The 219,650-nt window shown below is 64.7% G+C and carries 226 protein-coding genes, 1 other RNA gene and 3 pseudogenes (2 of these 230 only partly in view); 129 read left to right on the top strand and 101 right to left on the bottom strand.

Features of this window, described 5'->3' with window-relative positions:
• Positions 1 to 1,644 carry the 3' portion of a CHASE domain-containing protein gene (locus FIU28_RS21730; protein WP_143575196.1) on the top strand. The gene continues 3 nt to the left of window position 1, outside the view, so the window shows 1,644 of its 1,647 coding nt (coding positions 4-1,647); the start codon falls outside the window, past its left edge; it ends in the stop codon at positions 1,642 to 1,644.
• Positions 1,645 to 1,878: 234 nt separating this feature from the next.
• On the opposite strand, the gene FIU28_RS21725 is transcribed toward FIU28_RS21730, so the two are convergent.
• Entirely contained in the window at positions 1,879 to 2,427 is a 549-nt protein-coding gene (locus FIU28_RS21725) for a sigma-70 family RNA polymerase sigma factor (protein WP_143575195.1), read from the bottom strand.
• Positions 2,427 to 2,618, bottom strand: coding sequence for a NepR family anti-sigma factor (locus FIU28_RS21720; protein WP_168203008.1), 192 nt, complete (start codon positions 2,616 to 2,618; stop codon positions 2,427 to 2,429). The genes FIU28_RS21725 and FIU28_RS21720 overlap by 1 nt, the downstream gene beginning before the upstream one ends.
• Before the next feature lie 218 nt (positions 2,619 to 2,836).
• Between FIU28_RS21720 and FIU28_RS21715 the strand changes: the two genes are divergently transcribed.
• Positions 2,837 to 3,643, top strand: coding sequence for a response regulator (locus FIU28_RS21715; protein WP_143575193.1), 807 nt, complete (start codon positions 2,837 to 2,839; stop codon positions 3,641 to 3,643).
• Between the two features lie 241 nt (positions 3,644 to 3,884).
• The gene (locus FIU28_RS21710) at positions 3,885 to 4,310 is read left to right on the top strand and encodes a hypothetical protein (protein WP_143575192.1); all 426 of its coding nucleotides are present in this window, start codon (positions 3,885 to 3,887) and stop codon (positions 4,308 to 4,310) included.
• Between the two features lie 6 nt (positions 4,311 to 4,316).
• Here FIU28_RS21710 and FIU28_RS21705 read toward each other — a convergent pair whose 3' ends face one another.
• The 3 genes from FIU28_RS21705 to FIU28_RS21695 all read right to left on the bottom strand — a co-directional run bounded on the left by FIU28_RS21705 (position 4,317) and on the right by FIU28_RS21695 (position 6,439).
• Positions 4,317 to 4,787, bottom strand: a complete 471-nt coding sequence (locus FIU28_RS21705) for a hypothetical protein (RefSeq protein WP_143575191.1) — start codon at positions 4,785 to 4,787, stop codon at positions 4,317 to 4,319.
• Between the two features lie 103 nt (positions 4,788 to 4,890).
• Positions 4,891 to 5,259 (bottom strand): DUF883 family protein, encoded by a 369-nt coding sequence (locus FIU28_RS21700; RefSeq protein WP_143575190.1) that lies wholly within the window; start codon positions 5,257 to 5,259, stop codon positions 4,891 to 4,893.
• A 70-nt stretch (positions 5,260 to 5,329) separates the two neighbouring features.
• On the bottom strand, positions 5,330 to 6,439 hold the full coding sequence (locus FIU28_RS21695) for an AI-2E family transporter (RefSeq protein ID WP_143575189.1): 1,110 nt from the start codon (positions 6,437 to 6,439) through the stop codon (positions 5,330 to 5,332).
• A gap of 267 nt (positions 6,440 to 6,706) precedes the next feature.
• Here FIU28_RS21695 and FIU28_RS21690 point away from each other — a divergent pair, with 267 nt between their 5' ends.
• From FIU28_RS21690 to FIU28_RS21680, 3 genes are all read left to right on the top strand, one after another.
• On the top strand, positions 6,707 to 7,474 hold the full coding sequence (locus tag FIU28_RS21690; protein ID WP_143576332.1) for a L,D-transpeptidase: 768 nt from the start codon (positions 6,707 to 6,709) through the stop codon (positions 7,472 to 7,474).
• A gap of 25 nt (positions 7,475 to 7,499) precedes the next feature.
• A complete protein-coding gene (locus tag FIU28_RS21685; protein WP_143575188.1) occupies positions 7,500 to 8,123 on the top strand; it encodes a DUF2865 domain-containing protein in 624 nt (207 codons plus the stop codon).
• Positions 8,124 to 8,225: 102 nt separating this feature from the next.
• Positions 8,226 to 8,381 carry a Thivi_2564 family membrane protein gene (locus FIU28_RS21680; RefSeq protein ID WP_086937086.1) on the top strand — a complete coding sequence of 52 codons (156 nt, stop codon included), beginning with the start codon at positions 8,226 to 8,228 and terminating at the stop codon, positions 8,379 to 8,381.
• 69 nt (positions 8,382 to 8,450) lie between these two features.
• Here FIU28_RS21680 and FIU28_RS21675 read toward each other — a convergent pair whose 3' ends face one another.
• The 4 genes from FIU28_RS21675 to FIU28_RS21660 all read right to left on the bottom strand — a co-directional run bounded on the left by FIU28_RS21675 (position 8,451) and on the right by FIU28_RS21660 (position 13,791).
• On the bottom strand, positions 8,451 to 10,607 hold the full coding sequence (locus FIU28_RS21675; protein WP_143575187.1) for a malate synthase G: 2,157 nt from the start codon (positions 10,605 to 10,607) through the stop codon (positions 8,451 to 8,453).
• Positions 10,608 to 10,893: 286 nt separating this feature from the next.
• Positions 10,894 to 11,784, bottom strand: coding sequence for a sulfate ABC transporter permease subunit CysW (gene cysW / locus FIU28_RS21670; RefSeq protein ID WP_441351248.1), 891 nt, complete (start codon positions 11,782 to 11,784; stop codon positions 10,894 to 10,896).
• A complete protein-coding gene (gene cysT, locus FIU28_RS21665; RefSeq protein ID WP_143575186.1) occupies positions 11,781 to 12,608 on the bottom strand; it encodes a sulfate ABC transporter permease subunit CysT in 828 nt (275 codons plus the stop codon). Before cysT (FIU28_RS21665) ends, cysW (FIU28_RS21670) begins: the two co-directional genes overlap by 4 nt.
• Before the next feature lie 157 nt (positions 12,609 to 12,765).
• A complete protein-coding gene (locus tag FIU28_RS21660; protein WP_143575185.1) occupies positions 12,766 to 13,791 on the bottom strand; it encodes a sulfate ABC transporter substrate-binding protein in 1,026 nt (341 codons plus the stop codon).
• 281 nt (positions 13,792 to 14,072) lie between these two features.
• Here FIU28_RS21660 and cysG point away from each other — a divergent pair, with 281 nt between their 5' ends.
• From cysG to FIU28_RS21610, 10 genes are all read left to right on the top strand, one after another.
• Positions 14,073 to 15,503: a siroheme synthase CysG gene (gene cysG, locus FIU28_RS21655; protein ID WP_143575184.1), complete on the top strand. Its 1,431-nt coding sequence runs from the start codon at positions 14,073 to 14,075 to the stop codon at positions 15,501 to 15,503.
• Positions 15,500 to 15,814 (top strand): DUF2849 domain-containing protein, encoded by a 315-nt coding sequence (locus FIU28_RS21650; protein ID WP_143575183.1) that lies wholly within the window; start codon positions 15,500 to 15,502, stop codon positions 15,812 to 15,814. Before cysG ends, FIU28_RS21650 begins: the two co-directional genes overlap by 4 nt.
• A gap of 12 nt (positions 15,815 to 15,826) precedes the next feature.
• Positions 15,827 to 17,482 (top strand): nitrite/sulfite reductase, encoded by a 1,656-nt coding sequence (locus FIU28_RS21645; protein ID WP_143575182.1) that lies wholly within the window; start codon positions 15,827 to 15,829, stop codon positions 17,480 to 17,482.
• A complete protein-coding gene (locus FIU28_RS21640) occupies positions 17,469 to 17,981 on the top strand; it encodes a DUF934 domain-containing protein (protein ID WP_143575181.1) in 513 nt (170 codons plus the stop codon). The genes FIU28_RS21645 and FIU28_RS21640 overlap by 14 nt, the downstream gene beginning before the upstream one ends.
• 147 nt (positions 17,982 to 18,128) lie before the next feature.
• Positions 18,129 to 19,145, top strand: coding sequence for a sulfate ABC transporter substrate-binding protein (locus tag FIU28_RS21635; RefSeq protein ID WP_143575180.1), 1,017 nt, complete (start codon positions 18,129 to 18,131; stop codon positions 19,143 to 19,145).
• Positions 19,146 to 19,202: 57 nt separating this feature from the next.
• Positions 19,203 to 20,009, top strand: coding sequence for a sulfate ABC transporter permease subunit CysT (cysT, locus tag FIU28_RS21630; protein ID WP_143576330.1), 807 nt, complete (start codon positions 19,203 to 19,205; stop codon positions 20,007 to 20,009).
• 11 nt (positions 20,010 to 20,020) lie between these two features.
• Entirely contained in the window at positions 20,021 to 20,884 is an 864-nt protein-coding gene (gene cysW / locus FIU28_RS21625) for a sulfate ABC transporter permease subunit CysW (protein WP_168203007.1), read from the top strand.
• Positions 20,874 to 21,929 (top strand): sulfate/molybdate ABC transporter ATP-binding protein, encoded by a 1,056-nt coding sequence (locus FIU28_RS21620; protein WP_143575178.1) that lies wholly within the window; start codon positions 20,874 to 20,876, stop codon positions 21,927 to 21,929. The genes cysW (FIU28_RS21625) and FIU28_RS21620 overlap by 11 nt, the downstream gene beginning before the upstream one ends.
• Before the next feature lie 80 nt (positions 21,930 to 22,009).
• A complete protein-coding gene (locus FIU28_RS21615; protein ID WP_143575177.1) occupies positions 22,010 to 22,522 on the top strand; it encodes a CAP domain-containing protein in 513 nt (170 codons plus the stop codon).
• Between the two features lie 134 nt (positions 22,523 to 22,656).
• Positions 22,657 to 23,445, top strand: a complete 789-nt coding sequence (locus FIU28_RS21610) for a 3-hydroxybutyrate dehydrogenase (RefSeq protein ID WP_143575176.1) — start codon at positions 22,657 to 22,659, stop codon at positions 23,443 to 23,445.
• Between the two features lie 92 nt (positions 23,446 to 23,537).
• Here the strand turns inward: FIU28_RS21610 and FIU28_RS21605 are convergent, their stop codons facing one another.
• Positions 23,538 to 24,899: a flippase gene (locus FIU28_RS21605; protein WP_210245540.1), complete on the bottom strand. Its 1,362-nt coding sequence runs from the start codon at positions 24,897 to 24,899 to the stop codon at positions 23,538 to 23,540.
• 240 nt (positions 24,900 to 25,139) lie between these two features.
• Positions 25,140 to 25,958 (bottom strand): protein-disulfide reductase DsbD domain-containing protein, encoded by an 819-nt coding sequence (locus FIU28_RS21600; protein ID WP_143575174.1) that lies wholly within the window; start codon positions 25,956 to 25,958, stop codon positions 25,140 to 25,142.
• A gap of 133 nt (positions 25,959 to 26,091) precedes the next feature.
• On the opposite strand from FIU28_RS21600, the gene FIU28_RS21595 reads away from it, so the two are divergent.
• Complete coding sequence (locus FIU28_RS21595; RefSeq protein WP_143576329.1) at positions 26,092 to 26,730, top strand: YqgE/AlgH family protein; 639 nt, start codon at positions 26,092 to 26,094, stop codon at positions 26,728 to 26,730.
• Positions 26,731 to 26,744: 14 nt separating this feature from the next.
• Here FIU28_RS21595 and FIU28_RS21590 read toward each other — a convergent pair whose 3' ends face one another.
• A complete protein-coding gene (locus tag FIU28_RS21590; protein WP_168203006.1) occupies positions 26,745 to 29,621 on the bottom strand; it encodes an EAL domain-containing protein in 2,877 nt (958 codons plus the stop codon).
• A gap of 131 nt (positions 29,622 to 29,752) precedes the next feature.
• The gene (locus FIU28_RS21585) at positions 29,753 to 30,751 is read right to left on the bottom strand and encodes an NAD(P)H-quinone oxidoreductase (protein ID WP_143575173.1); all 999 of its coding nucleotides are present in this window, start codon (positions 30,749 to 30,751) and stop codon (positions 29,753 to 29,755) included.
• Positions 30,752 to 30,842: 91 nt separating this feature from the next.
• Between FIU28_RS21585 and FIU28_RS21580 the strand changes: the two genes are divergently transcribed.
• The 4 genes from FIU28_RS21580 (at position 30,843) to FIU28_RS21565 (ending at position 34,221) form a co-directional block, all read left to right on the top strand.
• Positions 30,843 to 31,034 (top strand): DUF1192 domain-containing protein, encoded by a 192-nt coding sequence (locus FIU28_RS21580; protein WP_143575172.1) that lies wholly within the window; start codon positions 30,843 to 30,845, stop codon positions 31,032 to 31,034.
• A gap of 457 nt (positions 31,035 to 31,491) precedes the next feature.
• Positions 31,492 to 32,004: a protease adaptor protein RcdA gene (gene rcdA / locus FIU28_RS21575; RefSeq protein ID WP_143575171.1), complete on the top strand. Its 513-nt coding sequence runs from the start codon at positions 31,492 to 31,494 to the stop codon at positions 32,002 to 32,004.
• Between the two features lie 179 nt (positions 32,005 to 32,183).
• On the top strand, positions 32,184 to 33,281 hold the full coding sequence (locus FIU28_RS21570) for an acyltransferase family protein (protein ID WP_143575170.1): 1,098 nt from the start codon (positions 32,184 to 32,186) through the stop codon (positions 33,279 to 33,281).
• Between the two features lie 103 nt (positions 33,282 to 33,384).
• On the top strand, positions 33,385 to 34,221 hold the full coding sequence (locus tag FIU28_RS21565) for a MipA/OmpV family protein (protein ID WP_143575169.1): 837 nt from the start codon (positions 33,385 to 33,387) through the stop codon (positions 34,219 to 34,221).
• A 159-nt stretch (positions 34,222 to 34,380) separates the two neighbouring features.
• Here FIU28_RS21565 and rpmE read toward each other — a convergent pair whose 3' ends face one another.
• A complete protein-coding gene (gene rpmE, locus FIU28_RS21560) occupies positions 34,381 to 34,623 on the bottom strand; it encodes a 50S ribosomal protein L31 (protein WP_143575168.1) in 243 nt (80 codons plus the stop codon).
• 172 nt (positions 34,624 to 34,795) lie between these two features.
• Between rpmE and FIU28_RS21555 the strand changes: the two genes are divergently transcribed.
• Positions 34,796 to 36,655 carry an ABC transporter ATP-binding protein/permease gene (locus tag FIU28_RS21555; RefSeq protein WP_143575167.1) on the top strand — a complete coding sequence of 620 codons (1,860 nt, stop codon included), beginning with the start codon at positions 34,796 to 34,798 and terminating at the stop codon, positions 36,653 to 36,655.
• Here the strand turns inward: FIU28_RS21555 and FIU28_RS21550 are convergent, their stop codons facing one another.
• The 5 genes from FIU28_RS21550 to FIU28_RS21530 are packed head-to-tail and all read right to left on the bottom strand — an operon-like array spanning position 36,656 to position 39,699.
• A complete protein-coding gene (locus tag FIU28_RS21550) occupies positions 36,656 to 36,949 on the bottom strand; it encodes a type II toxin-antitoxin system RelE/ParE family toxin (protein WP_143575166.1) in 294 nt (97 codons plus the stop codon).
• Entirely contained in the window at positions 36,946 to 37,176 is a 231-nt protein-coding gene (locus tag FIU28_RS21545; protein WP_143575165.1) for a hypothetical protein, read from the bottom strand. Before FIU28_RS21545 ends, FIU28_RS21550 begins: the two co-directional genes overlap by 4 nt.
• 54 nt (positions 37,177 to 37,230) lie before the next feature.
• Positions 37,231 to 37,665 (bottom strand): GNAT family N-acetyltransferase, encoded by a 435-nt coding sequence (locus FIU28_RS21540; RefSeq protein ID WP_143575164.1) that lies wholly within the window; start codon positions 37,663 to 37,665, stop codon positions 37,231 to 37,233.
• Between the two features lie 2 nt (positions 37,666 to 37,667).
• Positions 37,668 to 38,699, bottom strand: a complete 1,032-nt coding sequence (locus FIU28_RS21535; RefSeq protein WP_143575163.1) for a peptidoglycan -binding protein — start codon at positions 38,697 to 38,699, stop codon at positions 37,668 to 37,670.
• Position 38,700: 1 nt separating this feature from the next.
• Complete coding sequence (locus FIU28_RS21530) at positions 38,701 to 39,699, bottom strand: flagellar motor protein MotA (protein ID WP_143575162.1); 999 nt, start codon at positions 39,697 to 39,699, stop codon at positions 38,701 to 38,703.
• Between the two features lie 180 nt (positions 39,700 to 39,879).
• On the opposite strand from FIU28_RS21530, the gene FIU28_RS21525 reads away from it, so the two are divergent.
• The 4 genes from FIU28_RS21525 (at position 39,880) to FIU28_RS21510 (ending at position 46,307) form a co-directional block, all read left to right on the top strand.
• Positions 39,880 to 40,689, top strand: a complete 810-nt coding sequence (locus tag FIU28_RS21525) for a DUF1295 domain-containing protein (RefSeq protein WP_143575161.1) — start codon at positions 39,880 to 39,882, stop codon at positions 40,687 to 40,689.
• The gene (locus FIU28_RS21520) at positions 40,686 to 41,741 is read left to right on the top strand and encodes an SAM-dependent methyltransferase (protein ID WP_143575160.1); all 1,056 of its coding nucleotides are present in this window, start codon (positions 40,686 to 40,688) and stop codon (positions 41,739 to 41,741) included. Before FIU28_RS21525 ends, FIU28_RS21520 begins: the two co-directional genes overlap by 4 nt.
• Before the next feature lie 197 nt (positions 41,742 to 41,938).
• Complete coding sequence (locus FIU28_RS21515; RefSeq protein ID WP_143576327.1) at positions 41,939 to 43,141, top strand: efflux RND transporter periplasmic adaptor subunit; 1,203 nt, start codon at positions 41,939 to 41,941, stop codon at positions 43,139 to 43,141.
• Between the two features lie 10 nt (positions 43,142 to 43,151).
• Complete coding sequence (locus FIU28_RS21510; RefSeq protein WP_143575159.1) at positions 43,152 to 46,307, top strand: multidrug efflux RND transporter permease subunit; 3,156 nt, start codon at positions 43,152 to 43,154, stop codon at positions 46,305 to 46,307.
• A 60-nt stretch (positions 46,308 to 46,367) separates the two neighbouring features.
• On the opposite strand, the pseudogene FIU28_RS21505 reads toward FIU28_RS21510, so the two are convergent.
• Positions 46,368 to 46,637: pseudogene (locus FIU28_RS21505) on the bottom strand (UbiD family decarboxylase); the annotation flags it as partial.
• 74 nt (positions 46,638 to 46,711) lie between these two features.
• On the opposite strand from FIU28_RS21505, the pseudogene FIU28_RS27060 reads away from it, so the two are divergent.
• Positions 46,712 to 47,352, top strand: a pseudogene (locus tag FIU28_RS27060) (U32 family peptidase); the annotation flags it as partial.
• A gap of 141 nt (positions 47,353 to 47,493) precedes the next feature.
• Here FIU28_RS27060 and FIU28_RS21495 read toward each other — a convergent pair.
• The 11 genes from FIU28_RS21495 to tkt all read right to left on the bottom strand — a co-directional run bounded on the left by FIU28_RS21495 (position 47,494) and on the right by tkt (position 57,811).
• Positions 47,494 to 48,279, bottom strand: coding sequence for an inositol monophosphatase family protein (locus tag FIU28_RS21495; RefSeq protein WP_143575158.1), 786 nt, complete (start codon positions 48,277 to 48,279; stop codon positions 47,494 to 47,496).
• Between the two features lie 99 nt (positions 48,280 to 48,378).
• Positions 48,379 to 49,464: a tetratricopeptide repeat protein gene (locus FIU28_RS21490; RefSeq protein ID WP_143575157.1), complete on the bottom strand. Its 1,086-nt coding sequence runs from the start codon at positions 49,462 to 49,464 to the stop codon at positions 48,379 to 48,381.
• Between the two features lie 7 nt (positions 49,465 to 49,471).
• On the bottom strand, positions 49,472 to 50,188 hold the full coding sequence (locus tag FIU28_RS21485; RefSeq protein ID WP_143575156.1) for a thiamine phosphate synthase: 717 nt from the start codon (positions 50,186 to 50,188) through the stop codon (positions 49,472 to 49,474).
• Entirely contained in the window at positions 50,152 to 51,180 is a 1,029-nt protein-coding gene (locus FIU28_RS21480; protein WP_143575155.1) for a class I fructose-bisphosphate aldolase, read from the bottom strand. The genes FIU28_RS21485 and FIU28_RS21480 overlap by 37 nt, the downstream gene beginning before the upstream one ends.
• A 46-nt stretch (positions 51,181 to 51,226) precedes the next feature.
• Positions 51,227 to 51,550, bottom strand: a complete 324-nt coding sequence (locus tag FIU28_RS21475; RefSeq protein ID WP_143575154.1) for a type II toxin-antitoxin system PemK/MazF family toxin — start codon at positions 51,548 to 51,550, stop codon at positions 51,227 to 51,229.
• Complete coding sequence (locus FIU28_RS21470) at positions 51,547 to 51,756, bottom strand: antitoxin MazE family protein (protein WP_143575153.1); 210 nt, start codon at positions 51,754 to 51,756, stop codon at positions 51,547 to 51,549. Before FIU28_RS21470 ends, FIU28_RS21475 begins: the two co-directional genes overlap by 4 nt.
• 69 nt (positions 51,757 to 51,825) lie before the next feature.
• Positions 51,826 to 52,893 (bottom strand): class II fructose-bisphosphate aldolase, encoded by a 1,068-nt coding sequence (gene fba, locus FIU28_RS21465; protein WP_143575152.1) that lies wholly within the window; start codon positions 52,891 to 52,893, stop codon positions 51,826 to 51,828.
• 153 nt (positions 52,894 to 53,046) lie between these two features.
• Positions 53,047 to 53,283, bottom strand: coding sequence for a hypothetical protein (locus FIU28_RS21460; RefSeq protein WP_143575151.1), 237 nt, complete (start codon positions 53,281 to 53,283; stop codon positions 53,047 to 53,049).
• 42 nt (positions 53,284 to 53,325) lie between these two features.
• Positions 53,326 to 54,528, bottom strand: a complete 1,203-nt coding sequence (locus FIU28_RS21455) for a phosphoglycerate kinase (protein ID WP_143575150.1) — start codon at positions 54,526 to 54,528, stop codon at positions 53,326 to 53,328.
• 161 nt (positions 54,529 to 54,689) lie between these two features.
• The gene (gene gap / locus FIU28_RS21450) at positions 54,690 to 55,700 is read right to left on the bottom strand and encodes a type I glyceraldehyde-3-phosphate dehydrogenase (protein WP_143575149.1); all 1,011 of its coding nucleotides are present in this window, start codon (positions 55,698 to 55,700) and stop codon (positions 54,690 to 54,692) included.
• Positions 55,701 to 55,822: 122 nt separating this feature from the next.
• On the bottom strand, positions 55,823 to 57,811 hold the full coding sequence (gene tkt, locus FIU28_RS21445) for a transketolase (RefSeq protein WP_143575148.1): 1,989 nt from the start codon (positions 57,809 to 57,811) through the stop codon (positions 55,823 to 55,825).
• A gap of 298 nt (positions 57,812 to 58,109) precedes the next feature.
• On the opposite strand from tkt, the gene FIU28_RS21440 reads away from it, so the two are divergent.
• The 7 genes from FIU28_RS21440 to FIU28_RS21410 all read left to right on the top strand — a co-directional run bounded on the left by FIU28_RS21440 (position 58,110) and on the right by FIU28_RS21410 (position 61,051).
• A complete protein-coding gene (locus tag FIU28_RS21440) occupies positions 58,110 to 58,451 on the top strand; it encodes a DUF4164 domain-containing protein (protein WP_143575147.1) in 342 nt (113 codons plus the stop codon).
• Positions 58,448 to 58,831, top strand: coding sequence for a cell division protein ZapA (locus tag FIU28_RS21435; protein ID WP_143575146.1), 384 nt, complete (start codon positions 58,448 to 58,450; stop codon positions 58,829 to 58,831). The genes FIU28_RS21440 and FIU28_RS21435 overlap by 4 nt, the downstream gene beginning before the upstream one ends.
• 54 nt (positions 58,832 to 58,885) lie before the next feature.
• A non-coding RNA gene (gene ssrS / locus FIU28_RS21430) (6S RNA) lies at positions 58,886 to 59,045 on the top strand.
• 22 nt (positions 59,046 to 59,067) lie between these two features.
• Positions 59,068 to 59,331 carry a type II toxin-antitoxin system ParD family antitoxin gene (locus FIU28_RS21425; RefSeq protein ID WP_143575145.1) on the top strand — a complete coding sequence of 88 codons (264 nt, stop codon included), beginning with the start codon at positions 59,068 to 59,070 and terminating at the stop codon, positions 59,329 to 59,331.
• Positions 59,332 to 59,339: 8 nt separating this feature from the next.
• Positions 59,340 to 59,648, top strand: coding sequence for a type II toxin-antitoxin system RelE/ParE family toxin (locus FIU28_RS21420; protein WP_246660760.1), 309 nt, complete (start codon positions 59,340 to 59,342; stop codon positions 59,646 to 59,648).
• On the top strand, positions 59,638 to 60,225 hold the full coding sequence (locus FIU28_RS21415; RefSeq protein WP_143575143.1) for a 5-formyltetrahydrofolate cyclo-ligase: 588 nt from the start codon (positions 59,638 to 59,640) through the stop codon (positions 60,223 to 60,225). The genes FIU28_RS21420 and FIU28_RS21415 overlap by 11 nt, the downstream gene beginning before the upstream one ends.
• Before the next feature lies 1 nt (position 60,226).
• Complete coding sequence (locus tag FIU28_RS21410; protein WP_143575142.1) at positions 60,227 to 61,051, top strand: TIGR00282 family metallophosphoesterase; 825 nt, start codon at positions 60,227 to 60,229, stop codon at positions 61,049 to 61,051.
• A gap of 65 nt (positions 61,052 to 61,116) precedes the next feature.
• Here the strand turns inward: FIU28_RS21410 and FIU28_RS21405 are convergent, their stop codons facing one another.
• The 7 genes from FIU28_RS21405 to FIU28_RS21375 all read right to left on the bottom strand — a co-directional run bounded on the left by FIU28_RS21405 (position 61,117) and on the right by FIU28_RS21375 (position 68,573).
• A complete protein-coding gene (locus tag FIU28_RS21405; protein WP_143575141.1) occupies positions 61,117 to 61,842 on the bottom strand; it encodes an ABC transporter ATP-binding protein in 726 nt (241 codons plus the stop codon).
• Positions 61,835 to 62,581, bottom strand: coding sequence for an ABC transporter ATP-binding protein (locus FIU28_RS21400; RefSeq protein WP_143575140.1), 747 nt, complete (start codon positions 62,579 to 62,581; stop codon positions 61,835 to 61,837). The genes FIU28_RS21405 and FIU28_RS21400 overlap by 8 nt, the downstream gene beginning before the upstream one ends.
• Positions 62,578 to 63,525: a branched-chain amino acid ABC transporter permease gene (locus tag FIU28_RS21395; RefSeq protein WP_143575139.1), complete on the bottom strand. Its 948-nt coding sequence runs from the start codon at positions 63,523 to 63,525 to the stop codon at positions 62,578 to 62,580. The genes FIU28_RS21400 and FIU28_RS21395 overlap by 4 nt, the downstream gene beginning before the upstream one ends.
• A complete protein-coding gene (locus tag FIU28_RS21390) occupies positions 63,522 to 64,391 on the bottom strand; it encodes a branched-chain amino acid ABC transporter permease (protein WP_143575138.1) in 870 nt (289 codons plus the stop codon). Before FIU28_RS21390 ends, FIU28_RS21395 begins: the two co-directional genes overlap by 4 nt.
• 30 nt (positions 64,392 to 64,421) lie before the next feature.
• Positions 64,422 to 65,639, bottom strand: coding sequence for an amino acid ABC transporter substrate-binding protein (locus FIU28_RS21385; RefSeq protein ID WP_143575137.1), 1,218 nt, complete (start codon positions 65,637 to 65,639; stop codon positions 64,422 to 64,424).
• A gap of 159 nt (positions 65,640 to 65,798) precedes the next feature.
• Positions 65,799 to 66,725, bottom strand: a complete 927-nt coding sequence (ppk2, locus tag FIU28_RS21380; protein ID WP_143575136.1) for a polyphosphate kinase 2 — start codon at positions 66,723 to 66,725, stop codon at positions 65,799 to 65,801.
• 102 nt (positions 66,726 to 66,827) lie between these two features.
• Positions 66,828 to 68,573, bottom strand: a complete 1,746-nt coding sequence (locus FIU28_RS21375; RefSeq protein WP_143575135.1) for a methyl-accepting chemotaxis protein — start codon at positions 68,571 to 68,573, stop codon at positions 66,828 to 66,830.
• A 188-nt stretch (positions 68,574 to 68,761) separates the two neighbouring features.
• On the opposite strand from FIU28_RS21375, the gene FIU28_RS21370 reads away from it, so the two are divergent.
• From FIU28_RS21370 to FIU28_RS21335, 8 genes are all read left to right on the top strand, one after another.
• Positions 68,762 to 69,508, top strand: a complete 747-nt coding sequence (locus FIU28_RS21370) for a YebC/PmpR family DNA-binding transcriptional regulator (protein ID WP_143575134.1) — start codon at positions 68,762 to 68,764, stop codon at positions 69,506 to 69,508.
• Between the two features lie 165 nt (positions 69,509 to 69,673).
• Positions 69,674 to 70,201, top strand: coding sequence for a crossover junction endodeoxyribonuclease RuvC (gene ruvC / locus FIU28_RS21365; protein WP_143575133.1), 528 nt, complete (start codon positions 69,674 to 69,676; stop codon positions 70,199 to 70,201).
• The gene (ruvA, locus tag FIU28_RS21360) at positions 70,198 to 70,815 is read left to right on the top strand and encodes a Holliday junction branch migration protein RuvA (RefSeq protein ID WP_143575132.1); all 618 of its coding nucleotides are present in this window, start codon (positions 70,198 to 70,200) and stop codon (positions 70,813 to 70,815) included. Before ruvC ends, ruvA begins: the two co-directional genes overlap by 4 nt.
• Positions 70,816 to 71,011: 196 nt before the next feature.
• Positions 71,012 to 72,055, top strand: coding sequence for a Holliday junction branch migration DNA helicase RuvB (gene ruvB, locus FIU28_RS21355; RefSeq protein ID WP_143575131.1), 1,044 nt, complete (start codon positions 71,012 to 71,014; stop codon positions 72,053 to 72,055).
• A 37-nt stretch (positions 72,056 to 72,092) separates the two neighbouring features.
• On the top strand, positions 72,093 to 72,302 hold the full coding sequence (locus FIU28_RS21350) for a hypothetical protein (protein ID WP_143575130.1): 210 nt from the start codon (positions 72,093 to 72,095) through the stop codon (positions 72,300 to 72,302).
• 7 nt (positions 72,303 to 72,309) lie between these two features.
• Entirely contained in the window at positions 72,310 to 72,600 is a 291-nt protein-coding gene (locus FIU28_RS21345; RefSeq protein ID WP_143575129.1) for a type II toxin-antitoxin system RelE/ParE family toxin, read from the top strand.
• Complete coding sequence (ybgC, locus tag FIU28_RS21340) at positions 72,597 to 73,043, top strand: tol-pal system-associated acyl-CoA thioesterase (RefSeq protein ID WP_143575128.1); 447 nt, start codon at positions 72,597 to 72,599, stop codon at positions 73,041 to 73,043. The genes FIU28_RS21345 and ybgC overlap by 4 nt, the downstream gene beginning before the upstream one ends.
• Positions 73,044 to 73,155: 112 nt before the next feature.
• Positions 73,156 to 73,623, top strand: a complete 468-nt coding sequence (locus FIU28_RS21335; RefSeq protein ID WP_143575127.1) for a nuclear transport factor 2 family protein — start codon at positions 73,156 to 73,158, stop codon at positions 73,621 to 73,623.
• Between the two features lie 104 nt (positions 73,624 to 73,727).
• Here the strand turns inward: FIU28_RS21335 and FIU28_RS21330 are convergent, their stop codons facing one another.
• Positions 73,728 to 74,372, bottom strand: a complete 645-nt coding sequence (locus FIU28_RS21330; RefSeq protein ID WP_143575126.1) for a glutathione binding-like protein — start codon at positions 74,370 to 74,372, stop codon at positions 73,728 to 73,730.
• Between the two features lie 95 nt (positions 74,373 to 74,467).
• On the opposite strand from FIU28_RS21330, the gene FIU28_RS21325 reads away from it, so the two are divergent.
• The 5 genes from FIU28_RS21325 to FIU28_RS21305 all read left to right on the top strand — a co-directional run bounded on the left by FIU28_RS21325 (position 74,468) and on the right by FIU28_RS21305 (position 78,705).
• Entirely contained in the window at positions 74,468 to 75,124 is a 657-nt protein-coding gene (locus FIU28_RS21325) for a TetR/AcrR family transcriptional regulator (RefSeq protein ID WP_143575125.1), read from the top strand.
• A 75-nt stretch (positions 75,125 to 75,199) separates the two neighbouring features.
• Positions 75,200 to 75,565 (top strand): YciI family protein, encoded by a 366-nt coding sequence (locus tag FIU28_RS21320; RefSeq protein WP_143575124.1) that lies wholly within the window; start codon positions 75,200 to 75,202, stop codon positions 75,563 to 75,565.
• On the top strand, positions 75,562 to 76,869 hold the full coding sequence (locus FIU28_RS21315; RefSeq protein ID WP_143575123.1) for an RNA polymerase sigma factor: 1,308 nt from the start codon (positions 75,562 to 75,564) through the stop codon (positions 76,867 to 76,869). The genes FIU28_RS21320 and FIU28_RS21315 overlap by 4 nt, the downstream gene beginning before the upstream one ends.
• Positions 76,870 to 76,940: 71 nt before the next feature.
• Complete coding sequence (locus FIU28_RS21310) at positions 76,941 to 77,333, top strand: VOC family protein (RefSeq protein ID WP_246661029.1); 393 nt, start codon at positions 76,941 to 76,943, stop codon at positions 77,331 to 77,333.
• Between the two features lie 172 nt (positions 77,334 to 77,505).
• Complete coding sequence (locus tag FIU28_RS21305; RefSeq protein WP_143575122.1) at positions 77,506 to 78,705, top strand: multidrug effflux MFS transporter; 1,200 nt, start codon at positions 77,506 to 77,508, stop codon at positions 78,703 to 78,705.
• Positions 78,706 to 78,709: 4 nt separating this feature from the next.
• Here the strand turns inward: FIU28_RS21305 and FIU28_RS21300 are convergent, their stop codons facing one another.
• The gene (locus FIU28_RS21300; RefSeq protein ID WP_143575121.1) at positions 78,710 to 79,498 is read right to left on the bottom strand and encodes an SDR family NAD(P)-dependent oxidoreductase; all 789 of its coding nucleotides are present in this window, start codon (positions 79,496 to 79,498) and stop codon (positions 78,710 to 78,712) included.
• 569 nt (positions 79,499 to 80,067) lie between these two features.
• Here FIU28_RS21300 and FIU28_RS21295 point away from each other — a divergent pair.
• From FIU28_RS21295 to ftsH, 14 genes are all read left to right on the top strand, one after another.
• On the top strand, positions 80,068 to 80,514 hold the full coding sequence (locus FIU28_RS21295) for a YciI family protein (RefSeq protein WP_143575120.1): 447 nt from the start codon (positions 80,068 to 80,070) through the stop codon (positions 80,512 to 80,514).
• Between the two features lie 49 nt (positions 80,515 to 80,563).
• Entirely contained in the window at positions 80,564 to 81,715 is a 1,152-nt protein-coding gene (locus FIU28_RS21290; protein WP_143575119.1) for a GGDEF domain-containing protein, read from the top strand.
• Positions 81,716 to 81,811: 96 nt separating this feature from the next.
• Positions 81,812 to 82,537 carry a TetR/AcrR family transcriptional regulator gene (locus tag FIU28_RS21285; RefSeq protein WP_143575118.1) on the top strand — a complete coding sequence of 242 codons (726 nt, stop codon included), beginning with the start codon at positions 81,812 to 81,814 and terminating at the stop codon, positions 82,535 to 82,537.
• Positions 82,538 to 82,641: 104 nt separating this feature from the next.
• On the top strand, positions 82,642 to 83,130 hold the full coding sequence (locus FIU28_RS21280; protein ID WP_143575117.1) for a DUF2852 domain-containing protein: 489 nt from the start codon (positions 82,642 to 82,644) through the stop codon (positions 83,128 to 83,130).
• A 453-nt stretch (positions 83,131 to 83,583) separates the two neighbouring features.
• The gene (gene tolQ, locus FIU28_RS21275) at positions 83,584 to 84,279 is read left to right on the top strand and encodes a protein TolQ (RefSeq protein WP_143576326.1); all 696 of its coding nucleotides are present in this window, start codon (positions 83,584 to 83,586) and stop codon (positions 84,277 to 84,279) included.
• 37 nt (positions 84,280 to 84,316) lie between these two features.
• Positions 84,317 to 84,766, top strand: a complete 450-nt coding sequence (gene tolR, locus FIU28_RS21270) for a protein TolR (protein WP_143575116.1) — start codon at positions 84,317 to 84,319, stop codon at positions 84,764 to 84,766.
• Positions 84,767 to 84,768: 2 nt separating this feature from the next.
• Complete coding sequence (gene tolA, locus FIU28_RS21265; protein WP_143575115.1) at positions 84,769 to 85,827, top strand: cell envelope integrity protein TolA; 1,059 nt, start codon at positions 84,769 to 84,771, stop codon at positions 85,825 to 85,827.
• Positions 85,828 to 85,854: 27 nt separating this feature from the next.
• On the top strand, positions 85,855 to 87,201 hold the full coding sequence (gene tolB, locus FIU28_RS21260) for a Tol-Pal system beta propeller repeat protein TolB (protein WP_143575114.1): 1,347 nt from the start codon (positions 85,855 to 85,857) through the stop codon (positions 87,199 to 87,201).
• A 192-nt stretch (positions 87,202 to 87,393) separates the two neighbouring features.
• Positions 87,394 to 89,733: a putative bifunctional diguanylate cyclase/phosphodiesterase gene (locus FIU28_RS21255; protein WP_143576325.1), complete on the top strand. Its 2,340-nt coding sequence runs from the start codon at positions 87,394 to 87,396 to the stop codon at positions 89,731 to 89,733.
• Between the two features lie 149 nt (positions 89,734 to 89,882).
• Positions 89,883 to 90,623, top strand: a complete 741-nt coding sequence (locus tag FIU28_RS21250; protein WP_143575113.1) for an N-acyl amino acid synthase FeeM domain-containing protein — start codon at positions 89,883 to 89,885, stop codon at positions 90,621 to 90,623.
• 232 nt (positions 90,624 to 90,855) lie between these two features.
• The gene (gene pal / locus FIU28_RS21245) at positions 90,856 to 91,356 is read left to right on the top strand and encodes a peptidoglycan-associated lipoprotein Pal (RefSeq protein WP_143575112.1); all 501 of its coding nucleotides are present in this window, start codon (positions 90,856 to 90,858) and stop codon (positions 91,354 to 91,356) included.
• Positions 91,357 to 91,518: 162 nt separating this feature from the next.
• The gene (gene ybgF / locus FIU28_RS21240) at positions 91,519 to 92,523 is read left to right on the top strand and encodes a tol-pal system protein YbgF (protein WP_143576324.1); all 1,005 of its coding nucleotides are present in this window, start codon (positions 91,519 to 91,521) and stop codon (positions 92,521 to 92,523) included.
• A 201-nt stretch (positions 92,524 to 92,724) separates the two neighbouring features.
• Positions 92,725 to 93,750 carry a tRNA lysidine(34) synthetase TilS gene (tilS, locus tag FIU28_RS21235; RefSeq protein ID WP_143575111.1) on the top strand — a complete coding sequence of 342 codons (1,026 nt, stop codon included), beginning with the start codon at positions 92,725 to 92,727 and terminating at the stop codon, positions 93,748 to 93,750.
• A gap of 218 nt (positions 93,751 to 93,968) precedes the next feature.
• Positions 93,969 to 95,885, top strand: a complete 1,917-nt coding sequence (gene ftsH / locus FIU28_RS21230) for an ATP-dependent zinc metalloprotease FtsH (RefSeq protein ID WP_143575110.1) — start codon at positions 93,969 to 93,971, stop codon at positions 95,883 to 95,885.
• A gap of 116 nt (positions 95,886 to 96,001) precedes the next feature.
• On the opposite strand, the gene FIU28_RS21225 is transcribed toward ftsH, so the two are convergent.
• Complete coding sequence (locus tag FIU28_RS21225; protein WP_143575109.1) at positions 96,002 to 97,372, bottom strand: cytosine deaminase; 1,371 nt, start codon at positions 97,370 to 97,372, stop codon at positions 96,002 to 96,004.
• 229 nt (positions 97,373 to 97,601) lie between these two features.
• Between FIU28_RS21225 and FIU28_RS21220 the strand changes: the two genes are divergently transcribed.
• The gene (locus FIU28_RS21220; protein WP_143575108.1) at positions 97,602 to 98,813 is read left to right on the top strand and encodes a glycosyltransferase family 87 protein; all 1,212 of its coding nucleotides are present in this window, start codon (positions 97,602 to 97,604) and stop codon (positions 98,811 to 98,813) included.
• Positions 98,814 to 98,815: 2 nt separating this feature from the next.
• Here the strand turns inward: FIU28_RS21220 and FIU28_RS21215 are convergent, their stop codons facing one another.
• Positions 98,816 to 99,424 carry a response regulator transcription factor gene (locus FIU28_RS21215; RefSeq protein WP_143575107.1) on the bottom strand — a complete coding sequence of 203 codons (609 nt, stop codon included), beginning with the start codon at positions 99,422 to 99,424 and terminating at the stop codon, positions 98,816 to 98,818.
• A gap of 108 nt (positions 99,425 to 99,532) precedes the next feature.
• Between FIU28_RS21215 and FIU28_RS21210 the strand changes: the two genes are divergently transcribed.
• Positions 99,533 to 100,900 (top strand): ATP-binding protein, encoded by a 1,368-nt coding sequence (locus FIU28_RS21210; protein WP_143575106.1) that lies wholly within the window; start codon positions 99,533 to 99,535, stop codon positions 100,898 to 100,900.
• Between the two features lie 143 nt (positions 100,901 to 101,043).
• On the opposite strand, the gene FIU28_RS21205 is transcribed toward FIU28_RS21210, so the two are convergent.
• Positions 101,044 to 103,467 carry a TonB-dependent receptor gene (locus FIU28_RS21205; protein ID WP_143575105.1) on the bottom strand — a complete coding sequence of 808 codons (2,424 nt, stop codon included), beginning with the start codon at positions 103,465 to 103,467 and terminating at the stop codon, positions 101,044 to 101,046.
• A 342-nt stretch (positions 103,468 to 103,809) separates the two neighbouring features.
• Here FIU28_RS21205 and napE point away from each other — a divergent pair, with 342 nt between their 5' ends.
• The 8 genes from napE to FIU28_RS21165 all read left to right on the top strand — a co-directional run bounded on the left by napE (position 103,810) and on the right by FIU28_RS21165 (position 109,956).
• A complete protein-coding gene (gene napE / locus FIU28_RS21200) occupies positions 103,810 to 103,992 on the top strand; it encodes a periplasmic nitrate reductase, NapE protein (RefSeq protein WP_143575104.1) in 183 nt (60 codons plus the stop codon).
• A gap of 24 nt (positions 103,993 to 104,016) precedes the next feature.
• Positions 104,017 to 104,337, top strand: a complete 321-nt coding sequence (locus FIU28_RS21195) for a chaperone NapD (protein ID WP_143575103.1) — start codon at positions 104,017 to 104,019, stop codon at positions 104,335 to 104,337.
• Positions 104,338 to 104,355: 18 nt separating this feature from the next.
• Complete coding sequence (gene napA, locus FIU28_RS21190; RefSeq protein ID WP_143575102.1) at positions 104,356 to 106,869, top strand: nitrate reductase catalytic subunit NapA; 2,514 nt, start codon at positions 104,356 to 104,358, stop codon at positions 106,867 to 106,869.
• Positions 106,833 to 107,336: a nitrate reductase cytochrome c-type subunit gene (locus FIU28_RS21185; protein ID WP_441351247.1), complete on the top strand. Its 504-nt coding sequence runs from the start codon at positions 106,833 to 106,835 to the stop codon at positions 107,334 to 107,336. The genes napA and FIU28_RS21185 overlap by 37 nt, the downstream gene beginning before the upstream one ends.
• On the top strand, positions 107,333 to 107,965 hold the full coding sequence (locus FIU28_RS21180; RefSeq protein WP_143575100.1) for a NapC/NirT family cytochrome c: 633 nt from the start codon (positions 107,333 to 107,335) through the stop codon (positions 107,963 to 107,965). Before FIU28_RS21185 ends, FIU28_RS21180 begins: the two co-directional genes overlap by 4 nt.
• 100 nt (positions 107,966 to 108,065) lie before the next feature.
• Complete coding sequence (locus FIU28_RS21175; RefSeq protein WP_143575099.1) at positions 108,066 to 108,812, top strand: AzlC family ABC transporter permease; 747 nt, start codon at positions 108,066 to 108,068, stop codon at positions 108,810 to 108,812.
• Positions 108,809 to 109,126: an AzlD family protein gene (locus FIU28_RS21170; RefSeq protein ID WP_143575098.1), complete on the top strand. Its 318-nt coding sequence runs from the start codon at positions 108,809 to 108,811 to the stop codon at positions 109,124 to 109,126. The genes FIU28_RS21175 and FIU28_RS21170 overlap by 4 nt, the downstream gene beginning before the upstream one ends.
• A 155-nt stretch (positions 109,127 to 109,281) precedes the next feature.
• A complete protein-coding gene (locus FIU28_RS21165; RefSeq protein WP_143575097.1) occupies positions 109,282 to 109,956 on the top strand; it encodes a TetR/AcrR family transcriptional regulator in 675 nt (224 codons plus the stop codon).
• A gap of 178 nt (positions 109,957 to 110,134) precedes the next feature.
• Here the strand turns inward: FIU28_RS21165 and cycA are convergent, their stop codons facing one another.
• A complete protein-coding gene (cycA, locus tag FIU28_RS21160) occupies positions 110,135 to 110,533 on the bottom strand; it encodes a cytochrome c-550 CycA (RefSeq protein WP_143575096.1) in 399 nt (132 codons plus the stop codon).
• A 198-nt stretch (positions 110,534 to 110,731) separates the two neighbouring features.
• Between cycA and FIU28_RS21155 the strand changes: the two genes are divergently transcribed.
• The 6 genes from FIU28_RS21155 (at position 110,732) to FIU28_RS21125 (ending at position 117,931) form a co-directional block, all read left to right on the top strand.
• On the top strand, positions 110,732 to 112,225 hold the full coding sequence (locus FIU28_RS21155) for an FAD-linked oxidase C-terminal domain-containing protein (protein WP_143575095.1): 1,494 nt from the start codon (positions 110,732 to 110,734) through the stop codon (positions 112,223 to 112,225).
• A 250-nt stretch (positions 112,226 to 112,475) separates the two neighbouring features.
• The gene (locus FIU28_RS21150; RefSeq protein WP_143575094.1) at positions 112,476 to 113,714 is read left to right on the top strand and encodes an FAD-binding protein; all 1,239 of its coding nucleotides are present in this window, start codon (positions 112,476 to 112,478) and stop codon (positions 113,712 to 113,714) included.
• Positions 113,711 to 115,039 carry a glycolate oxidase subunit GlcF gene (glcF, locus tag FIU28_RS21145; RefSeq protein ID WP_143575093.1) on the top strand — a complete coding sequence of 443 codons (1,329 nt, stop codon included), beginning with the start codon at positions 113,711 to 113,713 and terminating at the stop codon, positions 115,037 to 115,039. Before FIU28_RS21150 ends, glcF begins: the two co-directional genes overlap by 4 nt.
• Before the next feature lie 74 nt (positions 115,040 to 115,113).
• Positions 115,114 to 115,884 carry a hypothetical protein gene (locus tag FIU28_RS26720; protein ID WP_210245431.1) on the top strand — a complete coding sequence of 257 codons (771 nt, stop codon included), beginning with the start codon at positions 115,114 to 115,116 and terminating at the stop codon, positions 115,882 to 115,884.
• Between the two features lie 448 nt (positions 115,885 to 116,332).
• The gene (locus tag FIU28_RS21130; RefSeq protein WP_143575091.1) at positions 116,333 to 117,316 is read left to right on the top strand and encodes a TorF family putative porin; all 984 of its coding nucleotides are present in this window, start codon (positions 116,333 to 116,335) and stop codon (positions 117,314 to 117,316) included.
• Positions 117,317 to 117,421: 105 nt separating this feature from the next.
• Positions 117,422 to 117,931 (top strand): HPP family protein, encoded by a 510-nt coding sequence (locus FIU28_RS21125; protein WP_143575090.1) that lies wholly within the window; start codon positions 117,422 to 117,424, stop codon positions 117,929 to 117,931.
• Between the two features lie 206 nt (positions 117,932 to 118,137).
• Here FIU28_RS21125 and FIU28_RS21120 read toward each other — a convergent pair whose 3' ends face one another.
• Positions 118,138 to 119,877 (bottom strand): ABC transporter ATP-binding protein/permease, encoded by a 1,740-nt coding sequence (locus FIU28_RS21120; protein ID WP_143575089.1) that lies wholly within the window; start codon positions 119,875 to 119,877, stop codon positions 118,138 to 118,140.
• Positions 119,878 to 120,164: 287 nt separating this feature from the next.
• On the opposite strand from FIU28_RS21120, the gene FIU28_RS21115 reads away from it, so the two are divergent.
• Positions 120,165 to 121,832 (top strand): L-lactate permease, encoded by a 1,668-nt coding sequence (locus FIU28_RS21115; protein ID WP_143575088.1) that lies wholly within the window; start codon positions 120,165 to 120,167, stop codon positions 121,830 to 121,832.
• A 304-nt stretch (positions 121,833 to 122,136) separates the two neighbouring features.
• A complete protein-coding gene (locus tag FIU28_RS21110) occupies positions 122,137 to 122,541 on the top strand; it encodes an META domain-containing protein (protein WP_441351246.1) in 405 nt (134 codons plus the stop codon).
• Between the two features lie 99 nt (positions 122,542 to 122,640).
• Here the strand turns inward: FIU28_RS21110 and FIU28_RS21105 are convergent, their stop codons facing one another.
• The 3 genes from FIU28_RS21105 to FIU28_RS21095 form a co-directional block, all read right to left on the bottom strand.
• Positions 122,641 to 123,861 carry a hypothetical protein gene (locus tag FIU28_RS21105; RefSeq protein ID WP_143575087.1) on the bottom strand — a complete coding sequence of 407 codons (1,221 nt, stop codon included), beginning with the start codon at positions 123,859 to 123,861 and terminating at the stop codon, positions 122,641 to 122,643.
• Positions 123,862 to 124,019: 158 nt separating this feature from the next.
• Positions 124,020 to 125,675: a chaperonin GroEL gene (groL, locus tag FIU28_RS21100; protein ID WP_143575086.1), complete on the bottom strand. Its 1,656-nt coding sequence runs from the start codon at positions 125,673 to 125,675 to the stop codon at positions 124,020 to 124,022.
• A gap of 116 nt (positions 125,676 to 125,791) precedes the next feature.
• Positions 125,792 to 126,088: a co-chaperone GroES gene (locus FIU28_RS21095; protein WP_143575085.1), complete on the bottom strand. Its 297-nt coding sequence runs from the start codon at positions 126,086 to 126,088 to the stop codon at positions 125,792 to 125,794.
• A gap of 317 nt (positions 126,089 to 126,405) precedes the next feature.
• On the opposite strand from FIU28_RS21095, the gene FIU28_RS21090 reads away from it, so the two are divergent.
• Positions 126,406 to 126,942, top strand: coding sequence for a hypothetical protein (locus tag FIU28_RS21090; RefSeq protein ID WP_143575084.1), 537 nt, complete (start codon positions 126,406 to 126,408; stop codon positions 126,940 to 126,942).
• Between the two features lie 128 nt (positions 126,943 to 127,070).
• Here the strand turns inward: FIU28_RS21090 and FIU28_RS21085 are convergent, their stop codons facing one another.
• Positions 127,071 to 127,838, bottom strand: a complete 768-nt coding sequence (locus FIU28_RS21085) for a protein phosphatase CheZ (RefSeq protein WP_143575083.1) — start codon at positions 127,836 to 127,838, stop codon at positions 127,071 to 127,073.
• A gap of 287 nt (positions 127,839 to 128,125) precedes the next feature.
• Here FIU28_RS21085 and FIU28_RS21080 point away from each other — a divergent pair, with 287 nt between their 5' ends.
• The gene (locus tag FIU28_RS21080) at positions 128,126 to 128,902 is read left to right on the top strand and encodes a L,D-transpeptidase (RefSeq protein WP_143575082.1); all 777 of its coding nucleotides are present in this window, start codon (positions 128,126 to 128,128) and stop codon (positions 128,900 to 128,902) included.
• 75 nt (positions 128,903 to 128,977) lie between these two features.
• On the opposite strand, the gene FIU28_RS21075 is transcribed toward FIU28_RS21080, so the two are convergent.
• The 7 genes from FIU28_RS21075 to FIU28_RS21045 form a co-directional block, all read right to left on the bottom strand.
• Positions 128,978 to 129,796 carry a DUF2076 domain-containing protein gene (locus FIU28_RS21075; protein ID WP_143575081.1) on the bottom strand — a complete coding sequence of 273 codons (819 nt, stop codon included), beginning with the start codon at positions 129,794 to 129,796 and terminating at the stop codon, positions 128,978 to 128,980.
• 114 nt (positions 129,797 to 129,910) lie between these two features.
• Positions 129,911 to 130,762: a ChbG/HpnK family deacetylase gene (locus FIU28_RS21070; RefSeq protein WP_143575080.1), complete on the bottom strand. Its 852-nt coding sequence runs from the start codon at positions 130,760 to 130,762 to the stop codon at positions 129,911 to 129,913.
• The gene (locus tag FIU28_RS21065; RefSeq protein ID WP_143575079.1) at positions 130,759 to 131,805 is read right to left on the bottom strand and encodes a glycosyltransferase family 2 protein; all 1,047 of its coding nucleotides are present in this window, start codon (positions 131,803 to 131,805) and stop codon (positions 130,759 to 130,761) included. The genes FIU28_RS21070 and FIU28_RS21065 overlap by 4 nt, the downstream gene beginning before the upstream one ends.
• A gap of 90 nt (positions 131,806 to 131,895) precedes the next feature.
• Positions 131,896 to 132,873: an ATP phosphoribosyltransferase gene (gene hisG / locus FIU28_RS21060; RefSeq protein WP_143575078.1), complete on the bottom strand. Its 978-nt coding sequence runs from the start codon at positions 132,871 to 132,873 to the stop codon at positions 131,896 to 131,898.
• Entirely contained in the window at positions 132,870 to 134,045 is a 1,176-nt protein-coding gene (locus FIU28_RS21055; protein WP_143575077.1) for an ATP phosphoribosyltransferase regulatory subunit, read from the bottom strand. Before FIU28_RS21055 ends, hisG begins: the two co-directional genes overlap by 4 nt.
• Positions 134,046 to 134,160: 115 nt before the next feature.
• Positions 134,161 to 135,114, bottom strand: a complete 954-nt coding sequence (locus tag FIU28_RS21050; protein WP_143571863.1) for an IS110 family transposase — start codon at positions 135,112 to 135,114, stop codon at positions 134,161 to 134,163.
• A gap of 292 nt (positions 135,115 to 135,406) precedes the next feature.
• The gene (locus tag FIU28_RS21045; RefSeq protein WP_168203005.1) at positions 135,407 to 136,162 is read right to left on the bottom strand and encodes a 16S rRNA (uracil(1498)-N(3))-methyltransferase; all 756 of its coding nucleotides are present in this window, start codon (positions 136,160 to 136,162) and stop codon (positions 135,407 to 135,409) included.
• A 183-nt stretch (positions 136,163 to 136,345) separates the two neighbouring features.
• Between FIU28_RS21045 and FIU28_RS21040 the strand changes: the two genes are divergently transcribed.
• From FIU28_RS21040 to FIU28_RS21030, 3 genes are all read left to right on the top strand, one after another.
• The gene (locus tag FIU28_RS21040) at positions 136,346 to 137,035 is read left to right on the top strand and encodes a hypothetical protein (protein WP_143575075.1); all 690 of its coding nucleotides are present in this window, start codon (positions 136,346 to 136,348) and stop codon (positions 137,033 to 137,035) included.
• A 10-nt stretch (positions 137,036 to 137,045) separates the two neighbouring features.
• Positions 137,046 to 137,978 (top strand): 4-hydroxybenzoate octaprenyltransferase, encoded by a 933-nt coding sequence (ubiA, locus tag FIU28_RS21035; RefSeq protein ID WP_143575074.1) that lies wholly within the window; start codon positions 137,046 to 137,048, stop codon positions 137,976 to 137,978.
• 112 nt (positions 137,979 to 138,090) lie between these two features.
• The gene (locus FIU28_RS21030) at positions 138,091 to 138,372 is read left to right on the top strand and encodes a GIY-YIG nuclease family protein (protein ID WP_143575073.1); all 282 of its coding nucleotides are present in this window, start codon (positions 138,091 to 138,093) and stop codon (positions 138,370 to 138,372) included.
• 169 nt (positions 138,373 to 138,541) lie between these two features.
• Here FIU28_RS21030 and FIU28_RS21025 read toward each other — a convergent pair whose 3' ends face one another.
• Entirely contained in the window at positions 138,542 to 139,084 is a 543-nt protein-coding gene (locus tag FIU28_RS21025) for a DUF6101 family protein (RefSeq protein WP_441351245.1), read from the bottom strand.
• Positions 139,085 to 139,379: 295 nt separating this feature from the next.
• On the opposite strand from FIU28_RS21025, the gene FIU28_RS21020 reads away from it, so the two are divergent.
• The 6 genes from FIU28_RS21020 to lpxK all read left to right on the top strand — a co-directional run bounded on the left by FIU28_RS21020 (position 139,380) and on the right by lpxK (position 144,889).
• Positions 139,380 to 140,768 carry a TldD/PmbA family protein gene (locus FIU28_RS21020; RefSeq protein ID WP_246660757.1) on the top strand — a complete coding sequence of 463 codons (1,389 nt, stop codon included), beginning with the start codon at positions 139,380 to 139,382 and terminating at the stop codon, positions 140,766 to 140,768.
• On the top strand, positions 140,755 to 141,558 hold the full coding sequence (locus FIU28_RS21015) for a 3'(2'),5'-bisphosphate nucleotidase CysQ (protein WP_143575071.1): 804 nt from the start codon (positions 140,755 to 140,757) through the stop codon (positions 141,556 to 141,558). Before FIU28_RS21020 ends, FIU28_RS21015 begins: the two co-directional genes overlap by 14 nt.
• Before the next feature lie 66 nt (positions 141,559 to 141,624).
• Complete coding sequence (locus FIU28_RS21010) at positions 141,625 to 141,873, top strand: DUF4170 domain-containing protein (protein WP_143575070.1); 249 nt, start codon at positions 141,625 to 141,627, stop codon at positions 141,871 to 141,873.
• The gene (locus tag FIU28_RS21005; RefSeq protein WP_143575069.1) at positions 141,870 to 142,583 is read left to right on the top strand and encodes a lysophospholipid acyltransferase family protein; all 714 of its coding nucleotides are present in this window, start codon (positions 141,870 to 141,872) and stop codon (positions 142,581 to 142,583) included. Before FIU28_RS21010 ends, FIU28_RS21005 begins: the two co-directional genes overlap by 4 nt.
• Positions 142,576 to 143,871, top strand: a complete 1,296-nt coding sequence (locus FIU28_RS21000; protein ID WP_168203004.1) for a 3-deoxy-D-manno-octulosonic acid transferase — start codon at positions 142,576 to 142,578, stop codon at positions 143,869 to 143,871. The genes FIU28_RS21005 and FIU28_RS21000 overlap by 8 nt, the downstream gene beginning before the upstream one ends.
• On the top strand, positions 143,864 to 144,889 hold the full coding sequence (gene lpxK / locus FIU28_RS20995; protein WP_143575067.1) for a tetraacyldisaccharide 4'-kinase: 1,026 nt from the start codon (positions 143,864 to 143,866) through the stop codon (positions 144,887 to 144,889). Before FIU28_RS21000 ends, lpxK begins: the two co-directional genes overlap by 8 nt.
• A gap of 98 nt (positions 144,890 to 144,987) precedes the next feature.
• Here lpxK and FIU28_RS20990 read toward each other — a convergent pair whose 3' ends face one another.
• On the bottom strand, positions 144,988 to 145,212 hold the full coding sequence (locus FIU28_RS20990; protein WP_143575066.1) for a DUF2093 domain-containing protein: 225 nt from the start codon (positions 145,210 to 145,212) through the stop codon (positions 144,988 to 144,990).
• Positions 145,213 to 145,307: 95 nt separating this feature from the next.
• On the bottom strand, positions 145,308 to 146,903 hold the full coding sequence (gene xseA / locus FIU28_RS20985; RefSeq protein ID WP_143575065.1) for an exodeoxyribonuclease VII large subunit: 1,596 nt from the start codon (positions 146,901 to 146,903) through the stop codon (positions 145,308 to 145,310).
• A gap of 125 nt (positions 146,904 to 147,028) precedes the next feature.
• On the opposite strand from xseA, the gene FIU28_RS20980 reads away from it, so the two are divergent.
• The 5 genes from FIU28_RS20980 to FIU28_RS20960 all read left to right on the top strand — a co-directional run bounded on the left by FIU28_RS20980 (position 147,029) and on the right by FIU28_RS20960 (position 150,711).
• A complete protein-coding gene (locus FIU28_RS20980; protein ID WP_143575064.1) occupies positions 147,029 to 148,036 on the top strand; it encodes an alpha/beta hydrolase in 1,008 nt (335 codons plus the stop codon).
• Positions 148,033 to 148,587, top strand: a complete 555-nt coding sequence (locus FIU28_RS20975) for a hypothetical protein (RefSeq protein ID WP_143575063.1) — start codon at positions 148,033 to 148,035, stop codon at positions 148,585 to 148,587. The genes FIU28_RS20980 and FIU28_RS20975 overlap by 4 nt, the downstream gene beginning before the upstream one ends.
• A 1-nt stretch (position 148,588) precedes the next feature.
• On the top strand, positions 148,589 to 148,888 hold the full coding sequence (locus FIU28_RS20970; RefSeq protein ID WP_143575062.1) for a winged helix-turn-helix domain-containing protein: 300 nt from the start codon (positions 148,589 to 148,591) through the stop codon (positions 148,886 to 148,888).
• 202 nt (positions 148,889 to 149,090) lie between these two features.
• Positions 149,091 to 150,374: a phosphoribosylamine--glycine ligase gene (purD, locus tag FIU28_RS20965; protein WP_143575061.1), complete on the top strand. Its 1,284-nt coding sequence runs from the start codon at positions 149,091 to 149,093 to the stop codon at positions 150,372 to 150,374.
• A gap of 91 nt (positions 150,375 to 150,465) precedes the next feature.
• Positions 150,466 to 150,711, top strand: coding sequence for a DUF6894 family protein (locus tag FIU28_RS20960; RefSeq protein WP_143575060.1), 246 nt, complete (start codon positions 150,466 to 150,468; stop codon positions 150,709 to 150,711).
• Here FIU28_RS20960 and FIU28_RS20955 read toward each other — a convergent pair.
• Complete coding sequence (locus tag FIU28_RS20955; protein WP_143575059.1) at positions 150,682 to 151,128, bottom strand: nucleoside deaminase; 447 nt, start codon at positions 151,126 to 151,128, stop codon at positions 150,682 to 150,684. The two genes, FIU28_RS20960 and FIU28_RS20955, sit on opposite strands and share 30 nt — an antisense overlap.
• Before the next feature lie 203 nt (positions 151,129 to 151,331).
• Between FIU28_RS20955 and FIU28_RS20950 the strand changes: the two genes are divergently transcribed.
• Positions 151,332 to 153,647: a pseudouridine synthase gene (locus FIU28_RS20950; RefSeq protein WP_143575058.1), complete on the top strand. Its 2,316-nt coding sequence runs from the start codon at positions 151,332 to 151,334 to the stop codon at positions 153,645 to 153,647.
• A 213-nt stretch (positions 153,648 to 153,860) separates the two neighbouring features.
• A complete protein-coding gene (gene rsmD, locus FIU28_RS20945) occupies positions 153,861 to 154,415 on the top strand; it encodes a 16S rRNA (guanine(966)-N(2))-methyltransferase RsmD (protein ID WP_143576321.1) in 555 nt (184 codons plus the stop codon).
• Positions 154,416 to 154,577: 162 nt separating this feature from the next.
• Here rsmD and FIU28_RS20940 read toward each other — a convergent pair whose 3' ends face one another.
• Entirely contained in the window at positions 154,578 to 155,267 is a 690-nt protein-coding gene (locus tag FIU28_RS20940; RefSeq protein WP_143575057.1) for an NUDIX hydrolase, read from the bottom strand.
• Positions 155,268 to 155,389: 122 nt separating this feature from the next.
• On the opposite strand from FIU28_RS20940, the gene FIU28_RS20935 reads away from it, so the two are divergent.
• From FIU28_RS20935 to FIU28_RS20925, 3 genes are read left to right on the top strand one after another with little or no spacing between them, the layout of a single operon-like run.
• Positions 155,390 to 156,409: an SPFH domain-containing protein gene (locus tag FIU28_RS20935; RefSeq protein WP_143575056.1), complete on the top strand. Its 1,020-nt coding sequence runs from the start codon at positions 155,390 to 155,392 to the stop codon at positions 156,407 to 156,409.
• A 4-nt stretch (positions 156,410 to 156,413) separates the two neighbouring features.
• Positions 156,414 to 157,352, top strand: a complete 939-nt coding sequence (locus tag FIU28_RS20930; protein ID WP_143575055.1) for a sugar kinase — start codon at positions 156,414 to 156,416, stop codon at positions 157,350 to 157,352.
• A gap of 60 nt (positions 157,353 to 157,412) precedes the next feature.
• Complete coding sequence (locus FIU28_RS20925; RefSeq protein ID WP_143575054.1) at positions 157,413 to 157,799, top strand: VOC family protein; 387 nt, start codon at positions 157,413 to 157,415, stop codon at positions 157,797 to 157,799.
• Positions 157,800 to 157,945: 146 nt separating this feature from the next.
• Here the strand turns inward: FIU28_RS20925 and mutL are convergent, their stop codons facing one another.
• Positions 157,946 to 159,766, bottom strand: a complete 1,821-nt coding sequence (mutL, locus tag FIU28_RS20920) for a DNA mismatch repair endonuclease MutL (RefSeq protein WP_143575053.1) — start codon at positions 159,764 to 159,766, stop codon at positions 157,946 to 157,948.
• Positions 159,767 to 159,949: 183 nt separating this feature from the next.
• Between mutL and FIU28_RS20915 the strand changes: the two genes are divergently transcribed.
• Positions 159,950 to 160,258, top strand: a complete 309-nt coding sequence (locus tag FIU28_RS20915; RefSeq protein ID WP_143575052.1) for a ribbon-helix-helix domain-containing protein — start codon at positions 159,950 to 159,952, stop codon at positions 160,256 to 160,258.
• Positions 160,259 to 160,430: 172 nt separating this feature from the next.
• Here FIU28_RS20915 and FIU28_RS20910 read toward each other — a convergent pair whose 3' ends face one another.
• From FIU28_RS20910 to FIU28_RS20895, 4 genes and pseudogenes are all read right to left on the bottom strand, one after another.
• The gene (locus FIU28_RS20910) at positions 160,431 to 161,999 is read right to left on the bottom strand and encodes a GMC family oxidoreductase (RefSeq protein WP_143575051.1); all 1,569 of its coding nucleotides are present in this window, start codon (positions 161,997 to 161,999) and stop codon (positions 160,431 to 160,433) included.
• Positions 162,000 to 162,035: 36 nt separating this feature from the next.
• Positions 162,036 to 162,578: a gluconate 2-dehydrogenase subunit 3 family protein gene (locus FIU28_RS20905; protein ID WP_143575050.1), complete on the bottom strand. Its 543-nt coding sequence runs from the start codon at positions 162,576 to 162,578 to the stop codon at positions 162,036 to 162,038.
• A 42-nt stretch (positions 162,579 to 162,620) separates the two neighbouring features.
• Positions 162,621 to 163,015 (bottom strand): annotated as a pseudogene (locus tag FIU28_RS20900) (VOC family protein).
• Positions 163,016 to 163,336 (bottom strand): c-type cytochrome, encoded by a 321-nt coding sequence (locus FIU28_RS20895; RefSeq protein ID WP_143576320.1) that lies wholly within the window; start codon positions 163,334 to 163,336, stop codon positions 163,016 to 163,018. It lies immediately after the preceding pseudogene.
• A 374-nt stretch (positions 163,337 to 163,710) separates the two neighbouring features.
• Between FIU28_RS20895 and FIU28_RS20890 the strand changes: the two genes are divergently transcribed.
• Positions 163,711 to 164,043 (top strand): hypothetical protein, encoded by a 333-nt coding sequence (locus tag FIU28_RS20890; protein WP_143575049.1) that lies wholly within the window; start codon positions 163,711 to 163,713, stop codon positions 164,041 to 164,043.
• 85 nt (positions 164,044 to 164,128) lie between these two features.
• Here FIU28_RS20890 and arfB read toward each other — a convergent pair whose 3' ends face one another.
• The 7 genes from arfB to FIU28_RS20855 all read right to left on the bottom strand — a co-directional run bounded on the left by arfB (position 164,129) and on the right by FIU28_RS20855 (position 173,297).
• Positions 164,129 to 164,548 (bottom strand): alternative ribosome rescue aminoacyl-tRNA hydrolase ArfB, encoded by a 420-nt coding sequence (gene arfB, locus FIU28_RS20885; RefSeq protein ID WP_143575048.1) that lies wholly within the window; start codon positions 164,546 to 164,548, stop codon positions 164,129 to 164,131.
• 226 nt (positions 164,549 to 164,774) lie between these two features.
• Positions 164,775 to 166,136 carry a M16 family metallopeptidase gene (locus FIU28_RS20880; protein WP_246661027.1) on the bottom strand — a complete coding sequence of 454 codons (1,362 nt, stop codon included), beginning with the start codon at positions 166,134 to 166,136 and terminating at the stop codon, positions 164,775 to 164,777.
• Between the two features lie 2 nt (positions 166,137 to 166,138).
• Positions 166,139 to 167,521, bottom strand: coding sequence for a M16 family metallopeptidase (locus tag FIU28_RS20875; protein WP_143575046.1), 1,383 nt, complete (start codon positions 167,519 to 167,521; stop codon positions 166,139 to 166,141).
• Between the two features lie 123 nt (positions 167,522 to 167,644).
• Complete coding sequence (locus FIU28_RS20870) at positions 167,645 to 168,352, bottom strand: hypothetical protein (protein WP_143575045.1); 708 nt, start codon at positions 168,350 to 168,352, stop codon at positions 167,645 to 167,647.
• An 86-nt stretch (positions 168,353 to 168,438) separates the two neighbouring features.
• Complete coding sequence (lspA, locus tag FIU28_RS20865; protein ID WP_246660756.1) at positions 168,439 to 168,942, bottom strand: signal peptidase II; 504 nt, start codon at positions 168,940 to 168,942, stop codon at positions 168,439 to 168,441.
• A 176-nt stretch (positions 168,943 to 169,118) separates the two neighbouring features.
• Entirely contained in the window at positions 169,119 to 172,127 is a 3,009-nt protein-coding gene (ileS, locus tag FIU28_RS20860; RefSeq protein ID WP_143575043.1) for an isoleucine--tRNA ligase, read from the bottom strand.
• A gap of 198 nt (positions 172,128 to 172,325) precedes the next feature.
• On the bottom strand, positions 172,326 to 173,297 hold the full coding sequence (locus FIU28_RS20855; RefSeq protein WP_143575042.1) for a bifunctional riboflavin kinase/FAD synthetase: 972 nt from the start codon (positions 173,295 to 173,297) through the stop codon (positions 172,326 to 172,328).
• 660 nt (positions 173,298 to 173,957) lie between these two features.
• On the opposite strand from FIU28_RS20855, the gene FIU28_RS20850 reads away from it, so the two are divergent.
• Entirely contained in the window at positions 173,958 to 174,353 is a 396-nt protein-coding gene (locus FIU28_RS20850; RefSeq protein ID WP_143575041.1) for a response regulator, read from the top strand.
• 188 nt (positions 174,354 to 174,541) lie between these two features.
• Here the strand turns inward: FIU28_RS20850 and FIU28_RS20845 are convergent, their stop codons facing one another.
• The 4 genes from FIU28_RS20845 to FIU28_RS20830 all read right to left on the bottom strand — a co-directional run bounded on the left by FIU28_RS20845 (position 174,542) and on the right by FIU28_RS20830 (position 178,777).
• The gene (locus tag FIU28_RS20845) at positions 174,542 to 175,396 is read right to left on the bottom strand and encodes a TIGR01459 family HAD-type hydrolase (RefSeq protein ID WP_143575040.1); all 855 of its coding nucleotides are present in this window, start codon (positions 175,394 to 175,396) and stop codon (positions 174,542 to 174,544) included.
• A 15-nt stretch (positions 175,397 to 175,411) separates the two neighbouring features.
• Entirely contained in the window at positions 175,412 to 176,896 is a 1,485-nt protein-coding gene (locus FIU28_RS20840) for an EAL domain-containing protein (RefSeq protein WP_143575039.1), read from the bottom strand.
• 103 nt (positions 176,897 to 176,999) lie between these two features.
• On the bottom strand, positions 177,000 to 178,151 hold the full coding sequence (locus tag FIU28_RS20835) for a YihY/virulence factor BrkB family protein (protein ID WP_143575038.1): 1,152 nt from the start codon (positions 178,149 to 178,151) through the stop codon (positions 177,000 to 177,002).
• Entirely contained in the window at positions 178,151 to 178,777 is a 627-nt protein-coding gene (locus tag FIU28_RS20830; protein WP_143575037.1) for a phage holin family protein, read from the bottom strand. The genes FIU28_RS20835 and FIU28_RS20830 overlap by 1 nt, the downstream gene beginning before the upstream one ends.
• A 203-nt stretch (positions 178,778 to 178,980) precedes the next feature.
• Here FIU28_RS20830 and hisS point away from each other — a divergent pair, with 203 nt between their 5' ends.
• On the top strand, positions 178,981 to 180,513 hold the full coding sequence (gene hisS, locus FIU28_RS20825) for a histidine--tRNA ligase (RefSeq protein WP_143575036.1): 1,533 nt from the start codon (positions 178,981 to 178,983) through the stop codon (positions 180,511 to 180,513).
• A gap of 35 nt (positions 180,514 to 180,548) precedes the next feature.
• Positions 180,549 to 180,755, top strand: coding sequence for a tautomerase family protein (locus FIU28_RS20820; protein ID WP_143575035.1), 207 nt, complete (start codon positions 180,549 to 180,551; stop codon positions 180,753 to 180,755).
• A gap of 184 nt (positions 180,756 to 180,939) precedes the next feature.
• On the opposite strand, the gene FIU28_RS20815 is transcribed toward FIU28_RS20820, so the two are convergent.
• The 3 genes from FIU28_RS20815 to FIU28_RS20805 all read right to left on the bottom strand — a co-directional run bounded on the left by FIU28_RS20815 (position 180,940) and on the right by FIU28_RS20805 (position 182,829).
• Positions 180,940 to 181,731, bottom strand: a complete 792-nt coding sequence (locus tag FIU28_RS20815; protein WP_143575034.1) for a thioesterase family protein — start codon at positions 181,729 to 181,731, stop codon at positions 180,940 to 180,942.
• Between the two features lie 235 nt (positions 181,732 to 181,966).
• Complete coding sequence (locus FIU28_RS20810; RefSeq protein WP_143575033.1) at positions 181,967 to 182,494, bottom strand: DUF3617 domain-containing protein; 528 nt, start codon at positions 182,492 to 182,494, stop codon at positions 181,967 to 181,969.
• A gap of 47 nt (positions 182,495 to 182,541) precedes the next feature.
• Positions 182,542 to 182,829, bottom strand: a complete 288-nt coding sequence (locus FIU28_RS20805; RefSeq protein WP_143575032.1) for a hypothetical protein — start codon at positions 182,827 to 182,829, stop codon at positions 182,542 to 182,544.
• Positions 182,830 to 182,992: 163 nt separating this feature from the next.
• Here FIU28_RS20805 and FIU28_RS20800 point away from each other — a divergent pair, with 163 nt between their 5' ends.
• The 4 genes from FIU28_RS20800 (at position 182,993) to FIU28_RS20785 (ending at position 185,780) form a co-directional block, all read left to right on the top strand.
• On the top strand, positions 182,993 to 183,475 hold the full coding sequence (locus FIU28_RS20800; RefSeq protein WP_143575031.1) for a hypothetical protein: 483 nt from the start codon (positions 182,993 to 182,995) through the stop codon (positions 183,473 to 183,475).
• A 71-nt stretch (positions 183,476 to 183,546) separates the two neighbouring features.
• On the top strand, positions 183,547 to 184,227 hold the full coding sequence (locus FIU28_RS20795) for a ribonuclease T2 family protein (RefSeq protein ID WP_143575030.1): 681 nt from the start codon (positions 183,547 to 183,549) through the stop codon (positions 184,225 to 184,227).
• Positions 184,228 to 184,418: 191 nt separating this feature from the next.
• A complete protein-coding gene (locus tag FIU28_RS20790) occupies positions 184,419 to 185,279 on the top strand; it encodes a 23S rRNA (adenine(2030)-N(6))-methyltransferase RlmJ (RefSeq protein WP_143575029.1) in 861 nt (286 codons plus the stop codon).
• 285 nt (positions 185,280 to 185,564) lie between these two features.
• Positions 185,565 to 185,780, top strand: a complete 216-nt coding sequence (locus FIU28_RS20785; RefSeq protein ID WP_143575028.1) for a cold-shock protein — start codon at positions 185,565 to 185,567, stop codon at positions 185,778 to 185,780.
• 151 nt (positions 185,781 to 185,931) lie between these two features.
• Here the strand turns inward: FIU28_RS20785 and FIU28_RS20780 are convergent, their stop codons facing one another.
• Positions 185,932 to 186,558, bottom strand: coding sequence for an outer membrane protein (locus FIU28_RS20780; protein ID WP_143575027.1), 627 nt, complete (start codon positions 186,556 to 186,558; stop codon positions 185,932 to 185,934).
• 296 nt (positions 186,559 to 186,854) lie between these two features.
• On the opposite strand from FIU28_RS20780, the gene uvrC reads away from it, so the two are divergent.
• The 6 genes from uvrC to FIU28_RS20750 all read left to right on the top strand — a co-directional run bounded on the left by uvrC (position 186,855) and on the right by FIU28_RS20750 (position 192,946).
• Complete coding sequence (gene uvrC, locus FIU28_RS20775) at positions 186,855 to 188,930, top strand: excinuclease ABC subunit UvrC (RefSeq protein WP_143575026.1); 2,076 nt, start codon at positions 186,855 to 186,857, stop codon at positions 188,928 to 188,930.
• A 107-nt stretch (positions 188,931 to 189,037) separates the two neighbouring features.
• Positions 189,038 to 189,649, top strand: coding sequence for a CDP-diacylglycerol--glycerol-3-phosphate 3-phosphatidyltransferase (gene pgsA / locus FIU28_RS20770; RefSeq protein WP_143575025.1), 612 nt, complete (start codon positions 189,038 to 189,040; stop codon positions 189,647 to 189,649).
• Positions 189,646 to 189,897: a molybdopterin converting factor subunit 1 gene (moaD, locus tag FIU28_RS20765; RefSeq protein ID WP_143575024.1), complete on the top strand. Its 252-nt coding sequence runs from the start codon at positions 189,646 to 189,648 to the stop codon at positions 189,895 to 189,897. Before pgsA ends, moaD begins: the two co-directional genes overlap by 4 nt.
• Positions 189,898 to 189,904: 7 nt before the next feature.
• Positions 189,905 to 190,381: a molybdenum cofactor biosynthesis protein MoaE gene (locus tag FIU28_RS20760; RefSeq protein ID WP_143575023.1), complete on the top strand. Its 477-nt coding sequence runs from the start codon at positions 189,905 to 189,907 to the stop codon at positions 190,379 to 190,381.
• Positions 190,381 to 191,352 (top strand): 50S ribosomal protein L3 N(5)-glutamine methyltransferase, encoded by a 972-nt coding sequence (gene prmB, locus FIU28_RS20755; protein WP_143575022.1) that lies wholly within the window; start codon positions 190,381 to 190,383, stop codon positions 191,350 to 191,352. The genes FIU28_RS20760 and prmB overlap by 1 nt, the downstream gene beginning before the upstream one ends.
• 205 nt (positions 191,353 to 191,557) lie before the next feature.
• Positions 191,558 to 192,946 (top strand): MATE family efflux transporter, encoded by a 1,389-nt coding sequence (locus FIU28_RS20750; RefSeq protein ID WP_246661026.1) that lies wholly within the window; start codon positions 191,558 to 191,560, stop codon positions 192,944 to 192,946.
• A 189-nt stretch (positions 192,947 to 193,135) separates the two neighbouring features.
• On the opposite strand, the gene FIU28_RS20745 is transcribed toward FIU28_RS20750, so the two are convergent.
• Positions 193,136 to 194,248 (bottom strand): branched-chain amino acid aminotransferase, encoded by a 1,113-nt coding sequence (locus FIU28_RS20745; RefSeq protein ID WP_143575021.1) that lies wholly within the window; start codon positions 194,246 to 194,248, stop codon positions 193,136 to 193,138.
• 270 nt (positions 194,249 to 194,518) lie between these two features.
• On the opposite strand from FIU28_RS20745, the gene FIU28_RS20740 reads away from it, so the two are divergent.
• The 3 genes from FIU28_RS20740 (at position 194,519) to FIU28_RS20730 (ending at position 197,410) form a co-directional block, all read left to right on the top strand.
• Positions 194,519 to 195,085 carry a MarR family winged helix-turn-helix transcriptional regulator gene (locus FIU28_RS20740; RefSeq protein WP_143576318.1) on the top strand — a complete coding sequence of 189 codons (567 nt, stop codon included), beginning with the start codon at positions 194,519 to 194,521 and terminating at the stop codon, positions 195,083 to 195,085.
• Positions 195,082 to 195,807 carry a response regulator gene (locus FIU28_RS20735; protein ID WP_143575020.1) on the top strand — a complete coding sequence of 242 codons (726 nt, stop codon included), beginning with the start codon at positions 195,082 to 195,084 and terminating at the stop codon, positions 195,805 to 195,807. The genes FIU28_RS20740 and FIU28_RS20735 overlap by 4 nt, the downstream gene beginning before the upstream one ends.
• 214 nt (positions 195,808 to 196,021) lie before the next feature.
• A complete protein-coding gene (locus FIU28_RS20730) occupies positions 196,022 to 197,410 on the top strand; it encodes an ATP-binding protein (protein ID WP_143575019.1) in 1,389 nt (462 codons plus the stop codon).
• A gap of 110 nt (positions 197,411 to 197,520) precedes the next feature.
• Here the strand turns inward: FIU28_RS20730 and proC are convergent, their stop codons facing one another.
• The 3 genes from proC to FIU28_RS20715 form a co-directional block, all read right to left on the bottom strand.
• Positions 197,521 to 198,354, bottom strand: coding sequence for a pyrroline-5-carboxylate reductase (gene proC / locus FIU28_RS20725; protein ID WP_143575018.1), 834 nt, complete (start codon positions 198,352 to 198,354; stop codon positions 197,521 to 197,523).
• Between the two features lie 70 nt (positions 198,355 to 198,424).
• Positions 198,425 to 198,856, bottom strand: coding sequence for a GNAT family N-acetyltransferase (locus tag FIU28_RS20720; protein ID WP_246660755.1), 432 nt, complete (start codon positions 198,854 to 198,856; stop codon positions 198,425 to 198,427).
• A 4-nt stretch (positions 198,857 to 198,860) separates the two neighbouring features.
• Positions 198,861 to 199,361, bottom strand: coding sequence for a YbjN domain-containing protein (locus FIU28_RS20715; protein WP_143575017.1), 501 nt, complete (start codon positions 199,359 to 199,361; stop codon positions 198,861 to 198,863).
• 456 nt (positions 199,362 to 199,817) lie between these two features.
• On the opposite strand from FIU28_RS20715, the gene FIU28_RS20710 reads away from it, so the two are divergent.
• The gene (locus FIU28_RS20710; protein WP_143575016.1) at positions 199,818 to 200,324 is read left to right on the top strand and encodes a 6,7-dimethyl-8-ribityllumazine synthase; all 507 of its coding nucleotides are present in this window, start codon (positions 199,818 to 199,820) and stop codon (positions 200,322 to 200,324) included.
• 105 nt (positions 200,325 to 200,429) lie between these two features.
• Here the strand turns inward: FIU28_RS20710 and FIU28_RS20705 are convergent, their stop codons facing one another.
• The 5 genes from FIU28_RS20705 to lgt form a co-directional block, all read right to left on the bottom strand.
• Positions 200,430 to 201,383 (bottom strand): ribose-phosphate pyrophosphokinase, encoded by a 954-nt coding sequence (locus FIU28_RS20705; RefSeq protein ID WP_143575015.1) that lies wholly within the window; start codon positions 201,381 to 201,383, stop codon positions 200,430 to 200,432.
• A 154-nt stretch (positions 201,384 to 201,537) separates the two neighbouring features.
• The gene (locus tag FIU28_RS20700) at positions 201,538 to 202,164 is read right to left on the bottom strand and encodes a hypothetical protein (protein ID WP_143575014.1); all 627 of its coding nucleotides are present in this window, start codon (positions 202,162 to 202,164) and stop codon (positions 201,538 to 201,540) included.
• 157 nt (positions 202,165 to 202,321) lie between these two features.
• Entirely contained in the window at positions 202,322 to 203,089 is a 768-nt protein-coding gene (gene pgeF / locus FIU28_RS20695) for a peptidoglycan editing factor PgeF (protein WP_143575013.1), read from the bottom strand.
• Positions 203,086 to 204,147, bottom strand: coding sequence for a class I SAM-dependent methyltransferase (locus FIU28_RS20690; RefSeq protein ID WP_143576316.1), 1,062 nt, complete (start codon positions 204,145 to 204,147; stop codon positions 203,086 to 203,088). Before FIU28_RS20690 ends, pgeF begins: the two co-directional genes overlap by 4 nt.
• A 70-nt stretch (positions 204,148 to 204,217) precedes the next feature.
• Positions 204,218 to 205,078, bottom strand: coding sequence for a prolipoprotein diacylglyceryl transferase (gene lgt, locus FIU28_RS20685; protein ID WP_210245538.1), 861 nt, complete (start codon positions 205,076 to 205,078; stop codon positions 204,218 to 204,220).
• Between the two features lie 187 nt (positions 205,079 to 205,265).
• Between lgt and FIU28_RS20680 the strand changes: the two genes are divergently transcribed.
• On the top strand, positions 205,266 to 205,535 hold the full coding sequence (locus FIU28_RS20680) for an accessory factor UbiK family protein (RefSeq protein ID WP_143575011.1): 270 nt from the start codon (positions 205,266 to 205,268) through the stop codon (positions 205,533 to 205,535).
• Between the two features lie 20 nt (positions 205,536 to 205,555).
• On the opposite strand, the gene FIU28_RS20675 is transcribed toward FIU28_RS20680, so the two are convergent.
• Both FIU28_RS20675 and FIU28_RS20670 read right to left on the bottom strand, forming a co-directional pair.
• Positions 205,556 to 205,762 carry a type II toxin-antitoxin system HicB family antitoxin gene (locus FIU28_RS20675; RefSeq protein WP_143575010.1) on the bottom strand — a complete coding sequence of 69 codons (207 nt, stop codon included), beginning with the start codon at positions 205,760 to 205,762 and terminating at the stop codon, positions 205,556 to 205,558.
• On the bottom strand, positions 205,762 to 205,908 hold the full coding sequence (locus tag FIU28_RS20670; protein ID WP_246661025.1) for a type II toxin-antitoxin system HicA family toxin: 147 nt from the start codon (positions 205,906 to 205,908) through the stop codon (positions 205,762 to 205,764). Before FIU28_RS20670 ends, FIU28_RS20675 begins: the two co-directional genes overlap by 1 nt.
• A 272-nt stretch (positions 205,909 to 206,180) precedes the next feature.
• On the opposite strand from FIU28_RS20670, the gene FIU28_RS20665 reads away from it, so the two are divergent.
• From FIU28_RS20665 to ychF, 3 genes are read left to right on the top strand one after another with little or no spacing between them, the layout of a single operon-like run.
• The gene (locus tag FIU28_RS20665) at positions 206,181 to 206,906 is read left to right on the top strand and encodes a 50S ribosomal protein L25/general stress protein Ctc (RefSeq protein ID WP_143575009.1); all 726 of its coding nucleotides are present in this window, start codon (positions 206,181 to 206,183) and stop codon (positions 206,904 to 206,906) included.
• A gap of 21 nt (positions 206,907 to 206,927) precedes the next feature.
• On the top strand, positions 206,928 to 207,530 hold the full coding sequence (pth, locus tag FIU28_RS20660; RefSeq protein ID WP_143575008.1) for an aminoacyl-tRNA hydrolase: 603 nt from the start codon (positions 206,928 to 206,930) through the stop codon (positions 207,528 to 207,530).
• A 24-nt stretch (positions 207,531 to 207,554) separates the two neighbouring features.
• Positions 207,555 to 208,652 carry a redox-regulated ATPase YchF gene (ychF, locus tag FIU28_RS20655; protein ID WP_143575007.1) on the top strand — a complete coding sequence of 366 codons (1,098 nt, stop codon included), beginning with the start codon at positions 207,555 to 207,557 and terminating at the stop codon, positions 208,650 to 208,652.
• 129 nt (positions 208,653 to 208,781) lie between these two features.
• Here ychF and FIU28_RS20650 read toward each other — a convergent pair whose 3' ends face one another.
• Complete coding sequence (locus FIU28_RS20650) at positions 208,782 to 209,081, bottom strand: DUF4282 domain-containing protein (RefSeq protein WP_143575006.1); 300 nt, start codon at positions 209,079 to 209,081, stop codon at positions 208,782 to 208,784.
• A 168-nt stretch (positions 209,082 to 209,249) separates the two neighbouring features.
• Between FIU28_RS20650 and FIU28_RS20645 the strand changes: the two genes are divergently transcribed.
• From FIU28_RS20645 to FIU28_RS26570, 3 genes are all read left to right on the top strand, one after another.
• Positions 209,250 to 209,708, top strand: coding sequence for a MaoC family dehydratase (locus tag FIU28_RS20645; protein WP_143575005.1), 459 nt, complete (start codon positions 209,250 to 209,252; stop codon positions 209,706 to 209,708).
• Between the two features lies 1 nt (position 209,709).
• The gene (locus tag FIU28_RS20640; RefSeq protein WP_143575004.1) at positions 209,710 to 210,192 is read left to right on the top strand and encodes a MaoC family dehydratase; all 483 of its coding nucleotides are present in this window, start codon (positions 209,710 to 209,712) and stop codon (positions 210,190 to 210,192) included.
• Between the two features lie 148 nt (positions 210,193 to 210,340).
• The gene (locus FIU28_RS26570) at positions 210,341 to 210,490 is read left to right on the top strand and encodes a hypothetical protein (protein ID WP_168203003.1); all 150 of its coding nucleotides are present in this window, start codon (positions 210,341 to 210,343) and stop codon (positions 210,488 to 210,490) included.
• A gap of 40 nt (positions 210,491 to 210,530) precedes the next feature.
• Here FIU28_RS26570 and FIU28_RS26565 read toward each other — a convergent pair whose 3' ends face one another.
• From FIU28_RS26565 to FIU28_RS20615, 7 genes are all read right to left on the bottom strand, one after another.
• Complete coding sequence (locus FIU28_RS26565) at positions 210,531 to 210,668, bottom strand: hypothetical protein (protein WP_168203002.1); 138 nt, start codon at positions 210,666 to 210,668, stop codon at positions 210,531 to 210,533.
• Between the two features lie 191 nt (positions 210,669 to 210,859).
• On the bottom strand, positions 210,860 to 211,291 hold the full coding sequence (locus FIU28_RS20635) for a hypothetical protein (RefSeq protein WP_143575003.1): 432 nt from the start codon (positions 211,289 to 211,291) through the stop codon (positions 210,860 to 210,862).
• A 157-nt stretch (positions 211,292 to 211,448) separates the two neighbouring features.
• Positions 211,449 to 212,339, bottom strand: coding sequence for a hypothetical protein (locus tag FIU28_RS20630; protein ID WP_246660754.1), 891 nt, complete (start codon positions 212,337 to 212,339; stop codon positions 211,449 to 211,451).
• A gap of 137 nt (positions 212,340 to 212,476) precedes the next feature.
• Positions 212,477 to 212,692 carry a hypothetical protein gene (locus FIU28_RS20625; protein ID WP_143575002.1) on the bottom strand — a complete coding sequence of 72 codons (216 nt, stop codon included), beginning with the start codon at positions 212,690 to 212,692 and terminating at the stop codon, positions 212,477 to 212,479.
• A 7-nt stretch (positions 212,693 to 212,699) separates the two neighbouring features.
• Positions 212,700 to 212,837 (bottom strand): hypothetical protein, encoded by a 138-nt coding sequence (locus FIU28_RS26560; protein ID WP_168203001.1) that lies wholly within the window; start codon positions 212,835 to 212,837, stop codon positions 212,700 to 212,702.
• A 230-nt stretch (positions 212,838 to 213,067) separates the two neighbouring features.
• Positions 213,068 to 213,388, bottom strand: coding sequence for a hypothetical protein (locus FIU28_RS20620; protein WP_143575001.1), 321 nt, complete (start codon positions 213,386 to 213,388; stop codon positions 213,068 to 213,070).
• Between the two features lie 74 nt (positions 213,389 to 213,462).
• On the bottom strand, positions 213,463 to 215,544 hold the full coding sequence (locus tag FIU28_RS20615) for a methyl-accepting chemotaxis protein (protein WP_143575000.1): 2,082 nt from the start codon (positions 215,542 to 215,544) through the stop codon (positions 213,463 to 213,465).
• A gap of 169 nt (positions 215,545 to 215,713) precedes the next feature.
• Between FIU28_RS20615 and FIU28_RS20610 the strand changes: the two genes are divergently transcribed.
• From FIU28_RS20610 to FIU28_RS20600, 3 genes are all read left to right on the top strand, one after another.
• On the top strand, positions 215,714 to 216,523 hold the full coding sequence (locus FIU28_RS20610) for an ABC transporter substrate-binding protein (protein ID WP_210245583.1): 810 nt from the start codon (positions 215,714 to 215,716) through the stop codon (positions 216,521 to 216,523).
• Between the two features lie 192 nt (positions 216,524 to 216,715).
• The gene (locus FIU28_RS20605) at positions 216,716 to 217,969 is read left to right on the top strand and encodes an acetyl-CoA C-acetyltransferase (protein WP_143574999.1); all 1,254 of its coding nucleotides are present in this window, start codon (positions 216,716 to 216,718) and stop codon (positions 217,967 to 217,969) included.
• A 736-nt stretch (positions 217,970 to 218,705) separates the two neighbouring features.
• The gene (locus tag FIU28_RS20600) at positions 218,706 to 219,506 is read left to right on the top strand and encodes an FRG domain-containing protein (protein ID WP_143574998.1); all 801 of its coding nucleotides are present in this window, start codon (positions 218,706 to 218,708) and stop codon (positions 219,504 to 219,506) included.
• A gap of 37 nt (positions 219,507 to 219,543) precedes the next feature.
• On the opposite strand, the gene FIU28_RS20595 is transcribed toward FIU28_RS20600, so the two are convergent.
• Positions 219,544 to 219,650: the end of a DUF1902 domain-containing protein gene (locus tag FIU28_RS20595; protein WP_246660753.1), read on the bottom strand. 127 nt of this gene lie beyond the right edge of the window; only the last 107 of its 234 coding nucleotides appear in the window; the start codon falls outside the window, past its right edge — the gene reads right to left on this strand; it ends in the stop codon at positions 219,544 to 219,546.

The raw sequence follows: 219,650 nt of genomic DNA, 5'->3' as shown, positions 1-219,650 counted from the left end.
ATCCGGCTGGGTTTCATCATCGGCTTCATGGCACTGGTCGGCGTGTTCCTGTCCGGCCTGTCGGCCTATCGTGTGCACAATCAGGAGCTGGCGATCGACGGCATTGCCTTGGCGCGTGCGGTCGATATCCACGCCAGCCTGGTGCAGGAGCGGCTGACCGAGCGGGAATTACTGGCGCGCGTGGCGTCCGGGCTGTTCCGTGCGCCCTCGGTCATGAAGGCCAATATGCTGCAGCCACTGCGGTCTTCGATCTATGCGTTCAAGACCGATTTCGTGCTCGCCAGCTGGATCGCCCGGCTGCAACCTGGCGAATTGCCAGCCGCCCGCGCTGAACTGGCGGCGGCCGGATTCCGCAATCCCACGACCCGCAATTTTGACGATAGGCCAATGGACCCGCAGGTGCTCGACGGGCCCGTCGATGTGCTGATGGATGTCGAGCCGCGCAATTCGGTCACCGAGGGTCTGACCGGTCGCGTCCTGAACGACAGCCCGACCCTGGGGCCGATGCTGGCGCGCGCGATGGCCGAAGCCCGGCCGGTGGCGTCCGATCCGGTGTCGCTGCTGGGGCCGAGCGGGCGGATCGGCATGGTGCTGGCCGCCCCCGTGCTGCAGGACGGCAACACGACGCCGGCCGGCTTCGTGTCGTTTTCCTACGAACTGGGCCCCCTGATGCTTGAAAACGACGATCTGTCGCTGTTTTCGGTGGCGCTGAAGGACCCGCGCAAGGAGGACAGCGAGCTGGTCGCGGACGAGCGCGGGGTGGTCACCGCGCGACCGCTGGTCGCCAACAAGCCACTGAGCATCCTGCGCAGCGTCAGCTTTGGCAGCCGCGACTGGTCGCTGGGCTACTACCCCAAGACGGACATCACGACGCGCGCGCAACGGTTGGCGCTGATCGTCGGAGCCATCGGGCTGGCGCTGACGGCGATCATCTGCGGCCTGTTTGGCTATGTCGCCTACAATAACCTTCGTCTCAGCCAGGAAGTGCAGCGGCGCATCGGCTTCGAGCGACGCCTCACCGCCGTGATCGACGAACTCAACCACCGGGTAAAGAATATTCTGGCGGTGATCCAGTCGATCGTGACGCGCACCCTGCGCCATGGCTCCGACCTCGATGTGGCGCGTGACCTGCTGATCGGCCGCATTCACGCGATGAGCAACGTGGTGTCATTACTGTCGGAGAGCCAGTGGCGGGGCGTCAATCTCAAGGGCCTGTTCGAGCCGCGCGCTATTCCGCGGGCGGACCGTATCGCCGTCACCGGCCCGGACATCACCGTCAGCGCCCGCGCCGCGCAGAGCTTGTCGCTTTTGTTCTACGAACTGGCCTCGCATTCCGATGAGGGGCACTCGCTGGTCGGCAAGCACCCGCACATCATTGCGCATTGGGAAATCAGCGGCGAGGGCCACGAGGCAACGTTCAACTTCCGCTGGGAAGAATTCAACACCTCCGAGGCGACGCGCCGGCCGGACAGCGATTTCGGCGTGGTGCTGCTCGACCGCGTGGCGCCGGAAGCCCTGGGCGGTACGGCGAAGCGGTACTTTACCGACGTGTCCTACGTCTATGAGCTGACCGCGCCGATGGACACCGTGATCGACATGACCGAGCGCGATCGCACCGACGCGCTCGCCAAGCCGGTCAAGTAGCGCTTTTTCCTGACGCGAATCCCTTTATGGGAACCCGTGAGCACAGCTATTTCCCCGTCATTGCGAGGAGCACTTGCGACGAAGCAATCCAGCTCTTGTCGCGCTCGCGGCTTCTGGATTGCCGCGTCGCTTCGCTCCTCGCAATGACGTGGATAGGTCTGTGCTTCTTATCAGCGCCCGACAAAAAAAGCGGCCACCGAAGTGGCCGCTTTCCGTATTTGCGTAAGCTCTTGTCTAGCCGCCGCTGCCACCGATGACGGCGCGGATCGTGTTGTCCGGACCGAAATCATCGGTGCCGTCGACATAGAGCAGGGCGCTCAGCTTCGAGCGTGCGCGGTTGACGCGGCTCTTGATGGTGCCAACGGCGCAGCCGCAGATGGTGGCGGCGTCTTCATAGGAGAAGCCCGAGGCGCCAACCAGGATAAGCGCTTCGCGCTGGTCCTGCGGCAGCTTTTCCAGCGCCGCCCTGAACTCCTCGAACTCCAGATGGGCATTCTGAGCCGGCTGGGTCTTGAGCGTCTTGGCGTAGCTGCCATCGGCATCCTCGACCTCGCGCCGCCGTTTGCGGTAATCCGAGCGGAACAGGTTGCGCAGGATCGTGAACAGCCATGCCGGCAGGTTGGAGCCGACCTGGAACGAGTCGATGTTGGCCAGCGCGCGCAGCAGCGTTTCCTGGACCAGATCGTCAGCACGGTCGCCATTGCCGGAGAGCGAGATCGCGAAGGCGCGCAGGCTCGGCACCGAGGCCAGAATATCGTCGCGGAGAGAATCGGTGAGAGGCATTATTCGCCTCCATCGGTTTTAGGCGCCACGGCGGCCTTGGCGCCAGGTTCGTCCAATTTGCGGATCAACTCCGCGAACCGGTCCGGGACACCTTGACGCACCACGTCGTCATACATCGCGCGCAGCTGGTGCCCTATCCGGGACTGGATCTCGGAGTTGAGCCCACCCTGCTTTGGCTTCACATCTTTCATGACCCGTTCCACATTCCCCAAAGGTAAGCCCTTGGATTTCGAGAGTTTTTCTTGATTTTGAAGCTTTGGCGGCTTCTGTTACGGTGCTAATTCAAAGCCTCGCTGAAAGTTCCGAGCCCGTGGAACTTTCATGACGCTGGGGCGTAAACACGCATATCAGGGGAGCCGGGGGTGTCATTCCCGCACCTTGATGTTTGACTCAGAAAGATGGAGTGGGGATGTCCCGATCACAGCTCGTAGCTGAACATTTACCGCTGTTGCGGCGCTATGCCCGTGCCTTGACCGGCAATCAGGCATCCGGCGACGCCTATGTCGGCGCCATGCTGGAAGCGTTGCTGCAGGACCAGTCGCTGCTCGACGAGCAGCATGGACCGCGCGCCGGACTTTTCCGTCTGTTCACGCAGATCTGGAATTCCGTCGCCTTGAACGACGATCCCGAGGTGACGCCGTTTTCGTCGGCGTCCGAGCGTCGGCTGTCCAACATTACCGCGTTGCCGCGTCAGGCGTTCCTGCTGCTGTCGCTCGAAGGTTTCTCGGAAGAGGAAGTGGCTTTCATCCTCGACACCGACGTGGCCGAGACCCGCGTGCTGGCCGATACCGCCGGCCGCGAAATGGCTGCCGAGATCGCGACCGACGTGCTGATCATCGAAGATGAGACCTTCATTGCGATGGACCTCGAGAGCCTGGTGAAGAACCTCGGCCACAATGTCATCGGCGTGGCGCGCACCCATGCGGATGCGATCGCTCTGGCCAAGAACAAGAAGCCCGGCCTGATCCTCGCCGACATCCAGCTTGCCGACGGCAGCTCGGGTCTCGATGCGGTCAACGAATTGCTTCGGCTGTTCGAGGTACCGGTGGTGTTCATCACCGCCTATCCGGAGCGCTTCCTGACCGGCGAACGGCCGGAGCCGGCGTTCCTGATCTCCAAGCCGTTCCAGCCTGCGATGGTGTCAGCCGTCGCCAGCCAGGCGCTGTTCTTCCAGCGCAATTCGCGCAACAAGACACCGAAGGCTGCGGCTTCCTGAAGGCGCCGATCTGCGCGCTAGTCGAAGGGCGGTTGCTTGGCAGCCGCCCTTTTTCGTTTGGCATCGTTCGCTGAATGCTCGCTGGCGTTGGATTAACGACCCGTACGGGGCACTGGGGACCGATCGCTCACCGTTGAATTCGTACACACGGTTAAGTGATCCCGGGTGTAGAACCCGTTCCGAACCTGCCGCGTTGATCTGCCGACCACCACTTGATGGTCCCAGCAGCGCGAGGCGGCACATGTCTCACATCACCCGCGGAATTTTAGGCGGTACGGCCGTAGCCCTGTTGCTGGGAGCGATCCAGCTGGCATCCGGCAGCGATATGCGCGCCACGGCGGCGGTACCTGTCACAGCCATCGAAGCCAGCCAGATCAATGCGGAAGCCGTCAATCGCGGTGGAAAGTCGGACCGGGCACAGATCGCCACGATCCAGGACGGCAGCCGGACGGTGGCATTTCAGCTCCATGGCCTCCGCGACACCTCGCTGTTGGTGCGGATCTCTTCTCCGCCGGCGAAGGTTGAAAAACCCGTCGCGGCATCAGACGTCGTCAATGCGACGACATTCAAGGCGTCATCGAAGCGGTCTGCGGTGGCCTGCGAGCCGCCGGTGAGCGTGCTCACGGAAGTCGCCAGACTCCTCGAGCCGGGACGTTGCGTCACCTGATTGGTGTTACGCCTCGTCGCCTTCGCTCTCGCCCTCGGTCTCGTCGTCTGCCGGCTCTGCCTTTCGGCTCATGTAATATCCGTAAGCCACCCCCGCCACAGCCAATAGCGGGATCAGCCGGGTCAGCCCGATGGCCCGCACGATCGGCAGGGCGGTTGCCAACAGCATGGGATCGATCATCGGCGCGGAGGCGGCAGCTTCCCGGGCGCGCTGGGCTGCCGCCAGAGCGCGGGCCCTGGCTTGGCGCTTCTTCGTCATGTAGATGGCGGCGATCACGAGAGCGATGACCAGGAACAGGCCGGCAAGCGTCAAGCAGGCCTCGATCGCTCCATAGCGATGCAGAATGGCGATGAATATCGCGGCGCACACAAACGATAGCGTGACGAACAGTGCCAGGCCCGCCAGGGCGGCCAGCGACGTCATTCGCAGCGATGCGCCGGTGGAATTCTTCAAATCGTCGATCAGCCGCTGCAACATGGAATCCCCCTTGAAACCGATACCTCAAACGAACTGACGACGCCTTGCGGCGCCGTCAGGGCAGTCTGTCATATACGCAAATGGCGCGCCGGTGTCTCACGCCTTAGCGGCGCCAGGCGGCGCCGATCAGGATGCCAACGCCGAGCGCCAGTCCAACGGCCGCCAGCGGTCGCTGGTGGATAGCGTCTTCCACCGTCTCTTCCATCGAATAGGCCGCATCATAGGCGGCGTCATAGGCCTGACTGCCGCGCTCCTGCGCGTCCGACCACATCGAATCGGCATTGGAGCGTGCCTGCTTGAGGCCGCGACGGGCCTGTTTGCTGGCATCGCCGGCAAAGCTGTTGAGCACGTCGGTGATCTGGTCGGTGAGGGCGGAGATGTCATTTTTCACGGCTGATAAATCCTTTTCGAGGCGTGCATAGGTGGCTCTGTCTGTCAGGGTCTTCAATTTCTCTGCGCCGTCGATACGCATTGTCCGTCCCCTCGAGTTGATACTAATGCTGAAACGCCGGGTCGGGCCGGAAGTTCCATTCGTGAACCGGTCAATCCGGCGGCAACTGCGTCTTGTCGGTCGGCATCAAATGCTCCTTCAGGATCAGCCCGACGATCAGGATCGGCGACGCGAGGAAGCCGCCCATCGGCCCCCAGAGCCAGGTCCAGAAGGCTAGTGCAAGAAACACTGCCAGCGCATTGAGCTGCAGCCGCCGCCCGATGATAGCCGGCGTGATGAAGTGGCCCTCGATGAAGGTCAGTCCGACGAAAAGCGCGGCGGCGAGAAGGCCGGCGCCGAGCGTGGCGGAGGTGATGATGCCGACCGCCACCAGGATGACGAACATCGCGACCGGCCCGATGATCGGAAAGAAGTTCAGCGTCGCGGCGAGCGCGCCGAGGCCGGCGGGATTGGGCATTCCGGTGAGCGCGCAAATCAGGCCGGTGGCGATGCCGACGCCAAAATTGATCATCGTAACCGTGATCAGGTAGCCTCCCAGGCTGGTCTCGATGGCGTTGAGAATCCGAAGCGTGCGCAATCGCCATTCGTGATCGGCGAAGTTCATGATCATCGCGCGGCGCAGGTCCTTCCAACTGGCGATGAACAGCACCAGGATGGCGAAGAACAGGAGGAATTCGGTGAAGGTCGGCGACAGGAATTCCAGCGTCGGCTGCACCCAGTCGATCTTCGGCATTTCGAACCTGGTCGTCGCCAGCGTCTCGGAGCCGCCGAACAGCACCTGTATCTGGTGCCACAGCGCCAGCGGCCGGTCGAACACGTGCAGCTTGTCCTTGAGCAGCGTTCCCAGCTCGGGCAGCCGCGTGGTCCACTCCATCAGCGGCGCCGAGATCAGCCCGACGATGAAAGCGAGCCCTCCGGTAACGCCGATGACGATCAGCACCGCCGAGACCGCACGCGGGATGCCGCGCTTTTCCAGGAAGGTGGCGGCGGGAGACAGCATGGTGCCGACGATGAACGCGGTGACGATAGGAAGGAAAAACGCCTTGGCGACATAGAGCACTGCCACGACGGTGATAATCAGCATTGACACCAAGGCGAAGGCAACCACCTCGGCGCGGCGGATGACAGGTGGCTGATAGGCATTGCTGTCCGGAATAGGCGTGCCCGGGTGAGAGGACTCCGTCTTCTGCGCCGCGCTCATGGACGGTCTTTTAGAGCTATCGCTTTTCTTATCGGGCAACGTTCGAACTTTGCTCATCGGCGCGTTGCTCCGTTGCAGAGCAGAGCCCTCACTAGGGGATTGTTTGCCTGAGGCCCCATAACCGGCAATTCGATCGAAGGTTCCATCGCGAAATAGTGAGCATTGGCGAGGTTGACAGCGCGCGAAGCGCGTCCTTCGCGCGGAACTGTTCGGCACTGGCGTGGTTGTTTGAACAGTCATCATCATGACGCATCAACGGGGCCAATCATGTCGCAGGCATCTTCTCGAAATCGAAAGTTGTCGCTGCGGTCGGCCCCTGCGCTGGCTTTCGCAGCCGCGCTGGTTCTGGCGCCGACGCTGTGGTCGACCGGCGCATCCGCGCAGGTCATGAGCTACGCTTCGGCCCCGTCGAACGGCTTTCCGGAGCACGATGTGATGGATGCTCCGGAAGCAGGCGAGGATAGCTCGGCGACACCGGAACGTTTCCGCCGGACCGAAGTGTCTTTCAACAGCCGCGAAGCGCCGGGCACAATCGTGATCGATACCGCCAACACCTATCTTTACTACGTGCTCGGCAATGGTCGGGCGATGCGCTACGGCGTCGGCGTCGGACGCGAAGGCTTCACCTGGGCCGGCACACAGACCGTCAGCCGCAAGGCGGAATGGCCGGACTGGCATCCGCCAGCCGAGATGATTGCACGCCAGCCCTATCTTCCGCGTTTCATGGCAGGCGGCCCCGGCAACCCGCTTGGCGCACGTGCCATGTATCTCGGCTCGAGCATCTATCGCATTCACGGCACCAACGATGCATCGACGATCGGCAAGTTCGTATCGTCGGGCTGCATTCGTTTGACCAACGAAGACGTCGCGGACCTTTTCAGTCGCGTCGCGGTTGGCACCAGGGTGGTGGTGCTGCCGAAGTCGGGTCCAGCGCCGCGCTTCGAAGCGGTTCGTGATGTGCCGCGCGCGGCCAACTCGCCGCGTTCGGCCGACGGACGACAGGCCATGAACCTGTCGGCACCGTCGGTCTACTGAAGCTACGTACTCTCGGGGAGGTTCCATGCGCCGTTTTCCTGCACGAATGGCGTTGATCGCCTCTGCCGTTGCCTTTGCCATGCCATCGGCGACGCCGGTCCAGGCTCAGGATTTCTTCTCTGCCCTGTTTGGCGGAATTGTCGATGACCGACCGCCGCCTGCGCTGTCGCGGCCGTCCGGCAGTGAAGGGGGATATGGTGAGCGACGCGAGTCGCGCTCATCCTCGGGCGGGCGACAGGCGTTTTGCGTCCGTAGCTGCGACGGGCGCTATTTTCCGATATCAGCCACGGATAGCGCGTCGCGCGCGGCGTCGTGCACCAATTTCTGTCCGGCCAGTGAAACCACCGTCGTGTATGGAAGCGCCATCGATCAGGCCGCGACCGAGACGGGAAAACCGTATACGGCGCTTCCGAACGCGTTCAAGTATCGTACCGAGCTGGTGGCCGGTTGCACCTGCAACGGCAAAGATCAACTGGGACTGGCGCCCGTGAAGGTCGAGGATGATCCAACGCTGCGCAAGGGTGATATCGTTGCCGGCGCCGGCGGCCTGATGGTCACCAACCGCCCGGATAAACGAGGTGCATCGCTCAACATGTCACCGGCCCCGGAAGCGATCCGCGCCAAATTCGAGCGCCCAGTTCAGGAATAATCGGTTCCCTGCATGGAACTCGCGGTTTGCCTTGGTGTTGTCATGCATCGCACAACGCCACTGATGGCCGTGCTCATCTGAACCAGGCTGGGGAATTTCACTATGCTCGTCGGCGTCCTGATTACGTTTCTCGTCGTTATCCTGATCCTGTATCTGATCAACCTGTTGCCGATCGACGGTCGCGCCAAGCAGATCTGCCGCGTCGTGGTGATCATTCTCGGCGTGATCTCGCTGTTGAAATATATCGCGGTATTCTAGCCGCGCTGATCCCAGGTATGGCGATTACAACGAAAAGCCCCGGCAACTTGCCGGGGCTTTTTTGTTGGATCAGGCCAGCGCCTTCGCCTCGCGGCGCCGCGCGGTCAGGATGAACTCGGTGTAGCCGTTCGGCTGTTCGCGGCCCTTGAAGATCAGGTCGCAGGCGGCCTTGAAGGCGACGCCGTCGAAGCCCGGCGCCATCGGCTGATAGATCGCATCGCCGTCGTTCTGCTTGTCGACCACCATCGCCATCCGCTTCAGCGATTCCATCACCTGCTCGCGGGTTATGACACCCTGATGCAGCCAGTTCGCCAGATGCTGCGCCGAGATGCGCAAAGTGGCGCGGTCTTCCATCAGGCCGACGCCGTGGATGTCCGGCACCTTGGAGCAGCCGACGCCCTGGTCGATCCAGCGCACGACGTAGCCGAGAATGCCCTGGCAATTGTTGTCGATCTCCTGCTTGACGTCGTCCGGCGCCCAGTTCGACTGCGATACCGGGATTGTCAGGATCTCCGAGAGCTTGGCGCGCGGGCCGCCCTCGGCCAGTTCCTTCTGGCGCGCGGCGACATCGACCTGGTGATAATGCAGCGCGTGCAGCGTTGCCGCGGTCGGCGAGGGCACCCAAGCCGTGGTGGCGCCGGCGTTCACATGGGCGATCTTCTGCACCAACATGTCGGCCATCTTGTCGGGTGCGGCCCACATCCCCTTGCCGATCTGGGCATGGCCGGGCAACCCGTCGATCAGGCCGACGTCGACGTTCCATTCCTCATAGGCCTTGATCCACGGCGTCGCCTTCATGTCGTTCTTGCGGATCATCGGGCCGGCTTCCATCGACGTATGGATCTCGTCGCCGGTGCGGTCCAGGAATCCCGTGTTGATGAACATGATGCGCTCGGAGGCATTCTGGATGCAGGCCTTGAGGTTCACCGTGGTGCGGCGTTCCTCGTCCATGATGCCGACCTTCATGGTGTTTTCCGGCAGCTTCAGCATCTGTTCGACGCGGGCAAAGGTCTCGCAGGTCAAAGCGACTTCATCCGGGCCGTGCATCTTCGGTTTCACGATATAGACCGAGCCGGTGCGGCTGTTGCGCAGGCCGGTGGACTTCAGGTCGTGCATCGCCAGCAGGCCAGCGACCGCAGCATCCATCAGGCCTTCCGGGATTTCTTCGCCGGCCGAATCCAGCACGGCGTCGGTGAACATGTGGTGGCCGACGGCGCGCATCAGCAGCAGGCTGCGGCCGTGCAGGGTGATCTTGTCGCCGGCGACCGTCTTGTAGGTGCGGTCGGGGTTGAGCGCGCGGGTCAGCGTCTTGCCGCCCTTCTCGAAGTCGGCCGACAGCGTGCCGTTCATCAGGCCGAGCGTGTTGCGATAGACCAGCACCTTGTCGTCGGCGTCCACCGTGGCGACGCTGTCTTCCATGTCGAGGATGGTGGAGACCGCGGATTCGATGATCATGTCGGCGACCCCCGCGGCATCGTCCTTGCCGATGGTGTGGGCACGGTCGATCACGACCTCGATATGCAGGCCGTTGTTGACCAGCAGGATCGAGTTCGGCGAGGCGAAATCGCCGAGATAGCCGGCAAGCTGTGTGCCGTCCTTCAGCGCGGTCATGTTGCCGCTGTTCAGCTTCACGGAAAGCTGGCCGGCAACGATGCTGTATTCGGTGACGTCGGTGTGGCTGCCGGTGGCGAGCGGCACGGCCTGGTCGAGGAAGGCCTTGGCCCTGGCGATGACGCGATCGCCACGCGCCTTGTTGTAACCCTTGCCGCCGTCGGTCGGCTCATGCGGGATCGCGTCGGTGCCGTACAATGCGTCGTAAAGCGAGCCCCAGCGCGCATTGGCCGCGTTCAGCGCATAGCGGGCATTGGTCAGCGGCACCACGAGCTGCGGGCCGCAGATCTGGCCGATCTCGATGTCGACATTGGCGGTCTCGACGGTCTTGGTCGCCGGCTCCGGCAGCAGGTAGCCGATTTCCTTGAGGAAGGCGGTATAGGCGGCCATATCGAAGGCGCCCTTGTTGGCGCGATGCCAGGCGTCGATCTTCTCCTGCAGCGTATCGCGGAATTTCAGGAGTTCGCGGTTCTTCGGCCCGAGATCGCGGATGATGCCGGCGAGGCCGGCCCAGAACGCGTCCGGCTCGATGCCGGTCTTGGGGGCGGCTTCCTTGGCAATGAAGTCGAACAGAACGGGGGCGATCTGCAATCCGTGGGCGTCGATACGTTTCATGATTGGGTTTCTCGCGAAAGCGGCAATTCTGCTCTATTTTCAGGGAAAGCGACGTCAGAGACGCCCGCAGGCGGTCTAGAGGGCCCTTTTAGCGCCAAACACCCGCGGCTGAGAAGGGGGGCCAGGGCGGCGCTCCTCTTCCTTCTCCCCTTGTGGGAGAAGGTGGCACGGCCAAAGGCCGTCACGGATGAGGGGTTACTGGGCTCGGAGTTTGTGGATACCCCTCACCCGGCCGCGCTAACGCGCGTCCACCCTCTCCCACAAGGGGAGAGGGAAGGAAGAAAGTCTAATGCCCGGGCGGCCGGGCCAGCGGCACGTCGGTCTCGCGACCGATCCGCTCCAGCACGACCTTAATGACGATGGTGACCAGCGCCACGGCGGTCAGCACGGTCGCTGCGGCAAAGGCGCCGGCGACGTTGTAGTCCTGATACAACAGCTCGATCTGCAGCGGCAGCGTGGTTGTCTGGCCGCGGATGTTGCCGGAGACCACCGAGACCGCGCCGAATTCGCCCATCACCCGCGCATTGCACAGGATCGCGCCGTACAACATCGCCCAGCGCACATTCGGCAGCGTGACCCGCCAGAACGTCGCAAAGCCGGAAGCGCCGAGCGTCACCGCGGCCTCTTCCTCGTCGGTGCCCTGCACCTGCATCAAGGGGATCAGTTCGCGCGCCACGAAGGGCGCGGTGACGAACATCGAGGCCAGCACGATCGCCGGCAGTGCGAACATTACCTTCAGCCCGAAATAATCCAGCACCGGTCCGAACAGGCCCTGTGAGCCATAGACGAACAGGTAGGCCACGCCGGCCACGATCGGCGAGATCGAGTAGGGCAGTTCGATCAGCGCGATCAGCAGCGTGCGGCCGGGAAACACAAATTTTGTCACGGTCCACGCGGCGGCAAGGCCGAACAGGATGTTCATCGGCACGGCGATCAGCGCGGTGATCACCGTCAGCCAGATCGCGTGCTGGGTGCCGGGATCGGACAGGCTGCGGACGAACACGCCGACGCCCTGCGACAGCGCCGAGGAGACGATCAGTGCCAGCGGCGCCACCAGGAACAGCAGCGTCACGACGGTGACGATGCCGAGCACGACGCGGCGCGCCACCGGGCCGGCGCCGACCGGCGTCACCCTCCATTCGGTATGGGCGCGTTCCGAGACCGGCTTTTCCATCATGCGTCTCCCCGGCCGAGATAGCGCAGGTGCCAGGCCTGCACCGCATTGGTGATGATCAGCATGGTGAAGGCCATCAGCAGCATCACCACCGCGATGGCGGCGGCAGCCTCGTAATTGTATTCCTCCAGCCGGATGAAGGTGAGCAGCGCCACGATCTCGGTTTTCATCGGCTGGTTGCCGGCGATGAAGATCACCGCGCCGAATTCGCCGAGGCTGCGCGCAAACGACAGCGAGCAGCCGGCGAGAAACGCCGGGAAGATCGCCGGGAAAATCACCCGCCACAGGATCTGGAAGTCGTTGGCGCCGAGCGAGCGGCCGGCTTCCTCGACGTCGGAGCCGAGATCCTCGATCACCGGCTGTACCGTCCGCACCACGAAGGGAATGCTGGTGAAGGCCATCGCGATCGCGATGCCGAGCGGCGTATAGGCAACCTGCAGGCCCAGCGCATCGAGCGGCGCGCCGAACCAGCCGTTCTTCGAGAACAGCGCGGTCAGCGCCAGGCCAGCTACCGCCGTCGGCAGCGCGAACGGCACATCGACCAGCGCGTCGAGCAGCCGTTTGCCGGGAAATTCATAGCGCGCCAGCACCCAGGCCAGCAGCAGGCCGTAGACCGCATTGAACGCGGTGGCCGCCAGCGCCATCGTTACCGTGACCCGCAGCGCCGACAATGTGCGCGGTGAAGACATGATGCCCCAGAATTGCGCCAGCCCGACATCGGACGCCTTCAGGATCAGCGCGCACAGCGGCAGCAGCACGATCGCGCCGAGATAGAGGAAGGTGATGCCGAGCGCGAGCCCGAACCCTGGAATGACGCTACGTCGCAATGTGGGGAGGCCCTGTGGGTGAGAGGCGATGCAGCGTTTTCTTAACAGCAGTCGCAGGGTGGGCAAAGGCGCGCTGCGCCGTGCCCACCTCTGTTGTCATGATCGCGTAGGGTGGGCACGCTTCGCTTTGCCCACCCTACGCGATCATCGCTGGCGGTCACTTTCCGCCGAACAACAGATCCAGCTTCGCGCCGGCATTGAGATGCTCGGCATTGAGCTTGTCCCAGCCGCCGAATTCCTCTTCGACGCGGTACAGCTTGACGTCCGGGAACTTGTCCTTGTTCTTCGCCATCACGGCCTGATCGGCGACGCGGTTATAGCCCTTCAGCTCGATCGCCTGGCCTTCCGGCGAATACAGGAATTCGAGATAGGCGGTGGCGAGCGCGCGGGTGCCATGCTTGTCGGCATATTTGTCGACCACGGTGACCGGGAACTCCGCCAGCAGGCTGGTCGGCGGCACCACGACCTCAAACTTGTCCTTGCCTCCGGCATCTTTTCCAGAGAGATCGCGGATCGAGGAGGTTTCGGCCTCGAAGGTGATCAGCACGTCGCCGGTGCCGCGCTCAACGAAAGTGGTGGTCGCAGCCCGGCCGCCGGTGTCGAACACCGGCACGTTGGCGAACAGCTGCTTGATGAAGGCGTCGGCCTTGGCCTCGTCGTTAAACGTATGCTTGGCATAGGCATAGGCGGCCAGATAGGTGTAGCGCGCATTGCCGGAAGTCTTCGGGTTCGGGAAGATCACCTGCACGCCGGGCTTCACCAGATCGCCCCAGTCCTTGATGCCCTTGGGATTGCCCGCGCGCACCAGAAACGCCGGCAACGAGTAGTAGGGCGAGGAATTGTTCGGTAGCCGGGTCGCCCAGTCCTTCGGGATCAGCTTGCCCTTGTCGTACAGCACCTGCACGTCCGTCACCTGGTTGAAGGTGACGACGTCGGCCTCGAGGCCTTCCAGGATCGAGCGCGCCTGCCGCGACGAGCCGTTGTGCGACTGGTTGACCGTGATGTCCTGGCCGGTCTTGGCCTTCCAATGCTTGATGAAGGCCGTGTTGATCTCGGCGTAGAGCTCGCGCGCAATGTCGTAGGAGACATTCAGCAACGTGGTCGGCGCCTGCGCCCGGGCGGGGGCAACCGAGGCGGCGACGATGCTGACCGTGGCGGCGAGGGCGATGGCAAAACGGTTCACGAGGGATCCCCTTGTTGACGGCTGGGTGGGACCATTTGTCCCGGCCCGGATTGACGCGGCAGTTGGCTGAATCGTTGCATCGCAAGAGGTCCGTTCGCGCAGTCGCCAAGCCCGGCGATTGCGCTCGAGAATAAAACACCTGCTGCGCTTGGCGATTGAAGGCAAAAATTCTATAGTGCGGACGCGCCGAAGTAGAAATATAATTCTCTTTGCGTGGCCTGATCGATGGATATATAGAAAATAATTCCAGTCAACCCCGGAATCGGGGCAGCGGAGCGTCGATGCGATTTCTTCCGGTATTCCTCGATATGCAGGCCGGGCCGATCCTGTTGGTGGGCGCGGGTGAACTCGTGCGCGCCAAGCTGCGGCTGCTGCTGGCCGCCGGCGCCCGGATCCGCTGGTACGCGATCGACGGCAACCGCGACACCGCCGGGCTCGACGGCGTCGACCGTATCGAATTCGCCGACGGCGATCCGCTCGACGCCGACCTGTCGGGCCTGGTTGCCATCCTGTGCGCCGGGGCGGGCGCCGTGGGGGAGGCGATGTCTGCCCGGGCCAAGGCGATCGGCCTGCCGGTCAATGTGATGGACGATCTGGCCAATTCCACCTTCATCTTCCCGGCGATCGTCGACCGCGGCGATGTGGTGGTGGCGATCGGCACCGGCGGCTCCTCGCCCGTGGTGGCGCGCCGGGTCCGCGAAAGCATCGAGGCGCTGCTGCCGGCCAGGATCGGCGATCTGGCCTCCTTCATCGGCCGCTGGCGCAAGCCGATGTCGGCGCATCTCGCGGACATGTCGCTGCGCCGACGGTTCTGGGAGCGCATCGTCGATGGACCGATCGGCGCACTGGTGCTGGCCGGCAAGTCGCAGGAGGCGGAAGCCGCGCTGCAGGGGATCAAGGACCCGGTCGGCTATGCCGGCACCACCGTCACCGCAGCGACGCAGGGCCATGTCACTTTGGTCGGCGCCGGGCCGGGCGATCCCGATCTCCTCACCATCAAGGCGCTGCGCGCGCTGCAGGATGCCGACGTGGTGTTCTACGACGAACTGGTCTCGGCCGAAATTCTCGACCGCATCCGCCGCGACGCCTCGCGCATTCCGGTCGGCCGCCGCGTCGGCAAGCCCGGCATCGGCCAGGACGCCGTCAATAAATTGCTGATCGAGGCCGGCCGCGCCGGCCAGCGCGCGGTTCGGCTGAAGGGCGGCGACTGTTTCATCTTCGGCCGCGGCGGCGAGGAGATCGTGGCGCTGCGCGAGGCGGGCGTTGCCTTCTCCGTGATCCCCGGCATCACCGCCGGGCTCGGCGGCGCCGCGCAGTACGAAGTGCCGCTGACTTTCCGCCACGAGGCGCTGCGTCTGACCTTCCTCACCGCGCACAAGGCGCGTGACGCGGAAACCGTCGACTGGGGCGCGCTGACCGACGAGAAGATGACGGTCGTGGTCTATATGGGCATGACCGCCGCGCCCTCGGTGCGCGCCGGGTTGCTCGCCGCCGGCCGCTCGCCGCAGACGCCGGTCGGTGTATTCGCGCGCGTGACGCGGCCGGAATCGCAGGCCGCCGTCGGCACGCTGGAAAATCTGGTGTCGCTGGTCGCGCAGATTGATTCCGGTCCGGCCATCCTGATCATCGGCGATGTCGTGGCACATTCCGCGCCGTGGCGCGCCTCCGACCTCCCGCAACAGATTTCCGAACTTCTGGTAGCTGCCGAATGACCTCTCCGCTGCAACAAAAGATCAAGATCACCGGACCTTCTGTCGTCACCGCCAACCGCGCCGCGGATGGCGTGGTGATCTGGCGCAACGCCGCTTGCGGCTGGAGCACCGACCTGTCCGATGCCGTCGTGGTGCGTACCGCCGATGAGGCGCGCGCGCTGCTCACCGAATCCGCCGCCGACGATGTCGGCGCCATCGGCCCCTACATCGCGCCGGTCGTGCTCGACGCCCACGGCGCCATTGGCCCCGGCAATCTGCGCGAACAGATACGCTCGGTAGGCGTCACCATCGACCTGCCGGTTCCGGCGTAAGGCTATCGTATCATGTACACGTATGACGAAATCGACCGCACGCTGATCAACGAGCGCGTCTCCGAATTCCGCGACCAGGTGAAACGCCGGTTGGCCGGCGAACTCACCGAAGACGAGTTCAAGATGCTGCGCCTGATGAACGGCGTCTATCTGCAGCTGCACGCCTATATGTTCCGCGTGGCGATCCCTTATGGCACGCTGTCGTCGGCGCAGCTGCGCAAGATGGCGCATGTGGCCAGGCGCTACGACCGCGGCTACGGCCACTTCACCACGCGGCAGAACATCCAGTTCAACTGGATCGCTTTGTCCGACCTGCCGGACGCGCTGGAAGATCTGGCCTCGGTCGGCATCCACGCGATGCAGACCTCGGGCAATTGCACGCGCAACATCACCACCGATCAATGGGCCGGCGTAGCACCCGGCGAGGTCGAAGACCCGCGGATCTGGTGCGAATTGCTGCGGCAATATTCCACCATGCATCCGGAATTCTCGTTCCTGCCGCGCAAGTTCAAGTTTGCCATCACAGCATCCGCGCATGATCGCGCGGCGATCAAGGTTCACGACATCGGCCTGCGGCTGCACAGGAACGACGCCGGCGAGACCGGCTTCGAGGTGCTGGTCGGCGGCGGTCTCGGCCGCACGCCGTTCATCGGCAAGCCAATCAAACCCTTCGTGCACGGCCGCGATCTGCTCGGCTATGTCGAGGCGATTTTGCGCGTCTACAACCAGTACGGCCGCCGCGACAACATCTACAAGGCGCGCATCAAGATTCTGGTCCATGAGCTCGGCATCGAGAAATTTGCCCGGGAAGTCGAGGACGAATGGCTGGCGATGCGCGACACCGCATTGTCGCTCGACGCGGAAGTTGTCGAGGATATTCGCGCGCGCTTCATCTACCCGCATTACGAGACCCTCACCGACCTGCCGGACGAAGTGCGATCGGCTTCCGCCGATCCGGCGTTCGAAGCCTGGCGGCTCAACTCGGTCGCGCCGCACAGACTGCCCGGCTATTCGATCGTGACGCTATCGCTGAAGCCGATCGGCGGTCCGCCGGGCGACGCCACCGCCGACCAGATGGATGCCATCGCCGATCTCGCCGAAAAATATTCGTTCGGTGAGATCCGGGTCGGCCATGAGCAGAATCTCGCGCTGCCGCATGTCGCGCAGAAGGACCTGCCGGCGCTGTGGAAGGCGCTCGACAAGATCGGCGTCGCCACGCCGAACGTCAATCTGGTCACCGATATCATCGCCTGCCCGGGGCTGGATTACTGCTCGCTCGCCAACACCCGCTCGATCCCGATCGCGCAGGAACTGACGCGGCGCTTCGCCAACCACCACACTGCCAATTTGATCGGCCGGTTGCACGTCAACATTTCCGGCTGCATCAATGCCTGCGGTCATCACCATGTCGGCCATATCGGCATTCTCGGCGTCGAGAAAAACGGCGAGGAATATTACCAGATCACCATCGGCGGCCGCGCCGATGAGCATGCCGTGGTCGGCACGCTGATCGGCCCCGCGGTGCCCTATGCCGAAGTCGCCGATGTGATCGAGGATATCGTCGAGGCCTATCTGGCGCTACGCCAGCGACCGGATGAATTGTTTGTCGAGGCCGTGGCGCGGCTCGGCGTCGAGCCCTTCAAGGAGCGCGTCTATGCCACTCGTTAAGAACGGCACGGTCGCCGCCGACACCTTCATTCACGTCGGTGAAGATCAGGAAATTCCCGTCCACGGCGCGGCGCTGATTCCGGCTTCGCGGTTTCTGGCCGACCCCGAGGCGCTGGTCGCGCGCAACAGCCCGACCGGCGTGATCTGGCCCAACAACCGTGATCTCGACGATCTCGTGCCGTGGCTCGATCGCCTCGCAGTGGTGGCACTGGTGTTTCCGAGCTTTCGCGACGGTCGCGCCTACAGCCAAGCGCGGCTGCTGCGCGAGCGCTACGGCTACAAGGGCGAGATGCGCGCTACCGGGCAGGTGCTGCGCGATCAGTTCGTGTTCATGCTGCGCGCCGGCTTTGATGCTTTCGAGGTCGTCAAGCACGCCGATGCGGAGGCCTTCCTTGCCACCGCCCAGCGCTATACGGTGTTCTATCAGCCGACCGGCGACGGCCGCATCACCGCGCTGCATCGCCGCATGCAGTTGCGGCATTCGGAGAGCGCCAGCTAGGCAGTGGAAGGTGGCACCCGTGCTCGGACATATTGACAGCATATTGTCGCCGTCATTCTGCTAACATTGAAATCTGGTTTCGTTGACTTCGCGTTCCGTCTTGACGAGTCTGGCGCATTCCCGGATGGCGCTTCCGTCGTCTCGCTGATGGAGATCACCATGATCTTGCGTGGTTCATTTCGCCGTTTTATTCCCGCAATTGCCGCGCTGCTGTGTGCCGGCTCGGCTTTAGCCGCGGACGTGTCGCTGCTCAACGTCTCCTACGATCCGACGCGCGAACTCTATGCCGAATTCAACAAGGCCTTTTCCGCCGCCTATCAGAAGGAAACTGGCAAGACCATTGCGATCAGGCAGTCGCACGGCGGCTCCGGTTCCCAGGCGCGCGCCGTGATCGACGGCTTGCAGGCCGATGTGGTAACGCTGGCACTGGCCTATGACATCGACGCCATCGCCGCGAAGAAGATGCTGCCCGCCGAATGGCAGCAGCGGCTGCCGCAGAACGCCTCGCCCTATACATCGACCATCGTGTTCCTGGTGCGCAAGGGCAACCCCAAGGGCATCAAGGACTGGGACGACCTGATCAAGTCCGGCGTCAGCGTGGTCACGCCCAACCCGAAGACCTCCGGCGGCGCGCGCTGGAATTACCTCGCCGCCTGGGGCTTTGCGCTGAAGAAATATGGCTCCGAGGATAAAGCAAAGAAGTTCGTCCGCGACCTCTACCAGAACGTTCCGGTGCTCGACACCGGCGCGCGCGGCTCGACCGTGACGTTCGTCGAGCGTGGCGTCGGTGACGTGCTGCTGGCGTGGGAAAATGAAGCGTTCCTCGCGCAGAAGGAATTTGGTAAGGACAAGTTCGAGATCGTGTCGCCGCCGCTGTCGATCCTAGCCGAGCCGCCGGTGTCGGTGGTTGACGTGGTCGCCGACAAGAAGGGTACCCGCGCCGCCGCGGAGGCCTATCTGAAATACTGGTATACGCGCGAAGGCCAGGAAATCGCCGCGCGCAACTCCTACCGTCCGCGCGACGTGGAGATTGCCAGGGAGTACGAGAAGTCGTTCGCCAAGGTGGAAATGTTCACGATCGACGACGTGTTCGGCGGCTGGACCAAGGCGCAGAGGTCCCATTTCAGCGAAGGCGGCGTGTTCGACCAGATCTACAAGAACTGAGCGAAGCGCAGAAATACAGGGGGACGGGTGAGCGGGGGAATAAGACGACGAAACACGCTGCCGGGGTTCGGCCTGACGATGGGCCTGACGCTGATGTGGCTGTCGATCATCGTGCTGATCCCGCTCGCCGGCCTGTTCCTCAAGACCTTCGAACTGAGCTTCGAGCAATTCTGGGGAATCCTGACCAGCCGTCGCACCATGAACGCCCTGAAGATCTCCTTCGGTCTCGCCTTCCTTGCCGCGCTGGTCAATCTGGTGATGGGCATGGTGATCGTCTGGGCGCTGGTGCGCTACCGCTTTCCCGGCCGCCGGCTGTTCGATGCCATCGTCGATGTTCCCTTCGCGCTGCCGACCGCCGTGGCCGGCGTCGCGCTCACCGCTCTGTTTGCGCAAAAGGGCTGGCTCGGTGCGCCGCTCGCCGAACTCGGCATCAAGGTGGCGTTCACCCCGGTCGGCATCTTCATCGCAATGATATTCATCGGCATCCCCTTCGTCGTGCGAACCGTGCAGCCGGTATTGCTCGATCTCGACAAGGAGATCGAGGAGGCCGCCGCCAGCCTCGGCGCCAATCGCTGGCATACGGTGTTTCGCGTGATCGTGCCCAGTCTGGTGCCGGCGATGCTGACTGGCTTTGCATTGGCCTTCGCGCGCGCGGTCGGCGAATATGGTTCGGTGATTTTCATCGCCGGCAATCTGCCGAACATTTCCGAGATCGCGCCGCTGTTGATCGTGATCCGGCTGTCGGAATACCGCTATGCCGACGCCACCGCGATTGCGGTCGTCATGTTGCTGGCATCTTTCCTCATCATCTTCGCCATCAACCGGATTCAGCGCTGGGCGCAGACCCGCGTGCCGGCCCATTGAGCGCGATGGCAATGACGCAACGCTCCCTCGAGATTCAGGCGCGAGACGACGCGCGGACCGAGCCCGGCTGGATCCGCTGGATCATCATCGCGCTGGCGATCGCCTTCCTGGTGGTGTTCGTGGTGCTGCCGCTGGTGCTGGTATTCAGCCAGGCGTTTTCGCGCGGCATCGGGGCGTATTTTCAGGCGCTGTCCGATCCGGAAGCGTGGTCCGCGATCCGGCTGACGCTGATCGTCGCGGCGATCTCGGTCGGCATCAATCTGGTATTCGGCGTGATGGCCGCCTGGGCCATCGCCAAGTTCGATTTCCGCGGCAAGACCATGCTGATCTCGCTGATCGACCTGCCGTTTTCGGTGAGCCCGGTGATCTCCGGCCTGGTCTTCGTGCTGTTGTTCGGCGCGCAGGGCTTTTTCGGGCCGTGGGTGATGGCTAACAACATCCCGATCCTGTTCGCCGTGCCCGGCATCGCGCTGGCCACCACCTTCGTGACCTTTCCCTTTGTTGCGCGCGCGCTGATTCCGCTGATGCAGGAGCAGGGCACGCAGGAGGAGGAGGCCGCGATTTCGCTCGGCGCCTCCGGGCTGCAGACCTTCTTCCGCGTCACTTTGCCCAATATCAAATGGGGCGTGCTCTATGGCGTGCTGCTATGCAATGCGCGGGCGATGGGCGAGTTCGGCGCGGTGTCGGTAGTGTCCGGCCATATTCGCGGCGAGACCAACACCATGCCGCTGCTGGTGGAAATCCTCTATAATGAATATCAGTTCGTCGCCGCCTTTGCGATCGCATCCTTGCTGGCCATGCTTGCGCTGATCACGCTGGTGGCGAAAACCATTCTGGAACGGCATCTCGACGAGGGACAACCGCGTGGCGATTGAAGTCAAAAACATTGTCAAGAAATACGGCGCCTTCGCCGCGCTCGACAACGTCGATCTGAAGGTCGCCAATGGCGAGCTGCTGGCGCTGCTGGGGCCTTCCGGCTCCGGCAAGACCACGCTGCTGCGGATCATTGCCGGGCTCGACTGGCCGGATTCCGGGGAGGTCTCGTTCGACGGCGAGAATGCGCTGGCGCGCGGCGCCGGTGAGCGCCACGTCGGCTTCGTGTTCCAGCATTATGCGCTGTTCCGCCACATGACGGTATTCGAGAACGTCGCCTTCGGTCTGCGCGTGCAGCCGCGCGCGATCCGCAAGGACGAGGCGGCGATCCGCGCCCGCGTCAAGGAACTGCTCGACCTCGTCCAGCTGGACTGGCTGGCCAGTCGTTATCCCAGCCAGCTCTCCGGCGGCCAGCGCCAGCGCATTGCGCTGGCGCGTGCGCTGGCCATCGAGCCGCGCATCCTGCTGCTCGACGAACCGTTCGGTGCGCTCGATGCCAAGGTGCGCAAGGAACTGCGGCAGTGGCTGCGCACGCTGCACGAGGAGATCAACGTCACGTCGATCTTCGTCACCCACGACCAGGAAGAGGCGCTGGAAGTCGCCAACCGCGTGGTGGTGATGGACAAGGGCCGCATTGAGCAGATCGGCACTCCCGGCGAGGTCTACGACCATCCGGCCACCGCTTTCGTGCATTCCTTTATCGGCGAGTCGATCATGCTGCCGGTCGATGTCAGCGATGGGCAGGTCCGGCTCGGCGACAAGCTCCTGAACGTCGATGCGGGTGGTGTGTCGGGTCCGTCGAAACTGTTCGTGCGCCGTCACGACATGAATGTCGGGCCGGTCGGCGAAGCCGCCACCGATGGCGCGCTGGAAGGCACGGTGCGGCGCGTCCGCACCTTCGGCCCGATCCAGCGGGCCGACATTGCGCTGTCCGGCGCCGGTGACACGATGGTCGAGATCGACGCCCCGCGCGACCGCAACCTCGCCACCGGCGACCTCGTCAGCCTGCAACCCCGGCGCTACCGGATTTTTGCCGGCCGCGAGTAGGGCGGCCACGTTCGCCGCCATTCTTCACCTTTCAGCCACGGTTGGTGTGCAACAAACGCCCTCTGTACGGGGGATTGCCGATGATGCGCGTGGCTACAGCCATTCTGGGATTTTTGCTGCTGGGCGGCTGCGCCGCCGACATGGTGGCTCCGGCGCCGGACCAGCCCACGATGTATCTCAGCATGGCCAATGGCGGCGCCAAGCTCGACCCTGTCGCGGCCGCCTCGATGATTTCGCTGTACCGGAAGAACAACGGGCTCGGCCCGGTCACGGTCGATCCGGCGTTGATGGCGCTGGCCGAAGACCAGTCGACCAGCATGGCCAAGAAGAACAAGATGGACCACGACGTGAAAGCGCCACTGGCCAAGCGCCTGAACGCCGGCGGCTATCCGGCGACGCTGGCCGTCGAGAACATCTCCGCCGGCTATCACACCATGGCGGAGGCCTTCTCCGGCTGGCGCGATTCGCCGCCGCACCGCGCCAACATGCTGAAATCCGGTGTCAACAAGATCGGCATTGCTGCGACATATGCGCCGGGCACCAAATACAAGGTGTTCTGGACCATGATCCTGGCCTCGACCGATAGCAAATAAACGCCTGCTGCTTTGCAGCGGCGGCGTTGACGGGGTGATCCGGGGACGCCACGCTGCGGTTCTCTTCATTGCCTCAGGGAATGCCGGGTGCGCGGCCATTTCCTGCAGGCGTCCCACGTCGCAGGAGCATCCCCATGGCTAATCTCACAGGCAAGGTCGCGGTCGTGACCGGCTCGACCAGCGGCATCGGTCTGGCCTATGCGCGCGCCTTTGCCGGCGCCGGCGCCAATATCGTGCTGAACGGCATGGGCACTCCGGAGGAGATCGAGAAGGAACGCGCCTGGATCGAGAAAGACTTCGGCGTCAAGGCGATCCATTCGCCGGCCGACATGACGAAGCCCGCGGAAATCGCCGCGATGGTCGCGCTCGGCGAGAGCAAATTCGGCTCGGTGGATATCCTGGTCAACAATGCCGGCATCCAGTTCGTTTCGCCGATCGAGGATTTCCCGATCGAGAAATGGGACGCGATCATCGCGATCAACCTGACTTCGGCGTTCCACGGCATGCGTGCCGCTATCCCCGGCATGAAGAAGCGCGGCTGGGGACGCATCATCAACACGGCTTCCGCGCATTCACTGGTCGCCTCGCCGTTCAAGTCGGCCTATGTCTCAGCAAAGCACGGCATCGCCGGCCTGACCAAGACCGCCGCGCTGGAACTCGCGACCTTCAAGATCACCTGCAATTGCATCTCGCCGGGCTACGTCTGGACGCCTTTGGTCGAGAAGCAGATCCCCGACACCATGAAGGCCCGCAACCTCACCAAGGAGCAGGTCATCAACGACGTGCTGCTGCAGGCGCAGCCGACCAAGGAATTCGTGACGTCGGAGCAGGTCGCAGCGTTAGCGCTGTTCCTGTGCGGCGACGACGCCGCGCAGATCACCGGCACGAACCTCTCGATCGACGGCGGCTGGACCGCGGCGTAGCAATCTCTGTAGCCCGGATGGAGCGCAGCGAAATCCGGGGAAACCGGTTCGACGGACGAGCCGGACGCGGATTGCGCTTCGCTCCATCCGGGCTACGGCTGGGTTTGCTTCCCGAACGCCAGCACATGCAATCCGAGCCGCGTGCGGACGATCCAGAACAGCAGCACGGTCTCGAAGGTGAGCGCGATCGACGTCGCCGCCGCGGCGCCGTGGCCGCCATAGCGCGGCACCATCAGGATGCACAAAGCGAGGTTCATGGCGAAGGCCAGCGCATAGGCCAGTGCGCAGATGTTCTGGTGGCCGAGCATGTTGAGCAGCCGCTCGACCGGGCCGATTGCCGAGCGCACCACGAGGCCGATCGCGGCGATGAACATGATGTCGTAGCCTGCGACGAAGCTCGGCCCGAACAGCCACAGCAGCGGCTTGCCCAGTGCCAAGAGAACGATGGTCACTGCCAGCGACGGCCAGAACGTCCACTTGATCGCATGCGTCACGTAGGCCGCCAGCCGGTCCTTGTCGCCGGCCTGGTGATATTCGGTGAAGCGGTGCGCGGTGGTGGCCGACATCGCGTAGTGAATGAAAGATACCAGCGCCAGCGTCTTCACGACCGCAAAATACACGCCGACTTCTTCGGAAGAACGGTACTGCTGCAGCACCAGCACGTCGGTGTAAGACAACAATAGATAAAAGCTCTCGACCAGCAGGATCGGCAGCGAGGTCTTTAGCCAGCCGCGGTAATCATAGGCTTTCGGGCCGGGCGCGATATGCGCCGTGAGCCGGCGGTTCAGCACGATCATCTGCCCGATCATCGCCAGCCACACCGCGCCGACGCTGGCCAGCATCGCGATGGTCGCGCCGAGCTGGAAGCCGAGCGCGAAGGCGCCGGCGGTGAAGCCGATGATCAGCGCCTGGCGCACGATGAACTGCGGCATCAGGCCGAGCGTCATCCAGTCGTGCGAGCGCGCAATGCCGTCCTGCGTATTGGCGACGACGAAGGCCGGCAGCGTCAGGCAGCCGAGATACAACGGCACGATGGTATCGGCCGCGATCCACGGTGACAGCAGTTTCACGAGACCCGCGAGGCCGAGCGCGACGATCGCCGACACTGCGCCGGTCATCCAGCGGCTACCGGAGAGGAAGCCGCGCAGCAGGGCCTGGTCGCCGCTGGCGCGATATTCCGGGATGATCTTCTGCGCTGACGCCGCGATGCCGAAATCCATCATCGAGCCGAGCAGCAGGACCCAGGTCCAGACGTAGACGTAGATGCCGTAGTCGGAACCACCCATCCAGCGCGCCAGCAGGATCTGCGAGAAATAGGCGAGCCCGGCCGAGACCACCCGAATGACAAAAATGGTGCCGGCCAGCCGCCGCGTCAGCGCGGCTTCCCCGGCGCCGCCCAGTCTGGCGCGCAGCCGGGCGACGAGGCCTGAGGCAGGCGCGGCGTTTACATCCATGGCAGCCACTGCAGACATCCTGGCCGCGTCCGCGCGGCGATGCTTTTGGGTAGCAAACAGGGGTTAATATCGGGTTGGATGAAGCCACACACTGTCATTCCGGGATGCGGCAGACGGCGAAGCCGGCTGACGGAGACCCGGAATCCCGAGATGTTCATCGTTTCATGGCAGCGCGTCTCATGACGGGATTCCGGGTTCGCTCGCTGCTGACGCGCTCGCGCCCCGGAATGACGACCAGGCTCAGTTCAAATTCACATTGAACTCATACGCCTTGTCCGCGCCCACCAGCGTCAGTTTCAGCGCCGCGCCGTCGGCGCTGGCGCCGGATGGTATGCCCTCCAGATCGAACGCGAAGCGCTTCACCCCGGGCGGGCCTTCCTTGAGCCGTTTCGGCACCGGCAGCGCCCATTCCGGCGTCGGGCCCTCGACGAACAGGTCCGCCTCGCCGTCCGCGGTCACATCGACCAGCACCCGGTTGCCGTCGCGTCTGACGTCGCGCACGGTCAGCGGATTGGCGTCGCCGAGCGTGGCCGGCTTCGGGACGGTGTCGAGCGCCGCCGTGAGCGCGCTGTCCTCGGTCGAGGCGATGCTGGTGAAGGCCAGCTCGGCCACCGCCTCGATCGGGACGCAGAGCTTTTCGCACACCGCATAGCTGATCGCGGCGCGCAGCGTCACCGGTTTGCCGGCGTCCCTCGCGACCACGCGCAGCGGCAGCACCACTTTGGCGACATAGCCCAGCGACTGGCCACCGGCGCCGTCCTCGAACTTGGTCGGGGCTGGCCACAGGATGGTGACGGAGTCGACATTGTCGGATTTGGAGAAATCGAACCGCGGTGGCACGCCGGAATCGCCGGGGCTGCGCCAATAGGTATGCCAGCCCGGCGCGAGGTGGATGGCGATGCCGCCTAGCATGACTGGCCCGCTGCGTGAGCCTGCCAGCAGGCGGAGCTGGGAATGGCGGTCGACCTGCCATGGCGAGGCATCCTGCGCAATCGCAGGAGCGGCAGCGAGCCATGCGGCACAGACGGCGGCGAACCGCAGCGCTAAAGAGGCATTCATCGGACGTCCTTACAGGACCACGCGGGTCCTAGGCCATTGAACTGCTTGTGATGCGGTTGGTGCATCGCGGAAGGTTGATTGACAGACGAGCGACCCAATATCAGGATGGACACAACGAGAGAGGGCCTTGCCGATGGAACCGACCCGCAAGCGACCCCGCAAGAGCCGGGCCCGGGCTGCTTCTTCCAGCGCCGGCAGCTATCTCGACGGTCAGTTGCTGATCGCGATGCCGGTAATGGAGGACGAACGCTTCGCCCGGTCGGTGATCTACGTCTGCGCGCACTCCTCCGAAGGCGCCATGGGCATTATCGTCAACCGCCGCGCCGGCAGCATCGATTTTCCTGAACTGCTGGCGCAGCTTGATATCATCGATAAAGCGGATGGCATCAAGCTCCCGGAAAGCGCCGAAAGCATGAAGGTCCTCAAGGGCGGCCCGGTCGAAACCGGGCGCGGCTTCGTGCTGCATTCCAGCGACTTCTTCATCCAGGACGCCACGCTGCCGATCGATGACGGCATCTGCCTGACCGCCACCGTCGATATCCTGCGCGCCATCGCCCAGGGCGGCGGGCCGAAGCATGCGATCCTGGCGCTGGGCTATGCCGGCTGGGCGCCGGGCCAGCTCGAGACCGAAATCCAGCACAATGGCTGGCTGCACTGCGCCGCCGACGACGATCTGGTGTTCGGTGGCGACATCGAGGCGAAATACCAGCGCGCGCTGACCAAGATCGGCATCGAGCCCGGCATGCTGTCGAACGAAGCCGGCCACGCCTAGACCAGACGGTTGACTTAGTTCGCCGCCTCTAACCGTTCTTCGGTCAGCAATCGCATTGCGGCGTCGGCGTCCATCGGCTCGCCGAAGGCGAAGCCCTGGGCGTATTCGCAGCCCAGCTGATACAGCTCGACCGCATCTGAATCCGTCTCGACGCCTTCGGCCACGACGTCCATGCCGAGATCGTGGGCCATCGCGATGATCGACTTCAGGATCACCGGGCGGGTGCCGCGGCTGGTGGTGCGGACGAAGGACTGGTCGATCTTCAGCGTGTCGAACGGGAAGCGCTGCAGATAGGCCAGCGACGAATGGCCGGTACCGAAATCGTCCAGCGACAGGCCGGTGCCGAGTTCGCGGATGCGGTGCAGCATCTGGGCGGCGTGTTCCGGATTTTCCATCACCAGCGATTCCGTCAGCTCCAGCTTCAACGAGCCGCGGGCGACCGAGGAGCGCGACAGCACGGTACGGATGTCGTGCAGCAGGTCATGGCGCAGCAACTGCCGCGAGGAGACGTTGACGCTGGCGAAGATCGGTTCGCGGGCGCGCATCGCGCGCTGCCAGATCGCCAGCTGCTTGGCGGTCTGGTCCATCACGAACATGCCGAGATCGATGATCAGTCCGATCTCCTCGGCAATGGCGATGAATTCCACCGGCGACATCCGGCCAAGTTTTGGATGATCCCAGCGCGCCAGCGCCTCGAAGCCGGCGATCGAACGATCTTCCAGCCGCACGATCGGCTGGTACAGGATGGTGATTTCCTGCCGCTCGATGGCGCGGCGCAGTTCGGATTCCAGCGTCAGGCGGTCGGTCTTGCGGGCCCGCATCGCCGGCTTGTAGACGTCGATGCGGTCGCCGCCGATCCGCTTCGAATGGTACATCGCCAGCTCGGCGTCCTTGATGATCTCGTCGGACAACGGCGTGGTCGGATCGGATAGTGCCAGGCCGATCGAGGCGGTCAGGAAGATCTCGCGGTCGTTGAACGCGATCGGCGCACGGATGGTCTTGCGAATGGTCTCGGCAAAGGCGGTGATTTTGACCGAGTCGGTTTCCGACATCAGCATCAGGCCGAACTGGTCGCCGGCGAGACGGGCCAGCGTGTCCTGCGGCTTCAGGATCCGGGTCAGGCGCCGCGCCAGCGTCAGCAGGATCGAATCGCCGACGGCGATGCCGACGGAATCATTGACCTGCTTGAAACGGTCGAGGTCGATCACCATCACGGTCGGCCGCAGGGTCGGCATCGTCTTGGCCAGATTGGCGACGGCGCCGAGCCGGTCGATGAACAGTTTGCGGTTGGGCAGGCCGGTCAGGTTGTCATGCACCGAGTCATGCAGCATGCGCTCTTCGGCGTTCTTGGTCTCGGTGACGTCGGTCAATGTCCCGACCACGCGCGACACTTCGCCGTCGGAGCCGACCACCGGCCGCGCCTTCAGCGCGAACCACATGAAATGGCCGTCCGGCGTGCGCAGCCGGAAGTCCTGCACGAGACGGCCGCGGCGCTGGTCGAGCACGCTGTCGAGGGCTGCGCGAAAGCGGTCCTGGTCGAGCGGGTGCAGCACTTCGAGCCAGCCGGCGGCCGGGCCTTCCAGCGCGCCGCGCTTGAGGCCGAGCAGGGCTTCCGTCTCGGGCGAGGTGAACACCTTGTCGGCGGAGACGTCCCAGTCCCAGATCAGGTCGCCGGAGCCGGTCAGCGCCAGCGCGCGGCGCTCGACGTCGGAGACGATGCCATTGGTGGCGCCGCCGCCGGCAAAAGCGTGCTGCATCACCGTGAAGCCGATCAGCATCACGATCAGCACCAGGCCGCCGAGCAGCGCCGGGCCGACAATGTCGTTGGTAACCGAGCCGCCGACCGTCATGCCGGCGGCGACCACCCAGACCACCAGCAGGAACCAGGTCGGGATCAGCAGCACAGCGCGGTCGAAGCCGTGGGTCGACAGATAGACGATCAGTCCGAAGCCGGCGAAGGCAATCAGCACCAGCGAGATACGCGCGATGCCGGACGCCACCGCGGGATCGAACAGCGCCAGCGCCACCAGCGATCCCAGAAACAGCAGCCAAGCCAGCGTGATGTGCGAATAGCGCACATGCCATCGGTTGAGATTGAGATAGGCGAACAGGAACACCAGCAGCGTTGCGGCCAGCATCGCTTCGCCGGAGGCGCGCCAGATCCGCTCGGCGCCCTGCGACATGTCGAGCACCTTGCCCCAGAAGCCGAAGTCGACGCCGATATAGACCAGCACGGCCCAGGCCAGGGCGGCAGCCGCGGGGAACATGATGCTGCCCTTGACCACGAACAGGATGGTCAGCACCAGCGCCAGCAGGCCGGATATGCCGATCACGATGCCCTGGTACAGCGTGAACGAGTTGACCTTGTCCTTGTAGGCTTCCGGCTCCCACAGATAGAGCTGCGGAAGCTTGTTGGTGCGCAACTCAGCAACGAAGGTGATGACCGCGCCCGGATCCAGCGTGACGCGGAAGATGTCGGCGGTGGCCGAGTCCTGTCGCTCCGGGCGGTCGCCGGTGGAGGGCGTGATGGTGGCGATGCGCGACATGCCGAGATCGGGCCACAGCAGGCCTGATGACACGATGCGGTAATGCGGCGCCACGATCAGGCGGTCGAGCTGATCGTCGGTATTGTTGGCGAGCGCGAACACCACCCAGTTCTGGCCGGCCTCGCGGGCGCGCACCTCGATGCGGCGGACGATACCGTCCGTGCCCGGCGCCGTGGAGACCTGGATACGGTCGGTCTCGTTCTGCTGGTATTCGAGGATCGCGGTGAGGTCGATCGCAGGCGCGTCAGAGCGGACGCTGACGGCGTCAATGGCATGTGCCTGCGAGGAGGCAACGATAATCATGAGGCCGAGCGCGAGCGGCGCAAGCCACCTGATCAAACGCAATGTCATTACTCCGCTGTCGCTGAACAGCCGGGCCGACCTTCATGAAGCCGTCCCGGCAAACCCCAGAATTCGTGAGCGATAAATGACATGAAAGCCAGCGCTTTCAAAGACTTTCCGGCCGTCTTCCCGCGCTAAACGACCAACACAATTTTGCCAATATGTTCACTGGTTTCCATCCGGCGATGGGCGTCTGCGGCCTTTTCGAGCGGAAAGCTGGAATCCATCACGGGCTTGACGCGGCCGGCCTGCAGCAGCGGCAGCACTTTGGCTTCGATGGCGCCGACCATCGCCGCCTTGTCGGCCGGCGAGCGCGGCCGCAGCGTCGAGCCGGTGTAGTGCAGCCGCTTCACCATGATTTTGGCAGCGTTGATGGTCGCCTTCGGGCCGTTCAGCACCGCGATCTGCACAATGCGGCCGTCGATCTGCGCGCAATCGAGATTCTTGTCGACGTAATCGCCACCGACCATGTCGAGTATCAGTTCGACACCGTTGCCGCCGGTGATCTCTTTCACGCGGGCGACGAAGTCTTCTTCCTTGTAGTTGATGGCGTGGTCGGCGCCGAGCTTGAGGCAGGCGTCCGCCTTGGCCTGCGAGCCCACGGTGACGATCACCTTGGAGCCCAGCGCCTTGGCGAGCTGGATCGCCATGGTGCCGATGCCGGAGGAGCCGCCATGGATCAGCAGCGTCTCGCCGGGCTGCAGCGCGCCGCGCTCGAACACGTTGTGCCACACCGTCATCAGCGTCTCGGCGGTGGCGCCGGCTTCCATCATCGAGAAGCCATCCGGCACCGTCATCGCCTGGGCGTCCGGCGCGATGCAATATTGGGCATAGCCGCCGCCGGCGACCAGCGACATTACCTTGTCGCCGAGCTTGTGCTTGCTGGCGCCTTCGCCGAGCGCGACCACAACGCCTGCGATTTCCAGGCCGGGCAGGTCGGAGGCGCCGGGCGGCGGCGGATAGGCGCCGGAGCGCTGCGAAATATCCGGCCGGTTGACGCCGGCGGCGGCGACCTTGACGAGGATCTCGCCGGGGCCGGGCTTCGGCAGCGCCCGGGTTTCCGGGATCAGAACCTCTGGTCCACCGGGGGTACTGATGCCGATAACGGTCATTTGCGCGGGCAGCTGTTCCATGATTTGTCCTTGGCGAGTTGTCAATCGGCTGGGACCTGATTAGCCAGCCATCGTGAGGCTGGCAACCATCCGGTATCGAAGCGAGGCAAGCATGGCGATCGACGACGACGACAAGCCAAAGAAGAAGATTAGCCACGAGATCGGCCAGGATCTGACATTGCTGTCGGTCGAGGAACTCGCCGAGCGCATCGCGCTGCTGCAATCCGAGATCCAGCGCCTGCAGTCCAGCATGCAGCTCAAGCGGGCCACCCGGGATGCCGCGGACCGGTTCTTCAAGAGCTGAGTCGTGAAGGGCTGAGATCCGGCGTCTGCCGGTCGCCGGGCGCAATGCGAAATAAGGGGCCGCAGCGCGTCCCGAAAACGGGAGTTATCAACATGGCCCGGGAAGTGGTGCTATGTCCCGTTTTGATACATCGCGTGCCGGACGCGCGATCTCATCCTTGCGGTAATCTACGAGATTTACGCGCAATTAAGCTTTCTCGCATATGAATCAAATTGTCCTGTTTGGACACCGAGTGGCTCCTGTCCACTCTGTTTGACGCCTCCCTGTTATCAACTTCAAAGCCGCCGGAAACGGCGGCTCTTTTTTTGGGACAGCGTCGCTTCCTTGGAAACCATAAATACTTCTTTAAATTTGACTCGCTGGACTCTCGCCTGCGGTCGCGTAATGATTTGTTCATCATATACCGGCGTTTTTTTTCAAGCCGGCCGCGTAACCAGTTGCTCGAGGCGTCACCTCCATGTCGGACCGTTTGCAAGGCGAAGCTGCGCTCGTTCATTTCAGCGAGCGGCTTACCAATTCCGCGGCCTTCGGGGCGTTGTTTCGCGAGGGGATGGATCTGGTCGAGGAGACGGCAGCCTATCTGGATGGCGTCGGCCGTGCCGAAGCCAAGGCGCTGGATCGCTCCGTCAGCCTCACCTATGCGACCGAGAGCATGCGCCTTACCACGCGCCTGATGCAGCTGGCCTCCTGGCTGCTGCTGCACCGCGCGGTAAAGGAAGGCGAGATGACGCTGCTGCAGGCCAATCGCGAAAAGACCAAGGTCAAGCTGAGCGCCGCCGATCCAAGCCCGGACGACATGCTGCTCAAGCTGCCGCAGCAGTTACAGGACCTGATCGCGCGCTCGATGACGCTGCAGACCAAGGTCCGCCGCCTCGACGTGACCATCCATGCCTCGACCACCGAACGTGCCGCGATCGGCAATCCGCTGGTGCCGCAGATGAACCGCCTCAAGGCCGCGTTCGAACGCTGACACGAAACTGTCATTTCCAGAGTGGGAGCAGCGATAGCTGCGAGCGATACCGGACGCTCGAGATCGCGGTACATTGAACATTTCGTGATTTCGGGGTGGTTCGGGCTTTCGTCGTGGACCCCGGACTGACGGCACTTCCGAATATGCGCTAAGTGTGTCCCGCAAGAGGGGCATGTGGCATGGCGGCGGATATCAGGGCGTTGACCGGGGTGCGCGGCGTGGCCGCGGCGATCATCGTGATCTATCATTTCGGCGACGTGCAACTCTCCACCGGCGGCACCGCGTCTTATTTCCGGATTCCGTTCGGCTATCTGATCGTCGATCTGTTCTTCATGCTCAGCGGTTTCGTGATGGCGCTCACCTATCGCGACGCCTTCGCACAACTCACGCTGCCGAAATTCGCGACCTTTATGCTTAAGCGCGTAGCAAGGCTGTATCCGGCCTATTTCGTCATCGGACTGTTTTATATCGCCAAGATCGCAGCCGGCCTGTCGGGCGAGCGGCTCGAGATGTATTCGGCGTGGGACTGGATCGGCAATCTGCTGATGATGAGCGGGTGGGGGCTGCACATTTTCCCGGTGATCGGCGTGGCCTGGGCGGCCAGCGCCGAGATGGGCTCCTATCTGCTGCTGCCGATCCTGATGGCCTTCACCTTGCGCAGGAGTCCGGCAATCTGCGCGGTTTCCGTGGCCGCGGCACTGCTGGCGATCTATGTGGTCAGCGTCAGCGGCCGCGGCTCCGGCGGCCCGCTCGACGTGGTCAACGGCAATTCGTTCTATCCGCTGCTGCGCGCTGTGGCCGGTTTCGCGCTGGGGCTTTCGATCTTCCGTTTCGCCGGCGTGGTCGACCGGCTGTCGATGCGGACGCAGGATGCGCTGGTTGTCGGTATTCTGGTCGCGATCCTCACGATCGGCTATTTCAGCGAAAGCGACTTGCCGATGTACCTGCTGTTCATCCCGCTGGTGGCCGTGCTGTCGCGCGACGGCCGCGCCGCCCAGGCGTTGTTCGGCGGCGCGCTGGTCTATCGGCTCGGCATCATCTCCTATTCGATCTACCTGATCCACCCGCTGTTCGTCAGCTTTGCCGTGCGCGCCTGGCGCTATTTCGGACAGACCGAAGCGGTTTTCATTGCAGCGTCCTGCGTGTGCTTTGCGATCATCTGGGCGCTGTCGGAAGTCAGCTATCGTCTGGTCGAGATGCCCGGCCGCCATGCGATCGTCGCCTGGTTCGGTCCGAAGCAGGCCTCGCCGCGCGTCGCTGCAGCGCCGGAGCGTTAAAGCAGGCGCGCGCGGGTGACTCATTGTCACACCAGCTCTTAACGCACGACGTGGCATACACGATCGGCCGAGCAGCCTCGGGCTGCTCAACTTCCGGGGTGACATGTCCTTTTCTCGTATTCTCATCGGCGTCGCGGTGGCGATGGCCTGTTCGGCGGCGCAAGCCCAGCCGGTCGCCGTGCTGCCGGCGCCGCCGGCCATCCCGTTCCTGCCCTCGCCGGTCGGCGGCTGGACGGTGACCGTCGGCCTCGGCGCCGAGGCCACGCCCTCCTATGAGGGCGCCAACAGCTTCCGCTTCAGCCCGGTGCCAATCTTCTCGCTGCGTCGCGCCGGTACGCCCGCGCGCTTCCGCAGCATGCGGGACGGCGCCAGCTTTGCGATCTTCGATCCGGGCAACGGCTTTCGCGCCGGTCCGGTCGGCAAATACAAGCGCGAGCGCAAGGCCAGCGACCACAGCGAACTGAACGGGCTGCGCGACGTCGATTTCGCCATCGAGCTCGGCGGCTTCGCGGAATATTACGCCATCGACTGGCTGCGGCTGCGCGCGGAAGTTCGCCGTGGCGTCGTCGGGCACGAGGGTGTCGTGGCGGATTTCGCCGCCGACGTGATCATGCCGCTCGCCGAACGACTGACCTTTGCCGTCGGTCCGCGCTACACCGTGACCAACGCCGCCTATTCGTCGACCTATTTCGGCGTCAGCGCCGCGGAATCGCTGGCTTCGGGCCTGCCAGTATTCGATGCCCGTGGCTCCCAGTCGGCCGGCGCCGGCGCGCAACTGCGCTACCAGCTCAATCCGCAGTGGGAAGTGCGGACCTATGTGGAATATGAGCGCCTGCTGGGCGCTGCCGCCGACAGCCCGCTGGTGCGGCTGCGCGGCACGCCGAACCAGACCACCGGCGGTATCGGCGTCGCCTATTCGTTCGACGTCGATGTGAGGTAAATCCGTAGCCCGGATGACAATCCGGGGCCGGCGTATCCCCATGCGCGCTTTCCCCGGATTGTGTCGCCACCGCATCGCGTCGCCGATGTCATCCAGGCTCCCCCGCCCAACGAAAAACGCCCCGCAAAGCGGGGCGTTTTGTATTCAGGTCGAACCGGATCAGGCCGAAGCGGCCTCGTCCTTCTTGAGGAAGCCCGAAAACTTCTTCTGGAAGCGCGACACGCGACCGCCACGGTCGAGCATCTGCGCGCTACCGCCGGTCCATGCCGGATGGGTCTTGGCGTCGATGTCGAGGTTCAGCTTGTCGCCGGCCTTGCCCCAGGTCGAACGGGTCTGGAACTCGGTCCCATCGGTCATAACGACCGTGATCATGTGATAATCGGGGTGAACATCGGCTTTCATGGCAATTCCTTCGGCGCGTAGGCGCCCTGCAGCACGGCGTAAGAGAAGTGGATTTGGCCGCTCTATATCGCAGACCTTGAGCCAAGACAAGGACTCCGCGGCGGATGATGGTCATTTGCCACCGGCCGCCAAGCGGCCTATCTGAGGCGGGCATTTAGAATGGTTGGAAATCATGAGTGCAGTCGAACGGCTTGAAGCGAGCGTAGCCCCGAATCCCAAGCTCCCCCAGCCGGAACCGGTGCTGCCCGAGCCGTCGCTGGTCGATGCGGTGGTCGATGTGCCCGCGCCCAGCCGGGCCAGACTGCGCCCGTTGCTGGCGCTGGCGCCCTATGTGGTGCGCTACCGGGTGCGGGTGATTCTGGCCCTGATCGCGCTGATCATCGCCGCCGTGACCACCCTGGTGGTGCCGGTCGCGGTGCGCCGGATGATCGACTTTGGCTTCAGCCCCGAAGGCATCGCCATGATCAACAGCTATTTCAGCGTGATGATCGCCGTGGTCGCCGTACTCGCCGGGGCCAGCGCTGCGCGCTATTATCTGGTGATGACGATCGGCGAACGCATCGTCACGGATTTGCGCGGCGACGTGTTCGCGCATCTGACGCGGCTGTCGCCGGCGTTTTTCGATTCGGCGCGCTCCGGCGAACTGGTGTCGCGGCTGACCGCGGACACCACCCAGATCAAGTCGGCGGTCGGCGCCTCGGTCTCGATCGCGCTGCGCAATATCGTTCTTTTTCTCGGCGCCGCCACCATGATGGTGATCTCCAGCCCGAAACTGTCGGGCTTCGTGCTGGCCGCGATCCCCCTGATCGTGATCCCGCTGGTCGCCTTCGGGCGACGCGTGCGCAAGCTGTCGCGCGGCGCGCAGGATACGCTGGCGGAGGCCTCGGCCTATGCCAGCGAGCTGGTCGGCTCGATCCGCACCGTGCAGGCCTATACCAATGAAGGCATCGCCAATGCCCGCTTCGCTGCCGGCGTCGAGCGGTCCTACGAGTCCGCCGTCAGCACCACGCGCGCCCGCGCGCTGTTGACCGCGATCATCATCTTCATCGTGTTCTCCAGCGTGGTCGGCATCCTGTGGGTCGGCTCGCATGACGTGTTGACCGGGGCGATCACGCCGGGCCGGCTCGGCCAGTTCGTGCTCTATGCGGTCTTTGCCGCCTCCAGCCTCGGCCAGCTCAGCGAAGTCTGGGGCGAGATTTCGGCGGCCTCCGGCGCCGCCGAACGGCTGTTCGAGATTCTCGGCGTCAAGTCGCAGATTACCGCCCCCGCATCGCCGCGCGCGCTGCCGGTGCCGGCGCGGGGCGATGTCGCGTTCGATAACGTCATCTTCGCCTATCCGACGCGGCCCGACATCCTCTCCGCCGACGGCGTGTCGCTGACGATCCGGTCCGGCGAAAAGGTCGCGATCGTCGGCCCCTCCGGGGCCGGCAAGAGCACGCTGTTTCATCTCCTGTTGCGGTTCTACGATCCGAAGAGCGGCGTGATCTCGTTCGACGGCGTGCCGGTCGTCGATGTCGATCCGCACGAACTGCGCCAGCGCATCGCGCTGGTGCCGCAGGATTCCGTGGTATTTGCCGCGACCGCCCGCGAGAACATCCGCTTCGGCCGCCCCGATGCCACCGACGCCGAGGTCGAGCATGCCGCGAGCCTGGCGCACGCCACCGAATTCATCTGCCGCCTGCCGGAGGGATTTGATGCCCAGCTTGGCGAGCGCGGCGTGACGCTGTCCGGCGGGCAGCGCCAGCGCATTGCGATTGCCCGCGCCATCCTGCGCGACGCCCCGCTCTTGCTGCTCGACGAGGCGACCTCGGCGCTCGATGCGGAATCCGAGACGCTGGTACAGACGGCGCTGGAAGAGCTGATGAAGCACCGCACCACGCTGGTGATCGCGCATCGCCTGGCGACGGTGCTGTCCTGCGACCGCATCCTGGTCATGGAGCACGGCCGCATCGTCGAAGAAGGCACCCACGCCTCGCTGGTCGCCGCCGGTGGGCTGTATGCACGTCTGGCAAGGTTGCAGTTCGGGGTGTGATCATCCCGAACCCGGCGTATCCGATGGATTGCGTGCCGCGTGACGGATCGCATGCACGATGACTTCTTTTTCAGTGGGCTCGTAGAAAATCAGATAGGGATAAGGCGGTGTCGCCAGTTTGCGTATCGTCGGGTCTTCGGTACGTGAGCCGATGGCGGGATGCGACGGCAACAAGCTTACCATCCGCTGGATACGCGCGTGAACTCTCGTTGCACCCTGCGGCGATTGGCTCGCGATATAATCCAGAATGCCGTCAAGGTCGGCCAGAGCCCGGCGGGTGTAGCGCAGTCTCACAGCCCGTGCTTGGCCCAGACCGCGCGGACTTGCTCGTCCGTAGCAAACTCACCGCGGGCTGCCTCCGCTTTCGAAGCTGCAATGGCCGCGCGCTCGTCGACGGACAGCATCACTGGAGCGGAGTTGTCGCTGCCGGCAAGCTGCATCACGATTCGCGCGATATCGTCCTGAGCCTCCGAGGGAAGGCTACGGGCTAGCTCAAGAGCTTGATCAAGAAGCTTCGTCATTCCTGGAAGATACCGAACTTTTTGGTTTGCGTGAAGTAAATGTAGCTGGCTTGCTTAGGCTGTCCACGCCATCAGCCACACCGCGCGCCCCGACGAATTCACTTCCTCGCCGGTCTTCGCAAACCCGTTGCGCTCATAGAACCGGATCGCGCGAAAATTGTCGGCGTTGACCTTCAGCGTCACGCCGCCGGGCGACAATCGCTTGGCCTCATTGACCAGCGCGCGGCTGACGTCCGCGCCCCATTGCGCCGGGCTTACCACCAGCTGGTCGAGATAGCCGGTGTCGTCGATGGTCACGAAGCCGATCAGCGCGCCGTCCTGCTCGGCGACGACGATCTGCGCCACCGGCACCAGCTCGGTGCGCCAGCGCTCGCGCCACCAGTCGACGCGGGCGTCGAAGTCGATCGACGGGTAGGCCTGCCGCCAGGTCGTGAGCCACAGCGCGATCGACGCCTCTTGGTCGCTCTCGCGATAAAGGCGGAGCTTCACCTCTAGCGCTCCGTCAGCTTCAGCTCGATGCGGCGGTTGCGGCGATAGGCTTCCTCGGTCGTGGCGGTATCGAGCGGCTGGAATTCGGCGAAGCCGGCGGCCAGGAGGCGCTGCGGCGGCACGCCGAGCGATACCAGATATTGCACCACCGAGATCGCGCGCGCGCTCGACAGTTCCCAGTTCGACTTGAACAGCGGGCTGTTGAGGATCGGCCGCGAGTCGGTATGGCCATCGACCCGCATCACCCAGGCGATCTCGGCGGGGATCTGCTTGTCGAGATCGGTCAGCGCGCTGGCGACCTTGTCGAGCTCGGCCTTGCCTTCCGGCAGCAGCAGGGCCTGTCCGGCATCGAAGAACACTTCGGACTGGAACACGAAGCGGTCGCCGACGATGCGGATGTCCGGCCGGTTGCCCAGGATGGCGCGCAGCCGGCCGAAGAATTCCGAGCGGTAGCGCGACAGTTCCTGCACGCGCTGCGCCAGCGCCACGTTGAGCCGCTGGCCGAGATCGGCGATGCGGCTCTGCGATTCCTGGCCGCGCTTCTCCGAGGCATCGAGCGCGTCTTCGAGTGCGGCGAGCTGGCGGCGCAGCGCCGAGATCTGCTGGTTCAGCACCTCGACCAAAGCGGCTGCGCGCGCGGATAATTGCTTCTCGGAATCCAGCGCCTTGTTGAGTTCGGAGGCGCGGCCGGCAGCGTCGTTGCCGGCGCTGGCGAGGCCGTCATAGAGGCCCTTGACGCGGTCGCGCTCGGTCTGGGCGGCAGACAGGCCGGCGCGCATCTGCGACAGCTGGTCGTCCAGGTTGAGCTTGCCGAGCTTCTCCAGCGAGAGCAGATCGTTGAGCTGCGCGAGGCGCGCGGTGAGTTGCTCGAGCGCCTTGTCCTTGCCGTTGATTTCGTTGGACAGGAAGAACTGCACGACCAGAAACACCGACAGCAGGAACACGATCGACAGCACCAGCGTCGACAGCGCATCGACGAAGCCGGGCCAGTAGTTGAATTCCGAAGACGAGCGGCGTCCGCGCGCGAGGGCCATGTCAGTTCTTCTCGGGTTGGCGGGCGATGTGCTCGAGCAGCTTCTTGATCTCGCGGCTTTGTTCGCCCTGGCCGTCGGCCCATTCGCGGATCATTTCCTGCTCGGTACGCATATGCGCCACCAGGCTCTGGATCGCATCCGCCAGGTTGGCCATCGCCGCGGTGGTGCCGCGGTTGTTGCCGCCTTCCTCCATCGTCACGCGCAGTCGCTCGATGGCGTGCTGCAGGTCGCCGGAGGCGCCGGCGGCGCTCTCGCCGGAATATTCCTTCACGGTCGAGGCCAGCCAGTCTTCCAGATCGGTGTAGAAGCGGTTCTGCGCCTGACTCGACTGCAGGTCGAGGAAGCCGAGGATCAGCGAGCCGGCGAGGCCGAACAGCGACGACGAGAACGAGATGCCCATGCCGCCCAGCGGCGCGGCAAGGCCTTCCTTCAGCGTGTCGAACAGCGAGCCGGAATCGCCGCCGACCTTCAGCCCCTCGATCACTTTGCCGACCGAGCCGACGGTCTCGATCAGGCCCCAGAACGTGCCGAGCAGGCCGAGGAACACCAAGAGGCCGGTCATGTAGCGCGAGATGTCGCGGGCCTCGTCCAGCCGCGTAGCGATCGAATCCAGCAGGTGCCTCATGGTCTGCTGCGAGATCGACATCCGCCCCGAGCGTTCACCGCCCAGGATCGCCGCCATTGGCGCCAGCAGGGTCGGGCGCCTGTCGAGTGCCAGACCAGGATCCGAGATCCGGAAATTATTGACCCAGGACACTTCGGGATACAGCCGCACCACCTGCCGGAACGACAGGATGATGCCGATCACCAGCACGCCGCCGATCAGCGCGTTGAGGCCCGGATTGGCGAAGAACGCGGTCATGATCTGCTTGTAGAGCACCGTCATCACCAGCGCGCACAGCACCAGGAACACCACCATCCGCACCAGAAAGATCCGGGGCGAGGACAGCTTGGTCAGTTCGATCTCCATCGCGGAGCGGGAGGTTGGGCTTGGCGCCATGGGGAGGTCATCTTCCTCGGAGAAACGGATCAGATGCGCAATATGGCACAGCCGGGCGACAAAAAAAGATCGATACCGCTGGATCAGCCGCTGTCCCGCGGAACTTCAGGTTGAAACCCGGCTTGAACTGTAGCGTATTTGTCAGACACGCATAATTTCAGCCGCTTATCGGGACTTTCCATGACGATTTTGTATCTTGAGGCGCTGGCCTTGATCGCCGTGTCCATGTCGATCCTGATGGCGGGGGCCTGGCTGGTGCAACAACGCACGGGCAATTCGGGCTGGGTCGATACGATCTGGACGTTTTCGCTCGGCCTCGTCGGCGCCGGCTCGGCGCTGTGGCCGGTAGCAGGTGCCGCGCCAAGCGCCCGGCAGTGGCTGGTCGCAGCCCTGGTGGCGATCTGGTCGGTGCGGCTCGGCTCGCACATCGCCGCGCGCACGCGGGGGATCACCGACGATCCGCGCTACGCGGCGTTTGCTAAGGAGTGGGGCGTCGATTCGCCGAAGAAGATGTTCATGTTCCTGCAGAATCAGGCGTTCGCGTCGATCCCGCTGGTGTTCGCCATCTTCGTCGCAGCGCGCTTTCCCGATCCGGCGCTGCGATGGCAGGATGCACTCGGCGTGCTGATCCTGTTCGGCGGCATCGCCGGCGAGGCACTGTCCGATTCGCAGCTCAAGGCCTTTCGGAGCCAACCCGACAATAAGGGCAAGGTCTGCGATAGCGGGCTGTGGCGCTGGTCGCGGCATCCGAATTACTTCTTCGAATGGTTCGGCTGGCTGGCCTATCCGGTGATCGCTTTGTCGCTGGACTACCCATGGGGCTTTGCGACCTTGCTGGCGCCGTTGTTCATGTTCTGGATCCTGCGCTACGTCACCGGCGTGCCGCCGCTGGAAGCGCAGATGTTGAAATCGCGCGGCGACGCCTACAGGGCGTACCAGGACCGCACCAGCGTGTTCTTCCCGCTGCCGCCGAAGGAGGCCGTTCCATGAGCGTTGTCTCCCGCATCATCGGCACCGCCGAGCGTGTGCCTCTGCCGGACGCTTTGATCCGGGCCGGCATCCAGCAGCTTTGCTCGCGCACGGCCGAGAGGCTGGCACTGTCCGATGTCTCGACCGATGCGAGCTTTGCCGAATTGATGACGGTGCGCCGCATCGCCGAGCATACCGATGCGGCCAATGCGCAGCATTACGAAGTGCCGGCGGCGTTTTTTGCGCTGGTGCTGGGGCCGAACCGCAAATACTCGTCGTGCTTCTACAAGGAGCCCGAATCGACGCTGCAGGAGGCCGAGGAAGAGGCGCTGCGCCAGACCATCGAGCACGCCGACCTGGTGGATGGACAGAACATTCTCGAACTCGGTTGCGGCTGGGGCTCGCTGTCGCTGTCGATGGCGCGGCAGTTTCCCGGCGCTCACATCACCGCCGTCTCGAACTCGCACTCGCAGCGCGAATATATCGAAGCCGAAGCCGCGTCGCGCGGCATCGAAAATCTGCGGATCGTCACGCAAGACATGAACGTCTTCGAGCCCGGACAGACGTTCGATCGCATCGTCTCCGTGGAGATGTTCGAGCACATGATGAACTGGCGGGAGCTGCTGGCGCGCGTGCGATCGTGGCTGGCGCCGGAGGGCCGCTTCTTCATGCACATCTTCACGCATCGCTCGGGTACCTATCTGTTCGACCGCGCCGACCAGGACGACTGGATCGCGCAACACTTCTTCACCGGCGGCGTCATGCCGAGCCATCAACTGATCCGTCAGTACGAAGATCTGTTGGCCGTCGAGAAGGAGTGGCGCTGGAGCGGCGTGCATTACCAGCGCACGGCGCTCGACTGGCTTGCGAACTTTGATCGAAACCGTCGTGCGATCGAAAAAATCCTGCGCCCGGTCTATGGCCGCGACACCGCGCTCTGGATGCGACGCTGGCGCTGGTTCTTTTTGGCGACGGCGGGCCTGTTCGGCTACGCCGAGGGAAGCGAGTGGGGCGTCAGCCACTACCGGATGACCGCCGCTGACCCGAGTTCACGCAGGCACACGATCGCGTGAGTCATTGGAACTCGCTGTATAATCAAGCCGATAGGCCCATGTGGCATTGAGCCGCCGCCAAATCTGTTGCGCTGCAGCGCTTCTGATCTATCCTAAGCTATCAAGCAGGTTCGGAATATCCGGAAAAAGTCGCGATGGACACAGTCCGGCGGCTCCGTTGATGCATGTACGATCCTGAAATGGGAACCATACCGACGATGACGATATTCAACGCTCGCTCCGCAGGCCTGGCCTTCTTGCTGGCGGGTCTCGCGCCGCTGCTGGCAGGATGCGGTGAGCCAAAGCAGGCCGTTGCGTCGGCTCAGGCGACAGAGCCCGAAGTCAGCGTCGTGTCCGTCAAGCCGCAGGCGCGTTCGCTGATTCGTGAATTGCCAGGCCGGATCGCGCCGACCCGCGTAGCGGATGTTCGTCCGCGGGTCTCCGGTATCGTCGTCGAGCGCATGTTCCATCAGGGCAGCGTCGTGATGGCCGGCGAGCCGCTGTACCGGATCGATCCGAAGCCGTTCCAAGTCGAGTTGCAGGCCAGCGAGGCCGCACTGGCCAAGGCGACCGCCGCCTATGATCTGGCCGTACAGCAGGCCAACCGCATTACCACTTTGTTCAGCCAGAAGGCGGTATCCGAAGCCGAAAGCGAGAGAGCCGTCGGTGCCATGCGTCAGGCCGATGCCGAAATCGCCGGCCGCAAGGTCGACATTGCGCGCGCCAAGCTCAATCTCGATTACGCCACCATCCGCGCGCCGATCAGCGGCATCATCGGTGCGGCGCTGGTCTCCGAAGGCGCACTGGTGGTGCAGAACGAAAACACCAATCTGGCCACGATCCAGCAGCTCGATCCGATCTATGCCGACTTCACCCAGTCGGTCAGCGAGATGAACACGCTGCGTCGCGCCTTCGAGAGCGGCGACCTCGACCAGATCGCGGACGATGCCGCGCGCGTCCGCCTCGTACTCGACGATGGCCAGGTCTATCCGCTGCCGGGCAAGCTGTTGTTCTCCGAGGCCAAGGTCGATGCCTTCACCGGGCAGGTGACGCTGCGCGGCCAGTTCCCCAATCCGAAGCGGGAATTGCTGCCGGGCATGTATGTTCGCGTCAAGATCGAGCAGGGCATCGATACCGACTCGATTGCCGTTCCGCAGCAGGCGGTACAGCGCAACGGCGGCGGCGGCAGCGAGGTGTTCGTAGTCAAGGACGACGGCCATGTCGCCACGCAGGTGGTCCGCATGGGGCAGATCCAGGACGGTCAGTGGTTCGTGACCGAAGGCTTGAAGGGCGGCGAAAAAGTCGTCGTCGAGGGCTTCCAGAAGTTTGCACCGGGAGACAAAGTCAAGCCGATGCCGTGGCCGTTGGCCGAAACGGCCCATAACGCGGCGGCCGGCGATCAGCCGCGCGTAAAGCCCTGAGACCTGACAGATGGCTAATTTCTTTATCGACAGGCCGATTTTCGCCTGGGTCGTCGCGCTGTTCATCTGTCTGTTCGGCGCCATCGCGCTTCCGCAACTGCCGATCGCGCAATATCCGATCATTGCGCCGCCCTCGATCTCGATCTCGACCAGCTATCCCGGCGCATCGCCGGAGAATCTGTACAATTCAGTCACCCGGCTGATCGAGGAAGAGCTCAACGGCGCCGCCGGCATCCTGAATTTCGAATCGACGTCGGACTCGCTCGGCGCGGTCGAAATCATCGCGAACTTCGTGCCGGGCACCGATACCAGCCAGGCTTCCGTGGAAGTGCAGAACCGGCTCAAGCGCGTTGAAGCGCGATTGCCGCGGGCTGTCATTCAGCAGGGCATTCTGGTCGAGGAAGCCTCGGCGGCGGTGCTGAACATCATCACGCTGCGTTCCACCGACGGCAGCATGGACGAAGTCGGCCTCGGCGACTTCATGATCCGCAACGTGCTCGGCGAAATCCGCCGCATCCCGGGCGTCGGCCGCGCCTCACTTTATTCGACCGAGCGTTCGCTGCGCGTCTGGGTCGATCCGGCCCGGCTGGTCGGCTACAATCTGACCTCGGACGACGTCAACAAGGCGATCACCGCGCAGAACGCTCAGGTCGCGTCCGGTAGCGTCGGCGCCGAGCCGTCGACGGCGACCACCAAAACGTCGTCGCTGGTGCTGGTCAAAGGCCAGCTCTCCACACCGGAGGAATTCGGCGCCATCGTGCTGCGCGCCAATTCCGACGGCTCCACCGTGCGGCTGCGCGACGTCGCCCGCATCGAGATCGGTGGCCTGAGCTACCAGTTCACCACCCGGCTCGACGGCAAGCCGACCGCCGGCCTCTCGGTGCTGATGTCGCCCAAAGGCAACGCGCTCGCCACCGCCGCCGCCATCGAAGCCAAGATGAAGGATCTGTCGAACTTCTTCCCGGCCAATATCGCCTATGACATCCCCTATAACGTCACGCCGGTGGTCGAAGCCTCGATCGAGAAGGTGGTGCACACGCTGCTGGAGGCAGTCGCGCTCGTCTTCATCGTGATGTTCATCTTCCTGCAGAATTTCCGCTACACGCTGATCCCGACCATCGTGGTGCCGATCGCGCTGCTCGGCACCTGCACGATGCTGCTGCTGGCCGGCTACTCGATCAACATGCTGACCATGTTCGGCATGGTGCTGGCGGTCGGTATTCTGGTCGATGACGCCATCGTCGTCGTCGAGAACGTCGAACGCATCATGAGCGAGGAGGGGCTTCCGCCGAAGGAAGCCACCAAGAAGGCCATGGGCCAGATCTCCGGCGCGATCATCGGCGTGACGCTGGTGATGATCGGCGTGTTCGTGCCGATGGCGTTCTTCCCGGGCTCGGTCGGCATCATCTACCGGCAGTTCTCCGTCACCATGGTGGCGTCGATCGGGTTCTCTGCGCTGTTGGCGCTGTCCTTGACGCCGGCGCTGTGCGCCACCTTCCTGAAGCCGATCAAGGAAGGCCACGGTCACGCCAAGAAGGGCGTGTTCGGCTGGTTCAACCGCAAGCTCGATGCCACCCGCGATGGCTATTCGCGGACGGTGGGCTGGTCGATCCAGCGCACCGGACGCCTGCTGATCGTCTACGTCGCGCTGCTGGTCGGCCTGACCTGGGGCTTCATGCGGATGCCCGGCGGCTTCCTGCCGATCGACGATCAGGGCTTCATCACCACCGACGTGCAGACGCCGTCGGATTCCTCGTTCGCCCGCACCGAGGGCGCGATCGAGAAGGTCGAAGCCTATCTGGCCAAGCGCTCCGGCATCGAGAGCGTCGTGTTCCTGACCGGCTTCAGCTTCCTCGGTCAGGGCATGAACACCGCGCAGGCCTTCATCACCTTGAAGGACTGGTCGGAGCGTCCGCCCGGTGACTCCGCCGCGGCCCTCGTCGACGACATCAACCGCGAATTGTCGTCGATCCGCGATGCCAAGATTTCGGCGCTGCAGCCGCCGCCGATCGACAACCTCGGTAATTCCTCGGGCTTCAGCTTCCGTCTGCAGGATCGGGGACAAAAGGGGCTGGTCGCGCTCAACGCCGCGTCCGACAAGCTGATCGCCGACGCCAACGCCAGCCCGGTGCTGCAGAAGGTGTTCGTCGAAGGCCTGCCGCCGGCGCCGCTGGTCAATCTGATGATCGACCGCGAAAAGGCCGGCGCCTTCGGCGTCACCTTCGAGGACATCAACTCCACGATTTCGACCAACCTCGGCTCGAACTACATCAACGACTTCCCGAACCGCGGCCGCATGCAGCGCGTCGTGGTGCAGTCGGAAGCTGCCAACCGGATGAACGCGACCGACATCCTGAACTACAACGTCAAGAACAGCCGCGGGCAGCTCGTTCCGTTCTCGTCGTTCGCCACCGTGGAGTGGGCAAAGGGGCCGACCCAGATCGCCGGCTTCAATTTCTATCCGGCGGTCCGCATCTCCGGTGAAGCGCGTCCGGGCTTCACCTCGGGCGACGCGATTGCCGAGATGGAACGCCTCGCCCGTCTGCTGCCGCGCGGCTTCGGTTTCGAATGGACCGGCCAGTCACTGCAGGAAAAGCTGTCGGGCTCGCAGGCGCCGTTCCTGCTCGCGCTGTCGGCGCTGGTGGTGTTCCTGGTGCTCGCCGCGCTCTATGAGAGCTGGACGATCCCGATGGCGGTGTTGATGACGGTGCCGCTCGGCATCTGTGGCGCTGTGCTGGCCGCGACGTTGCGCGGGTTGCCGAACGACGTCTACTTCACGGTGGGTCTGATCACGATCATCGGTCTGGCGGCGAAGAACGCGATTCTGATTATCGAATTCGCCAAGGATCTGCGCGCCGGTGGCAAATCGCTGATCGATGCCACGATGGAAGCCTGTTATCTGCGCTTCCGCCCGATCGTGATGACGGGCCTGGCGTTCATCTGCGGCGTGCTCCCGATGGTGTTCGCCAGCGGTGCTGGCGGCAAGAGCCAGAATGCGCTGGGCACCTCGGTGACCGGCGGCATGATCGCCGTGGTGATCCTGGCGCTGTTGATGGTGCCGGTGTTCTTCGTCTCGATCCAGCGGCTGTTCTCGCCGGACAAGGCCAGGGAAACGACTCCGCCAGCCGACGCATCGCCAGTGCCGCCGCACGCCGTTCCGCACTAAACGCGCCACGAGCCGTTCCCGCCTTCGCGGGGACGGCTCGTAAAGCGGCCTCACGAAACCCCCGAGCTCGTCCCACATCGCATCGACCCACGCGATCACCGCCGGGTCCATTGCGAGCACCTCGCCCCACGGCCGCGAGGTCTCGGCGCCGATCTTGTTGGTCGCATCGATGCCCATCTTGCCGCCGAGGCCGGATTTCGGCGAGGCGAAGTCGAGATAGTCGATCGGGGTGTCGCTGACCACGACCAGGTCGCGCGACGGGTCGGAGCGCGTCGATACCGCCCACATCACGTCGGTCCAGTCGCGCACGTTGATGTCGTCATCGACGAGTCCACCACGGTCGGCGCCTACCGCAAGGCATGGCGATGACGGGGACGTTGGTAGGTGAAGCAATGAGTTCAAACATGCAATTGACGCTCGGACCGGTGCTGTTCAACTGGAAGCCCGACGAGTGGCGCGATTTCTATTATCGTATCGCGGAGGAAGCGGCGGTCGATACCGTGGTGATCGGCGAGATCATCTGCTCGAAGCGCTCGCCGTTCCTCAAGGATCACATGCCGTCGGCGGTGGCCCGGCTCCTGGCCTGCGGCAAGCAGGTCATCCTCGGCGCGCTGACGCTGATGTCGCTGCCGCGCGAGCGCAAGCAGATGGTCGAACTGGCCGACGTCACCGCCCTGCAGATGGAAATGAACGACATCTCCGTGCTCGGCCTGCTGGCCGGACGGCCGCATGCGATCGGGCCGTATGTCAATGTCTACAACGAGGCGGCGGCGAACTATTTTGCCTCGCGCGGCGCGGCGCGGTGCGGATCTGCCTGCCGCCGGAATTGCCGATGACGTCGATCCGGACCATCGCCGCGGCCCTGCCGGACGTTACTTTCGAAGTGTTCGGTTTCGGCCGTGCGCCGCTGGCCATCTCGGCGCGCTGCTATCATGCCCTCCTGCATGATCTCACGAAGGATAGTTGCCGCTTCGTCTGCGAGCAGAATCCGGACGGGCTGGCGGTATCGACATTCGACGACGAGCCGTTTGTGGGAGAGGGTGGATCGAACCGCGCAGCGGTTCGAGACGGGTGAGGGGAGCCACAAGCTCCGAGCTCCGCAGGCCCCCTCATCCGTCACGGCCTGCGGCCGTGCCACCTTCTCCCACAAGGGGAGAAGGAAGAAAGAGCCCACACTCGCCGCTGCTTAGAGCGGCTTCAAAATTTTCGTCAATTCGCCGTTCACGAATTCATTGCCGCACACGATGTTGCCGGTCTTCAGCACGTCGCCGCCATGGATGTCGCCGACGGTGCCGCCGGCTTCCTTGATCAGCACGATGCCGGCCGCGATATCCCACGGCTGCAAATTGCGCTCCCAGTAGCCATCCAGACGACCGGCGGCAACGAAAGCGAGATCCAGCGATGCCGCACCGAAGCGGCGCAGACCGGCGACCTTCGGCTGCAGCGCCGACATTTCGCGGCGCGACAACTCATGGTCGCCGCGGCCGATATGCGGCAGGCCGCAGGCGATGACGCATTCGTTGAGTTGCTTGCGGCCGGCGACGCGCAGGCGGCTATCGTTGAGGAACGCGCCCGACCCCTTCTCGGCCATGTAGAGCTCGTCGTTGGCGGGATTGTAGATCAGGCCGGCGATGGCGACGCCCTCGCGCAGCAACCCGATCGAGACCGCGAAATGCGGAATGCCGTGCAGGAAGTTGGTGGTGCCATCGAGCGGATCGACGACCCACATGTGGCTCTTGTCGGTGCCTTCGCGGTTGCCGCCTTCCTCGCCGAGGAAGCCGTAGCCGGGGCGCGCCTTGTTGAGGTCGGTGTAGAGCATTTCCTCGGCGCGCTTGTCGGCGAGGCTGACGAAATTCGCGGGGCCCTTCATCGAGACCTGCAGATTCTCGACCTCGCCGAGGTCGCGCTTGAGGCTGCGGCCGGCGCGGCGCGCGGCTTTCACCATGACGTTCATCAGGGCTGAATTGATCATGATTGCGCTCGGTGACCTGAAAGGTCAGGTCTCAATTGGAAGGACAGGGGATTTGCTGGGCGATGGGTGCCCTGCAAGCGGGCGAAGGTCAAGGGCCGATCATTTCGGGCTGGTCGGGCTGCCCAGCCATTTGCGGGCGGCGTCCTGCGCCTTGGTCCGGTCCTCCGGCGTGGCATTGGCCAGCGCCTCGTCGAGGAACAGGTCGCCCTTGCCGGCGGTCTTGGCGACGATGTGCCATTTCAGCCCCTCGATCCTGTCGGCGGCGTCGGCGCGGTTGACCAGTACCCGCGCCAGCCGGTTCTGGGCGATCGGGCTGTTCTGTTTCGACGCCTTGCGCAGCAGCGCGACGGCGCCGGCCTCGTTCTTCGGTGTCCCGGTGCCGTTGTAGAGCGCAATGGCGTATTCGACGGAGGCATCAACATTGTCGGCCAAGGCTGCGGCCTGCAGCAGCCGGACGGCCTTGTCGAGGTTCTTCTCGACGCCGGTGCCTTCCTTGTAGAACGTCGCCAGCGCGTATTGCGCTTCCGGGTTGCCGGCATCGGCCGCCACCCGCAGCAGTTCGGCGGCGCGCTTGAGGTCCTGCGGAAAGGTCTGGCCGTCGAGATAGAGCAGCGCGAGATTATAGGCCGCCTTGGGATTGCCGAGCTTGGCGGAGGAGGCGAGCCATTTGGCGCCTTCCTCGCGGTTGCCGGTCTTGCCGCGATCGGACAATCGCAGCATGGCCAGCGCAAACATGCCCTCGCGGTCGCCGCGCTCGGCGGCGCGCTGATACCACTCCGCCGCCTTGGCATAGTCGCGCTTGACGCCCATCGCGTTGGAATAGAGCTCGCCGAGCATCGTCATCGCCTTGGGGTCGTTGTTCTCCTGGGCGCGCTGGGTGGCGAGGTCGAAGGCGGTCTTGTACTGGCCGCGCTGATAGGCGCCGTAGACCAGATCGAGGTTGGGGTCGGTCGGTGAGGCGGCCGCGGGCTCGGCCGGCTTGGCGGGGGCGGCCTTCTTGGCGGCGGCAGCCGGCGCCTTCGCAGCAGGCGGCGTTGCCTTGGGCGGCGCTTTCGGGGGCGCGGCCTTGGCCGGTGCCTTCGGCGGTGCCTGGGCGGACGGCGGCGTCAGCGAGATCTGCGCTGCCGCGGGAGCAATCGCGAGCGCGCATCCGGCCCAGAGTGTGAGGCAACGCAGAACCTTCATTCCGGCGTCATTCCTGCTCGGCAGCGGCTTTGGCGGAAACCGCGGCATAACCCTGCTTGATCGCTGCTTCGGCGTCCAGCAGCGCCGCTGCGGGCCCGCGCGGGTCGTCCCAGATCATGTCGCCGACCAGCACGAAATCGGCGCCGGCGGCGGCGAATTCGCGGACCTCGTCCAGCGTGGCGGCATAGCCGACGCAAGGCGGCTCGAACAATTCGGTCCACCACTGCAGCCGTTCGGCGATCGCTTCTACCGAGGGTCGTTCGCCATTGGCGTCGGGCTCGCCGAACAGCACGTAATCGACGCCGGCTTCGCCCGCCGCCATCGAATCGTGCCGCGTCGGCAGTCCGCCGACCCCGGCGATCCAATCGGGCTTCAGCGACGGCATCGCATCTTCCAACGCTTCGATGCCATCCAGATGGGCGCCGTCGGCGCCGGCACGCGCGACCAGTTCGGCATGGCCATCGATCAGGAGCGCCGCGCCGCTCGGCTGGATCGCCGGGGCCAGTGCCTTGATGCGCGAGATCATGGTGCGCTGGTCGGTGGTCTTCAGCCGCACCAGTACCGCGGCCACGTCGGCCTTTTTCAGCAGCGCTGGCAACATGCCAATCAGCGCCGCGGGGTCTTCCAGCAGCGGGGTTGCGAGATAGAGCCGGGGCGCGGGCGGCGGTGGAACGGGCTTGGCCAAGACTATGCTGCCTTCTTCGTTTCTTGATCCGCCGTCCATTCGCCCTTGCTGGCGAGTGAATTCATGCGGGCGCGGTGGGTGAAAGCCTGCTGGCCGGCGGCGACGTTTTCCGTCTTGCCGGCCCACGCCTTCTGCGGCGCGGCCTGCAGCGCGCGACCATAGGAGAAGGTCAGCGGCCACGGCAACCCGCCGATTCGGTTCATGGCGTCGAGATGCGCGGTGGCGTCTTCACCGGACTGGCCGCCGGACAGGAAGGCGATGCCGGGCACCGCTGCCGGCACGCAGTTCTTCAACATTCGGACGGTCTTCTCGGCGACTTCCGCGATGCTCGCCTGCGTGGGCGATTTCTTCCCGGGGATCGCCATGTTCGGCTTCAGCACGATGCCTTCCAGCGCGACGCGCTGCAGGCGCAATTCCTGGAAGGTCTTGTTGAGCACGCGCGTGGTGATCTCGACGCAGCGATCAATGTCGTGGTCGCCGTCCATCAGCACTTCCGGCTCGACGATCGGCACGATCTGCGCCTGCTGGCACAGCGCTGCATAGCGCGCCAGCGCATGTGCGTTGACGGAGATCGCCGTCATGCTGGGAATGCCGTGCCCGATATCGATCACCGCGCGCCATTTCGCAAAGCGCGCACCGCGCTTGTAGTATTTTGCCAGCCGTTCGGCGAGGCGGTCGATGCCAACGGTGACCAGTTCGCCGGGACAGTTCGGCAGCGCCTGGGTGCCCTCATCGACCTTGATGCCGGGGATCGCGCCGGCCTGTTCGATCAGTTTCACTAGCGGCGTGCCGTCGGCGGCGTCCTGCCAGATCGTCTCGTCGTACAAGATGACGCCGGAGATGAAGTTCGACATCGCGTCTTTCGAACGAAACATCATCTCGCGATAGTCGCGGCGGGAGTTCTCAGTCGACTCCACGCCTATCGCATCGAAGCGCTTCTTGATGGTGCCGCCCGACTCGTCCGCCGCCAGCAGCCCCTTGCCGGGAGCCGTCATGGCGCGGGCGATTTTGTTCAGATCGGCAAGGTTCATCGGATGTCCTGTCGGCGGAAGTCTTGAAGGCGAAAGGTGACGGATGTCAGGCAAAGCCAAGGAAAGCGGCAAGGGCGCGGTCCACCGATGCCATTCCTTCATCGGAAAGCTCACCGATCCGATCGCCAATCTTGCCGATTCCAACGCTAACGATCTTATCGACCATAATTTGAGATGGAAGCCTGAGCCCATTCGCGGCGTCTGGATCAACGTCGATACGCAACGCGGGTACGCTGCGCAAGTCACTGGTGAGCGGGAGCACCGTCAGTGAAGGGATGCCGGAGAAACGATCCGCTTGGACAATCAGTGCGGGTCTTGGCTTACCGTAGTCGCCCGGGATGACGACCGACACTATTTCGCCTCGTCTCACTTCCAGCCTTCAGCGTCGAACAGTTGCTCAATCTCGGCCAAGATCTGCTGTTCTTGCGGATCGTTCCTCAGGATCAGGCACTGCCTGCGGATATCTTCCGCATAACCAGGCGCATTTACATCCGGCACCCAGATGGTCACCGGCTTGAGGCCGGCGGCCTTCATCTTTTCGCGGTGCTTGCGCACGCGCCTGGCTCCATCGGACATGGCCGACCTCCACACGTTACATGTAACATATGGCAGGTCGGCCGGACGTTCAATAACGAACCGGGAAGATCAGGCGATCTTGGCCGCCAGTTCGCCGGAAGCGTAGCGCTTGGCCATGTCGGCGGTGGTGTGGATGGTCTTGAACTTGCCTGCCTGTCCAGCCGTGTTGAACTCCTGCAGGCGCTGCTTGCACAGCTTGACCATCGCCTCCATCGCCGGCTTCAGATATTTGCGCGGATCGAATTCTTCCGGATGCTCCGAAAGGATCTTGCGGATCTGGCCGGTCATCGCCATCCGGTTGTCGGTGTCGATGTTGATCTTGCGCACGCCATGCTTGATGCCGCGCTGGATCTCCGAGACCGGCACGCCCCAGGTCGGCTTCATCTTGCCGCCGAATTTGTTGATGATCTCCTGCAGGTCCTGCGGTACCGAGGAGGATCCGTGCATCACCAGATGGGTGTTGGGCAGCTTGCGGTGGATTTCCTCGATCACGCCCATCGCGAGGATGTCGCCGTCCGGCTTGCGGGTGAATTTGTAGGCGCCGTGCGAGGTGCCCATGGCGATCGCCAGCGCATCGACCTGGGTTTCCTTGACGAACTTCACAGCCTCGTCGGGATTGGTCAGCAGCTGGTCGTGCGACAGCCTGCCTTCGGCGCCGTGGCCGTCTTCGGCCTCGCCCATGCCGCTCTCCAGCGAGCCCAGCACGCCGAGCTCGCCCTCGACCGAGATGCCGCCGAGATGCGCCATGTCGGTCACCGTCTTGGTGACGCCGACATTGTAGTCCCAGTCGGCCGGGGTCTTGCCGTCGGCTTTCAGCGAGCCGTCCATCATCACCGAGGTGAAGCCGGCCTGGATCGCCGTCATGCAGGTCGCAGGTCCATTGCCATGGTCGAGATGCACGCAGACCGGGATCTGCGGATAGATTTCGGTGACGGCGTCCATCATGTGCTTGAGCATGATGTCGTTGGCATAGGAGCGGGCGCCGCGCGAGGCCTGGATGATCACCGGCGCGTCCACGCTGGATGCCGCCTCCATGATCGCCAGCGCCTGTTCCATATTGTTGATGTTGAAGGCGGGGACGCCGTAGTCGTGTTCCGCGGCATGATCGAGCAACTGACGCAACGTGATGCGGGCCATGGGAACTCCTTGCGAGGTAAGAACGGTGCTGTCGATCCGTGGGACCAACGGTCTGAAATGGTCACCGCTCTTAACGCGACAGACGCAGAAATCCAAGTCACCGATGGTCGCGGACGATGCGGCAGGGGAGGATGGTCGGCAGAGGCCGCCTTATCAGCTTGTCTTGGCTTCCAGCGCCGCCACGCGCTCTTCCACGGCGTTGACCCGCTCGTCGAAATCGCCGGCCGTCGCTCGCATCATGACCAGCATCCCGGCGCTGTTTCGACGGTGCTTGCGATTATCCTCTTCGAGCCGATTGAACCGATGCTCGACCGTCGCACGAAACGACGCGATATCCTCCCTGATCGCAATCAGGATATCCAGCGTTACATCTGTTGGACGCTCTGCCATGCTGGGAACATACCATAAACACCGCGTCCGGCAAGCGTAGTGTCAATCTTTTGCAACCTTCAAAACATCCACGCCCGGGAGCGGCTTGCCTTCCATCCATTCCAGGAAAGCGCCGCCCGCCGTCGAGATGTACGAAAAATCATCCGCGACGCCGGCGTGATTGAGCGCCGCCACGGTGTCGCCGCCGCCGGCGACGGAAATCAGCTTCTTCGCCCTGGTGCGCTCCGCAGCATGCTTGGCTGCCGCCACGGTGCCGGTGTCGAACGGCGCCATCTCGAACGCGCCGAGCGGGCCGTTCCAGACCAGCGTCGCCGCGTCGTTGATCGCGGCGTTGATGCGCTCGATCGATTGCGGGCCGACGTCGAGGATCATGCCGTCCTCGGGAATTGCATCCAGCCCATAGGCCTGCGACGGCGCATTGGCTTCGAACTTGAACGCCACCACCGCATCGACCGGCAGGATGATCGCGCAGTTCGCGGTTTCGGCTTTCTCGATGATGCGCAAGGCGGTGGCGGCCAGATCCTTCTCGCACAGCGACTTGCCGACGCCGATGCCCTGCGCGTGCAGGAAGGTATTGGCCATGCCGCCACCGATCACCAGCGCATCGACCTTGGTGACCAGGTTTTCCAGAAGATCGATCTTTGACGACACTTTTGCGCCGCCGACGATGGCGATCACCGGCCGGGTCGGCGCATCCAGCGCCCTGCCGAGCGCGTCGAGTTCGGCCTGCATGGTGCGACCGGCAAAGGCCGGCAGCTTGTGGCCGAGGCCTTCGGTGGTGGCATGGGCGCGGTGCGCGGCGGAGAACGCGTCGTTGACCCAGATGTCGCCGAGCTTGGCCAGTTCGGCGACAAAAGCGGGATCGTTCTTTTCCTCACCGGGATGGAAGCGGGTGTTTTCCAGGCAGAGGATGTCGCCGTCCTTCATCGCAGCGACGGCCTTGGCGGCGACGTCACCGACGCAATCTTCCGCGAAGGCGACCGGCTTGCCGATGACGTCAGCCAGCGCGGCGGCCACCGGCTTCAGCGACTGCTTGGGATCGACGCCCTTCGGCCGGCCGAAATGCGCCAGCAGAATGACCTTGCCACCCTTGCCGGCGATCTCGGTCACGGTCGCTGCAATGCGCTCCAGCCGGGTCGCATCGGTGACGCGGCCATTGTCCATCGGGACATTGAGATCGACGCGCACGAGCACGCGCTTCGATTTAACATCGACATCGTCGAGAGTGCGGAAGGAATTGGTCATGGTATTGATCCGCTATCATGGTCATCGAAACGATGGCCGTCACGCGACGGGGTGATCTTCGTTCCTTGACGAAGCGCGAACACGATGAACGCAAAGAAAAGAACGCCAACCGGAATAACTACCCAGAGCGATTGCGTCATCGTGTTCTCTTGTGCAAGCGGCTAGATAAGCTTGCCCATCGCAACGGCCGTGTCGGCCATGCGGTTGGAGAAGCCCCATTCGTTGTCGTACCAGGAGAGCACGCGGACCAGCGTGCCGTTCTGCACCTTGGTCTGGTCGAAGGCGAAGGTCGATGAGTGGGCATCGTGGTTGAAATCGATCGACACGTTGGGATGCGCCGTGGTGCCGAGAATGCCCTTGAGGTCGCCGCTCTCGGCGGCAGCCTTGAACGCGGCGTTGATTTCGGCCGGGGTGACCGACTTCTTGGCAATGATCTTGAGATCGATCACCGAGACGTTCGGGGTCGGCACGCGGATCGAGACGCCGTCGAGCTTGCCGGCCAGTTCCGGCATCACCAGGCCGATGGCCTTGGCGGCACCGGTCGAGGTCGGAATCATCGACATCGCCGCGGCGCGGCCGCGGTAGAGATCGCTGTGCAGCGTGTCCAGCGTCGGCTGGTCGCCGGTGTAGGCGTGGATCGTGGTCATGAAACCGGTTTCGATGCCGACCAGTTCGTTCAGCACCTTGGCGACCGGCGCCAGCGCGTTGGTGGTGCAGGAGCCGTTGGAAACGACCAGATGGTCCTTGCTCAGCGTCTTGTGGTTGACGCCGTAAACGATCGTCGCGTCGGCGCCGTCCGACGGCGCCGAGACCAGCACGCGCTTGGCGCCTGCGGTGAGGTGCATCGAGGCCTTGGCCTTGGCGCTGAAGATGCCGGTGCATTCCAGCGCGATGTCGATGCCGAGGTCCTTCCAGGGCAGGGTGTTGGGATCGCGTACCGCGGTGACCTTGATCTTGCCGCGGCCGATATCGATGCTGTCGCCATCGACGGTGACTTCGCCGGGGAAACGGCCGTGCACGGAATCAAAGCGCAGCAGATGCGCGTTGCTCTCGACGGAGCCGAGATCGTTGATGGCGACCACTTCGATGTCGGTGCGCTTGGACTCATAGATCGCCCGCAGGACGTTGCGGCCGATGCGGCCAAACCCGTTGATCGAAACCCGGACTGCCATTCAAGTTCTCCCTGTCGTTCTAAACCTGCGTATTACCTGCATATAGGTACGTTTAACGGCCGTTTCATGCCCTGATTGAAACGCCGGCGCAATGTGTCGGATGCGCCGGCGTTCCGGCAGGGTTAAGCCGCGTTGTGGCGCTTGGTGGCGGCGTCCACGACGGCTTCTGCCGTGATGCCGAAATATTTGTAGAGCTCCTTGGCCGGCGCGCTGGCGCCGAAGGTCGACATGCCGATAAACACGCCGTCATGGCCGATCACGGCGTCCCAGCCGAACCGCACGGCGGCCTCGATCGCAATCTTGACCGGGGCCTTGCCGATGATGGCTGCCTGCTTCTCCGGCGACTGCTGCAGCAGCAGTTCGAGCGACGGCACCGAAACCACACGGGTCGCGATGCCCTTCTCGGCGAGCTGCTTCTGCGCGACCACGGCGATCTCGACTTCCGAGCCGGACGCGAACAGCGTCACCTTGGCTTCGCCCTGCGCCGCGACCAGCTCGTAGCCGCCGGTGGCGCACAGATTGTCATCATGATGAACGGTGCGCGCCGGCGTCAGGTTCTGCCGCGACAGCGCCAGCACGGTGGGGCCTGTGGTGTTCTCCAGCGCCAGCTGCCAGCATTCCGCGGTCTCGATCGGGTCGGCCGGGCGGAAGGTTCGCATGTTCGGCATGCAGCGTAGCGACGCCAGGTGTTCGACCGGCTGGTGCGTCGGGCCGTCTTCGCCAAGTCCGATGGAATCGTGGGTCATGATGTAGACCACCGGCACGTGCGACAGCGCCGCGATGCGCATCGAAGGCCGCGCATAGTCGGTGAAGCACATGAAGGTGCCGCCGGCCGGGGCGAAGCCGCCATGCTGCGCAACGCCGTTCATAGCCGCCGCCATGCCCATTTCGCGGATGCCGTAATGGATGTAGCGGCCGCTGAAGTCTGTCGGCGTCACATCCTTGGCGTGCTTGGTCCGGGTGTTGTTCGACGGCGTCAGGTCGGCAGATCCGAGCAGCAGTTCGGGCATCACGCCGACCAGCACTTCCAGCACGATCTCGCTGGCCTTGCGGGTGGCGACGGTCTGCGGCTCGTCGATCAGCTTCTGCTTCAGCGTGCGGATCGCCTCATGGAGGCCGTCCGGTCGCTTGCGGTCGATCACCCGGCGCGTGAACTCGCTGCGGGTCGCTTCCGGCAGGGCGTCGAAACGCTCGTTCCAGTCGGTATGGGCGGTGGCGCCCTGCTTGCCGACATTGCGCCAGGCCTGCAGGATATCGTCGGGAACCTCGAACGGGCCGTAATCCCAGCCCAGCGCCTTCTTGGCGCCGGCCAGTTCCTCGGCGCCGAGCGGTTCGCCATGGGCTTTCGAGGTGCCGGCGCGGTTCGGCGCGCCGAAGCCGATGATGGTCTTGCAGGCGATGAAGGACGGTCGGTCCGAATTCTGGGCCTCCTTGATCGCGGCGGCGATGGCCTTCTGGTCGTGGCCATCGACCCGGACGGCATTCCAGCCATGGGCCTTGAAGCGCGCCACCTGGTCGACGCTGTCGGTCAGCGTCAGCGGGCCGTCGATCGAGATGCCGTTGTCGTCCCACAGGAAGATCAGCTTCGACAGCTTGAGATGGCCGGCCAGCGCTGCGGCTTCGTGGCTGACGCCTTCCATCAGGTCGCCATCCGAGCACAGCACATAGGTGTAATGATCGACGATGTCGCCATATTCGGCCGCCAGCAGCCGTTCCGCCAGCGCGGTGCCGACCGATGACGCGACGCCCTGGCCGAGTGGACCGGTGGTGGTCTCGATGCCGGCGGTGACGAAGTTCTCGGGGTGGCCCGGGGTCTTGGAATGCAGCTGGCGGAAGTTCTTCAGCTGATCCAGCGTGACGTCCTCGTTGCCGGTCAGATACAGCAGCGCGTAGAGCAGCATCGAGCCGTGGCCGGCGGAGAGAATGAAACGGTCGCGGTCCGGCCAGCGCGGATCAGCGGCGTCGAACTTCAGGAACTGGGTCCACAGCACCGTGGCGACATCGGCGGCGCCCATCGGCAACCCCGGGTGGCCGGAATTGGCCTTCTGCACGCCATCCATCGCCAGCGCGCGGATCGCATTGGCCATCTTCGAATGATCAACCTGCGTCATGTGGGGTTCCGCCTGAAATAATGTTGGGACGTAGCGCATCCGCTGGGGAACGCGGCATCGCTGCAGAGTGGTGGTATGCCAATGGAGAGGTGCTGGATAGCATCTGGCCAAAGCAGAGTCCAAGCCGGTAGACCTCTCGCGCGCCATTTTGTGGCGCTTTCTGGTGCATAGCTTCCGTGCGGCGTTGCGCCGGGCTCGCTTGCCACGTAAATTTCACCACCTAAAGGCTTGCCGAGCCGCCGCTTTTACGGTCGGCCAGCTTTCACCAGGCGTTGTCAGCCAAGGTTACGTTCCCCGAATGATCGATCGTCCTGCCTATGGTCCTGCCGGCCCGGATCCCGCCCAGAGCGGGATGGCGGAGATCGACGTGGCGACGCGGCGGCTGATGGCGGCCCTGGCCTCGTTGGAGAGCGCCGTGGAACGCCGCCGCGAGGCAGATCGCGACGAGGACGAACTGGCGACGCGGATCCAGGCGCTCGGCGCCGACCGCTCGCGGCTGGCGGATGAACTCGACGGCACGCTGGTGAAATCGCGCCGGCTGGAGCGCGCCAACCGCGAGGTCGCCGAAAAGCTCGACGTTGCGATCGGCAGCATCCGCGCGGTGCTCGAGACGGACGACACCACGGGCGACGCCGCATGAACCACGTCAGCGTCACCATCAACGGCCGGCAGTACCGCATGGCCTGCGAGGAAGGCCAGGAAACCCGCCTGCTGCGGCTGGCTGAAAGCCTCGAATCCCGCGTCGAAAATCTGCGCGGCAAGTTCGGCGAGATCGGTGACGCCCGTCTGACCGTGATGGCGGCGTTGACCATGGCGGACGAGTTGGCCGACGCCAACCTGCGCATCGGTGCGCTGGAGGAGGAACTCGCCGCGCTCCGCGACGTCCGCGTGGTCGCCGCCGACCGGGCGCGGGCCACCCAGAGCGCGGTCGCCGCCGCATTGAACTCGGCCGCCGACCGCATCGAAAAGACCACCCAGATCCTCAACCGCACCATCGGCGGCGGCATCGCGATCGGGTAGGGACAAGCCTTCTTGCCACTGGCGCAGGCGCCCCATAGCCCCTACATTGTTTTTGCGAGGCTGCGTCGCGCGTCAGGAGCCACATATCCCCGGGGCCTTATCGATCCTCACGGGAACTGTCCCTGGCCAGGTCCGTGGACCTGGCTACATGGTGCCCACCTACTTTCGTAGGTGCTCCGGGATCGAGTGCTTCAACGGCCACCGCGGCTTCGCACTATTTTTGCTTGGAGGTAGCGATGAAGCAACTTCAGGTCTCGCTGACCGACGATTTGAACGACTTTGTCGAGACCAGCGTTGCGAGCGGGAAGTACGCTTCGGACAGCGAAGTCATCAGAGAGGGTCTGCGGCAGCTCGTATTGCAGCAGTCCGACGCCGCGAAGCTGAAATGGCTTCAGGAAGCCTATCGCATCGGCCTTGAGAGCGGCGATGCGGGTGAACTGGATTTCGAAGCCCTCAAGGCTGAGGGGCGTGCGCGTCTCAAGCAGCGCGCTGCAGAATAATCCCCGTAATGCGATATTCGCGACAGGCGAGAGAAGACATTCTCTACATCTGGCAGCATATCGCGACATCCGATCACCACAGCGCCGATCGCGTGCTTGATCGTATCGAAGCACGTTGCGAGCAGCTCAAGGGATTTCCTCGCTTGGGTCCGCGGCGACCTGACGTCTTCGCAGGAGCGCGCGCACTCGTTATTGAACGTTGGCTCGCGCTCTACCGGATCGACGAATACGGTCCACGAATAGTCCGCATCGTCGATGGTGCGCAGGATCTGTCCGCCATTGCGATTGCCCCCGACGAGGATACTGATGACCAATGAGGAGGCAGCTGCTGCCAAGGCCAAATTGCGAGTGGCCGCGCTCGAACGAAGACAATCGCTAAGCCCCGAGATTCACGCCGACGCCAAGTGCCTCTTCGCCACCCGCGGGCTGCCGGTGCCCATCACCCCCACATCCGTCGTTGCCGGCTACTGGCCGATCCACGGCGAGATCGATCCGCGGCCGCTGCTCGCGATGCTGGCGGGGCAGGGCGCCACGACCGCGTTGCCCAGCATTGCCGGACAGAACGCTCCGCTTATCTTTCGCGCCTGGCGCGAGGGCGCCCCCGTTCAACGCGGCGCGCTCGGCATTTCCGAGCCGTTGCCCGAGGCCGACAGCGTGCAACCGACCATCGTGCTGGTACCGCTGTCGGCATTCGACCGCCGCGGTCAGCGCATTGGGTATGGCGCAGGCCATTACGACCGTGCGCTCGGCCTGCTGCGGTTGCATACCCACATCGTCGCCATCGGACTGGCTTTCGCCACCCAGGAAATTGACGAGGTGCCGGCCGAACCGCACGATGTTGCGCTGGATTTCGTGCTAACGGAGCGAGAGATCATCGATTTCCGGAGCATCTGATTTGCGTATTCTTTTCATCGGCGACGTGGTCGGCAAGACCGGGCGCACCATCATCCTCGACCGCCTGCCGGGCATGATCCGCGACTGGAAGCTCGATCTGGTCGTCATCAACGGCGAGAACGCCGCCGGCGGCTTCGGCATCACCGAGAGCATCTACAACGATCTGGTCGATGCCGGCGCCGACGCGGTGACGCTCGGCAACCACGCCTGGAATCAGAAGGAAGCGCTGGTGTTCATCGAACGCGCGCCGCGCCTGATCCGGCCGTTGAACTTCCCGCGCCATACGCCGGGCAGGGGGGCAGCGATGGTCGACGCCAAGAACGGCGCCCGCGCGCTGGTGATGAATGCGATGGGCCGCGTCTTTATGGAGCCGCTCAACGATCCCTTTTCCGCGGTCGGCAAGGAGATCGACGCCTGTCCGCTGGTCGAAGCAGTCGACGCGATCGTGGTGGATTTCCACGGCGAGGCCTCGAGCGAGAAGCAGGGCATGGGATTTTTTTGCGACGGCCGCGTCAGCCTCGTCGTCGGGACGCATACCCATGTGCCGACTGCCGACCATCAGATCCTGCCCGGCGGCACCGCCTACATGACCGACGCCGGCATGACCGGCGACTATGATTCCGTGATCGGCATGCAGAAGGAAGAGCCGGTGCGGCGCTTCACGACCGGCATTCCCTCCGGCCGCTTCGAGCCGGCGTTCGGCCCGGCGACGCTATCAGGAGTGGCTGTGGAGACGGACGACAAGACGGGGCTTGCGCTCAAGGTCGGCCCGGTCCGCCTCGGCGGACGGCTGTCGCAGGCGGTGCCGGAGTTCTGGGCGAGCTAAGCGCGATTGCTTCTGCTCCCCTCCCCCGCAAGGGGGGAGGGAGCGCAACTGCCGGCGCGTCGTTGCTAGTTCGTCGTACTCGCGAGTCCGCCGAGATAGGCGCGGCGCACCGCCGGATCGGACTGCAACTCCATCGCCCGGCCGTGGCCGACGATCTCGCCGTTTTCCAGCAGATAACCACGGTCGGCGATCGCGAGGCTCTCGCGGGCGTTCTGCTCGACGAGCAGCAATCCGACGCCGCTGTCGCGGACCACGCGCAACGCGGCAAACAGCTCGCGCACCAGCAACGGCGACAGGCCTAGCGAGGGCTCGTCGAGCAGCAGGATGTCCGGCCTCGACATCAGCGCGCGGCCGATCGCCACCATCTGTTGCTCGCCGCCGCTCATGGTGCGCACGGTCTGCTTCAGTCGCTCGCCGAGCTTTGGAAACAGGCCGAGCACTTTGGCACGCTGCGCCACCTCGCTTGCGCGCGCGCGCTTCGGGTTGGCGCCGAGCAGAAGGTTTTCTGCCACGGTGAGATCGGCAAAAATGCCGCGGCCTTCCGGAACCAGCGCGAGACCCGCCTCGACGATGTCGTGCGGCGCGACACGCGACAGGTCGCGGCCGCCGAGCCGGACGCGCTTGCCGGGCGCGCATGGCAACAGCCCCGCGATGGCTTTCAGCAGCGTCGTCTTGCCGGCGCCGTTGGCGCCGAGAATGACGACGATCTCGCCGCGCTCGACGTTCAGCGCCGCCTCGCTCAGGGCGCGGTGCTGGCCGTAGGACACGCTGATGTCGGACACCTCAAGCATCGAGCGGTGCTCCCAGATAGGCCTCGATCACCGCGTCGTTGGAAAGTACCATTTCCGGCGTGCCCTCGGCGATCTTGCGGCCGCTGCTCATCACCACGCAGCGATCGCACAACGATCGAATCGCATCCATGACATGCTCGACCAGCAGGATCGACAGCCCTTCCTGCTTCAGCGACCGGATCAGTTCGATGCCGATCAGCAGCTCGGACGGGTTCAACCCGGCCAGCCATTCATCGAGCAGCAGCAGGCGCGGCCGCAGCGCCAGCGCGCGCGCCAGTTCGAGTCGCTTGCGATCGATGTAAGTCAGGTCGGTGGCGGCACGCGGGCCAAAGCCGGCGAGGCCGACGCGCGCCAGCAATTGCGTTTCGGAGGCATCGAGTTCGGCGCCCGTCAACAATGGCCGATGAAACGCCAGGCCGGCGCGGACATTCTCCGCGCAACTCATGCCGTCGAGCAGCCGCACGAGCTGGAACGTCCGCGCCAGCCCAAGCCGGGCCACGCGATGCGTCGGCCAGCCGGCGACGTCGTGGCCGGCGAAGTAGATCTGGCCGGCGTTCGGCTGCAGCACGCCGGAAATCAGATTGAGCGCGGTGGTCTTGCCGGAACCATTCGGGCCGAGCAGGCCGACGATCTCGCCGCGCCCGACCACGAGGTCGAGCTTATTGACGGCGATCAGCCCGCCGAAAGCTTTGGTCAGGCCTTCGATGGCGAGCGCCGGCGCGGCGTCGATTTCGCTCATGCCCCGGCGCTCCGCACTTGCGGGCGCGCTGGCCGCCAGGCGCGGAGCCGCTCCCACAGGCCGGCCACGCCGGATGGCAGCGCATAGACGATCAGCAGGAACACCACGCCCATCATCAGGGTCGAGGTCGCGGGAAAGCGCGCCGAGAGAAACTCAAACAAGAGCGTCAGTGGAATCGCGCCGAGCGCCGGGCCCCACAATCGGTGCGCGCCGCCGAGCAGCGCCATGATCACCACTTCGAACGAGATGGTGGCATTGAATGCGATCGACGGTTCGATATAGGTCCAGCGCGGCGACATGATCGCCCCGACCAGCGTCATGAAGGTCGCGGTGATGGCGAACAGCGCGACCTTGGCGACGGTGACATTGATGCCGCAATGCCGCGCCACGGTCTCATCCTCGCCGATGATGCGCAAAGCAAAGCCGAAGCGCGATCGTGCAATCAGGTAGCCGGTGGCGAACACCACGACGCACAGGGCGAGCAACTGCCAGTAGATGTCGGCCGGGGTGATGTCGACGAACACATAGCGGCCGAGCACGCGCGAGATGTTGACCTCGTACCAGACCACGATCTGGCGAATGAGTTCGGCGAGACCGAAGGTGAAAATGACGAAATGCACGCCGCTCAGCCGCAACGTCGAGAGGCCGACGAGCACTGCCATCGCGGCGCCAATGCCGGCGGCCACCAGCAATACCAGCGACCACGGCAGCTGCTCGCCGAGCACCGCCACGGTATAGGCGCCGACGCCGAAGAAGGCGGTGGTCGCCAGCGAGACGTAGCGGGTCGGCCCGGAGAACATCCCCCAGGCGGTCGCCAGCACGGTGAACTGCAGCAGGCTGATGGCCAGGGAGAGATAATAGGCATCGACCAGGCTGGGAACGAAGGCCAGCGCAGCAATGGCGGCAAGGCCGGCGAGGGCGGCCGCAACTTGAGATGCTGTCATCGTTGCACCCGCCCGAACAGGCCGGCGGGCTTCACCAGCAGCACGCCGAGGAACAGCGCAAAATTGACCGCCAGCGTCAGGCCGGGATCGACATAGGTGGCGACCAGCGCCTCGCTGAGGCCGAGTGCCAGGCCGGCGACAAGGCAGCCGAGCAGATTGCCGACGCCGCCCATCACCACCACGATCAGGGCCTTCATGGTGAACACCACGCCGGACGTGGCGCTGAAGGTCAGGAACATGCTGATCAGCACACCGGCCGCCGCGACCAGCGCGCCGCCGAGCGCGAAAGCGAGTGCCGCTGTCTTCGTCACGTCGATCGCAACCAGCTGCGCCGCCACGGGATCGACTGCCACCGCCCGGATCGCGGTGCCGATCCGGGTCCGCGTCAACGTGAGATACAGCGCAAGGCCGACGACCACCGCGAGGCCGAAGGCCAGCATCCGGTTCAGCGCAATCACCTCACCCACCACCGTCACCGGCACGGCGAGGAACGAGTAGCTGAAATAGGCACCGCCGAACATCGTCAGCATGATGCCCTGCACGATGAACATCATGCCGAACGTGGCCAGGATGCTGTCGACCTCCAGCGCGTCGCGGGTCTTCGCACGGCGCACCAAGGGGGTCAGCAGCACGCGGTACAGCAGCCAGCTCGCGGCGAAGCTGAGGGGAATGACGAGTAACAGGCCCAGCAGCGGATTGAGCGCCCAGCCGGTGAACAGCCAGTACGACGCGAAGGCGGCGGCGATCAGGAATTCGCCGTAGGACAGGTTCATGATCCGCGCGACGCCATATTGCAGCGTCAGTCCCATTGCGATCAGCGCATACATACCGCCCAGCACGAGGCCGGTGAGAACTGCATTGGTCATTCCCTCAGTCCGGCCGCCGATTTCCGGCGATCACGGCGCCTTCCACGCCGGCTTCGGCAGGATCGGCGCGCGGGCGCCTTCGTTGGTCGATGGCCCGACGCCGTAGAAGTCGCCGTCCTGCCATTGCCCGACCCACCAGTATTGCGTCGGCATGTTGTTCTCGAGCTTGACCTTGCCGATCACGGTATCGAACGTGCCGGTCTGCAGGTCCTTGATGACCGCGGCGCGGTCGATCTTGCCGACGCGCTCGATCGCCTGCTGCAACATCTGCAGGCTGGCATAGGTCACCGCGCTGGCCCAGCGGTCGGGCTCGGCGCCGTTGGCGGCGGAGGCCTTGTGGCGCGCCAGATAGTCCTTGATCGCCTGGCTGTCTCCGCTCCAGCCGCCGATCCCCATCACGCCTTCCGCATTGGCGCCGAACTTCTGCTTGAACAGCGGAAACGCCGTGCCGACGCCGGTATAGAACACTTTCGGATTGAAGCCCGCGATGCGCGACTGCTCGGTGATCGCAATCGTATCCGGCGGATAGCTGAAGGCAATGAAGACGTCGGGGTTCAGCGCCTTCACCTCGTTGATGATCGGGCTGAGGTCCTGGGTGCCGACCGGATAGGTCTTGTCGTAGGCCAGCTTGAAATTGGCCTTGGTCAGCGCAGGCCTCGCCGCGCCGGACAGATCGATGCCAAAGCCGTCGGCGATGCTGGCCATCGCCACGGTGTCGCCGATCTTGCCCTCGGAGCGCAGCTTCACCAGCAGTTCGACCAGCGTGTTGGCGGCGCCGGCGCTGGTGCCGAGCAGCCAGAAGCTGTTTGGCCAGCGCTTGGCCAGTTCGGGCGCGCGGTCGGTCACCGCGGTGGCAGCCAGATGCGGGTAGCCGGCCTTGTTGAGGATCGGCCCCACCGCGAGGTTGAGTCCGGTGCCCCATGGCGGCAGGATGAAATCGACCTTGTCCTGGGTGATCAGCCGGTCGAGGGCTTTCGCGGCCTCTTCCGCGCTGGAGCGGTCGTCATACTGGACGACTTCGATCGGCACGCGCTTGTCGCCGAGCTTGAGGCCGCCGGCGGCGTTCACTTCCTTGACCCACAGATCGTAGTTCGGGATCGTGGTAACCGCGGCGCCGCCGGCGCCCGGGCCGGTGCGCGAGATCGCATAGCCGATCTTGACTGAGGTCTGCGCCTGAACAGTTGCGCTCGCGCCGCAGGCAGCCATTGCCAGCAGTCCCGCCGCAAAGCGGGTGAATGGTGAAAGCATGTCGTCCTCCCCGGAGCCCCGTCGCCTTTCCGGCGATCGATCGCGCTACTTAAGCGGGCATTTTTACCGTTGTCCATGCGAACAACGAGGGACGCATCGGCAATCGCTGCTGCGGTGCAGGGGCGTTTCGCCGCAGGGCGGTGCGGCGGTTGCGGTCTGTCAGTAGCGCTGCGGCACGTAGAGCTCCGGCGGCACCGGCGTGCGGTGATAATCGGGATTGCGCACGCGCGGGGGCAGTTCGACCGGCGGCTGCGCGATCTCCTGATACGGAATCTGCTCCAAGAGATGCGCGATGCAGTTCAGCCGTGCCTTCTTCTTGTCGACGGCCTCGACGACGTGCCACGGCGCTTCCGCGATGTGGGTGCGGGCCAGCATGGCTTCCTTGGCCTTGGTGTAGTCCTCCCAGCGGCTGCGTGCCTGCACGTCCATCGGGCTCAGCTTCCACTGCTTGAGCGGATCGGCGATCCGCATGCTGAAGCGCAGGTGCTGCGCTTCGTCGGTGATCGAGAACCAGTACTTGATCAAAATGGTGCCCGAACGCACCAGCATGCGCTCGAATTCCGGCACCGAGCGGAAGAACTCTTCTACCTCGTCCTCGGTGCAGAAGCCCATCACGCGCTCGACGCCGGCGCGGTTGTACCAGGAGCGGTCGAACAAAACGATCTCGCCGCCGGCCGGCAGATGCGAAACATAACGCTGGAAGTACCACTGGCTGCGTTCGCGCTCGCTGGGTGCCGGCAAGGCGGCGACGCGGCAGACGCGCGGGTTGAGCCGCTGCGTGATGCGCTTGATGACGCCGCCCTTGCCGGCGGAGTCGCGGCCCTCGAAGATCACCACGACTTTCAGTTTGTGATGCTGCACCCAGCTCTGCAATTTGACGAGCTCGCCCTGCAGGCGGAACAGTTCCTTGAAATACAGCCGGCGATCGAGCGTCTCCTGCGGGGTGTGGCCTTCCATTTCGTTGGTCAGCGCATCGAGCCGCTCGTCGTCGATCTCCAGCTCGATTTCTTCGTCGAAGCCGTCGAGCATTTCCTCGCGGATGCGGTCGTGGGCGGATTGCACGTCGTCGATGGAAAGATTGGTCATCAGGGCTCCGCGGGGGGGATCGAAAGATCGCCGTTATCACCCCACGCAAATGTCACCCGTGTGACAAACGTTCCAAAGCAGCGGCGATCGGCCGCTGCGTCGTCAGAGCTTGTAGGCCATGCGGAACCCGCCCCAGTGCCGGCCCTGGACGCGGATCGGGACGTCGATCTCGCGCATCATTACGGTGACGTTGTTGCCCATGTCGCGGGCGTAGCTCTGGATCAGATAAGCGCGGGTGTTGCGGCCGGCGGCGAGACCCGCGGGGTCGTTGAAGATGCGGCGGTTGCGTGAATTGGCAGTGTTGAAGGCGACGTCGCCGGGACGCTGCGGTTTGGAATAGATGCTGTTGTGCACCGGCAGATAGCCGTTGCGGTCGATCGCCGCACAGAACGCCATCCGCTGGTCGGTCGCCAGCAGCCTGTCCTGGAAGTCGGGCAGAGCGCGGTCGGCCCAGTCGAGGATTTTCGTACGCACCTGGACCGGGTTGGAGCCGGCGATCTCGACATAGCTCTCGTCGAACATGTCCTCGATGCGGACGGCGCCGCGGGCGACGCCATCGGCGAAGATCTTGGTGATGGCTGCGCCGGCGTCGATCGCGCGGGTGACGAATTCGGTGTTCTCATCGTGGATCGCCCATAGCCGGTCTTCGATGCGATCGAGCAGTCGGGCATCGGGCGTCACGAACAGCGCGCGGGCGCCGGCCGGCGAATGATCCGCGATGCGCAGCCGGCAGGCGCCGACGTCCGCCAGATCCGCCGCGACGATGTCGTTGCGTGCCAAGGAGGCCGCCCCCGGTCCGCCGATCAGGACGCCTTCCAGCGAGATCTCGTAGACCGGGGCGGTCAGCGGGCCGCTGCGGCTCTGCAGCGTGATCTGCAGGTGGCAGGGCAGCCGTTCGCGCTTGCGCTCCTCCTCGCGTTCGCTCTGGCGCAGCAGCACCGCGCAACGCGCCTTCAGCTTGGAGGCAAAGGTCGTGACCGCCCGGCCGGCCTGCGCCACATCTTTACCATGCGCGGCGGCCTCATTGGCCGCCTGGTCGATTTCGGCGGCGCTGTCGCTCACCGAGACGATGAACTCGGAGGCCTGCGCGGCATTGCCGGATATCTCGCCGGTGGTGGCATTCTGTTCGGCGACCGAGTCGTTGACGCTGGCAAAGACCGGGCGGATCGCTTCGATCGCGCTGGAGATCCGGTGCACGGCATCGACCGAGCCGGCAGCGTCTTTCTGCAGGGCGTCGATCTTGCGCTCGATTTCCTTGGTGGCGTCCTGGGTCTGCACCGCCAGCGCCTTGACCTCGGTGGCGACCACCGCAAAGCCGCGCCCGGCCGCGCCCGCGCGCGCCGCCTCGATCGTGGCGTTGAGCGCCAGCATCGTGGTCTGGCGTGCGATCTGTGCGATCAGGGTGACGACGTTGCCGATCGCCGCCGATGAATCGCGCAACCGGTCGACGGTCACGCTGGCCTCCTGCGCGGCGGCGCCGGCCTCGTCGGCGAGTCGGCTGGCGTGGCGGACCTGGCTGCCGATCCCTTCGGCCGAATGGGTGAATTTGTCGGCGGCCTGGGAAAAGGTGGTGGCGGTCGATTGCGCCGCCTGCGTGCGTTCGGCCAGCGCGTCGGAGCGGGCGCGGATCAGCGTCAGCGTGGTCGCGGTGGCTTCGGCGCCGCCGGCGACCGACGACGAGGCGCGCTCGAGCTGCCGGATCAGGGCGCCGAGTTCGAGTTCCAGCAGGTCGAGAATGTCGCGCGCCTGGTCCGCCTCCGGCGCCAGCGGTGCCTCGGCGGCCACGACAGGCGTCATCGCTGGCTCGGCTGCCTGCGGCGGCCGCTTTTGAAACAGTCCAAATGCCATGATCAAATCCGCTGCACTGCAATCCAAGCGGGTATTCTTGCACCCTTGCATGAAATCATGATTAACAAAGCGGGATTGCCGGCGTTCGCTGGCCAGAAAGCACGCCTGTTTTTGATTTTGTGGGGCGCGCGGCCTATAACCCCGCGCCGCCGACACCTTGAAGCACCACCGAATCCGAGAGAGACCGCATGGCCGGACATTCCCAGTTCAAGAACATCATGCACCGCAAGGGCCGGCAGGATGCTCAGAAGTCCAAGCTGTTCAGCAAGCTGGCCCGCGAAATTACCGTCGCCGCCAAGCTCGGCATGCCGGATCCCGCGATGAACGCGCGGCTGCGGGCGGCGATGATCTCGGCGCGACAGGAGAACATGTCGAAGGATTCGATCGATCGCGCGGTCAAGAAGGCGATCGGCGGCGAGAGCGAGAACTATGACGAGATCCGCTACGAGGGCTATGGCCCCGGCGGCGTCGCCGTGATCGTCGAGGCGATGACCGACAACCGTAACCGCGCGGCCTCCGATATCCGCTCCTATTTCACCAAGTCCGGCGGCAATCTCGGCGAAACCGGCTCGGTCGCCTTCATGTTCGACCATGTCGGCATCATCGAATACGACGCCGCCAAGGCCTCTGCCGACGACATGCTGGAAGCCGCGATCGAGGCCGGCGCCGACGACGTGGTGTCGAGCGAGACCGGCCACGAGGTCTACGCCTCCAAGGAAACCTTTCGCGAGGTCGCCAAGGCGCTGGAAGTGAAATTCGGCGAGGCCCGCAAGTCCGAACTGACCTGGAAGCCGCATAACAACGTCCCGGTCGACGACGAGACCGGCGAGAAGCTGATCAAGCTGATCGACCTGTTGAACGAGCATGACGACGTGCAGAACGTCTATGCGAACTTCGAAGTGTCGGACGCGCTGGTCGCCAAGCTGGGCGGGTAAGCCTTACTGGCATTCCGGGGTGCGACGGCCCAGCCCGTGCGAACCTCAGCCACTCCAATTGGACTGGCGGCGCCGCCCGCGCCCCGGAACGACCGTGGTGGTTTCGTCGTGCACACTCCCTTGTTGCTATTTTGTTCTTAAGCTTTCGGCGGTATCACTCCGGGCATGACAAACATGCCGATTCGCCAAGCCGTCCGCATTCTGGGCATCGATCCGGGCCTGCGCCGCACCGGCTGGGGCGTGATCGAGATCGACGGCAACCGGCTGACCTATATCGGCTGCGGCACGGTGGAGCCGGCCGATACGCTGCCGCTGGCGAGCCGGCTGCTCGGTATCCATGAGGGGCTAGCGAAGGTGCTCGGCGAGTTCCAGCCGATGGAAGCCGCTGTCGAGAACACCTTCGTCAACAAGGACGGTGTCGCCACGCTGAAGCTGGGCCAGGCGCGCGGCATTGCCATGATGACGCCGGCGATGTTCGGCATCGCGGTGGCGGAATATGCGCCGAACCAGGTCAAGAAGACGGTGGTCGGTGCCGGCCACGCCGACAAGAACCAGATCCAGATGATGCTGAAAATCCTGCTGCCGAAGGCCGAGCCGAAGAGCGCCGATGCGGCCGACGCGCTGGCGATTGCCATCACGCACGCGCACCACCGCCAGAGTGCGCAGCGCCTGCTGCGGGTGGTGGGAGCATGATCGGCAAATTGAAAGGCCTGATCGATTCCTACGGCGAGGACTATGTCATCCTCGACGTGCAGGGCGTCGGTTATCAGGTGCATTGCTCGGCGCGCACGCTGCAGGCGCTGCCTTCGCCCGGCGAGGCCGCGGTGCTGTCGATCGAGACCTATGTCCGCGAGGACGCGATAAAACTGTTCGGCTTCCGCTCCGACCAGGAGCGCGAATGGTTTCGGCTGCTGCAGACCGTGCAGGGCGTCGGCGCCAAGGTGGCGCTGGCGGTCCTCTCCACACTGCCGCCGGCCGATCTCGCCAATGCGATTGCGCTGCGCGACAAGGCGGCGGTGGCACGCACGGTCGGCGTCGGCCCGAAGGTCGCCGAGCGCATCGTCACCGAGCTGAAGGACAAGGCGCCGGCGTTCTCGACCGTCGATCCGTCGCTGGTGCAATTGTCCGGCGCCATCGAGGAGAACAATGCGCCGCGGCCGGTGTCGGATGCGATTTCCGCGCTGGTCAATCTCGGCTACGGCGCGCCGCAGGCCGCCGCCGCCATCGCCGGCGCTTCGCGCATTGCCGGCGAGGGCGCCGAGACCGCGATGCTGATCCGGTTGGGTTTGAAGGAGCTGGCGAAGTGACCGCGCGCAGCGCGTCTTCCTTCCTTCTCCCCTTGTGGGAGAAGGTGTCGCGGACGAAGTCCGCGTCGGATGAGGGGGGCCGCAAGCTTGGAGCTTGTGGCTACCCCTCACCCGTCTCGAAGTCGCTTCGCGCCTTCGATCCACCCTCTCCCACAAGGGGAGAGGGGACTTACAGCGTTCGTGGTAAGCTCATCCCATGAACCCACCGACCCGCCTAATCACCCCCGAGCGCCGCGCCGACGATATCGGGGATACCTCGCTGCGGCCGCAGAACCTGTCCGAATTCGTCGGCCAGGCGCAGGCCCGCGCCAATCTGCAGATCTTCATCGACGCCGCCCGCAAGCGCAATGAGGCGCTCGATCACGTGCTGTTCGTCGGCCCGCCCGGCCTCGGCAAGACCACTTTGGCGCAGATCGTGGCGCGCGAGCTTGGCGTCGGTTTTCGCGCGACCTCGGGGCCTGTCATCGCCAAGGCCGGCGATCTCGCAGCCCTGCTCACTAATCTCGAAGAGCGCGACGTGCTGTTCATCGACGAGATCCATCGCCTCGCGCCCGCGGTCGAGGAAGTGCTGTATCCGGCGATGGAGGATTTTCAGCTCGATCTGATCATTGGCGAAGGCCCGGCCGCGCGCTCGGTGAAGATCGAGCTGGCGAAGTTCACGCTGGTCGGCGCCACCACGCGCGCGGGCCTGTTGACCAATCCGCTGCGCGACCGCTTCGGCATTCCCGTGCGGCTGAATTTCTACACCGTGGAAGAGCTGGAAAAGATCGTCACCCGCGGCGCCCGTGTGCTGGAGATCGGCATCACGCCTGACGGTTCCAACGAGATTGCCCGCCGCGCCCGCGGCACGCCGCGCATCGCCGGCCGGCTGCTGCGACGGGTGCGCGATTTCGCTTCCGCCGCCGACGCCTCCGCCATCGACCGCAAGATCGCCGACCACGCATTGAGTGCGCTGGAAGTCGACAGCGCCGGGCTGGATGCGATGGACCGCCGCTATCTCACCACCATCGCGATGAACTACGGCGGCGGCCCGGTCGGCGTCGAGACGATGGCCGCAGCGCTGTCGGAGCCGCGCGATGCCATTGAAGACATCATCGAGCCGTTCCTGATCCAGTGCGGCTATCTGCAACGCACCCCGCGCGGAAGGCTGCTCACCTCGCACGCATTCCGGCATCTCGGGCTGAACGAGCCCTCGCGCGATCCGGCGCAGATCGGGCTGTTCGGCGCGGCGGATGAATAGGATTCGCCAGCCCGTCGAAATCTGCTAAAATGACGCCATGAGCCCGACTATCGAAAAAGCCATCGCGGCCCTGGAGGCGATGCCCGAGGAAATGCGCGAAAACGCCGTTGCACATCTCGTCAGGCAGGCCGACAAATTCAAAGCGCTGCAGAGCGCTATTGATGAAGGCATGGCCGACGTCGAGGCGGGACGCATCTTCCCCTGGGACCCCGAGGATATCTTGCGTCGGGCAAAGATTCAGCCATAGCGTCGTGATGGACCTTGTCGTCACCGGCCGGGCACGCGCTGAAATTTCAGCAGCGGTTGCCTATCGTGCCGAGCTAAATGTCTCCGCGGCCCGGCAACTTCTCGATCAGTTTACCCGCCGCTTTGACGAACTCAGACAGTTTCCTATGATGGGTCGAAGCCGAAGCGATCTTGGACCCGGTCTGCGCGCACTTCTGATCGAGAATTATATCGCATTCTATGTTGTTGAGGCTGAGCAGATCGTCATCGTTCGCGTTCTCGATGGCCGGATGAACGTCGAACGAGAGTTTTCAGAATGACCCCCCATCTCGACGGCGCCATCAGCGATGGCCTGCACCGCATGCAGGTCCGGGTCTATTACGAAGACACCGATTTTTCGGGCATCGTCTATCACGCCAATTACCTGCGCTTCATGGAGCGCGGGCGGACCAATTATCTGCGGCTGCTCGGCGCCGACCAGCGCGCTTTGTTCGCGGAGGCCGAGAGCGAGGCGCCCGGCTTTGCTTTCGTGGTGCGCTCGATGACGCTGGAATATCTCAAGCCCAGCCGGATGGACGATTTGTTGGACATCGTCACGCGGCCGATCGAGGTCAAGGGCGCCTCGATCCTGATGGGGCAGGAGGTGTGGCGCGGTGACGAACTTCTGCTCGAAGCCAAGGTCAAAGTGGCGTTCGTGTCGGGCGGTCGCGCCAAGCCGATCCCGAAGGCGCTGCGCATCGCCATGAAGGCCGATCAGGTTTAACCGTAGCCCGGATGGAGCGAAGCGAAATCCGGGGCCGCTCCATCGCCGAACGCTTTGCCCCGGATTGCGCTTCGCTTCATCCGGGCTACACTCACCCACTGGAGATCGTTCGATGTCGCGCCCGCCATTTCCGCCGTTCACTCAAGAGACCGCCGCCCAGAAGGCCCGCATGGCCGAGGACGGCTGGAATTCGCGCGACCCCGTTAAGGTGTCACTGGCTTACACCGATGACAGTGTCTGGCGTAACCGCGGCGAGTTCTTCCAGGGCCGTGATGCGATCGTCGAATTCCTCACCCTCAAATGGCAGAAGGAACACGAGTATCGCCTCATCAAGGATCTGTGGGCGTTTCACGACAACCACATCGCGGTGCGCTTCCAGTATGAATGGCATGACGATGCCGGCCAGTGGTTCCGCTCCTACGGCAATGAGCAGTGGGAGTTCGACGCGGCGGGTCTGATGCGCCGCCGCGAGGCCAGCATCAACGATGTCGCGATCGCAGAGCAGGATCGCCGTTTCCACTGGCCCGCTCCGGGACCGCGACCAGCGGATGTGCCGGGTCTGGGTGAGAGCCCTTTCTGAAGACCTGTGGAACTATCTAAACCGGGATCCCGGATCTGCGCAGCGGCATGAAGAATGCCGCGGCGCGTCCGGGAAACGCGGCGTGCTTTGCGGCTGCTTCTTCGTTACGCCGCCGCCTTGTGTCGCTCGATCTGCGCCTTGTACAGCGCGTATTCCTGCGTGATCGCGTTCGCCACGCTGGGACGTACCCGGTGCAAGTCATAGTAGCGCTTGATCGCCGGCCATTTGTTCAAATCGATCGGCGGCAAGGCCGTGGTCCAGTTGAGCACGGTCACCAGATAGGCGTCGGCGACGCTGAAATGGTCGAGCAGGTAGTCGCGTCCTTCGAGCTGGGCGTTGAGATAGTCCAGCAGCGGCAGGCCCTTGTGCAGCGCATAGGCCTTGACCTCCGCGGGGGCCGTCTCGGTCAGCAGGGGATTGAACAGGCCCTTGTGCAGTTCGGTGCCGATGAAGCACAGCCATTGCTGCAGCCGGCTGCGGTCAAGGCCCGAACCCGCCGCGATGCCCGAGTCCGGGAAGCGGTCGGCGACATATTGCAGGATCGCGGCGTTCTCCGTCAGCACGACGCCGTCGTCGGTGCGCAAAGTCGGCACCAGGCCGAGCGGATTGATGGCCCGGAAATCGGAACCGTCTGTCAGCACGCGCTTGGTCTTCGGGTCGACCTCGAGGAAGGTCGCGGTCGCGCCGGCCTCGTCGAGCGCGATGCGGGTGGCCATCGAACAGGCCATCGGCAGGAAATACAGATCCATGGGTGTCTCCATCATTGGTAGCGCCTGGTCACGCCGTCGGTTGATTTTTGTAACGTCTCGCATAATATAAAAACCGTCAAGGAATTAAATTCGAAATGGTACAAAAAAAGACGATGGCTCCGAAAGCCGCCGACTCCGCCGAGCCCAGGCGTCGTGGCCGTCCGCGGGCCTATGAGCCGGAGCGGGCGATCGGCCAGGCGCTGGCGCTGTTCCGCAAGGATGGCTTTGCGGCGACGTCGCTGGACGATCTCAGCGCGGCCACCGGCATGAACCGGCCGAGCCTCTACGGCGCCTTCGGCGACAAGCGCGCGCTCTACATCAAGAGCTACCAGCGCTACCGCGACGACTACACCGCAGCGGTGCAGGAGATCTTCAAGGACGATTGCCCGGTCCGCGACCGGCTGCGGCGCATCTACGACGTCGCGCTCGATATCTATATGCTGGGCGGCGACGCGCCGCGCGGATGCTTCACGGTGATGACGGTCGCGTCGGACGCCATTGCGGACCCGGAAATCCGCAGCATGATCCAGGAAGCGCTCGAGGCGTTGGACCGCGCCTTCCTCCGGTGTTTCAAAGCGGCCGTGGAAACAGGCGAATTGCCGGCCACGGCGGACGTCGCGACGCTGTCGCAAATGGCCTCAGCGACATTGTATGCGCTGGCGATCCGTTCGCGCGCCGGCGTGCCGCGCGGGGAACTCCAGGCCTTCGCCGCGGGCGCCGTGGACTTGCTGTGCCGGCCGGCCCCGAAATAGGCTGACGAAGATTATTCACGCGGCTCTGTCGGCGTCGCCCTGCCGTGTTCGTCTTGCAGCAAAGGGACCGCCCGCATGCTCTATGCCATTCTCTGCTATCACGACGAAGCCGTCGTCGGCGCCTGGTCGAAGGACGAGGATGACGCGGTGATGGCCAAACTTTCCGTCGTGCACGGCAGGCTCGCCGCCCAGGGGCGGCTCGGTCCGGTGGCGCGGCTGCTGCCGACTACGGCGGCGACCACCTTGCGCAAGGAAGATCCGCCTGTCGTGCTCGACGGCCCGTTCGCCGAGACCAAGGAACAGCTGCTCGGCTTCTATGTGGTGGAAGCGCGGGACCTCGATGGCGCGCTGCAGATCGCAAAAGACCTCGGCGAGGCCAATCCCGGCGGCGCCTATGAAATCCGTCCGATCGGCGTGTTCCACGGGAACGCGGTGCCATGAGCGATCTGGCCTGGATCGAGGCGTCGCTGATTTCGGCGCGGCCCCAGGCGATCGGCGCGCTGCTGCGCTATTTCCGCAATCTCGATACCGCAGAGGAGGCCTTCCAGAACGCCTGCCTGCGCGCGCTGAAGGCGTGGCCGCAGAACGGCCCGCCGCGCGATGCCGCGGCATGGCTGATCATGGTCGGCCGCAATGTTGCGATCGACGATATCAGAAAGACCGGCCGGCACGCGCCGCTGCCGGAGGACGCCGCCGAAATTTCCGATCTGGACGATGCCGAAACCGAGCTCGCCGACCGGCTCGATGGCGCGCATTATCGCGACGACATCCTGCGGCTGCTGTTCATCTGCTGCCACCCGCAACTGCCGGCAACGCAGCAGATCGCGCTGGCGCTGCGTATCGTCTCCGGCCTCAGCGTCAAACAGATCGCGCGCGCCTTTCTGGTCTCGGACGCCGCGATGGAGCAGCGCATCACCCGCGCGAAGGCGGCGATCGCGAAAGCCGAGGTGCCGTTCGAGACGCCCGGCGCGCCGGAGCGCAGCGAGCGCCTCGCCGCGGTGGCTGCGATGCTCTATCTTGTTTTCAACGAGGGCTATTCTGCTGCCGCCGACAGCGTCGATGCCCGCGTGCCATTGTGCGAAGAGGCGATCCGGCTGGCGCGGCTGCTGCTGAAACTGTTTCCGTCCGAGCCCGAGATCATGGGCCTCACCGCGTTGATGCTGCTGCAGCACGCGCGAAGCGCCGCGCGCTTCGATGCCGATGCGACCCTGGTCTTGCTCGACGACCAGGACCGCCGCCTGTGGAACGGCACGTTGATCGCCGAAGGCCTGGCACTGATCGACAAGGCGATACGGCACCAAAGAACCGGGTCGTATCAGATCCAGGCTGCCATTGCCGCGCTGCATGCCCGCGCCGCCACACCGGCGGAAACCGACTGGCTGCAGATCGATCTGCTCTATGCTTCGCTGGAGATCTTGCAGCCGTCGCCGGTGGTGACGTTGAATCGCTCGGTGGCGGTCTCCAAGTGTCGCGGTCCGCAGGCCGCGCTGGAGATGATCGCGCCGCTGGCTTCAAGGCTTTCGAACTACTTTCATTTCTTCGGCGTGCAGGGCGCCTACCTGATGCAGCTCGGCCGCCATGACGAGGCCCGCATCAGTTTCAACCGCGCCATCGCGCTGGCGCACACGTCTGCCGAAGCGGCGCATATCCGGATGCATCTCGATCGATTGATGGAGGAGTGTAGTTCAATCCCCGAAGGGCGTGCTCCCTCCCCCCTTGCGGGGGAGGGCCGGGGAGGGGGGTAACCCCCGGCGACGGCGATATGCTGGATTACAACGGCAACCCAGGGAGAGTATCGATGCAGGTCAATCCCTAAATTCATTACAGCGGCAACTGCGAAGAAGCCTTGAACTTCTACGTCAAGGCGATCGGCGCGAAGATCGATGTCATCATGCACGTCAAGGGTTCGCCCGCGGAGGAACACCTGCCGCCGGAGATGGCCGACAAGGTGTTGCATTCGCAGTTCACCATCGACGGCGAAGTGGTGATGGCGTCCGACGCGCCGCCGGCGCATTTTGAAAAGCCGCAGGGGTTTTCGGTAGCACTTCAGATCCAGGATCCGGCCGAGGGAGAAAGGATATTCAAGGCGCTGGCCGACGGCGGCGCGATCAAGATGCCCTATGGCGCCACCTTCTGGTCGAAAGGCTTCGGCATGTGCATCGACAAGTTCGGCATTCCCTGGATGGTGAACAGCGCGTTCGAGCCGTAGTGACGCCGATGTGATGTTGGTTCATCGTGCCCGGCCTTGTGCCGGGCATCGACGTGGCTAAAACGTCGAAGCCGTGGATGGCAGGGACAAGCCCGGCCATGGTGTGGAGAGGCAAGCGTGTCCGCCACCTTTTGAAAACGTTGATTGCAGCGCTGAACCGAAGAAAATCTGCATGACCTCCTTTACCCGCAACGCGATCGTGCTCGGCCTGTTGTCCGCCGTCGGACCGTTTGCGATCGACATGTATCTGCCCGCGCTGCCGGCGATCACGGCGGACCTGAAAACCACGACCGCGGCGACCCAGCTGACGCTGACGGTGTTCTTCATCGCCTTCGGCCTGTGCCAGATCGTCTATGGCCCGCTGTCCGACGTCTATGGCCGCAAGGCGCCGCTCTATGCCGGGCTTGTGCTGTTCACGCTGGGCTCGATCGGTTGCGCGCTGGCGCCCGGCATCGGCGCGCTGATTGCATTCCGCTTCATTCAGGGCCTTGGCGCTGCCGCGATGGCGGTGATCCCGCGGGCCATCATTCTCGATCTGCACACCGGCGCCGAGGCGACCCGGCTGATGGCGCTGGTGATGCTGGTATTCTCGGTCTGCCCGATTCTGGCGCCGTTGTTCGGCAGCGCGCTGATCGTGCCGTTCGGCTGGCGCGCGGTGTTCGCAGCAGTAACGCTCGTTGCGGTGATCGGCGTCGCGCTCGTGGCCACGCTGTTGCCGGAAACCCGCCCGGCCGAGGAGCGCATCAGCGGCAATGTCCGCGACGTGCTCGGCGCCTTCGCGGAGCTGCTGCGTGACCGGCATTTCCTCGGCCTCACCTTCATCGGCGGACTCGGCATGTCGAGCTTCTTCGCCTTCCTGGCGACGTCGTCCTTCGTCTATATCGGCCATTACGGCCTGACACCGACGCAATACAGCCTGGCCTTCTCGGTCAATGCGATCGGCTTCATCGGCGCCTCGCAATTCGCAAGCCGCCTCGGCAGCCAGTTTGGGATCGGCCGCATGGTGCTGACGGCGGTGTCGCTCTATGCCGGCTTCGCGGTGCTGCTGCTCGTCCTGACGCTGCTGGGCTACGACAGTCTGCGTGTGCTGATGCCGCTGCTGTTCACCTCGTTCGCGTTTCTCGGCCTGGTGATTCCGTCGACGATGGTGCTGGCGCTGGAGCGGCACGGACCGATCGCCGGCATTGCGGCGGCGCTCGGCGGCACGCTGCAGATGGTCACCGGCGGCGCCATGATCGCCGTCGCCGGATTGTTCTTCAACGGCACCACGCTGCCGATGGTCGCCACCATCGCCGTCGCCGCCGTCGGTGCGCTGCTGGTGAGCCTGGCCACGCTGCGTCACGCGGAGCCGGTCGCGGCGGCGGCGGAGTAGGGCGTCAGCCGTTGCTGCCCTCGCGCCGCAGGGTCGGCAGGCCGATGCCGGTTGCCTCGAAGCCGCCATCCACCGCCAGCATCTGGCCGCTGATGTACGTCGCGCGGTCGCTGCACAGGAAGAACACCGCGTCGGCGAGTTCGGTCTCGAGGCCGTAGCGGTTCAGCGGAATGGTGTCGTGATAGTCGGCGCGGATCGCCGGCGTGTGCACCGCCTTGGCCATCGCGGTGTCGACCGGTCCCGGCGCGACCGCGTTGACGCGGATGCCGAGCGTTGCCAGTTCGACCGCGAATTGTTTGGTCAGATGCGCGAGGCCGGCCTTGCTGGTGCCGTAGGCGGTGCGCAGCGTCGAGGCGCGCAGCGCCGAGATCGAGGTGATGTTGACGATCGCGCCGCCGCCATGCTCGCGCATCAGGGGTGCCGCGGCCTGCGTGCACAGGAACGGCCCGGTCAGATTGACCGCCAGCACGCGATCCCAGTCAGCCTGGGTGGTTTCCAAGAGCGGCTTGAAGATCGCAATGCCGGCATTGTTGACCAGCGCATCGAGCCGCCCGAAGCGGTCCTGTACCGCGGCAAAGGCCTTCGCCACCGCATCGGCATCGGAGACGTCGGCATGGATGGCCAGCGTATTGTCGGGATCGTTCAGCGCCTGGACGCTCTGCTGCAGCAACTCGCCCTCGATGTCGAGTAGCGCGACGCGATATCCCTCGCCGAGAAAGCGTTTGGCGACCGCAAGTCCGATGCCGCGCGCGGCGCCCGTCACGAGTGCGACCTTGTGCGGTGATGTGGTCATGTCCTGCCCTGTCGTTCTTGATTTTATGCAGGGTGTTTAGAGAACCTTGAAGGCCGGGACAAGCGGCAGGGCGAGCGGGATCTACCTCGCGTAGAGGACGATGCCCGCGATCACCAGCATCGCCGCGCAAGCCAGAATTCGCGCGAACGCCCCCGAAGCCGCCTTGAGACGGGCGTCTTTCATGCGTGTCTCCCCGGACATGGCAAGCCGCCGGGCATGGCTCGTCGCTGCGCGAAGAGCACCCAAGGCCGCCAGTTGATTTGACGCAGAACCACCCGAAACGAGACGCCGCAACAAGGTCCCCAAGCGCGACGGTCGATGGCTTCAGACTCGTTCAGCAATGCGGCGGCAATTTGTTGCTGCAGATGTCGGCGGGTTCCACGTCGGGCATTGCGCAGCAACCGATCGCTGCCGGCGGATCGTCAAAGTCGCATCACCTGCGCGATAAATATCGAGCTCGTGTCGGAGTTGCAGGCGCTCGTTCGTCTATGTCGGAACGCTCCATGCTGCGACGGAGCGGACCACCGATTTCCTGGTGATAGCGAAACAGGCAGAGGAAAAAACGTCCCATGCGTTTCATGATGCTGATGATCCCGCTCGGCTACGAGTCCGCACCGCCGGACGTGCAACTCGACCCCGCCGCCGCCGCGGCGATGATGAAATACAACGAGGCGCTGCAGCAGGCCGGCGTGCTGATCACGCTGGAAGGCCTGCATCCGCCCTCGATGGGCGCCCGCGTCAGCTTCGCCGGCGGCAGACCGGTCGTGAACGACGGGCCGTTCGCGGAGGTCAAGGAGGTGCTCGGTGGCTTCTGGATGATCGACGTCGCCTCCCGCGACGAGGCGATCGCCTGGGCCAGCCGCTGTCCGGCCGGCGCGAACGAGATCATCGAGATCCGTCAGGTGCAGGAGATGGCCGATTTTTCGCCGGACGAACCGCCGGCGGCCTGTGCGCTCGCCGTCAATGGTTTGGTCACCATAGGCCGCACGACCTGGATACCGAACGTCGGCTGGTAGTGGTAGTGGACTATAACGAATCCGCCGGGTTCTGAAATGGTTCGACCGCATGGCATTCGATCAATCGTCGATCTTTATCGCCATCGGCCTTTCCACCGCCGCGCTCGCGCTGACGCTGTTCATGAGCTGGCTGGTCGAACGATACAATACCTACCTGCTCACCTGGTCGATCGGTCTTGCGGTTATCGTGCCCGGCGTATTTATGTTCTTGGTATTCGGCGTTCCCTATGATGCCGGCCTGCAATCATGGTCCTTCATTCTGCTGATCTGCGGTTTCGGCCTTGTCTATGCCGGCACCATGCAGTTCTGTTCCGAGCAGACGCACTGGGCGGATGCGGCCTTCGCGAGTGCAATTGGACTGCTGCCGACCGTGGTGGCGTTCGCGTGGGGGTATTCCGGGACGGGGACGATTGCGGCGAATTGGGGCATCGGCCTCCTGCTACTCGTGCTGAACGGACAGAAATACTGGTCGGCCCGCGGTGAGACGCCGTTGTTGATGACCGCCAATGCGGCGCTGTACTTCATCACGGCCGTGTCGTTCCTGGCCTGCGGATATGAGCTGGTCCGCAACGGCCAGTACATTCTCGAAGCGCTGCCTGCCAACTGGGCGGAGACGGTCAATTCCTTCGTCATCATCGTCGGCCTCACGGGCATCGGTGCGCTGACGCTCGCCATTCACCAGATGGGGATCGCCAACCGGCACAGGTCGGCGGCGATGCGCGACCCGCTGACCGGGTTGCGCAATCGTCGCGGGCTGTTCGACGACTATCCCGACCACGCGGCAAGCGACGCGACCATCGTCGTGATGGATCTCGACCACATCAAGGCGATCAACGACCGGTTCGGACATGCCGCCGGCGACCTGGTGCTGCGGGAGTTTGCCGACATCATTCTCTCGAACATTCGTCTCAGCGAGATCGCCGGCCGGATCGGCGGCGAAGAATTCTGTATCCTGCTGTCCAATGCCACTCCGGCGGCGGCAACGGCCATGGCGGAGCGCATCAGGTCTCGCCTGGAAGCCAGGACTTTCATGACGTCGGCGGGCGCCATTCTGGCGACGGTCAGTGCCGGCATTGCCGTGCGGTCGCGTGAACTGGAGAGCCTTCAGGCGCTGCTCGACCGCGCCGACGTGGCGCTCTATCAGGCCAAGGAGGCCGGCCGCAACCGTGTCCATATCTCCGGCTTTCATCAGGCCGCCTGACGGCGATGGCCGGGACCAACGTCGGGCGCCAACGTCCGGAGCTGCGACGCCGATTTCGGGTGACCTTGCAGGGGGGCTCATGTAAAAGCCCTTCACATGAGCTGGCGCAAGGACGACCGCCGCGCCGAGCGCGGCTATCACCACGGAAATCTGAAGGAAGCGCTGCTGCAGGCAGCGCTCGGGCTGATCGCGGAGAAGGGGCCGGCGGGTTTCACCTTCGCCGACGCGGCGCGCTCGGCCGGCGTCAGTGCAGCCGCGCCCTACCGGCATTTTCGCGACCGCGACGACCTTCTTGCCTCCATCGCGCAGCGCGGCTTCGAGCAGTTCGAGGTGACGCTGGCCGCGGCCTGGGACGACGGCCGTCCTGACACGGTCACCGCCTTCATGCGGGTCGGCAAGGCGTATCTTGCCTTCGCGCGCAACGAGCCGGCCTTTTATTCGGCGATGTTCGAATCCGGCATCCCTGTCGATGCCAATCCGCTGCTGACCGCGGCGGGCGAGCGCGCCTTCGGCGTGATCCGTGCCGCAGCCGAGCGCCTGGCAGCGCTGACGCCGCCCGGCGTGACGCGGCCGCCGGCCATGATGATGGCGTTGCACATCTGGTCGATGTCCCACGGCGTCGCATCCCTGTTCGGCCGCGGCGATGCCGCCCGCCGCAAATTGCCGATGCCGCCGGAAGAACTGCTCGAGGCCGGCGTGCTGATCTATCTGCGGGGGCTGGGCTTTACGACCGACCGCCGGCCGCCGCCGGAAGCCGAGGCCGCCACGCGCGCCGCCGAGGCCGAGCGTCCTGCCGGTCCGTGGGGCAAGATCCCGAAATAATTTTCGCGGGCCGCTTGCGGATATCTTGACAAAATCCGGCTTCGGTTTACGTATGTAAATGTTATTTACATTCACCGACGGCAGGTGCCGTCATGGAGAGCGAAATGGCCGAAGCTGGTTACAATCGATGGAGTGGTCCGACCGACATGCCACGCTATCCGCAGGCGCCAATGCTGCGTCCGGCGTGGTCGCCCGGCTGGATCATCCTGACGGTGCTGGGTTTCATGTTCTGGTGGCCGATTGGCCTCGCGGTTCTTTTCTACACCATAGGGAGCAGGAAGATGGGTTGCTGGGATAATGGCGATCGGTTCGCCAACAAGATGGAGCGGATGCAGAACAAGATGGAGCGGATGCGCGGCCGCATGGAGCAGCGTGGCTTCGGCTTCGGCGGCTTCAGCCAGCCGACCTCGGGCAACCGCGCCTTCGACGAATACCGCATGGAGACGCTGCGGCGCCTCGAGGAGGAGCAGCACGAGTTCAAGGACTTCCTCGACCGGCTGCGACACGCCAAGGACAAGGCCGAGTTCGACCAGTTCATGGCGCAGCACCGCCCCCGCCCGACGCCGCCGTCGGACAACCAGGCGCAGGGCTGATCGACCGAACACCCTCTTGGGCGCCGGCCTCGCAGCCGGCGCCGGCATCGCCGCCCATCTGGCAACAGGTGGGCGGTTTTGTTTACGTGGTGGAACTTGTGCCGCAGTGCCACCTAACAAACGAATTGAGCTTCATTTCTCCGCGAGTTCGGGTCTTGGTAACCTCGCATTAACCACGCCGGGCGTCTGGTAAAGCCTGCAAAACCGCGTGCAGGCCCTCGTTTTGACATGTTGGCAGGGAATTCAAGGCTTGGCTTCGGACGGGCCATTCCTGCGAAACAACGGGCTGAACGCTGGCTTTGACGCCGCTCGCGGCGCGTGGCTGCGATCGGCAGCCGACGCCGGACATCGAACCTTCGAGGGGATACTGATCTCGTGCTGCAGAAAGTCTTTTCGCTCACCGCGCTGGCGTTGTTGCTGACGGTATCCGCAGCATCGGCACAGGCGGTCGACGTGCAGGCCGCCCCGGCGCTGGCGGCGTCCGACGTGTCGCTGGTCAATCTGTTCTGGCAGGCGCACTGGATCGTCAAGGCGGTCATGATGGGCTTGCTGGGCTGTTCGGTCTGGGTCTGGGCGATCGCCATCGACAAGATGTTCCTGTTCGCCCGCACCAAGAAGGCGATGGACCGCTTCGAACAGGCGTTCTGGTCCGGCGAGTCGATCGAGGACCTCTACCGCGCGCTCTCGACCAAGCCGACGCAATCCATGGCCGCCTGTTTCGTCGCTGCGATGCGCGAGTGGAAGCGCTCGTTCGAAAGTCAGGCACGCTCCTTCACCGGGCTGCAGATGCGGATCGACAAGGTCATGAACGTCTCGATCTCGCGCGAGATCGAGCGGCTGGAACGGCGCTTGCTGGTACTGGCCACGGTCGGCTCCGCCGGCCCGTTCGTCGGCCTGTTCGGCACCGTCTGGGGCATCATGTCGAGCTTCCAGTCGATCGCTGCGTCCAAGAACACCTCGCTGGCCGTGGTGGCTCCGGGCATCGCGGAAGCGCTGTTCGCCACCGCAATCGGCCTTATAGCCGCCATTCCGGCGACTATTTTCTACAATAAGTTTACCTCGGAAGTGAACCGCCAGGCGCAGCGCCTGGAAGGTTTTGCCGACGAGTTTTCCGCCATTCTGTCGCGCCAGATCGACGAGCGCGTTTGAGGCGATTCGTGTTGAACCTTGAACTGGGCATCCCGTCATGGGCATGAATATGGGTGCAGGCGGCGGGGGCGGACGGCGCGGGCGCCGGCGCGCCCATGTCATGGCCGAAATCAACGTCACCCCGATGGTCGACGTCATGCTGGTGTTGATGATCATCTTCATGGTGTCGGCGCCGATGCTGACTGTCGGCGTGCCGCTCGACCTGCCGCAGACCCAGGCCAAGAGCCTGGAGCAGGACAAGACGCCGCTGCAATTGTCGGTCGATATCTCGGGCAAGATCTTCATCAACGACACGGAAGTCCAGATGAACGACCTGGTGCCGAAACTGAAGGCGATCACCGATGCCCGCGGCGGCACGGACGAGCGCATCTACATGCGCGCGGACAAGAAGGCCGACTATGGCACCGTGGCCCGCGTGATGGGGCAGCTCTCCGGCGCAGGCTTCAAGCGGCTGGCCCTGGTGACCGAGGTGGAGCAGGGGACCTGACGGTGAAGGTCGACAAGACACTCGCGGCGTCCGCCGCCCTGCACGTTCTCGTGCTGGGCTGGGGACTCGTGTCTTTTTCGTCCAAGGCCTACGTCTCGATTCCCGAGGAGTCGCTGCCGGTCGATATCATTTCCGCGGATCAACTGGCGAAGGTTACGGCCGGAATCAAGACCGGCAAGAAGGAAGTCAAGACGCCGCTGGTCGAGAAGGTCGCCGAGGCCAAGCCGATCGAGGACAACGTCGGCAAGATCTCCGAAAAGCCCCCGGTGGTGACCGAGAGTACGCCGCCGCCACAGCCCAAGACGGAAGACAAGACCGCCGCCGATGCCGCCGCGAAAGCGGCGGCTGCGGCCAAGGCGGAAGCCAAGGCAGCCGCGGACTCCAAGGCAAAGGCCGAAGCCGCCACGGAAGCCAAGATCGAGGCGGAGGCCCTGCAGCAGGCCAAGGCGGCCGCCGAAGCCAAGGCCGAGGCGGACGCCAAGGCCAAGGCTGATGCGCAGGCCAAGGCGAAGGCGAAAGCCGAAGCGAAGGCCAAGGCGGATACGGACGCGAAAGCCAAGGCGGAAGCCAAGGCCAAGTACGACGCCGATTCAAAGGCCAAGGCCGAAGCACAGGCCATGCTCGAGGCCAAGAAGCCGGATCGCAGCTTCGACCAGTCGAAGATCGCGGCGCTGCTCGACAAGCGCGACCCGACCCGTGCTGCGGCGACTGGTGCCACGTTGAATTCAAACGCCGCTCTGGGCCTCGCCCATGGCAAGTCTGCGGATAATTCGGCGACCTGGGGATCGATGTTCAAGGAGCAGGTCAACCGTTGCTGGAAGAAGCCCTATGGCGGGCTCGACGCGCGACTGGCGCAGGCCGAGTTCAGCATCAAGCTGAAGCAGGACGGCACGCTGGAATCGATGCCGGTGATGCGCGGATCGCCCAACACGCCGTTCGAGCGGGTGTTCCAGGAGAGTGGCGCGCGCGCCATCATCGCCTGCCAGCCCTACAAGCTGCCAGCCGCATTCTATGAAGAATGGAAATTTTTCTACCCCGTTTTTGACAGTAAAGACCTGTAGCGGCGCGGTAAGTTGAAAGCAGAAAATATGTCCGACGATCATTTTACAAATCCGCTACTTCGCCCCAGCCGACGGCAGATCCTGTCGGGAATGGCCTCCACCGGATTGCTTCTCAGCGGCGCGCACGGCGCCTTTGGCCAGGCCCGCGTTACCGTGACGGGCGGCGAGGTGGCGCCGTTGCCGATCGCAATTCCGGCGTTCGTTGCCGGCACGGCGGGCGATAACGAAGTCGCCAATGGCGTGGCCCAGGTCATCACCAACAATCTCAAGCGCAGCGGCCTGTTCGCGCCGGTCGATCCGGCGGCCTTCATCGACAAGGTCAGCAATATCGACACGCCGCCGAACTTCCAGAACTGGAAGACCATCAACGCCCAGGCGCTGGTGACCGGTCGCGTCACCCGCCAGCCCGACGGCCGGCTGAAGGCCGAGTTCCGGCTGTGGGACGTCGGCACCGGACAGCAGTTGACCGGCCAGCAGTACTTCACCTCGCCGGAATACTGGCGCCGCATCGCGCACATTATTTCCGACCAGATCTATGAGCGCCTTACAGGCGAAAAGGGCTATTTCGACAGCCGCGTGGTGTTCGTCGACGAGACCGGCGCCAAGGAGCGCCGCGTCAAGCGGCTGGCCTTGATGGACCAGGACGGCGCCAATGTGCGCTATCTCACGCGCGGCGCCGATCTGGTGCTGACGCCGCGCTTCTCGCCATCGACGCAGGAAATCACCTACATGGAATTCGGCCAGGGCGACCCGCGGGTCTACCTGTTCAACATCGAGACCGGACAGCGCGAGATCGTCGGCAATTTCCCCGGCATGTCGTTCTCGCCGCGCTTTTCGCCGGACGGCCAGCGTGTCATCATGAGCCTGCAGCAGGGCGGCAATTCCAACCTGTTCGTAATGGATCTGCGCTCGAAGTCCACCACGCGCCTGACCGACACGCCGGCAATCGATACCTCGCCGTCCTATTCGCCGGACGGTGCGCGGATCTGTTTCGAGAGCGACCGCGGCGGCAAATCCCAGATCTACGTGATGGGAGCCACGGGCGGCGCCGCGCAGCGCATTTCCTTCGGGGACGGCACCTATTCGACGCCGGTGTGGTCGCCGCGCGGCGACTACATCGCCTTCACCAAGCAGGGTGGCGGCCAGTTCTCAATCGGCATCATGAAGCCGGACGGCTCCGGTGAACGGCTGCTCACCTCCGGCTACCATAATGAGGGGCCGACCTTCGCGCCGAACGGCCGCGTCATCATGTTCTTCCGCGAGCAGGGCGCGGGGCCGTCGCTCTATACGGTGGACGTGTCCGGTCGCAACGAGCTCAAGGTGCCGACACCGGGCTTCGCCTCCGATCCCGCCTGGTCGCCGCTGCTGTCGTAGTGGCCAAGATTCGCGAAGCCGTGGCGGCGCGCGCGCCTTGAGGCTAGGCAGACTTTGCCTAGCCTGCTGAAATCATAGCCATTTCCGGCTTTCTGGGGAACTTGCAACGTCTTGGTAAGGATCTTCCCTTAGAAAGGTAATACCTCCGGAATTTATCGTTACGCGTTGAAATCAAATGGACGGCGCGTGCTGATGCAAGTGGTCAAGCCTGAAACAGCTCAAGACGACAAGATGCTGCCTCCCAGCATCTATGCAGCCTTGGTCAACTCGCTGTTCCAGAATTCAGCGCCGATTTTTGCCGGCACGCTGTGCGCTGCTGCCGCCGCCATCATGACAGTATGGAAAACCGGCAACCACTGGCTATGGATGTGCGCCGGCCTGATCATCGTGATCGGCGTGGCGCGCGCGTTTCAGATGCACCACTACGAGCGCGAACGGCGCAGTGATGGTCCGCTGACGCCGGAACGTGCCGCCTGGTGGGAGCCGCGCTACAAGATCGGCGCTGACCTCTATGCGGCCTCGCTAGGCCTGTGGTGTTTTGTCGTGCTGCTCGGCAGCGACGACCCGGTAGCGCACATGCTGTGCACTGCCGTCACGATCGGTTACATCGGCGGCAGCGTCGGTCGCAACTACGGCCGTCCGCTGATCATCCAGGCGCATATCATTAATGCGACCGCGCCGATGTCGCTGGCTTTGGCGCTGCGCGGCGATCCTTATTATGTCGGTCTGGCCGGCCTGCTGATCCTGTTCTTTATCGGCCTGCGGCTGATCAATCTCAATCTGCATCTGATGTTCGTCAAGGCGCTGACCGAAACCGAACGGGCTGCGGCGCTGGCCAGGCAATTCGACACCGCGCTCAACAACATGCCGAACGGGTTGTGCATGGTCGGTGCCGATGGCCGTCTGGCCGTCATCAATGACCGCTTCAATCAGATGATGAACGGCATAGGCGAGCCCGTGCAGCCGGGCGCAAAGGTCCGTGAAATGATCGCGGCCTTCGTCGATGCCGGCACGGTTTCCGCCGCAAGCGGCATGACGATCGTGGCCGAGATCGAAAACTCGAAGGCGGCCGAGATCGTCACCATCGACCATGCCTTCACGCAGGAACGCGCGCTATCCTGGAAGTTTCAACCCATGACCGGCGGCGGCACCGTCGTGCTCGTCGAGGATATTACCGAGCGGCGCAACTCCGAAGCCCGCATCAGCCACATGGCGCGGTTCGACGAACTGACCGGCCTGCCCAACCGGATCAGCTTCCGCGACGAGATCGGTCGCCTGCTGAAGGGGGCCGATGCCGCTTCGCTGTCGGCGTTGCTGTTCGTGGATCTCGACCAGTTCAAGCAGGTCAACGATACGCTCGGTCATCCCTGCGGCGACCAGCTGTTGTGCATGGTGGCCGACCGGATCCGCGAGATGCTGCGGCACGAGGACTTCGTGGCACGGTTCGGCGGCGACGAATTTGTGGTCTTCCAGCGCGGCATCACGACCAGCCATGACGCCGCGGATCTGGCGCAGCGCATCGTCGAACGTCTCAGCGAGCGCTACGAGGTCGACAATCATCAGGTGGAAATCGGCGCCAGCGTCGGCATCGCCATGACCCAGCCCGAGGTGAGCGCCGACAGCCTGTTGAAGAATGCCGACATGGCGCTGTATCGTGCCAAGGCGTCCGGCCGCGGCACGTTCTGTTTCTTCCGAGAAGAGATGGCGCAAACGGTGGAAGCGCGCCGCGTGCTCGAACTCGACCTGCGCAAAGCGCTCGCCAACGAGGAATTCGAGCTTTACTATCAGCCGCTGGTCCATCTCAAATCCGGCCGGATATCGACCTGCGAAGCCTTGCTACGCTGGAATCATCCGGTTCGCGGAACGGTGTCTCCGGTCGACATCATTCCGATCGCGGAAGACATGGGGCTGATCGTCGACCTCGGCCGATGGATCCTGCGCAAGGCCTGCATGGAGTGCATGAAGTGGCCGGATGCGGTCAGCGTCGCGGTGAACTTCTCGTCGCAGCAGTTTCACCAGCGCGACGTCCTGGGCGAGGTGCGCTACGCGCTCGAAGTATCCGGTCTGCCGGCGAACCGGCTGGAGATCGAGATCACGGAATCGTCGCTGCTGAAGAACACCCAATGGACACATGACGCGCTGTCGCAATTGCACGCCGCGGGATGCCGGATTTCGCTCGACGATTTCGGAACCGGCTATTCGAGCCTGAGCTATCTACATAATTTTCCGTTGCAGAAAGTGAAGATCGACCGCTCCTTCCTCGAAGGTATCGATACCGATCGGCCGCTGACGCTGTTGCGCGGCGTGGCGCGGCTGAGTGCTGATCTCGGCATGTCGGTGGTGGTCGAAGGGATCGAGACCAACGAGCAGCTCGAGCTGATAAGTGCCGACGGCACGGTGACCGAAGCGCAGGGCTATCTGTTCAGCCGCCCGGTGCCGGCCTCGCGCGTCCGCCAGTTGCTGAATGCCTCGCATGGCCGGCAGCAGGACGACGAACGACAGAAAATTCTGCCGTTGCACTCGATCGCATAAGGGCGGAGCAGCAATCTGTTTCCAAATATTTTCACGTCGTCAGGCGCGATGTCATTGGATCCTTAACCCTGTTCGATACAGTTCTTTGACTTATGTTGGGAAGTTATTAACCTTCATAGGTGTTGGGATACGCGTTAGAAAGGCGTAAAATGGCTGCGGTCGAGGCGGTTGGTAAGTTCATCGGACATGGCAGCGACCTACTAGACAGAGTGGATTATCGCCTCGCGGAGACCGAAGCCGAAAAGGAAGCGATCTATCGGTTGCGCTACCGTGCCTATCTTCATGAGGGCGCCATCGAACCGCGGGACGACCGCCGACTGGCGGATCGCTTCGATGGAGCGCCGAATTCCTGGACCTTCGGCGTGTTCGTCGATGGCCAGCTGGCCAGCTCGTTGCGGATCAGCGTCGCGACCCCGGACTATCCGGACTCGCCGGCCGTCGAGGCCTTTGCGGACATTCTGAAGCCGGAACTGGCGCTCGGCAAGACCATCGTCGATCCGAACCGCTTCGTGGCCGAGCCGACGCTGAAGCTGCCGCATCTGCCCTACATGACGCTGCGGCTGGCTTACGTTGCTTGTTCGTACTTCAATGCCGACCTTGGTACCGCCACCGCGCGCGCCGAGCACCAGGCGTTCTATCGCCGGGTCTTTTTGCACGAGCCGCTGTGCCCGCCGCGTCCCTATCCGACGCTGACCAAGCCGCTGGGTCTGATGGCGGTCAACTTCCCGGCGCTGCGCGAGAAGGTGTTTGCGCGCTATCCGTACTTCCGCTCCAGCTTCTTCGAGCGGCGGATGCTGTTCGAACGCAACGGCCTGCATGCCTCGCCGGCGCTCGGCGGCCCCGAGTTCCCGGTCGATCCGGCTGCGGCGTGTTCCGTTCGGACCGGCTGAGGTCGCCCGCCTGCGGTCAGCCGCCCTGCGGGCACCCGGGGCGCCGCGCCGGCTGGGCATCGTTCACCGTCGCGCCACATTTACACCCCATTAACCATCAGGCGGCTTTTCGGGGACGTGTGGCTTTTGATGGGTTTTGGCAACACTCCATCAAGGTTGACGGAACGTTCGCTTAACCAACGCCCTGTAGACCAAACACAGTTGGACAAAGCGCGAGCGTGGAGGCTCCGAAATGAAACCTCAGATGCGAATCCTCCAGGGATTAAAACTGGCTGCGGTACTTGCCGTGGCGCTTTCGATGGGCGCTTGCGCCAACAAGAATCCGCTGGGCGGCGATGGCGCCGGCGGCATGGCCAATGCAGCGTCGCCGGGCAGCCAGCAGGACTTCGTGGTCAATGTCGGCGACCGCGTGTTCTTCGAGAGCGATCAGACCGAGCTGTCGCCGCAGGCGATCGCCACGCTGGAGAAGCAGGCGCAGTGGCTGCAGCAGTATAACCGCTACGCCTTCACGATCGAGGGCCATGCGGATGAACGCGGCACCCGCGAGTACAACATCGCGCTCGGCGCCCGCCGTGCTCAGTCGGTCCGGACCTTCCTGGCCTCGCGCGGCATCGATGCCAGCCGGATGCGGACCATCTCCTACGGCAAGGAACGCCCGGTCGCGGTCTGCAACGACATCTCGTGCTGGTCGCAGAACCGCCGCGCCGTTACCGTGCTGAACGCCGGCGCCTGAGCCAGAGCCTCGATAACAGCGAACGGCGTCTGCCATGCGGCAGGCGCCGTTTTTGTTTGATGCGGCGGCTTTGCCGCTGTCGGAAGACACATTTTCGGCGTAGTGAAATTCTCATCGTGATGCGCGCCGATGGGGCGTGAAACCAATCATTCTCAGGCACACATGTCATCCAGATCTCATTGGTTCGCCGGCGCTGCGTTCTTCTCCCTTGTACTCGTGACCGCTTCGCCTGTGTCCGCGCAGTTGTTCGGTCAACCGGCGCCGCGTCAGCCGGACTACAGCCAGCAGTCGGGCGACGACGATGCCGATCAGGGGATGCAGATCGAGCGGCTGCAGAGCCAGCTGCGGAAACTCACCGGGCAGAACGAAGAGCTCCAGTTCCGCAACCGCCAGCTCGAGGAGCAGTTGCGCCAGTTGCAGGCCGGCGCGCCGCCGGCGGGCGCGCGTCCCAACGTCGCCGCAGCCCCCGTGCAGGCCGCGCCGGCGCGCCAGCAGCCGCTGCAGCCGCAGGTCTATGATCCGCAGCCGCCGGTCGCTGCCGCCGCGCCGGTCGTGCAAGACCCCGCGCCGCCGCAGCGCGGCGGACGGCGCAACGATGCCTTCGATCCCAATGCCAATCCGAATGCGCCGGGCGTGCCGCGCGCGTTGGGCGGCGGCGGGCAGCCGATACCGTCCACCGCGCCGGCGGCGATGCCCAACGCCCGCGGGGCAGGGGAGCCTCTGCCGCTCGGCAATGCCGCGCCGGCCGCAGCCGGCGCGGGCCTCACGACGCTGCCGCCCGGCAGCACGCCCAAGGACGAATTCGATCTCGGCATCGGCTACATGCAGCGTCGTGATTACGCGCTGGCCGAAGAGACCATGCGCAACTTCGCGCAGAAATATCCGACCGACCCGCAGCTCGCGGATTCGCAATATTGGCTCGGCGAAAGCTTCTTCCAGCGCCAGAAGTATCGCGACGCCGCCGAGGCTTTTTTGGGGGTCACCACCAAGTTCGATACGTCGGCCAAGGCGCCGGACGCGCTGCTGCGGCTCGGGCAGTCGCTGGCGGCGCTGAAGGAAAAAGAGGCGGCCTGCGCCGCCTTCGGCGAAGTGCTGCGGAAATATCCGCGCGCCTCAGGCAGCGTGAAGACCGCGGTAGACCGCGAGCAGAAGCGCGTTAAGTGCTAGGGTTTGATTCTTGCATTTGAGCTGCCGCGACGCACTGGCGGTGCGCTCCCTCTCCCCTCTAGCGAAGCTTCGCTTCGCGCGGGGGGAGAGGGCTGGGGTGAGGGGGCACCGGCCTATCGGTGGCGCTTAGCCCCCTCACCCGGATTGCTATGCAATCCGACCTCCCCCCAACGGGGAGAGGTGACACAACATGGCCTTCCGATGCGAGACGACGACTCATCGCCCATCCCGGCCCGCGAAGCGAAGCAGCTATTCGCCGACTGGCAATCCGCTCCGGCACTGATCCTGGCCGTGTCCGGCGGACCGGATTCGGTCGCGCTGCTGTGGCTGGCTGCGCGCTGGCGACGCGCGTTGAAACGCGGGCCGGCGCTGCTGGCGGTCACGCTCGACCATGGTCTGCGGCCTGAAGCGGCGCGTGAGGCCCGCGACGTCAGGAGACTGGCGGCGTCGCTCGATATCCCGCATCGCACCTTGCGCTGGACCGGCGCCAAGCCGTCGGCCGGACTGCCCGCCGCGGCCCGCGAGGCCCGCTACCGATTGCTGGCCAGGGCCGCCAAACGGCACAAGGCAACGCATATCCTGACCGCGCACACCCGCGACGACCAGGCCGAAACCCTGCTGATGCGGATGGCGCGCGGCAGCGGACTGGCCGGACTTGCGGCGATGGCGCGGCAAACGCGGCTCGACGGCGTGGTGCTGGCGCGCCCGTTTCTGGGCGTGCCCAAGGCCCGGCTGATCGCGACGCTGGCGAAGGCGAAGGTCGGATTTGCCGAGGACCCGACCAACCAGGATCCGCACTTCACCCGGCCGCGCTGGCGCGCGCTGATGCCGAAGCTCGCCGCCGAGGGTTTTGATTCGCGCAATCTGGCGCGGCTGGCGACGCGGCTGGCCCGCGCCAATGTCGCGCTGGAAGGGCTGGTCGACGGCGCCGAACAATTCCTGGCGCTGAGAAGCGGTGCCGCCCGGCCCGGCATCGACGCCTGCGGCTTCGCTGGTCTGACCGAGGAAGTCCGTCTTCGCCTGCTGCTGCGGATGATCGGCCGGGTCGGACATGAGGGCCCGGCCGGCCTCGGGCAGGCCGAGGCGCTGCTGGCCGCGATCGATCGGGCCATGCTGGCGGCAAACAAAGGTATCCGGTTGAAGCAAACGCTGGCTGGTGCGTTGATTACGCTCTCCCACGACCGGCTGCGAATCGATCCCGCGCCGCGGCGCCGGCGCCGGGATTGATCCAAAGCAACGGCCCGGCCGGCCAATGGCTTAACCACGGCGGCGTGACCGCCATGATTTAAACCGGATGCCGGGCTACATGCGTTAAATAGTCCAGTCTGGTTCCCTTGGCAGCGCGCTCTGTCGCACCTAGATTGTATCCAACCGACCCAGGGTAATTCCCTTGAGGCGACCCAAGGGAATACGGCCGCGATCCGCGCGGCGACGAAGGAAGATCGATGAACGCGAACCTGCGCAATTTCGCCCTCTGGGTCATTATCGTTTTGTTGTTGCTGGCGCTGTTCACGCTGTTCCAAAATCCGGGACAACGCGCCGCCTCGCAGGACATCTCGTTCTCGCAACTGTTGAGCGAGGTCGATCAGAACAAGGTCCGCGACGTCGTGATCCAGGGGCCGGAGATTCACGGCACCTTCACCAACGGTTCCAGCTTCCAGACCTACGCGCCTTCCGACCCGACGCTGGTGAAGCGCCTGTATGACGGCAAGGTCTCGATCACCGCCAAGCCGCCCGGCGACAACGTGCCGTGGTTCGTCTCGCTGCTGGTCTCCTGGCTGCCGTTCATCGCGCTGATCGGCGTGTGGATCTTCCTGTCCCGTCAGATGCAGGGCGGCGCCGGCAAGGCGATGGGTTTTGGAAAGTCGCGCGCCAAGATGCTGACGGAGGCCCATGGCCGCGTCACATTTGAAGACGTCGCCGGTGTCGATGAAGCCAAGCAGGACCTGCAGGAGATCGTCGAATTCCTGCGCGACCCCGGCAAGTATCAGCGCCTCGGCGGTCGCATTCCGCGCGGCGTGCTGTTGGTCGGCCCTCCCGGTACCGGCAAGACGCTGATCGCGCGTGCGGTCGCCGGCGAAGCCAACGTGCCGTTCTTCACCATCTCGGGTTCCGACTTCGTTGAAATGTTCGTCGGCGTCGGCGCCTCCCGCGTCCGCGACATGTTCGAGCAGGCCAAGAAGAACGCGCCTTGCATCATCTTCATCGACGAAATCGACGCGGTCGGTCGTCATCGTGGCGCCGGTCTCGGCGGCGGCAATGACGAGCGCGAGCAGACCCTCAACCAGTTGCTGGTCGAGATGGACGGCTTCGAGGCCAATGAAGGCGTGATCCTGATCGCCGCGACCAACCGTCCGGACGTGCTGGATCCCGCTCTGCTGCGTCCCGGCCGCTTCGACCGCCAGGTCGTGGTGCCGAATCCGGATGTCGTCGGCCGCGAGCAGATCCTCAAGGTTCACGTCCGCAAGGTGCCGCTGGCGCCGGATATCAACCTCAAGACCATCGCACGCGGCACCCCGGGCTTCTCCGGCGCCGACCTGATGAACCTGGTCAACGAAGCCGCTCTGACCGCCGCGCGCCGCAACAAGCGCATGGTGACGCAGAGCGAGTTCGAAGAGGCCAAGGACAAGGTGATGATGGGCGCCGAGCGCAAGTCGCTGGTCATGACCGAGGAAGAGAAGATGCTGACGGCCTATCACGAGGGCGGTCACGCCATCGTCGGCCTCAACGTCATCGCCACCGACCCGATCCACAAGGCGACCATCATCCCGCGCGGCCGTGCGCTGGGCATGGTGATGCAGCTGCCGGAACGCGACAAGCTGTCGATGTCGCTGGAGCAGATGACCTCGCGCCTCGCCATCATGATGGGCGGCCGCGTCGCCGAAGAGCTAATCTTCGGCCGCAACAAGGTCACCTCGGGTGCGTCCTCCGATATCGAGCAGGCCACGCGCCTGGCCCGCATGATGGTGACGCGCTGGGGCCTGTCGGAAGAACTCGGCACCGTGTCGTATGGCGAGAACCAGGATGAAGTGTTCCTGGGGATGTCGGTGTCGCGCACCCAGAACGCGTCGGAAGCCACCGTGCAGAAGATCGACAGCGAAATCCGCCGTCTGGTCGAGGAGGGCTACAACGAGGCCACCAAGATCCTGACCGAGAAGCGCGCCGACCTCGAAGCCCTCGCCAAGGGCCTGCTCGAGTTCGAGACGCTGTCGGGCGACGAGATCACCGATCTCTTGAACGGCAAGAAGCCGAACCGCGAATCCGTGCTCGAGCCGACTGGCCCGCGCACCTCCGCGGTGCCGCCCGCCGGCAAGCCGCGTCCGCGCCCCGACGCCGGCCTGGAGCCGCAGCCGCAGGCGTAAGTTCGACGCATCGACGATTGCAAAACGCGGCCGCAAGGCCGCGTTTTTTGTGGGCATGGCCCGCCGGGTACGTGGCGCGCGCTGGCAGAAGACGAGAAGCGCGCCCGACGTCCTGTTCAGCCGCGCGGAATCGTGCTTCGCGCGGTCTCGTCGTAAGGCCATAGCTCGGAATAATCCGGCGCCGCCGCCGTCAGCCGCCGCCCGTGGGCGAGCACCACGCGGTCGGCCTGCGGGCGGCTGACGATCTCGTTGATGGTCCGCGCGTTGAACACGATCAGCCGTGCCGCGGCGCCTTCTGCGATCTGCCCGTGGTTGCCGAATCCGGTGATGGCCGAGGGCATCGCGCCGACCAGCGAGGGCGCCTGCGCCAGCGGATGATCGACATGCAGGATACGCACCGCCTGCCGAAACGTATCGACCATGTCATGGTCGCCATAGGCGTAGAAACTGTCGCGGCAATTGTCGCCGGCGGCGGCGACGCGGATGCCGCGCGCCAGCATCTCGTGCACCACGGTGACGCCGCGCCAGCGCGGCGTGCGCCCGGGCTGGCGGTCCTGCAGATACATGTTCACCGTCGGCAGCGTGACGATCGCAATCTCCGCCGCCGCCAGCAGGTCGAGCGTGCGGTCGATCTCGCTGTCGTCCTGCAAGGCGAGGCTGCAGCAATGCCCGCACACCACGCGGCCCTTGTAACCGTGTCGCAGCGCCGCGCGGGCGATATGAGGCAGCGAGGCTGCCGTCCGGTCGCCGGTCTCGTCGACGTGCAGGTCGATGTCGAGGTCGTGCCGGATGGCCAGCGCGAACAGCCGGTCGAGCTGCGCCTCGATGTCGGCGCCCGGTGCGCCATGGCTGCCAACCGCCGGTCGCGTGACGCCGCCGATCAGCCCGCCGGATTCGCTGACAATCGCCGCAATCCGGTCGCCGAAGCCGTCCATCAGCGTTTCCAGCGGGCACAGCGACACCATCTGCAGGTCGACCCGGCCGGCCCACTCGCTCCGCATCTCGCGCAGCACCGTCCAGCTTCGCTCGGCGCTGTCGGGATAGGTGTCGAGATGGGTCCGGATCGCGGACACGCCATGCGCTTCTGCGCAGCGCAGCCCGAAGTCGATGCGGCGGCGCAAATCCGCCACCGTCCAGTTCGGCCGGTCGGCGGTGGCGCCGAGCCGCGCATTGTTGAAGGTGCCGTCGATGTTGGGGCTGCGTTCGACCGAATGGCCCTTGTCGAGATGCGTATGCATGTCGATCAGGGTCGGCCACACCTGCCGACCGCCGAGATCGACGCGGGCGCCATCCGTATCCGCCACACCGGCCGCAACGATGCGCGCGATCTTGCCGTCTTCGATCAGGAGATCGGCGCGCGCGACGCCTTCGGTATCGTAAAATCCAGGCAGGCTTCGATCGGCTAAAAGACACGCAGGCACGCGTGCAGAAGTAAGCCAATAGCGTGACTTATCGGGCCACGCGATGTCGGCGAACGGAACTGTCATAATGACGCAAAACCTTTGTACGTCTGCGGGAAATGCGGGCCTATGCCGCGCGCTGCCTGCAACGTAGCGAGGATGCGCCGTTCAGCCAAGCATGACGCCACAGACCTCGCCGTCGATGAAGCCCTCGCCCAGACCCGCTTCACCCATTTCGGCTATCTGGCCTGGCATTTAAATCTTCCTCAACGCCGGTAATGGCATGCTCGGCGCGCAAGCGTATGGGGAATGGCCGATGACGGCAGAAGTTCTGGCTCCGGTACCTAACGACACGGCGCTTCCCAAGCCGCTGGTCAATGTCTGCTTTCTGCTGGCGGTGCTGCATGCGGCGTTCTTCGCGGCGTTCTATGGCCGCGGCTGGATCTTCGACGACAGCCGCTTCAACCTGCCGACCGACTTCATCAACGTCTGGTCGGCCGGCAAGCTCGCGCTCGACGGCCATCCGGCGCAAGCGTGGGACTGGGCGATCCAGAAGCAGCTCCAGCTCGGCGTACTCGGGCAAGACTATCCCGGCAACTTCGCCTGGCACTATCCACCGCCGTTCCTGATGATTGCCGAACAGCTGGCGCGGCTGCCCTACCGGCTGGCGTTTGCCGGTTGGGCCGCGGTCAGCTTCCTGCCTTATCTCGTGGTGATGCGCGCCATCGTCGGGCGGCCGTTCGGGTGGCTGCTGGCGGCGGCCTTCCCGGTGGTGCTGACCAATACGCTGGTCGGGCAGAACGGCTTTCTCACCGCCTCGCTGATTGGCGGCGTGTTGCTGCTGCTGCCGAGCCGGCCGGTATGGGCCGGCATCTGCCTCGGGCTGTTGAGCTACAAGCCTCAATATGGCCTGCTGTTTCCGCTGGTGCTGATTGCCGCGATGCAGTGGCGGGTGTTCGTCGCGGCCGGCGTGACCACGGTGCTGCTGGCCGGCGTGTCGTGGCTCGCTTATGGCACCGAGAGCTGGCAAGCCTTCTTCCACTGGATGCCGATGTTCTCGCAGGCCTTCCTCACCGATGGCCTTGCGCCTTGGGGCAAGTTGCAGAGCATTTTTGCCCTGGTACGCTACTTCGGCGGCAGCGAGGCGCTCGGTTGGACGTTCCAGTGGATCATGAACGCGGCGGTTGCCGGGCTGCTGGTGGTGCTGTGGCGCAGCCGCGTGCGTTACGAATGGAAGGCCGCGGCGCTGGCCACCGGCACGCTGCTGGTGACGCCGTATCTGTTTCTGTACGACGTGATGGTGCTGGCGATCGCAGCCGGATTCATCGTCCGCGTCGGACTGGCCGAGGGGTTTGCGCGCTATGAACTGCCGGGGCTCGGCGTTGCGGCGGTACTGCTGATCGCGTTTCCCGCGGTCGGCGCGCCGACCGGCTTTTTCGCGACGCTGATCGTGGCGGCGCTGATCGCACGGCGTTGCGGATTATGGCAGGGCCGGGCGCTGGCGAGCCGTTTCGCGCCCGAAAGCTAACTCTACAGCCGATGTTCGATCGCCAGCCGCACCAGTTCGGCGGGGGTGCGCAGGCCGAGCTTGTGGCGCATCATCGAGGAGGTGTTGGCGATTGTCTTGTAGGAGGCGTGCACCAGCCAGGCGATTTCGGTGAGGCTCTTGCCGGCGGCAAGCAGGCGCAGGATCTCGATCTCGCGGGTGCTCAGCTTGCCGAGCCGGTCGTCGGGCCTGGCGAAGGCGATGCTGCGCGCGGTGGCCGGCGCCAGATAGACGCCGCCGCGGCCGACCTCGCGGATCGCATCGACCAGATCCTGTGGATCGCCGGATTTTGAAACATAGCCCTTCGCGCCGGCCCCGATCGCCCGCACCGCGAAGGCGGGATCGTCATTCATGCTGAACATGATGAGCTTCGCGTCGGCGTCGCGCGCCAGCAGCCGCCGCGCCAGCTCGAAGCCGGAGACGCCGGGCAGGTTGATATCGAGCACACAGATGTCGGGCGGCTGCGCGACGAAAGCGGCTTCGCCGGCGTCGGCATCGGCCGCCTCGACCACCTCGATGTCGCCATCGCCGGCCAGCAGCGCGCGGCAGCCGGAGGCGACGATCGGATGGTCATCGACAATCAGGATACGCATCGAACCCATTCGCGGATACATTCCGGTTGGCGTCATCTGCTCGCGCAAGTAGAACGTTGCTACACTTTGCTGTCAATGGATCTACATGTTGCAGAGCGGCGAAACCCGATGTGGAGCATTCTTTCGTTGCAAGCCCGGTTGACCTTGTTGCTGGCGCTGGTGCTGACAGCCGGGCTGCTGATCAATGTCGGCCGTCTCGTGCTGGAGGCAGCTCCGCGCGTAGCCGCGGAGGATCGCAGCGTGGTCCGGCTGGCGCACGAACTGATCGCGGTGCTGGTGGTCGATCTCGGAGATGCGCCGGATCCGGACGTGCGGCTGGCGCGGATCGTCGGCGATCTCGGCCGGCTGCGCCATGTCAGGATCACTCATGAAACGGAAGGCGGTAAGCCGGCTGTCGTCGCGCCGCGCCGCGACGCAGTAACGGCGCCGCCGTCATGGTTCGTGCGAATGGTGCATCCGGAACAGACGTCGGAGAGAGTGCCGGTGGTCGTGAACGGCCGCTCGCTCGGCGCGCTGCTGATCGCGTCCGATCCGGTCGATGAAATGGCGGAGATCTGGAACGGCATCGTGACGCAGATCGAACTCGGGCTGGCCATCGCTCTGGCGCTGTTCGCGATCACCGTGCTGGTGGTCCGCCGGGCGCTGGCGCCGTTGCGGCAGATCGCCGATGCGATGCGGACCATTGAAGGCGGCGACTACGCGATCCGGGTTACCCCCGCAGGCTCGCCCGAACTGGCCGATATCTGCGTGCGCGTGAATCATCTGGCAGCCGCACTCGGCGAGGCGGTCGAGGACAAGCGCCAGTTGGCCGAGCGGGTGGTATCGCTGCAGGACGAGGAGCGCCGCGAGATTGCAAGGGAGCTGCACGACGAATTCGGGCCGTTCCTGTTTGCGCTGCGCGCGCATGGCAGCGCGTTGCTGCGCATCGCGGGATCGGCCGCGCCGGATGTCGCGGCGATCCGCAGCCATGGCGAGGCGATGCTGGCGCAACTCATGCAGTTGCAGCAGCTCAATCGCCGCGTGCTGGAGCGGCTGCGTCCGGCGGGGTTGAGCGAATTGGGGTTGCGCGAGGCGCTGGGCGCGCTGCTGCGCTGGTGGCGCGAGGCACATCCCGATGTTGCCGTGGAGATGCACCTGGCGCCCATCCTCGGCGCGATCAACGACACCGTCGAACTGACGATCTACCGCGTGGTGCAGGAGGCACTGACCAACGTGTTCCGTCATGCCGGCGCCACCCGCGTTATTGTGACGATTTCGCCCGGCGTGGATGCGGTGTCGGTGCGGGTGCAGGACGATGGCGGCGGCCTCGGCGCCGACCACCGCCTCGGTTTCGGCCTCACCGGCATGCGCGAGCGCGTGCTGGCGCTGGGAGGCACGGTGAAGGTGATCTCGGCGGAGCAGGGCGTAGTGGTGCAGGCGATGATTCCGACGGAGCGTCGGTCCATGCGTAGCCTGGATGAAGTCGGCGACGCGTAGCGGCGGCGACGCAATCCGGGACTGCGTCATGTGATGGGCCGGCCCCGGATTGGCATCCGGCTACGTACAAACAGGCGGCCCGGCCGTCTCAAAACCGGGCCGCCAGTCTTCGCGGATGGGTCGTCGCGGCGCGTGGGTCGCCGCTACAGCCTCACCCGTATGCCGCCGTAGATCGCGAATGGCGACCCCGGCACTTCGGTGCGCTGGTCGGTCAGCGCGATGGGCAGGCCCGCCTTGGCCGTGCCATCGGGCCCGAAATAGGTGCCGAACAGTGAATATTGCTTGTTGAACAGGTTGTTGACGACGCCGAACAAAGTGACGTTGCGGCTCACCTCGAACGAAGTGTGCAGATTGACGACCGCATAGGACGGCAGCAGCGGGTTCTGGTTGCCGTCGTCCCCGACATAGAGCCGCTTCCCCACCGCGACGACGTCGCCGCCGAGCTTCCATTGCGGCGTGATCCAGTAATCGAGACCGGCCTTGAACTGGTGCTGCGGGATGCCGGGAATGCGGTTGCCGGAGGTGACGCGGACGTTGCCGCTGGCGTCGGCTAACGGATTGTTCGGCGAGGCGAGGTCGCCGTCGAAGCGATAGGTGGCGTCGATATAGCTGTAGCCGGCATAGGCCAGCCAGCGCTGCGACTTGTACTCCGCTCCAAGCTCGATGCCCTGGCGCCGCGTCTCCGGGACGTTCTGGTAATAGCCGCGGCCCTGGATGAACGAGGCCAGGCTGACGATATCGTTCTTGCTGTCGGTGCGGAACCAGCCCGCCTTCCATTCGAGACGGCCGTCGGCGAATGGCGACGTGCCGCGCAGGCCGGCTTCATAGGTGTGGCCGACGACCTGCTGCAGCGGTGGGTCGGATACCAGGAAGTTTTCCAGCAAGCAGGGCTTGGCCGGATTGGAGCAGCCGAGCTCGAGCGGCGTCGGCGCGCGGTTGGATTCTGAATATCCGCCATAGACGGTGATCCACGGCGCGATCTTGTAGGTCAGGCCGACCACCGGGTTGAAGCGCGAAAAGGAGTGATCGCCGTTGAGGTCGGGGCTGGTGCCGAGCACGTCGCGGATGCCGATCCTGGCGACGTTGTAGCGGCCGCCGGCGGTCGCGGCAAACTTGTCGGTAATATCGAAAGTGTCGGTGACGTAGAGGCCGTAATAGGTGTTGGTGGTGTCGATCGTCACCGGCGTGTAACCGACATTGCCGAGCGTATGTATGACCGAGCCGTTGCCTGGGATCGCCGGATTGACCGTGATCGCGAGGTCAGGATTGATGAAGCCGAGCGTCGAGGTCGCGGCAAAATTGGTCGCGCCGCGGTCGACGCTGCCGCCGACTACGAAGTGGTTGCCGTGGCCGAAAATCTTGTCGTCGTTGGTCGCCTGCAGCGAACCGCCATAGGTGTCGGACTTCGTATTGGTGCGATCGATCGTGCCATAGGGGACCGTTGCGCAGGTGTTGCCGGCGCCGGGCGGGCAGGGGATCGGCTGGTTCGCGGCATTGAGGATCGCGAACTGGTTTCGGAAGGCGAGTGCCGCCGCGCCGGTGAACGGCGCCGGGCGCGGAAAGCCGTCGTCCTCAAGGCACAGGCGGCCGGCGAACGACGAAGAATTGCTACAGCGTTCGACCTCAGCGGCGTTGCCATCGACGTGGTCCTGCCGAAAGAACCGGCCATACAGATTGCCCTGCAGCGACCATGTGTCGGTGACGGCGTACTTGCCGTTGACGCCGACCAGCGCCATCTTGTTATCGGTGGTCTGCGGCGTCGTGTAGATCTGATCGCGGCCGAGCGCTAGCAATTGCACCGGCGTCGCTGCCGCCACGCCGAACGAACTCGACGACACCGCGCCATAGAAATGTAGTTCGGCGCGGTCGTCGCGCCAGCCGATGTCGCCAAAGAAGCGCCCGAGCTTCGCCGGCGATTGTCGGCGCCAGCCGTCGTCGGTCAGGCCCTGGGCGGCGATGTAGACGCCCCAATTGCCCATCTCCGCGCCGTATTGCAACCCGCCCTGGCCGCGGCCGAACGAACCACCCTGGCCTTCGACCTCAAGGCCCTGATAGGTGAAACCGTTCTTGGTCTGCAGGCTGATCGCGCCGCTCAGCGCGTTGAGGCCGAACACCGGATTATTGGTGAAGATGTCGGCGCGCGCTATCGCATTGGTGGGGATCAGGTCCCAGTTCACGGTGTCGCCGAAGGATTCGTTGAGCCGGATGCCGTTCATGTAGACCGCGAGGCCCTGCGGCGTACCCTGCAGGGGCGAGGCGGCAAAGCCGCGGTAGCGGATCTCCTGCTGCGCACCGTTGCCGTTGGGGTCGGACAGCGACACGCCGGGCACGCGCTGGAACAGCGTGTCCGTGACATTCTGCGAAGTACTGCGCTGGAAATCCTCGGCGGTGACGGTCGAGGTCAGCGACGGAATCTTGTCGCGGTCGATGCCGGGTCCCTGGATCGGCGTGTTGGAGATCACCTGGATCTCGGGCAATTGCTCCTGCGCGGCGGCGGGCACGGCGATGAGCAGGGCTCCGGCGGACAGCAGGGCACGTCGCGCTAGTGATAAAAACCGAATGCCCATTGCTGCGCTCCCCGATTTTTTCCCATCGCGCTTGCCGCGCGTTGGATCAAATCCTGCGGGACGCGTTCTGCTTTCGCAATGGAAATACCGGTGCGGGGGGCGGGAATGTTTGGCGTGCCGATCGGGAAGAATTCCCGACCGCGCCTCGCCGCGGTTGTTGCAGCGCGAGGAAACGCGAGGTCAACAAATGGCGGACGGCGGCGGGGGTTCCTCGTGCGTTGCCTGTTGCTGGCTCATGTTTGATGTGGATCAAGCAAGGTGGCTGTGCATCGGCCTATATTTCAGGCAGGCGCCGGCCCTGAAGCCGGCAAATCCCCCATCTTCATATACGAGATCCCCCTCATGTCCGCCACAGGCCGCGACACGGGACACGTGCGCCGCCGGCGCATGGAAGTCTTTGCGTTCTTGTTTCTCACCGTGGTGCTGATGCCGGCGCTCGCGGTGGCTACCGTCGGCAGCTACGGGCTTTCGGTCTGGATCTACCAGATGATCTCCGGACCGCCCGGTCCGCCAGCCGCGCATTAGCGTCAACAACAAGGGAACAAGCCCGTGCGCAAGCAGCAGACCGATATCGATCGCCGCTCCCTGATAAGGGGACAACTTCTCAACCCGAACCGCGTCGTCACGCCGCCCGGTGGCGAAATCGCCAGCATCCTGGTACAGGCCCGGCCGGAAAATCTCGCCGCGGTCGAGGCGGCAATCCTCGCGCTGCCCGGCTGCGAGATTCACGGCCGAGACCCCAAGGGCAAGCTGGTGGTGGTCATCGACGTGCCGGACGCCGGCGCGATCGGATCGACCCTCAACACCATCACGGCGCTGCCCGACATCTACTCGGCCTCGCTCGTGTTTCACGCCATCGGCGCCGCCTGAGGCGTTGGAGAAGATATCATGACCACACCGAACCTCGACCGACGCCAGGTCCTGAAGCTGGAGGCCGCCGCGATGGCCGCGCTGGCCGGCGGCATGTCCGTGCCGGCGCTCGCCGCCAACCTCACCACGGTGCGCAGCGAAAGCGAGTTGAAATGGGACAAGGCGCCATGTCGTTTCTGCGGCACCGGCTGCAGCGTCATGGTGGCGACCAAGGAAAATCGCGTAGTCGCCACCCACGGCGATATCAAGTCGGAGGTCAATCGCGGCCTCAACTGCGTCAAGGGCTACTTCCTTTCCAAGGTCATGTACGGCCAGGACCGGCTGACGCATCCGATGCTGCGCAAGACGGCCGGCAAATATGACAAGAACGGCGAGTTCACGCCGGTGTCGTGGGATGAAGCCTTCGACGTCATGGCCGAGAAGTTCAAGGCGGCGCTGAAGAAGCGCGGCCCGAGCGGGGTCGGCATGTTCGGCTCCGGCCAGTGGACGGTGTGGGAGGGCTATGCCGCCGTCAAGCTGATGAAGGCCGGCTTCCGCACCAACAACATCGACCCCAACGCACGGCACTGCATGGCTTCCGCCGCGGTCGGCTTCATGCGGACCTTCGGCATCGACGAGCCGATGGGCTGCTACGACGATATCGAGGCCGCCGATGCCTTCGTGCTGTGGGGCTCCAACATGGCGGAGATGCACCCGATCCTGTGGACCCGCGTCGCCGATCGCCGGCTAAGCGCGCCGCATGTCAAGGTCGCGGTGCTGTCGACCTTCGAACATCGCTCGTTCGATCTCGCCGACATCGGCATGGTGTTCAAGCCGCACACCGACCTGTATCTGCTCAACGCGATCGCCAACTATATTGTCACGACGGGGCGCGTGAACAAGGACTTCGTCGATCGCCACACGTTGTTCAAGCGCGGCCAGACCGACATCGGCTACGGCCTGCGGCCCGAGCATCCGCTGGAGAAGAAGGCCACCGGCCGCGCCAAGGCGGGCGACGCCACCGACATGAGCTATGACGACTACGTCAAGTTCGTCTCCGACTTCACGCTGGAGAAGGCCGCCGAAATGACCGGCGTGCCGCTGACCCGGCTGCAGGCGATGGCCGAGCTCTATGCCGATCCCAAGGTCAAGGTGGTGTCGTTCTGGACCATGGGCTTCAACCAGCACACCCGCGGCGTCTGGTGCAATAATCTGATCTACAACATCCATCTGTTGACCGGAAAGATCTCCGAGCCCGGCAACAGCCCGTTCTCGCTGACCGGCCAGCCCTCGGCCTGCGGCACCGCGCGCGAGGTCGGCACCTTCTCGCACCGGCTGCCCGCCGACATGGTGGTGACCAACAAGGCGCATCGCGACAAGACCGAGCAGATCTGGAAGTTGCCGGAAGGCACCATTCCCGACAAGCCGGGCTATCACGCGGTGCTGCAGAACCGCATGCTGAAGGACGGTTTGCTCAACGCCTACTGGGTGCAGGTCAACAACAATCTGCAGGCCGGCGCCAATAGCAACGAGGAGACGTATCTCGGCTACCGCAATCCGGACAATTTCATCGTCGTCTCCGACGCCTATCCCTCGGTGACGGCGCTGGCTGCCGACCTGATCCTGCCGACAGCGATGTGGGTGGAGAAGGAGGGCGCCTATGGCAATGCCGAACGGCGTACGCATTTCTGGCACCAGCTGGTGTCGGCGCCGGGCGAGTCGAAATCCGATCTGTGGCAGCTGATGGAATTCTCCAAGCGCTTCAAGATCGAGGAAGTCTGGCCGGAGGAGCTGCTGGCTAAGAAGCCGGAATATCGCGGCAAGACCATGTTCGACGTGCTGTACAAAAACGGCCAGGTCGATGCGTTTCCGCTGTCCGATATCGAGGCCGGCTACCAGAACGACGAATCCAAGGCGTTCGGCTTCTACGTTCACAAGGGCCTGTTCGAGGAATATGCGAGCTTTGGCCGCGGCCACGGACATGATCTTGCGCCGTTCGACACCTATCACCAGGTGCGCGGGCTGCGCTGGCCGGTGGTCAATGGCCAGGAAACGCTCTGGCGCTTCCGCGAGGGGCGCGACCCTTACGTGAAGCAGGGCAAGGGCGTCGAGTTCTATGGCTTTCCTGACGGTCGCGCGCGCATCTTCGCGCTGCCCTACGAGCCGCCGGCGGAATCGCCCGACGCCGACTATCCGTTCTGGCTGTCGACCGGCCGCGTGCTCGAACATTGGCATTCCGGCACCATGACGCGCCGCGTGCCCGAACTCTACAAGGCGTTCCCCGAAGCCGTCTGCTTCATGCATCCCGACGACGCGCTGGCCGCCAAGCTGCGGCGCGGCGACGAGATCAAGGTGCAGTCGCGGCGTGGCTTCATCCGCACGCGGGTCGAGACGCGCGGCCGCAACAAGCCGCCACGCGGCGTCGTGTTCGTGCCGTGGTTCGACGAGGCGCAGTTGATCAACAAGGTGACGCTGGACGCCACCGATCCGATCTCGCTGCAGACCGACTACAAGAAATGCGCCGTTCGCATCGAGAAGGTGCAAAGCACATGATCGGAAAACCTGTCCTGCTGGCGCTGGCGATCCTGCTCGCCGCCGCCTCGACCTCGCTGGTCGCGCAAACCGTCAATTCCGGGCTGCGCGGCGCCACGCCGCTCGATCAGGAGGGCCCCGCGCCGCCATTGCTGCCGCTGCGAAACTCTGCGGAAAGGGAAGTGCGCGCCTATCCCGAACAGCCGCCGGTGATCCCGCATACCACCGAGGGCTACCAGATCGATCTCAATGGCAACAAGTGCCTGTCGTGCCACGCCCGTGCCCGCACCGGCGAGTCGCAGGCGCCGATGGTCAGCATCACCCACTTCATGGATCGCGACGGGCAGTTTCTGGCCTCGGTCTCGCCGCGCCGTTTCTTCTGTGCCGAATGCCACGTGCCGCAGAGCACCGCGAAGCCGCCGGTGGTCAATGAATTCCGCGACATCGATTCGCTGTTGAACCACGCCTCGCCCGGAGGCAAGCGATGACTGACATCGTACCGCCGCGCCGCTCCCGGCGGGCGCGGGCATGGGGCTTCATTGTCGAATTGTGGGACGTGCTGCGGCGACCTAGCTCGGTATTCGGGCTCGGCGTGCTGGTGCTCGCCGGCTTCATCGCCGGCGTGGTGTTCTGGGGCGGCTTCAATACCGCGCTGGAAATCACCAACACCGAGAAATTCTGCACCGGCTGCCACGAGATGCGCGACAACGTGTTCGCCGAACTGAAGCCGACGGTGCATTTTTCCAACCGATCTGGCGTGCGCGCGAGCTGTCCGGATTGCCACGTGCCGCATAACTGGACTGACAAGATCGCGCGCAAGATGCAGGCCTCCAAGGAAGTCTGGGCCAAATTGTTCGGTACCATCGACACGTCGGACAAGTTCAACGAACACCGGCTCGAACTGGCGCTGCACGAATGGGCGCGCTTCAAGGCCAATGACTCGCTGGAATGCCGCAACTGCCATAGCGCCGCCTCGATGGATATCACCAAGCAGTCGCCGCGCGCCTCGGTGGCGCATCAGCGCTTCCTGTTCACCGGCGAGAAGACCTGCATCGATTGCCACAAGGGCATTGCGCATCATCTGCCGGACATGAAGGGCGTTCCCGGCTGGCAGTAGGCCGGGGGCGATAAAGCGCCCGCGCATGGCCGCATGAGTCCGGGGCATCTTGACCGCGCCGCCGCCAGACCGCACCCATGCGGGCAAAGGCGGATCGACCATGCATACGGGAATCACCAAGGCTCCAGCCTACTGGTCAACGGCGGCGATCGTGCCGGGCATCGTCGCGATCGGCCCGATGCTGCCAGGCACGCTGGCGTTCGGCATGGCCTTTGGCGCACTGTGCGCCCAGAAGCATTTTTCGCTTGTAGAGGTCGAGGTGATGATGGCCACGGTCTATGGCGGGCTGTCGCAGTTTGTTGCGGTGCAGTCGTGGCCTGACCGGCTGACGCCGTCCTCGATCGCGACGCTGGCGCTGCTCACCTTCACCGTCAATGTCCGCTTCATGCTGATGAGCGCGACGCTGCGGCCGTGGTTCGGCACGTTGCCGGCATGGCAGGCCTATCCTTCAATGCTGCTGGTCACCGACGGCGGCTGGCTGGCCGCGATGCGCTACCGCGACCATGGCGGCGCCGATGCCGCCTTCTATGTCGGCGGCGGCATCGTGCTGTACTTCGTCTGGCTGTTCTCGGCGATCCCCGGTTTCCTGCTCGCGGAACAGCTCACCGATCCCCGCAAATACGGCGTCGACCTGGTAATGCCGGCGTTCTATGCGGCGATGCTGGTGCCGGCCTGGAAGGGGGCGCGGCGCGCGATCCCCTGGGCGGTGTCCGGCGTGGTCGCGCTGGCGGTGCATTATGTGCTGCCGGGCTGGTGGTTCATCATCGCCGGCGCCGTGTCGGGCGCTATTACCGCCGGGCTGATGGAGGAGCCGATGCCGCATCCTCACGCGGGGGCGGCCCCATGAGCGAGTTTTTGCGCAGCGACGTGATGATAGCGTTTGCCGTCATGACCGCGGTGACGGTGGCGTCCCGGCTCGGCGGCTACTGGCTGATGGGCTATGTCAACGTCACGCCGCGGGTGCGCCGCATGCTGGACGCGCTGCCGGGCTCGATCATCGTCGCCGCAGCACTCCCGGTGGCGGTCAATGGCGGGGCGGTGGTGATGTTCGCCATCCTCGCCGCGATGGCCGTGACCATCATCCGGCGCAACGATTTCATCGCCGTGATCACCGGTATGGCGGTGGCTGCGCTGGCGCGGGCGGCCGGCTTCGGCGGCTGACGAGGGCGTTGCGCGAAACGACTTGTCAAAATCTCTGAACTAGTGTTCAGTTCTTATCTGTGAGGGCCTGCAATCTCACGTAAAACCTTGAAGCCGTGCACCTTCTCGCCCGGGCCCTGTGGCCGGGCCGGGGGCGTCCGGGGGAAGAAACGCGCATGGTTTATCGGCGGACGACCCAGGTGGTGAAACGCTTGGCAGCGCGGCGCAGCGCCATTCTGGCGGCAGCGCGCGACACCTGCGCCGATGGCGGCATGGCCGCGGTGCAGATCGCCCCGGTGGCGATCCGCGCCAATGTCGCGGCCGGCACGGTGTATCGCTATTTTCCGTCCAAGGCCGACCTGATCTCCGAACTGATTGCCGACGTCTCGCGCGACGAACTCGCGGCGATCCGCCGTGCCGCCGATGCCGCACCGGGGCCATCTTCGGCGCTGGCCGCGGCGGTAACCACCGTCGCCGTGCATGTAGTGTCGCACCGCAAATTGTCGTGGGGGATTCTGGCCGAGCCGGTCGAGGTCGATGTCACCGAATCGCGCCTCGCCAGCCGCCGCGAGATCGCCGGCGAGATCGAACTGCGCATTGCCGCGGCGATCCGCGCCGGCCATCTGCCGGCGCAGGATACGGCGCTGGCCGCAGCCGCCTTGCTCGGTGCGTTGCATGAAGCCCTGGTCGGGCCGATGGCCCCGGACAATCTCGACGATCAGGCCAAATTGCGCGATGCGGTGCAGACCGTGACGCTGCTGGCGCTGCGCGCCGTCGGCGTGATGGACGCCCGCGCCAGAGGCCTGGTCGTGCAAGCCGTGCTGCCGACGCGCATGGCGGCAGGGGCTTAAGTACTTCTCAAATTCTAGGCGAAGTCAGAAGTGCTCCCTCCCCCCTTGCGGGGGAGGGTCGGGGAGGGGTGCCACAAGCGACGTCCCCTGTGGCTCCCCCTCTCCCGGCGCTTCGCGCCACCCTCCCCCACAAGGGGGGAGGGGACAGAACACGACGGCCGGCGTGTAGTTGTCGCGACTACTGCGCCTTTACCTTGCCGTCCTTGTCGTACTGCGCGAGGAATGCCCAGAGGTCGTTGATCTCAGTTTCCTTCTTGATGCCGGCGAACGCCATCTTGGTTCCGGGGATCTTGGCCTTGGGATCCTTGATGTATTCCTTGAACTGCGCCTCGTTCCAGGTGATGCCGGAATCCTTGTTGGCGGCCGAGTAGGAATAGCCCTCGACGGTGCCCGACTTGCGGCCGTCGAGGCCGTTCAGTTCCGGACCGACCTTGTTCTTGGCCCCTTCGCCGATCGCATGGCAGGCCAGGCACTTGTTGAAGGAAGACTTGCCGGCGGCGACGTCCTGCGCCAAAGCGGAGGAGGCTGCGGCGGCGGTCGCGGCGCCGATGATCAAAGCACGGAGGATGTTCTTCATGGATGGCTCTTCTGTCTGTTGGCTGTCCCGAGCGGCGCTTGTCGCATGCAGCCCGCATCGGGCACAAGGCCGATAATCACGGGAACCGGGGCCGATGCCGCCATGCTTTCGTGCGCTACCCAAAGCGCTCCAGACATGCTTTGATTCAGCACAATCAGGGCCGCCAGCGACACGGATGGCTCTCGCGGGAGTGACGACATGACGATAATGATGCCCGCGGCGGATCAGGCGGTGCTGGCGCGCCGCGAGACGATCGTTGCTGCACTGCGCAAGATTGTTCCGGGCGAGGGCGTGATCTCCAGCGCCGCCGAGATGCTGCCCTATGAGTCCGACGGGCTGATGGCCTATCGCCAGCCGCCGATGGTGGTGGTGCTGCCTGACACCACCGAGCAGGTTTCCAAAGTACTGCGCTACTGCTTCGACCATGGCATCAAGGTGGTGCCGCGCGGCTCCGGCACCTCATTGAGCGGCGGCGCGCTGCCGCTGGCCGACGCGGTGCTCCTTGGCCTAGGCAAGTTCAAGCGGATCCGCGAGATCGATCTCGACAACCGCGCGGTGATCACCGAACCCGGCGTCACCAACCTCGCGCTCAGCCAGGCCGTGGCGCATGCCGGTTTTTATTACGCGCCGGATCCGTCGTCGCAGATCGCCTGCTCGATCGGCGGCAATGTCGCGGAGAATTCCGGCGGCGTGCACTGCCTGAAATACGGCATGACCACCAATAATCTGCTCGGCTGCGAGATCGTGCTGATGAACGGCGAGATCATCAAGGTTGGCGGCAAGGCGGCGGAGCCGTCGGGCTATGATCTGCTCGGTATCATCACGGGCTCCGAAGGGCTGCTTGGCGTCATCACCGAAGTCACGGTTCGTATCCTGCAAAAGCCGGAGACGGCGCGCGCGCTGATGATCGGCTTTGCCGAAGTGGAGGAGGCGGGCCGGTGCGTCGCCGATATCATCACGGCCGGCATCATTCCTGGCGGCATGGAGATGATGGACCGGCCGGCGATCCACGCCGCCGAAGCCTTCGTCCATGCCGGCTATCCGCTCGATGTCGAGGCACTCCTGATCATAGAGTTGGACGGGCCGGGCGTCGAGGTCGATGAACTGATCACGCGCGTCGAGGCGATCGCGCTGGGCTGCGGCTCGACCACCTGCCAGATTTCGACTTCCGAGCAGCAGCGGCTGTTGTTCTGGTCCGGCCGCAAGGCGGCGTTTCCGGCGGTCGGCCGGATTTCGCCGGACTATCTGTGCATGGACGGCACTATCCCGCGCGCGGCATTGCCTCTGGTCTTGCGCCGCATGAAGGAGCTGTCCGTCAAATACGGCCTCGGCGTCGCCAACGTGTTTCACGCCGGCGACGGCAATCTGCATCCGTTGATATTGTATGATGCCAACAAGCCTGGCGAGTTGCAGCGCGCCGAGGATTTCGGTTCCGACATCTTGCGATTGTGCGTCGAGGTCGGCGGCGTGCTGACCGGCGAGCACGGCGTCGGCATCGAGAAGCGCGACCTGATGCCGGAGATGTTCAGCGAGATCGACCTCAACCAGCAGCAGCGCATCAAATGCGCGTTCGATGCGCAGGGGCTGCTGAATCCCGGCAAGGTGTTTCCGACGCTGCATCGCTGCGCCGAGCTCGGTCGCATGCATGTGCATGCCGGCCAGCTGGCGTTTCCGGAATTGCCGCGGTTTTGAGGATGTGTATTGTAGTGGAAAGCGGAGATGCGCCAGCCGCAGTGCTCCCTCCCCCCCGTGCGAAGCGAAGCTTCGCTAGGCGGGGGAGGGTCGGGGAGGGGGGTAGCCGCGGGCGACGGCGCCTGTGGCACCCCCACCCCGGCCTCCCCTCCCGACGATGCTATGCATCGCCGTCCGTTCGGCCGGCCGTCCCCGCAAGGGGGAGGGATGCTATCGGCATTTCGCTTTCAACTAATAAGAAGATCACACCGTGGACATTCTGAAAGTACGCGACGCCCAGGACGTCGAGACCGCGGTGCGCGCGGCGATTGCCGGCGAGCAGCCGCTGGAGATTGTCGGCCATGGCAGCAAGCGCGGCATCGGGCGGCCCGTCGCTACCAATGCGCGACTCGATCTCTCTGCGCTCAACGCCATCACCGCCTATGAGCCCAACGAACTGATTCTCACCGTGCAGGCCGGCGCGCCGATGGCCGATGTGCTGTCGCTGATCGACAGTAAGAACCAGCAATTGTCGTTCGAGCCGATGAACACTTCAAGACTGCTCGGCACGGCGGATGTCGGCACAATCGGCGGCATGATCGCGGCCGGGCTTGCCGGGCCGCGGCGGATCCAGGCCGGCGGCGCGCGCGACCATTTGCTCGGCGCGTATGCGGTGTCCGGCTTCGGCGACAGCTTCAAGGCCGGCGGCAAGGTGGTGAAGAACGTCACCGGCTACGATCTGTGCAAGCTGCTGGCGGGCTCGTGGGGCACGCTGGCGGTCATGACCGAGGTCACGCTGAAAGTGATGCCGTCGGCGGAAAGCGAACGCACGCTCGTGCTGCGCGGGCTCGACGACCTCCAAGGCAACCGGGCGATGACCGCCGCGCTGGGCTCGCCGTTCGACGTGTCCGGCGCGGCGCATCTGCCCGGTTCGGTGCTGCGCACCACGCCAGCACCACTCGGCGAACTGGCCGCTCCCGACCAGTCGGTCACGCTGCTGCGGCTCGAGGGCATCACAGTATCGGCGAAACATCGCGCCGCCTCGCTGGCCGAGGCATTGTCGGCCTATGGCACGGCGGAGATCGTCGAGGACACAGCGTCGGCGGCGCTGTGGGCCGGCATTCGCGATGCCGTGCCGTTCGCTGCCGACGGGCCGCGGGCGATGTGGCCGGTGTGGCGGATCGTCTGTCCGCCGGCCGCGGGCGGCCAGCTCGGTCAGGCGATCGCCCGGGCGTCACAGGGCGAGGTGTTCTACGACTGGGGCGGCGGGCTGATCTGGGCCGCGCTGCCGCCCTCGGACGACGCGCAGGCCGTGCCCTTGCGCAAGCTCGTCGATGCCGCGGGCGGCCACGCGACGCTTATCCGCGCCGCGGAAGCGGTGCGTCTCGCTGTCGATGTGTTTCACCCGCAGGCCGCCGGCCTCGCGGCGCTGGGCGAGCGGGTGCGGAACAGTTTCGATCCCAGAACGATTCTCAATCGCGGCCGGATGTCGCGCGGACCTCTTGCATGAAAACCGACTTCACGCTCACGCAACTTGCCAATCCCGATCTTGCCGAAGCCGACAAGATCCTGCGCGCCTGCGTACATTGCGGCTTTTGCACCGCGACGTGCCCGACCTATGTGTTGCTCGGCGACGAGTTGGACAGCCCGCGCGGTCGCATCTACCTGATCAAGGAGATGCTGGAGAAGGACAAACCGCCGACCAGAGAGGTGGTCAAGCATATCGATCGCTGCCTGTCCTGCCTGTCCTGCATGACGACGTGCCCGTCCGGCGTGAACTACATGCATCTGGTCGATCAGGCGCGGGTCCGGATCGAACGGGATTACACGCGGCCATTCACGGAACGCGCACTGCGATCCGTGATGGCCATGATCCTGCCGCGGCCAAAACTGTTTCGGGCCAGCATGGTGATGGCGCGGCTCGCCCGGCCGCTGGCGGCGCTGCTGCCCTCGACGCACAACCAGGCCAATCCGAACCTGCTGAGCCGGCTGCGGGCGATCCTGCAGATCGCGCCGTCATCGCTGCCGGCGCCGGTCCTGCAGGGCGGCAACGTCTATCCCGCCATGGGCACGCGCCGCGGGCGCGTGGCGTTGCTGCAGGGCTGCGCCCAGCAGGTGCTGGCGCCGCGCATCAACCAGGCCGCCATCCGCCTGCTGACGCGGCACGGCATCGAGGTGGTGCTGGTGCGGGACGAGCAATGCTGCGGGGCGCTGACCCATCATCTCGGGCGCGACGACGCGGCGCTGGCGATGGCGCGGGCCAATATCGGTGTCTGGCTGGGCGAGGCCGATCGCGGCGGGCTGGATGCGATCCTCGTGACGGCGTCGGGCTGTGGAACGGTGATCAAGGACTACGGATATCTGCTGCGTGAGGACCCCGAATTCGCCGGTCCCGCAGCCAAGGTGTCGGCCCTCGCCAAGGATATCAGCGAATATGTCAGCGAGATGAACCTCCCTGCGCCGCAGACCCGCAGTGATCTCGTCGTGGCCTATCATTCGGCGTGCTCGCTGCAGCACGGGCAGAAAATCACGCAGGCTCCCAAAGAATTGCTTTCCAAGAGCGGATTCGTGGTGAAAGATATACCGGAAGGCCATTTATGTTGCGGGTCGGCGGGCACGTACAACATTCTCCAGCCTGACATCGCGAGCCGATTGCGTGACCGCAAGGTGGCCAACATCGCGATGCTCAAGCCCGACCTGATCGCCGCCGGCAACATCGGCTGCATGGTTCAGATCGCCGGCGGCACCGGCGTGCCGGTCGTGCACACGATCGAGCTGCTGGATTGGGCGACTGGCGGTCCAAGACCAGGTTTGATAGGGCCCGGATTGAACTGAGCGAACGCGGTCGCGCGCCGGCACACGACGAGACGCTGGATCGCTCCCGGTCGGCGCCCCAACAGGAGGACCACATGGCGAAAGACAAGAAATCCAAAAAGGACAAGAAGGACAAGAAAAACAAGAAGAAGCTTCTGCTAGCGGCAAAGGCCGCGAAGAAGGCCTCCAAGAAGCCCGCAAAGAAGGCGCCGAAGAAGGCCGCCGAAAAGTCCGCCAAGAAAGCTGCCAAGAAGGCCGTGAAGAAAGCGCCGAAGAAGGCTGCTAAGAAGGCCACCCCCAAAGCTGCCAAGAAGACGGCGAAGAAAGCGGTGAAGAAGACGGCGAAGAAGGCCCCGGCCAAGAAGGCAGCCAAGGCGGCCCCGAAGAAATCTGCGCCCAAGAAATCTGCGCCCAAGAAATCTGGAGCGAAAAAGGCTGCGCCGAAGAAGGTCGCGGTAAAAAAGGCGGCTCCCAAGACATCTGCCAAGACATCTGCCAAGGCATCTCCCAAGACATCTCCCAAGACAGCGGTGAAGAAGCCCCGCGCCAAGAAGGCGGTGTCGCCGTCGATCAGCGTGCCGGACGAGTTGATGACCAGCACGGCGCCGATTGCGCCGGCCGAGCCGTTGCCGCCGGTGTCGCTGCCGCCGAAGCCGCCCAAGAAGGCCCGCGCCCCGCGCAAGCCGAAGCCGGAACCAGTCGCGCTGACCGCCCCGGAATTGCCGTCCGAACAAGCCGACGCGCCGGACTGGTCCGCGCCCGAGCCCGATCCCACCCCCGTAGAAGGCCATTCCAGCGGCGATACCACGCCGATCGAATCGTCGGACGATGCGGCGGATCTGGTTGATCGCAACGACACCAAGTAGATCGCCCGTCAGAACGTGTTGACGAACCGAAGGCCGCAACGTGTCCGTTGCGGCCTTCTATATTTCGGGGATTACGGGCGCAGCCGATGCTCGGCGGGGGAGGGCAGCCGTACCGCCGGTGGGACCGGCGAACGATTCGCCTTATGGCGTCCAGGCTTTCTTCGCCAGGGTACTCCTGACCGCGACGGTGCCTCGGCCCCCCTGGGTTTAGTCTTCCGATATTTCCCTATTGCGGTATTCTCTTTAAGGCATCTCGGAATTTGTGACGATTAAGCAACACCCCTGAACAACCTCTTACGGAATCGTCAGAACGCCCAATAAGGCGGCAAATGCTCGTTTTTTTAACTTCTCCATCGACGCAATGCGCCCCAGAGTTGCGTCAGGTTCAGGAGTTCGCAGTGCCGCGTCTTTCAGACACGAAACTGCTTTGGTTCAAATGGGGAATGTCATGAAGAAAGTAATCGTTTCGGTTGCAGCGCTGCTGGCCGTGGGTGTGAACTCCGCCTCGGCCGCCGATATGGCCGCCAAGATGTACAAGAAGGCGCCGCCGATCGTGGCCTATGATCCCTGGGACATCGCCTTCGGCGCTGCGGTCATGAGCAACTACGTGTTCCGCGGCATCACCCAGTCGAATGGCAACAAGGGCTCGGTCGCAGCCTACTTCGAGCCGCGCTACAACATCACGAAGGACGTCCAGCTGTACGCCGGTGTCTCCGGCGAGAGCATCTCTTTCCCGAACCGCGCCTCGATGGAGCTCGACGGCTACTTCGGTATCCGCCCGACCTGGGGAGCCGCGGCGTTCGACTTCGGCTTCTTCTACTACGGCTACCCGGGCGGCCAGTGCTTCAACACCCCGGCGTTCTGCGGCGGCGATGTGACCGCGGTCGCGCTGCCGAACGGCAGCGTCGCCAAGAAGAACGCTAGCTTCTATGAAGGCTATGCCAAGGTTAACTACACCTTCAACGACAACTTCTCGCTCGGCGGCAATGCCTTCTACTCGCCGAACTTCCTGAACACGGGTGCCGAGGGCACCTATGCGTCGGTGGTCGGTAAGGTGATCGCGCCGTCGACCTGGTTCGGCACCTCGGGCATCGGCTCCTACGTTTCGGGCGAGTTCGGTCGCCAGTGGCTCGGCACTTCGGACGCCTTCTACGGCACCGTTGCGTTCCCGCGCGGTATCAAGTACGCCGACTACAACACTTGGAACATCGGCATCGGCTTCACGTACAAGGTCTTCACGCTGGACCTGCGCTACTCCGACACCAACCTGTCGAAGGGTGACTGCAACGCCTTCACGTCGGACTTCTCGGCTCCTGCCGCCGGCACCAACTTCACCCCGATCAATCCGTCGGGCGCTGGCTCGAGCTGGTGCGGTGCTACCGGCATCGTCAAGCTGTCGGCTGACCTGACCGCGATGACCAACCTCAAGTAAGCATTTCGCGCATCATAAAGGGGCGGCAGAGCGATCTGCCGCCCCTTTATCGTTGCGGCGCAGGCTGCGGCGCAGAATGTCGTGATGGATTTTCGGTGATCTTGCATGAGATGGGACTGGCGCGCCGCCGCCACGGCGATCCGCCGCAACAACCACCGCAACGCGCTGGCCGGCACGGTTGCCGGCCTCGGCGCCGCGATCGCCATCGGGGGCATGGAAGCCTTCTCGACCGCCGCTCACACGCCGCTGGTGATCATTCCTTTTGCCACTTCCATCGTGCTGGTGATCGGATCGCCGGAAGCCGAGCCGGCGCAGCCGCGGGCGCTGATCGGCGGCCATATGATCTCCGCGCTGGTGGGGCTCGTCGTGCTGCAGGCGACCGGGCCGCACGCCTGGGCAGCCGCGATGGCGGTCGGGCTGGCCGTGCTGGCGATGTACCTCTCCGGCACGTTTCATCCGCCGGCGGGAATCAATCCGCTGCTGGTCGTGTCTTACGCGCTGCCGTGGTCATACCTGATCGTGCCGGTGCTGCTCGGAGCGCTGTTGCTGACGGTCTTCGCGCTGGTCTGGCACCGCTGGGTGGCGCAACGATCATGGCCGCGGGAGTGGATGTAGTGTCTCAATAGTGGAGCTTGCTGTTAGTTGGCTCTCCATGTCGTCCCGGGCAAGCTCGCAACGCGAGCGCCGATCCCGGGACCCATAGACTCTGTCCCATCGTCTGCAAGCTGTGGCGGTTGCGGTGCGCAAGCCACGAGCTCGGAGGGTATGGGTCCCGGCGCGGCGTTCGCTGCGTTCACTGGGCCGGGATGACATCGGGTTTCTCACAGCGGCTTCGCCACGCCCTCCGCCAGCGTGTAGCCCGCCGCCGCCTTGCTGAGCGTGACGTTGCGCTGGTGGAACGCCTGCAGCGTGCTGCGGTGCCCGATCGAGATCAGCGTGGTGGCCGGCAGTCTTTCCGCGATCAACTGATATAGTTTCGCTTCCGACGGCTCGTCGAGCGAGGCGGTGGCCTCATCGAGGAACAGATATTGCGGCGCGTGCAGCAGCGCCCGCGCGACGCCGAGCCGTTGCTGCTCGCCGAGTGACAACATTCGGTTCCAGTGCGCTTCCTCGTCCAGCCGCGATACCAGCGCCGGCAGGCCGACCGCCGTGATGGCGTCGGCGATTCGCTCCGGCGTGAATGCGCTGGTCTCGGCCGGGTAGGCGATGGCGTCCTGCAAGGTGCCGACCGGAAAATACGGCCGCTGCGGCAGCATCATCAGCGTCGCCTGCGCCGGGATCGCGATGCGGCCGCGGCCGAACGGCCAGATCCCGGCGATGGCGCGGAACAGCGTCGACTTGCCGGCGCCCGATGGCCCGGTGAACAGCGTGCTTTCGCCGCTGCGGAACTGGAAACCGTCAGCTGCTATCAGCGGCGCGCCGTTCGGCAGGTTGATTGCGAGCTCGTTGAGGTCGATCGCCCCGTTGTCGGCCGGCGCGACGTGAACGATATCGGCGGTGCTGTTCAGCGCTTCGGCGCCGGTGATGGCCTGCTCGAAGCCGTCCAGACGGGCCACGCCGGCCTGCCATTCCGCCAGCGTGCGGTAGGCGGTGATGAAGAACGACAGCGCATCCTGCACGCTGCCGAAGGCCGAGGCCGTCTGCATCATGCCGCCGAGTTCCATCTTGCGTGCGAAGTAGGCCGGCGCCACCATGATGTAGGGAAAGATCACGGCAGCCTGCGCGTAGCTCGCCGTGAAGGCGGTGAGCTTCTTGGTGCGGCTCATGATAGCCAGCCAGTTTCCGGCGACGCGCGAAAAGCGCGTCGACAGCCTGAGGCGCTCGACGTTCTCGCCGTGCAGCAGCGCGATCTGTTCGGCGTTCTCACGGGCCCGCACCAGGTTGAAGCGGAAATCCGCTTCATACTGCTGCTGCTTGAAGTTCAGCCCCATCAGCGGCGCGCCGATCAGATGTGTCAGCACGGTGCCGATCACCGCATAGATCAGCGCGGCCCACACCAGATAGCCGGGGATCGCGATGTCCTGCCCGAACAGATGCAACGGGGCGGCATCCGACAGGCCCCACAGGATGACGACGAAAGACGCCAGCGTCACCACGGAACTCAGCAGCCCGACGCCGAGCGACAACGTACGATCCACGAACAATTGGGTGTCTTCGGCGATGCGCTGGTCGGGGTTATCGGCGGCGTCGCCCTGCAACTGCATGCGATAGTGATTGCCATGCGCCAGCCAGCCGCCGAGATAGCGCTCGGTGAGCCAGCGCCGCCAGCGAATCTGCAGCCACTGATTCAGATAGAGCTGGTACACTTTCAGCGCGATCCAGATTGCGGCGAGCACCGAGAAGTAGCCGAGCTGATAGGTGAAGACGTCGAGGTTGCGCTCCTGCAGCGCATTGTAGAACACGTTGTTCCAGCGGTTGAACAAGACGTTGAGCCCGACCACCATCAGCTCGATGGCAATCACCGCGGCGAGCAGGCCGCGCGCCATCCATTTGTCCTCGGAGCGAAAATAGGGAACCGCGATCCGCCAGACGGTCGCGAGCGTGGAGCGCATGTTGTTCACAGGAAAGTCTCCGAGGGAGGGCCACAAGTCCCGGATAGAGCAGGGATTTTCGATGTGTAGACTAAAGTTGCTGATTCGATGGCGTGCGGCGTCTTGTCGCGAATTGGCGATCAACCTAGCATGGCTTCAACGGTGAGGGGCGGGGGCCTTTCCCGACTGACCTGACGATGAGCTGCAACAGGCAGCTCATCTCGATCGGCATCGGCACGCCACTCCCGCCAAAGCATTAACAGGTCCTGATCCACCACGCGGGTCCGGGCGACGTAACGAGTGTGGGGAGAAGCGCCATGTGGAATCAGGTCTACAATCCATTCAACAGCGGTACGCTGTCGACCATCGTCGCCGCCATTCCGGTGGTCGTGCTGTTGGTGCTAATCGCGACCAACAAGGTCAAGGCGCATGTCGCCGCGATCATTGCGCTGGTGCTGGCGAATCTCGTCGCGATCTACGCCTTCACGATGCCCGCCAACATGTCGGTGCGCGCCTCGCTGCTCGGCGTGGTCACCGGCTTCTTCCCGATCGGCTGGATCGTGCTCAACGTCATCTTCATGTATCGCCTCACGGTCGACTCAGGCCGCTTCGAGATCCTGCAGCGTGCGATCGGCGGCGTCACCAATGACCGCCGCCTGCAGATACTGCTGATTGCATTCTCGTTCGGCGCGTTTTTCGAAGGCGCGTCGGGCTTCGGTACGCCGGTGGCCGTTACCGGCGCCATCCTGATCGGGCTCGGCTTCTCGCCGCTCGCCGCCTCCGGCCTGTCGCTGATCGCCAACACCGCGCCGGTCGCCTATGGCGCGCTGGGCACGCCGATCCAGGGCCTGGCCACGGTCACCGGCTTCGACCCGTTCATCCTCGGCGCGATGGTCGGCCGGCAGTTGCCGGTGTTCTCGATGATCGTGCCGTTCTGGGTGGTGTGGGCCTTTGCCGGCTGGAAGGGCATGAAGGAAGTCTGGCCGGCAATCCTCGTCACCGCCCTGTCCTTCGCGATTCCGCAGTTCCTGATCTCGAACTACATCAACCCGTGGATCGTCGACATCGGCGCGTCGCTGATCTCGATGGCGACGCTGATCCTGTTCCTGAAAGTCTGGCAGCCGAAGCGGATCTGGACCTCGGCGGCGCTGCGCACCAAGGACGACTCCGCCTCCACCGTGCCGCCGGTCAAGCCGTTCAATACCGATCCGCTGACCAGGGCAGAGGTGTGGCGCGCGCTGACGCCGTGGATCATCCTGTGCGCGATCCTGCTGATCTGGGGCACCAACTGGTTCAAGGGCATCGTCAACCCGATCTTCACCTGGAACTATCCGGTGCCCGAGCTGCACAACATGATCAACAAGGTGCCGCCGGTGGCGCCCAAGCCCACGCCCGAGGGCGCGGTGTTCGCCTTCACCTATGTCTCGTTCACCGGTTCCGGCATGCTGCTCGCCGCCATCATCTCCGGCTTTGTCATGGGCTTCACGCCGGCCAGGATGATCGCGGAATACGGCCGCACCATAAAGCTATGCGCCTATTCGCTGATCACGATCTCGGCGATGCTGGCGATCGGCACGCTGACAAGGCTGTCCGGCGTCGACGCGACGCTCGGCCTCGCCTTTGCCGCGACCGGCGTGCTGTACCCGTTCTTCGGCACCTTGCTGGGCTGGCTCGGCGTGGCGCTGACCGGATCGGATACCGCGTCCAACGTTCTGTTCGGCAACCTGCAGAAGATCACGTCGGAGCAGCTCGGCCTGTCGCCGATCCTGATGAGTGCGGCGAATTCCTCCGGCGGCGTGATGGGCAAGATGATCGACGCGCAGTCGATCGTGGTGGCCTCCACCGCGACCGGCTGGTTCGGGCATGAGGGCACCATCCTGCGCTTCGTGTTCTGGCACTCGATCGTGCTGGCCTGCATGGTCGGCTGCTTCGTCATGCTGCAGGCCTATGTCTATCCGTTCACGGAAATGGTGCTGAAGCCGTAAAGCGTAGGGTGGGCAAAGCGAAGCGTGCCCACCGCGAAAAAAACTGCCGCACAAGAGGCGGCACTCGGTCTTCCTTCGCCCCTTGTGGGAGAAGGTGGCACGGACGAAGTCCGTGACGGATGAGGGGGTACTGGGTGACGGCGTTTGTGGTTACCCCTCACCCGGCCGCGCTTTGCGCGTCCACCCTCTCCCACAAGGGGAGAGGGAAGGCAGCGCGTCATGGTGGCGCCCGATTTATACGTGACCCGGTAGTCTCCGACGGCGCATCTTTGCCGCATTGCCGTTTCCACTTTCGAGAGTCCCGATGATGTCAGCGATCAACCTGTTGCGTGCCGGCGTGGTCGGCGCGGCCCTGCTATCGAGCCTTCCCCTGCACGCCGCCCCGGAATTTCCGTTCGGCCTGGAGATGACGCTCGACGCCGCGCCGCAGCCGGGCTCGAAGCGACGGCCCAACCTTGAAATCGGCGACGCCGGCGAGACCCGCATCGAGCTGTGGTGCAAAGGCGGCAAGGGTCAGTTTTCGGTGGCTGGCGACACCGTGGTTTTCGTCGCCGGCGCGATGGAGGAGCGCAACTGCCCGCCGGCGCGCGCGCAGCTCGACGACGAGTTGCTGGCGAATCTGGCGGCAGCGACCAACTGGAAACGCCAAGGCGAAGCGATAACTTTCATTGGCCCGAAGCCGCTGAAGTTTTTGCTGAATACGAACTGAGCGACGCTCTTTCTTCCCCTCTCCCACGGCGCCGCGCAGCGCCGCTGGCGGGAGAGGGGAAAACCAGCGTCCGGGCCGAAAGCTCTTACGAACCGAACCTTACTTCCACACCGACTTGTCCGAATCCCACCGCTGCGCCTTGAATTCCGCGGCGAGTGCCGCCACCGCTCCGTTGTCGTCGCGGGGATCGCTTTCCTCGTCGGTGTTGGCGGTGTCGGCGAGATTGAGTTTCGCGCCGGACGCCTCGTCGGTGGTTGCGACCGATGGCGCGCTGATCCACAGGATCAGCTTGTCCGACGTGCCGGGCTTGTCGGGCGAGACGATCGCGCCGACTTCCACCGTCTCGGTGAGCTCGAGCGCCGGTACCACCTGGCTCGGGCGTTTGAAGCTGAGCTTGACGCGGCCCGTCTCGTCGTCCCATTTCACGCCGGCGGGTTTGGCCGACAGCGACTTCGCCAGCACGCCGGACAACGTCGCGGCGACCTTGTCGCGAGCGATCTTGTCGCCGTCGCGCCACTCGGCGGCGTTGAAGCGCACGGTGCGCTCCATGTCGACGCTGCCGCTGGTCCAGCCGGCGTTGACCACGCCCGGATAGGCCTTCGCCCTGGCGATGAAGGCCGCCGCGCGTTCCGGGTCGATATTGAGGTTGATCACCTGCTCGCCGGCGCGCAGCGCGTCGCACGACACGTTGAGGCTCGCCAGCGATAGCTCGACCTGCTGGCCGCGCAGCGTGCGGACGAAATCCAGCGCCGCCTCGATCTTGATCTTCACCGCCACGGCCTCCGGCGACACTTCGGTGAAATCCTTCGGCGCGGCCATGATGTTGTCGTCGGCGGTCTGGTTGTCGCGGAATTCCTTCTCGCTCTGGTCGGAATTGTCGGTCGATGTCACGCTGGTCGTGGTCTGGCCGACCGTGATCTGGCCCTTGAACTCGAAGCTGTCGCCGGTCGGCCGCCGCGTCAATTTGACGGTCACCGGCAACTTGTCGATCTGGCTCTGCGTCGCGCCGGTCAGGGCGTTGCCATTGACCGTGAGATCGGCGACGAAGCGGTCGCGGCGCTCGGAGCCCTTTTCCGCGGGATAGCAGACGTCGAGCGTGGCGGCGGTGACATTCTTGCCCTGCCGTGTTTCGCGCAGCACCACGTCGGCATTGCCGTCCATCAGCCCGTCGATCGAGGTGAAGTAGCGCGTCTCGCTGGAGGCCGTGCCCTTCGCGGCGGGGGCGGCCGGCGCTTTCATCATCTGGGCGGAAGCGACCTGCAGCGTCGCTACGCAAGCGGTGGCGGCAGCAGCGATTAGGCAAACACGAAGCGCGCGCATTTCATATTCCTTGGGAGACTTAGAGCTGGTTCCAACCTGCCGGGCGCGCGGATTGAATCAGAACCGCGCCATCGGCGAAAGATCAAACCCACGATACCCAAAAAGAAGGCCGCCCGGAGGCGGCCTTCGATCGGTCGTGGCTGGTGCAAAGACTGGGCTCAGAAGCCCATGCCTCCCATTCCGCCCATGCCCCCCATGCCGCCGCCGCCGCCGGGCATCGCCGGGGCTGCTTCGCGCGGCAGTTCGGCGACCATGGCTTCGGTCGTCACCAGCAGGCCGGCCACGGAGGCCGCGTCCTGTAGGGCGGTGCGAACCACCTTGGCGGGATCGATGATGCCCTTGGCGACCATGTCGACATATTCTTCGGTCTGGGCGTCGAAGCCGAACGTCTCGGACTTGTTCTCCATGATCCTGCCGACCACGATCGAGCCTTCCACGCCGGCATTCTCGGCGATCTGGCGGATCGGGGCTTCCAGCGCCTTCAGCACGATGTTGATGCCGGCCTGGACGTCGGAGTTCTCGCTGGTGAGACGGCCCACCGCCTTCTTGGCGCGCAGCAGCGCCACGCCGCCGCCCGGCACGATGCCTTCCTGCACGGCCGCCCGCGTCGCGTTGAGCGCGTCATCGACGCGGTCCTTCTTCTCTTTCACTTCGATCTCGGTGGCGCCACCGACGCGGATCACCGCGACGCCGCCGGCGAGCTTGGCGAGCCGCTCCTGCAGCTTCTCGCGGTCGTAGTCCGAGGTGGTTTCCTCGATCTGCGCCTTTATCTGGTTGACCCGGGATTCGATCGCGGGCTTCTTGCCGGCGCCGCCCACGATGGTGGTGTTTTCCTTGTCGATCACCACCTTCTTGGCGCGGCCGAGCATGGCCAGCGTGGTGCTTTCCAGCTTCATGCCGAGCTCTTCCGAGATCAATTGCCCGCCGGTCAGTATCGCCAGATCTTCCAGCATCGCCTTGCGGCGATCGCCGAAGCCCGGCGCCTTGACGGCGGCAACCTTGAGGCCGCCGCGCAGGCGGTTAACGACCAGCGTGGCCAGCGCCTCGCCTTCGACGTCCTCGGCGATGATCAGGAGCGGCTTGCCCGACTGCACCACGGCCTCGAGCACCGGCAGCATGGTTTGCAGGCCCGTCACCTTCTTCTCGTACAACAGGACGTAGACGTCCTCGAGCTCGGCGGTCATCTTCTCGGGGTTGGTCACGAAGTAGGGCGACAGATAGCCGCGGTCGAACTTCATGCCTTCGACGATGTCGACTTCGGTCTCGAGCGACTTGTTCTCTTCGACGGTGATAACGCCTTCATTGCCAACCTTCTGCATCGCCTGGGCGATCATCTTGCCGATCGCGGCGTCGCCATTGGCGGAGATGGTGCCGACCTGGGCGACTTCGGCGGTCGAGGCGACCGGCTTGGCGCGCTTGGTGATGTCCTTGATCACGGCGGCGACCGCGATGTCGATGCCGCGCTTGAGGTCCATCGGGTTCATGCCGGCAGCGACCGACTTGGCGCCCTCACGCACGATGGCCTGGGCCAGCACGGTGGCGGTGGTGGTGCCGTCGCCGGCGGTGTCGTTGGTCTTGGAAGCGACCTCGCGCAGCATCTGCGCGCCCATGTTCTCGAACTTGTCCTCAAGCTCGATTTCCTTGGCGACGGTGACGCCGTCCTTGGTGATGCGGGGCGCGCCGAAGCTCTTTTCGATCACGACATTGCGGCCCTTGGGACCGAGCGTGACCTTGACGGCATTGGCGAGAATGTCGACGCCGCGCAGCATGCGATCGCGCGCGTCTCCGGAAAATTTAACGTCCTTGGCGGCCATGTTGGCTCCTATGGTTTGAGATGAGGGCATCGCTTTCGGCCGTCATTGCGAGGTCAGGGAAAGCCAATTGGCTTTCCCTGACCTCGCAATGACGATCCGAGGGACCGTTCATTGAGTTAATTCATCACGCCCATGATGTCGGACTCCTTCATGATCAGGAGCTCCTCGCCATCGAGCTTGATCTCGGTGCCCGACCATTTGCCGAACAGCACACGGTCGCCGACCTTGATGTCGATCGGGATCAGCTTGCCGGCCTCGTCGCGACCGCCGGGGCCGACGGACACCACCTGACCCTCGGAGGGCTTTTCCTTGGCGCTGTCGGGGATGATGATGCCGCCCTTGGTCTTGGTCTCGGCATCGATGCGCTTGACGACGACACGGTCATGCAGCGGACGGAACTTGGTCTTGGCCATGGGAGTTTCCTCTGGTCGGTTGCGGGTCAGGGTCATCGCGGAGCCGGTGCGGGGTCGTGGCCGAGGTGCAGTGCGGCACTGGCCACGCCCTTAGCAATCGGGTCGCAGGAGTGCTAAAGGAACATTCGGGAATATGGCCAGACGCATTGGCTGTCAAGGCAAGGTCTTAAGGCCTTGCTAGGGCCAAGATGAGATGATCTGGAAACCATATCGGCAGATGGGCGTAGTTCATGCGACCTCATTACTCCGACAGGTGTCTGCGCTTGGCTGCAGGATGGCGGCCACCAGCGATTGAGAATGTTGTTTTAGGGGATGCTATGATCAGGTCACGCCATGTCCGTACCGTTGCCCAGCTGGGTGTCGTCACCATTATGGCGATGATGATGGGCGGCTGTAGCTCCACGGGCGGCGGTTTCGGCGGGGGAATGTTTGGCGGATTTGGTTCTGACCCCGTCGTCGAAGCCCCGCCGCCGGCGGCGCCGGAATTGCCGGCCTCGATCCGGGCCGATGAAATCGTCGGCCGCTGGGGCCTGGCCTCCTACATGAATCCAGCTGACCGTACCCGCACGGAGAATGCCGCGCGCGGCCAGTGCAAGAATCCCTACATCATCGGCGCCGGCACCTCCGGCGGCGTCATCATGCATCTGGCGGACGAAGCGACCCCGCAGGAACTGCGCCTCAAAGGCAGCCCAAGCGGCAAGAACTACATCGGTCCGGCGGGTCCTGCCGGCGGCGAAAAGGACCGCGAGATCGTGTCGTTTGACGGCCGCATCCTGGTGACGCGCTTCATCGACAAGGACGCCGCGGTTCGTTACGGCAACATGGTCTACATCCGCTGCGCGCCACGGGCGTAAGCCTCGTTGGTCGAAGCCATCTTGTTTCGTCCCCGCTTTCGCGCGGACGACAGCTGAGAGCCGGAGCGAGATACAAAAATGGCGCGTCCCCCGACGCGCCATTTTCCGTTGATGTTGGTCGACTGTGTCTAGCCGAACATCGCGTCGATATCGTCCTGCGAGGCATGGCCGATGTCGCCGTTGAGCCTGGGGCCGTTGAGCAGGCGGTCGTCGCCCTCGCGCTCGTCGATGATTGGCGGGGCGTGTGCCTTGATGGCATCGACGCCACCCCAGATGTCCATCATCTCCGTGATGTGGTTTTCGATGAACTTCATCGTCGTCATCACCTTGCTGATGCGCTGGCCGGTGAGGTCCTGGAAGTTGCAGGCCTCGAAGATCGAGACGACGCTGTCCTGAACGTCGTCGAGCAACTGCTTGTGCTGATCGGGGGACGTTACCTTGCCGAGTGCGGTCGAGGCATTGTCGATGGCTTCGGCCGCGGCGAGAATCTGCTGGGTGGCCTCTTCGGTGCCGCCGACCACGGCGCCGAGTTCGCCGTTGACCTTGGCCATCTCGTCGCCGTTGAAGCTCTTGCCGTGCAGCACGGCAATCTCCTGTTTGGTACGGGTGATGGCGTCATGGATCAGGTCGAGCTCGATCTTGAGCTTCTCGCACTGCTCGATCTTCAGGCGGTAAGTCTCAAGCATGGCCTGTGCTTCGGCGACCTTTTCGTCGGCGGAGGCGCTGACCTGTTCGGAGACGGCATTGCGCTGCGGGGCGCCCATTTGCGATCGGATCGCGCGCAGCTCTGTCATCACCTCGCGATGCATCGGCGACTCGTTCTCGACGTCGGCGGGCATCGGCGTGCTGCCGAAATTGGTTTCTTCAATGCGAAAACGCTTGCGACGAACAGTCATATGGTCCCCCAACAATCAAGTACGCACCCTGTCTAAACGCATCAGTTTAACGCGGGGTTCACAGCCGGAACATTGTCATTTTGCATTTGATACCAGCGGTTAACCATCGGCCGGGCGCGTTCAGCAAAAATAAACGCTAGTCGCAACAAAACGGGGTTCCGGGCGACGTGGTGAATCGATGTGCCTCATCCATTTACCAAACCGACGCGAATTTCACTTTAAGTCGATGCGTGCAAAGCGCTCCTCGGGTGAGGACGCGTCACGACGAAACAGTGCAGAGTACGTCGATGTTGAAAACCTGGTCTCTCGCCTTTCTCGCCAGCGCGTCCTTCGCGGGCGCCGGAAGTCATCCCGCCGCGGCGTTCGATTCCGCGGACTACGTTACCGCACCGCGCGTCTACTACGCCGACCAGCCTGCGCGACCGGTGCAACGCACGGCCTATGCCGAGCGTCCGCGCATGGGCGGCGGCTTCATCGAATTCCTGTTCAGTGACAGCGCGCAGGGCCAGCCGTACCCGCCGCCGCCGGCCTATGAGCCGCGCCGCGGCATGCTGCCGGTGGATCCGCAACAAGCCATGCGGCAACCCGACGACACTATCGATGCCGCGCGGCCGGCGATGGATCCGAAATTCGAGCCGCAGATGGTCGAGTATTCCGGCCGGGAAAGCGCGGGCACGATCGTTGTCGACACGCCCAGCAAATTCCTGTTCCTGGTGCAGGGCGATGGCCGGGCGATGCGCTACGGTATAGGCGTCGGCAAGCCGGGCTTCACCTGGGCCGGCGTGAAGACGATCACGGCGAAAAAGGAATGGCCGGCCTGGACGCCGCCGCCGGAAATGCTGCTGCGCCGTCCCGATCTGCCGCGCCACATGGCGGGCGGACCGGACAATCCGCTGGGCGCGCGCGCGATGTATCTCGGCACCTCGCTGTATCGCATTCACGGCTCCAACGAGCCATGGACGATCGGCACCAACGTCTCTTCGGGCTGCATCCGCATGCGCAATGAAGACGTCATCGATCTCTACGGCCGGGTCAGCGTCGGCGCCAAGGTGGTCGTGATCTGATAGCAAGACCGCGGCGAAGGAACGCAAACGGCCGCTCGTGAGAGCGGCCGTTTGTTTAACGAATGGCCATGCCGCTCAGGCGAAGTTGTCGTCGTCGTAGCCGTCGGAGTCGAGGTCCATGGCGTCCTGGTCCTGGTCCTGATCCTGGTCGATATCGGCCTGCGCCTGGTCGTAATTGCCGGACCGCTGGCCGGACGAATTGCCGATGTCATTGACGCCGGCGTCCCTGGCGAGATCGCCGCCCGAACTATCAGAGCTCCACGGGCTCTTGCTCTCGCTGGCATTGGCGCTGTCGCCGAAGCCGTGCTTGTTGCCGCCGCCAAACATTCCGCCGAGACTGTTCATCAGCAGCGAACCGCCGACCATGCCGGCGGCGGCGGCCGCGGCGGTGCCGAGGAACGAGCCACCGCGGCCGAGCTGGGGCGCCTGCTGCCCCATCGGCGGCTGGCCGAACTGGCCCTGCTGTCCGTAACCACCCTGCTGTCCGCCACCCGGCTGGCCGTAGCCGCCCTGTTGCGGCTGGCCCATCACCTGTCCGGTATTCCACGCCGGCCGGCCGCCATCGCCGGGACGTACGCTGGGCACCGAGCCGCGCGGCTGGTTCTGGCCCTGATTGCCCTGGCCGAACAGCGCGTCGCGCATCGAATCCAGGAAGCCGCCGGGCGGTGCCTGTTCGGGCGCGCCATGGGCTTCCAGCTCGGTGATACGGTCGTGGGCGCGCTTCAGCGCCTCGTCCTGCAGCAGCACGGTCTGCACCAGCGCATAGATCGCGTTGGGCGCGCGGCGCTGGCCATCGGCGATCACGGCCTGCGCGTCGGGCTCGCGCGGGGCGGCTTCGACCTTGGCGAGCCGGTCGAACAGATCGTCGACGAGCTGGCGTTCTTGCGGTGTCATGGCGTTCTCCGTCTTCGCATCGCGCGGCTGAATGGCGCGTGGGAGATGTAGTGACGCTTTGTGTCGCAATAAGTGCCGCCCGGATTAAATTTCCGTATGCGACAAAACGCCCGGTCAGGTCGCCCGTGAAAGCGTTACCTGGCTTATGTCGAGCAGCCGCGCGAAATCGTCGCTGCCGAGATAGGCCAGTTCGCGGGCGCGCTGGTCGGTGAAGGAATCGAGGCTGATGAGCAGATCATCGACATGGCCGGGGTGGCACATGACGAGCCCGCCATCGGGCAGGCCGTGCAGGAAGCCGGTCATCAGCGCGCCGAAGTCCGATGCACCAGCAAAATCATAGGCGCCGGCAAAACCGGGATTGTAGGCGACGCCTGCTCCCGTCGCGCGCTTGCGGAATCCGGCGCTGAGCGTGTCGAGCAGCAGCGCCTTGGGCTGATCCAGCCGTTGCGAAAGCCTGTGCACCCGTCCGGACTGCCGCACCCAGGCGCCCGGGGCGCCATGCTTCACCGCCGCAAGGAACGCCTCTCGGACCTGCGGAAAAACCTGCACATGCTGGTGGCCGTCGACATAGGCCGGCGGCCGTCCGAACAGCGTGGTGAAGGTCGCGATCTGTGCGGCAATTTCGGCGCGGATCATTTCCGGATCGAACCGCCGCAGCAGGCTGCCGCGCAGCTTGTGCGCCAGCGGCAGGAATTGCTCGCCGCGCAACGGCTTGTAATGCATCGTCACCGGATGAAACGGCGCCGTCAGCGTAGCATGCAGGCCGATCGCGCAATTCGGGTTCTTGGCGACCGCGTCCTGCAGCATCGCGATCTCGTCGCGGCCGATCGCGGGACCCACCACCATCACCGAGGTGGCGTTGAGGCGGCCCCTGTCGATCAGCTCGCGAATGCCCTGGTTGACGCCGGGGCTGATGCCGTAATCGTCGGCGCACAGCCAGATCCGGCGCGGCGCGGCGGTCGTCATTCCGCGGCGGTCCGGTCGGTCGTGCCGGCGTCGGCATCGGCCGCCACGCGCTTCACGCTGTGCTCGGCCACGAAATAGATCGGCCGCGCCTTCAGCTCGGACAGGATCTTGCCGATATATTCGCCGACGATGCCGATCATCAACAGCTGCACGCCGCCGATCGTCATCAGGCCGACCATCAGCGACGGATAGCCCGGCACCGACTTGCCCTCCCACCAGGTCTCCCACAGGATGTTGAGCCCAAATAGGAAGGCGCCGACCGCGAGCAGCAATCCGAACATACTGGCGAAGCGCAGCGGTGCCACCGAGAAGGAGGTCAGGCCCTCGATCGACAGGCCGATCAACTGCCGGGGATTGAACGAGGTGACGCCGTGCTGGCGCGCCGCGGGCTCGTAATCGACGCGCAACTGCCTGAAGCCGATCCAGGTGGCGAGCCCCTTGAAGAAGCGATTGCGCTCCGGCAGCTGCCGAAGGGCGGCGGCGGCCCGCGGCGACAGCAGGCGGAAGTCGCCGGCGTCTTCCGGAATTTTCGCGCGCGCGCCCCAGTTGATCAGCTTGTAGAAGCCGCGCACGGCCTGGCGGCGCAGGAAGGATTCCTCGTCGCGATGCGCCTTGGCGGTGTAGACGACGTCGAAGCCGCCATCGATCCAGTGGCCCACCAGCGTCTCCACCAGCGTCGGCGGATGCTGGCCGTCGCCGTCCATGAACAGAACGGCGCCGAGCCGGGCATGGTCGAGCCCCGCCATCAGGGCGGCTTCCTTGCCGAAATTGCGCGACAGCGACACCACCTGCACGTCGAGCGCGGTGGCGACAAGCGTGCGCGCGATGCCGAGTGTGCCGTCGGCCGAGCCGTCATCGACATAGACGACTTCGCAGGACAGACCATGGCGCTGCTTCAGCGTCACCGCGAGCGCGTTGAGCCGGTCGTGGAAGATCGAAAGACCTTGCGCCTCGTTATAAAGCGGCACCACGATCGACAACCCCTGCGCCGCAGCGGTGGCGGGGTCGGTCGACAGGCGGGAAACGTCGCTGCCCAGCATCATCGATCAGATTCCAGTGTCCAGTTGATCCGGCAACATATGGCAATGGCGGCAGGCTGTCGCCAGCGCCCCATGCGCCCTCCTGCCGCAAGTTTACTGTCGCAAGAACGCCTCGAGCTTGGCGAACAGCGGGTTCTCGCGGTCCAGCACATATTCCAGCGAGGCAACCGACACGGTATCGGCGCCGTGCTGGCGCAGGAAGCTGCCGAGCGCGTAGATCTGCGGCGGCGGGCAGTGCAGCGTGATCATGCCCGACGAGGTCGGACCGCCAAACGGCGCCACCACGCCGAAGCGGTTATGCGCCTCGGTGAGCAGCTTCTGGTCGCAGCCGGCAAAGCGGGTGCGGACTTCCTTGTACTTGGCGGCGCGAGCCCGCGCGGCGATGTGGTCGAGGATGATGCTGGCGGTGGCGCGCGCCTCCTCGCTCCAGTCGGCGTCGCGCGACGCGACCAGATTGGCCTGGCTACGCAGCATCACGCCGTCGTCGAGCACCTTGAGGCCGTTGGCGACCAGGGTCGCGCCGGTGGTGGTGATATCGACGATCATTTCCGCCGCGCCGGTGGCCGGGGCGCCTTCGGTGGCGCCGGCGCTCTCGACGATGCGGTAGTCGACCACGCCATGTCTGGCGAAGAAGTTGCGCGTCAGGTTGATGTACTTGGTGGCGACGCGCATGCGGCGGTTATGCTTCGCGCGAAAACCGGTGGTGACGTCGTCGAGATCCGCCATGGTCCGGACGTCGATCCACGACTGCGGCACCGCAACAACCACATTGGCGCTGCCGAAGCCGAGACCCTCGATCAGCGCGACCTTCCTGTCGGCATCGGGAATGCTTTCGCGCAGCAGGTCTTCGCCGGTGATGCCGAGATGCACGGTGCCGCGCGCCAGGTTGGCGGCGATCTCGCTGGCCGAGAGATAGGCGATCTCGACATTGTCGAGCCCGGCGATGGTGCCGCGATAGTCGCGGGCACCGCGCGGCTTGGCCAGGATCAGGCCGGCGCGGGCGAAGAAGGCTTCGGCATTTTCCTGCAGGCGCCCCTTGGAGGGCACGGCGACGACGAAGGGCTGGGTCATGCGGCGCTCCCGGCGGATCCGGTTGCGGCGACGTCGGCGCGAACCTCGGTCAAGGCTTCGATCCAGATCGAGAAGCCGACCGCCGGGATCGGCTCGGCCGCTCCCAACTGCCCGAGCAGCCCGTCATAGCGCCCGCCGGCGACCAGCGGCTCGACGCCGTTGCCCTGGCGGTGCAGTTCGAATTCGAAGCCGGTATAATAATCGAGCCCGCGGCCGAACGAGGTCGAGAAACGGATTTTCGAAGTATCGATGCCGTGGGCGACCATGAAGCCGATCCGTTCTTCCAGTTCTGCAAGCGCTGCCGTGAGATCGAGGTTCGACGACAACGTAAGCAAGCGCAGCTGCGCAAGCGCCTGGTCCGGCGTGCCGGAAATGGCGAGAAACGCCGTGATGATCTTCAGTGCATCGCGCGGCAGCGCGCCGCCCTTCAGCGTCGATTGTTCGAGGAAGCGATCGGCGATCTCGGCGACCGACCGGCCGCCGACATTGCTGGCACCTGCAATCGACATCAGATCGGTGACCAGCGCCAGCGCAGCCTTGCGGTCCGAGCCGGCGAGTGCGGCCAGCACGCCTTCATATTCATTGCGCAGCGGCGCTTCGGCCAGCGCCAGCCGGCCCAGATCCATTTCGAGGTCGCCCTTGCGGTTGAAATCCTTGATCAGCCGGCGTTTCCACACCGGATAGAGGTCCAGCGCATCGATCAGCGCGGTGAACAAAGCGACGTCGCCGCTGCGGATCTCGATATCGCTCACGCCAGAGGCGGCAACCGCCTCCAGAGCGAGCGCCAGCATCTCGGCGTCGGCGGCGGCGCGGTCCTGGCGGCCGAAGGATTCGATGCCGGCCTGCTGGAATTCCGACGCCGCACCGTGCCGATAGCGGAACACCGGGCCGAGATAGCAGAACCCGGCTGGCTGGCCGGCCTTGGCGGAGGCAAGGTAGTCGCGCGCCACCGGAATCGTGAGATCCGGGCGCAGGCAGAGTTCCTCGCCGGAGGCGTCGGTGGTCAGATACAGGCTTTTGCGGATGTCCTCGCCGGACAGGTCGAGGAACGGCTCGGCGGGCTGCAGGATCGCGGGCTGGGCGCGCTGGTAGCCGGCCTCGGCAAAGGACAGCAGCAGCGCATCCGCCCAGGCGGCGGATCCGGTCGCGCGAAGGGCGGCGGGTTGGGTCATAGTCAGTCCAGCAATCCAGTGAAACGCAAGGTCGGCGCAGGCCTTAGCATGGGATTTGCGACGTTTCGACCTTCTTTCCCGAAAGGGCTTAACCGGAGCCCGGGGGTAGCAACCATTAAAGCGCGGCCTGCTTTTCAACCCATGGCGTGCCGCGCTCGACGACGGTGTTGGCGTAGATGAGGAGCTTGCGAGCGCAGGCGATGAGCGCCTCGTTGTGGGCCTTGCCGCGGGCTTTCAGGCGCTCGTAGAGCGCGCACAGGGCCTTGTTCCAGCGGAACGAGGCCGGCAGCGCCGCAGCAAACAGCGAGCGACGCAGGCGGCTTCGACCACCTGCAATGTGGCGCTGCCCCCTATGCTTGCCGCTGTCATCGTCGAACGGCGCAAGGCCGGCAAGAGCTGCCGCCTTCTCCCGGCTGATTTGGCCGAGCTCAGGCATGCGGATGATCAGCGCCAGCGCAGTCCGCTCGCCGATGCCGGGGACGCTGAGCACCAGATCGAGGCGCCGCGCCAGATCCGGATGGTCGCGCAGTTGGCCCGCGATTCGTAGGAGTTCGGTGGCTCGGCGCGCCTTCAGCCGATCGATGTCGTTGAGGACCAGACGCCGCCGTCGTGGCTCGTCGATATGTTCGAGCCGAGTCTTGAGGCGGACCATGTCTTCCTCGATCTGTTCGACGAAGGTCAGGTGATCTGCCAGCTCCGTGAGCCTTGGATCCGCGTCGACAGATGGAGGATCGAGCACCGCCGCGCAGGCGGCGACCAGCACGGCATCCAGGGCGTCGTTCTTGGCGCGCCGCAGATGCAGCCTGGCAAAGTTCTTGACCTGGATCGGCTGCAGCACCAGCACGACGAAGCCTTTGGTGCGCAAATGCGTAACCACGCCACGTTCATAACCACCGGTGGCCTCGATACCGACTTTGGTGACGCCTGCCTTACCGAGATCGGCCGCCAACTGCCGCCATCCCGCCGCTACGTTGGGCACCTGCCATCGCTGCTCCCGGCCATGCACCGCAATGTCGAGCTTGTCTTTGGCCGTATCGATGCCGGCCGTTTCCGTGTTATTGTTCGTCATCTTCGTCGACCCCTGCCTTGTGAAGCGAACCAACTTGTTCCGGCAACCATCCGGGTCCGATGAAGGAGCTGGCGCGATCCCGCTACGGGGCAGTCTCAGACGACTCAGGGCGGATACGATCCGATCGCCAGCCGCTCTGCCGCGGATGGCCGTCCGCGGCAGAGCATTCCTCTCGGAACGAGCTGACAATATCCCGATTTGCTATTACAAGGGCGGATTGGCCGAAGGCGTAATCCGCCGCCTACCGGTCGGGCTTGGCGGCGGGTTACGGCGCAAGGGCGCCTAACCCGCCCTACGCCCGAGTCGCCCAGTCCCCGAGCGCCGCCTGCACCAGCGCCAGGGCCGCGACTGCCGCGGTGTCGGCCCGCATGATGCGGGGGCCGAGCGCCAGCCGCAGAATGCTCGGCTGGCGCAGCAGCAAAGCGCGCTCTTCCTCGGCAAAGCCGCCTTCCGGGCCGATCAGCACGTCCATGCCGGCGGCAGCCGCGTCGCGGGCTCCGGCCAGCGCGAGCATTGGATCGGCCACGTCCGCCGCTTCGTCGCAGAAGATCAGCAGCCGGGCGCTATTGCGGGTGTCGAGATATTTTACCAGCGCCAGCGGTTCGGCGACCCCGGCAACGCTGAGAATGCCGCATTGTTCGGCCGCTTCGACCACGTTGGCGCGCATTCGCTCGGTATTGACGCGGCTGGCCTGTGTGTAGCGCGTCATCACCGGCTGCAGGGCGGCGGCGCCCATCTCGATCGCCTTCTGCACCATGTAGTCGAGCCTCGCGTGCTTCAGCGGCGCGAACACGTAAGTGACGTCGGGCAGAGCGTCCTGCGGCCTTGTGCGTGCCAGCAGCACCAGCCGGTCCGGGCGCTTGCCGCCGGCAATCGCCGCCTGCCACTCGCCGTCGCGGCCGTTGAACACCAGCACCGAGGCGCCGGCTTCGAGCCGCAACACGTTGCCGAGATAGTTGCTCTGGTTGCGGTCCAGCGCCAGCGTGGCGTCGGCCGAAAGCGGCGCATCGACGAACAGGCGGGGACTGCGGAAATCGGCTGACGGCATCAATTCGGGTTCCATTGCGCGGTGGGCCTCACCAGGCCCGCGACGATTTAGCAGCGATTTTCGTCGTTTACGCCGTGCTGTCGCCAGAATCCACGGGTTGTTAAGGGCTGGCAGGAATCGTAGAAAGCCCTGAATCGGGATGGCAGCATCCCAGCGCGTGGGGAAGCCGAACCCGCCGGAGGAATGACCGTGAACATCCGTCGTTTGATTGTGCCGCTGAGCCTGGCGTTGTTCGCCGTGCAGGCGACCCTGGTTCATGCCCAGGGCGCGTTTCCAGCACCCTTGCCGTCCGGCGCTGCCGCGCCGGCCAGCGCGTCGCCGTTTCCGCCCGTCAACGGCGCGCCCAGTTCTTCGTCGTTTCCGCCGGTCAATGGTGCTGCGCCCAGCCCGTTTCCGTCGAATGGCGCTGCGCCGATGGGCGGCGGTGGCGCTTTCGGCGCGCCGCAGCAGGCAGGCCCCCCCGGCGGCGAAGATTGCATGAAGGGCTTCCTGCCGCTGCGCCAGGACGCCGAAAAGCGCGGCTCCGCCATCAAGGCCGCCAGCGAGCGCAAGGCGCCGCCGGACGAGGCCTGCAAGCTGATCTCCGCCTTCTCGCAGAGCGAGATCCGGATGATCAAATATATCGAGGCCAACGCGCAGAAATGCGGCATCCCGCCGTCGGTCAGCGAGCAGATGAAGACCGGCCACAAGAACACCGAAGGCATGCGGGCCAAGGTCTGCAATGTCGCCCAGCAGCAGCAGCGGCAGGGTCCTGCGGCGCCTCGGCTCAGCGACGTGCTGGGCTCCTCGGCCGCCTTGCCCGAAGCCAATACCGCGAAGAAGAGCGGCGGAACGACCTTCGACACGCTGAACGGCAACGTGCTGACCCGATGATGGCCGGGCGATGAGCGACGCTGCCGCCCGCGTTGCGGATGCGACCGGCAACTGGGTCGATCGCAGCGCGCCGCTGTGGTCGCGCCCCTATCTGCGGCTGGCTAGGTTCGACCGCCCGATCGGCTCCTGGCTGCTCTTGATGCCATGCTGGTGGTCGGCGGCGCTGGCTGCCGGCGTCGCGCAAGACCTGCATCAACTGCCGTGGTCGGTCGCACTGTTCTTCGTCGGCGCCTTCGTGATGCGCGGCGCCGGCTGCACCTGGAACGACATCACCGACCGCGACCTCGATGCGAAGGTCGAGCGCACGCGCTCGCGGCCGATCCCGGCCGGGCAGGTCAGCGTCAGGCAGGCTTTGGTATTTCTGGTGCTGCAGGCGCTGGTCGGGCTCGTCGTGCTCGTGCAGTTCAACGGCTTCGCGACTCTCACCGGCATTGCCTCGCTCGGCATCGTCGCCGCCTATCCCTTCATGAAGCGCATCACCTACTGGCCGCAGATCGTGCTCGGCCTGGCGTTCTCGTGGGGAGCGCTGATGGGCTTTGCCGTGCAGTTCGGCGGGCTCGATCCGGCGGCCTTCCTGCTTTACGCCGGCTCGATCTCCTGGGTGATCGGCTACGACACGATCTACGCCCATCAGGACACCGAAGACGACGCGCTGATCGGCATCAAATCGACGGCGCTGTTGTTCGGCGCCCGCACGCAGGCCGCGCTGCTGGCGTTCTATGGACTGGCCGTGCTGCTGATCGGCGCCGCGCTGGTGTCGGCCGGTGCGCAGTGGCCGGCGTGGCTGGGGCTCGCGGCGTTTGCCGCGCATCTGGTGTGGCAGACTATGCGCGTCGATATCCGCGATTCCGCGCTGTGCCTGCGCATCTTCAAATCCAACCGCGACGCGGGGCTGCTGCTGTTCGCAGCGTTGCTGATCGATGCGGTGATGCGGGCGGGGTAAGGGCGAGAGAGTATCAACCTCTCCACGTGTCGTCCCTGCGAACGCAGGGACCCATACCCTCCGAAATCGTTGTGTAGTAAGGTGATCTCAACGATCACCTCGGCAGCGCGCCATGTATTACGTGTATATCCTCGCCAGCGGCCGCAACGGAACGCTATACATCGGCGTCACCAATTCGCTGCAGAAGCGACTTGAACAGCACCGGGCCGGAATCGGATCGGAGTTCGTCAAGAAGTACGGAGTGTACCGGCTCGTTTATGTCGAATCTTATGATCGCACCTACGAAGCCATCTACAGCGAAAAGCAGCTCAAATGCTGGAAGCGCGACTGGAAGATCGAACTGATCGAACGCGACAACCCGGAATGGAGCGATCTCAGCGATCTGATCATGTGAGGGGAATCTCAAGCCCATCAGCCCGTCGTCCCTGCGAACGCAGGGACCCATACACACCGTCAGAATGATTGAAACTCGATAGATGCGAGCTCGAATTGCGGCTTCGGAGGTTATGGGTCCCTGCGTTCGCAGGGACGACTCGTGGAGGGGCTATGTGAAAGAACCGAGATCAATCCCGCGCGATGATCTCGCGTTCGCCGTGATACACGCCGGCGTCGCCGAGCATCGCTCCCGCACGCCGTCGTACCAGAAACTTCGGACGTCGTCCGCGCACCGCGTTGTGGCGGCGGCGGCGCTGGGCCGGTTCGCGGACCTTTTCTTCCGGCAATTGCGGCAGCCCGAAAACCGCGCTCCACATCTGCCAGGCCGTGTCGATTTCGACGCGGTCGGAACTGACGCACAACGGGATCGACAATGCGGGATCGCGATGCGCGAGCACCAGCATCTTGGTATCGTCGAGGCCGCGCACGGCGACGCCGAGGAAGTCGCTGACGCGCACGTTGATCGCCATCCGCATGCCGCGCAACGCGCGGTGCAGCACGACGCGTTCGCGATGCAGTTCGATGTGCCGGACGCTGCCATCCGCACGTTGATCGTGCGCATCGAAGCGGACCGGTAGCGAGTGGGGGTCGAGCCGCAATGGGCGGCTCGACCCGTGGTGGGAATCCCCTTGGGGAATGATCCCGTCTTTGACTGCTGTTTGATGCCTCAAGATTTTATCTCCCCGCCGAAATTATGCTTCCGGTCGATGGGGAGAGCTTGCCAGACCGCGCACGGAAAGCGCTTAAAAAGGCTGGTTAATTGAATCCGTCCCGCCCTGCATTCGCCCGCATGATTGACGAAAGCCTGAGGGACATGATTGACGAGTCGTTGCGGTAATACCGGAAATTCGTTGGCTTTATCCGCGCCGCATGCTTGAAGTCGCTGTCCGACAGGCACATCTTGGCATCAGCCATCCTCCGCCGCCGCGCCCTGAACCACCCCCTCAAAACGTCGGGAATTTGTTCGTGATCTCTTCACCATCCACGCTGTCGACCTCGCCCAACGCCGACCTGCTCGACCAGACCGCATTGTCCACGCTGGCGCATCGCCTCGTCGAGGCGGCCAAAAAGGCCGGCGCCGATGCCGCGGACGCGGTCGCGGTGCGCGGCGTCTCGCACGGCGTCGAGGTGCGCGATGGCAAGGTGGAATCCTCGGAGCGTTCCGAAGGCGACGATGTCGGGCTGCGCGTCTTCGTCGGTCGCCGTCAGGCGGTTGTGTCGACCAATGACGTGTCCGGCGACAATGTCGCTGTTCTCGCCGAGCGTGCGGTGGCAATGGCGCGCGTGGCGCCCGACGATCAATATGTCGGTCTTGCCGATCCCGAACTTTTGGCTCGCGATTTTCCTAAGCTCGATCTGCTCGATCCGGTCACGCCGTCGGTGAAAGAACTCGAGCGCCGCGCGGTCGAGGCCGAACAGGCCGCGCTTGCCGTCCACGGCGTCAGCAAGTCGTCGGGCGCCTCCGCCTCGACCGGCATCGGCGGCATGGTGCTGGTGACCTCGACAGGCTTCCACGGCGCCTATCTGCGCTCGAGCCAGAGCATCTCGATGACGGCGATCACCGGCGACGGCACCAACATGGAGCGCGACTACGCCTATTCGTCGGCGCTGCATGCGTCCGATCTGGAGTCGCCGGCGTCGGTCGGCAAGCTGGCCGGCGAGCGCACCGTGGCGCGCGCCAATCCGCGCAAGGTCGCGAGTTGCAAGGTGCCGGTGGTGTTCGATCCCCGCGTTTCGAACACGCTGGTCGGCCACATCGTCGGCGCGGCGAACGGCGCGTCGATCGCGCGCAAGACGAGCTTTCTCAAGGACAGCCTCGGCAAGCAATTGTTCAGCAGCAACATCCGTATCATCGACGATCCCCTGCGCGTGCGCGGCCTGCGCTCGCAATCGTTCGATGCCGAAGGCGTCGCGGTGAAGAAGACTGCGATCATCGACGAGGGCGTGCTGACGACCTGGCTGCTGGACTGTGCCACCGCACGCGAACTCGGCATGGCTACCACCGGCCACGCCCATCGCGGCGTGTCGTCGTCGCCGTCGCCCGGCGCCTATAATCTGCATATGGAGGCGGGCGATCCTTCGCCGGAAGAACTGATCGCCGACATCAAGGAAGGCTTCTACGTCACCGACCTGATCGGCTCCGGCGTCAATGGCGTGACCGGCGATTACAGCCGCGGCGCCGGCGGGTTCTGGATCGAGAACGGCAAGCTGACCTATGCGGTGAGCGAGATCACCATCGCCGGGCATTTGTTCGATATCTTCAAGTCGCTGCAGCCCGCCAACGATCTGAAATTTACCTACGGGGTCAACGCGCCGACCGTGCGGGTCGAGGGGTTGACGATTGCCGGACGCTGACGCACCACTTCTCACCGACACGCTGACGCGCGATATCGCGCTGCTCAAGGACACCGTGCGCGACGCCGGCGCGCTCGGGCTGTCGCTGTTCCGCACCACGCTGAAAATGTGGACCAAGGGCGAATCCTCGCCGGTCTCGGAAGCCGATATCGCGGTCAATGATTTGATCCAGTCGCGGCTGCAGGCGGCGACGCCGGATTATGGCTGGCTGTCGGAGGAAAGCGCCGACGACGAATCCCGGCTCGGCCGGCGCCTGACCTGGATCATTGACCCGATCGACGGCACCCGTGGCTATCTTGCCGGCCGCGAGGACTGGTGCGTCAGCGTCGCTTTGGTCGAGGATAACCGCCCGCTGCTGGCGGCGGTGTTTGCGCCGTCCACCGATGAATTTTTCTTCGCCGTGCGCGGGCAGGGCACCACACGCAACGACACGCCCGTCGGCGCCAGCAGTGGCATCGGGCTGGATTATCCGCGCATCGCCGGGCCGAAGCCGCTGGTGCAGCGGCTGGCTGGCGGACGGGACATCACGCTGTATCCGCGAATCGGATCGCTGGCGCTGCGGCTATGCTGGGTGGCGAATGGCCGGCTCGACGCCGCCTTTGCCGGCGGCCAGAGCCGCGACTGGGATCTTGCCGCCGCAGATTTGATCGTGCACGAAGCGAATGGTAGGATGAGCGAGCTTTCCGGCGATCCCATTCTCTACAACCGCCAGGAAGTGACGCATGGGTTGCTGGTGGCCGCGGGGGCCGAGCGGCATGCTCATCTGGTTGAGCAGTTTCGGCACCGCTGACGCCGTCATCCGGCGAGCCATTCACATCGATCGGATCCCGGCCGGTCAGTAGCAGGAAACATACCCATGTCGGACGCACCGCAGCCGCAACTGCTTCATCTGGTGATCGGCGGCGAACTGACCGACCTCACGGGCACCACGTTCAAGGATCTGAGCCAGGTCGAGACCGTCGGGTTCTATCCGAACTACGCCTCTGCCTATGTCGCCTGGAAGGCCAAGGCGCAGCAGACCGTGGATAACGCCCACATGCGCTACTTCATCGTCCATTTGCATCGCCTGCTCGATCCCAGCCAAGACACGAAGACGTCCTCTTGAAACGATTGCTTCGAAGCGCGCTGCGCAGCAGCTCTGTTCAGCGCGCCGCGGGCTTTCTCGCGGCCGAATTTCTGCGTCTGGTCTGGAAGACCAACAAGTTTACGCTCGATCCGCCGAATGTTTATGACATGGTCGAACCCGAGATGCCGGTGATCCTGGCGTTCTGGCACGGCCAGCATTTCATGACGCCCTTCATCAAGCGCAAGGATTACAAGGGCCGCGTGCTGATCTCGAAGCACCGCGACGGCGAGTTCAACGCGCTGGCGGCCGAGCGGCTCGGTATCGGTACCGTCCGGGGCTCCGGCGACCATGGCGGCGCGTTTCACCGCAAGGGCGGCGTCGGCGCCTTCAACGAGATGGTACGCACGCTGGCCGACGGCATCAACATGGCACTGACCGCCGACGTGCCGAAGCGCTCGCGCGTGGCCGGGCTCGGCATCATCATGCTGGCGCGCGAAAGCGGGCGGCCGATTATGCCGTTCGCGATGGCCACCAGCCGCTTCATCCAGCTCAAGAACTGGGACCGCACCACCATCAACATGCCGTTCGGCCGCGGCGTGCTGGTCGGTGGCGAGCCGATCAGCGTTCCCGCCAATGCCGACCGCGCCATGATGGAGACGCTGCGCCAGCAATTGGAGGCGACGCTGAACGATGCCACGCGCCGCGCCTATATCGCGGTCGGCCGGCCGGAAGAGGCCCGTGATGGCTAGCTTGCCGGTGACGCTGCGCGTCTATCGCGGACTGTCGATGGCGCTGGCTCCGTTGGCGCCGATGTGGATCAATCGCCGCCTGAAGCAGAACAAGGAAGACCCCGCGCGCAGCGACGAGCGCCGCGGCATCAGCCGCATGGCGCGGCCAGCGGGGCCGCTGGTCTGGATCCATGGCGCCAGCGTCGGCGAGGTGCTGGCGGCGGCCGCCTTGATCGAACGGCTGCGCGGCGCCGGCTTCCGCATCCTTCTGACCTCGGGCACCGTGACCTCGGCTGACATCGTCGCCAGGCGGTTTCCGGCCGATATCATCCACCAATATATTCCCTATGACTCGCCGGCCTTCGTCGCGCGCTTCCTGGCGCACTGGCGGCCCAATCTGGCGCTGTTCATCGAGTCCGATATCTGGCCGAACCTGGTGCTGCAGGCGGCGCATCGCCGGCTGCCGATGGTGCTGATCAACGGCCGGATGTCGCAGCGCTCGTTTCCGCGCTGGCAGAAATTTTCGGTGACGATCGGCGCGCTGCTCGGCCGTTTCGACATCTGTCTGGCGCAGTCCGACACCGACGCCGAACGCTTCGCCGCGCTGGGTTCGCCGAGTGTTCGCGTCACCGGCAACCTCAAGCTCGACGTGCCGGCACCGCCGGTGGACTACGCCAAGCTTGATCGATTGAGAGACGTCACATCCGGCCGCCCGGTGATCGTGGCGTCCTCGACGCATCCCGGCGAGGAGGAAATCCTGCTGGCAACGCATCGCATGCTGGCCGGCCTGTTTCCCGGCCTGCTCACCGTGATCGTGCCGCGCCACGCCCATCGCGGCGAGGCGATCGCCCAGATGATCGCCGCCAGCGGCGCCGAGGTCGCGCTGCGCTCGCGCGACGAAACCCCGACGGCGGCGACTGATATCTATGTCGCCGACACGATGGGCGAACTCGGCCTGTTCTACCGGCTGTCGCCGGTGGTGTTCATGGGCGGCTCACTGGTGCCGCATGGCGGGCAGAACCCGATCGAGGCGGTGAAGCTCGGCGCGTCGATCGTGCACGGCCCGCACGTCTTCAACTTCACCGACGTGTTCGCCGCGCTCGATGCCGCCGGTGGCGCCAGGCAGGCCGCGACACTGGAGCAACTGGTCAAGCAGCTTGGCCAGATGCTCGGCGACAGCGCCGCGCGGCAAGCGTCGATCGACGCCGCCGAACAGGTCGTGGCCCGGCTCGGCGGCGCGCTGGAACGCACGCTGGCGGCGCTCGATCCCTATCTGCTGCAGATGCGGCTGGAGACGGACCATGCGTGAGCCGGCGTTCTGGCAGCCGCCCTCGAGCTGGCTGTCGCGCTTGCTGATGCCGCTTGCTGCGATCTATGGCGAGATCGCCGGCGCCCGGATGGCCCGCAAGGGAATCGTGGTCGGCATTCCCGTGATCTGCGTCGGCAACTATCATGTCGGCGGCGCCGGCAAGACGCCGACCACGCAGGCGTTGGTCGCGCTGTTGCGCGAGCTCGGCGAGGCGCCGGTGGTGCTGAGCCGCGGCTATGGCGGCAGCCTGCGCGGACCGGTCAAGGTCGACGTCAGCCGCCACCAGGCCGCGGAGGTCGGCGACGAGCCGCTGATGATGGCGCGCGATGTGACGGTGGTGATTTCACGCGACCGCGTCGCCGGCGCGGCGCTGGCGCGCTCGACGGGCGCCAGCGTGATCGTGATGGATGACGGCTTCCAGAATCCGGCGGTGGCGAAAGACGCCTCGATCATCGTGATCGACGGCGACCGCGGCCTCGGCAATGGCCGTGGGATGCCGGCCGGTCCGATGCGCGCGCCGCTCGATCTGCAGGTGGCGCGAACCGATGCGCTGGTGATTGTCGGCACGGGCCGCGCGGCGGACGGCGTGGCAAGGCAAGTCGCGGCCAAAGGCGCGCCGGTGTTTCGTGCGCAACTTGCGCCGGACGCGGCATCGCTCAAAGCCTTGCACGGCCGCCGCGTGCTGGCCTTTGCGGGAATCGGCGACCCCGTGCGTTTCTTCCGCACGCTGCGCGGCGCCGGTGTCGATGTCGCAGCGGAGCAGGCGTTTGCCGACCATCATCCCTATACGGCCGATGACATTGCAGCACTGCTGGCACAGGCAAAGCGCGACGCGCTGACGCTGGTGACGACGGAAAAGGACATGGTGAAACTGCGCGGCCTGCCGGGCGCGGAAGGTATCGTGCCATTTGCCGTGACGCTGGCGTTCGATGACGCGGCGGCGTTACGAATGTTCGTGATGGAACGGCTGAATATCGCGCGCGGGCGAGCTTCAAATCGTAGCCCGGATGGAGCGTAGCGAAATCCGGGGCCGGCCGATCCATTGAAATCCGGCCCGGATTGCGTCGCCGCGCCGCCAGCGACGTGGCGACTTCATCCGGGCTACGGATTCGCGCCTCAGCTGGCCTTCAGCGCCTTGGGATAATGACGCTGCAATACCGCCGTCGGCATCGCATAGGCCTCCTGCAGATCGACGCTCCAGTATTTTAGCTCGTCGAGCGGAATGCGTTCGCCGGTGATGGCGCAATTCACGAAGGTACCAGGCGACACCACGCGAAAATCGCCGTCGAGATATTGCAGCTGCGCCTGGCCGCTGCCGGAGGGGCCGAATTTGTTCAGCACAATGGTATTCCTTAGATCATCCGGCCGCAGCCGGGCAGAGGGTGTCGGTGAATTCCTAGCATAAATGGGGATCCGCCGTCGCCGGTTAAAGGCGGCTAGAACAGCGTGCCCTGATCGACCGGTTTTGTCGTGCGCTTCGGCGCGGCTGGCTTTACCTCCCGGGGCGCCACGGCCGCGCGGTCCATATCTGCGGTGACGCCGACGCGGCCGTCGGCAAACTCCAGGCTGAGGCGGGCGCCGGGGCCGATATTCGCCGCGGCATGCAGCGCGGCGCCGTCGGCGTCGCGCACCAGCGCGAAGCCGCGCGCCAGCACGCTGCGATACGACAAGGCCGCCAGCAACTGCCCGGAGGCCAGCACGCGGGCCTGCTGGCGCTGCACCAATGTGGCCAGCGCGCGACGGGCGCGCTCGCTCAATCGCTGCGCGCGTTCGCGGTCGCGCGCCAGCGCGTTGCGTTGCGCCTGCGCATTGGCAACTTTGGAGGCCTGCAGGCGGATCGACAGCCCGGCAAAGCGATCGCGGCGCTGCCGCAGAGCCGCGCGCGACGCCAGCGTCAGCCGCTCGCCGGACACTGTGAAGCGATGCGTAGCCTGCGCGATCTGGCCGCGCAGCACGCGCAGCGTGAGACCTGCAGAAGCCTGCGCGAAGCGGCGGTGATGCGAACTCGTATTGGCCTTCAGCGCGCGCGGCAGCGAGGCGCCGGCGCCGTCCAGGCGTTGCCGCGGGATCGCCAGCAACTCGCTCAAGGATGGCAGCGCGCGGGTGGCAGCGCGCAGCTCGGTGCGGCGGCGTTCCTGGCCGCGCTGCCAGCACAGCATCATGCGGCGCTCATAGGCCGAGATTTCGACGAACAGTTCGGCGCGCACCGGCACCGCCATTTCGGCGGCGGCGGTCGGCGTCGGTGCGCGCTTGTCACTGGCGAAATCGATCAGCGTGATGTCGGTCTCGTGGCCGACCGCGGAGATCAGCGGGATCATGCTTTCGGCGGCGGCGCGGACCACGATCTCCTCGTTGAACGACCACAAATCTTCCAGCGAGCCGCCGCCGCGCGCCACGATCAGGAGGTCGGGGCGGGGGATCTTGCCGCCCTCGGGCAGCGCGTTGAAGCCATGGATGGCCGCGGCGATCTGCTCGGCCGAGCCTTCGCCCTGCACCTTGACCGGCCAAACCAGCACGCGGCGCGGAAAGCGATCGGCGAGGCGGTGGAGAATATCGCGAATGACGGCGCCGGTCGGCGAGGTCACCACGCCGATCACCTCCGGCAGCCACGGCAATAGCTGTTTTCGCGATTCGTCGAACAGGCCTTCGGCTGACAGCTTGCGCTTGCGCTCTTCCATCAAGGCCATCAGCGCGCCGACGCCGGCCGGCTCGATCGATTCGATGACGATCTGGTATTTGGAGGAGCCGGGGTAGGTGGTCAGCTTGCCGGTGGCGATGACCTCGAGGCCCTCTTGCGGCTTGAACCGCATCTTGCCGTGCACGCCTTTCCAGATCACCGCCTCGATCTTGGCGCCCTCGTCCTTCAGCGCGAAATAGCAGTGCCCGGAGGAATGCGCGCCGCGAAAACCGGAGATCTCGCCGCGCACCCGGACATGACCATAGGCGTCCTCCACCGTCCGCTTCAGTGCCGAGGACAGCTCGGTGACGGTGAATTCGGACGAGTTGGACAGGGCAGCGGGGGATCTGGGCATCGAATCTCGGTTCTCTGGAATGCAGCGAAGGTAGGGTTTTTAACGCGGGATTGCCAATCGAAGCTTGTAATTCAGATAACTCTGGATTAAAGAGTTATCTGTAAATTCATGGTGGGAGGCTGGTCATGGTCAGGAAGATCCTTTCCTTCGGTGTTCGCGTCGTTGTCAGGGGGCTGGCCGCAGCCGGGCTCGTTGCGCTTTTACTGGCTGGGCTGATCGCTACGCCGCTGCATCATCCGCCGGAGCTTCCATCCATTTCGGAAGCCCGTAAATTCGTGGACCTGAGCAACCTGCCGGTTCTGCAGCGCTACGCAGGAAGCGATGGCACGGCGCTGGCCTATCGGCATTATCGCCCGGTGCAGGCCTCTACCGACCGCATCGCCATCGTCGTGCACGGCTCGTCGGGGTCCAGCGGCGGCACCATCCACGCCCTGTCGTCGGCCCTGATGGAGCGTGGCGTGCAGACCTACGCGGTGGATATTCGCGGCCACGGCGCATCGGGCACGCGAGGCGACATCGGTTATGTCGGCCAGCTCGAGGACGACCTTGCCAATCTGGTGGCCGTGGTCAGGCAAGACAACCCGACGGCGCCGCTGACGCTGATTGGCCACTCATCCGGGGGCGGCTTTGCGTTGCGGATCGCAGGCTCCGCCATGCAGAACCTGTTCGATCGCACGGTTCTGCTCGCGCCCTATCTGGGTTACGATGCACCGACCAACCAGCCGGACGGCGGCTGGGCGCGCGCGGACGTCCCGCGGATCATCGGATTGCTGGCGCTTGCCAAGCTTGGAATCACCTGCTGCGACCACCTGCCGGTGGTCGCCTTCGCGGTGCCGCCCGGTTCCACGAACAGGCTGGTGGCGACCTACAGCGAAAGACTGCGCAGCAATTTCGGCACCCATCCTGACTTCCGCACCGATCTGGCTGCCGTCAGCAGACCGATCACTCTGTTTTCCGGCAGTGCTGACGAATTGATGGATTCGGGTAGATATGAAGCGGCGATGCGCAGCGTATTGCCGTCCATCAAGGTCAGGCTGCTGCCGAGCATCAATCACATGGGTATCGTCGCCGACGCCCGCGCCGTGTCGGCTATTGCCGACGATGTCGTCAAATCCGAAGTGAGTTCGCGATGAGTATCGACCGCCGCGAGGCTGCCGCCGCGCTGCATGACATCGACGACATCGTCCAGCGCGTCAAACGCTCCCGCAGCTATCAGCTCGCCAGCCTGATGCTCATGCTCTGGGGACCGCTCATCGCGCTGGGTTACGTGGTGTCGTGGTCGTGGCCGCGCTATGCCGGATATGGCTGGGTGCTGATCGACCTCATCGGCGTCGCCGGGTCCCTCGCCATCAGCGCGCGCAATCGCGCCCGGTCCGGCCAACGCGGCTTCGATGGACGGGTACTCGCCGCGCTGGCGATGTTCTTCGGCTTCGGCCTGTTGTGGAGCATCGGCATCGTGCAGTTGACGCCGCGCCAGCTCGGCGCGTTCTGGCCGATCTATTTCATGCTCGTCTACAGCGTCGCGGGGCTATGGCTTGGCGCGGCCTTCGTCGCCATCGGCCTTGGCATCATCGCGCTGACGCTGGTCGGCTATGTCCTCACCGGGCCGTGGTTCGAATTGTGGATGGCGGTGGTGAACGGCGGCGGACTGCTGCTCGGCGGCATCTGGATGCGGCGGAGCTGACATGGCCGGGCTCGACGATATCATTCACCAGCCGCTGCGGCTGCGCATCATGGCCGCGCTGACGGCGCTGCCGGAAGCGCAGGGCATGGATTTCCCCCGGCTGAAGAAGCTCACCGGCGCCACCGACGGCAATCTCGGTGCCCATATCGAGACGCTGTCCAAGGCCGGCTATGTCGATGTCGCCAAGGCCTTCGTCGGCAAGAAACCGCAGACCACGGTGACCGCAACGGTGGCCGGGCGGGGCGCGTTCGCCCGCCATGTTGCCACGTTGCGCGAGATCATCGCCGGGGCGGGGGATTGAACTGTCATTCCGGGGCGCGAGAGCGCAGCTTGAGCGAACCCGGAATCCCGGGGTGGGACGATGAACATGTCCGGATTCCGGGTCTCCGTCAGCCGGCTTCGCCGTCTGCCGCATCCCGGAATGACGGTGTGCTGCGGTTGCGACGTCCACCGCGCGAGGTTAAACCCTGCGCTTATCCGCATCTTCCGGACGGGCTGCATTCATGAACATTCTCCTTCTCGGTTCCGGCGGGCGCGAGCACGCGCTGGCATGGAAGCTCTCGTCGTCGCCACTGGTGACGAAGCTGTGGTGCGCGCCGGGCAATGCCGGCATCGCCGAGGAGGCCGAATGCGTCGCGCTGGATACGGCCGACCATGCCGCGGTGATCGCATTCTGCCGCGATAACGCCGTGGAGTTCGTCGTGGTCGGGCCGGAGGCGCCGCTGGCGGCCGGCATCGTCGACGATCTCGCGGCCGCCGGCATCAAGGCGTTCGGGCCGAGCAGGGCTGCGGCCCGGCTGGAAGGCTCCAAGGGCTTCACCAAGGACCTCTGCCAGGCCAACGACATCCCGACCGCCGCCTATCAGCGCTTCACCGATGCGGACAAGGCCAAGGCCTATATAAGCGAGCAGGGCGCCCCGATCGTCATCAAGGCCGATGGCCTCGCCGCCGGCAAGGGCGTGGTCGTCGCCGAAACGTTGAAGGACGCGCTCGACGCCATCGACATGATGCTGTCGGGCGGGTTCGGCGAGGCGGGTGCAGAGGCCGTGGTCGAGGAATTTCTGGTCGGCGAGGAGGCCTCGTTCTTCGTGCTGTGCGACGGCGAGCACGCGCTGGCGCTGGCCAGCGCGCAGGACCACAAGCGCGCATATGACGGCGACAACGGCCCCAATACCGGCGGCATGGGCGCCTATTCGCCCGCACCCGTCATGACGGAGGCGATGTGCCAGCGTGCGATGGACGAGATCATTTACCCGACGCTGCGGGCGATGAGCGCGATGGGCGCGCCCTATAAAGGCGTGCTGTTCGCCGGTCTGATGATCACCGAGGATGGCCCGAAGCTGATCGAATATAATTGCCGGTTCGGCGATCCCGAGACCCAGGTCCTGATGATCCGCCTGATGTCGGACCTGCTGCCGGCGCTGATCGCCTCTGCCGATGGCCAGCTCAAGAATTTCGACCTGCGCTGGTTTCCCGATCCGGCGCTGACCGTGGTGATGGCCGCGAAGGGCTATCCCGGGTCTTACGAGAAAGGCACCCGCATCGCCGGCCTCGATCGTGCGGCGAAGATCGAGGGCGTCGAGATTTTCCACGCGGGCACCAAGGCCTCCGGTGACTGGATTCTGTCCAATGGCGGTCGCGTGCTCAACGTCACGGCATCCGGCAAGAGTGTCGCCGAGGCGCAGCGCCGCGCCTATGAGGCGATCGGGTTGATCAACTGGCCCGAAGGCTTCTGCCGCCGCGACATCGGCTGGCAGGCAGTGGCGCGGGAACGTGCAAAAAGGTAGCTTGACACCAAAGTTAAGGCACTAAGTCTACTAACAACCTGAGATGAGGAACCGCACGGCGAGCCGCACATTGGTAGTACTGGAGACAATGATGACCCAGTATTATTTCGACGTGAAGAACGGCATTACCAAGCGCGACCATCGTGGACTTGATCTGAAGAGCGACCTCGAAGCCGTTGCCCAGGCCAAGCGTATTGCCGAAGAGATCGCGGCCAAGCCGGATCAGCATACCCGCCGAGTGTGTATCGTCCGCGAGGATGGCCATGAAGTCATGCAGGTGGACGTACCCGCCGAGAACGAGGCGACGTTAGCGCCGCGCCTGAAAAAACGCTCGTAGCAGGCTCGCCGCCTCGCTTTCGCCAACTGCGGAATAAACCTCCGGCGCGTGGTGGCAGGTCGGCTGCGCAAAGAACCGCACGCCGGAATCGACGCCGCCGCCTTTCGGATCGGCGGCGCCGAAATACAGCCGCCTGATCCGCGCGAACGAAATGGCGCCGGCGCACATCGTGCACGGCTCCAGCGTGACGTAGAGGTCGCAACCATCGAGGCGCTGGTTGCCAAGCCGGCCCGCGGCCTGGCGGATCGCCAGGATTTCGGCATGGGCGGTCGGGTCATTGTCGCGGATGGTGCGGTTGGCCGCGGTCGCGATTACCTCGTTGTTCCGGACGATAACGCAGCCGATCGGCACCTCGCCGGCCGTCGCGGCGTCTGCGGCGGCCTGCAGCGCCAGATTCATGAACGAAAATGAGGTCATCTTGTCTTCGGGGGTGAGGCGATCGCCGCCAGTTCCGCTTTTGCTGATCGCACTTTGCGTCGAACTCTGCTAGGGCTGTGCGTTCAGCACGAGTGGATACCGGTTTTTGCGTGAATGCGCCCGAAAATTGAGCGCGCAACTCGTTCCGCCAGCCCTGTTCCGCACTCAACCGCAATTCAGCCTTAAGCTGCAGTGAGACCTTCATGCCCCGCGACAACGATCGAAATAACGGCCCCTCGCGCGGCCGTCCGCCCGGCAAGTCCGGCGGTGGCGCCAGCAAGGGCCGCTCCGGCGCGGCGCGCGGCCCCGAGAAGAAATTCGCCAAGCGCGACGGTACCTACGCGCCGAAGCCGCACGATGCCGGTGCAGCCGGCGAGCGCAAGACCTATGGCGCCAAACCCTATTCCGGCCCGGGCAAGCCCTATGCCGGCAAGCGCGAGGGCGCAGCCCCGCGCCGCGACGACGACCGCGCCCCGCGCCGCGATTATGGCGACGCGCCGCGTCCCGCCCGCAGCTTCGGCGGCGATCGCCCCGAGCGCAGCGGCGGCGACAAGCGCCCGTACCAGTCCCGCGACGGTGGCGGCGAGAAGCGCCCCTATACGCCGCGCGACGGCGGTGGCGAGAAGCGGCCGTATTCGCCGCGCCCTGCGGGTGGCGACAAGCGTCCGTACCAGTCCCGTGACGGTGGCGGTGAGAAGCGCCCCTACACGCCGCGTGACGGCGGTGGCGAAAAGCGCCCCTACACCCCGCGCGAAGGCGGCGGCGAGAAGCGTCCCTATAGCCCGCGTGGCGACCGTCCCACTTTCAACCGCGATGACCGTGCGCCTCGCAGTGATGCCCGGCCGGCCGGCCGTTCCGACGACAGGAAGTTCGGCGAGAAGCGTCCGTACACCCCGCGCGACGGTGGTGGCGAGAAGCGCCCGTACCAGTCCCGCGATGGCGGCGACAAGCGCCCCTATACGCCGCGCGACGGCGGCGACCGGCCGCGCCCTTCTGGCGACCGTCCTTACAGCGCGCGCCCGTCGCGCGACAATGATCGTCCGCGTTCGGACCGCCCGCAGGGCGATCGTCCCTTCAGCGGCGGCTCCAAATTCGGTGGCGACAAGAAGTTTTCCCGTGGCGCGCCGGATCGCGGCGGTCCGCGCAAGACGTTCGGCGACCGGCCCGATCGCGGCGCGGATCGCGGCGAATCCAAGCCGTGGCAGAAGCGCGAGGAGGGTGATCGCAATGCGCGTCCGTCGCGCGACGGCGCCCGTCAATACGAGCGTCCGAAGTTCGAGCGCACCGAGTTTCCCCGCGTGCATGAAGAGCGTCCGCGCTTCGAGCGCGCCAGCGAGGCCCGTCCGAAATTCGACCGGCCGCGCGAGCGCCCGAGCAACGACTTCCACGAACATCCGCGCAACAATTCCGGCCTCGAGCGGCCGCGTCGCGACAACGAGGATGACAGCCGCATCTTCGCCAAGCGCCCCGCTTTCGGCGGCCGCGGCGACTATCGCGAGCGCAAGCCGGAAGAACGCCGTCCGCCGCGCCCGCCGGCCCCGAAGAAGGACGGCGAGCGCGTCGCGAAAGTCGTGTCGCGCGCTGGCCTGTGCTCGCGCCGCGATGCCGAGGACTGGGTCACGCAGGGCCGCGTCGCGGTCAACGGCCGTATCATCAATTCGCCGGCGCTCGACGTCACCACCCGCGACGTCATCACCGTCGATGGCAAGCCGTTGCCCGCACCCGAGCGCACGCGGCTGTTCATGTATCACAAGCCGCGCGGCCTGATGACCACGCATGCCGATCCCGAGGGACGGCCGACCGTGTTCGACCATCTGCCCGAGCATCTGCCGCGGCTGATCTCGATCGGCCGGCTGGATTTCAACACCGAAGGCCTGCTGCTTCTCACCAATGATGGCGGCCTCGCGCGCACGCTCGAACTACCCGACACCGGCTGGCTGCGCCGCTACCGCGTCCGCGCGCATGGCGAAGTCACGCAGTCGCAACTCGATCAGCTCAAGCACGGCGTCGAGGTCGACGGCGTCAAGTACGGCTCGATCGATGCGACGTTGGAACGCGACCAGGGCGCCAATGTCTGGCTGGTGTTCGCAATCCGCGAAGGCAAGAACCGCGAAGTCCGTAACGTGCTGGCGCATCTCGGCCTCGAAGTGAACCGCCTGATCCGGATTTCCTACGGCCCGTTCCAGCTCGGCGAGCTGGAAGAAGGCGGCGTCGAGGAAGTTAAGACCCGCGTGCTGCGCGAGCAGCTCGGCGAGAAGATCGCGGAAGCGTCGGGTGCGGATTTTGCGCGGCAGATTCCCAGCAAGGGCGATCCGTCGGACGATCCGATCATCGTCAAGAAGCCGGAGTTCAAACGCTCGACCACGGAGGACCGCAAGGGCCGCCGTGTGCTGGTGCAGCGCACCGGCTCGGAAGAATCGCGTACTCGCAATGAGGAAGAAGCGTCAGGCTACGGCCCGCCGAAACGCCCGAAGCGCGGCTATCACGGCAAGCGCGACATCACGCCCCGAAAGGACTGAGTTTGCTGTGCTGGGCTTAGCCATGAGCGACGTTCGATCTTTGTGTGACGCGGCGGCAGTAGTGCTCCCTCCCCCCTTGCGGGGGAGGGTCGGGGAGGGGGGTAGCCGCAAGCCCCGAGCCTGTGGCGCCCCCACCCCCGACCCCTCCCCGCAAGGGGGAGGGGGGCTGACAGCGTTTGCAGCGACGCCTTGCCAACTCAAGCGGGCTTCCTGATGCGCGTCGTCGGTGGGCGGCTGAAGGGCCGCAACATTGCATCTCCTACGACGCAGGCGATTCGTCCCACCGCGGACCGGCTGCGCGAGGCGCTGTTCAACATTCTGATCCATGCCTATGACAATCCGGTGCAGGATGCCCGCGTGCTCGACCTGTTCGCCGGCACCGGCGCGCTCGGCATCGAGGCGGTGTCGCGCGGGGCGGGCTTCACGCTGTTCGTCGACAACGGCGCCGAGGCGCGCGCGCTGTTGCGCAACAATGTCGAGGCGCTGGGGCTCGGCGGCACCACTAAAGTCTATCGCCGCGATGCCGCCAATCTCGGCCCGGCGCATCCGGTCGAGCCATTCTCGCTCGTCTTCCTCGATCCGCCGTACCGCATGAAGCTCGCCGAAAAGGCGCTGGCCTCGTTGCGCGACGGCGGCTGGCTGACGCCGGACGCTTTGCTGGTGGTGGAGGAGGCCAAGAGTGCCGAGTTCAAGGCGCCCGAGCGCTTTGAAGAACTCGAACGCCGCGCCTATGACGATACCGAGTTCACTTTTCTGCGAATTATTTGATCCCGAAGCCAGCGACACATCAGGGCCGTTAAACTTGGCTCGGACCTTTTTCGAACGAAGTCGTTTCTGGTTCGCGTTAAATCGCGAAACAAGCAGAAAATGGACGGTTCTGCTTAGAGCAGAACTGAGGGCGGCGCTGGCTCGCTCGCCATCATTGTAACATCATATCGTTCGATCGAAGAACATGGTCGTGCCGCCGGATTTCAAACGATAGATCTGTGCTGGACGATTGCTTGCGCGCCGCATCTCCCCTTGTATAGGTTCCACGAAATCAGCTTCTGCCATGCGCTTGCGAAAAGCCGACTTGTCGATACGACGACCGAGGATTTGCTCGTAGACGGACTGCAATTCGCTCAGTGTAAATGCGGCGGGCAGAAGATGCACAGGCAATGTTGAATATTCGACCTTGTTCCTGATCCGGGTTAGCGCCGCGCGAACGATATCGGCATGGTCGAACGCGACAGCCACCTCCGTCGTGTCACCTCTGACAGGCCACCAAGCGAAATCGGCGCTGTACTCTTCACGCGAACGAACGTCATCGGCCGAGATCAAGGCCACATAGACGACGCTCACGGTCCAGCCTCGTGGATCTCGTGTGGCGTTCCCTATCGTCTGCAACTGCTCCAGATATGGCGTCTCGATACCCGTTTTCTCGGTCAGCACGCGGCGCGCGGTGGTTTCAATATCGAGATCCTCGTCGACATGAATCCATCCGCTTGGGAGCGCCCACTGACGAGCAAATGGTTCGGCAGAACGCCGAATGAGCAAGACTTCGAGGCCGGCCTGCGACAGCGCAAAAATCGCCAGATCGACCGAGACGATCGGCCTCGCATGGTTTTCATCCAAATTCATGGCCCAGCCTAATCAGTCTCCTTCTTAGTGTAAATTAAAAACTATCTTAATTGACAATATACAATAAGTGGTATTTTTTACTTCTGGCCGGTGCCCGGCTGCCAAACCACAGGGAGGCGGACATGTTAGGTTTTCGTTTCGTCAAGACGCAGCCAACCCAGTATGTGATCCAGTACAGGAACGGTCGGCCCAGCCGAGAGGGTGCCGGGCTGGCATTTTGGTACTTCGCGCCATCCGCCTCGATCGTCGTGGTGCCAACGGCGAGCGTGAACGAGCCCTTTATCTTCCCGGAAGTTACCGCTGATTTCCAGGAGGTCACGATACAGGGCCAGATCACCTTTCGGGTTGCGGATCCGCACCGAACGGCGAAGCTTCTCAATTTCACGCTGGATTCCAAGGGCGGCTATATCTCCGAGGATCCCCAGAAGCTCTCCCAGCGTCTGATCGGGCAGGTTCAGGTCGCCATGCGTGCCGAGGTGCAGGCGTTGACCCTCAAGGAAGTTCTTGCGTCAGGACAGGCGCTAGTCGGCCGGGTCGCAGAACAGTTGCAAACCCATCCAACGGTGGAGGCGCTTGGCCTGGAGTTGCTTGGCCTCTCGCTGCTCGCTGTCAAACCAAAGCTCGAAACGGCCAAGGCTCTTGAGGCGGAAGCCCGTGAGGCGCTGCTGCGCCGTGCTGACGAGGCCGTGTATTCGCGCCGTAATGCTGCTGTGGAGCAAGAGCGCATGATCAAGGAGAATGAACTGGCCACCGAGATTGCGGTCGAAAACAAGAAGAGGCAGGTACGCGAAGCACAGATGGACGCGGAGCGTTCGGTCCAGGAACGAAGGCTGCAAATGGAGCGCGAGCAAATGTCCGGAAGGATCGAGCTTGAGGAGCAGAATAAGGCACTGGTTGCCCTGGCATCGCTCAACTCGCGCGAAGAGGCGGAAACCAAGGCTGCGAACGTTGCAGCAATGATGCGCTCCTTCGGCGGCTCGGACCCCAAGATCCTTCAGGTGCTGGCTTCCGTCGGTATGGATGCAGGACAGCTTATGGCGCTCGCCTTCGGGGATTTCGCTGACAATGCTGCCAAAATTGGACAGCTCAACGTATCGCCAGACCTGCTAAGGGAAATGATACGTCCAGAGGCATCCCGGTGACGCCATGGACGCTTCAGACACCCGCAAGATCGTTCTGATTATTCGTCCAACCCGGCTTGACGAACTGATCACACGGTTCAACACCGTCCAGCAGGCCCAATTTTATGTGGAGCATCTCGGTGCCGACTTCGGGGATTATCTGACCGAACACAGCCAGTACCGCGCCGCCACGGGTGAAGTCGAAGCCATTCTGAGAACTGTCGGACGGGTTCAGCGTGTCGACCGACAGTACCTTGGTAATTTTATTTTCGGGGCTGATGATATCGTGGTGGTCCTGGGCCAGGACGGTTTGGTGGCGAACACACTCAAATATCTGGACCGCCAACACGTGGTAGGCGTGAACCCCGATCCAAAGCGGTGGGACGGCGTGCTGCTGCCATTTTGCTCGGGGGATCTGCGCAAGGTCATGCTCGAGGAGATTGCTAACCGCCGACCGATACGGCGGGTGACAATGGCCAAGGCCTCGCTCAATACCGGCTCAGTGCTCTACGCAGTCAACGATCTTTTCATTGGTCCACGCAGCCACGTTTCGGCCCGTTATACAATCAAGGTCGGTGATCGCGAGGAGCGTCAATCTTCCAGCGGAATCATCGTCTCGACGGGCATGGGGTCGACAGGCTGGCTGAAGAGCCTGTATGCGGGCTGGACAGCCGCGGCGGACACCTTCGGAACGGAGATGCCGGCGCGGGCTCCTGATGCCTCATTTCCCTGGGATGCCAATTTTCTTAATTTTTTTGTTCGTGAGCCTTTCCCCAGCAAAACGACGGGCGCCTCCCTCGTGGTTGGCCGAATTATTCCGCAAAATCCCGTAACCATCGTTTCCGAGATGGCTGAACATGGTGTTATTTTCAGCGATGGCCTCGAGATTGACTTCCTTGAATTCAATGCCGGTACCCAGGCCACGATCGAAGTTGCTGAACGTGTGGGGCTCTTGGTTGCTTGACAGATGGGTTTGTCAGGTGACCGAGAGGTCCCACTATGACGAATGAGCAGGAAAATATCGATGTCTACCTATCCGAACTATACTTGGGATCACGTCCATATTCGCACGCCCGACGTCCAGGCGATGGCGCAGTGGTTCGCCGACACGCTGGGCGCCGAGATCGTGCGGGGACCGGCGCGGACCGACATCAAGCTCGGCGGCGGCATCATCTTCCTCGCGGAAGCCCCTTCAAGCGTCAACCCGCCGCCGGTGACGCCGTATCAGGGTCTCGATCACATCGGCCTGGCGGTGAAGGACATCGATACGGTTGCTGCGTCCTTGAAGGCGAAGGGTATCGAGTTCACGAAGGAGCCGACCACGATCCGCCCGGGCGTGCGGGTGTGCTTCATCCGCGGGCCGCTCGGCATCTCGATCGAGCTGCTGGATCGCGACGCGAAGTATCAGTGAGCTGATCGCGCAACAAACACCTCCGTCATCCTGAGGTGCCGTCGCTCTTGCGACGGCCTCGAAGGATGGCCGCGAGCGCCGGAAATCGTCGCCGCATCCTTCGAGGTGCGCCCTGCGGGCGCCCACCTCAGGATGACGACGGGGAGCTATCTTCTCCCGAACAGCTTCTCGATGTCGCTGAGCTTCAGTTCGACATAGGTCGGGCGGCCGTGGTTGCACTGGCCGGAGTTCGGCGTGTCTTCCATCTCGCGCAATAGCGCGTTCATCTCTTCCGGCTTCAGCCGTCGTCCCGAACGCACCGAGCCGTGGCAGGCCATGGTGGCCGCGACGTGCATCAGCCGGCGCTCCAGCGGCAGCGCCTCGTCCCATTCCGCCATGTGCTCGGCCAGATCGCGCAGCAGCGATCCGGCATTGGTCTTGCCGAGCAGCGACGGCGTCTCGCGCACCGCGACCGCCCCCGGCCCGAAGGAATCGATCGCCAGGCCGAAGCCGGCCAGTTCTTCCGCGCGGTCGAGCAACTGCTCGACAGTCGCCTCGTCCATCTCGACGATCTCCGGGATCAGCAGCAATTGCCGCTGCACGCCGTTCGCGGCAATCGACGCCTTCAGCCGCTCATAGACGATGCGCTCATGCGCGGCGTGCTGGTCGACCACGATCATGCCGTCGCGAGTCTGCGACACGATGTAGTTCTCGTGCAATTGCGCGCGCGCGGCGCCCAGCGGCCGGTCGATCAGGTCGTTGTTCGGCGCCGCCTCTAAGCGCATGTCGGCGGAAGGCCCGCCCACGTCGAAGGCAGCTTGTCCTGGCTCGGCGAGCGCCGCCGAGCCATCGAAGGAGGGCATCGGGCCGACGGGATAGGACGGCGATTGCCGCCAGTCCCAGTTGGCGTCCCGCCGCGGCGGAAAGTTCGGCGAAAAATTCGGTCGGAAGGAATCCAGCACCGCGCCGTCACTATTAGCAGCCGTGCGGCGGCCCTCGCGGGCCAGGCCTTCCTTCAGCGCATGCACGATCAGCCCGCGCACCAAGCCGGCATTGCGGAAGCGCACCTCGGTCTTGGCCGGATGCACATTGGCATCGACCTCCTGCGGGTCCAGCGTCACGAACAAAGCCACTATTGGATGGCGATCGCGCGGCAGATAGTCGGAATAGGCGGCGCGCACCGCGCCGATGATCAGCTTGTCGCGCACCGGGCGGCCGTTGACGAACAGGTATTGCCCGAGCGCGTTCGCCCGCGTCAGCGAGGGGGCGGCGGCAAAGCCCTCGACCATCACGCCTTCGCGCGCGCTGCGGACCTCGATGGCGCTGAGGCGAAACTCCGCACCCAGAATGTCGCCGAGCCGGGTCAATTGCCCGGCCGGGCCGGGGAGTGCGGCGGCCCAGGTCACGGGCGCGCGCTCCTCGCCGGCCATCGAGAAGGCGACGTCCGGCCGCGCCATCGCGAGTCGCCGCACGACTTCACGAATGGCTTCCGCCTCGGTGCGATCGGTCTTGAGAAATTTCAGCCGTGCGGGCGTGGCATAAAAGAGATCGCTGACCTCGACGCGGGTGCCCTGGCTCAGCGCCGCCGGCACGATCGGGGATTTGTCGCCGGCGTCGACATGGAGCGACCAGGCGTGGGGCTCCGAGGCATGCCGCGTCGTGATGCCCAATCGCGCCACCGAGCCGATCGAGGGCAGCGCCTCGCCTCGGAAGCCGAGCGTGCGGATCGCCAGGAGGTCCTCGTCGTCGAGCTTGGACGTGGCATGGCGGTCGGTGGCAAGCGAAAGGTCGGCATGGGTCATGCCGGCGCCGTCGTCGGTGATGCCGATCCGCCTGCGGCCGCCGCCGTCCGTGAAGATGTCGATCCTCGTCGCGCCGGCGTCGATCGCGTTCTCGACCAGCTCCTTCACCACGCTGGCCGGCCGCTCCACTACTTCGCCGGCGGCGATGCGGTTGACGATGGTTTCGGGCAGCTGGCGGACGGGCATGGTTCGACTCGGGAACTGGGAGAGTCAATTTAGGCGGTATGGCCGGGCAAAGGGAGGGCCGGCGGCGATCTCTCCCCGGTGTTATCGCGCCCCGTTCCGTGCGCCGAACACAGCGAATTTATTGTGACGGCGCACGACCGGGTATATCGTTTGGAAAAGCTCTAAAAACGTCAGGGAAACGCCATGTGCACGCTGTTCGCCCACCAGCCGTCGCGCGACTACGAGTCGCAAACCCGCTCCTTGCGGATTGGCGGTCATTGCACCTCGATCCGGCTCGAGATGGCGTTCTGGGACACGCTGGAGGAAATCGCCGCCCAGCAGGGGCTCAGCCTCGCCAAATTCTGCACCATGCTGCACGACGAGGTGCTCGATCACCGCGGCGAGGTCAGCAACTTTGCCTCCTTGCTGCGCTGTTCATGCCTGATCTACCGCGCGCGCGCCGCGATGCCCGCGGCCTTCGACCCCGCGCAGATGATGGCTGCGGCGGAGTAGGAAAGCGCGCTTTTTACCCTCGCCCGCTTGCGGGAGAGGGTGGATCGGACACGCGTCGCGTGTTCGAGACGGGTGAGGGCGGCAGCGAGCCCGTGGCTTCCCCTCACCCGAAGCCTCGCTGACGCGAGGCTCCGACCTCTCCCGCAAGCGGGAGAGGTGAAGGAAGAGCGCTTCATATCTCCTTCTTCTGCATCGCGCCGGCGATGTGGTCGGCCTGGCGGATCGCCAAAGCGACGATGGTCAGGGTCGGGTTGCACGCCGCACCCGACGTGAACTGGCTGCCGTCGGAGACGAACAGGTTCTTGATGTCGTGGCTCTGGCCGAACTTGTTGACGACGCCGTCGCGCGCTTTGGCGCTCATCCGGTTGGTGCCCATGTTGTGGGTGCTCGGATAGGGCGTGGTCGGATAGGTCACGGTGGCGCCGATCGCCTCATAGACCGCCGCGCCCTGTCGGTAGGCGTGGTCGCGCATCGCGATGTCGTTGGGGTGGTCATCGTAATGCACGCTGGCCACCGGCATGCCGAACTTGTCCTTGGCCTTCGGATCGAGCGTGATGCGGTTGGTTTCCTGCGCCATGTCCTCGCCGACCAGCCACATCCCGGCCATCCGCGGATATTGCTCCATCGCGCTGGTGAATGGCCGGCCCCAGGCGCCGGGATTGAGGAACGCCGCCATGAACGGGAGGCCGAGCGACAAGGTCTCCATCTCGTAGCCGCCGAGGAAGCCGCGTGACGGGTCATGCCGCGCTTCGTCGCGGATAATGCCGGCCATGGTGGTGCCGCGATACATGTGCACCGACTTCTCGAACGCGGCATAGACGCTGCCGGTCATATGCCGCATGTAGTTGCGGCCGACCTGGCCGGAGGAGTTGGCGAGGCCGTCGCTGAACATGTTCGAGGCGCTGTTGAGCAGCAGGCGCGGGCTCTCGATCGAGTTGCCGGCCACCGCGATGATGCGGGCGCGCTGACGCTGCGTCTTGCCGGCCTCGTCGGCGTAGACCACCGCGGTGACCTTGCCGGAGGCGTCGTGCTCGATCTTCAGCGCCATGCAGCCCGGCCGTACTTCGAGATTGCCGGTGGCTTCGCCCTTGGGAATTTCGGTGTACAGCGTCGACCACTTGGCGCCGGACTTGCACCCCTGGAAGCAGAAGCCGATCTGCTGGCAGGCGCCGCGGCCGTCGCGCGGCTCACTGTTGATCGCCATGCGGCCGGTATGGACATCCTTGTAGCCGACCTTCTTGGCGCCGGCCTCCATGACCTTGTAGTTGTTGTTGCCGGGCAGGCCGGGGATGTTGTTGGTGCGGGTCACGCCCATCTTGTTTTCGGCCTTGGCGTACCACGGCTCCAGCTCGGCGAGCGTGAGCGGCCAGTCCAGCAGGTTGGCGCCGGGCACGGCGCCATAGATCGTGCGGGTGCGGAATTCATGCTCGTCGAAGCGCAGCGACGCGCCGGCCCAGTGCACGGTGGAGCCGCCGACCGACTTGACGATCCAGGCCGGCAGGTTGGCGAAGTCTTTCGCGACGCGCCAAGAACCAGAGGTGGTGCGCATGTCGGTCCAGGCGAGCTGCGTGAAGCTCTCCCATTCGTTGTTGACGAAGTCCTGGATTTCGTTACGCGCACCGGCCTCCAGGATCACCACCTTGATGCCCTTCTGCGCCAGTTCGTTGCCGAGCGTGCCGCCGCCGGCGCCGGAGCCGACAATTACTACCACGCCATCGTCATTGAGATCGAATTTAGCCATGCTGTATCCTCCCAACCAATTGTTGCGCGATGTCGTTCAGGCTTTCGGCAGCCAGTCGATGTCGTTGAAGCCGCGCTTGATGTAGCCGCCATGTTCGGCCGAGGAGCCCTCGTAGCCAAATTTCGGCCACAGCTGCTCCTGGTTGTAGAGCGACACCACGAGGTCGCCGCGCAAGGTCTTGAAGAACGCGGTCTGCTCGATGCCCTGCAGCAGCACGACGCGGTCGGCCTCCCACGGCACCTGCGCATAGGCGACCTTGTGGCGGTCCTTGGCGTCGGCATCGAGCCGGCGCACGCCGTCTTCCAGCATCGCCTTGACGGCTGGATCGGCGGCGGCCTTGCCATCCCATGGCTTGATGGCGGTGATGTAGTAGCTGTCGCCGAGGAAATCGTGCGGATAGATGTCGCGCGCGACCTTTACCATGGTCTTCAGCGTGGCGGGCGCAAGCGCGGTGGCGTCGGCGGCCCAGGCGTCCTCGATGCCGGCGGCGCCGATGGCGGCGACCACCGGCACGGCGGTCGCTGCGCCCTGCAGAAAGATCCGGCGGCTGTACTGGCCGCGTCGATCGACTTCTCTCATGTGATCCTCCCTGAATAGTTCCTGGTTGTTGTAATTTTCGTCTTATCCGAAACGCCCGCCCTTCTCGATCACCTCGATCTTGTAGCCATCGGGATCGCTGACGAAGAAGAACCGCGCCATGGTGCGGCCGTCATGCTTGAAGTCGCGCAGCGGTCCCGGCGAAAGTCTTTCGCTTTCGAAGCGCGCGTGCTCGGCATCGACGTCGTCGACGACGACGGCGAGATGGCCGTAGCCGTCGCCGATTACATAGGGCTCCTTGCGTCGAAATTCACCGTCAGTTCCAGCTCGAACGGCGACGAGGGGTGGCGCAGATAGATCAGCGCGAAATCCGGCCACGCCAGTCGCTCGGCGATTTCAAGACCGAAGGCGCGGACGTAAAAATCCAGCGCCCGGGTTTCGTCAAGCACGCGGATCATCGAATGCACAGGCTTGGCCATTCAGTTCAGTCCCTTGAGATAGTTAATCACGGCGGCGCGAATCTCCGGCTTCGACTGGCGGTAGGCCATGCTGCTGCCGGCGACGACCGCCTGCGGATTGGTGAGCCAGGCATCGAGCCGGCTTTCGTCCCAGACGAAATGCGCCTGCGCCAGCGCCGGCGAGTAGCGAAAGCCGTCCTGCTTGCCGGCCTCGCGGCCGACGACCTTGTGCAAGGCCGGTCCCTGACGCGGCGGGTCGCTCAGATTGGTGGTGTGACAGGTGGCGCATTGCTGCTTGAACAAAGCGGCGTCATCGAGCGGCTTGGCCGATGGCAGCGCCATCTGCGCGACGGCCACGTCGATCGTCAGCACTGCGCTGAGAAATGTCAGCATCGTCGGAAAGAGGGTGCGCCGCATCATGATATCACCGTTCATGGCGCAGAGCCTAGGTCGCGGCGCGACCGCAGTGGTAGTAGCGGGCTGTTGTCGGAGCGAACAAACCAGCGTCGGCCGGCGGGGGCTTCGCCGCATATATGACGCAGCCGGGCAAACCGTCGCGCAATGACCGCATCCTGTCTGCACTGCGGACACATGCGGGGACTTCCTTGAGCCTTGCGTCGCCCGCAAGACATGCTCGTGCGATCGACGGTCCCGCCACCGGTGGGCGGCGCAATTTCTGCGGCACTGTCCTCGCGCGACCAACCCAGGAGAATCGAATGAAGATTGTGAAAACTTCGGCGATCGCCTTTACGCTTTCGGCCATGCTGGCCGGCCCTGTTCTGGCGCAGGGCGCCGGATCGACAACGCCACCCTCAGGGATGACGCAGCAGGGCGGCGCCATGCAGCGCGGCCCGGCCGGAGGCGCCGACACCGAAATGAATGCCCAGACGCCCGGCGCCAAGGCGGGGGCTGCGACCAAGGGCACGGTAGGCTCCGGCAGCGGCGGAACGGCGCGCGGCACGGCCGGCGCGACAGGCCGAGCGGCGCCGGAGGCTGCGCCCAACGGACTCGACGCCGGCGGTGCCGCATCGACGACCAAACGCCATTAGCGCGATCTGACGCCAGGATGGCTCGCGGCCAACGCGAGCGCGACCACGGCCCTTCCGCAAGGAAGGGCCGTTTTCGAATGCTACGTCAGTCGTCGTAACCGCCGGAGCCGCGCTTCGACTTGACGTCGCTGCGGCGCTTCTTGCCTTCCAGCCGGCGGGTCTTCGAGCCCAAAGTCGGCTTGGTCGGCCGCCGCGTCACGGGGCGGAACGCGGCCTCGGCCAGCAGTTCGGTGAGCCGCTCGATGGCGTCGGCGCGGTTACGATCCTGGGAGCGGAAGCGCTGGGCGTGGATCACGATCACGCCGTCCTTGGTCATGCGCTGGCCGGCCGCGACGCGCAGCCGGATCGCCATGTCCTCGGGGATATCCAGCTTGCGGCTGTCGAAGCGCAGTTGCGCCGCGGTCGAGACCTTGTTGACGTTCTGCCCGCCGGGACCCGACGCGCGCACGAACGTCACCTCGATGTCGTCCTCGTCGATGGAAAGATTTCGCGCGATCCGCAGCATGGGGCACCAAAGCGATCTCCGGGACGGGAATCGGCAAATCGCATAATATCGGATTTGGCGTAGTTTTGCTTTGCCGAAGCACACTCCCCGTCATCCTGAGGCGCCCGCCGTCTTCGGCGGGCCTCGAAGGATGGAGGCGGGCGCTGAGGTTGCGGCCATCCTTCGAGGCGCGCATGAAGTATGCGCGCGCCTCAGGATGACGGCGGTGGTGGGGTAACTTCTGAACTCAGTTCGCCTTCGGTGCCACCGCGGTCGGTGCCACGGCGGCCTGCGGGGCGCGGCCGACGACGACGGTGAGCAGGCCGTCGCCCCAGATATTCTTCGCTGCGGCCTTCGCCTGGTCGAGCGTAACGGCATCGACCACGGCGTTGCGCTTCTCGATGTAGTCGATCGGCTGCTTGTCGATCTGGTACTGCAGCAGCGCGGTGGCCAGCTTCGAGGAAGAGTCCAGCGCCAGCATCTGCGAGCCCTTGAGATAGGATTTGGCCTCGTCGAGCTCGATCTGCGTGGGGCCTTCCTCGGCCATCCGCTTGACTTCCGAAGCGACGGTGTCGACGGTTTCGGTGGCGCGGTCGGCGCGGGTTGCCGTATTGCCGATGTAGATGCCGGAATGCTGCATCCACAGCAGCGAGCCCGACACGCCATAGGCCAGGCCGCGCTTCTCGCGCACTTCGTGATAGAGCCGCGACGACAGCGTGCCGCCGCTGAGGATGTGGTTGACGATATAGGCCGCCATGAAGTTCGGGTCGTCGCGCTTGATGCCGGGCGAGCCGAACGTCACTACCGTCTGCGGCACGTCGAGCGTGACGGACACTTTCTGCGGCGGCTTGCTCGCGACGATTTCGGGGACCGGCACCAGATCGGCCTTCGCCGGCAACCCGCCGAAGGTCTGGTCGAGCAACTTGCCGAGCGTGTCGGGATCGACGTCACCGACCACCGCGATCTTCAGCGTGTCCTTCGCGATGATGCGGCTCTTGTAGGCCTTGATGTCGTCGACGGTGATGGTCGGCACGCTTTGCAACGTGCCATTCGACGGCCGGCTGTAGGGATGGCTGCCGAACGCCACTTCGAGGAATTTGCGGCTGGCGATCGAGCTCGGATTGCTGCTCTCGCGGCGCAGATTGGATAGCACCTGGTTACGGATGCGCTCGACGTCGACGGCGTCGAAACGCGGCTGCGACAGCGACAGCCGCAACAGATCGAAGGCCTCGTCGCGGTGGTCCTTCAGCATCCGCAGCGAGCCGCGAAACGCGTCGCGCTGCGCGTTGTAGCTGAGCTCGATGGCGCGGCGCTCCAGCCGCTCGTGAAAGGTCTTGGAGTCCAGGTCGGCCGCGCCCTCGTCCATCAGGCTGGCGACCATGTTGGCGGTGCCGGGCTTGTCGGCCGGGTCCTGCGCCGCGCCGCCGCCGAAGGCATATTCCATCGCGATCAGGGGCACGGTGGCGTCCTGCACGAACCACGCCTCGATGCCGCCCGGCGACACCAGGCGCTGGATCTTGGCCGCGGCAAGCGAGGGGGCGGCGGTGAGGCCGGCGAAGGCGACCGTGGTGACGAAAGCTAGCGCCGCGCGGCGGGTGAGGCGGATCATGTTCACGAGCGCTTCTCCTCGCGCTTCGGCGCGGTGTCCTTGATCAGATAGCCGGTGACCGAACGTTTCTTGTCGAGCCATTTTTGCGCGGCATCGCGGACCTGTGCGGCGGTCACCGCCTTAACGCGGTCCGGCCAGCTGCGGATGTCCTCGACGGACAGCCCGGTGGTGAGCGCCGCGCCATACCAGCGCGCCAGCGTGGCCTGGTTGTCCTGCGCGTAGATCGCCTCGGCCACCAGCTGGGTCTTGACGCGTTCGAGGTCGGCGGCAGGCACCGCGTTGGTGGCGACCTCACCGATCACGGCATCGATCGTCTTTTCGATGTCGGCGAATTCGACGCCGGGGCGCGGGGTCGCCGAGATCATGAACTGCGAGTTATCGAGTGCGGTGCCCTGATAGCCGGCGCCGGCATTGATCGCGAGCGGCTTGTCGATCACCAGCGCGCGGTACAGGTACGAATTGCTGCCGCCGCCGATCAACTGGGCGAGCACGTCAAGCGCGGGGCTTTCGCCGGCCGCGGCAGTGGTGGCGGACGGCACCAGGTAATAGCGGCGCAGGCTGTTCTGCTCGACGCGGGGATCGGCCAGCGTCACGGTGCGCGGACCGGCGGGCTCCGGCTCCTTCGGGCGGATGCGCGGCGCGCCGATCGCCGGCTGTGCCGGAATCGCGCCATAGGTGCGCTCGATGGTCGGCCGGATCTCGGTGGCGTCGACGTCGCCGGCGATCACCAAAGTGGCGTTGTTCGGGGCGTAGAAGCGCTTGTAGAAGGCCAGCGCGTCCTCGCGGTCCAGCTTCTCGATCTCGGAGTGCCAGCCGATCACTGGGCGACCGTAGGGATGGTTGAGATACAGCGCCGCCATGATCTGCTCGGACAGACGCGCGTCCGGGCTGTTGGCGACGCGCATGTTGTATTCTTCCAGCACGACGTCGCGCTCCGGCAGCACGTTCTCGTCCTTGAGCACGAGGCCGGTCATGCGGTCGGCCTCGAACTCCATGATCGTGGCGAGCTTGTCGCGCGGCACGCGCTGGAAGTAGCCGGTATAGTCGGTGGAGGTGAAGGCGTTCTCGTTGCCGCCGATCCGCAGCACGGTCTGCGAGAATTCGCCGACCGGGTGTTTGGCGGTGCCCTTGAACATCAGATGTTCGAGGAAATGCGCGAGGCCGGATTTGCCTGGGGTCTCGTCGGCCGAGCCGACCTTGTACCAGACCATCTGCGTGACCACGGGGGTGCGGTGGTCGGGGATCACCACGACCCGCATCCCGTTGCCCAGCGTGAAGGTGGCAGGCGGCGGCGCGGTGATGGTCTGCGCGCCGGCGGGCGCGAGGGTGAACAGAAGCGCCAGCGCCGCGGCGGAGCGCACGGCCAATCGGGATGTGGGGGTCATGACGGGGCTAATGGCTCCTCGGCAGCAGAGAAATGTCGGCCAACCCTTTTCAGGTGTTGGCCGATCACGGGCAATTCAAGGGGTACGGAACGAACAGTCACGCCGTAGCGGCGCCCGATAGGCTCACGGCTGCGGCTTGTCGCTCATGATGTTGCGTTCGGACGCATTGCGCAGGACTTCCTTCGGCCCGGTGCCATAGGCGTAGCCGGAGGCCGGCGTCTGATAGCCGACCGGCGGCTGGGTCAGCGACTCGCGCGTCGGCTCGCCCTTGAATTCGGCGGTCTCGCCCTTGTTGCTGCTGCCGAACAGGTTCTTGAACAGCCCGCCGGAATAGCCGAGCTGCGAGGGGCTCAACACGATGTTCTTGTTGGGATCGCCGGGAATGGAGCTTTCGGAAACGGTGGGCCTGGAGCGCTGCAGCTCCATTTCCTTCGGGGTCAACGAGCGGGGGTAATCGCGCGGGTCGCCCTTCGGGGCCAGACGGGCCTGGCGCGCGGCGTTGCGCTGCTGGACGTCGGGGTCCTTCGGCCAGTTCGGCACGTTGGCGGGGGTGGCATCCGGCGGCGGCAGCGTGATCTTGGGCGGTACCACCAGCGGCGAGCGCTCGCGGTAGTCGATGCCCTGGTTTTCCATGTTGGTGCCGCCAAGGCCCGACATGATGTTCTTGATAACCTTGTCTTCGAACGACGAGTCGTCTTCCTCGTCCGCGGCGCGGGCGACGCCGGCCGACATCACCAGGCCGATACCGAGCATCGCGACCGCCAGCCGCAGGTTGCGCTTCAGTCCGTTGGAAGGGTGCACCAATGAGACGCTCGTGTTGGTCTCGCGCATCGGGTTCATCCTGTTCAAATGTCTCGCGGATCGCCGTTTCCGGCGCAGTCCGCTCGCTTCGCCCTTGGGGTTCGTATCGGCCGTGATCAGGGCGCTTTTGCGGCGGGGACGTTGAAGAAGGAGTCATACAGCAGGGCGCCAACCCCGGCAACGATGGCGACATCGGCGAGGTTGAACACGTACCAGTTGTAGGTCTTGCCGGCGATTTCGACGTGCAGCAGGGCGAAATCGACCACCGCACCCCACGCAAAGCGGTCGATCGCATTGCCGATCGCGCCGCCGATGATCAGCCCGAGCGCGACGGTGGCCAGTTTGGTCTGCGACTTGGCCATCCAGACCGCCAGCGCCACCACCGCGAGCGCCTTGACGGCAATCAGCACCGCCTGGCCGGTGGGGCCGGAATCGGAAAACCAGCCATAGGAGATGCCGGTATTCCAGGCCAGCACCAGGTCGAAGAACGGCGTCACCGCCACCGCGCCGCGGCGGGAAATGTCGAACACATACAAGAGCCAGAGCTTCGACGCCTGATCGAGCACCAGGGTGGCGAGCGCGGCCAGGATGCCGGTGCGAAGGGCAGGGGAGGTCGTCATGCCGCCGCCCGCCCACAACGCCGTGTCGTCCCCGCTAAAGCGGCGACCCATACACGCTGTCGAAACAATCCGGGCGAAAAAGACATGGCGAACCCTGAGCCCGAACCGGGAGGACGGAGGCTATGGATCCCCGCTTTCGCGGGGACGACGATGAACTTGGCGGGCGGCGACGATCGCTAGCCGACGCCCAGTTTCTTCCATTCGCGCAACGCCGCAGCATCCCGCGGGGTGACGTCGGGATATTCCTTGTCCTCGCCCACCGTAGGCAGGATCTTCCAGGACCGCGCGCATTTGGTGCCGATGGCCTTCTCGACCACGACCGCGACGCCTGGCACGTCATGCAGCGCGAAGGCACCTTCCGGCGCGTCGTCATTGGTCATCATGGCATTCGACGTGATGAACACTTCGGCCAGATCGATATCGGCCAGCACTGCGAAGATCGCGGGATCGTTGACGTAGACCAGCGGCGAAGCTTCCAGCGAGGAACCGATCCGCTTGGCGGCGCGCTCGACTTCCAGCGCCCCGGTGACGACACGGCGGACGTCGCGGATCGAGGCCCACTTCACGGCGAGTTCGTCGTTGCGATAGGCGCCAATCCCTTCCGGAAACTCGGTGAGATGCACGGAGGGCTCGGCATCCGGCCGGTACATCCGCCAGGCTTCTTCCGCGGTGAAGGACAGGATCGGCGCCAGCCATTTCAGGATCGCATTGCACAGCAGGTCGATGGTGGTGAGTGCGGCCTTGCGCGCCAGCGACGACGGCGCGTCGCAATACAGCGTGTCCTTGCGGATGTCGAAATAGAACGCCGACAGTTCGGTGTTCATGAAGGTCGACAGCGAGGCGACCACAGTCTTGTAGTCGTAACCGGTATAGGCCTCGCGCACGACGGCGTCCTGAACCGCGAGCTGGTGCAGCATCAGCCTTTCGAGCTCCGGCATGTCGGCGAAGGCGACCGCGTCTTCCGGCTTGTAGTGGGCGAGCGTGCCGAGCATCCAGCGGATCGAGTTGCGCAGCTTGCGATAGGTCTCGATCGTGGTCTTGAGGATTTCCGGGCCGATGCGCTGGTCGTCGGCATAGTCGGTGGCGCAGACCCAGAGCCGCAAAATGTCGGCGCCGGACTGCGCGATCACCTTCTGCGGTTCGACGGTGTTGCCGACCGATTTCGACATCTTGCGGCCGTTCTCGTCGAGCGTGAAGCCGTGCGTCAGCACGACGTCGTAAGGCGCGCGGCCGCGGGTGCCGCAGCTCTCCAGCAGCGACGACTGGAACCAGCCGCGGTGCTGGTCGGAGCCTTCCAGATACATCACGGTGTCCGCGCCGCCATCGACCTTGCGGTGGATGCCGGCAAGGCCCGGGAAGTGCACGGGGTCTTCCAGCACGAAGGCATGGGTCGAGCCTGAATCGAACCAGACGTCGCAGATATCGTCGACCTTCTTCCAGGTTTCGTTCGACAGCGTGCCGAGGAAACGCTCGCGCGCGCCTTCGGCATACCACGCGTCCGCCCCTTCGGCCTCGAAGGCGTCGGCGATGCGCTTGTTGACGGCGGCATCATTCAGCAGCTCGGCGGAGCCGTCGCCCTTCTCGCGCACGAACACCGCGATCGGCACGCCCCAGGCGCGCTGCCGCGAGATCACCCAGTCGGGCTTGGTGTTGATCATGCCGTTGATACGGTTCTGGCCCATCGGCGGCACCCACTGCGTGGCCTTGATGGCCTCGCGTGCGCGATGGCGCAGCGTGTCAGCGGGCTTGGCGACGCCGTCGTCGCGGATGTCCTTGTCCATCGCGATGAACCACTGCGGCGTGTTGCGATAGATGATCGGCTTCTTGGAGCGCCAGGAATGCGGATACTGGTGCTTGAGGCGCGAGCGCGCCAGCAGCATGCCGGCGGCCATCAGAGCCTTGATGACGGCCTCGTTGGCGCCGCCCTTCTCGCCCTTGTCGTTGATGACGCGCTCGCCGACGAAGCCCGGCGCCTGCTCGGTGAGCGCGCCGTTTTCATCCACCGTGTAGGGGATCACCGACGAGATGCCGCGCGCCTCGAGCTGGCGGCCGTTCGCCATCCAGGCCTCGAAATCCTCGCGGCCGTGGCCCGGCGCGGTGTGCACGAAGCCGGTACCGGTATCGTCGGTGACATGGTCGCCTTCGATCAGCGGCACGGTGAATTCATAGCCGCCACTGAGGCCGGCCAGCGGATGGCGGCATTCCAGCGCGTCGAGGATGCCGGCGTCGACATCGCCGCTCTTTTCATAGGCGGTAACGCGGGCCTGCTTGAACACGCTCTCGGCCAGCGCATCGGCGAGGATCAGCAGTTCGCCGGGCTTCACCCAGTTGTCTTCCGGCGCGTCGGTGACCTTGTAGAGGCCGTAGGAAATCTTGTTGGAGAACGAGATCGCGCGGTTGCCTGGCAGCGTCCACGGCGTGGTGGTCCAGATCACCACGGATGCTTTCGCCAGCCGGCCGAACTCGGCCTTGACCGGAAACTTCACCCACACCGTATCGCTCGTGTAGTCCTCGTACTCCACTTCGGCTTCGGCCAGCGCGGTCTTTTCCACCACGCTCCACATCACCGGCTTGGAGCCGCGGTACAGCGTGCCGTTAGCGGCGAACTTCATCAGTTCGCGGGCAATCTGCGCCTCCGCGAAGAAGTCCATGGTGGCGTAGCGGCCGTCCCAGTCTCCGACGATGCCGAGCCGCTTGAATTCGCTGCGCTGCACGTCGAGCCAGCGGCCGGCATAGGCGCGGCATTCCTGGCGGAATGCGACCATCGCGGCAGAATCCTTGAAGTCCGGCTTCGGCTTGCCCTTCGAGCGGTAGTTCTCCTCCTCGATCTTCCATTCGATCGGCAGGCCGTGGCAGTCCCAGCCCGGCACGTAATTAGAGTCGAAGCCGAGCATCTGCTGGCTCTTGGTGACGACGTCCTTGAGGATCTTGTTGAGCGCGTGCCCGATATGGATGTTGCCATTGGCGTAGGGCGGGCCGTCATGCAGCACGAATTTCGGCTTGCCCTTCGATTGCTTGCGCAGGGTGCCGTAGAGGTCGATCTCCTGCCAGCGCTCCAGCAGCTTCGGCTCGGCCTGCGGCAGGCCGGCGCGCATCGGAAACTCGGTCTGCGGCAAATAAAGCGTGCTGGAATAATCGTGGGCGTCGGACTTCGGTGCGTCGGATTTGGCGGGCTTGTCGGACATGAAAGGCTCTGGCTCGGCTGAAAAAGCGAGGAAACGCGCAAGATGCGCGGCGAACGGCAACGGTCCCGGTCTTGCGCCGAGCAAAGCTCAGGCGGAAGCCGGGCCGATAATGCGAGATATGGGCCGCCGTGCGAACATCGGCCCTCAATAGCAGCCGGATGGCGAAGCGCAAAGCCCTGTAGGCTCCGGCCGGCTGCGCTAGCCTGGGGGGCCCAGCTTCGGAAACGCCTCCGGCGCTGCGGCAAGGGCGGCGCGGGCGCGGGCGCTGTCGTCGTCCATCTGCCGGATCAAGGGCTCGATGCCGTCGAATTTCAACTCGCCGCGGAGAAAGGCGATGAAGGCGATGTCGAGCGTCTGGCCGTACAGGTCGCCTGCAAAATCGAACAGGAACACTTCCAGCAGCGGCGCGCCGTTGTCGAAGGTCGGGCGGCGGCCGAAGCTGGCCACCGCGTCGAAACGCTCGGCGCCGCGGCCGACCCGCACGGCATAGACGCCATGCCTGAGGCCGCAACTGTCGGGCAGGCGAATATTGGCGGTTGGGTAGCCGAGATCGCGGCCGAGCTTGCGGCCATGGATCACCTCGCCGGTGACGAACCACGGGCCGTCGAGCATGTTGGTGGCCTGGTCGATCTGACCCTCGGCCAGCGCCGCCCGGATCGCGCTGGAGGACACCGGGCGATCGGCAAAATCGACATGCGGCTGCACATCGACCTCGATGCCCAGTCGCGGCGCCTCGGCGACCAGCAGGCTGGGCGAGCCGATGCGGCCCTTGCCGAAATGGAAGTCGTAACCGACGGCAATGCCGCAGATGCCCAGCCGTTCGATCAGGTCATGGTGAATGAAATCCTGCGCCGGGGTGCCGGCGCGGCCCTGGTCGAAGGTCATGACGACGGCGCCGGCGAGCCCCGTCCCTGCCAGCAGCCGCAATTTGCCGGTCTCGTCGGTGAGCCGGAACTGCGGCGTATTCGGGCTGAAATAGCTGCGCGGATGCGGCTCGAACGTCACCGCCATCGCCGTGGTGCCCCGCAGCTTCGCCATGTCCAGCGCGGCCTGGATCACGGCGCGATGGCCGAGATGCACGCCATCGAAGTTGCCCATGGCGACCACGGTCCCGCGTGGAATGTCGGACAAGGGTGTGGAGTCGCGGATAACGGCAAAGCCAGGCGGCATGGGATGGATTCGCTTATGATCTGGAAACGGCGGGGCGGGCACGGGACGGTGGCGCGACGGCGGCGGCGAAGTCAAGCCGCCGGACACCGACACCTCCGCCGGACCGGTTACAGGCAACGTCAAAGGAGAGTTTTATGTCGATGTAACAGGGCCTTGCTTCAATTCAGCGAAACATTCGAGAGAACTGTTAAGGCGTTATTAACCACGCTTTGAGCGGTGCGGATCGATCGATCAATCCAATGGTTCTGGCGCTATGAGCGAAGCGCTAACCATCCTTGTCGAACAGGTTGAGGCGGTCGAGGAGGTCGTAAGCCCCCCGCGCAGCCCGGCGTCGCAACGCGATTCTCGACGCGTAAATGGCCCGTGAGGTCTATCGCAGGCGTCCGCCGCCGCGTCCGACCCGGCTGGATATGAACGCCTAGATCCCGAAACGGCCGCCATTGGGTACCCGACTGCGCGCCAAAGCGCTCTTCGGTGTCTCCGCACCATCGTAACTGCAACAATGAAATCAATATCTTCCGGATTAACGGGCTGTTTAATCGCAGCTGCTAATTCTGCAGACGGGCCGCAGCCAGCACGTTTGGCAGATGCTGCGCCCGGGCAAATTTGCTACCGGCAAATGTCCAGTCCATGCACGTGTCGGTTTCAGGGGGAATGAAGATGGCGGTTGATTTGTCGATGACGGTGCTGGTGGTGGATGACTACAACACCATGATCCGTATCATTCGCAATCTTCTCAAGCAGCTCGGTTTCGAGCACATTGATGATGCTGCCGATGGTTCGGCGGCGCTGGAGAAGATGCGTACAAAGAAATATGGTCTGGTGATCTCGGACTGGAACATGGAGCCGATGACCGGCTACGACCTGCTCAAGGAAGTGCGCGCCGACGCCAACCTGTCGCAGACCCCGTTCATCATGATCACGGCCGAATCCAAGACCGAGAACGTGATTGCGGCCAAGAAGGCCGGCGTGAACAACTACATCGTCAAGCCGTTCAACGCTGCGACCTTGAAGACCAAGATCGAAGCCGTGTTCCCGGACAGCGTCCCGGCATAAGGCACTTTCTTCACCTCTCCCCGTTGGGGAGAGGTCGCAGCCGAGCGTCAGCTCGGCTTCGGGTGAGGGGCTGCCAGTGTTTCACTCGCGGGCCCCCCTCAGCCGTATCGAACGACCTTCGGTCCTTCGAGCCACCCTCTTCCCGCAGGCGGGGCGAGGGACGTAAGGCGCCGTCTGTTGCTTGTGCGCTACCACTTCAATTCGCGCATCAACGCCTTCGGCGGATGCCCGAACAGTTCCTTCACGGCCGCTTCTTCCATCTGCTCGATGCCTTCGAGCTCGCCGGCATGAATGCCGCGGGCGACGAACAGGCAATCGATGCCGTAGGCATGCGCGCCGACGAGATCCGTGCGGACGGAATCGCCGATCGCCAGCACGCGCTCCCGCGGGGTGTCTTTCCCGGTTTTCGCCTTCGCCAGCGCCATCGCGCGGTCGTAGATCGGGCGGTGCGGCTTGCCGTAGAATTCCACGTCGCCGCCGAGTTCACGGTACAGCTCGGCGATCGCGCCGGCGCAGTAGATCAGGCGGTCGCCGCGCTCGACGAGGATGTCCGGGTTGGCGCAGACCAGCGTCAGTTTTCGCGACAGCGCCTGCGTCAGCGTCTCGCGATAGTCTTCCGCGGTCTCGACCTCGTCGTCGAACGGCCCGGTGCAGACGATGTAATCGGCCTCGGCGAGCGGCGCGAATTTGGCGTCGAGGTCGCGATGGATCGAATTGTCGCGCTGCGGCCCGATCCAGTACATCGACTGGCCGAGCCGGCTTTTGATGAAATTCCGCGTCAGGTCGCCCGACGACACGATCGCGTCATAGATGTCGTCGGCGACGCCGAGCTTGCGCAGCTGGCGCTGCACGGAATCGGCCGGGCGCGGCGCGTTGGTGATCAGGATCACAGTGCCACCATTCGCGCGAAACGTGTGCAGCGCCTCGCGCGCGTCCGGGAATGACTCCAGGCCGTTATGCACGACGCCCCAGATGTCGCTGAGGATGACGTCCACGCCGGACACGAGGTCGCGCAGGCGTTCGGCGAATCGAAGTTCTGTCATAAGAGTGAAAGCCGTTCAGTTCGTGCCGGCGCGGCGGGCGAGCGCGGCACTGCCGCTTACGCGCGGCGGATCGATTTTCGGAGCGTCGCTGCGGCGGCCGGCGCCGTTGGCTCCCGCTGCTGATGACGACGCCTTGGCGGGTGGCGTCGCGGCTCCCGCAGCCGGGGCTTCCGGCCGCAGCGGACGCGGCGCCGCGAACAAAAACCCTTGCCCGAAACGGACGTCGAAGTCGAGCAGGTCGATGACCGCGCGCTCGCCCTCGATGCGCTCGGCGATCAGGTCGATGCCGAAGCGGCCCAAGAGGTCGGACAGATCGGCCGGATGAATATCGGAGCCGGCATTCTGTGCGGGGTCGAGCAGCAGCCGCGCCGGCACCTTGATGAAGCGGACGCCGCGGTCGGCGAGTTCGCGCGGCTCGATCCGCAGATCGGTGACGTGGTCGATCGAGAACCGGTAGCCGCGCTGCGCCAGAGCGGCGAGATGCTCGCTCTCGATCGGCCCGAGCGCGCGAAACGTCGCCTGCTTGAATTCCAGCACGAAGGACGAGGCCAGCGCGCGGTTGGCGTCGAGAAAATCGATGCATTGCGCGAAGCTGTCGGCGTTCGACAGCGTCGAGGCCGCGACATTGCAGAACACGCCGACCTCCTTGTTGCGCACCATCAGCCGGCGCAGCACCTGCATGCAGCGCAGCATCACGGTATGGTCGATCTGGCCCATCAGCCCGGCGGCGTCCGCGGCGGCGATGAAATCATCGGCGACGATCACCTGGTCCTTGTCGTCGCGCAGCCGGGTCACCGCCTCGTAAAAGCGCACCTTGCGCTGCGGCAGCGTCACCATCGGCTGAAGATAGATGTCGATCCGGTTGGCGTTGATCGCGCCGGTGACGGTCGCCAGCATCAAGGCGTCGTTGCGTGGTTGCGCCGGCGCCAGCGCCAGCGGGGAAACCTTTGTAACGGTGTCTTCGGCAATATCGGCGGCGAGCGGCAGATCGGGGGCCGGGGCCTGCGGCCGAAGCTGCGGCGGTACCGGGGGCGCGATGGCGGCGGTTGCGGTCACCGGGGCAGGTGACGGCCTGTCCTCCGCGGTAAGCAGGTCCTCATGGGTCGCGACCGTGGAGGCCAACTGGGTGACCAGCGCGCCGAGCTCGCCGATTTCCCCGATTACCGACTGCAGGCGGTCCGGGCCGTTATTCGTTGCAGCCACTTTGGTATCCTGCGCCATTTTGGCTTCCAGCGCCTGGAGCCGGCGGCCGAATTCGGTGACCTGGCGGGCCAGATCGACGGTGCCGCGCGACAGGTCGGCGATCTGACCGCCGGCCTCGGAGCGGTCGCGCAACCGCATCGACACCGCATTATAGAGGATCATGAAGGTCAGCGTGGCCAGAGCCACGATGGCGGATTCCGGCCCGCTGATGCCGGCCATCGCATACAGCACGGTGCCGAGCGAGGCCGAGATCAGCACCATGCAGATGGCGATGAAAATCGTCGAAATCCGGATCATGACGCGCATAGGTCCTCGGCGCCTGAAATCGAGGCGTTGGCAAGCGTAGCATTTAAGTTGATTCGGCAAGCCGGACCTACCCGGCTTGCACACCGGAAAAGGTTCAGCCCGTGGCTTTGCCGAGCGTATCGGCCATCGTCGCGCCGCGCGACCCCATCGGCAGGCCGGGGCCGACGGTGGTATCGATCGCGGTCTGGTGCTCGATTTCCGAATTCAGCTCGGCGCCGACCAGCACGATGATCGACGACATCCACATCCAGGTCATCAGGCCGATGGCGGCGCCCAGCGAACCATAGGTAGCGCTGTAATTGCCGAAATTCGACAGGTACCAGGACAGCAGCGAGGAACCCGCGATCCACAGCAGGGCTGCGACCACCGTGCCGACGCCGAGCCACTGCCAGCGCGCGCCCGGCCGGCTCGGCCCGAAGCGGTAGAGAATGCCGAGCGACAAGATCAGCAGCGCCAGCAGAAGCGGCCAGCGCACGAGGCTGACGACGACCTGGCTGTCATAGGCCAGCCCGACCCGGTCCAGCATCAGCGGCAGCGCCACGACGCCGCCGACCATCAGCATCAGCCCCGCGATGGCGCAGGTGGTGAAGGTCAGCGACAGCAGGTTGAGCTTGATGAAGCTGCGCTTTTCGCGCTCGCCATAGACCACGTTGAGGGCGTCGATCACCGCCTTGACGCCGGCATTGGCGCTCCACAGCGCCAGCGCCAGACCGAACAGGAAGGTAAAGCCGAGCCGGGTCTGGCCGTTGCCCAGCACCCGCGCGATCTGGTCCTGCACGATCTGGTACGAGCCGTCCGGCAACATATAGGCCAGCGTCCGCAGATTGTCGGAAATGGTGGCGGGATCGGCAAACAGGCCGTAGCTGGAAACCAGCGCGGTGATCGCCGGGAAGACGGCGAGCAGGCCGAAGAATACCACGCCGGCGGCGATCGCCAGCAGGCGGTCCTCATTGGTGCGCTCATAGGTCCGCCACAGGATATCCTTCCAGCCCGCCCAGGGAATCTGGAGCGGATGGGTCGAGCGCCGGCCGCGGCCGCGCTGGACCAGTTCGCGGTGGAAGGCGCGCGGCGGCGGCACCGAGGTGTCACCCACCATCGGAGCCAACTCGTTGGACGGCGCGTCCGGCGCGGCTGGAAGTCTCGCCTGCGCGGTCTGGCCCGCCAGATAGCTCTGCACTGCCCAGGCGGCGAAGGCGCCGGCCGCGAGCAGCGCCAGGTTTTCCACGTCGGGGCGTCTGGTAGCCATCAGACGGAAGCTTTCCCCGCCGGGCGCCGCGGTCGAATGCTCCGGCGCCGGGCCATCGCCCAGGCGGCCAGCGCGGCGGCCAACACCAGGCCTGCTTTGGCCTGTGTGGGCAGCGTCAGCGACGGCGAGGTCGGCCGCGGCTTGCGGGTCGAATTGCTGCCGAAGGGCGCCGCGTGGGGAGACGCCGGCTGGGAGAGCACTTCCGCCGCCGTGTTGCGCGCCTGCGCAATGGGGGTTGGCGGTTGCTTGCCGGGCGTGGCAGAGATCGCCACGCGCAGGCGGCTGCCAAGGCTGGGAAAGCGTTTGGCGGGCTGCTTCAGCCGGCTCGCGGCCAGCGCAGCGCATATGATGGCCAGCACCAGCAGGATGGCTGCCGTCGCTCCAAACGCCTGAAACAGGCCGTAACTGATCTCGATCCAGCGGAACAGGGCGGTGGCGCCGACCAGCAGCAGCGCGATGGCGAAGATGCCGGCCGCGGCGTACAGCCCGCCCGCAACCGCGTAGGAAACCGCCGTACCCTGGGTCTGCTCGACCCGGTCTCGCGCATAGGATTCGGTCGCGCGCTTGACCTGACTGATCTTGAGCGCCAGCCCGGTTCGCAACAGGGCAATCGCAAGAGGATGCATCGGGGGAGCCTCGTTCTCGACAGGCGCCATGGCTGCGCCGCAAATGGAACGACAACACGGGGGTAAGGTTCCGCGGCAGGAGGCGCCACGCCCGCACCAGGGCGCGCCGCGCCGCGTCCAGGGAACGGGTCTGGCTTGCCGCTGCGGGCCGGCGCTGGTAACCCGCGTGGATCCCGCGTGACATCCAACGAATTGCTGACGACATGGCCGACAAACCGAAGAAGCCCCAGAAACTCCGCGCCCGCCTGCCGCGCGGCCTCGGCGACCGCGGTCCGGCGGAGATCGCCGCCACGAGGCGCATGACCGAGACGATCCGCGAGGTCTATGAGCGCTACGGCTTCGAGCCGGTCGAGACCCCGACGATGGAATTCACCGACGCGCTCGGCAAATTCCTCCCCGATCAGGACCGGCCCAACGAAGGCGTGTTCTCGTTCCAGGACGATGACGAGCAGTGGATCAGCCTGCGCTACGATTTGACGGCGCCCTTGGCGCGCTACGTCGCGGAGAATTTTGACCATCTGCCGAAGCCGTATCGCAGCTACCGCGCGGGCTATGTCTATCGCAACGAAAAGCCCGGCCCCGGCCGCTTCCGCCAGTTCATGCAGTTCGACGCCGACACGGTGGGCAGCGCGTCGCCCGCCGCAGATGCTGAGATGTGCATGATGGCGGCGGACGCGATGGAGAAGCTGGGGCTGACCGGGCAGTACGTCGTCAGGGTCAACAACCGAAAGATCTTCGACGGTTTGCGCGAGCAGCTTGCTATCACTGATGATGCCCAGTGGCTCACGGTCATGCGGGCCATCGATAAGCTGGACAAGTTCTCTGTTGCCGAGATCGAGAAGTTGCTCGGTCCAGGCCGATGGGATGGTGGCGAAGAGGGCAAAGGTGATTTCACCAAAGGCGCAGGCCTGGACGGATCTCAAATCACACGCATTCTCGCTGTCACGGGGACGCCGGGAGAGCCGTCTGGCGCAGAAAGCACCGTATCGTCGAATGCCGTCACGCTTGCCAACTTCGAGAGTGCCGTTGGAGAAAGCAGCATTGGTCGCGAAGGCATCTCGGAGCTCACGCAAATCGATGCGATTGCGAGTGCATCAGGTTACGATGGACGCATCGTCATCGATCCCTCCGTGGTCCGCGGCCTCGAATACTACACTGGCCCGGTCTACGAGGTAGAACTGACTATCCCGACGGAAGACGAAAAAGGCCGCCCCGTGCGGTTCGGCTCGGTCGGTGGCGGTGGTCGTTATGACGGCCTCGTCTCGCGCTTTCGCGGTGAGCCGGTGCCGGCGACCGGGTTCTCGATCGGCGTGTCGCGGCTGCAGGCTGCGCTCACCATGCTGGGCAAGCTCGACACCACGCCGGCCGCCGGTCCCGTCGTCGTCACCGTGTTCGATAGAGCGCGCATCGCCGACTACCAGAAGATGGTCGCGACGTTGCGCAATGCCGGCATCCGCGCCGAACTCTACCTTGGCAATCCGAAGAACATGGGCAACCAGCTCAAATATGCCGACCGCCGCAACTCGCCCTGCGTCATCATCCAGGGCGGCGACGAGCAGGCCGAGGGCGTGGTGCTGCTGAAGGACCTGATCCTCGGCGCCGAGCTGTCGAAGCTGGAAGGCGACCGCGACGAATATCTCGCCAAGCAGAGCGAGGCGCAGGTCAAGGTCGCGGAAGCGGATCTCGTCGAGGGCGTGCGTAGGATCCTCGACAGACACGGCGTGAAGTGGAATTAATCCACTCGCGATAATCAACGCATTGGGAGTTTGAAATGCCTGAAGTCACCATCAGCCTGGCCGCCGGCCGCACCGAAGAAGCCAAGAAGGCGGTCATGCTCGACATCACGCATTCGATGATGAAGCATTTCGGTGTCGATGCCGAAGCCGTCGTGATCCAGATCAACGAGGCTCAGCACAACAACAAGATGAAGGGCGGCAAGACCTTCATCGAGCGCAAGGCCGAAGCCGCGAAGAAGTAGACGCACGCTCTGGCTTCCCCTCTCCCCTTGTGGGAGAGGGTGGATCGAACCGCATAGCGGTTCGAGACGGGTGAGGGGTGCCGAGGCTCCGAACCGGCGATACCCCTCATCCGACCGCGCTACGCGCGGCCACCTTCTCCCAGCTAGCGAAGCTTCGCTTCGCGCGGGGGAGAAGGAAGCAAGATCACCCGAACACCGCAATATTCTGTCGGGCGGCCATCACCGCCGTGCCGTTCGCGTTCCACACCGTCATCGCCTGGCTGGAATAGCCGTCGCCGATCTGTTCGGCGCTGGTGCGCAGCAGCCACCAGCCGTCGGTGGTCTCGATCCGGTCGGTCAACAGATCGACCGACCAGGTCATGGTGCTGATCGGCGACGGCGCGCTCGCCATCGTCGAGGCCGCCGGCGGCGGCGCGTCGGCCAGCGCCAGCAGCGCCACCAGCGGCGATGCCTTGGCTGTCGAGCGATGCCGCAGCCACAGCGTCATCTCCGGATGCTCGGCGCCGCTGAATGGCAGCGCGCCGCCGACGAAGCGGCCGTCGAAATGCTGCACGAAGCTCAGTCCCGGCGGGGCGTTGCGGAAGAAATCGCGGCAGCTCTCGGGCGCCGGCGCGTCCGGCGCCATCATGACATTGTGCGCGAACGCCGAGGCGCGCGCCGCGCCGAAACAGAACGTGGCGCGGGTGGCGAGGCCGGCCTCGCCGGTCAGATCGACGCCGACGAATACCGTCGACTTGCCCTTGCGCAGCACGCGGGGCGCCACCTGCAGCTTGCCGGTGGCCGGGCCGATGAAGGCGATCTGCGCCGAGCGCAGCGGCGGCAGACCTTCGAAGGAGGCACGCGCGCTTTGCAGGCACAGCGCGGCGGCCAGCCCGCCATAGACGGTGCGGCCCTGCAGCCAGTCGTCGCTCACGGTGACGCTGAAGCCGTCCTCGGCGGGCGTCAGGCTGTGCATCAATTCGGTGAAGTCGGTCATGGGGCCTCCGCTATATATGATAGGCGTCATCTATAGCGGATATGCGGGGGATGGGAAACATGCGTTCGGCGCGCCCCCATCTGTCGTTCCGGGATGCAGCGGACGGCGAAGCCGGCCGATGGAGACCCGGAACCCCGGAATGTTCATCGTCCCATCTCGAGATTCCCCGCCACTCCAATTGGAGTGGCTGAGGTTCGCTCGCGCTGGTGCGCTCGCGCCCCGGAATGACAGCGAGCTACTGCTTCGGCAGCAAGCCCTTGAGCTTTTCCATGTCCTTGATGTTCATGCGGAAGCCGCCGGGCATCACGATGTCGCCGGGGCGCTGGTCGGCGGCGCAGGCGCCGAGCCACTTGGCTTCCAGCATCACCGTGCTGTCGGCCGGCACGCCGGCGGCGACCGGCTTGTCGCTGCTCGAAATCACCTTCATCGCATAGCCGACATTGAAGTCGCCGGTGATCTCGCTATGCGAGGTCAGCGTCGCGCCACCGAAGCTGCAGACGGAATCGGTCACATAGCCGGTAGCGGTCTGCGTGGTGTCGTTCTTGCTACAGTTCTGCTTGGCCATCGGCGAAAAATTCGCCGTCATCTGCTTGTCGGTGGCCTCGTCGGTGCAGTGCTGCATCGTGACTTCGGGTGTCGTGCCGCCGGGGCGGAGCATCTTCAGCTCCCACAGCCCGGCCTTGCGGGTCGGCAGCTCGACGGACTGGGCCGCCGTCGCAGCGGTGCACAGCGCGGCGATACTCAACACGGTCAGTCGCATCATGCTCCGCTCTCCCGGTGCAGATGAGGCGCTCAGCTGGCCTCGAAGCTTCAGTAGCGGACGCGCAACGGCCGGTCCGACGAACCGTACGGCACCCAGCGGCAGGCAAACGAAACGTAGCCGCCATAGGTGTTCTGCGCGCCGAGGAATTTGACCACCTTGCCGTATTGCGCACAATGGTCGACCGCAAGCTGACGGACATCGGTCTGGCTGACCAGCTGGGTGCTGATGATGCCGCCGGTGTCGTTGCCCTTGAACGTGGGAACCGTGTCGGCGTTCGCTGTGCCCGCCAGCAGTGTCAGTATTGCCAGTACCATCGCTGGCCGAATCATGAACATCGTCATCTCCATCGTTGGTCGCACCTTAGAGGGCTATGGCGACGCTGAAAAGAACGGGCAGCGCCCATGACAGAGTTGTGCTCCGGGTGTTGCCGCGGCGCACTTGACCCCGCGCAGCCTTCGCGGCACCGTTGGGAACATCACAACAGCCGGCGGATTCCCCATGCGCGACCTCATTTCATCCTGGAAGAAAGCCGGAAGGAAAGCCGTTTTGGCGGCGATCGCCGGTGCCGTGTTCGGGCTGCTGGCCCTGGCGCCGGGCGCGCAGGCCGCCAATCCGCTGGAGCTGAACTTCTGGCTGTCCGGCCCGAAATATGACGGACGCGTCGCTGATTGCGCGGCGGCGCTGCAGACCATCTCGTCGCAGTTCCAGGAGAAGGAAAGCACCTTCTGGAATTCGGCCCTTGTGATCACCGGCTATGACCGCGTCCACGAGACCGCCTTCCGCCCCTGGGCATCCAACAACATCCCGCGTCGCTATTGCACCGCACATGCAATGCTGAACGACGGCAAGGCGCGTCAGGTCAACTACTCGATCATCGAGGATGGCGGCTTCGCCGGCTTTGGCCAGGGCGTCGAATGGTGTGTCGTCGGCCTTGATCGCGACTGGGCCTACAATCCCTCCTGCCGCGCGGCCAGGAAATAAGCTCGCGCAGACGGTTCTTGAATTGAAGCGGGGGCCTGACTAGGCTCGCGCCATTCAGGGGGCGGGGCGTCATGTCATATCTATTGCGAATCACGCTGGCCGTCGGGCTGGTGTGGGCGACATTGCTGGGCATGGCCCAGGCGCAAGACCGCCGGCAGAGCGCGCCCGGCGAATTCGATTTCTACGTGCTGGCGCTATCGTGGTCGCCGTCGTTTTGCGAGGCGGCACAGGAGCGCAACAACGGCGGACGCTCGCAGCAGATGCAGTGCGGCGGCCGGCCCTACGCTTTCGTGGTGCACGGGCTGTGGCCGCAATATGAGCGCGGCTTCCCGGATTACTGCCAGCGCCCGTCGCCGCGGCTCGACCGCAACATCATGACCTCGATGCTTGACCTGATGCCGGCGCCGGGTCTGATCTTCAACGAATGGGACAAGCACGGCACCTGTTCGGGCTTAAGCGCGCGGGGCTATTTCGAGGCCGTCCGCAAGGCGCGGGCCGGCATCAAGATCCCCGAGGAATATCTCGACCTCGCCAGCGTCAAGACGGTCTCACCGGCGGCGATCGAGGAGGCCTTCATCAAGGTCAATCCGGGGCTCAGCCAGTCGGCGATCGCGGTCACCTGCGATCGCACGAGGCTCAGCGAGGTCCGGATCTGCCTGAGCAAGGACCTCCAGTTCCGCGCCTGCGAGGAAATCGACCGCCGCGCCTGCCGCCGGGACCAGGTCGTGATGCCGCCCATGCGCGGCGGGTAGTTTTTTTACCTCTCCCCGTTGGGGAGAGGTCGACCGGGCGAAGCCCGGGCGGGTGAGGGGGCTGGGCTGGGAGTGTGGGGCTCCCCCTCACCCGAACCCTCGCTGGCGCGAGGCTCCGACCTCTCCCCGCTGGGGAGAGGTGAAGCAAGCCGCCCTTTGCTCGGTCCCCCGCATAGCGTATGGCTTCGGCCATGAATTATCGCCACGCCTTTCACGCCGGTAACTTTGCCGACGTCATCAAGCACATCGTGCTGGTCCGCATTCTCATGCATCTGCGCGAGAAGGAGGCGCCGTTCCGCGTCATCGACAGCCATGCCGGCGCCGGGGTCTATGACCTGCATGGCGACGAGGCGACGCGCACCGGGGAATGGACCACCGGCATCGCGCGCGCGATGCAGGCGCGCTTCACCGAATCCACCGTGCCGCTGGTCGAGCCCTATCTCGAGATCGTGCGCGCCTTCAACAAGCCGCGCGAGCTGAAGGTCTATCCCGGCTCGCCATTGATCGCCCGCCGGCTGATGCGGCCGCAGGACCGCATGGTCGCCTGCGAACTGGAGCCGACGGCGCGAAAGCATCTGATCTCGGCGCTGCGCCGCGACAAGCAGGCCCGCGTCGTCGACATCGACGGCTGGGTCGGGCTGCCCGCCTTCGTGCCGCCGAACGAGCGTCGCGGCCTGGTGTTGATCGATCCGCCGTTCGAGAAGAAGGACGAGTTCGAGCGGATGGCTTACGGCTTCGACGAGGCCTTTGCCAAATGGGCGACCGGCATTTTCGTGATGTGGTACCCGGTGAAAAGCCGCCGTGCCACCGACACGCTGGCGCAGCATGTCGCCGCGACGGCCGCCGCCGCCCCAACCCCGGGCAAGGTGCTGCGGCTCGAATTCAGCGTCGCGCCGCAGGAGGCGGACGGCGGTCTGACCTCGGCCGGCCTGCTGATCGTCAACCCGCCATGGAAACTGATGGCCGAGCTGAAGGCGATCCTGCCCGAGCTGGAGAAGCCGCTCGGCCTAGGTGGCGCCGGGCGCTTCCGGCTCGAGACGGTCAAACCGTAAGTACGCTTCTGAACCATCCAGTAGCTAACTACCAAACGTCGCACGCCAAAGCTGTATTTCCCGTAGGCAATCCGCGGGGAACCGTATTATGCTGCCTCGATTGGGACTGGCTTTACGTTCCGCTTCCGCGAATGGGGGCGGCGGAGTGACAAGGCCTCGATGCATGAAATGGCGCGGAAACAAGCGCCCGTCGAACAAGGCCAAGCTTTCCGACGACAGTGAATGTCCGGTCGGTCGCGGCGCGTGAGCGCTGCGGGGGAGCAGTGCGGGGAGAGGAGTTTCCCGATGGCCATGACGGGTACGATCAAATTTTTCAACGGCGAGCGCGGCTACGGCTTCATCAAGCCGGACGACGGCGGACGCGATGTGTTCGTGCACATCACCGCAGTCGAACGCGCCGGCCTGAAGGACCTGAACGAGGGCCAGCGCATCACCTTCGAAGTCGAGCCCGACAAGAAGGGCAAGGGGCCGAAGGCGGTCAATCTGGTGGTGATGGCGTGAGGCGTGCGTAGCCCGGATGGAGCGAAGCGCAATCCGGGAATCTTTGCATCATCGAAGCGCCGGCCCCGGATTGTCATCCGGGCTACAGACGACAAAAATCCCGGCCGCGTGAACGGCCGGGAGGTTGTTGCCGTGTCGTCTCTTGGTTGGATTAGAAGTGGTAGTTCACGCCGAGGCGGACGGTGCCGAAGTCGAGGCCGTTCCGTGCGCTGGTGAGCGTGTAGTCGTTGGCGGACAGGTTGACGTAGAGATACTCGATCTTCGCGGTCCAGTTCTGGTAGATGCCGACTTCGGCACCGACGCCGACGGCGTAGCCGGCCGACGTCTTCGACTGCTGCAGACCGGTGATGAGCGATTCCGTCTCCAGGCTGCCGAAGGCGAGGCCGCCGGTGCCGTAGATCAGCACGTTGTTGAAGGCATAGCCGATACGGCCGCGCACGGTGCCGAACCACGGGTTCGAGAACTTGTAATTGGCGAAGCGGTCATCCGCGGTGGAGCCCTGCATGTCGCCTTCGATACCGAACACCACGTTGCCGCTCTGCCAGTTGTAGCCGCCGGTCACGCCGCCGACGAAACCGGACGGCTTGGCGCCGGAATTGGAAACGTTGCCCCATTCGTAGCCGAGCGTGCCGCCGAGATAGGGGCCGGCCCAGCTATAGCCATTGAGCGGCTGGTTCACGGTGTAGGGCTGGCGCGAACGATAGGGCAGATCCGCCGCCTCGGCCGAAACCACACCCGCCAGAAGAACGGCGACTGCCGCGAACGCACACTTGCTCATCTCAAACTCTCCAAAAACGCTGTACTGCCGCAACCCGGACCTGTTTCGAACGAAGCCTTAGGGTTACGGAATTCGATCTTTTCTTGAGACGATTTGTGGGAGTTTTGAATTAAGCAAATCTTAATTCGGCGGTTCGGCGCTCTATCGCCGTTAAAAAAGTCTTACTTTTGGCATGGATCGGGCGAAACTCGGGCTCTCGCTTCCCGGATGCGGTTCGTCGTCTTATGGCCGCTTCCGCAACCCGGACCTCGAATCCGATGCTGGCGATCAGGCGCGGCAACGCTTAAATCAGGCCCATGATTCAAGACCCCACCGACCTGCCGCCGATTCCGGCTGAGCCCGCTCCGGAACCCGAGGCGGCTTCTTCCGACCTGCCGCCAGCGACCGCCCCCGAACTGGATACCGACAGCGCCGCCGACGACGAGGAAGATGGCGCGCTGCCGGACGTCGCCGAGGATGATTCCGGCGAGCCGGTGCTGGAAGGCCCGCTGGCGCTCGGCCGCGCCGCGATCGAGCATGCCGTGAAGCACGCCCCGCACTCGCCGGGCGTCTATCGTATGCTGAATGCCGCCAATGACGTGCTCTACGTCGGCAAGGCCAAGAACGTGAAGAAGCGCCTGTCGTCCTACGCCCGGCCGACCGGCCACGTGATGCGGATCGCGCGGATGATCGCGGCGACCGTGATGGTCGAGATCATCTCGACGGCGACCGAGACCGAGGCGCTGCTGCTCGAGGCCAACCTGATCAAGCAGTTGCGGCCGCGCTTCAACGTGCTGCTGCGCGACGACAAGTCGTTCCCCTATATCCTGCTCACCGGCGACCATTGGGCGCCGCAGATCGTCAAGCATCGCGGCGCGCAGTCGCGGCCGGGGCGCTATTTCGGCCCGTTCGCCTCGGTCGGCTCGGTCAACCGCACCATCACCGCGCTGCAGCGTGCGTTCCTCGTGCGCTCGTGCACGGATTCGTTTTTCGAGAGCCGGACGAGGCCGTGCCTGCTGTACCAGATCCGGCGCTGCTCTGGCCCGTGCACCGGCGAGATCGATTTCCCCGGCTATACCGAGCTGGTGAAAGAGGCCAAGGACTTCCTGTCCGGCCGTTCGCGGGCGGTGAAACAGCAGCTCGCCGGCGAGATGGAAAAAGCCTCCAGCGAAATGGAGTTCGAGCGCGCGGCGCTGTACCGCGACCGGCTTGCCGCGCTGTCGGCGATCCAGTCGCAGCAGGGCATCAACCCGCGCACCGTGGAGGAGGCCGACGTGTTCGCCATCCACCAGGATGGCGGCTATTCCTGCGTCGAGGTGTTCTTCTTCCGCACCGGCCAGAACTGGGGCAACCGCGCCTATTTCCCGCGAGCGGAGAAAAGCTTCACGCCGGAGGAGGTGCTGTCCTCGTTCCTGTCGCAATTCTACGACGACAAGCCGCCGCCGAAGATGATCCTGCTGTCGCATGCCATCGAGGATGCCGAGCTGATGGCGTCGGCGCTGTCAATCAAGGCCGGTTTCAAGGTCGAGGTCCTCACTCCGCAGCGCGGCGAGAAGAAGGAACTGGTGGCGCACGCGCTGACCAACGCCCGCGAGGCGCTCGGCCGCAAGCTGGCCGACACCGCGACCCAGGCCCGGCTGCTGCAGGGCATCTGCACCACGCTCGGCCTGCCGGGGGTCCCGAAGCGGATCGAGGTCTACGACAACAGCCACATCCAGGGCACCAATGCGGTCGGCGCGATGATCGTGGCGGGGCCGGACGGATTCCTGAAAAACCAGTACCGCAAGTTCAACATCAAGTCGGAAGGCCTGACGCCGGGCGACGACTACGCGATGATGAAGGAGGTGCTGCAGCGCCGCTTCAAGCGCCTGCTGGCGCCCCCGGCGGAGGGCGACGCGGCCAAGCCCAAGGTCCAGGACGACGACGTGCCGCAATGGCCGGATCTCGTCATCATCGACGGCGGCCGCGGCCAGCTCAACGCGGTGAAGGAAATCTTCGACGCGCTGGAGCTCAAGCAGGTGACGCTGATGTCGGTCGCCAAGGGGCCGGAGCGCGACGCCGGCCAGGAGACGCTGTTCATGCCGGACCGCCCGGCGATCAAGCTGCAGCCGCGCGATCCCGTGCTGTATTTCATCCAGCGGCTGCGCGACGAGGCGCATCGATTCGTGATCGGTTCGCACCGCACGCTGCGCAAGAAGGATATCCGCGAGGCCGGCCTGCAGGAAATTCCCGGCATCGGCCCGACCCGCAAACGGGCGCTGCTGCACCATTTTGGAACCCTGAAAGCCATCGAGCGCGCCTCGGTCGGCGACCTCGGCAAGGTTCCCGGTATCTCGACGGAGAACGCGCGAAAAATTTTCGATTTTTTCCATGCCCAGCCCGCGCCGCGATGAAGGGGTTGTCATGTCGCTGCCGCATGGCGGGAATGGTTTGATGGTAATCTGGCAGCCGGTGAGCTACGGCGGTTGACCAACGCGTCCGGGGAGTATTGGTAGAAGCCATGACAGTGACAACCAGACGGGCCGCGAACTCCGCGACGAACCTGCCGAACATGCTGACCTATGCCCGGATCGCCGCGATCCCGGTGGTGGTCGGCTGCGTCTATGCGCAGTCGATCATGGACGGCCCGCTGTGGCTGCGCTGGGTCGCGCTGGCGGTGTTCATCGCGGCTGCGGTCACCGATTTTCTCGACGGCTATTATGCCCGGATCTGGAACCAGCATTCGGCCTTCGGCCGCATGCTCGATCCGATCGCCGACAAGCTGCTGGTGGCGTCCTGCCTCTTGATGCTGGCGGCCGACGGCATCATCCACGGCTGGACGCTGTGGGCCGCCATCGTCATCCTGTGCCGCGAGATCCTGGTCTCGGGCCTGCGCGAATATCTCGCCGCCCTGCGCGTCAGCGTGCCCGTGACGAAGCTGGCGAAGTGGAAGACCACGGCGCAGCTGGTTGCGATCGGCTTCCTCTTGGCCGGCGAGGCCGGCGACCAGGTGATCCCCTTCACCACCCAGCTCGGACTGCTGCTGCTCTGGCTGTCGGCGCTGTTCACGATCTACACGGGCTACGACTATTTCCGCGCCGGCATTCATCACCTCATCGCGGAGGATGTATGAAGCTGTTGTATTTCGCCTGGGTGCGCGAGCGCATCGGAAAGACTGAGGAAGTGATTGAGCCCCCGGCCGCGGTGACGACGGTCGGTGAGCTGATCGGCTGGCTCGCCACGCGCGGCGAGGAATACGCCCACGCCTTCGAGACGCCAAAGGTGATCCGCGCCGCCATCGATCATACCCATGTGCGACCCGACACGGCGATCGCGGGCGCGCGCGAGATTGCGTTCTTTCCGCCGATGACCGGCGGCTGATCCTGTCATGACCAGCCCGGTCACCATCCGCATCCAGACCGCCGATTTCGACCTCGCACGCGAGATCGCGGCCCTAACCGCCAGCCGCATCGACATCGGCGCGGTCGTCACCTTTTCCGGCATTTGCCGCGGCCAAGAAAATTCAGCGGGCGGCGACGCCACCGAGGCGCTGACGCTGGAGCACTATCCCGGCATGGCCGAGGCCGAGATCACGCGCCACGCCGAACAGGCCATGACGCGCTGGCCGCTGACCGGCATCACCATCGTGCACCGCGTAGGCCGCATCGTGCCCGGCGAAAACATCATGGTGGTGCTGACGGCCTCCGCGCACCGTCAGGCCGCGTTCCAGGCCGCCGAATTCCTGATGGACTATCTGAAGGCCCACGCGCCGTTCTGGAAGCGTGAGGAAACCGCCGATGGCGCCGGCTGGGTCGCCGCCAAGGCCGACGACGATGAAGCCGCCGCGCGCTGGGACGAGAAGTAATGGCCAAGAAAACGGTTAAAAAGGCACCCGCGAAAGCGGCGGTGCAAAAGCGCAAGCCCGTGGTCGCCAGGCCGATGAAGGTGGGCGCCGGCGAACTCGTCACGCTGCTGGACTACGTCCGCTATGCCACCAGCCGCTTCATCGAGGCCAAGCTGGCTTTCGCCCACGGCACCACCGATCCCGTCGCTGAGGCCGCCTTCATCGTCTGCGAGCTGCTGCATCTGCATCCCGACCAGTTCGAGACCTTTGCCATCGCCCGCGTCACCGCTGCCGAGGGCCGCAAGATCCTCGCGGTGATCGATGCCCGCGTCGCCACGCGCAAGCCGGCGGCCTATCTCGTCAACAAGATCTACATGCGCGGCCTGCCGTTCTATGTCGACGAGCGCGTGATCGTGCCGCGCTCCTTCATCGGTGAATTGCTGGAATCGCATTTCACCGGTGAGGACGGCTCGCTGATCGACGATCCGCTCGCGGTGGAATCCGTGCTGGAGCTCTGCACCGGCTCCGGCTGCCTGCCAATTTTGGCGGCGCGTGCGTTCCCCAATGCGCGGATCGACGCGGTGGATCTGTCGGGCGACGCGCTCGCGGTCGCCGCGCGAAACGTCGCCGATTACGGGCTCGAGGACCGCATCACTCTGTACAAGGGCGACCTGTTCGCGCCGATCGGCGATACCCGCTACGATCTGATCATCACCAACCCGCCCTATGTCGACGCCCAGGGCATGGCGGATCTCCCGGAAGAGTGCCGGCACGAGCCGGCGATGGCGTTTGACGGCGGCGATGATGGCATCGATCTGGTGCGGCGCATCGTCGAAGAGGCCGGCGATCACCTCAATCCCGGCGGCGGCCTCCTGTGCGAAGTCGGCCGCTGCCAGCCGGCGCTGGAACAGGCCTATCCCGATGCGGGCTTCCTGTGGCTCGACAGCGAAGATTCCGAAGGCGAAGTATTCTGGCTGCCGGCGGCCGAGTAGGCGCCTCTTTCTTCCTTCTCCCTTGTGGGAGAAGGTGGCACGGACGAAGTCCGTGACGGATGAGGGGTTACTAGGCTCGGCGCGCGCGGCACCCCTCACCCGGCCGCGCTGACGCGCGTCCACCCTCTCCCACAAGGGGAGAGGGAAGTAAGAGCGATCGACGGGTTTCTTAACCGGGCTCGCCATCCTACAAGCTCCCATGTTGATGACCCACCCCACCTCCGCCTTCAGCCGCGCCGCCTGTCTCGCCGAACTGCGCGCGATGCTGGCGCTCGGCTGGCCGCTGGTGCTCACCAACATCGCGCAGATCGCGCTCACCACCACTGACGTGATCGTGCTCGGCCGCGTCAGCGCCGAGGCGCTGGCGGCGGGGGCGCTTGGCGTCAATCTCTATCTCGCTATCCTGATCTTCGCGATCGGCCTGATTACCGCGACTTCGCCGATGATGGCGGAGGCGATCGGCCGCCGGCTGCATGTCGTGCGCGAGATCCGGCGCACCTTTCGCCAGGGGCTGTGGTCCGCCGTGATGATCACGGTGCCGGCGTGGATCGTGCTGTGGCACACCGAGGCGATCATGCTGGCGTTCGGGCAGGAAGCGCAGGCCGCCGCGGACGCGCAGACCTTCATGCACATGCTGCAATGGGGCTTCCTGCCGACGCTTGGCTTCATCGCGCTGCGCTCCTTCGTAGCGGCGCTGCAGCAGCCGAAATGGGCGCTGGTGGTCACCGGCATCACGATCCTGTTCAACATTGCAGCCAATTGGGTGCTGGTGTTCGGCCATCTCGGCCTGCCGGAAATGGGGCTGCGCGGCTCCGGCCTCGCCACCACGCTGTCGAACCTGTTCCTGTTTGTCAGTTTCGCGCTGGTGGCGATCTATCACCGCAAATTCCGGCGCTATCATCTGTTCGGCCGCTGGTGGCGCGCCGACTGGCCGCGCTTTGCGAAGCTGTGGCGGCTCGGCGTGCCGATCGGCGCCACGATGGCGTTCGAGATCACCGTGTTCAACGCCGCGGTGTTCCTGATGGGCCAGTTCGGGACCGCGGCGCTGGCCGCGCATACCATCGTCATCCAGATCGCCTCGGTGTCCTTCATGGTGCCGATGGGCCTCAGCCAGGCCGCCACCGTGCGCGTCGGCCAGGCCTATGGCGCCGGCGACCGCGACGCCATCACCCGCGCCGGCTGGACCGCGTTCGCGCTCGGCGTCGGCTTCATGGCTTTGATGAGCGCGCTGATGCTGTTGGCGCCGTTGGCGTTGATCGGCGCTTTCATCGATGTCGGCGACGCTGCCAATGCGGCGGTGGTTGAACTGGCGATCTCGTTCCTGTTCTTTGCGGCAGTGTTCCAGATCGCCGACGGCGCACAGGGCGTCGCCGCCGGCATGCTGCGCGGGCTGCAGGACACGCGGATGCCGATGATCTTTGCGCTGGTCGGCTATTGGGGATTCGGCATGCCGCTCAGCCTGCTGCTCGCCTTCACGCTCGGCTTCGGCGGGCGGGGCATCTGGATCGGCCTGGCCGCCGGATTGCTGGCGGTGGCGATCGTGATGGTCTGGCGCTGGACGATGCGCGAGCGGTTGGGATTGGTGAGAGTGTAGTTGCGTGCTCTTTCTTCCTTCTCCCCTTGTGGGAGAAGGTGTCTTCGCGAAGCGAAGACGGATGAGGGGTAGCGAGAGGCTCGGCGCTTGTGGCTACCCCTCACCCGGCCGCGCTATCGCGCGTCCACCCTCTCCCACCTAGCGAAGCTCCGCTTCGCGCGGGGGAGAGGGAAGTAAGCAAGGTCTCGTTCAGATCACCTTGCGGATCCAGTTGTGCGGATCCGGCGCGCGGCCGTACTGGATGTCGACGAGCTGCTTGCGCAGGCCCATCGCGACGGGGCCGGCCTCGCCGCCATTGATGCTGAAATCGCCATTCGCCGAGCGCACCTGGCCGATCGGCGAGATCACCGCCGCGGTGCCGCAGGCAAACGCTTCCTTCAGGCGTCCGCTGGCGGCGTCTTCGCGCCACTGCGCCAGCGTGTAGAGCTCTTCACGCACGGTCTTGCCGGCATCGCGCGCCAGCGCGATGATCGAATCCCTGGTGATGCCGGGCAGGATGGTGCCGAGCGGCGGCGTCGACAGTGAACCGTCCTCGAACACGAAGAAGATGTTCATGCCGCCGAGCTCCTCGATGTAGCGGCGCTCGACCGCGTCGAGGAACACCACCTGGTCGCAGCCTTTGTCCATCGCTTCGGCCTGGGCGCGCAGCGAGGCTGCGTAGTTGCCGCCGCATTTCACGGCGCCGGTGCCGCCGACCGCGGCGCGGGTGTAGTTTTCCGACACCCAGATCGACACCGGGGCAGGGCCGCCCTTGAAGTATGAGCCGACCGGCGAGGCGATCACGCCAAAGATATATTCGGCGGAGGGCTTCACGCCGAGGAAGATCTCGGTCGCGATCATGAACGGGCGCAGATACAGGCTGCCCTCGCCGCCGGGAATCCAGTCGCGGTCGAGCCGAACCAGTTGCTCGACGGCTTCGATGAAGATCGGTTCGGGCAGTGGGGCCATCGCCATGCGGTCGGCCGAATTGCGGAAGCGCTTCGCATTGGCGTCGGGGCGGAACAGGTTCACGCCGCCGTCTTCGCGCTTGTAGGCCTTCAGGCCCTCGAAGATTTCCTGCGCGTAATGCAGCACGGCGGTGGCCGGATCGAGCGGGAAACTGGCGCGGGTTCCGATCCGCGCACCGTGCCAGCCCTCGGTCGGGTTGTAGCGGACGATCGCCATGTGATCGGTGAAGACGCGGCCGAAGCCGGGGTTTTCCAGCTTCGTCGTGCGCTCGGTCTCGATGACCGGATTCTCGGAGGGCTGCACATCGAACGTCAGCCAGGCTGCGCCATCGATTTTGTCGAACGAAATTCCCATGGACCTTGCTCCTGGCGTACGGCGCCGCGACTGGCGCCGCCGGTGGTTCTACGTCAACTTCGCGGCCCGTCACAACGGCTGGACGGCATGGTATTGCGGAGGCCCGAAATTCAGTAATGTTTGGCCGGTTGCCGGGGCAATCGCCGGTGGAGAACAGACAGACATACGACGTGTTCATCGTGTCGGACTGGTGTAGCCCTCCCGCAGCGAAAGTTCTATTGTTTCGTCGCGGTGGTCCGTTTTGTAAGATTGAAACCAAGATGTGTCAATATGGCTGACATAAATTTCACGAACGAGCCGTCACGATCGCTTGAGGCGGAGCCGTCGCGTGCCGCGGTCGCAGCGGACCCGCAGCCCAGCTGGGACATCATCGAACTTTTGTTCTTCGCCTATCGAGACTTTGTCGGCGATCCCGACCATGTGTTGGGCCAGTTCGGCTTCGGCCGGGCGCATCACCGCGTCGTGCATTTTGTACATCGCTATCCCGGCCTCAAGGTCGCGGACCTGCTGGAGGTGCTGCGGATCACCAAGCAGTCGCTGGGCCGGGTTCTCAAGCAATTGCTCGACGAAGGGTATATCGTGCAGAAGTCCGGCGCGGCGGATCGCCGCCAGCGCCTGCTTTTCGCCACGGCAAAGGGCGAGGCTCTGGTAGCGGAACTGGCGGGGCTGCAGACCGACCGGATCAATCGGGCGCTGCGGGGGATGGCCCCGAACGAGGTCGATGCGATCGGCCGGTTTCTCTCCGGGATGATCGATCGCGACGATCCTGACAAGGTGCTGCAGGCCATTCTGGGTCATGACAAGGCTGGCGCTGCCAGTGGGAAAATACGAGAATGATCCTTGCCGCCGCTGCCAAGCGAGTGCCTGTCGAGCCGTCCGACGATGCGCCGCATCTGCTGCTGGTCGATGACGACCGCCGGATTCGCGACCTGCTGTCGCGCTTCCTCGCCGGCGAGGGCTACCGGGTCACGACGGCGGCCAGTGCCAAGGACGCCCGCGCCAAGCTGCTCGGGCTGAATTTCGACATGCTGATCCTCGATGTGATGATGCCGGGCGAGACCGGCTTCGAGCTGGCGCGTTTCATCCGCACCAGTTCGGTGGTGCCGATCATCATGCTGACCGCGCGCGACGAGGCCGAGAGCCGCATCGAGGGCCTGCAGATCGGCGCCGACGACTACGTCGCCAAGCCGTTCGAGCCGCGCGAGCTGGTGCTGCGGATCGGCAACATCCTCAAGCGCCTCGCGCCGGTCGTGGTCGAGCGCACCGAGTCGCTGCAGTTCGGTCCTTACGTCTATCACCTGCAGCGCGGCGAATTGCGCCAGGGCGACGAGATCATCCACTTGACCGACCGCGAGCGCGACATGCTGCGCGTGCTGGCGGCGTCGCCGGGCGAGACCGTGCCGCGCGGCGAGCTGACCGGCGGCGACGGCACCGTCAACGAACGCGCCGTCGATGTGCAGATCAACCGCCTGCGCCGCAAGATCGAGACCGATCCGGCCAATCCCTTGTTCCTGCAGGCCGTGCGCGGCATCGGTTATCGTCTCGTGGCCTCGCCATGAGGTTTGTGTTTTTTCACAATTGCCGCCGTCTCGGCCGCCTTTCTTCACCTCTCCCATGCGGGGAGAGGTCGGCTCGAAAGCGCGTAGTGCTTTCGAGCCGGGTGAGGGGGTGTTCGCGGCTCACCAGACAGCCCCCCTCACCCGACATCGCGCTGCGCACGACGTCGACCTCTCCCCGCTGGGGAGAGGTGAGGTCGGCGCAGGTGGCAGGCTTATGAGCACGCTCGACAGCGGCCTGACGATGATCCGCACCGCCGCAGGAAGGGTGTCGGCGGCCAACAACTGGATGGGGCGGCGCTTCAACAATTTCATGCCGAAGGGTCTCTACGCCCGCACCCTGCTGATCATGATCGTGCCGATGGTGCTGCTGCAGTCGGTGGTCGCCTTCGTGTTCATGGAGCGGCACTGGAACACGGTGACGCGGCGCCTGTCGCAGGCGGTGGTGCAGGACATCGCGGCGCTGATCGACGTCTACAAGATCTACCCGCAGGACAAGGACCGCACCCAGATCAAGACGATCGCGCAGCAGCGCCTCAATCTGGTGGTGGACTTCCTGCCGATCGGCGACATGCCGCCGCCCGGTCCAAAACCGTTCTTCTCGCTGCTCGACCAGGCGCTGTCGGCGCAGATCGGCCGGCAGATCATCAAGCCGTTCTGGATCGATACTGTCGGCCGCTCCAACCTGGTCGAGATCCGCATCCAGCTCGACGATGCGGTGATGCGGATCTTCGCGCAGCGCAGCGCGGCCTATGCGTCGAATTCCGAGATCTTCCTGTTCTGGATGCTCGGCACCTCGTCGATCCTGCTGCTGGTCGCGATCCTGTTCCTGCGCAACCAGATCCGCCCGATCCTTCGGCTGGCAGACGCCGCCGAAAGTTTCGGCAAGGGCCGCGACGCGCCGAATTTCCGGCCGCGCGGGGCGCGCGAAGTGCGTCGCGCCGCGAACGCCTTCATCGAGATGAAGGTCCGCATCGAACGCTCGATCGAGCAGCGCACCGCGATGCTGGCCGGCGTCAGCCACGATTTGCGCACCATCCTGACCCGCTTCAAGCTGGAACTGGCGCTGCTCGAGGACAGCCCGGAAGTCGAGGACATGCGAAAGGATGTCAACGAAATGGCCGGCATGCTCGAGGCCTATCTCGCCTTTGCGCGCGGCGATTCCGGCGAGCAGGCGCAGCCGACCGACATGGCGGCGGCACTGGAAGAACTGCGCTCGGATGCCGAGCGCAACGGCCACAAGGCCACCGTCACCTTCCACGGCCTGCCGATCGTCACGGTGAAGCCGGCCTCGTTCAAGCGCTGCCTCGGCAATCTGGTCTCGAATGCCGCGCGGCATGCGAACGACATCGCCATCACCGGCCACCGCGACCATCGCTATCTGACGGTGACGGTGGATGACGACGGCCCCGGCATCCCGCCCGACATGCGCGAAGAGGTGTTCAAGCCGTTCCTGCGGCTCGACGACGCCCGCAACCAGGACGAGGGCGGCACCGGTCTGGGATTGGCGATCGCCCGCGATATCGCGCGTTCGCACGGCGGGGATATCAGCCTGGGAGAGAGCCCGATGGGCGGGCTGCGCGCGACGGTAAGGGTGCCGGTGTAGCTACTCTGTAGCCCGGATGCAGCGAAGCGCAATCCGGGAACGGCGTCTCAATCAATTTGCGGGCCCCGGATTGCGCTTCGCTGCATCCGGGCTACGCATGGCGCATATTATTACTTCGCCAGTTCCTTCGAGCGCTTGGTCGCTGCCGCAATCGCTTTCGTCAGCAGCGGCTCGAAACCCTCCGCGCCCATCAGCACGTCGAGCGCCGCGGCCGTCGTGCCGCCGGGCGACGTCACGTTCTTGCGCAAGGTTGCGGAGTCTAGTTCCGAGCGATGCAGCAGCTCGCCCGATCCCGACACGGTCTCGCGCGCCAGCTTGGTCGCCAGCTCCACCGGCAGCCCGGCCGCGACGCCGGCGCGCGCCATTTCCTCGGCCAGCAAAAATACATAGGCCGGGCCGGAGCCCGACAGCGCGGTCACGGCATCCATCAGGCTCTCGTCGAGGGTCCACTCCACCGAGCCGGTCGCACGCAGCAGCGCGTCGGCCGTGTCGCGTTGCTGGGCGCTGACGTCACCAGCGGCTACCGCCACCGTGATGCCGCGGCCGATCGCGGCCGGCGTATTCGGCATCGCACGAACGACATGGCCGCCGCACACTTCGGAGATTGCGGCAATCGTTGCGCCCGCCATGATCGAAACCACCAGCGCGGAGCCGGCCAGTTCGCGCAATGCCGGGCCGGCCTCGCGAAACATCTGCGGCTTCACCGCGATCACCAGCGTTTCGACACGGCCGATCGTATTGGCTTCGGGATTGATGCGGACGCCGGTCATGCTCAACGCCTTGATCGTGTCAGGCGCGAACGGATCGATCACTACGACGCGCTTTGGATCGAGGCCGCGGGCCAGCCAGCCGGTCAGCATGGCGCCGCCCATCTTGCCGGCGCCGGCGAGCACGATTGTGCCGCGGAGATCGGCAAGTGGCAGGGGATTGGTCGAGTAGGTCATGGCATGGTCCCGGAAGGCGAAAGGTGCCGGACCGTATCACTGTGGCGCCGCGTGTGCAGCCGGTGGCGGCCTAGACCAGGCTCTTTTTCAGGAAGTAGCGCGGGCCGCCGCGCGGATAATCGGGCAGGGTGCCGACGACCTCGTAGCCTTGCTTCTTGTAGAATTCCGGCGCCTGAAACCAGTAGGTGTCGAGCCACAGCCCGATGCAGCCGCGCGTCCGCGCGATGTCCTCGGCCTGCGCCAGCACTTTCGAGCCGAGGTCCTGGCCGCGGCATGATGCGGGGATCACGAACAGTTCGACGAAGCACCAGTTGTACGCCGTCTTGCCCCACAGCCCGCCGGCCGGTTCGCCGGTGACGGGATCGTTGACCAGGATCGCCAGCGGCTGGAAGCCGGACGGGCCGACCTTGCTGTCGTTATATTCGACCAGCGCCTTCCAGACGACGTCGCGATGCGTATCGTCCGGCGCGTCCGGAATGAATATGTCGGGATGCGCGGACACGCGACTACGCTTCGCCCATCGTATCGAACATCGCGGCCGACATCGCTTCGGCGGCGGTCTTGCCGGCCCACACCACGAACTGGAACGCCGGATAGTAGCGCTCGCAGGAATGGATCGCAGACACCAGCATGGTCTCGCACTGCGCGGTAGAGGCGGTGAGGCCGTCCGGCAGGATCAAGGCCTGGCGATACATCACCATGCCGGTGTGGGTCCAGATATCGAAATGGCCGACCCACATCTGCTCGTTGATCGCAGCGATCAGGCGCTGCACTTCGGCGCGGCGCGCGGTCGGAATCTTCATGTCGAAGGCGCAGGCCAGATGCAGCGCCTCGATCTCGTTCATCCAGGTGAATGAGAGTTGATAGTCGGTCCAGTCGCCCTTCGAGACGATGGTGACTTCGTCTTCGCCGGAGCGCTCGAACGCCCAGTTGTGATCGGCAGCGATGTCCTCGACAACACCAAGCGGGTTGATCCGTGAATCGATAGTGCCTTCGAGAAGTGACATGCCGTCGCGACCTTGCTGTGTATGTGATGAACCGCATGCAACCGGCCGGTACGCGAAAAATTAAGAGAGCCGCTGCACGCTGCAGGTCCGGGTCGATGTGGTAGCGAGATCCAGACTTGCGAGTTTGAAGTGATGTGATTTGCGGAATCGGCGCAACGCCGTCACGAATCCATCCACAGACAAACACCCCTTCATCCACAGCTGATCGCGAAGTGATGAGAACAAACCGGAATCGGATTCCCGGCATGCGAGTCCGGCGTGTGGCGCTCGCGTGCCGCGAGTCGGAATTCGGCGTTAACCATTGATTCGGCACGGCGCTTTTCGGGACTCGCAAGAGTCTCGTCATGGCGCTCGTGCAGCCTGTGGATGGTTTGGACAGCAGGGCTGTCGGGTTGCTTCTTGCCGCGTCCGTGCCGTTTCGCCATAGTCGGCGCCCGAGCCTTAGAAAGTATCGTCATGACCGACCAGTCGTCCGAACCCGCCGGGCATCCGCGCTTCGCCAAGCCGCAGCGCATCGCCTTCGTGCAATCGGCATGGCACCGCGACATTGTCGGGTCGTGCCGCACGGCGTTCATGACCGAGATCGAGGCGCGTCACATCGCGCCATCGCAGGTCGATGTGTTCGAGGTGCCGGGCTCGTTCGAGATTCCACTGCATGTGCAGGTCCTCGCCAAGACCCGGCGCTACACCGCGATCGTGGCGGCGGGTCTGGTCGTCGACAGCGGCGTGCGCGGCTTCGTCGCCGACACCGTGATCCGCGCCTTGATGGATGTGCAGCTGCGCACCGAGGTGCCGGTGTTCTCGGCGGTGGTGACGCCCACCGATTTCGACGAGACGGAAGGATGCCTCGATTTCCTCAGCAAGAACTTCGCGACCAAGGGCGTCGAAGTCGCCGAAGCCTGCGCCAACACGCTGCTCAGCCTCGAGCGGCTGCGCGGCCAGGTCGCCGCGGGGATTGTGTAAGGCGCTTCTTGTAGCCCGGATGAAGCGAAGCGCAATCCGGGGCCGGTCCGTCAGTTTAGATGCTTTCCCCAGATTGCGCTTCGCTTCATCCGGGCTACGCCTAATTCAGTCGAACAGGCTCGACACCGACTCTTCCGACGCGGTGCGGCCGATCGCTTCGGCGATCAGCGACGCGATCGACAGCACGCGGATGTTCGGCGAGTTCTTCACGGCATCCGTCGGCTGGATAGAGTCCGTGATCACCAGTTCCTTGAGCTTCGAATTGGTGATGCGCGCTGCCGCGCCGCCACTCAGCACGCCGTGGGTGATGTAGGCGTAGACTTCGGTGGCGCCGTTGGCGAGCAGCGCATCGGCCGCGTTGACCAGCGTGCCGCCGGAATCGACGATGTCGTCGACCAGGATGCAGGTATAGCCGGCGACGTCGCCGATCACGTTCATCACTTCGGACTCGCCGGCGCGTTCACGGCGCTTGTCGACGATCGCCAGGGGCGTGTTGATGCGCTTGGCGAGGCCGCGCGCGCGCGCTACGCCTCCGACGTCGGGCGAGATCACCATCACTTTGGAAAGGTCGAACCTTTCCTTGATGTCACGCACCATCACCGGCGAGGCAAACAGGTTGTCGGTGGGGATGTCGAAGAAGCCCTGGATCTGTCCGGCATGCAGGTCGAGCGTCATGACGCGGTCCACGCCGGCATTGGTGATCAGGTTCGCGACCAGCTTGGCGGAAATCGGCGAGCGCGAGCCGACCTTGCGATCCTGCCGGGCGTAGCCGAAATACGGAATCACTGCGGTGATGCGACGGGCCGAGGCGCGGCGCAGCGCGTCGGTGGCGATCAGCAGCTCCATCAGGTGGTCGTTGACCGGATAGGAGGTCGACTGGATGATGAAGACGTCGGAGCCGCGGACGTTTTCCTGGATCTCGATGAAGACTTCCATGTCGGCGAAACGCCGGACGCTGGCCTTGGTCAGCGACAGTTGCAGCCAGGAGGCGATCTCCTGCGCCAGCTCCGGGTTGGAATTGCCGGCTACCAGCTTGATGGAGCCGTTTTTACCCGACATCGACGCGTCTCCCCGCGGCTTGGTGGATACAACGTTCAGCATATCGGGTTACCTAAGGAACTGATGGTCTCAACATGCGAGGTGTTATCAAGGACGGCAGCTCGCTGGCAACCCGTCGAGAGCGGTTTTCCGATGCAAATTCAAGCATTCGTCGTTAATCGTCGCTAAACCCTAAAGCCATCTGCGTGGCTGCCGGTTCACTACCGGTTGCGTTCGCCATGGCCGGGCCATTGCCGCGTGCCGGTGCCGCGGACGGTTCGGGCGCGATGGGCGTCGTGCCGTTGATGATGCCTCCGAGGCCTGTGAGGCCGGCCTGGGCGATCCGGCGCAAAACGAGGTCGTCGGCAGTGGCCCAGGCGTCGGCACCGCCGCGCCCCGTCGGCTCCTCGCCGGTGAGCCGCAAGGCGCGTTGCTGGTCGCGGTCATAGACGTCCCAGACCCAGGCAATGGAGGTCTTGCCGCCACGGATCTGGGCGGCGAGATAGCTGCGCACCCGGTAGGCGGCGCTGTCCTGCCGCGACACCACGGCGATGTTGCGAAGCCGGGCTTCGCTGTCGAGCAAATTGACGAGGCGGTCGAACACTTGCGGCGGCGGGCCGTCGATCGATTCAAAGGCAACGGTGGCGCCACCTGGGGCCTGCGCGAAGGCGGCGGAAGGGCCGGACGCGGAAGAGGTGTTGGCGACGTTGGCGCAGCCACCGAGACCCAGCGCCGTCACCAGCAGCAGCGCGGCGGACGCAAGCCGCGGCTTTCGATGGGCGGTGAAGGTGGCAAGGCGCATGCAACATCCCGACGTCGGTCCGGGCGTCAAGCTGCCGCGGACAGACGGAGCGATATCGTTAAAATGCGTTAAGGTCTAGGGCAGCGGCGACACAGGTGTGGACGCGGTGAGCGAAGCGCTCACCGGACGCCGACAATTCGCCTTCAATTGACGGCAATCAGGCTTCCAGCACGATGGCGTGGATCTGCCGGCCATAATCCGGCTCGCCGCGATGCACCGAGCGGCGATAGCTGAACAGTTTCTCGTCCGGGTAGGTGTCGATACCGGTGTCGTCGATACCGCCCACGCCTGAGCGCGTCAGCCGCATCCGGATATAGCCGGCGAGGTCGAACATGGCGTGGCCGTCGTTTGCCGAGGGGATGAAGAACAGCGAATTCTCGCCGTCCTCGCGGACGAAGCGCTCGACGAATTCGGCGCCAACCTCATAGCTCGGCTGCCGGATCAGGGGGCCGATCGCGACCTGGATCCGGGTGCGGTCGGCGCCGAGTTTTTCCATTGCGTCGATGGTGGCCTCCAGCACGCCGGTCAGCGCGCCCTTCCAGCCGGCATGCGCCGCGCCAATCACCCGCGCATCGGGATCGGCAAACAGGACCGGGCCGCAATCGGCGGTGGTGACGCCGAGCGCCAGGCCTTCGACGCGGGTCACCATCGCATCGGCGCGCGGCCGGGTGGCTGTGTCCCATGGCGCGGTGGCGAGTGCGACATCCGGCGAATGCACCTGGTGCACGGTCAGGAAATGCGCGGCATCGACGCCGATCTCCGCGGCCATGCGGCGGCGGTTTTCCGCGACATGGGCGGGGTCGTCATGGGAGCCCAGCCCGCCGTTCAGCCCGGCATAGATGCCTTCGGAGACGCCGCCGTCGCGGGTGAAGAAGGCGTGGCGCAGGCCCGGCAGCGCGGCGAGTTTCGGGGACGTGAAGGTCATGCTGTGGCTGGCTCCTGGCCGGTGTCGTCGCTCAGCGCCACCAGGGTCTCGAGCTGCGGGTCGGAAATGCCGATCACCTTGAACATCGAGCCCATGCCCTGGCCGCCGTCGACCAGCCGCGCCAGCGCGCTGGTGACGTCTTCGACGACTTTCGGGCTGGCCTTGGCGGTCAGGGTCTGCGCGCGGGTCTCGATGCCCAGTCGCTTGAGGAATTCGCCCTGCGTCACAGGGCCGTGGACGCGGGCGCCGACGTCTTCGGCGGCGCGCCCCAGCGCCTCGAAATCGACATGGGCGGTGATGTCGGCCTCGCCGGGATTGCGCAGCGGATCGGCGAAGGAGTGCCGCGCGATTGCCTGCAGCGTGTCGCCGGCGTCCGAGCGGGTATGGCCGTAGTCGATCACCAGCGCCGCGCCGCCCTCGTCGCGGACGCGGGTGGCGATCTTCATCATCTCGGAATCCGGCCGCCATTCGAACACGGCGCCGACCGGCGCGGCGCGCACCAAAGGCGGCAGCAGCTGCTCGAAATGCGGCATCGGCTCGGGCGCCGCGCCAAAGCCGAAGCCGCCATCCTCCTCGACCTCGACGGTGCGCTCGTGCCAGCCGTTGCTGTGCCGGACCACCTGGTGCACCGGCAGCACGTCGAAATATTCATTGGCCAGGATCACCGACGGTCCGGCCGGGACGTCGTCGAGGCTGGTGTGCCAGCTGATCTTGCGCACGTTGGACAAGGTCGCCTTCTGTTTGCTGCGCAGCATCGGGTTGATCTCGACCAGATGGACATGCAGCGCCTGATACAGCGGCGGCAGCACGCGCAGCGCGCGCAGCGCGTCCGCCATCATGGTGCCGCGGCCGGGGCCGAGCTCGATCAGGTGCAGCACCGGCGGCGATCCCATCGCGCGCCAGACCGAGGCCGCCCACAGCCCGATCAGCTCGCCGAACATCTGGCTGACTTCCGGCGCGGTGGTGAAATCGCCCTCGCGGCCCAGCGGGTCGCGCGATACGTAATAGCCGTAGCGCGGATGCGTCAGGCACAGGTCCATGTAGCGCCACACCGGCATCGGGCCGGCGGATTTGATGAGGCGCTTGATTTCGTCCGAGAGCGGGGAGGGTGGCGAGATGTCGGTCACGTCAGGCCTTGCTGGGCTGCGGTTCGGGGCTCACCGCAGCATGCCGCGGCGGCTTGCGCCAGGCCAGCACCATCAGCACCAGTCCCACGACAATCATCGGCACCGACAGCAGCATGCCCATCGTCAGCCCGCCCCACAGGAAGCCGAGTTGCGGGTCCGGCTCCCGGAAGAATTCGCCCGTGATGCGCGCCAGGGCATAGAAGAAGATGAAGGCGCCGAGGATCAGGCCGGGCCGCTTCAGCGCGCCGGCGCGGATCATCAGCGCCAGGATCAGGAACAGCACGATGCCTTCGAGCCCGGCCTCGTAGAGCTGGCTGGGATGGCGGGGCTGCGGCCCGCCATTGGGAAACACCATCGCCCACGGCACGCTGGCGTCCGCCGGCCGGCCCCATAATTCGCTGTTGATGAAATTGGCCAGCCGGCCAAGCAGCAGGCCGATCGGGCCGACCGCGCAGGTGATGTCGCCGAGCGACAGGACCGAGATCCCGCGCTTCCAGGCGAACGCCATCACCGCCACCACGCAGCCGAGGAAGCCGCCGTGGAACGACATGCCGCCCTTCCACAGCTCGAGGATTTCGGCAGGATGGGCGACGAAGAAGTCGAGGTTGTAGAACAGCACGTAGCCGGTGCGGCCGCCCAGGATGATGCCGAGCGTCACCCACAGGATGAAATCGTCGAATTGCAGCAAGGACACCGGCGACGGCCCGCCCCACAGCCGCTCGCGCTTGATCAGCGCGCGGGCATAGACCCAGCCCAGCACGATGCCGCCGATATAGGCCAGCGCGTACCAGCGGATCACGATCGGGCCGAGCGCGATGGCGATCGGATCGAACACCGGGAATGCGATGGTCAGGAAGGGGATGTCTGCAAAGGCCATGGCCTGACTTACGGGTCCGGGCGGCGGCAGTAAAGCGCCACTGTATGACGATTGCGTGCCATCCGGAATGCGGCTTCCCGGCGATCAGCAGGCTTGAACTGCGCCGCCGGGATCGCCATTGTCGATCTGAAGATCCCTTTTGCGAGATGGCCTGACGGCCGGAGTTCCTGCCATGACCCAGACCAACAACCGCTTCCTCGACGAGATCGGCCGCCTGATGAACGACGCCGCCGGCGCCGCCCAGGGCGTCAAGCGCGAAGTCGACACCGTGGTGCGCAACCAGGCCGAAAAGATCCTGCGCGACCTCGACATCGTCAAGCGCGAGGAATTCGAGGCTGTCAAAGACATGGCCCGCCTCGCCCGCGAGGAAAACGAGACCCTGAAGGCCCGCATCGCGGCGCTGGAATTAACGCTGGCCGGCAGCGAACCGAACGGCATCTGAGGTCAGTGTTGGGCGTTTGGTTACGCCTCGACGTAATCCGCGATGCTGGTCGGGGCAGGTACCGGCAGGCCGTCTTCTTTCAGCCCGTCGATATGAAACCGGATCGCATCGCGAATTTCGACTTCGACAGCTTTGATAGTGTCGCCGGTCGTCACACAGCCGGGCAGGTCCGGCACGTAGGCCGAATAGTTGCCGTCGGCCTTCTCGATCACTATCGCGTATCGCATCAGCGTCGTTCCTTCAGACCAGCCTGCTTCAAAATACTGGCAAACGTCCCCGGTGCAAGGTCATCGGACGGCTTGCCGGCGACCGTTACGCGGCCGGGCTTCGATGCATGTTTGTATTGACGGTGACTGCCGCGGGTAGCGACCAGAGATCAGCCGTCATCTTTGATCAATAGAATGGCGTCGCGGACTTTCATCGCCTGCCGGTGGTTGGATGGCCAGAAGTGCCACAAATTCCGGCGGGAAAGACGGGCCAAACCACTACCATTCCGCAAAATCCCCCTGCATTTCCTTGTCTTTCCGCCCCTTTGGCGTTAAAAGCCCGGCACGTCTGCAGCCCCCGCACCCCTGGAGGCTTGCTGCGACGACGACACGGGCCGCGCGGCGGCCCTAAACTTTTTGAAAAACAAGGACTTAAACGATGGCGACCGTCAAGGAATTGAAGGCGACCGTACGTTCGGCAGGCGGCAAGGGGGCCGCACGGGCAGTACGGCGCACCGGCCGAGTTCCGGGAGTAATCTATGGTGACAGCAAGCCCCCGGTGTCGATTTCGGTCGATGATGCCGAATTGCGCCAGCGCATTCTGGCCGGCCGCTTCCTCACCACGATCTATGACATCGATCTCGATGGCACCAAGCACCGCGTGATTCCGCGCGACTTCGCGCTCGATCCCGTCAGGGACTTCCCGCTGCATGTCGACTTCCTGCGCCTCGGCGAAGGCGCCACCATCCGCGTCAGCGTTCCCCTCCACCTCAAGGGCGCCGATGTCGCTCCGGGCGTGAAGCGCGGCGGCACCATCAACGTCGTCACCCACACGCTCGAACTCGAAGCCGAGGCCGACAGCATTCCGCAGTTCGTCGAAGCTGACGTGTCGACGCTGGATATCGGTGGTTCGCTGCATCTGACCGACATCAAGCTGCCGAAGGGCGTCAAGACGCTGGCGCGTGCCGAAGACGTTACTCTGGTCACGATCGTGCCGCCGTCGGGCTATGGCGAAGAACCCGCCGCAGGCACCGCTCCCGCTGCCGGTGCCGCTCCTGCGGCTGCCGCCAAGGCTCCGGCCGCCGGCGCCAAGGCTCCCGCTGCTGGTGCGAAAGCCCCGGCCGCTGCCGCCAAGGCACCCGCCGCCCCGGCGAAGAAGAAGTAACCAGGCGCGGACACCCGCGTCATGCAGCTCTTTGTTGGTCTCGGAAACCCTGGTGCGAAATACCAGGGCAACCGGCACAATATCGGCTTCATGGTTCTCGACGAGATCGCGCGGCGTCACGGGTTTGCCCCGTGGCGCCGCCGCTTTCAGGGCGAGACCTCGGAAGGCAATCTCGGCGGCGAGCGGGTCATCCTGCTGCGGCCGCTGACCTTCATGAACGATTCCGGCATCTCGGTGCAGGCCGCAGCCTCTTTCTTCAAGATCGCGGTCGGTGACATCGCGGTGTTTCACGACGAACTCGAACTTCCGTTCTCGAAAGTGCGCGTCAAGGTCGGCGGCGGCATCGCCGGACATAACGGGCTGCGCTCGATGTCTGCCCATGTCGGCAACGAGTATCGCCGCGTGCGGCTCGGCATCGGACACCCCGGCGCCAAGGAACTGGTGCACAACCACGTGCTCAGCGACTTCGCCAAGGCCGAACGACCGCAGCTCGAAGCGCTGGTCGATGCGGTGACGGACAATGTGGCGCTCTTGGCCGACGGCCGCGACTCCACGTTTCAGAACAAGGTGCATCTGACGATGCAGGCCAAGGGTTTCACGTCGAAAGACGACACCGGCACGTAAGTGCCGAACCATTCAGGACAGGTCATGGGATTCAAATGCGGTATCGTCGGGCTGCCGAATGTCGGCAAATCGACGCTTTTCAATGCGCTCACCGAAACCGCGGCCGCCCAGGCGGCGAACTATCCGTTCTGCACCATCGAGCCGAATGTCGGCGAGGTCGCAGTGCCGGATTCGCGGCTCGACAAATTGTGCGAGATCGCCAAATCGCAGCAGATCATCCCGACGCGGCTGACCTTCGTCGATATCGCGGGTCTGGTGAAGGGCGCCTCCAAGGGCGAAGGCCTCGGCAACCAGTTCCTTGCCACCATCCGCGAAACCGATGCCATCGCGCACGTCGTGCGCTGCTTCGTCGATGACGACATCACCCATGTCGAAGGCAAGATCGATCCGCTCGCCGACATCGAGATCATCGAGACCGAGCTGATGCTCGCCGATCTCGAATCCTGCGAGAAGCGCGTCGACAACCTGACCAAGAAGGCCAAGGGCAACGACAAGGACGCCAAGGAGCAGCTCGATCTGGTGCAGCGTGCGCTGGTGCTGCTGCGTGAGGGCAAGCCGACCCGTTTCCTGGAGCGCAAGCCGGAAGAAGAGCGCGCCTTCGGCATGCTCGGCCTGCTGACTTCGAAGCCGGTGCTCTACGTTTGCAACGTCGAGGAAGGCGCGGCTGGCGAGGGCAATGCCTATTCGAGGCTGGTGGCGGAGCATGCCGCCAAGGAAGGCGCGGTCGCCGTGGCGATCTCTGCGAAAATCGAATCCGAAATCGCGACGCTGTCGCGTGCCGAGCGCGCCGAATTCCTGGAGACGCTGGGCCTCGAAGAGGCCGGCCTGGATAAGCTGATCCGCGCCGGTTATTCACTGCTGCATCTGATCACCTACTTCACGGTGGGACCGAAGGAAGCCCGCGCCTGGACCATCACCAAGGGCACCAAGGCGCCACAGGCCGCAGCGGTGATCCACACCGACTTCGAGAAGGGCTTCATCCGCGCCGAGACCATCGCCTATGACGACTATGTCAATCTCGGCGGTGAATCCGGTGCCCGCGACGGCGGCAAGCTGCGCCTCGAAGGCAAGGAATATGTCGTCGCCGACGGCGACGTGCTGCACTTCCGGTTCAATACTTAAGTACAAAACCGGCCCCTCCGCGTCATTGCGAGGAGCCCTTGCGACGAAGCAATCCAGTTCTCTGCTTGTGGCTCTGGATTGCCGCGTCGCTTCGCTCCTCGCAATGACGGGGAGGGCATGACTCCCGGCTCAATGCCCGTGATGCTGCCCCTGATCCCGGATCGCGCCGAGATGCTCGTTGATCCGGAACACGATCAGAATGAACTCCGCCGCAATGCGCGAGAAGATGATGCCGACCACCGTTCCGGCAAGGCTGGACAGCACCACCATGAAGCCGCCGAACGGGCTCACCGCCATCGCGGCAAGGCCGGAGAACACGCCCGAAACGCCGACCAGGATCATCAGGACCATCACCAGCCAGTAGAACGTCTTGATGATGGTCGGCGTGATGAAACGGTCCCATTGAAACAGGTCGCGAAATTCAAACATCGATGGTCTCCCCCCGGCGCGTCAATTGAGCATATTGGCATGTAAAACTGCTGCAGGCCGTAACGTCGAACCATGGCCTGAGCATGATCGGGCCTGCCATGCGGCGTCCCGGGTTGAGATTGCGGTCAATAACGGCCACAATCGGGCTTCCTCCACGGCATATTTTTCATGACCCTGACATTCGAACATTTTCAGCCGGGCCACCTCGGCAGCTATGGACCGCGCCATATCACCCGCGAGGAGATCATCGCGTTCGCCGCCGAATACGATCCACAGCCGATGCATCTCGACGATGACGCCGCCAATGCGTCCTTGCTCCGCGGCCTCGCCGGTTCGGGCTGGCATATGTGCGCGCTCATGATGCGGATGATGTATGACGGCTTCCTGCATGAAACCGCGTCGCTGGGCTCGCCCGGCGTCGATGAGATGAAATGGCTGGCGCCGTTCCGCCCCGGCGACGCCATGATGCTCGACGTCGAAGTGCTGCAGGCGCGACCCTCGCAGAGCCGGCCCTCGACCGGCATCGTCACGTTCAAATGCAGCACGCGCAACGCCCTCGGGCCGCTCGCCGAAATGACCGTGGCGGTCATCATCGGCCGCGCTGCGGTTGCCGCGGAGCAGGCCTGACATGCGCTTTCTGGAAGACATCGAACTGGGCCATCGCCGCGAGATGGGCTCGTTCACCTTCACCGCCGAATTGATCAAGGCGTTCGCCGTGCAGTTCGATCCACAGCCGTTTCATCTCGATGAGGAAGCCGCCGAGAAATCGCTGTTCGGCGGGCTTGCGGCGTCCGGCTGGCACATCACGGCGGTAGGCATGAAGCTCCTGGTGGCCGACAGCCAGCGGCAGATGGCGGAAGCCTCCGCGCGTGGCGAGGTGCCGGCGGTGTGGGGGCCATCGCCCGGTTTCCGCGAGCTGCGCTGGCTCCGGCCGGTGCTGGCCGGCGATACCATAAGCTACGCCAATGAGGTCGCAGCCGTGCGCGCCACCGCCTCGAAACCGGGCTGGGGCATCGTGCAGGCCCGCAACACCGCTACCAACCAGCGTGGCGAAGTGGTGTGCACCTTCCTCGCCACCGCCTTTGTTCCACAGCGGAGCGTGGCCGTCTGAGCACACTTCGCCGGAAACAACTGGCTATTTAACCATTACCAAATTCGGCCAAGGAACTGCCTTGTTGTTAAGGCGTTCTGAACCGTGTGTTGTTGATGTACGACACACGGACGATGACGATAAAGATAAAGAGATCTTGGGGACTTCGATGGCTGACCGCACCGGACTTAAATTTGTAGGCTTCATCTTTGCCAGCGTGACGCTGGCCGTGATGTTCGCGACCTGCATGGTGGTGAAGGGTTACGCCGACGGCGCCTATTCACTCGACACGATGCAGGTTTCCTCGGACCTTCAGTAATGTTTTGTTAACCGCCGCACCGCGGCGATCGCGGGGCCGCTCAGCGGCTCCAGCCCCAGGCCAGCACGGCCACTGCCACCACCAATAATCCGACAAATCGCACGATGATGATTCCGATCTGCGGCGGCGAACTGCGGGCCGGAATCGGCTCGGTCGTGGTCGGTCTGATGGTCTTCATGAACGTCCCCAGGCGTGGTCTGCGCAGGGTATAGTCGCGCCGATCGGCCTAAAAGTTCAATCGTACCGATTGAAGCGGTTGTTTTTCCCGGTCGTCCCCGAGACAATGCAGGCATCGAAGGTCAGGCCTCATCAAACAAAATGCCGCTCCCTTCCGGAAGCGGCATTTTTCGAAGTCGGTGGCTTTGTCGATCAGTCGTGGCGCAGGCCGTCGGCGGTGCGCTTCCACTGGGCGACATTGTCGGCGATCAGCCGGGTCGATTTCATCGCAGCCTGGCTGAGCTGGGCGTAGCCGGAGATTTCGCGCTGAACGCGCTGGCCTTCGGCATGCAGCAGGTCGCGCAAGGCTTCCAGTTCGCTGACGAGATTCTCGATCTCGGCGAGCGAGGTGCCGGCAACGCGCTGGATCAGCGAATTGACGCTGTTGACCGTGGCTTCGGTGGATGACTCCATCGGCAGGTCGGTGCTGGTGGGGGCGCTGCTCACGACGCCAGCCGCCGGGCGGCGCAGATAGGCGACGTCATTGCGCACGAAGTCGCGGATCCCCGCTTCAACTTCGGAAACGGCGGCCAGATCGCTGTCTTCGGTGACGGGATCGGTCTTCTCGGAATGGATCGCATTCATCGGCTCTTCCTTGTTTCGCGTTGAGCGAGCGCGGCTGTCCCCCGCATGACGGACTCATCGCTCGATTAATCACCTGAATTTGACCAGAACGCGGCCGTGGTGCGGCAATAGCCATGTTTGCGGACTATCGGCAAAAGCGATGAAGGCTTCGTTACGATTACCAGCTGTGCTTGAAGCCGGCGGTCAGGCTCTTGTTGGCCGGACCCTGCAGCGTCTCGCTGATAGTGCCGGAGACGCTGACGCCGCCGAACAATTTCTGCTCGGCGCCGACCTTGCGCAACCATCGGTCGTCGGTGGTGGCCAGTGTCTGGCCGGCGAGCAGGCTGGTGCCGCTGTCGGCGATGCTCAGCTTCGCCTGCTGGTCTGTCTCGTAGCTGCGGGTGGCTCGGCCGTTGAAGCCGATGATCGGCACGCTGCCCTGCTGGATCACGTTGTAGCCATTCTGCAGCGTCAGCGAATACTGGTTGCCGGCCAGCGGCACCGACTTGCTGAACGAGGTGCCGAACTTGCTCTGGTCCGACAACGGATCGACGCGAGCCTCGATCGCGGTCTTGTCCCAGATCGCGCCCATGCCGGGCGCGGTCATCGCCGCCCAGGCGGTGCCGCCCGAGTTCGACTGCGTCCCGGTGCCGAACTGGTTGCGGTAGGCGTCGGCGGCGCTGAAGGCCGAGGGCTGGCTGGCGACGTTGAGGTCGGCGCCGATTCGGGTGTCCCAGAACGGCAGCAGCGGCTGCTTCACCGACACCGCGGCGGAGCCATCGGCGTTTTTATGCGTGCTCCAGGCCGAGGCTGCCGCTTTGGCCGCGGCGCGCTGCTCGCGCGGCGAGGCGCTGGCGATCGGGCGGCTGGTGTCAAGCAGCGACCAGTCCGGCTCGGGAAGATCCTCGATAGCGGCGGGCGGGGCATCGGTCGGGGCGATCTCGGCGGGCGGCGCAAGATCGAGGCCGCGCCAGGCATCCTGCGCGGACACCGGCGTCAACCAGATCGCGGCGCCGAGCGGCGCGGCTGCCAGGGTCGCCAGCGTCGATTTCATTGTCGTCGTCATCATCATCAAGATCAAGCCGATGCCCCGATCACCCCGTGCGGGGGACAGGATACCAGCCGTCTCGTCGAAAGTGTGGCGATGCAGCATGCAGATCGCTCAAGCCTTCGTGACGACCGCGCGGCTGGGCGTGGCCGCCGGGCTCAAAAGCCCATCGGCAGACGGATGCCGAACCCGATCGTGAGCAACAGCGCCCCGATCACCGCGCCGACGCTGCCGCCGAGCGCGGCCCCGGCCGCGCGCCGCGCCGGCCAGGCGAGAGCGCCGATCACACCGCCGACGATCAGCCCGGGCGCGAAAATCCCCAGCAGGACGGACAGAAATCCCAATGCGCTCCAGTGCAGGCCGACGCTGGACACGAACGGCCTATTTCTTCGGCGACGATCCTGAAGCGGTCTTGCCGGCGGCGAACGGATTCACGGGGGCGTCGCTTCCCTTCTTCATGTTCTTGTCGGCCTTCGGTTTCTTCTTCTCTTTGTTGGACTTCATTTGGCCTTTTGCCATGACACGATCCTCGGCGCCCGGTTGATGGACTCGGCGCGCCAGCAAAATAGCAGGTCGTGGGAGATTTGTATCTGACGGCGTTGGAACGCGTAGGGTGGGCAAAGGCGCTGTCTTGTCCGCCGAAGCCCGCAGGGCGAAGGCGGATGCGCCGTGCCCACCATCGGCGATGCGGTGGGCACGCCGCCGCGCGTTACGCGCACGTCGGCTTTGCCCACCCTACGGCTCGGCCGTCAGCACACCACCGCGAGCACGCAATTGGTCGGCAGCACCCCGCGGAGCAGCGGCTGCGGCGTGCCGTAATAATTGCGGTAGTGGAAATCGCCCGCCTGGCCGTAATAGCCGGCCACCCGCGGAGAGGTGCGCACATAGCCGGGATCGACCACCACCACCTCGTCCTGGGTCACGACCGCCCCGCGGACGACCTTCGTCGGCTCGGCAAACACCGCGCCGAGCCGGGACCGGTGCGCCATGTCGGCGGCCGAGGCCGAGGTCAGGCTGCCGATGAGGCTGAGTACGACGGCGAAAGCGGCGTGGGCGAATGTGATCGGCATGGTCCGGCTCCGATGATTCGCCAGATCATAGCGGTGCGGCGTTAGTAAAGGTTAACGCCGCACCATTGGTCAGCTTAGGCCGCCCGGACATCCGCGAGGAAGCGATGCAACTGCGCGGCGAGGTCCTCGGACTGCTGCGACAGCTCTTCGGCGGCGCCGAGCACCTGCGTGGCGGCTGCGCCGGTATCGTTGGCCGCCTGCTGCACGCCGGTGATGTTGGAGGTGACATGCTGCGTGCCGTGCGCGGCTTCCTGCACGTTGCGGGCGATTTCCCGTGTCGCCGACCCCTGCTGCTCGATCGCGGCGGCGATCGCCTGGCCGATCTGCTCGATCTCGGTGATCACGCTGACGACATTGCGGATCGCGGCGACGGATTCGGCGCTGGCGCCCTGGATGGCGGCGACCTGTTCGGAGATTTCTGTCGTTGCCTTGGCAGTCTGGCCGGCAAGCGATTTCACCTCGGAGGCGACGACCGCAAATCCACGCCCGGCCTCGCCGGCGCGCGCGGCCTCGATGGTCGCGTTGAGCGCCAGCAGGTTGGTCTGCGCGGCGATGTTCTGGATCAGGATCACCACGTCGCCGATCTTCTGCGCGCCGGCGGCGAGCGACTCTGCGGTGTCGCCGGTGCGGCGGGCATCGACCACGGCACGCGCGGAAATCTGCGCGGACTGCGCGACCTGGCGGCTGATCTCGGTGATCGACGACGTCAGTTCTTCGGTGGCGCTGGCGACCATCTGAACGTTCGACGAGGTCTGCTCCGACGCCTCGGCCACGACGCCGGCCTGGCGGTTGGTCGTGGTGGCGGTCGAGGACATCGAGCGCGCGGCGCTCTCCATCGTTGCGGACGACGTCGACAGCCCGCTGACGAGTTCGCCGACCCGCGCTTCGAAGGATTTCGCGAGGTCGTCGAGCAGGCTGGCGCGGCGCATCTTGGCGTCGTTCTCGGCCGCCTGATCCGCGGTGAGGCGGCTGGCGGTGATCATATTGTCCTTGAACACCTGGACGGCGGCGGCCATCGCGCCGATCTCGTCCTGGCGATCGCTGGCTGGCGTCGCTTCTGACGCGTCGCCGCTGGCAAGGCGCGTCATCGACGCCGTGATCGCGACGATCGGCTGCACGATCCGGCGCCGTACCGTCACCACCATGGCAACACTGGCACCCACGACAGCGAGCAACACAATGAGCGCGATGACGAAGCTGAGCCGCGCGCTGTCATACGAAGATTCGAGCAGGGATTCGGCATTGTCGTAGAGCGCTTCGCGCACGCCGATCACCGAATTCAGGCCAAGCTGCGATTCCACATAGAACGCATCGACGTCATGCTCGTACTTGCCGCTCACCGCGCCGGCCCTGACCAGCTTCAGCTCATTGCCGAAGCGATCGACATAGGCCTCTTTCATCTTGTCCAGCGCGGCCACGACATTGGCGGGCGTGGCCGGGTTGCCGCGCATCTCCATCAGCGACGCCAGCACCTGGTCGGTGGCGCCCTGCGAGCGGGCGAGATCCAGCCGTTCGGCCTCGGTGCCGGCGCGGCCCGCGCCGACCAGATTCTTGTGCACGCTGGCATTGTAGCCGCCGACGTCGCGCAGCATCCAGGCGGTATTGGCGTTGATCGCCTGGCGATAGGCGTCGCCATTGCCGGCCGCCATCTTGCGCACCTGATCGGTGAGCAGCACGGTGACGACGCCGTTCAGGCCGGAATTCTCCGCGACGACTTTCTTGGCGGCGTCGCGACGCGCTTCTGCCGGTCCTGCGATGGCCGCGTCGGTCGTGCCGCGCAGCGCCTTGAAGCGCTGGCCGATGTCGTCGATCTTCGGTGCGATCTCGGCGGCGTCGTCGAGGGTGGCGACGGTGGTCGCGCGCAACTGCTCCATCTTCTCGATCGCACCGTCGGTTAGCTTGCGCAATTTTTCGAGATCGGCGCGCATCTTCGGATCGACAACCGCGGGCCCGAACAGGATGTTGGTGGAGAAGCCGCGTTCCGAATTCAGATAGCGCGGGATGTTGCCGACGGCGCGGACCAATGCCAGGCGCGTCTGCGCCGTCGCCACTCGTCCCATCGTGTCGAACTTCGATGCCGCAATGTAGACGGCGAGGCCGCCGGCGGTCGCCGACAGCGAAGCGATGGCAATGGTGAGCAAGGTACCGATCTTCATGAAACACCGTCCGGCGAAAAAGGAATAGATATAAGATGCCACCAGCCTAGGGGGCTTGAATTAATCAAGCATTGATGGGGGGCGCCGCGCACGACGCGTATGTGAGGATATCGCGCGCCCAGGTTGCGTATTTGAACGTCGGCGTGTGGAGCCGATCGAAGGGATGCAGATGCAGTTGTTGCTATCGATGGTTCTGGCGCTGCTGACAGTCGCCTCGTCGGCCATGGCGCAGTCCCCTGCGGCGGACGTGGTGCGTGACCTCGCGCCCTCCGGCACGCTGCGCGCCGCGATCAATTTCGGCAACGGCGTGCTGGCGCAGAAAGGGGAGGGTGGCGTGCCGCGCGGCGTCTCCGTTGATCTCGCCACCGAACTCGCCAGGCGGCTCGGCGTGCCGGTTGCCTTCGTGCCCTACGAGGCTGCCGGCAAGGTGTTCGAGGGCGCGAAGTCTGGCGAATGGGACATCGGCTTCATGGCGATCGAGCCGGTGCGTGCCGCGGAGATCGCGTTCACCGCGCCCTATGTGGTGATCGAGGGCACCTACATGGTACGGCAGGACTCGCCGTTTAGAGACGTCGACGACGTCGACAAGCCCGGCGTCAAGATCGCCGTCGGGCTCGGCTCGGCCTACGACCTCTACCTCACCCGCACCATCCAGCACGCCAAAATCCTGCGTGTCAAAACCGGCGGCGGCACCGCGATGATCGAGATGTTTGTTGGCGACCATCTCGACGTAGCCGCCGGCGTCCGCCAGCAGCTCGACGCCTATGCCAAGGACCATCCGGAGATGCGCGTGATGCCGGGCCATTTCCAGGAGATCGCGCAGGCAATGGGCATGCCGCGCGTGGAAGGCCAAAAGCGCGACGCCGGCGCGAAATATCTCGCCGCCTTCGTCGAGGAGATGAAGGCCTCGGGCTTCGTCGCCGACGCCTTGAAGCGCAGCGGGCAGGTGGCCCAGGTGGCGCCGCCGGCTGCGAAGTAGCGCGCGACGTCAATGCAGCCAGGCCATGACCGATTTTCGGAAGAAGGCGCGATCATTATCCCTCCTCGCGAATCTTCGCTTCGCCGGGCGGAGCGAGCGAGAAGGCAGCCCTGCAGTCGTACGGCTTGACTTCGCGGCCGCGTCGGCCAATCTCCCGCCACAACAAGATCAAAAACACGTAGGGAGAACACCATGGCCGAGGCCTATATTATCGACGCCGTCCGCACGCCCCGTGGCATCGGCAAGGTCGGCAAGGGCGCCTTGTCCGAGCACCATCCGCAGCATCTCGCCGCCACCGTGCTGCGCGCCATCGCCGAGCGCAACCATCTCAATACCGCGGATGTCGACGACGTGATCTGGTCGACCTCGACCCAGCGCGGCAAGCAGGGCGGCGACCTCGGCCGCATGGCGGCGCTCGACGCCGGCTACGACATCAAGGCCTCCGGCACCACGCTCGACCGCTTCTGCGGCGGCGGCATTACGGCCGTGAACTTCGCCGCGGCGCAGATCATGAGCGGCATGGAAGACGTGGTGATCGCCGGCGGCACCGAAATGATGTCGCTGACGGGCGCGATCGCTGCCGAGGACATGGCCGCCGGCAAGCCGCCGCTTGGCATGGGCTCCGGCAACAAGCGTCTCGCGCAGGTGCATCCGCAATCGCACCAGGGCATCTGCGGCGACGCCATCGCCTCGATGGAAGGGATTTCGCGCGAAGCCTTGGATGCGTTGGGCCTCGAAAGCCAGCGCCGCGCCGCCGTGGCGATCGCCGAGGGCCGTTTCGACAAGAGCCTGATCCCGGTCAAGGACGACGCCGGCAATGTCGTGCTGGCGAAGGACGAATTCCCGCGTCCCAATACGACCGCCGAAGGCCTCGCCGGCCTCAAGCCGGCGTTCGCCGCGATGGCCGATCATCCGCTCGACGAGCAGGGCACTACCTATCGTAGCCAGATCAACCAGAAATATCCCGATCTCAAGATCGAGCACTTCCACCACGCCGGCAATTCATCGGGCGTGGTCGACGGCGCCGCCGCTCTGCTGCTGACGTCGAAGGACTACGCCGACAAGCATGGCCTGAAGCCGCGCGCGCGCATCGTGGCGATGGCCAATATCGGCGACGATCCGACGCTGATGCTCAATGCCCCGGTACCCGCCGCGCGAAAAGTGCTGGCCAAGGCGGGTCTCACCGTGGACGACATCGACCTCTGGGAGATCAACGAGGCCTTCGCCGTGGTGGCGGAAAAATTCATCCGCGACCTCAAGCTCGACCGCGACAAGGTCAACGTCAACGGCGGCTCGATCGCGCTCGGCCACCCGATCGGCGCGACCGGCGCGATCCTGATCGGCACCATCCTGGACGAGCTGGAACGCCGCAATCTGAAGCGCGGGTTGGTGACCATGTGCGCCGCCGGCGGCATGGCGCCGGCGATCATTATTGAGCGGGTGTAACCTCCTTCGTCTCCGGCATCTCACTGTCGTTCCGGGGCGCGAGCGCATCAGCGCGAGCGAACCCGGAACCTCAATATGGGACGATGAACATCTCGGGATTCCGGGTTCACGCTTCATCGGCTTCGCCGACCGCAGCGTGCCCCGGAATGACAGCCAGGGACGCAGGGCTTCGCTTCCAATTGAATGGCGCCCACGCGCCGTCGCTTTCGCGCCATCGCGCAAATTCGCCTCCCCCGGTTTCCCCTCGCCCAACGAGGGGGACGACGCGCCGAAAGGCGCAACTTGTATAGTCACGCTCCGGGCCACGGCCTGCGACGGCCCTGTCCCGGCGCGCGTCGCCTTTCGGCGCGCCATCGCGGCGTCTTGTGTCCGGGGGACCGTGCTTCCGGGGACGTGGCGGGCCTCCGGCAACTGCCGTCAGCCCCGGCGTTTCCGCCGTTCGTCTGTCCCGCGTCCAGCCGACAAAGTGCGGCAGAGCCCCGTAGTAGGCCCGGACGGCGACCCCCGGCCTCCCGGGGCCGTGGGTGCGAGCCACGTCCGCAGGCGCCGCATCCCGCTCCACTCCCAGAGCGCCCTCGAGAAGCGCCCCTCATGGGCGGGACGGGGAGGGGTATATAGTCCTGTAGGGATATTGTCAAGATAACTATGGCGCGGACAGCTACAAAAAGCTTCCGTAATTTTAAAAAACTGACTTCTATTCGGCGTACTTTCTTCAAATCTTTACAAGGAGCGGTCCGTGACAAGTGAGATTAGTTGGGAGGATTTCAAATTTTCTGTCAATGAACTCCTCGAGAAAGCCAGTGCAGATGGCACGACAATACTTTTCCGAGGACATGCATCCAGCTCTTGGAAGCTGGACACCACTTTGCAGCGAAGCGAGCACTACGAAGAAGTGTCCGACTACTATCGACTGATTCTCAGGATAAAATCGGAGGTCCAGGCTCTGACGGGAAATTCGTGGCTTGACGAACCGAATTTTTCGATTCTGGAGCCGAAAATCTTAAACGACTACGATAGCTTTAATCGAACGTTCAATTTCGGAAACTTGCCTCACTATGCGTACATGGTCTATTTGCGTCATCATGGCTTTCCGTCCCCATTATTAGACTGGAGCGCATCCCCCTTTGTCGCCGCTTACTTTGCCTTTCACTCTGTCACGGAGGAAAGCGTTGCTATATTCGCGTTTCGCGATAGAGCAGCCGGCGGCTTTAAGGTCGGGGGAAGCGATAGTCCATCAATCACGCAGTTGGGGCCGTACGTTCTCGGGCCGAAACGACATTTCTCGCAGCAATCGCAATATACAATTTGCACTTCTTGGGGCGGAGGGAGACCGCTATTTGCGGACCATTCCGAGGTCTGCCAGCCTTACGATCCAGAGGCAAAATTTCAGCAGGACGTAGTTTTTAAGTTTGTTATCGCGAATAGCGAACGAAAAAAGGCTCTCAAAGAGCTGCAGCGCTATAATCTAAGTGCGTTCACCCTTTTCGGCTCGGAAGATAGCTTAATGGAGAGCCTGTCCATTCGGGAGGAGCCTTAATTCACGAAAGCTATTCCGATGTCGTTTTCGAGAGAGCCTATCGCTCGCCATACGATGGAGGCGTTACTTCGAACGGCACGTCCTGGCCGGCCCGCGGGTCGCCGTTGTCGAGCAGCACGTCCTGTATCATGTCCGGCAGTTTGC

This window comes from Tardiphaga sp. vice154, from assembly GCF_007018645.1.
Classification (GTDB): domain Bacteria; phylum Pseudomonadota; class Alphaproteobacteria; order Rhizobiales; family Xanthobacteraceae; genus Tardiphaga.
The sequence above is the reverse complement of the archived record's forward strand: the minus strand, read 5'-3'. Positions and strand labels throughout refer to the sequence as shown.

What these genes read in the sequence shown, in the direction of transcription:
- FIU28_RS21725 (WP_143575195.1), bottom strand. Translation starts at nt 2,427, where the DNA reads ATGCCTCTCACCGATTCTCTCCGCGACGATATTCTGGCCTCGGTGCCG.
- FIU28_RS21720 (WP_168203008.1), bottom strand. Translation starts at nt 2,618, where the DNA reads ATGAAAGATGTGAAGCCAAAGCAGGGTGGGCTCAACTCCGAGATCCAG.
- FIU28_RS21715 (WP_143575193.1), top strand. Translation starts at nt 2,837, where the DNA reads ATGTCCCGATCACAGCTCGTAGCTGAACATTTACCGCTGTTGCGGCGC.
- FIU28_RS21710 (WP_143575192.1), top strand. Translation starts at nt 3,885, where the DNA reads ATGTCTCACATCACCCGCGGAATTTTAGGCGGTACGGCCGTAGCCCTG.
- FIU28_RS21705 (WP_143575191.1), bottom strand. Translation starts at nt 4,787, where the DNA reads ATGTTGCAGCGGCTGATCGACGATTTGAAGAATTCCACCGGCGCATCG.
- FIU28_RS21700 (WP_143575190.1), bottom strand. Translation starts at nt 5,259, where the DNA reads ATGCGTATCGACGGCGCAGAGAAATTGAAGACCCTGACAGACAGAGCC.
- FIU28_RS21695 (WP_143575189.1), bottom strand. Translation starts at nt 6,439, where the DNA reads ATGAGCGCGGCGCAGAAGACGGAGTCCTCTCACCCGGGCACGCCTATT.
- FIU28_RS21690 (WP_143576332.1), top strand. Translation starts at nt 6,707, where the DNA reads ATGTCGCAGGCATCTTCTCGAAATCGAAAGTTGTCGCTGCGGTCGGCC.
- FIU28_RS21685 (WP_143575188.1), top strand. Translation starts at nt 7,500, where the DNA reads ATGCGCCGTTTTCCTGCACGAATGGCGTTGATCGCCTCTGCCGTTGCC.
- FIU28_RS21680 (WP_086937086.1), top strand. Translation starts at nt 8,226, where the DNA reads ATGCTCGTCGGCGTCCTGATTACGTTTCTCGTCGTTATCCTGATCCTG.
- FIU28_RS21675 (WP_143575187.1), bottom strand. Translation starts at nt 10,607, where the DNA reads ATGAAACGTATCGACGCCCACGGATTGCAGATCGCCCCCGTTCTGTTC.
- cysW (WP_441351248.1), bottom strand. Translation starts at nt 11,784, where the DNA reads ATGATGGAAAAGCCGGTCTCGGAACGCGCCCATACCGAATGGAGGGTG.
- cysG (WP_143575184.1), top strand. Translation starts at nt 14,073, where the DNA reads ATGCGATTTCTTCCGGTATTCCTCGATATGCAGGCCGGGCCGATCCTG.
- FIU28_RS21650 (WP_143575183.1), top strand. Translation starts at nt 15,500, where the DNA reads ATGACCTCTCCGCTGCAACAAAAGATCAAGATCACCGGACCTTCTGTC.
- FIU28_RS21645 (WP_143575182.1), top strand. Translation starts at nt 15,827, where the DNA reads ATGTACACGTATGACGAAATCGACCGCACGCTGATCAACGAGCGCGTC.
- FIU28_RS21640 (WP_143575181.1), top strand. Translation starts at nt 17,469, where the DNA reads ATGCCACTCGTTAAGAACGGCACGGTCGCCGCCGACACCTTCATTCAC.
- FIU28_RS21635 (WP_143575180.1), top strand. Translation starts at nt 18,129, where the DNA reads ATGGAGATCACCATGATCTTGCGTGGTTCATTTCGCCGTTTTATTCCC.
- cysW (WP_168203007.1), top strand. Translation starts at nt 20,021, where the DNA reads ATGACGCAACGCTCCCTCGAGATTCAGGCGCGAGACGACGCGCGGACC.
- FIU28_RS21615 (WP_143575177.1), top strand. Translation starts at nt 22,010, where the DNA reads ATGATGCGCGTGGCTACAGCCATTCTGGGATTTTTGCTGCTGGGCGGC.
- FIU28_RS21610 (WP_143575176.1), top strand. Translation starts at nt 22,657, where the DNA reads ATGGCTAATCTCACAGGCAAGGTCGCGGTCGTGACCGGCTCGACCAGC.
- FIU28_RS21605 (WP_210245540.1), bottom strand. Translation starts at nt 24,899, where the DNA reads ATGGATGTAAACGCCGCGCCTGCCTCAGGCCTCGTCGCCCGGCTGCGC.
- FIU28_RS21600 (WP_143575174.1), bottom strand. Translation starts at nt 25,958, where the DNA reads ATGAATGCCTCTTTAGCGCTGCGGTTCGCCGCCGTCTGTGCCGCATGG.
- FIU28_RS21595 (WP_143576329.1), top strand. Translation starts at nt 26,092, where the DNA reads ATGGAACCGACCCGCAAGCGACCCCGCAAGAGCCGGGCCCGGGCTGCT.
- FIU28_RS21585 (WP_143575173.1), bottom strand. Translation starts at nt 30,751, where the DNA reads ATGGAACAGCTGCCCGCGCAAATGACCGTTATCGGCATCAGTACCCCC.
- FIU28_RS21580 (WP_143575172.1), top strand. Translation starts at nt 30,843, where the DNA reads ATGGCGATCGACGACGACGACAAGCCAAAGAAGAAGATTAGCCACGAG.
- rcdA (WP_143575171.1), top strand. Translation starts at nt 31,492, where the DNA reads ATGTCGGACCGTTTGCAAGGCGAAGCTGCGCTCGTTCATTTCAGCGAG.
- FIU28_RS21570 (WP_143575170.1), top strand. Translation starts at nt 32,184, where the DNA reads ATGGCGGCGGATATCAGGGCGTTGACCGGGGTGCGCGGCGTGGCCGCG.
- FIU28_RS21565 (WP_143575169.1), top strand. Translation starts at nt 33,385, where the DNA reads ATGTCCTTTTCTCGTATTCTCATCGGCGTCGCGGTGGCGATGGCCTGT.
- rpmE (WP_143575168.1), bottom strand. Translation starts at nt 34,623, where the DNA reads ATGAAAGCCGATGTTCACCCCGATTATCACATGATCACGGTCGTTATG.
- FIU28_RS21555 (WP_143575167.1), top strand. Translation starts at nt 34,796, where the DNA reads ATGAGTGCAGTCGAACGGCTTGAAGCGAGCGTAGCCCCGAATCCCAAG.
- FIU28_RS21545 (WP_143575165.1), bottom strand. Translation starts at nt 37,176, where the DNA reads ATGACGAAGCTTCTTGATCAAGCTCTTGAGCTAGCCCGTAGCCTTCCC.
- FIU28_RS21535 (WP_143575163.1), bottom strand. Translation starts at nt 38,699, where the DNA reads ATGGCCCTCGCGCGCGGACGCCGCTCGTCTTCGGAATTCAACTACTGG.
- FIU28_RS21530 (WP_143575162.1), bottom strand. Translation starts at nt 39,699, where the DNA reads ATGGCGCCAAGCCCAACCTCCCGCTCCGCGATGGAGATCGAACTGACC.
- FIU28_RS21525 (WP_143575161.1), top strand. Translation starts at nt 39,880, where the DNA reads ATGACGATTTTGTATCTTGAGGCGCTGGCCTTGATCGCCGTGTCCATG.
- FIU28_RS21520 (WP_143575160.1), top strand. Translation starts at nt 40,686, where the DNA reads ATGAGCGTTGTCTCCCGCATCATCGGCACCGCCGAGCGTGTGCCTCTG.
- FIU28_RS21515 (WP_143576327.1), top strand. Translation starts at nt 41,939, where the DNA reads ATGACGATATTCAACGCTCGCTCCGCAGGCCTGGCCTTCTTGCTGGCG.
- FIU28_RS21510 (WP_143575159.1), top strand. Translation starts at nt 43,152, where the DNA reads ATGGCTAATTTCTTTATCGACAGGCCGATTTTCGCCTGGGTCGTCGCG.
- FIU28_RS21495 (WP_143575158.1), bottom strand. Translation starts at nt 48,279, where the DNA reads ATGATCAATTCAGCCCTGATGAACGTCATGGTGAAAGCCGCGCGCCGC.
- FIU28_RS21490 (WP_143575157.1), bottom strand. Translation starts at nt 49,464, where the DNA reads ATGAAGGTTCTGCGTTGCCTCACACTCTGGGCCGGATGCGCGCTCGCG.
- FIU28_RS21485 (WP_143575156.1), bottom strand. Translation starts at nt 50,188, where the DNA reads ATGGACGGCGGATCAAGAAACGAAGAAGGCAGCATAGTCTTGGCCAAG.
- FIU28_RS21480 (WP_143575155.1), bottom strand. Translation starts at nt 51,180, where the DNA reads ATGAACCTTGCCGATCTGAACAAAATCGCCCGCGCCATGACGGCTCCC.
- FIU28_RS21470 (WP_143575153.1), bottom strand. Translation starts at nt 51,756, where the DNA reads ATGTCCGATGGAGCCAGGCGCGTGCGCAAGCACCGCGAAAAGATGAAG.
- fba (WP_143575152.1), bottom strand. Translation starts at nt 52,893, where the DNA reads ATGGCCCGCATCACGTTGCGTCAGTTGCTCGATCATGCCGCGGAACAC.
- FIU28_RS21460 (WP_143575151.1), bottom strand. Translation starts at nt 53,283, where the DNA reads ATGGCAGAGCGTCCAACAGATGTAACGCTGGATATCCTGATTGCGATC.
- FIU28_RS21455 (WP_143575150.1), bottom strand. Translation starts at nt 54,528, where the DNA reads ATGACCAATTCCTTCCGCACTCTCGACGATGTCGATGTTAAATCGAAG.
- gap (WP_143575149.1), bottom strand. Translation starts at nt 55,700, where the DNA reads ATGGCAGTCCGGGTTTCGATCAACGGGTTTGGCCGCATCGGCCGCAAC.
- tkt (WP_143575148.1), bottom strand. Translation starts at nt 57,811, where the DNA reads ATGACGCAGGTTGATCATTCGAAGATGGCCAATGCGATCCGCGCGCTG.
- FIU28_RS21440 (WP_143575147.1), top strand. Translation starts at nt 58,110, where the DNA reads ATGATCGATCGTCCTGCCTATGGTCCTGCCGGCCCGGATCCCGCCCAG.
- FIU28_RS21435 (WP_143575146.1), top strand. Translation starts at nt 58,448, where the DNA reads ATGAACCACGTCAGCGTCACCATCAACGGCCGGCAGTACCGCATGGCC.
- FIU28_RS21425 (WP_143575145.1), top strand. Translation starts at nt 59,068, where the DNA reads ATGAAGCAACTTCAGGTCTCGCTGACCGACGATTTGAACGACTTTGTC.
- FIU28_RS21420 (WP_246660760.1), top strand. Translation starts at nt 59,340, where the DNA reads ATGCGATATTCGCGACAGGCGAGAGAAGACATTCTCTACATCTGGCAG.
- FIU28_RS21415 (WP_143575143.1), top strand. Translation starts at nt 59,638, where the DNA reads ATGACCAATGAGGAGGCAGCTGCTGCCAAGGCCAAATTGCGAGTGGCC.
- FIU28_RS21405 (WP_143575141.1), bottom strand. Translation starts at nt 61,842, where the DNA reads ATGCTTGAGGTGTCCGACATCAGCGTGTCCTACGGCCAGCACCGCGCC.
- FIU28_RS21400 (WP_143575140.1), bottom strand. Translation starts at nt 62,581, where the DNA reads ATGAGCGAAATCGACGCCGCGCCGGCGCTCGCCATCGAAGGCCTGACC.
- FIU28_RS21395 (WP_143575139.1), bottom strand. Translation starts at nt 63,525, where the DNA reads ATGACAGCATCTCAAGTTGCGGCCGCCCTCGCCGGCCTTGCCGCCATT.
- FIU28_RS21390 (WP_143575138.1), bottom strand. Translation starts at nt 64,391, where the DNA reads ATGACCAATGCAGTTCTCACCGGCCTCGTGCTGGGCGGTATGTATGCG.
- FIU28_RS21385 (WP_143575137.1), bottom strand. Translation starts at nt 65,639, where the DNA reads ATGCTTTCACCATTCACCCGCTTTGCGGCGGGACTGCTGGCAATGGCT.
- ppk2 (WP_143575136.1), bottom strand. Translation starts at nt 66,725, where the DNA reads ATGACCAATCTTTCCATCGACGACGTGCAATCCGCCCACGACCGCATC.
- FIU28_RS21375 (WP_143575135.1), bottom strand. Translation starts at nt 68,573, where the DNA reads ATGGCATTTGGACTGTTTCAAAAGCGGCCGCCGCAGGCAGCCGAGCCA.
- FIU28_RS21370 (WP_143575134.1), top strand. Translation starts at nt 68,762, where the DNA reads ATGGCCGGACATTCCCAGTTCAAGAACATCATGCACCGCAAGGGCCGG.
- ruvC (WP_143575133.1), top strand. Translation starts at nt 69,674, where the DNA reads ATGACAAACATGCCGATTCGCCAAGCCGTCCGCATTCTGGGCATCGAT.
- ruvA (WP_143575132.1), top strand. Translation starts at nt 70,198, where the DNA reads ATGATCGGCAAATTGAAAGGCCTGATCGATTCCTACGGCGAGGACTAT.
- ruvB (WP_143575131.1), top strand. Translation starts at nt 71,012, where the DNA reads ATGAACCCACCGACCCGCCTAATCACCCCCGAGCGCCGCGCCGACGAT.
- FIU28_RS21350 (WP_143575130.1), top strand. Translation starts at nt 72,093, where the DNA reads ATGAGCCCGACTATCGAAAAAGCCATCGCGGCCCTGGAGGCGATGCCC.
- FIU28_RS21345 (WP_143575129.1), top strand. Translation starts at nt 72,310, where the DNA reads ATGGACCTTGTCGTCACCGGCCGGGCACGCGCTGAAATTTCAGCAGCG.
- ybgC (WP_143575128.1), top strand. Translation starts at nt 72,597, where the DNA reads ATGACCCCCCATCTCGACGGCGCCATCAGCGATGGCCTGCACCGCATG.
- FIU28_RS21335 (WP_143575127.1), top strand. Translation starts at nt 73,156, where the DNA reads ATGTCGCGCCCGCCATTTCCGCCGTTCACTCAAGAGACCGCCGCCCAG.
- FIU28_RS21330 (WP_143575126.1), bottom strand. Translation starts at nt 74,372, where the DNA reads ATGGATCTGTATTTCCTGCCGATGGCCTGTTCGATGGCCACCCGCATC.
- FIU28_RS21325 (WP_143575125.1), top strand. Translation starts at nt 74,468, where the DNA reads ATGGTACAAAAAAAGACGATGGCTCCGAAAGCCGCCGACTCCGCCGAG.
- FIU28_RS21320 (WP_143575124.1), top strand. Translation starts at nt 75,200, where the DNA reads ATGCTCTATGCCATTCTCTGCTATCACGACGAAGCCGTCGTCGGCGCC.
- FIU28_RS21315 (WP_143575123.1), top strand. Translation starts at nt 75,562, where the DNA reads ATGAGCGATCTGGCCTGGATCGAGGCGTCGCTGATTTCGGCGCGGCCC.
- FIU28_RS21305 (WP_143575122.1), top strand. Translation starts at nt 77,506, where the DNA reads ATGACCTCCTTTACCCGCAACGCGATCGTGCTCGGCCTGTTGTCCGCC.
- FIU28_RS21300 (WP_143575121.1), bottom strand. Translation starts at nt 79,498, where the DNA reads ATGACCACATCACCGCACAAGGTCGCACTCGTGACGGGCGCCGCGCGC.
- FIU28_RS21295 (WP_143575120.1), top strand. Translation starts at nt 80,068, where the DNA reads ATGCGTTTCATGATGCTGATGATCCCGCTCGGCTACGAGTCCGCACCG.
- FIU28_RS21290 (WP_143575119.1), top strand. Translation starts at nt 80,564, where the DNA reads ATGGCATTCGATCAATCGTCGATCTTTATCGCCATCGGCCTTTCCACC.
- FIU28_RS21285 (WP_143575118.1), top strand. Translation starts at nt 81,812, where the DNA reads ATGAGCTGGCGCAAGGACGACCGCCGCGCCGAGCGCGGCTATCACCAC.
- FIU28_RS21280 (WP_143575117.1), top strand. Translation starts at nt 82,642, where the DNA reads ATGGCCGAAGCTGGTTACAATCGATGGAGTGGTCCGACCGACATGCCA.
- tolR (WP_143575116.1), top strand. Translation starts at nt 84,317, where the DNA reads ATGGGCATGAATATGGGTGCAGGCGGCGGGGGCGGACGGCGCGGGCGC.
- tolB (WP_143575114.1), top strand. Translation starts at nt 85,855, where the DNA reads ATGTCCGACGATCATTTTACAAATCCGCTACTTCGCCCCAGCCGACGG.
- FIU28_RS21255 (WP_143576325.1), top strand. Translation starts at nt 87,394, where the DNA reads ATGCAAGTGGTCAAGCCTGAAACAGCTCAAGACGACAAGATGCTGCCT.
- FIU28_RS21250 (WP_143575113.1), top strand. Translation starts at nt 89,883, where the DNA reads ATGGCTGCGGTCGAGGCGGTTGGTAAGTTCATCGGACATGGCAGCGAC.
- pal (WP_143575112.1), top strand. Translation starts at nt 90,856, where the DNA reads ATGAAACCTCAGATGCGAATCCTCCAGGGATTAAAACTGGCTGCGGTA.
- ybgF (WP_143576324.1), top strand. Translation starts at nt 91,519, where the DNA reads ATGTCATCCAGATCTCATTGGTTCGCCGGCGCTGCGTTCTTCTCCCTT.
- tilS (WP_143575111.1), top strand. Translation starts at nt 92,725, where the DNA reads ATGCGAGACGACGACTCATCGCCCATCCCGGCCCGCGAAGCGAAGCAG.
- ftsH (WP_143575110.1), top strand. Translation starts at nt 93,969, where the DNA reads ATGAACGCGAACCTGCGCAATTTCGCCCTCTGGGTCATTATCGTTTTG.
- FIU28_RS21225 (WP_143575109.1), bottom strand. Translation starts at nt 97,372, where the DNA reads ATGACAGTTCCGTTCGCCGACATCGCGTGGCCCGATAAGTCACGCTAT.
- FIU28_RS21220 (WP_143575108.1), top strand. Translation starts at nt 97,602, where the DNA reads ATGACGGCAGAAGTTCTGGCTCCGGTACCTAACGACACGGCGCTTCCC.
- FIU28_RS21215 (WP_143575107.1), bottom strand. Translation starts at nt 99,424, where the DNA reads ATGCGTATCCTGATTGTCGATGACCATCCGATCGTCGCCTCCGGCTGC.
- FIU28_RS21210 (WP_143575106.1), top strand. Translation starts at nt 99,533, where the DNA reads ATGTGGAGCATTCTTTCGTTGCAAGCCCGGTTGACCTTGTTGCTGGCG.
- FIU28_RS21205 (WP_143575105.1), bottom strand. Translation starts at nt 103,467, where the DNA reads ATGGGCATTCGGTTTTTATCACTAGCGCGACGTGCCCTGCTGTCCGCC.
- napE (WP_143575104.1), top strand. Translation starts at nt 103,810, where the DNA reads ATGTCCGCCACAGGCCGCGACACGGGACACGTGCGCCGCCGGCGCATG.
- napA (WP_143575102.1), top strand. Translation starts at nt 104,356, where the DNA reads ATGACCACACCGAACCTCGACCGACGCCAGGTCCTGAAGCTGGAGGCC.
- FIU28_RS21185 (WP_441351247.1), top strand. Translation starts at nt 106,833, where the DNA reads ATGCGCCGTTCGCATCGAGAAGGTGCAAAGCACATGATCGGAAAACCT.
- FIU28_RS21180 (WP_143575100.1), top strand. Translation starts at nt 107,333, where the DNA reads ATGACTGACATCGTACCGCCGCGCCGCTCCCGGCGGGCGCGGGCATGG.
- FIU28_RS21175 (WP_143575099.1), top strand. Translation starts at nt 108,066, where the DNA reads ATGCATACGGGAATCACCAAGGCTCCAGCCTACTGGTCAACGGCGGCG.
- FIU28_RS21170 (WP_143575098.1), top strand. Translation starts at nt 108,809, where the DNA reads ATGAGCGAGTTTTTGCGCAGCGACGTGATGATAGCGTTTGCCGTCATG.
- FIU28_RS21165 (WP_143575097.1), top strand. Translation starts at nt 109,282, where the DNA reads ATGGTTTATCGGCGGACGACCCAGGTGGTGAAACGCTTGGCAGCGCGG.
- cycA (WP_143575096.1), bottom strand. Translation starts at nt 110,533, where the DNA reads ATGAAGAACATCCTCCGTGCTTTGATCATCGGCGCCGCGACCGCCGCC.
- FIU28_RS21155 (WP_143575095.1), top strand. Translation starts at nt 110,732, where the DNA reads ATGACGATAATGATGCCCGCGGCGGATCAGGCGGTGCTGGCGCGCCGC.
- glcF (WP_143575093.1), top strand. Translation starts at nt 113,711, where the DNA reads ATGAAAACCGACTTCACGCTCACGCAACTTGCCAATCCCGATCTTGCC.
- FIU28_RS26720 (WP_210245431.1), top strand. Translation starts at nt 115,114, where the DNA reads ATGGCGAAAGACAAGAAATCCAAAAAGGACAAGAAGGACAAGAAAAAC.
- FIU28_RS21130 (WP_143575091.1), top strand. Translation starts at nt 116,333, where the DNA reads ATGAAGAAAGTAATCGTTTCGGTTGCAGCGCTGCTGGCCGTGGGTGTG.
- FIU28_RS21125 (WP_143575090.1), top strand. Translation starts at nt 117,422, where the DNA reads ATGAGATGGGACTGGCGCGCCGCCGCCACGGCGATCCGCCGCAACAAC.
- FIU28_RS21115 (WP_143575088.1), top strand. Translation starts at nt 120,165, where the DNA reads ATGTGGAATCAGGTCTACAATCCATTCAACAGCGGTACGCTGTCGACC.
- FIU28_RS21110 (WP_441351246.1), top strand. Translation starts at nt 122,137, where the DNA reads ATGATGTCAGCGATCAACCTGTTGCGTGCCGGCGTGGTCGGCGCGGCC.
- FIU28_RS21105 (WP_143575087.1), bottom strand. Translation starts at nt 123,861, where the DNA reads ATGCGCGCGCTTCGTGTTTGCCTAATCGCTGCTGCCGCCACCGCTTGC.
- groL (WP_143575086.1), bottom strand. Translation starts at nt 125,675, where the DNA reads ATGGCCGCCAAGGACGTTAAATTTTCCGGAGACGCGCGCGATCGCATG.
- FIU28_RS21095 (WP_143575085.1), bottom strand. Translation starts at nt 126,088, where the DNA reads ATGGCCAAGACCAAGTTCCGTCCGCTGCATGACCGTGTCGTCGTCAAG.
- FIU28_RS21090 (WP_143575084.1), top strand. Translation starts at nt 126,406, where the DNA reads ATGATCAGGTCACGCCATGTCCGTACCGTTGCCCAGCTGGGTGTCGTC.
- FIU28_RS21085 (WP_143575083.1), bottom strand. Translation starts at nt 127,838, where the DNA reads ATGACTGTTCGTCGCAAGCGTTTTCGCATTGAAGAAACCAATTTCGGC.
- FIU28_RS21080 (WP_143575082.1), top strand. Translation starts at nt 128,126, where the DNA reads ATGTTGAAAACCTGGTCTCTCGCCTTTCTCGCCAGCGCGTCCTTCGCG.
- FIU28_RS21075 (WP_143575081.1), bottom strand. Translation starts at nt 129,796, where the DNA reads ATGACACCGCAAGAACGCCAGCTCGTCGACGATCTGTTCGACCGGCTC.
- FIU28_RS21070 (WP_143575080.1), bottom strand. Translation starts at nt 130,762, where the DNA reads ATGACGACCGCCGCGCCGCGCCGGATCTGGCTGTGCGCCGACGATTAC.
- FIU28_RS21065 (WP_143575079.1), bottom strand. Translation starts at nt 131,805, where the DNA reads ATGATGCTGGGCAGCGACGTTTCCCGCCTGTCGACCGACCCCGCCACC.
- hisG (WP_143575078.1), bottom strand. Translation starts at nt 132,873, where the DNA reads ATGACCCAGCCCTTCGTCGTCGCCGTGCCCTCCAAGGGGCGCCTGCAG.
- FIU28_RS21055 (WP_143575077.1), bottom strand. Translation starts at nt 134,045, where the DNA reads ATGACCCAACCCGCCGCCCTTCGCGCGACCGGATCCGCCGCCTGGGCG.
- FIU28_RS21050 (WP_143571863.1), bottom strand. Translation starts at nt 135,114, where the DNA reads ATGACGAACAATAACACGGAAACGGCCGGCATCGATACGGCCAAAGAC.
- FIU28_RS21045 (WP_168203005.1), bottom strand. Translation starts at nt 136,162, where the DNA reads ATGCCGTCAGCCGATTTCCGCAGTCCCCGCCTGTTCGTCGATGCGCCG.
- FIU28_RS21040 (WP_143575075.1), top strand. Translation starts at nt 136,346, where the DNA reads ATGACCGTGAACATCCGTCGTTTGATTGTGCCGCTGAGCCTGGCGTTG.
- ubiA (WP_143575074.1), top strand. Translation starts at nt 137,046, where the DNA reads ATGAGCGACGCTGCCGCCCGCGTTGCGGATGCGACCGGCAACTGGGTC.
- FIU28_RS21030 (WP_143575073.1), top strand. Translation starts at nt 138,091, where the DNA reads ATGTATTACGTGTATATCCTCGCCAGCGGCCGCAACGGAACGCTATAC.
- FIU28_RS21010 (WP_143575070.1), top strand. Translation starts at nt 141,625, where the DNA reads ATGTCGGACGCACCGCAGCCGCAACTGCTTCATCTGGTGATCGGCGGC.
- FIU28_RS21000 (WP_168203004.1), top strand. Translation starts at nt 142,576, where the DNA reads ATGGCTAGCTTGCCGGTGACGCTGCGCGTCTATCGCGGACTGTCGATG.
- lpxK (WP_143575067.1), top strand. Translation starts at nt 143,864, where the DNA reads ATGCGTGAGCCGGCGTTCTGGCAGCCGCCCTCGAGCTGGCTGTCGCGC.
- xseA (WP_143575065.1), bottom strand. Translation starts at nt 146,903, where the DNA reads ATGCCCAGATCCCCCGCTGCCCTGTCCAACTCGTCCGAATTCACCGTC.
- FIU28_RS20980 (WP_143575064.1), top strand. Translation starts at nt 147,029, where the DNA reads ATGGTCAGGAAGATCCTTTCCTTCGGTGTTCGCGTCGTTGTCAGGGGG.
- FIU28_RS20975 (WP_143575063.1), top strand. Translation starts at nt 148,033, where the DNA reads ATGAGTATCGACCGCCGCGAGGCTGCCGCCGCGCTGCATGACATCGAC.
- FIU28_RS20970 (WP_143575062.1), top strand. Translation starts at nt 148,589, where the DNA reads ATGGCCGGGCTCGACGATATCATTCACCAGCCGCTGCGGCTGCGCATC.
- purD (WP_143575061.1), top strand. Translation starts at nt 149,091, where the DNA reads ATGAACATTCTCCTTCTCGGTTCCGGCGGGCGCGAGCACGCGCTGGCA.
- FIU28_RS20960 (WP_143575060.1), top strand. Translation starts at nt 150,466, where the DNA reads ATGACCCAGTATTATTTCGACGTGAAGAACGGCATTACCAAGCGCGAC.
- FIU28_RS20955 (WP_143575059.1), bottom strand. Translation starts at nt 151,128, where the DNA reads ATGACCTCATTTTCGTTCATGAATCTGGCGCTGCAGGCCGCCGCAGAC.
- FIU28_RS20950 (WP_143575058.1), top strand. Translation starts at nt 151,332, where the DNA reads ATGCCCCGCGACAACGATCGAAATAACGGCCCCTCGCGCGGCCGTCCG.
- rsmD (WP_143576321.1), top strand. Translation starts at nt 153,861, where the DNA reads ATGCGCGTCGTCGGTGGGCGGCTGAAGGGCCGCAACATTGCATCTCCT.
- FIU28_RS20940 (WP_143575057.1), bottom strand. Translation starts at nt 155,267, where the DNA reads ATGAATTTGGATGAAAACCATGCGAGGCCGATCGTCTCGGTCGATCTG.
- FIU28_RS20935 (WP_143575056.1), top strand. Translation starts at nt 155,390, where the DNA reads ATGTTAGGTTTTCGTTTCGTCAAGACGCAGCCAACCCAGTATGTGATC.
- FIU28_RS20930 (WP_143575055.1), top strand. Translation starts at nt 156,414, where the DNA reads ATGGACGCTTCAGACACCCGCAAGATCGTTCTGATTATTCGTCCAACC.
- FIU28_RS20925 (WP_143575054.1), top strand. Translation starts at nt 157,413, where the DNA reads ATGTCTACCTATCCGAACTATACTTGGGATCACGTCCATATTCGCACG.
- mutL (WP_143575053.1), bottom strand. Translation starts at nt 159,766, where the DNA reads ATGCCCGTCCGCCAGCTGCCCGAAACCATCGTCAACCGCATCGCCGCC.
- FIU28_RS20915 (WP_143575052.1), top strand. Translation starts at nt 159,950, where the DNA reads ATGTGCACGCTGTTCGCCCACCAGCCGTCGCGCGACTACGAGTCGCAA.
- FIU28_RS20910 (WP_143575051.1), bottom strand. Translation starts at nt 161,999, where the DNA reads ATGGCTAAATTCGATCTCAATGACGATGGCGTGGTAGTAATTGTCGGC.
- FIU28_RS20905 (WP_143575050.1), bottom strand. Translation starts at nt 162,578, where the DNA reads ATGAGAGAAGTCGATCGACGCGGCCAGTACAGCCGCCGGATCTTTCTG.
- FIU28_RS20895 (WP_143576320.1), bottom strand. Translation starts at nt 163,336, where the DNA reads ATGGCGCTGCCATCGGCCAAGCCGCTCGATGACGCCGCTTTGTTCAAG.
- FIU28_RS20890 (WP_143575049.1), top strand. Translation starts at nt 163,711, where the DNA reads ATGAAGATTGTGAAAACTTCGGCGATCGCCTTTACGCTTTCGGCCATG.
- arfB (WP_143575048.1), bottom strand. Translation starts at nt 164,548, where the DNA reads ATGCTGCGGATCGCGCGAAATCTTTCCATCGACGAGGACGACATCGAG.
- FIU28_RS20880 (WP_246661027.1), bottom strand. Translation starts at nt 166,136, where the DNA reads ATGATCCGCCTCACCCGCCGCGCGGCGCTAGCTTTCGTCACCACGGTC.
- FIU28_RS20875 (WP_143575046.1), bottom strand. Translation starts at nt 167,521, where the DNA reads ATGACCCCCACATCCCGATTGGCCGTGCGCTCCGCCGCGGCGCTGGCG.
- FIU28_RS20870 (WP_143575045.1), bottom strand. Translation starts at nt 168,352, where the DNA reads ATGCGCGAGACCAACACGAGCGTCTCATTGGTGCACCCTTCCAACGGA.
- lspA (WP_246660756.1), bottom strand. Translation starts at nt 168,942, where the DNA reads ATGACGACCTCCCCTGCCCTTCGCACCGGCATCCTGGCCGCGCTCGCC.
- ileS (WP_143575043.1), bottom strand. Translation starts at nt 172,127, where the DNA reads ATGTCCGACAAGCCCGCCAAATCCGACGCACCGAAGTCCGACGCCCAC.
- FIU28_RS20855 (WP_143575042.1), bottom strand. Translation starts at nt 173,297, where the DNA reads ATGCCGCCTGGCTTTGCCGTTATCCGCGACTCCACACCCTTGTCCGAC.
- FIU28_RS20850 (WP_143575041.1), top strand. Translation starts at nt 173,958, where the DNA reads ATGGCGGTTGATTTGTCGATGACGGTGCTGGTGGTGGATGACTACAAC.
- FIU28_RS20845 (WP_143575040.1), bottom strand. Translation starts at nt 175,396, where the DNA reads ATGACAGAACTTCGATTCGCCGAACGCCTGCGCGACCTCGTGTCCGGC.
- FIU28_RS20840 (WP_143575039.1), bottom strand. Translation starts at nt 176,896, where the DNA reads ATGATCCGGATTTCGACGATTTTCATCGCCATCTGCATGGTGCTGATC.
- FIU28_RS20835 (WP_143575038.1), bottom strand. Translation starts at nt 178,151, where the DNA reads ATGGCTACCAGACGCCCCGACGTGGAAAACCTGGCGCTGCTCGCGGCC.
- FIU28_RS20830 (WP_143575037.1), bottom strand. Translation starts at nt 178,777, where the DNA reads ATGCATCCTCTTGCGATTGCCCTGTTGCGAACCGGGCTGGCGCTCAAG.
- hisS (WP_143575036.1), top strand. Translation starts at nt 178,981, where the DNA reads ATGGCCGACAAACCGAAGAAGCCCCAGAAACTCCGCGCCCGCCTGCCG.
- FIU28_RS20820 (WP_143575035.1), top strand. Translation starts at nt 180,549, where the DNA reads ATGCCTGAAGTCACCATCAGCCTGGCCGCCGGCCGCACCGAAGAAGCC.
- FIU28_RS20815 (WP_143575034.1), bottom strand. Translation starts at nt 181,731, where the DNA reads ATGACCGACTTCACCGAATTGATGCACAGCCTGACGCCCGCCGAGGAC.
- FIU28_RS20810 (WP_143575033.1), bottom strand. Translation starts at nt 182,494, where the DNA reads ATGATGCGACTGACCGTGTTGAGTATCGCCGCGCTGTGCACCGCTGCG.
- FIU28_RS20805 (WP_143575032.1), bottom strand. Translation starts at nt 182,829, where the DNA reads ATGTTCATGATTCGGCCAGCGATGGTACTGGCAATACTGACACTGCTG.
- FIU28_RS20800 (WP_143575031.1), top strand. Translation starts at nt 182,993, where the DNA reads ATGCGCGACCTCATTTCATCCTGGAAGAAAGCCGGAAGGAAAGCCGTT.
- FIU28_RS20795 (WP_143575030.1), top strand. Translation starts at nt 183,547, where the DNA reads ATGTCATATCTATTGCGAATCACGCTGGCCGTCGGGCTGGTGTGGGCG.
- FIU28_RS20790 (WP_143575029.1), top strand. Translation starts at nt 184,419, where the DNA reads ATGAATTATCGCCACGCCTTTCACGCCGGTAACTTTGCCGACGTCATC.
- FIU28_RS20785 (WP_143575028.1), top strand. Translation starts at nt 185,565, where the DNA reads ATGGCCATGACGGGTACGATCAAATTTTTCAACGGCGAGCGCGGCTAC.
- FIU28_RS20780 (WP_143575027.1), bottom strand. Translation starts at nt 186,558, where the DNA reads ATGAGCAAGTGTGCGTTCGCGGCAGTCGCCGTTCTTCTGGCGGGTGTG.
- uvrC (WP_143575026.1), top strand. Translation starts at nt 186,855, where the DNA reads ATGATTCAAGACCCCACCGACCTGCCGCCGATTCCGGCTGAGCCCGCT.
- pgsA (WP_143575025.1), top strand. Translation starts at nt 189,038, where the DNA reads ATGACAGTGACAACCAGACGGGCCGCGAACTCCGCGACGAACCTGCCG.
- moaD (WP_143575024.1), top strand. Translation starts at nt 189,646, where the DNA reads ATGAAGCTGTTGTATTTCGCCTGGGTGCGCGAGCGCATCGGAAAGACT.
- FIU28_RS20760 (WP_143575023.1), top strand. Translation starts at nt 189,905, where the DNA reads ATGACCAGCCCGGTCACCATCCGCATCCAGACCGCCGATTTCGACCTC.
- prmB (WP_143575022.1), top strand. Translation starts at nt 190,381, where the DNA reads ATGGCCAAGAAAACGGTTAAAAAGGCACCCGCGAAAGCGGCGGTGCAA.
- FIU28_RS20750 (WP_246661026.1), top strand. Translation starts at nt 191,558, where the DNA reads ATGACCCACCCCACCTCCGCCTTCAGCCGCGCCGCCTGTCTCGCCGAA.
- FIU28_RS20745 (WP_143575021.1), bottom strand. Translation starts at nt 194,248, where the DNA reads ATGGGAATTTCGTTCGACAAAATCGATGGCGCAGCCTGGCTGACGTTC.
- FIU28_RS20740 (WP_143576318.1), top strand. Translation starts at nt 194,519, where the DNA reads ATGGCTGACATAAATTTCACGAACGAGCCGTCACGATCGCTTGAGGCG.
- FIU28_RS20735 (WP_143575020.1), top strand. Translation starts at nt 195,082, where the DNA reads ATGATCCTTGCCGCCGCTGCCAAGCGAGTGCCTGTCGAGCCGTCCGAC.
- FIU28_RS20730 (WP_143575019.1), top strand. Translation starts at nt 196,022, where the DNA reads ATGAGCACGCTCGACAGCGGCCTGACGATGATCCGCACCGCCGCAGGA.
- proC (WP_143575018.1), bottom strand. Translation starts at nt 198,354, where the DNA reads ATGACCTACTCGACCAATCCCCTGCCACTTGCCGATCTCCGCGGCACA.
- FIU28_RS20715 (WP_143575017.1), bottom strand. Translation starts at nt 199,361, where the DNA reads ATGTCACTTCTCGAAGGCACTATCGATTCACGGATCAACCCGCTTGGT.
- FIU28_RS20710 (WP_143575016.1), top strand. Translation starts at nt 199,818, where the DNA reads ATGACCGACCAGTCGTCCGAACCCGCCGGGCATCCGCGCTTCGCCAAG.
- FIU28_RS20705 (WP_143575015.1), bottom strand. Translation starts at nt 201,383, where the DNA reads ATGTCGGGTAAAAACGGCTCCATCAAGCTGGTAGCCGGCAATTCCAAC.
- FIU28_RS20700 (WP_143575014.1), bottom strand. Translation starts at nt 202,164, where the DNA reads ATGCGCCTTGCCACCTTCACCGCCCATCGAAAGCCGCGGCTTGCGTCC.
- pgeF (WP_143575013.1), bottom strand. Translation starts at nt 203,089, where the DNA reads ATGACCTTCACGTCCCCGAAACTCGCCGCGCTGCCGGGCCTGCGCCAC.
- FIU28_RS20690 (WP_143576316.1), bottom strand. Translation starts at nt 204,147, where the DNA reads ATGCCGGTGTGGCGCTACATGGACCTGTGCCTGACGCATCCGCGCTAC.
- FIU28_RS20680 (WP_143575011.1), top strand. Translation starts at nt 205,266, where the DNA reads ATGACCCAGACCAACAACCGCTTCCTCGACGAGATCGGCCGCCTGATG.
- FIU28_RS20675 (WP_143575010.1), bottom strand. Translation starts at nt 205,762, where the DNA reads ATGCGATACGCGATAGTGATCGAGAAGGCCGACGGCAACTATTCGGCC.
- FIU28_RS20665 (WP_143575009.1), top strand. Translation starts at nt 206,181, where the DNA reads ATGGCGACCGTCAAGGAATTGAAGGCGACCGTACGTTCGGCAGGCGGC.
- pth (WP_143575008.1), top strand. Translation starts at nt 206,928, where the DNA reads ATGCAGCTCTTTGTTGGTCTCGGAAACCCTGGTGCGAAATACCAGGGC.
- ychF (WP_143575007.1), top strand. Translation starts at nt 207,555, where the DNA reads ATGGGATTCAAATGCGGTATCGTCGGGCTGCCGAATGTCGGCAAATCG.
- FIU28_RS20650 (WP_143575006.1), bottom strand. Translation starts at nt 209,081, where the DNA reads ATGTTTGAATTTCGCGACCTGTTTCAATGGGACCGTTTCATCACGCCG.
- FIU28_RS20645 (WP_143575005.1), top strand. Translation starts at nt 209,250, where the DNA reads ATGACCCTGACATTCGAACATTTTCAGCCGGGCCACCTCGGCAGCTAT.
- FIU28_RS20640 (WP_143575004.1), top strand. Translation starts at nt 209,710, where the DNA reads ATGCGCTTTCTGGAAGACATCGAACTGGGCCATCGCCGCGAGATGGGC.
- FIU28_RS26570 (WP_168203003.1), top strand. Translation starts at nt 210,341, where the DNA reads ATGGCTGACCGCACCGGACTTAAATTTGTAGGCTTCATCTTTGCCAGC.
- FIU28_RS26565 (WP_168203002.1), bottom strand. Translation starts at nt 210,668, where the DNA reads ATGAAGACCATCAGACCGACCACGACCGAGCCGATTCCGGCCCGCAGT.
- FIU28_RS20635 (WP_143575003.1), bottom strand. Translation starts at nt 211,291, where the DNA reads ATGAATGCGATCCATTCCGAGAAGACCGATCCCGTCACCGAAGACAGC.
- FIU28_RS20630 (WP_246660754.1), bottom strand. Translation starts at nt 212,339, where the DNA reads ATGATGACGACGACAATGAAATCGACGCTGGCGACCCTGGCAGCCGCG.
- FIU28_RS26560 (WP_168203001.1), bottom strand. Translation starts at nt 212,837, where the DNA reads ATGGCAAAAGGCCAAATGAAGTCCAACAAAGAGAAGAAGAAACCGAAG.
- FIU28_RS20620 (WP_143575001.1), bottom strand. Translation starts at nt 213,388, where the DNA reads ATGCCGATCACATTCGCCCACGCCGCTTTCGCCGTCGTACTCAGCCTC.
- FIU28_RS20615 (WP_143575000.1), bottom strand. Translation starts at nt 215,544, where the DNA reads ATGAAGATCGGTACCTTGCTCACCATTGCCATCGCTTCGCTGTCGGCG.
- FIU28_RS20610 (WP_210245583.1), top strand. Translation starts at nt 215,714, where the DNA reads ATGCAGTTGTTGCTATCGATGGTTCTGGCGCTGCTGACAGTCGCCTCG.
- FIU28_RS20605 (WP_143574999.1), top strand. Translation starts at nt 216,716, where the DNA reads ATGGCCGAGGCCTATATTATCGACGCCGTCCGCACGCCCCGTGGCATC.